This window comes from Pseudomonas sp. F(2018) (genome assembly GCF_005508865.1).
Classification (GTDB): Bacteria; Pseudomonadota; Gammaproteobacteria; order Pseudomonadales; family Pseudomonadaceae; genus Aquipseudomonas.
On sequence record NZ_SCOM01000003.1, the window covers coordinates 112,269 to 337,485 of the forward strand.

General features: G+C 66.7%; 205 protein-coding genes, 1 other RNA gene, 4 pseudogenes and 1 riboswitch (1 of these 211 running past the window's edge). Of the genes and pseudogenes, 119 read left to right on the forward strand and 91 right to left on the reverse strand.

Annotated elements, in window-relative coordinates:
• Positions 1–416: 416 nt before the first annotated feature.
• Together FFS62_RS14470 and FFS62_RS14475 are read right to left on the reverse strand one after the other, a co-directional pair.
• The gene (locus FFS62_RS14470; RefSeq protein ID WP_137973540.1) at positions 417–938 is read right to left on the reverse strand and encodes a glycine cleavage system protein R; all 522 of its coding nucleotides are present in this window, start codon (positions 936–938) and stop codon (positions 417–419) included.
• Between the two features lie 21 nt (positions 939–959).
• Positions 960–1,427, reverse strand: coding sequence for an N-acetyltransferase (locus FFS62_RS14475; protein WP_137973541.1), 468 nt, complete (start codon positions 1,425–1,427; stop codon positions 960–962).
• 165 nt (positions 1,428–1,592) lie between these two features.
• Here FFS62_RS14475 and FFS62_RS14480 point away from each other — a divergent pair, with 165 nt between their 5' ends.
• The 4 genes from FFS62_RS14480 (at position 1,593) to FFS62_RS14495 (ending at position 8,385) form a co-directional block, all read left to right on the forward strand.
• Positions 1,593–3,770, forward strand: a complete 2,178-nt coding sequence (locus FFS62_RS14480) for a malate synthase G (RefSeq protein ID WP_137973542.1) — start codon at positions 1,593–1,595, stop codon at positions 3,768–3,770.
• A 334-nt stretch (positions 3,771–4,104) separates the two neighbouring features.
• Complete coding sequence (locus tag FFS62_RS14485; protein ID WP_137973543.1) at positions 4,105–5,937, forward strand: DUF1302 domain-containing protein; 1,833 nt, start codon at positions 4,105–4,107, stop codon at positions 5,935–5,937.
• An 11-nt stretch (positions 5,938–5,948) separates the two neighbouring features.
• Positions 5,949–7,325, forward strand: a complete 1,377-nt coding sequence (locus FFS62_RS14490; protein ID WP_371920138.1) for a DUF1329 domain-containing protein — start codon at positions 5,949–5,951, stop codon at positions 7,323–7,325.
• A 148-nt stretch (positions 7,326–7,473) separates the two neighbouring features.
• Positions 7,474–8,385, forward strand: a complete 912-nt coding sequence (locus tag FFS62_RS14495) for a LysR family transcriptional regulator (protein ID WP_137973544.1) — start codon at positions 7,474–7,476, stop codon at positions 8,383–8,385.
• 1 nt (position 8,386) lies between these two features.
• On the opposite strand, the gene FFS62_RS14500 is transcribed toward FFS62_RS14495, so the two are convergent.
• Positions 8,387–8,857: an OsmC family protein gene (locus tag FFS62_RS14500; RefSeq protein WP_137973545.1), complete on the reverse strand. Its 471-nt coding sequence runs from the start codon at positions 8,855–8,857 to the stop codon at positions 8,387–8,389.
• A 156-nt stretch (positions 8,858–9,013) separates the two neighbouring features.
• Here FFS62_RS14500 and FFS62_RS14505 point away from each other — a divergent pair, with 156 nt between their 5' ends.
• From FFS62_RS14505 to FFS62_RS14520, 4 genes are all read left to right on the forward strand, one after another.
• Positions 9,014–10,189 (forward strand): M20 aminoacylase family protein, encoded by a 1,176-nt coding sequence (locus FFS62_RS14505; protein WP_137973546.1) that lies wholly within the window; start codon positions 9,014–9,016, stop codon positions 10,187–10,189.
• 3 nt (positions 10,190–10,192) lie between these two features.
• Positions 10,193–11,494 carry an MFS transporter gene (locus FFS62_RS14510; protein ID WP_137973547.1) on the forward strand — a complete coding sequence of 434 codons (1,302 nt, stop codon included), beginning with the start codon at positions 10,193–10,195 and terminating at the stop codon, positions 11,492–11,494.
• Between the two features lie 18 nt (positions 11,495–11,512).
• Positions 11,513–12,982, forward strand: coding sequence for a CapA family protein (locus FFS62_RS14515; protein WP_137973548.1), 1,470 nt, complete (start codon positions 11,513–11,515; stop codon positions 12,980–12,982).
• A 157-nt stretch (positions 12,983–13,139) separates the two neighbouring features.
• Positions 13,140–14,318: a M14 family metallopeptidase gene (locus FFS62_RS14520; RefSeq protein WP_137973549.1), complete on the forward strand. Its 1,179-nt coding sequence runs from the start codon at positions 13,140–13,142 to the stop codon at positions 14,316–14,318.
• On the opposite strand, the gene FFS62_RS14525 is transcribed toward FFS62_RS14520, so the two are convergent.
• The 3 genes from FFS62_RS14525 to FFS62_RS14535 are packed head-to-tail and all read right to left on the reverse strand — an operon-like array spanning position 14,238 to position 17,377.
• Positions 14,238–14,990 (reverse strand): glutathione S-transferase family protein, encoded by a 753-nt coding sequence (locus tag FFS62_RS14525; RefSeq protein WP_137973550.1) that lies wholly within the window; start codon positions 14,988–14,990, stop codon positions 14,238–14,240. The genes FFS62_RS14520 and FFS62_RS14525 overlap by 81 nt on opposite strands.
• Positions 14,991–15,000: 10 nt before the next feature.
• A complete protein-coding gene (locus FFS62_RS14530) occupies positions 15,001–15,711 on the reverse strand; it encodes an ABC transporter substrate-binding protein (RefSeq protein WP_137973551.1) in 711 nt (236 codons plus the stop codon).
• Positions 15,698–17,377 (reverse strand): ABC transporter substrate-binding protein, encoded by a 1,680-nt coding sequence (locus tag FFS62_RS14535; RefSeq protein WP_137973552.1) that lies wholly within the window; start codon positions 17,375–17,377, stop codon positions 15,698–15,700. Before FFS62_RS14535 ends, FFS62_RS14530 begins: the two co-directional genes overlap by 14 nt.
• 242 nt (positions 17,378–17,619) lie before the next feature.
• Between FFS62_RS14535 and FFS62_RS14540 the strand changes: the two genes are divergently transcribed.
• Genes FFS62_RS14540 through FFS62_RS14550 form a run of 3 tightly spaced genes read left to right on the forward strand, consistent with a single transcriptional unit; the run spans position 17,620 to position 20,851 of the window.
• Positions 17,620–19,242, forward strand: a complete 1,623-nt coding sequence (locus FFS62_RS14540) for a methyl-accepting chemotaxis protein (RefSeq protein ID WP_137973553.1) — start codon at positions 17,620–17,622, stop codon at positions 19,240–19,242.
• Between the two features lie 23 nt (positions 19,243–19,265).
• Complete coding sequence (locus FFS62_RS14545) at positions 19,266–20,435, forward strand: hypothetical protein (RefSeq protein ID WP_137973554.1); 1,170 nt, start codon at positions 19,266–19,268, stop codon at positions 20,433–20,435.
• A gap of 11 nt (positions 20,436–20,446) precedes the next feature.
• A complete protein-coding gene (locus FFS62_RS14550; protein ID WP_137973555.1) occupies positions 20,447–20,851 on the forward strand; it encodes a phosphate ABC transporter substrate-binding protein in 405 nt (134 codons plus the stop codon).
• Positions 20,852–20,903: 52 nt separating this feature from the next.
• Here FFS62_RS14550 and FFS62_RS14555 read toward each other — a convergent pair whose 3' ends face one another.
• Positions 20,904–21,965 (reverse strand): nitronate monooxygenase family protein, encoded by a 1,062-nt coding sequence (locus FFS62_RS14555; protein ID WP_137973556.1) that lies wholly within the window; start codon positions 21,963–21,965, stop codon positions 20,904–20,906.
• Between the two features lie 94 nt (positions 21,966–22,059).
• On the opposite strand from FFS62_RS14555, the gene FFS62_RS14560 reads away from it, so the two are divergent.
• The 7 genes from FFS62_RS14560 (at position 22,060) to FFS62_RS14585 (ending at position 29,292) form a co-directional block, all read left to right on the forward strand.
• Positions 22,060–22,935 carry a LysR family transcriptional regulator gene (locus FFS62_RS14560; protein WP_137973557.1) on the forward strand — a complete coding sequence of 292 codons (876 nt, stop codon included), beginning with the start codon at positions 22,060–22,062 and terminating at the stop codon, positions 22,933–22,935.
• A gap of 14 nt (positions 22,936–22,949) precedes the next feature.
• Positions 22,950–24,083 (forward strand): YbfB/YjiJ family MFS transporter, encoded by a 1,134-nt coding sequence (locus FFS62_RS14565; protein WP_256662241.1) that lies wholly within the window; start codon positions 22,950–22,952, stop codon positions 24,081–24,083.
• Between the two features lie 67 nt (positions 24,084–24,150).
• Positions 24,151–26,079 (forward strand): putative nucleotidyltransferase substrate binding domain-containing protein, encoded by a 1,929-nt coding sequence (locus FFS62_RS14570; protein ID WP_137973559.1) that lies wholly within the window; start codon positions 24,151–24,153, stop codon positions 26,077–26,079.
• Positions 26,076–26,771, forward strand: coding sequence for a PolC-type DNA polymerase III (locus FFS62_RS14575; protein ID WP_137973560.1), 696 nt, complete (start codon positions 26,076–26,078; stop codon positions 26,769–26,771). Before FFS62_RS14570 ends, FFS62_RS14575 begins: the two co-directional genes overlap by 4 nt.
• 96 nt (positions 26,772–26,867) lie before the next feature.
• Positions 26,868–27,995 (forward strand): PepSY domain-containing protein, encoded by a 1,128-nt coding sequence (locus FFS62_RS14580; protein WP_137973561.1) that lies wholly within the window; start codon positions 26,868–26,870, stop codon positions 27,993–27,995.
• Positions 27,992–28,159 carry a hypothetical protein gene (locus FFS62_RS23180; RefSeq protein ID WP_171016345.1) on the forward strand — a complete coding sequence of 56 codons (168 nt, stop codon included), beginning with the start codon at positions 27,992–27,994 and terminating at the stop codon, positions 28,157–28,159. Before FFS62_RS14580 ends, FFS62_RS23180 begins: the two co-directional genes overlap by 4 nt.
• A 152-nt stretch (positions 28,160–28,311) precedes the next feature.
• Entirely contained in the window at positions 28,312–29,292 is a 981-nt protein-coding gene (locus FFS62_RS14585; protein WP_137973562.1) for an alpha/beta hydrolase, read from the forward strand.
• 57 nt (positions 29,293–29,349) lie between these two features.
• Here the strand turns inward: FFS62_RS14585 and FFS62_RS14590 are convergent, their stop codons facing one another.
• The 3 genes from FFS62_RS14590 to FFS62_RS14600 are packed head-to-tail and all read right to left on the reverse strand — an operon-like array spanning position 29,350 to position 31,026.
• The gene (locus FFS62_RS14590; RefSeq protein WP_137973563.1) at positions 29,350–30,057 is read right to left on the reverse strand and encodes a type 1 glutamine amidotransferase; all 708 of its coding nucleotides are present in this window, start codon (positions 30,055–30,057) and stop codon (positions 29,350–29,352) included.
• Between the two features lie 37 nt (positions 30,058–30,094).
• Positions 30,095–30,331: a hypothetical protein gene (locus tag FFS62_RS14595; protein ID WP_137973564.1), complete on the reverse strand. Its 237-nt coding sequence runs from the start codon at positions 30,329–30,331 to the stop codon at positions 30,095–30,097.
• A complete protein-coding gene (locus FFS62_RS14600; RefSeq protein ID WP_137973565.1) occupies positions 30,328–31,026 on the reverse strand; it encodes an MOSC domain-containing protein in 699 nt (232 codons plus the stop codon). The genes FFS62_RS14595 and FFS62_RS14600 overlap by 4 nt, the downstream gene beginning before the upstream one ends.
• Before the next feature lie 124 nt (positions 31,027–31,150).
• On the opposite strand from FFS62_RS14600, the gene FFS62_RS14605 reads away from it, so the two are divergent.
• Positions 31,151–32,044 carry a LysR family transcriptional regulator gene (locus FFS62_RS14605; RefSeq protein WP_137973566.1) on the forward strand — a complete coding sequence of 298 codons (894 nt, stop codon included), beginning with the start codon at positions 31,151–31,153 and terminating at the stop codon, positions 32,042–32,044.
• 298 nt (positions 32,045–32,342) lie between these two features.
• On the forward strand, positions 32,343–32,738 hold the full coding sequence (locus FFS62_RS14610; protein ID WP_043311043.1) for a YkgJ family cysteine cluster protein: 396 nt from the start codon (positions 32,343–32,345) through the stop codon (positions 32,736–32,738).
• 9 nt (positions 32,739–32,747) lie between these two features.
• On the opposite strand, the gene FFS62_RS14615 is transcribed toward FFS62_RS14610, so the two are convergent.
• From FFS62_RS14615 to FFS62_RS14640, 7 genes and pseudogenes are all read right to left on the reverse strand, one after another.
• Positions 32,748–32,939, reverse strand: a complete 192-nt coding sequence (locus FFS62_RS14615) for a hypothetical protein (RefSeq protein ID WP_137973567.1) — start codon at positions 32,937–32,939, stop codon at positions 32,748–32,750.
• On the reverse strand, positions 32,936–34,087 hold the full coding sequence (locus FFS62_RS14620; RefSeq protein WP_137973568.1) for a PepSY domain-containing protein: 1,152 nt from the start codon (positions 34,085–34,087) through the stop codon (positions 32,936–32,938). Before FFS62_RS14620 ends, FFS62_RS14615 begins: the two co-directional genes overlap by 4 nt.
• A gap of 203 nt (positions 34,088–34,290) precedes the next feature.
• The gene (locus FFS62_RS14625; RefSeq protein ID WP_371920139.1) at positions 34,291–36,228 is read right to left on the reverse strand and encodes an autotransporter domain-containing protein; all 1,938 of its coding nucleotides are present in this window, start codon (positions 36,226–36,228) and stop codon (positions 34,291–34,293) included.
• A gap of 168 nt (positions 36,229–36,396) precedes the next feature.
• Positions 36,397–38,160: a phosphoethanolamine transferase CptA gene (cptA, locus tag FFS62_RS14630; RefSeq protein ID WP_137973570.1), complete on the reverse strand. Its 1,764-nt coding sequence runs from the start codon at positions 38,158–38,160 to the stop codon at positions 36,397–36,399.
• A 120-nt stretch (positions 38,161–38,280) separates the two neighbouring features.
• Positions 38,281–39,135: a methyl-accepting chemotaxis protein gene (locus FFS62_RS23690; protein ID WP_371920144.1), complete on the reverse strand. Its 855-nt coding sequence runs from the start codon at positions 39,133–39,135 to the stop codon at positions 38,281–38,283.
• Positions 39,136–39,141: 6 nt separating this feature from the next.
• Positions 39,142–40,341 (reverse strand): annotated as a pseudogene (locus FFS62_RS23695) (HAMP domain-containing protein); the annotation flags it as partial.
• A 172-nt stretch (positions 40,342–40,513) separates the two neighbouring features.
• Entirely contained in the window at positions 40,514–41,938 is a 1,425-nt protein-coding gene (locus FFS62_RS14640; protein ID WP_137973572.1) for a PLP-dependent aminotransferase family protein, read from the reverse strand.
• 97 nt (positions 41,939–42,035) lie between these two features.
• Here FFS62_RS14640 and FFS62_RS14645 point away from each other — a divergent pair, with 97 nt between their 5' ends.
• The 6 genes and pseudogenes from FFS62_RS14645 (at position 42,036) to FFS62_RS14670 (ending at position 49,181) form a co-directional block, all read left to right on the forward strand.
• Positions 42,036–42,974 (forward strand): EamA family transporter, encoded by a 939-nt coding sequence (locus FFS62_RS14645; RefSeq protein ID WP_137974008.1) that lies wholly within the window; start codon positions 42,036–42,038, stop codon positions 42,972–42,974.
• 3 nt (positions 42,975–42,977) lie between these two features.
• Positions 42,978–44,868 (forward strand): annotated as a pseudogene (gene moeB, locus FFS62_RS14650) (molybdopterin-synthase adenylyltransferase MoeB).
• 10 nt (positions 44,869–44,878) lie between these two features.
• Complete coding sequence (locus tag FFS62_RS14655) at positions 44,879–45,796, forward strand: PLP-dependent cysteine synthase family protein (protein WP_137973573.1); 918 nt, start codon at positions 44,879–44,881, stop codon at positions 45,794–45,796.
• A gap of 17 nt (positions 45,797–45,813) precedes the next feature.
• Complete coding sequence (locus tag FFS62_RS14660) at positions 45,814–46,797, forward strand: serine O-acetyltransferase (protein ID WP_256662242.1); 984 nt, start codon at positions 45,814–45,816, stop codon at positions 46,795–46,797.
• Between the two features lie 3 nt (positions 46,798–46,800).
• Positions 46,801–47,526, forward strand: coding sequence for an alanyl-tRNA editing protein (locus tag FFS62_RS14665; RefSeq protein WP_137973575.1), 726 nt, complete (start codon positions 46,801–46,803; stop codon positions 47,524–47,526).
• A 173-nt stretch (positions 47,527–47,699) separates the two neighbouring features.
• Positions 47,700–49,181 carry a M4 family metallopeptidase gene (locus FFS62_RS14670; protein ID WP_137973576.1) on the forward strand — a complete coding sequence of 494 codons (1,482 nt, stop codon included), beginning with the start codon at positions 47,700–47,702 and terminating at the stop codon, positions 49,179–49,181.
• A gap of 41 nt (positions 49,182–49,222) precedes the next feature.
• Here FFS62_RS14670 and FFS62_RS14675 read toward each other — a convergent pair whose 3' ends face one another.
• Together FFS62_RS14675 and FFS62_RS14680 are read right to left on the reverse strand one after the other, a co-directional pair.
• Positions 49,223–49,999, reverse strand: a complete 777-nt coding sequence (locus tag FFS62_RS14675) for a LytTR family DNA-binding domain-containing protein (RefSeq protein WP_137974009.1) — start codon at positions 49,997–49,999, stop codon at positions 49,223–49,225.
• Complete coding sequence (locus FFS62_RS14680; RefSeq protein WP_137973577.1) at positions 49,996–51,060, reverse strand: sensor histidine kinase; 1,065 nt, start codon at positions 51,058–51,060, stop codon at positions 49,996–49,998. The genes FFS62_RS14675 and FFS62_RS14680 overlap by 4 nt, the downstream gene beginning before the upstream one ends.
• A 217-nt stretch (positions 51,061–51,277) precedes the next feature.
• Here FFS62_RS14680 and FFS62_RS14685 point away from each other — a divergent pair, with 217 nt between their 5' ends.
• A complete protein-coding gene (locus FFS62_RS14685; RefSeq protein ID WP_137973578.1) occupies positions 51,278–51,610 on the forward strand; it encodes a hypothetical protein in 333 nt (110 codons plus the stop codon).
• A 113-nt stretch (positions 51,611–51,723) separates the two neighbouring features.
• A complete protein-coding gene (locus FFS62_RS14690) occupies positions 51,724–52,539 on the forward strand; it encodes a hypothetical protein (protein ID WP_137973579.1) in 816 nt (271 codons plus the stop codon).
• A gap of 89 nt (positions 52,540–52,628) precedes the next feature.
• On the opposite strand, the gene typA is transcribed toward FFS62_RS14690, so the two are convergent.
• Both typA and thiI read right to left on the reverse strand, forming a co-directional pair.
• Complete coding sequence (typA, locus tag FFS62_RS14695) at positions 52,629–54,446, reverse strand: translational GTPase TypA (protein WP_137973580.1); 1,818 nt, start codon at positions 54,444–54,446, stop codon at positions 52,629–52,631.
• Between the two features lie 130 nt (positions 54,447–54,576).
• A complete protein-coding gene (gene thiI, locus FFS62_RS14700) occupies positions 54,577–56,034 on the reverse strand; it encodes a tRNA uracil 4-sulfurtransferase ThiI (protein WP_137973581.1) in 1,458 nt (485 codons plus the stop codon).
• 329 nt (positions 56,035–56,363) lie between these two features.
• Here thiI and glnA point away from each other — a divergent pair, with 329 nt between their 5' ends.
• From glnA to FFS62_RS14740, 8 genes are all read left to right on the forward strand, one after another.
• A complete protein-coding gene (gene glnA / locus FFS62_RS14705; RefSeq protein WP_137973582.1) occupies positions 56,364–57,770 on the forward strand; it encodes a glutamate--ammonia ligase in 1,407 nt (468 codons plus the stop codon).
• Positions 57,771–57,989: 219 nt separating this feature from the next.
• Complete coding sequence (locus tag FFS62_RS14710) at positions 57,990–58,535, forward strand: DUF4124 domain-containing protein (RefSeq protein WP_137973583.1); 546 nt, start codon at positions 57,990–57,992, stop codon at positions 58,533–58,535.
• A 10-nt stretch (positions 58,536–58,545) separates the two neighbouring features.
• Positions 58,546–59,172, forward strand: coding sequence for a DUF4124 domain-containing protein (locus tag FFS62_RS14715; protein WP_137973584.1), 627 nt, complete (start codon positions 58,546–58,548; stop codon positions 59,170–59,172).
• A 190-nt stretch (positions 59,173–59,362) separates the two neighbouring features.
• The gene (glnL, locus tag FFS62_RS14720; protein WP_137973585.1) at positions 59,363–60,445 is read left to right on the forward strand and encodes a nitrogen regulation protein NR(II); all 1,083 of its coding nucleotides are present in this window, start codon (positions 59,363–59,365) and stop codon (positions 60,443–60,445) included.
• Positions 60,442–61,875, forward strand: coding sequence for a nitrogen regulation protein NR(I) (gene ntrC, locus FFS62_RS14725; RefSeq protein ID WP_137973586.1), 1,434 nt, complete (start codon positions 60,442–60,444; stop codon positions 61,873–61,875). Before glnL ends, ntrC begins: the two co-directional genes overlap by 4 nt.
• 163 nt (positions 61,876–62,038) lie before the next feature.
• Positions 62,039–64,231: a YccS family putative transporter gene (yccS, locus tag FFS62_RS14730; RefSeq protein ID WP_137973587.1), complete on the forward strand. Its 2,193-nt coding sequence runs from the start codon at positions 62,039–62,041 to the stop codon at positions 64,229–64,231.
• 91 nt (positions 64,232–64,322) lie between these two features.
• On the forward strand, positions 64,323–64,514 hold the full coding sequence (locus FFS62_RS14735) for a hypothetical protein (RefSeq protein ID WP_137973588.1): 192 nt from the start codon (positions 64,323–64,325) through the stop codon (positions 64,512–64,514).
• Between the two features lie 105 nt (positions 64,515–64,619).
• On the forward strand, positions 64,620–65,804 hold the full coding sequence (locus FFS62_RS14740) for an NAD(P)/FAD-dependent oxidoreductase (protein ID WP_171016348.1): 1,185 nt from the start codon (positions 64,620–64,622) through the stop codon (positions 65,802–65,804).
• A 192-nt stretch (positions 65,805–65,996) separates the two neighbouring features.
• Here FFS62_RS14740 and FFS62_RS14745 read toward each other — a convergent pair whose 3' ends face one another.
• Positions 65,997–66,863, reverse strand: coding sequence for a type 1 glutamine amidotransferase domain-containing protein (locus FFS62_RS14745; RefSeq protein WP_137973590.1), 867 nt, complete (start codon positions 66,861–66,863; stop codon positions 65,997–65,999).
• Between the two features lie 107 nt (positions 66,864–66,970).
• Positions 66,971–67,828 carry an HDOD domain-containing protein gene (locus FFS62_RS14750; RefSeq protein ID WP_256662246.1) on the reverse strand — a complete coding sequence of 286 codons (858 nt, stop codon included), beginning with the start codon at positions 67,826–67,828 and terminating at the stop codon, positions 66,971–66,973.
• A 90-nt stretch (positions 67,829–67,918) separates the two neighbouring features.
• Here FFS62_RS14750 and FFS62_RS14755 point away from each other — a divergent pair, with 90 nt between their 5' ends.
• The 5 genes from FFS62_RS14755 (at position 67,919) to FFS62_RS14775 (ending at position 71,380) form a co-directional block, all read left to right on the forward strand.
• On the forward strand, positions 67,919–68,365 hold the full coding sequence (locus FFS62_RS14755; protein ID WP_137973591.1) for a hypothetical protein: 447 nt from the start codon (positions 67,919–67,921) through the stop codon (positions 68,363–68,365).
• An 88-nt stretch (positions 68,366–68,453) separates the two neighbouring features.
• Positions 68,454–68,951, forward strand: coding sequence for a DinB family protein (locus FFS62_RS14760; RefSeq protein WP_137973592.1), 498 nt, complete (start codon positions 68,454–68,456; stop codon positions 68,949–68,951).
• A 37-nt stretch (positions 68,952–68,988) separates the two neighbouring features.
• Complete coding sequence (locus FFS62_RS14765; RefSeq protein WP_137973593.1) at positions 68,989–69,447, forward strand: GNAT family N-acetyltransferase; 459 nt, start codon at positions 68,989–68,991, stop codon at positions 69,445–69,447.
• Between the two features lie 46 nt (positions 69,448–69,493).
• Positions 69,494–70,441 carry a DMT family transporter gene (locus FFS62_RS14770; RefSeq protein WP_137973594.1) on the forward strand — a complete coding sequence of 316 codons (948 nt, stop codon included), beginning with the start codon at positions 69,494–69,496 and terminating at the stop codon, positions 70,439–70,441.
• An 84-nt stretch (positions 70,442–70,525) separates the two neighbouring features.
• The gene (locus FFS62_RS14775; RefSeq protein ID WP_137973595.1) at positions 70,526–71,380 is read left to right on the forward strand and encodes a hypothetical protein; all 855 of its coding nucleotides are present in this window, start codon (positions 70,526–70,528) and stop codon (positions 71,378–71,380) included.
• Here FFS62_RS14775 and FFS62_RS14780 read toward each other — a convergent pair.
• The gene (locus FFS62_RS14780; protein WP_137973596.1) at positions 71,358–72,137 is read right to left on the reverse strand and encodes an ABC transporter substrate-binding protein; all 780 of its coding nucleotides are present in this window, start codon (positions 72,135–72,137) and stop codon (positions 71,358–71,360) included. The genes FFS62_RS14775 and FFS62_RS14780 overlap by 23 nt on opposite strands.
• 88 nt (positions 72,138–72,225) lie before the next feature.
• Between FFS62_RS14780 and FFS62_RS14785 the strand changes: the two genes are divergently transcribed.
• Complete coding sequence (locus FFS62_RS14785; protein ID WP_137973597.1) at positions 72,226–72,696, forward strand: GreA/GreB family elongation factor; 471 nt, start codon at positions 72,226–72,228, stop codon at positions 72,694–72,696.
• A gap of 6 nt (positions 72,697–72,702) precedes the next feature.
• On the opposite strand, the gene FFS62_RS14790 is transcribed toward FFS62_RS14785, so the two are convergent.
• The 7 genes and pseudogenes from FFS62_RS14790 to FFS62_RS23705 form a co-directional block, all read right to left on the reverse strand.
• Complete coding sequence (locus tag FFS62_RS14790; RefSeq protein WP_137973598.1) at positions 72,703–73,461, reverse strand: ABC transporter substrate-binding protein; 759 nt, start codon at positions 73,459–73,461, stop codon at positions 72,703–72,705.
• A 15-nt stretch (positions 73,462–73,476) separates the two neighbouring features.
• Complete coding sequence (locus tag FFS62_RS14795) at positions 73,477–74,529, reverse strand: cyclic nucleotide-binding domain-containing protein (RefSeq protein WP_137973599.1); 1,053 nt, start codon at positions 74,527–74,529, stop codon at positions 73,477–73,479.
• A gap of 186 nt (positions 74,530–74,715) precedes the next feature.
• Positions 74,716–74,853, reverse strand: a complete 138-nt coding sequence (locus tag FFS62_RS23190) for a hypothetical protein (protein ID WP_171016349.1) — start codon at positions 74,851–74,853, stop codon at positions 74,716–74,718.
• Positions 74,854–74,880: 27 nt separating this feature from the next.
• Positions 74,881–75,144 carry a hypothetical protein gene (locus FFS62_RS14800; protein WP_137973600.1) on the reverse strand — a complete coding sequence of 88 codons (264 nt, stop codon included), beginning with the start codon at positions 75,142–75,144 and terminating at the stop codon, positions 74,881–74,883.
• A 16-nt stretch (positions 75,145–75,160) separates the two neighbouring features.
• Positions 75,161–75,658 (reverse strand): M48 family metallopeptidase, encoded by a 498-nt coding sequence (locus FFS62_RS14805; protein WP_137973601.1) that lies wholly within the window; start codon positions 75,656–75,658, stop codon positions 75,161–75,163.
• 54 nt (positions 75,659–75,712) lie between these two features.
• On the reverse strand, positions 75,713–76,558 hold the full coding sequence (locus FFS62_RS23700) for a methyl-accepting chemotaxis protein (protein WP_371920145.1): 846 nt from the start codon (positions 76,556–76,558) through the stop codon (positions 75,713–75,715).
• A gap of 15 nt (positions 76,559–76,573) precedes the next feature.
• Positions 76,574–77,710, reverse strand: a pseudogene (locus FFS62_RS23705) (cache domain-containing protein); the annotation flags it as partial.
• Positions 77,711–78,014: 304 nt separating this feature from the next.
• Here FFS62_RS23705 and FFS62_RS14815 point away from each other — a divergent pair.
• The 3 genes from FFS62_RS14815 to FFS62_RS14825 are packed head-to-tail and all read left to right on the forward strand — an operon-like array spanning position 78,015 to position 80,535.
• Entirely contained in the window at positions 78,015–78,608 is a 594-nt protein-coding gene (locus tag FFS62_RS14815; RefSeq protein ID WP_137973603.1) for a PAAR domain-containing protein, read from the forward strand.
• A complete protein-coding gene (locus FFS62_RS23275; RefSeq protein WP_218569294.1) occupies positions 78,608–79,939 on the forward strand; it encodes a hypothetical protein in 1,332 nt (443 codons plus the stop codon). The genes FFS62_RS14815 and FFS62_RS23275 overlap by 1 nt, the downstream gene beginning before the upstream one ends.
• Complete coding sequence (locus tag FFS62_RS14825; protein WP_137973604.1) at positions 79,936–80,535, forward strand: hypothetical protein; 600 nt, start codon at positions 79,936–79,938, stop codon at positions 80,533–80,535. Before FFS62_RS23275 ends, FFS62_RS14825 begins: the two co-directional genes overlap by 4 nt.
• Here the strand turns inward: FFS62_RS14825 and FFS62_RS14830 are convergent.
• From FFS62_RS14830 to FFS62_RS14865, 8 genes are all read right to left on the reverse strand, one after another.
• On the reverse strand, positions 80,532–81,005 hold the full coding sequence (locus FFS62_RS14830; protein WP_137973605.1) for a hypothetical protein: 474 nt from the start codon (positions 81,003–81,005) through the stop codon (positions 80,532–80,534). The genes FFS62_RS14825 and FFS62_RS14830 overlap by 4 nt on opposite strands.
• A 60-nt stretch (positions 81,006–81,065) precedes the next feature.
• Positions 81,066–82,130 (reverse strand): class II fructose-bisphosphate aldolase, encoded by a 1,065-nt coding sequence (fba, locus tag FFS62_RS14835; RefSeq protein ID WP_137973606.1) that lies wholly within the window; start codon positions 82,128–82,130, stop codon positions 81,066–81,068.
• A 191-nt stretch (positions 82,131–82,321) separates the two neighbouring features.
• Positions 82,322–82,633, reverse strand: a complete 312-nt coding sequence (locus tag FFS62_RS14840; RefSeq protein WP_137973607.1) for an MliC family protein — start codon at positions 82,631–82,633, stop codon at positions 82,322–82,324.
• Positions 82,634–82,646: 13 nt separating this feature from the next.
• The gene (locus FFS62_RS14845; RefSeq protein ID WP_137973608.1) at positions 82,647–82,838 is read right to left on the reverse strand and encodes a hypothetical protein; all 192 of its coding nucleotides are present in this window, start codon (positions 82,836–82,838) and stop codon (positions 82,647–82,649) included.
• Between the two features lie 72 nt (positions 82,839–82,910).
• Complete coding sequence (locus FFS62_RS14850; protein ID WP_137973609.1) at positions 82,911–84,071, reverse strand: phosphoglycerate kinase; 1,161 nt, start codon at positions 84,069–84,071, stop codon at positions 82,911–82,913.
• A gap of 24 nt (positions 84,072–84,095) precedes the next feature.
• Entirely contained in the window at positions 84,096–85,142 is a 1,047-nt protein-coding gene (epd, locus tag FFS62_RS14855; RefSeq protein WP_137973610.1) for an erythrose-4-phosphate dehydrogenase, read from the reverse strand.
• A gap of 44 nt (positions 85,143–85,186) precedes the next feature.
• Complete coding sequence (tkt, locus tag FFS62_RS14860) at positions 85,187–87,187, reverse strand: transketolase (RefSeq protein WP_137973611.1); 2,001 nt, start codon at positions 87,185–87,187, stop codon at positions 85,187–85,189.
• Between the two features lie 141 nt (positions 87,188–87,328).
• Complete coding sequence (locus FFS62_RS14865) at positions 87,329–88,477, reverse strand: TDT family transporter (RefSeq protein ID WP_137973612.1); 1,149 nt, start codon at positions 88,475–88,477, stop codon at positions 87,329–87,331.
• Positions 88,478–88,588: 111 nt separating this feature from the next.
• Between FFS62_RS14865 and FFS62_RS14870 the strand changes: the two genes are divergently transcribed.
• From FFS62_RS14870 to ligB, 4 genes and pseudogenes are all read left to right on the forward strand, one after another.
• On the forward strand, positions 88,589–89,479 hold the full coding sequence (locus tag FFS62_RS14870; protein ID WP_137973613.1) for a LysR family transcriptional regulator: 891 nt from the start codon (positions 88,589–88,591) through the stop codon (positions 89,477–89,479).
• 46 nt (positions 89,480–89,525) lie between these two features.
• The gene (locus FFS62_RS14875; protein ID WP_137973614.1) at positions 89,526–90,521 is read left to right on the forward strand and encodes a metalloregulator ArsR/SmtB family transcription factor; all 996 of its coding nucleotides are present in this window, start codon (positions 89,526–89,528) and stop codon (positions 90,519–90,521) included.
• A 13-nt stretch (positions 90,522–90,534) separates the two neighbouring features.
• A complete protein-coding gene (gene metK, locus FFS62_RS14880; RefSeq protein WP_137973615.1) occupies positions 90,535–91,725 on the forward strand; it encodes a methionine adenosyltransferase in 1,191 nt (396 codons plus the stop codon).
• Between the two features lie 159 nt (positions 91,726–91,884).
• A pseudogene (gene ligB / locus FFS62_RS14885) lies at positions 91,885–93,549 on the forward strand (NAD-dependent DNA ligase LigB).
• Here the strand turns inward: ligB and FFS62_RS14890 are convergent.
• Both FFS62_RS14890 and FFS62_RS14895 read right to left on the reverse strand, forming a co-directional pair.
• Positions 93,546–93,995, reverse strand: a complete 450-nt coding sequence (locus FFS62_RS14890) for a cytochrome c (RefSeq protein WP_137973616.1) — start codon at positions 93,993–93,995, stop codon at positions 93,546–93,548. The pseudogene ligB and the gene FFS62_RS14890 overlap by 4 nt on opposite strands.
• Before the next feature lie 62 nt (positions 93,996–94,057).
• Positions 94,058–94,462 (reverse strand): acyl-CoA thioesterase, encoded by a 405-nt coding sequence (locus tag FFS62_RS14895; protein ID WP_137973617.1) that lies wholly within the window; start codon positions 94,460–94,462, stop codon positions 94,058–94,060.
• A 185-nt stretch (positions 94,463–94,647) separates the two neighbouring features.
• A riboswitch (S-adenosyl-L-homocysteine riboswitch) is annotated at positions 94,648–94,747 on the forward strand.
• Between the two features lie 23 nt (positions 94,748–94,770).
• Here FFS62_RS14895 and ahcY point away from each other — a divergent pair.
• The 5 genes from ahcY to FFS62_RS14920 all read left to right on the forward strand — a co-directional run bounded on the left by ahcY (position 94,771) and on the right by FFS62_RS14920 (position 101,459).
• Complete coding sequence (gene ahcY / locus FFS62_RS14900; RefSeq protein WP_256662260.1) at positions 94,771–96,159, forward strand: adenosylhomocysteinase; 1,389 nt, start codon at positions 94,771–94,773, stop codon at positions 96,157–96,159.
• Between the two features lie 60 nt (positions 96,160–96,219).
• Positions 96,220–97,065 (forward strand): methylenetetrahydrofolate reductase [NAD(P)H], encoded by an 846-nt coding sequence (gene metF, locus FFS62_RS14905; protein ID WP_137973619.1) that lies wholly within the window; start codon positions 96,220–96,222, stop codon positions 97,063–97,065.
• A gap of 107 nt (positions 97,066–97,172) precedes the next feature.
• Positions 97,173–98,549, forward strand: coding sequence for a nucleotide 5'-monophosphate nucleosidase PpnN (ppnN, locus tag FFS62_RS14910; RefSeq protein WP_137973620.1), 1,377 nt, complete (start codon positions 97,173–97,175; stop codon positions 98,547–98,549).
• Positions 98,550–98,608: 59 nt separating this feature from the next.
• On the forward strand, positions 98,609–99,379 hold the full coding sequence (locus FFS62_RS14915) for an ABC transporter substrate-binding protein (RefSeq protein WP_137973621.1): 771 nt from the start codon (positions 98,609–98,611) through the stop codon (positions 99,377–99,379).
• A 199-nt stretch (positions 99,380–99,578) separates the two neighbouring features.
• The gene (locus FFS62_RS14920) at positions 99,579–101,459 is read left to right on the forward strand and encodes a DEAD/DEAH box helicase (protein WP_137973622.1); all 1,881 of its coding nucleotides are present in this window, start codon (positions 99,579–99,581) and stop codon (positions 101,457–101,459) included.
• Positions 101,460–101,567: 108 nt separating this feature from the next.
• Here the strand turns inward: FFS62_RS14920 and FFS62_RS14925 are convergent, their stop codons facing one another.
• Positions 101,568–102,143 carry a YceI family protein gene (locus FFS62_RS14925; protein ID WP_137973623.1) on the reverse strand — a complete coding sequence of 192 codons (576 nt, stop codon included), beginning with the start codon at positions 102,141–102,143 and terminating at the stop codon, positions 101,568–101,570.
• 18 nt (positions 102,144–102,161) lie between these two features.
• Entirely contained in the window at positions 102,162–102,716 is a 555-nt protein-coding gene (locus FFS62_RS14930) for a cytochrome b (protein WP_137973624.1), read from the reverse strand.
• A 243-nt stretch (positions 102,717–102,959) separates the two neighbouring features.
• On the opposite strand from FFS62_RS14930, the gene FFS62_RS14935 reads away from it, so the two are divergent.
• Together FFS62_RS14935 and FFS62_RS14940 are read left to right on the forward strand one after the other, a co-directional pair.
• Positions 102,960–104,366 carry an adenosylmethionine--8-amino-7-oxononanoate transaminase gene (locus tag FFS62_RS14935; RefSeq protein WP_137973625.1) on the forward strand — a complete coding sequence of 469 codons (1,407 nt, stop codon included), beginning with the start codon at positions 102,960–102,962 and terminating at the stop codon, positions 104,364–104,366.
• Positions 104,367–104,412: 46 nt separating this feature from the next.
• A complete protein-coding gene (locus FFS62_RS14940) occupies positions 104,413–105,132 on the forward strand; it encodes a 16S rRNA (uracil(1498)-N(3))-methyltransferase (RefSeq protein WP_137973626.1) in 720 nt (239 codons plus the stop codon).
• Between the two features lie 13 nt (positions 105,133–105,145).
• Here the strand turns inward: FFS62_RS14940 and FFS62_RS14945 are convergent, their stop codons facing one another.
• The 10 genes from FFS62_RS14945 to pilG form a co-directional block, all read right to left on the reverse strand.
• The gene (locus FFS62_RS14945) at positions 105,146–105,754 is read right to left on the reverse strand and encodes a LysE family translocator (RefSeq protein ID WP_137973627.1); all 609 of its coding nucleotides are present in this window, start codon (positions 105,752–105,754) and stop codon (positions 105,146–105,148) included.
• A gap of 78 nt (positions 105,755–105,832) precedes the next feature.
• Positions 105,833–106,624, reverse strand: coding sequence for an AraC family transcriptional regulator (locus FFS62_RS14950; protein ID WP_137973628.1), 792 nt, complete (start codon positions 106,622–106,624; stop codon positions 105,833–105,835).
• Between the two features lie 144 nt (positions 106,625–106,768).
• Positions 106,769–107,239 carry a chemotaxis protein CheW gene (locus FFS62_RS14955; protein ID WP_137973629.1) on the reverse strand — a complete coding sequence of 157 codons (471 nt, stop codon included), beginning with the start codon at positions 107,237–107,239 and terminating at the stop codon, positions 106,769–106,771.
• Positions 107,240–107,268: 29 nt separating this feature from the next.
• Complete coding sequence (locus FFS62_RS14960; protein WP_137973630.1) at positions 107,269–108,288, reverse strand: chemotaxis protein CheB; 1,020 nt, start codon at positions 108,286–108,288, stop codon at positions 107,269–107,271.
• Positions 108,281–116,128: an Hpt domain-containing protein gene (locus FFS62_RS14965; RefSeq protein WP_137973631.1), complete on the reverse strand. Its 7,848-nt coding sequence runs from the start codon at positions 116,126–116,128 to the stop codon at positions 108,281–108,283. The genes FFS62_RS14960 and FFS62_RS14965 overlap by 8 nt, the downstream gene beginning before the upstream one ends.
• Before the next feature lie 24 nt (positions 116,129–116,152).
• Positions 116,153–117,016 (reverse strand): protein-glutamate O-methyltransferase CheR, encoded by an 864-nt coding sequence (locus FFS62_RS14970; RefSeq protein ID WP_137974012.1) that lies wholly within the window; start codon positions 117,014–117,016, stop codon positions 116,153–116,155.
• Between the two features lie 68 nt (positions 117,017–117,084).
• Complete coding sequence (locus tag FFS62_RS14975) at positions 117,085–119,127, reverse strand: methyl-accepting chemotaxis protein (RefSeq protein WP_137973632.1); 2,043 nt, start codon at positions 119,125–119,127, stop codon at positions 117,085–117,087.
• 84 nt (positions 119,128–119,211) lie between these two features.
• Complete coding sequence (locus tag FFS62_RS14980; RefSeq protein ID WP_137973633.1) at positions 119,212–119,748, reverse strand: chemotaxis protein CheW; 537 nt, start codon at positions 119,746–119,748, stop codon at positions 119,212–119,214.
• Positions 119,749–119,795: 47 nt separating this feature from the next.
• Positions 119,796–120,161 (reverse strand): twitching motility response regulator PilH, encoded by a 366-nt coding sequence (gene pilH, locus FFS62_RS14985; protein WP_043216118.1) that lies wholly within the window; start codon positions 120,159–120,161, stop codon positions 119,796–119,798.
• Positions 120,162–120,206: 45 nt separating this feature from the next.
• Positions 120,207–120,614, reverse strand: coding sequence for a twitching motility response regulator PilG (gene pilG / locus FFS62_RS14990; protein WP_021698994.1), 408 nt, complete (start codon positions 120,612–120,614; stop codon positions 120,207–120,209).
• A gap of 223 nt (positions 120,615–120,837) precedes the next feature.
• Here pilG and gshB point away from each other — a divergent pair, with 223 nt between their 5' ends.
• From gshB to FFS62_RS15025, 7 genes are all read left to right on the forward strand, one after another.
• Positions 120,838–121,797 carry a glutathione synthase gene (gene gshB / locus FFS62_RS14995; RefSeq protein ID WP_137973634.1) on the forward strand — a complete coding sequence of 320 codons (960 nt, stop codon included), beginning with the start codon at positions 120,838–120,840 and terminating at the stop codon, positions 121,795–121,797.
• Between the two features lie 86 nt (positions 121,798–121,883).
• Positions 121,884–122,786 (forward strand): energy transducer TonB, encoded by a 903-nt coding sequence (locus FFS62_RS15000; protein ID WP_137973635.1) that lies wholly within the window; start codon positions 121,884–121,886, stop codon positions 122,784–122,786.
• Between the two features lie 43 nt (positions 122,787–122,829).
• Complete coding sequence (locus FFS62_RS15005; RefSeq protein ID WP_137973636.1) at positions 122,830–123,396, forward strand: YqgE/AlgH family protein; 567 nt, start codon at positions 122,830–122,832, stop codon at positions 123,394–123,396.
• Complete coding sequence (gene ruvX / locus FFS62_RS15010) at positions 123,393–123,824, forward strand: Holliday junction resolvase RuvX (protein ID WP_137973637.1); 432 nt, start codon at positions 123,393–123,395, stop codon at positions 123,822–123,824. Before FFS62_RS15005 ends, ruvX begins: the two co-directional genes overlap by 4 nt.
• Before the next feature lie 14 nt (positions 123,825–123,838).
• Positions 123,839–124,345: a bifunctional pyr operon transcriptional regulator/uracil phosphoribosyltransferase PyrR gene (gene pyrR, locus FFS62_RS15015; protein WP_137973638.1), complete on the forward strand. Its 507-nt coding sequence runs from the start codon at positions 123,839–123,841 to the stop codon at positions 124,343–124,345.
• Between the two features lie 9 nt (positions 124,346–124,354).
• The gene (locus FFS62_RS15020; protein WP_137973639.1) at positions 124,355–125,356 is read left to right on the forward strand and encodes an aspartate carbamoyltransferase catalytic subunit; all 1,002 of its coding nucleotides are present in this window, start codon (positions 124,355–124,357) and stop codon (positions 125,354–125,356) included.
• The gene (locus FFS62_RS15025) at positions 125,356–126,627 is read left to right on the forward strand and encodes a dihydroorotase (protein WP_137973640.1); all 1,272 of its coding nucleotides are present in this window, start codon (positions 125,356–125,358) and stop codon (positions 126,625–126,627) included. Before FFS62_RS15020 ends, FFS62_RS15025 begins: the two co-directional genes overlap by 1 nt.
• Before the next feature lie 194 nt (positions 126,628–126,821).
• Here FFS62_RS15025 and FFS62_RS15030 read toward each other — a convergent pair whose 3' ends face one another.
• Positions 126,822–127,220 (reverse strand): TM2 domain-containing protein, encoded by a 399-nt coding sequence (locus FFS62_RS15030; RefSeq protein WP_137973641.1) that lies wholly within the window; start codon positions 127,218–127,220, stop codon positions 126,822–126,824.
• Between the two features lie 112 nt (positions 127,221–127,332).
• Here FFS62_RS15030 and FFS62_RS15035 point away from each other — a divergent pair, with 112 nt between their 5' ends.
• Complete coding sequence (locus FFS62_RS15035; RefSeq protein WP_137973642.1) at positions 127,333–128,544, forward strand: putative DNA modification/repair radical SAM protein; 1,212 nt, start codon at positions 127,333–127,335, stop codon at positions 128,542–128,544.
• Positions 128,544–129,992 (forward strand): UdgX family uracil-DNA binding protein, encoded by a 1,449-nt coding sequence (locus FFS62_RS15040; RefSeq protein WP_137973643.1) that lies wholly within the window; start codon positions 128,544–128,546, stop codon positions 129,990–129,992. Before FFS62_RS15035 ends, FFS62_RS15040 begins: the two co-directional genes overlap by 1 nt.
• Here the strand turns inward: FFS62_RS15040 and FFS62_RS15045 are convergent, their stop codons facing one another.
• Complete coding sequence (locus tag FFS62_RS15045) at positions 129,993–131,138, reverse strand: PilT/PilU family type 4a pilus ATPase (RefSeq protein WP_137973644.1); 1,146 nt, start codon at positions 131,136–131,138, stop codon at positions 129,993–129,995. It abuts the gene before it with no gap.
• Positions 131,139–131,196: 58 nt separating this feature from the next.
• Complete coding sequence (locus FFS62_RS15050) at positions 131,197–132,231, reverse strand: type IV pilus twitching motility protein PilT (RefSeq protein ID WP_137973645.1); 1,035 nt, start codon at positions 132,229–132,231, stop codon at positions 131,197–131,199.
• 72 nt (positions 132,232–132,303) lie between these two features.
• Here FFS62_RS15050 and FFS62_RS15055 point away from each other — a divergent pair, with 72 nt between their 5' ends.
• The 14 genes from FFS62_RS15055 (at position 132,304) to FFS62_RS15120 (ending at position 142,903) form a co-directional block, all read left to right on the forward strand.
• Positions 132,304–132,996, forward strand: a complete 693-nt coding sequence (locus FFS62_RS15055) for a YggS family pyridoxal phosphate-dependent enzyme (protein WP_137973646.1) — start codon at positions 132,304–132,306, stop codon at positions 132,994–132,996.
• Between the two features lie 13 nt (positions 132,997–133,009).
• Positions 133,010–133,828: a pyrroline-5-carboxylate reductase gene (gene proC, locus FFS62_RS15060; protein ID WP_137973647.1), complete on the forward strand. Its 819-nt coding sequence runs from the start codon at positions 133,010–133,012 to the stop codon at positions 133,826–133,828.
• 9 nt (positions 133,829–133,837) lie between these two features.
• Positions 133,838–134,431 carry a YggT family protein gene (locus tag FFS62_RS15065; protein WP_137973648.1) on the forward strand — a complete coding sequence of 198 codons (594 nt, stop codon included), beginning with the start codon at positions 133,838–133,840 and terminating at the stop codon, positions 134,429–134,431.
• Between the two features lie 127 nt (positions 134,432–134,558).
• On the forward strand, positions 134,559–134,867 hold the full coding sequence (locus tag FFS62_RS15070) for a DUF167 domain-containing protein (protein WP_137973649.1): 309 nt from the start codon (positions 134,559–134,561) through the stop codon (positions 134,865–134,867).
• Positions 134,868–135,010: 143 nt separating this feature from the next.
• Positions 135,011–136,999, forward strand: a complete 1,989-nt coding sequence (locus tag FFS62_RS15075; protein WP_137973650.1) for a dynamin-like GTPase family protein — start codon at positions 135,011–135,013, stop codon at positions 136,997–136,999.
• A 98-nt stretch (positions 137,000–137,097) separates the two neighbouring features.
• Positions 137,098–138,237 carry a homoserine O-acetyltransferase gene (locus FFS62_RS15080; protein ID WP_137973651.1) on the forward strand — a complete coding sequence of 380 codons (1,140 nt, stop codon included), beginning with the start codon at positions 137,098–137,100 and terminating at the stop codon, positions 138,235–138,237.
• A 1-nt stretch (position 138,238) separates the two neighbouring features.
• On the forward strand, positions 138,239–138,859 hold the full coding sequence (gene metW, locus FFS62_RS15085; protein ID WP_137973652.1) for a methionine biosynthesis protein MetW: 621 nt from the start codon (positions 138,239–138,241) through the stop codon (positions 138,857–138,859).
• 25 nt (positions 138,860–138,884) lie between these two features.
• Positions 138,885–139,304, forward strand: coding sequence for a DUF4426 domain-containing protein (locus tag FFS62_RS15090; RefSeq protein ID WP_137973653.1), 420 nt, complete (start codon positions 138,885–138,887; stop codon positions 139,302–139,304).
• Between the two features lie 2 nt (positions 139,305–139,306).
• Positions 139,307–139,900: an RdgB/HAM1 family non-canonical purine NTP pyrophosphatase gene (rdgB, locus tag FFS62_RS15095; RefSeq protein WP_171016350.1), complete on the forward strand. Its 594-nt coding sequence runs from the start codon at positions 139,307–139,309 to the stop codon at positions 139,898–139,900.
• Complete coding sequence (gene hemW / locus FFS62_RS15100) at positions 139,897–141,057, forward strand: radical SAM family heme chaperone HemW (RefSeq protein ID WP_137973655.1); 1,161 nt, start codon at positions 139,897–139,899, stop codon at positions 141,055–141,057. Before rdgB ends, hemW begins: the two co-directional genes overlap by 4 nt.
• Before the next feature lie 119 nt (positions 141,058–141,176).
• Positions 141,177–141,473: a hypothetical protein gene (locus tag FFS62_RS15105; protein ID WP_137973656.1), complete on the forward strand. Its 297-nt coding sequence runs from the start codon at positions 141,177–141,179 to the stop codon at positions 141,471–141,473.
• Positions 141,474–141,640: 167 nt separating this feature from the next.
• Complete coding sequence (locus tag FFS62_RS15110; RefSeq protein WP_043310954.1) at positions 141,641–141,964, forward strand: DUF3392 domain-containing protein; 324 nt, start codon at positions 141,641–141,643, stop codon at positions 141,962–141,964.
• A gap of 41 nt (positions 141,965–142,005) precedes the next feature.
• The gene (locus FFS62_RS15115; protein ID WP_021699018.1) at positions 142,006–142,260 is read left to right on the forward strand and encodes a hypothetical protein; all 255 of its coding nucleotides are present in this window, start codon (positions 142,006–142,008) and stop codon (positions 142,258–142,260) included.
• Between the two features lie 241 nt (positions 142,261–142,501).
• Positions 142,502–142,903 carry a hypothetical protein gene (locus tag FFS62_RS15120; RefSeq protein WP_137973657.1) on the forward strand — a complete coding sequence of 134 codons (402 nt, stop codon included), beginning with the start codon at positions 142,502–142,504 and terminating at the stop codon, positions 142,901–142,903.
• Positions 142,904–142,964: 61 nt separating this feature from the next.
• On the opposite strand, the gene FFS62_RS15125 is transcribed toward FFS62_RS15120, so the two are convergent.
• From FFS62_RS15125 to FFS62_RS15135, 3 genes are all read right to left on the reverse strand, one after another.
• Positions 142,965–144,506, reverse strand: a complete 1,542-nt coding sequence (locus FFS62_RS15125; RefSeq protein WP_137973658.1) for a phosphoenolpyruvate carboxykinase — start codon at positions 144,504–144,506, stop codon at positions 142,965–142,967.
• A gap of 158 nt (positions 144,507–144,664) precedes the next feature.
• Positions 144,665–145,558 carry an Hsp33 family molecular chaperone HslO gene (gene hslO, locus FFS62_RS15130; protein ID WP_137973659.1) on the reverse strand — a complete coding sequence of 298 codons (894 nt, stop codon included), beginning with the start codon at positions 145,556–145,558 and terminating at the stop codon, positions 144,665–144,667.
• A 137-nt stretch (positions 145,559–145,695) separates the two neighbouring features.
• Entirely contained in the window at positions 145,696–146,082 is a 387-nt protein-coding gene (locus tag FFS62_RS15135; protein WP_137973660.1) for an RNA-binding S4 domain-containing protein, read from the reverse strand.
• A 98-nt stretch (positions 146,083–146,180) separates the two neighbouring features.
• Between FFS62_RS15135 and FFS62_RS15140 the strand changes: the two genes are divergently transcribed.
• A complete protein-coding gene (locus tag FFS62_RS15140; protein WP_137973661.1) occupies positions 146,181–146,648 on the forward strand; it encodes an ATP-dependent zinc protease in 468 nt (155 codons plus the stop codon).
• On the forward strand, positions 146,645–147,550 hold the full coding sequence (rimK, locus tag FFS62_RS15145) for a 30S ribosomal protein S6--L-glutamate ligase (protein WP_137973662.1): 906 nt from the start codon (positions 146,645–146,647) through the stop codon (positions 147,548–147,550). Before FFS62_RS15140 ends, rimK begins: the two co-directional genes overlap by 4 nt.
• Positions 147,551–147,573: 23 nt before the next feature.
• Here the strand turns inward: rimK and FFS62_RS15150 are convergent, their stop codons facing one another.
• From FFS62_RS15150 to ompR, 3 genes are all read right to left on the reverse strand, one after another.
• The gene (locus tag FFS62_RS15150) at positions 147,574–151,350 is read right to left on the reverse strand and encodes a bifunctional diguanylate cyclase/phosphodiesterase (protein ID WP_137973663.1); all 3,777 of its coding nucleotides are present in this window, start codon (positions 151,348–151,350) and stop codon (positions 147,574–147,576) included.
• A 100-nt stretch (positions 151,351–151,450) separates the two neighbouring features.
• Positions 151,451–152,764: an ATP-binding protein gene (locus tag FFS62_RS15155; RefSeq protein WP_137973664.1), complete on the reverse strand. Its 1,314-nt coding sequence runs from the start codon at positions 152,762–152,764 to the stop codon at positions 151,451–151,453.
• A 12-nt stretch (positions 152,765–152,776) separates the two neighbouring features.
• Positions 152,777–153,508 carry a two-component system response regulator OmpR gene (gene ompR / locus FFS62_RS15160; protein WP_137973665.1) on the reverse strand — a complete coding sequence of 244 codons (732 nt, stop codon included), beginning with the start codon at positions 153,506–153,508 and terminating at the stop codon, positions 152,777–152,779.
• Positions 153,509–153,679: 171 nt separating this feature from the next.
• Here ompR and FFS62_RS15165 point away from each other — a divergent pair, with 171 nt between their 5' ends.
• The 4 genes from FFS62_RS15165 to rmf all read left to right on the forward strand — a co-directional run bounded on the left by FFS62_RS15165 (position 153,680) and on the right by rmf (position 158,531).
• Complete coding sequence (locus FFS62_RS15165) at positions 153,680–156,016, forward strand: Tex family protein (RefSeq protein WP_137973666.1); 2,337 nt, start codon at positions 153,680–153,682, stop codon at positions 156,014–156,016.
• Between the two features lie 3 nt (positions 156,017–156,019).
• Complete coding sequence (locus FFS62_RS15170) at positions 156,020–156,403, forward strand: PaaI family thioesterase (RefSeq protein WP_137973667.1); 384 nt, start codon at positions 156,020–156,022, stop codon at positions 156,401–156,403.
• 169 nt (positions 156,404–156,572) lie between these two features.
• Positions 156,573–158,159 (forward strand): glutamate--cysteine ligase, encoded by a 1,587-nt coding sequence (gene gshA / locus FFS62_RS15175; RefSeq protein ID WP_137973668.1) that lies wholly within the window; start codon positions 156,573–156,575, stop codon positions 158,157–158,159.
• Positions 158,160–158,333: 174 nt separating this feature from the next.
• The gene (rmf, locus tag FFS62_RS15180; protein ID WP_137973669.1) at positions 158,334–158,531 is read left to right on the forward strand and encodes a ribosome modulation factor; all 198 of its coding nucleotides are present in this window, start codon (positions 158,334–158,336) and stop codon (positions 158,529–158,531) included.
• Between the two features lie 173 nt (positions 158,532–158,704).
• On the opposite strand, the gene argA is transcribed toward rmf, so the two are convergent.
• On the reverse strand, positions 158,705–160,003 hold the full coding sequence (gene argA, locus FFS62_RS15185) for an amino-acid N-acetyltransferase (protein ID WP_137973670.1): 1,299 nt from the start codon (positions 160,001–160,003) through the stop codon (positions 158,705–158,707).
• A 112-nt stretch (positions 160,004–160,115) separates the two neighbouring features.
• Positions 160,116–161,255 carry an acetylornithine deacetylase gene (gene argE / locus FFS62_RS15190; RefSeq protein ID WP_137973671.1) on the reverse strand — a complete coding sequence of 380 codons (1,140 nt, stop codon included), beginning with the start codon at positions 161,253–161,255 and terminating at the stop codon, positions 160,116–160,118.
• Between the two features lie 165 nt (positions 161,256–161,420).
• Here argE and FFS62_RS15195 point away from each other — a divergent pair, with 165 nt between their 5' ends.
• The 7 genes from FFS62_RS15195 (at position 161,421) to FFS62_RS15225 (ending at position 169,302) form a co-directional block, all read left to right on the forward strand.
• Complete coding sequence (locus FFS62_RS15195; protein WP_137973672.1) at positions 161,421–162,893, forward strand: inorganic phosphate transporter; 1,473 nt, start codon at positions 161,421–161,423, stop codon at positions 162,891–162,893.
• 73 nt (positions 162,894–162,966) lie between these two features.
• Positions 162,967–164,331 (forward strand): inorganic triphosphatase, encoded by a 1,365-nt coding sequence (locus FFS62_RS15200; RefSeq protein WP_137973673.1) that lies wholly within the window; start codon positions 162,967–162,969, stop codon positions 164,329–164,331.
• Positions 164,332–164,367: 36 nt separating this feature from the next.
• On the forward strand, positions 164,368–166,152 hold the full coding sequence (locus FFS62_RS15205; protein ID WP_137973674.1) for a GspE/PulE family protein: 1,785 nt from the start codon (positions 164,368–164,370) through the stop codon (positions 166,150–166,152).
• A gap of 50 nt (positions 166,153–166,202) precedes the next feature.
• Positions 166,203–167,129, forward strand: a complete 927-nt coding sequence (locus FFS62_RS15210; RefSeq protein ID WP_137973675.1) for an SPFH domain-containing protein — start codon at positions 166,203–166,205, stop codon at positions 167,127–167,129.
• Entirely contained in the window at positions 167,126–167,572 is a 447-nt protein-coding gene (locus tag FFS62_RS15215; RefSeq protein ID WP_137973676.1) for an NfeD family protein, read from the forward strand. The genes FFS62_RS15210 and FFS62_RS15215 overlap by 4 nt, the downstream gene beginning before the upstream one ends.
• Before the next feature lie 83 nt (positions 167,573–167,655).
• Positions 167,656–167,982 carry a DUF2388 domain-containing protein gene (locus tag FFS62_RS15220; RefSeq protein ID WP_137973677.1) on the forward strand — a complete coding sequence of 109 codons (327 nt, stop codon included), beginning with the start codon at positions 167,656–167,658 and terminating at the stop codon, positions 167,980–167,982.
• Positions 167,983–168,030: 48 nt separating this feature from the next.
• A complete protein-coding gene (locus FFS62_RS15225; RefSeq protein WP_137973678.1) occupies positions 168,031–169,302 on the forward strand; it encodes a triacylglycerol lipase in 1,272 nt (423 codons plus the stop codon).
• Positions 169,303–169,360: 58 nt separating this feature from the next.
• Here the strand turns inward: FFS62_RS15225 and gcvP are convergent, their stop codons facing one another.
• The 10 genes from gcvP to FFS62_RS15275 form a co-directional block, all read right to left on the reverse strand.
• The gene (gene gcvP, locus FFS62_RS15230; RefSeq protein ID WP_137973679.1) at positions 169,361–172,234 is read right to left on the reverse strand and encodes an aminomethyl-transferring glycine dehydrogenase; all 2,874 of its coding nucleotides are present in this window, start codon (positions 172,232–172,234) and stop codon (positions 169,361–169,363) included.
• A 102-nt stretch (positions 172,235–172,336) separates the two neighbouring features.
• Positions 172,337–172,726, reverse strand: coding sequence for a glycine cleavage system protein GcvH (gene gcvH / locus FFS62_RS15235; RefSeq protein ID WP_137973680.1), 390 nt, complete (start codon positions 172,724–172,726; stop codon positions 172,337–172,339).
• Between the two features lie 87 nt (positions 172,727–172,813).
• On the reverse strand, positions 172,814–173,896 hold the full coding sequence (gene gcvT, locus FFS62_RS15240) for a glycine cleavage system aminomethyltransferase GcvT (RefSeq protein ID WP_137973681.1): 1,083 nt from the start codon (positions 173,894–173,896) through the stop codon (positions 172,814–172,816).
• A 162-nt stretch (positions 173,897–174,058) separates the two neighbouring features.
• Positions 174,059–175,678, reverse strand: a complete 1,620-nt coding sequence (locus FFS62_RS15245; protein WP_137973682.1) for an iron ABC transporter permease — start codon at positions 175,676–175,678, stop codon at positions 174,059–174,061.
• A gap of 176 nt (positions 175,679–175,854) precedes the next feature.
• Positions 175,855–176,856, reverse strand: a complete 1,002-nt coding sequence (locus tag FFS62_RS15250) for an extracellular solute-binding protein (protein WP_137973683.1) — start codon at positions 176,854–176,856, stop codon at positions 175,855–175,857.
• 109 nt (positions 176,857–176,965) lie between these two features.
• On the reverse strand, positions 176,966–178,183 hold the full coding sequence (locus FFS62_RS15255) for a 2-octaprenyl-3-methyl-6-methoxy-1,4-benzoquinol hydroxylase (RefSeq protein ID WP_137973684.1): 1,218 nt from the start codon (positions 178,181–178,183) through the stop codon (positions 176,966–176,968).
• 9 nt (positions 178,184–178,192) lie between these two features.
• Positions 178,193–178,675 carry a DUF4442 domain-containing protein gene (locus tag FFS62_RS15260; protein WP_137973685.1) on the reverse strand — a complete coding sequence of 161 codons (483 nt, stop codon included), beginning with the start codon at positions 178,673–178,675 and terminating at the stop codon, positions 178,193–178,195.
• Positions 178,676–178,823: 148 nt separating this feature from the next.
• Positions 178,824–180,008 carry a 2-octaprenyl-6-methoxyphenyl hydroxylase gene (ubiH, locus tag FFS62_RS15265; protein ID WP_137973686.1) on the reverse strand — a complete coding sequence of 395 codons (1,185 nt, stop codon included), beginning with the start codon at positions 180,006–180,008 and terminating at the stop codon, positions 178,824–178,826.
• A 4-nt stretch (positions 180,009–180,012) separates the two neighbouring features.
• On the reverse strand, positions 180,013–181,347 hold the full coding sequence (pepP, locus tag FFS62_RS15270; protein ID WP_137973687.1) for a Xaa-Pro aminopeptidase: 1,335 nt from the start codon (positions 181,345–181,347) through the stop codon (positions 180,013–180,015).
• Between the two features lie 9 nt (positions 181,348–181,356).
• Complete coding sequence (locus FFS62_RS15275) at positions 181,357–181,911, reverse strand: YecA family protein (protein WP_137973688.1); 555 nt, start codon at positions 181,909–181,911, stop codon at positions 181,357–181,359.
• Between the two features lie 157 nt (positions 181,912–182,068).
• Here FFS62_RS15275 and FFS62_RS15280 point away from each other — a divergent pair, with 157 nt between their 5' ends.
• The 6 genes from FFS62_RS15280 to FFS62_RS15305 all read left to right on the forward strand — a co-directional run bounded on the left by FFS62_RS15280 (position 182,069) and on the right by FFS62_RS15305 (position 186,147).
• On the forward strand, positions 182,069–182,278 hold the full coding sequence (locus FFS62_RS15280) for a TIGR02449 family protein (protein ID WP_137973689.1): 210 nt from the start codon (positions 182,069–182,071) through the stop codon (positions 182,276–182,278).
• Complete coding sequence (locus FFS62_RS15285) at positions 182,275–182,589, forward strand: cell division protein ZapA (RefSeq protein WP_137973690.1); 315 nt, start codon at positions 182,275–182,277, stop codon at positions 182,587–182,589. The genes FFS62_RS15280 and FFS62_RS15285 overlap by 4 nt, the downstream gene beginning before the upstream one ends.
• A gap of 34 nt (positions 182,590–182,623) precedes the next feature.
• A non-coding RNA gene (gene ssrS / locus FFS62_RS15290) (6S RNA) lies at positions 182,624–182,802 on the forward strand.
• 8 nt (positions 182,803–182,810) lie between these two features.
• Entirely contained in the window at positions 182,811–183,410 is a 600-nt protein-coding gene (locus FFS62_RS15295) for a 5-formyltetrahydrofolate cyclo-ligase (protein ID WP_137973691.1), read from the forward strand.
• 361 nt (positions 183,411–183,771) lie between these two features.
• Entirely contained in the window at positions 183,772–184,221 is a 450-nt protein-coding gene (locus FFS62_RS15300; RefSeq protein WP_137973692.1) for an EVE domain-containing protein, read from the forward strand.
• Between the two features lie 51 nt (positions 184,222–184,272).
• Complete coding sequence (locus FFS62_RS15305) at positions 184,273–186,147, forward strand: diguanylate cyclase (protein ID WP_137973693.1); 1,875 nt, start codon at positions 184,273–184,275, stop codon at positions 186,145–186,147.
• Between the two features lies 1 nt (position 186,148).
• Here the strand turns inward: FFS62_RS15305 and FFS62_RS15310 are convergent, their stop codons facing one another.
• Positions 186,149–186,556 carry a flagellar basal body-associated protein FliL gene (locus FFS62_RS15310; protein ID WP_137973694.1) on the reverse strand — a complete coding sequence of 136 codons (408 nt, stop codon included), beginning with the start codon at positions 186,554–186,556 and terminating at the stop codon, positions 186,149–186,151.
• 158 nt (positions 186,557–186,714) lie between these two features.
• Between FFS62_RS15310 and FFS62_RS15315 the strand changes: the two genes are divergently transcribed.
• Positions 186,715–187,695, forward strand: coding sequence for an NADPH:quinone oxidoreductase family protein (locus tag FFS62_RS15315; RefSeq protein WP_137973695.1), 981 nt, complete (start codon positions 186,715–186,717; stop codon positions 187,693–187,695).
• A gap of 54 nt (positions 187,696–187,749) precedes the next feature.
• Here FFS62_RS15315 and FFS62_RS15320 read toward each other — a convergent pair whose 3' ends face one another.
• From FFS62_RS15320 to trxA, 4 genes are all read right to left on the reverse strand, one after another.
• Positions 187,750–188,718: a CDP-6-deoxy-delta-3,4-glucoseen reductase gene (locus FFS62_RS15320; RefSeq protein WP_137973696.1), complete on the reverse strand. Its 969-nt coding sequence runs from the start codon at positions 188,716–188,718 to the stop codon at positions 187,750–187,752.
• Between the two features lie 26 nt (positions 188,719–188,744).
• A complete protein-coding gene (gene ubiD, locus FFS62_RS15325; protein ID WP_137973697.1) occupies positions 188,745–190,211 on the reverse strand; it encodes a 4-hydroxy-3-polyprenylbenzoate decarboxylase in 1,467 nt (488 codons plus the stop codon).
• 109 nt (positions 190,212–190,320) lie between these two features.
• A complete protein-coding gene (rho, locus tag FFS62_RS15330; RefSeq protein ID WP_137973698.1) occupies positions 190,321–191,580 on the reverse strand; it encodes a transcription termination factor Rho in 1,260 nt (419 codons plus the stop codon).
• 237 nt (positions 191,581–191,817) lie between these two features.
• Complete coding sequence (trxA, locus tag FFS62_RS15335; protein ID WP_137973699.1) at positions 191,818–192,144, reverse strand: thioredoxin TrxA; 327 nt, start codon at positions 192,142–192,144, stop codon at positions 191,818–191,820.
• 211 nt (positions 192,145–192,355) lie between these two features.
• Here trxA and ppx point away from each other — a divergent pair, with 211 nt between their 5' ends.
• Entirely contained in the window at positions 192,356–193,855 is a 1,500-nt protein-coding gene (gene ppx, locus FFS62_RS15340) for an exopolyphosphatase (protein WP_137973700.1), read from the forward strand.
• Positions 193,856–194,021: 166 nt separating this feature from the next.
• On the opposite strand, the gene serA is transcribed toward ppx, so the two are convergent.
• Positions 194,022–195,251 (reverse strand): phosphoglycerate dehydrogenase, encoded by a 1,230-nt coding sequence (gene serA / locus FFS62_RS15345; protein WP_137973701.1) that lies wholly within the window; start codon positions 195,249–195,251, stop codon positions 194,022–194,024.
• A gap of 187 nt (positions 195,252–195,438) precedes the next feature.
• Here serA and FFS62_RS15350 point away from each other — a divergent pair, with 187 nt between their 5' ends.
• From FFS62_RS15350 to FFS62_RS15360, 3 genes are all read left to right on the forward strand, one after another.
• Positions 195,439–196,833 carry an FAD-binding oxidoreductase gene (locus tag FFS62_RS15350; protein ID WP_137973702.1) on the forward strand — a complete coding sequence of 465 codons (1,395 nt, stop codon included), beginning with the start codon at positions 195,439–195,441 and terminating at the stop codon, positions 196,831–196,833.
• A gap of 135 nt (positions 196,834–196,968) precedes the next feature.
• On the forward strand, positions 196,969–197,634 hold the full coding sequence (locus FFS62_RS15355; protein WP_137973703.1) for a fumarylacetoacetate hydrolase family protein: 666 nt from the start codon (positions 196,969–196,971) through the stop codon (positions 197,632–197,634).
• A 101-nt stretch (positions 197,635–197,735) separates the two neighbouring features.
• Entirely contained in the window at positions 197,736–198,662 is a 927-nt protein-coding gene (locus FFS62_RS15360; protein WP_137973704.1) for an SdiA-regulated domain-containing protein, read from the forward strand.
• Between the two features lie 163 nt (positions 198,663–198,825).
• Here the strand turns inward: FFS62_RS15360 and FFS62_RS15365 are convergent, their stop codons facing one another.
• From FFS62_RS15365 to FFS62_RS15385, 5 genes are all read right to left on the reverse strand, one after another.
• Positions 198,826–199,860 (reverse strand): histone deacetylase family protein, encoded by a 1,035-nt coding sequence (locus FFS62_RS15365; RefSeq protein WP_137973705.1) that lies wholly within the window; start codon positions 199,858–199,860, stop codon positions 198,826–198,828.
• A gap of 142 nt (positions 199,861–200,002) precedes the next feature.
• Positions 200,003–201,046: an extracellular solute-binding protein gene (locus tag FFS62_RS15370; RefSeq protein WP_137973706.1), complete on the reverse strand. Its 1,044-nt coding sequence runs from the start codon at positions 201,044–201,046 to the stop codon at positions 200,003–200,005.
• Between the two features lie 10 nt (positions 201,047–201,056).
• Complete coding sequence (locus tag FFS62_RS15375) at positions 201,057–201,845, reverse strand: ABC transporter permease (RefSeq protein WP_137973707.1); 789 nt, start codon at positions 201,843–201,845, stop codon at positions 201,057–201,059.
• A complete protein-coding gene (locus FFS62_RS15380) occupies positions 201,842–202,750 on the reverse strand; it encodes an ABC transporter permease (protein ID WP_137973708.1) in 909 nt (302 codons plus the stop codon). The genes FFS62_RS15375 and FFS62_RS15380 overlap by 4 nt, the downstream gene beginning before the upstream one ends.
• Complete coding sequence (locus FFS62_RS15385; RefSeq protein ID WP_137973709.1) at positions 202,747–203,787, reverse strand: ABC transporter ATP-binding protein; 1,041 nt, start codon at positions 203,785–203,787, stop codon at positions 202,747–202,749. The genes FFS62_RS15380 and FFS62_RS15385 overlap by 4 nt, the downstream gene beginning before the upstream one ends.
• 239 nt (positions 203,788–204,026) lie before the next feature.
• Between FFS62_RS15385 and FFS62_RS15390 the strand changes: the two genes are divergently transcribed.
• On the forward strand, positions 204,027–204,914 hold the full coding sequence (locus FFS62_RS15390; RefSeq protein WP_137973710.1) for a tetratricopeptide repeat protein: 888 nt from the start codon (positions 204,027–204,029) through the stop codon (positions 204,912–204,914).
• On the opposite strand, the gene ubiM is transcribed toward FFS62_RS15390, so the two are convergent.
• Positions 204,903–206,075 carry a 5-demethoxyubiquinol-8 5-hydroxylase UbiM gene (gene ubiM / locus FFS62_RS15395; RefSeq protein ID WP_137973711.1) on the reverse strand — a complete coding sequence of 391 codons (1,173 nt, stop codon included), beginning with the start codon at positions 206,073–206,075 and terminating at the stop codon, positions 204,903–204,905. The two genes, FFS62_RS15390 and ubiM, sit on opposite strands and share 12 nt — an antisense overlap.
• A 78-nt stretch (positions 206,076–206,153) precedes the next feature.
• The gene (locus FFS62_RS15400; protein ID WP_137973712.1) at positions 206,154–207,164 is read right to left on the reverse strand and encodes an AraC family transcriptional regulator; all 1,011 of its coding nucleotides are present in this window, start codon (positions 207,162–207,164) and stop codon (positions 206,154–206,156) included.
• 120 nt (positions 207,165–207,284) lie between these two features.
• On the opposite strand from FFS62_RS15400, the gene FFS62_RS15405 reads away from it, so the two are divergent.
• A complete protein-coding gene (locus FFS62_RS15405) occupies positions 207,285–208,208 on the forward strand; it encodes an SdiA-regulated domain-containing protein (protein ID WP_137973713.1) in 924 nt (307 codons plus the stop codon).
• 37 nt (positions 208,209–208,245) lie between these two features.
• On the opposite strand, the gene FFS62_RS15410 is transcribed toward FFS62_RS15405, so the two are convergent.
• Complete coding sequence (locus tag FFS62_RS15410; RefSeq protein WP_137973714.1) at positions 208,246–208,578, reverse strand: YegP family protein; 333 nt, start codon at positions 208,576–208,578, stop codon at positions 208,246–208,248.
• Between the two features lie 65 nt (positions 208,579–208,643).
• Complete coding sequence (locus FFS62_RS15415) at positions 208,644–209,537, reverse strand: LysR family transcriptional regulator (protein WP_137973715.1); 894 nt, start codon at positions 209,535–209,537, stop codon at positions 208,644–208,646.
• Positions 209,538–209,711: 174 nt separating this feature from the next.
• Here FFS62_RS15415 and speB point away from each other — a divergent pair, with 174 nt between their 5' ends.
• The 8 genes from speB to FFS62_RS15455 all read left to right on the forward strand — a co-directional run bounded on the left by speB (position 209,712) and on the right by FFS62_RS15455 (position 217,514).
• Positions 209,712–210,671 (forward strand): agmatinase, encoded by a 960-nt coding sequence (speB, locus tag FFS62_RS15420; RefSeq protein ID WP_137973716.1) that lies wholly within the window; start codon positions 209,712–209,714, stop codon positions 210,669–210,671.
• The gene (locus tag FFS62_RS15425) at positions 210,668–211,072 is read left to right on the forward strand and encodes a nuclear transport factor 2 family protein (RefSeq protein ID WP_137973717.1); all 405 of its coding nucleotides are present in this window, start codon (positions 210,668–210,670) and stop codon (positions 211,070–211,072) included. Before speB ends, FFS62_RS15425 begins: the two co-directional genes overlap by 4 nt.
• Before the next feature lie 22 nt (positions 211,073–211,094).
• Positions 211,095–212,618 carry a cytosine permease gene (locus FFS62_RS15430; protein WP_137973718.1) on the forward strand — a complete coding sequence of 508 codons (1,524 nt, stop codon included), beginning with the start codon at positions 211,095–211,097 and terminating at the stop codon, positions 212,616–212,618.
• Positions 212,619–212,680: 62 nt separating this feature from the next.
• Complete coding sequence (locus FFS62_RS15435; protein ID WP_137973719.1) at positions 212,681–213,493, forward strand: transporter substrate-binding domain-containing protein; 813 nt, start codon at positions 212,681–212,683, stop codon at positions 213,491–213,493.
• A gap of 96 nt (positions 213,494–213,589) precedes the next feature.
• Positions 213,590–214,330, forward strand: coding sequence for an amino acid ABC transporter permease (locus tag FFS62_RS15440; protein WP_137973720.1), 741 nt, complete (start codon positions 213,590–213,592; stop codon positions 214,328–214,330).
• Positions 214,331–214,340: 10 nt separating this feature from the next.
• Positions 214,341–215,072: an amino acid ABC transporter ATP-binding protein gene (locus tag FFS62_RS15445; protein WP_137973721.1), complete on the forward strand. Its 732-nt coding sequence runs from the start codon at positions 214,341–214,343 to the stop codon at positions 215,070–215,072.
• An 11-nt stretch (positions 215,073–215,083) separates the two neighbouring features.
• Positions 215,084–215,803 carry a class II aldolase/adducin family protein gene (locus FFS62_RS15450; RefSeq protein WP_137973722.1) on the forward strand — a complete coding sequence of 240 codons (720 nt, stop codon included), beginning with the start codon at positions 215,084–215,086 and terminating at the stop codon, positions 215,801–215,803.
• 109 nt (positions 215,804–215,912) lie between these two features.
• On the forward strand, positions 215,913–217,514 hold the full coding sequence (locus FFS62_RS15455; protein ID WP_137973723.1) for a 5-guanidino-2-oxopentanoate decarboxylase: 1,602 nt from the start codon (positions 215,913–215,915) through the stop codon (positions 217,512–217,514).
• A 155-nt stretch (positions 217,515–217,669) separates the two neighbouring features.
• Here FFS62_RS15455 and rpiA read toward each other — a convergent pair whose 3' ends face one another.
• Entirely contained in the window at positions 217,670–218,341 is a 672-nt protein-coding gene (gene rpiA, locus FFS62_RS15460) for a ribose-5-phosphate isomerase RpiA (protein WP_137973724.1), read from the reverse strand.
• Between the two features lie 187 nt (positions 218,342–218,528).
• Here rpiA and ilvA point away from each other — a divergent pair, with 187 nt between their 5' ends.
• From ilvA to FFS62_RS15480, 4 genes are read left to right on the forward strand one after another with little or no spacing between them, the layout of a single operon-like run.
• Positions 218,529–220,043: a threonine ammonia-lyase, biosynthetic gene (gene ilvA, locus FFS62_RS15465; protein WP_137973725.1), complete on the forward strand. Its 1,515-nt coding sequence runs from the start codon at positions 218,529–218,531 to the stop codon at positions 220,041–220,043.
• A 9-nt stretch (positions 220,044–220,052) separates the two neighbouring features.
• Entirely contained in the window at positions 220,053–220,496 is a 444-nt protein-coding gene (locus FFS62_RS15470) for a DUF2269 family protein (RefSeq protein WP_137973726.1), read from the forward strand.
• Positions 220,496–221,764 (forward strand): SDR family oxidoreductase, encoded by a 1,269-nt coding sequence (locus tag FFS62_RS15475; RefSeq protein WP_137973727.1) that lies wholly within the window; start codon positions 220,496–220,498, stop codon positions 221,762–221,764. Before FFS62_RS15470 ends, FFS62_RS15475 begins: the two co-directional genes overlap by 1 nt.
• Positions 221,761–222,228 (forward strand): DUF2269 domain-containing protein, encoded by a 468-nt coding sequence (locus tag FFS62_RS15480; protein ID WP_137973728.1) that lies wholly within the window; start codon positions 221,761–221,763, stop codon positions 222,226–222,228. Before FFS62_RS15475 ends, FFS62_RS15480 begins: the two co-directional genes overlap by 4 nt.
• A gap of 3 nt (positions 222,229–222,231) precedes the next feature.
• Here FFS62_RS15480 and FFS62_RS15485 read toward each other — a convergent pair whose 3' ends face one another.
• The gene (locus FFS62_RS15485) at positions 222,232–222,888 is read right to left on the reverse strand and encodes an HAD family phosphatase (protein ID WP_137973729.1); all 657 of its coding nucleotides are present in this window, start codon (positions 222,886–222,888) and stop codon (positions 222,232–222,234) included.
• A gap of 145 nt (positions 222,889–223,033) precedes the next feature.
• On the opposite strand from FFS62_RS15485, the gene FFS62_RS15490 reads away from it, so the two are divergent.
• Positions 223,034–223,513, forward strand: a complete 480-nt coding sequence (locus FFS62_RS15490; RefSeq protein WP_137973730.1) for an RNA pyrophosphohydrolase — start codon at positions 223,034–223,036, stop codon at positions 223,511–223,513.
• A gap of 19 nt (positions 223,514–223,532) precedes the next feature.
• Positions 223,533–225,217: the 5' portion of a phosphoenolpyruvate--protein phosphotransferase gene (gene ptsP, locus FFS62_RS15495; RefSeq protein WP_137973731.1), read on the forward strand. 595 nt of this gene lie beyond the right edge of the window; 1,685 of the gene's 2,280 nt are visible here — the first part of the coding sequence; it begins with the start codon at positions 223,533–223,535; the stop codon falls past the right edge of the window.

The window sequence follows — 225,217 nt, forward strand, 5'->3', positions numbered from 1 at the left end:
CAGGCCGCACCAGCCTTGAAGCGCAGCGCTACATCCCCGCGTTATCCACAGAACGATCCCCGGCCTTTGTGCACAAGCCCTTGATACTGCTGGTTTTCTGAGCGAAGCGCGGGAAGCCGCGGCATGCCTGGCGTGCAGCGGCCATCCCCCAGGCTGCCCACACCTTCATCCACAGCTTTCGGGGATATCCGCGCCCCGGATCGGGCTGGACGAAATTCGCTCATCCGGCTGCAGGCCGCGCCGGCCGTGAGCCGCACGCGATGATCCCCGCGCTATCCACAGCTCCATCCCCGGAGTCTGTGCACAAGCCACTGAATATGAAGGTTTTTTGATCAGGTAAAGAAAAGCCCCGGGGCACTAGGCAGTGCGCCGGGGCTCCCCAGACTATCCACAGCTTCACCCACGCAAACTGGGGATCACTCCTCGGTGGTGCGCAGGTTCAGCTCCACCATCATGTCGTCAGCCAGGCTTTCCAGCTTGTCGCGCAGCAGGTCCAGCGACAGGGTCAGCGGCACGGCCAGCACCGCGTCGGCGTGGAACAGCGGCTCGCTGCTCATCGGCGCCGGCGCCACCTCGGTGGTCAGGCTTTCCACGTTGATGCCGTGCTCGGCCAGCAGCCGGGTGATATCGCGGACGATGCCGGGGCGGTCGTTGCCGACCAGGTCCAGGTGGATCGGCTTCCAGGTGCAGGACGGCTCGATGCCGCTCTCCGCCACCAGCACGCGGATGCCATGGGCATTGAGGCCCTGCAGGCCGTCCACCAGCTCGTCGTAGCCCTCGGCCGGCACGGCCACGCGCAGGATGCCGGCGAACTGCCCAGCCATGCGCGACATGCGGCTCTCCAGCCAGTTGCCGCCGTGGGCGGCGATGCACTGGGCGATGCGTTCGACCAGGCCCGGTTGGTCCGGGGCGATGACGGTGAGTACCAGATGATCCACGTGCGACTCCTCGTTCAGGTTTCAGGCCGGGGCGTTCAGGCCGAGCCAGTAGGTATAGAACACCTCATCGCGCACATAGCCAAGCTTTTCGTAGAGCGCCTGGCCGGCGAAATTGTCCTTCGCCGTCTCCAGCTGCAGGCCGCAGGCGCCGCTCTGCTCGGCATGGGCGCGGGCGGCGTTCATCAGCGTCTCGGCCAGGCCCTGGCGGCGCCCGGCCGGACTCACGTACAGATCGCTGAGCAGGAAGGCCGGCTTCAGCTGCAGCGAGGCGAAGAAAGGATACAGCTGGACGAAGCCAAGCGCCGTGCCGACGGCGTCGCGCGCCAGCAACACCACCGACTCGTTGGCGCTCAGGCGCGCGGCGAGAAAGGCCTCGATTTCGCCTATCGGGCGCGGTACCCGGTAGAAGTCCAGATAGCCGGCAAACAGCTCGGCAAGCTCGGGCAGAACGGTGGGTAAATCGGCAGGAAGAACGCGGCTGACCGGCATGGCAACTCCACAGGCGAAAAAGTGCCCGCAGTATAGCCAGGGCCTGCGCCGCCGCCCGGCAGACGGGCACAGTTTGTGACTGATTTTTCCGAATTAGTCATGTAGTATCCGCCGACTCTTACTACATGGCCTTCCGGCCCTGTTCTGCATCAAGTGAGGCAAGCAATGACTGAGCGCGTTCAAGTAGGTGGTCTGCAGGTCGCCAAGGCCCTTTACGACTTCATCAACAACGAAGCCATTCCCGGCACCGGCATCGCTGCCGACAAGTTCTGGGCCGGCGCCGAAGCCGTGATCAACGATCTGGCTCCGAAGAACCGCGCTCTGCTGGCCAAACGCGACGAATTCCAGGCCAAGATCGACGCCTGGCACCAGGCCCGCAAAGGCCAGGCCCATGACGCCGCCGCGTACAAGGCCTTCCTCCAGGAAATCGGCTACCTGCTGCCGGAGCCGGCCGACTTCCAGGCCACCACGCAGAACGTCGACGAAGAAATCGCCCGCCTGGCCGGCCCGCAGCTGGTAGTGCCGGTGATGAACGCGCGCTTCGCCCTGAACGCCTCTAACGCCCGCTGGGGTTCGCTGTACGACGCCCTCTACGGCACCGACGCGATCAGCGAAGAAGGTGGCGCCGAGAAAGGCAAGGGCTACAACAAGGTCCGTGGTGACAAGGTCATCGCCTTCGCCCGCGCCTTCCTCGACGAAGCCGCCCCGCTGGAAGGCGCTTCCCACGTCGACGCCACCGCCTACGTGGTGAAGAACGGCCAACTGGCTGTGACCCTGAAGAACGGCAGCGAAGCCGGCCTGAAGAACGCCGCCCAGTTCATCGCCTTCCAGGGCGACGCCGCCGCGCCGATCGCCGTGCTGCTCAAGCACAACGGCCTGCACTTCGAGATCCAGATCGACGCTTCCAGCCCGATCGGCCAGACCGATGCCGCCGGCGTCAAGGACGTGCTGATGGAAGCCGCCCTGACCACCATCATGGACTGCGAAGACTCGGTCGCCGCCGTCGATGCCGATGACAAGGTCATCGTCTACCGCAACTGGCTCGGCCTGATGAAGGGCGACCTGGCCGAAGAGGTCAGCAAGGGCGGCACTACCTTCACCCGTACCATGAACCCGGACCGCGTCTACACCAAGGCCGACGGCTCCGAGCTGACCCTGCACGGCCGCAGCCTGCTGTTCGTGCGTAACGTCGGCCACCTGATGACCAACCCGGCGATCCTCGATGCCCAGGGCAACGAGATTCCGGAAGGCATCCAGGACGGTCTGTTCACCAGCCTGATCGCCATCCACAACCTGAATGGCAACACCAGCCGCAAGAACACCCGCACCGGTTCGGTCTACATCGTGAAGCCGAAGATGCACGGCCCGGAAGAAGTCGCCTTCACCGGCGAAATCTTCAGCCGCGTCGAAGACGTGCTCGGCCTGCCGCGCAACACCCTGAAAGTCGGCATCATGGACGAAGAGCGCCGCACCACCGTCAACCTCAAGGCGTGCATCAAGGCCGCCAGCGAGCGCGTGGTATTTATCAACACCGGCTTCCTCGACCGTACCGGTGATGAAATCCACACCTCCATGGAAGCCGGCGCCGTGGTGCGCAAGGCCGCCATGAAGGCCGAGAAGTGGATCAGCGCCTACGAGAACTGGAACGTCGACATCGGCCTGGCCACCGGCCTGCAGGGTCGCGCCCAGATCGGCAAAGGCATGTGGGCCATGCCCGACCTGATGGCCGGCATGCTCGAGCAGAAGATCGCCCACCCGCTGGCCGGTGCCAACACCGCCTGGGTACCGTCGCCGACCGCCGCCGCGCTGCACGCCCTGCACTACCACAAGGTCGACGTGTTCGCCCGCCAGGCCGAACTGGCCAAGCGCGATCGCGCCTCCATCGACGATATTCTGAGCATCCCGCTGGCCAAGGACACCAACTGGTCGGCCGAGGAAATCCAGAACGAACTGGACAACAACTCCCAGGGCATCCTCGGTTACGTGGTGCGCTGGATCGACCAGGGCGTCGGCTGCTCCAAGGTGCCGGACATCAACGACGTCGGCCTGATGGAAGACCGCGCCACCCTGCGTATCTCCAGCCAGCTGCTGGCCAACTGGCTGCGCCACGGCATCGTCACCGAAGAGCAGGTGGTCGCCAGCCTCAAGCGCATGGCGCCGGTGGTTGACCGCCAGAACGCCAACGACCCGCTCTACCGTCCGCTGGCGCCGAACTTCGACAGCAACATCGCCTTCCAGGCTGCCCTGGAGCTGGTGGTCGAAGGCACCAAGCAGCCGAACGGCTACACCGAGCCGGTCCTGCACCGCCGCCGCCGCGAGTTCAAGGCCGCCAACGGTCTGTAATTCGCCGCAAGCGAGCAGAAGAACCGCCCTCCGGGGCGGTTTTTTTATGCCTGAAAAAGGGGCGTCGCCCGCCAGCTGCTTATCGGGATAACCCCGGGTTATGCACGCCGGCACCACGCGGAGCCCACAACCATGCGGCTTGTGGGCCTTTGCCGAACCACCCGCCGTGCGCGCGGACGAGCCGACCTCACCTTTGGCTATGGGCATAAGGATTTTTCAGAAGTCAGGGCCGCGGGGCTTACCTAGGATGCCCCGGCACCTGTCATCAGGCTGCAAAGAAGTGATGCGCCGCGCGGCCGAGCCGCGGGCCTTCTTTGATCAGCAGGAGAGCACCATGAGAAGAACAACAACAGGCGCGGGGGCGATGCATCCCCATGCCCTGGCACTGGCCGTAGCACTGGCAACCGCGCTACCGGCACAGGCCGCCAGCTTCAACATCGGGGAAATCGAGGGACGGTTCGACTCCTCCCTGTCCATCGGCGCCAGCTGGGCACTGGACGACGCCGACGCCAAGTTCATCGGCGTCGCCAACGGCGGCAGCGCCTCCACCCGCACCAGCGACGACGGCCGGCTGAACTTCAAGAAGGGCGAGACCTTCTCGAAGATCTTCAAGGGCGTGCACGACCTGCAGCTGAGCTACGGCGAGACCGGCATCTTCCTGCGCGGCAAGTACTGGTACGACTTCGAGCTGAAGGACGAGCACCGCCTGCTCTACGACATCGACGACAGCGGCCGCGACAGCGCCGCCCAGTCCTCCGGCTTCGAGCTGCTGGACGCCTTCGCCTACCACAACTACCTGATCGGCGACCTGCCCGGCAGCGTGCGCGCCGGCAAGCAGGTGGTGAGCTGGGGCGAGAGTACCTTCATCCAGAACAGCATCAACGCCATCAACCCGGCCGACGCCGCTGCCCTGCGCCGTCCCGGCTCGGAGATCAAGGAAGGCCTGATCCCGGTGAACATGCTGTATGTCACCCAGGGCCTGACCGAGAACATCTCCGCCGAGGCCTTCTACCAGATCGAGTGGGAGAAGACCGTCCTCGACAACTGCGGCACCTTCTTCGGCGCCGACGCGTCGCCCAAGGGCTGCAACTACGGCATGACCACCTTCGGTAGCGACTACAACCGCGACCCGTCGGTATACGGCTGGGTGCCACGCGGTAAAGACCGAGAGGCCCGCGACAGCGGCCAGTTCGGCGTGGCCATGCGCTGGCTGGTGCCGGAGCTGAACGACACCGAGTTCGGCTTCTACGCCATGAACTACCACAGCCGCACGCCGGAAAGCATGTGGACCGCGAGCAACGCCACCAACGCCACTGCGATCCAGGGCGCCAGAGGTCCGTCCACCGCCAGTTACTACCTGGACTATCCGGAAGACATCCGCCTGTACGGCATCAGCTTCGCCACTACCCTGTCGATCGGCACCGCGCTGTCGGGTGAGATCAGCCACCGGCCAAACATGCCGATGGCGCTCAACGGTACCGACGTCTCCACCGCCGCCAGCATCGGCCGGCTGTACACCCTGGGCGGCATGAACGGCATCGCCATCTTCGATACCGACTGGGCCAACAACCGCTACGGCAGCCTGGTGCAGGGCTACAAGCGCATGCCCTTCAGCCAGGCCCAGGTCAGCGCCGTGCACACCTTCGACAACGTGCTCGGTGGCGATCGCCTGAACCTGATCGGCGAAGTCGGCTACAGCCACATCGGCAACCTGGGCTCCGCCGATGGCTCGGACCTGCGCTTCGGCCGCAGCAGCGTCTACGGCATGGGCCAGTTGCCCGGTGACGCCGTCGCGACTCTGCCCGGCGTCGGCACGGTGCGCGGCAACCAGCTGTGCACCCGCGTGCTGAACACCGCCAACCCCGACCAGTGCACCGACAAGGGCTTCTACACCCAGAACTCCTGGGGCTACCGCCTGCGCACCCAGCTGGAGTTCAACGACGCCCTCGCCGGGGTCAACCTCAAGCCCAACCTGGCCTTCGCCCATGACGTGGAGGGCTACGGCCCGACCTTCACTGAAGGCAACAAGTCGGTGAGCCTCGGCCTGGATGCCGACTACCTGTCCACCTACACCGCCAGCCTCAGTTACACCAATTACTTCGGCGGCGACTTCAACACCAACACCGACCGCGACTTCCTCGCCTTCAGCGTCGGCATGAGCTTCTGAGGGTTATGCACATGACGTTTTCCCTGATCCACACCCAACTGCTGCGCGCCGGCGTGTTCGGCCTCGGCCTGCTCGCCGCAGGCCAGGCCCTGGCCGCGGTACCGGCCGAGCAGGTCGCCCGCCTCGGCAAGGACCTGACCCCGGTCGGCGCGGAAACCGCCGGCAATGCCGACGGCAGCATCCCGGCCTGGACCGGTGGCCTGGCCAAGGACGCCGGCAGCCGTGACGCCGATGGCTTCCTCAGCGACCCGTACGCCGCCGACCAGCCGCTGTTCACCATCACTGCCGACAACGTCGCGCAGTACCAGGACAAGCTGACCCCCGGCCAGCTCGCCCTGTTCAAGCGCTATCCGCAGAGCTACCGCATCCCGGTCTACCCGACCCGTCGTTCGGTGACCATGCCCAAGCAGTATCTGGACACCAGCCGCATGAACGCCGCCGACACCCAGCTCGCCGAGGGCGGCAACGGCCTGCAGAACTACCGCAGCGGTGGCTTGCCGTTCGCCGTGCCGCAGAACGGCCTGGAAGTGGTGTGGAACCACATCGGTCGCTACCGCGGCCTGTCGTTCCAGCGCATGGTGGTGCAGGCCTCGCCGCAGACCAACGGCGCCTTCACCCCGAGCCTGATCAAGCAGCAGCTGGCCTACCCGGTCGGCCTGTCCGACTACGCTCCGGCGGAGATGGCCAACCTGCTGTACATGTACCGCGAGGAATTCCTCGCCCCGGCACGTCTGGCCGGTGGAGTGTTGCTGGTCCACGAGACCATCAACCAGGTCAAGGAGCCGCGCATGGCCTGGCAGTACAACGCCGGTCAGCGTCGTGTGCGCCGCGCCCCGCAGATCGCCTACGACAGTCCCGGTGCCGAAGGTATGCGCACCATGGATGACTTCGACATGTTCAACGGCTCGCCGGATCGCTTCGACTGGCAGCTGGTGGGCAAGAAGGAGATCTACATCCCCTACAACAGCTACAAGCTGAGCTCGCCCAAGTTGAAGTACACCGACATCATCAAGCCGGGCCACCTCAACCCCGAGCACACCCGCTACGAGCTGCATCGCGTGTGGCACCTGACCGCCACCCTGAAGCCAGGCCAGCGCCACATCTATTCGCGTCGTGACCTGTTCATCGACGAAGACAGCTGGCAAACCGCCGAGGCCGACGCCTATGACGGTCGCGGCCAGCTGTGGCGCGTCTCCGAGGGCCACGCCACGTTCTTCTACGACCAGCAGACCCCGCAGCTCAGCGCCGAGACCCACTACGACGTGCTCTCCGGTCGCTACGCCGTCGGCGCCCTGTTCAACGAGCAGAAGAACGCCTACGACTTCGGTGTGCAGTACAGCCGCAAACAGTTCACCCCCAGCGCCCTGCGCGCCTCGGGGATTCGCTGATCACCACGCAACACTCCTACCTTGGCGGCCTGCGGGCCGCCGTTTTTTTATCTTACAAATGGCCCGGCGCAGCCCATCGGCATTCGGCCACGAGGCGTAATTTTTGCTTTAAATTCCGTACCTTGCCTAAAGAAGCCGGGCCGTTCCCATGAAGTTGCACCAGCTCCGCGCCATGCTCGCCATCAGCGAGAGTGGCAGCATCCAGGAGGCCTCGCGCCTGCTGCACATCTCCCAGCCGGCCCTGTCCAAGGGCATCAAGGAGCTGGAGGCCGAACTCGGCGTGCCCCTGCTGATCCGCTCCAACCGCGGCATCACCGTCACCGAGTACGGCGAGCGCCTGGTGCGCCGCGCGCGCCTGATCCTCGAGGAAGTGCGCCGCGCCCGCGAGGAGATCGAGACGCTCAAGGGTGTGATGGACGGCAAGGTGTCGATCGGCGTGTCGCCGGTCACCCCCGGCGCCCAGTTCATCGCCAGCCTCAACCGCTACCGCAAGCGCTACCCGAAGGTGCAGGTGCAGATCCACGAACTGCGCCCGTCCAAGCTGATGGAGGGCCTGCGCGAAGGCCAGCTGGACCTGGTGCTGACCTCACTGCCGGCGGTGCGCAACAGCGACGGCTTCCACTGGACCGAGCTGTATGCCCAGCCCACCGTGCTGGCCGTGCGCAAGGGCCACCCCTTGAGCGGCGCGCGCTCGCTGGAGGAGCTGCGCGACCAGGAGTGGCTGCTGCAGGACTCGCTGGAGCAATCGCGGGTCGGCCTGATGTTCGAGCAGTACCGGGTCGAGCCGCCGACACGGATCATCGAATGCGCCTCGGTGGTGCTGTTCTCCGAACTGGCGCTCAACACCGACGCCATCAGCTACTGGTCACTGCGGGTGCTGGAACATATCCAGAAGCTCGGCCAGGAACTGCACGTGCTGGACGTGGCCGAACAGGTGCCGCCGATGAACATCTCCCTGGTCTGCCGCGACCAAGAACTGATGACCCGCGAGGCCAAGGCGCTGGCCGACGAGCTGGTGTACGCCTACAAGAGCCCGCACGCGCCGAAGCTGGGCGACTGACTCAGGCGTCAGCGTAGACCGGTTCGCAAAGCACCTCGGTCTTCACCGAACTGGCGATAAAGCACTCCTCGTGCGCCTCGTGATGCAGTGCATCGAGCTGCTCGCGACTGGGGGCGGCGCCATTGAAGGTAACGCTCGGGCGCAGGGTGACGCGGGTCATGGCCAGGCGGCCCTCGGCGTTCTTGCCCATCTTGCCCTCGGCCAGGTCGTGGTAGCCGTCCACGCGCCAGCCATCACGCGCCGCCAGCGACAGGAACCAGAGCATATGGCAGCTGGACAGGGAGGCGACGAAGGCCTCTTCCGGGTCCACCGCGTCTTCGCGCGAGCCGGGCAGCGGCACCACGTGCGGCGAGGACGAGGCCGGCACCTCCACGCCACCGTCGAAGCGCCACAAATGCGCGCGGCTGTAGCGGTTGTCGAGGAAGTCCTGGTCGCCGCGCGACCAGAGGATTTCGGCGGTGTGCATGGCCATCGGAGCGCTCCGCAACAGGGGGCGGGTCAGCATAACCAAGCGGATGCGGCGACGCACATAACCAAAGCCGATACACATGCGCAGAGGTGATTATCCGCCGCCGGCGGCCTGCGGCATGCTGCGCTGCATCCTGGGCATCACCACAAGGACAACAACATGCAGCTGATCCCGCAGATCCTGGCCTGGCAGGATGAATTCGCGTCGATTCGCCGAGATATCCACCAGCACCCGGAGCTGGGCTTCGAGGAGAGCCGTACCGGCCTGCTGGTCGCCAGCCTGCTGCGTCAGTGGGGCTATGCGGTGCATGAAGGCATCGGTGGCACCGGCGTGGTCGGTGTGCTGAAGAACGGCAGTGGCAGCAAGACCCTCGGCATCCGCGCCGACATGGACGCCCTGCCGATCCACGAGGAGAGTGGCGTCGCCCACTGCAGCCGCCACGCCGGCAAGATGCACGCCTGCGGCCATGACGGCCACACTGCCATCCTGCTCTGCGCGGCGCGCTACCTGGCCGAGACCCGCGCCTTCGACGGCACCCTCAACCTGATCTTCCAACCGGCCGAGGAGACCCTCAAGGGCGCGCGCCGGATGATCGAGGACGGCCTGTTCGAGCGCTTTCCCTGCGACGCGGTATACGCCCTGCACAACATGCCGGGCCTGCCGGTGGGCATGTTCGTCACCCAGGCCGGCGCCATGAGTGCATCCTCCGATGTGGTGACCATCAGGCTGCTCGGCGTCGGCGGCCACGGCGCCATGCCGCACAAGGCCAAGGACCCGGTAATCGCCGCCGCCGAACTGGTCTTGGCGCTGCAGAGCATTGTTGCGCGCAACGTGCCGGCCGGCGAGATCGGCGTGGTCACCGTGGGCTCGATCCAGGCTGGCGAGGCGGCCAACGTGATTCCGGATGTGGCCACGCTCAAACTCAGCGTGCGCTCGACCAACCCGGAGATCCGCAAGCTGCTGAAGAAGCGCATCACCGAGATCGCCCAGGGCGTGGCCAAGACCCACGACATCGGGCTGGACCTGGACTACGACGAGCGTATCGGCGTGCTGCTCAATACCCCGGCCGAGACCGCCCTGCTGCAGCAGGTGGCGCGCCAGATCAGCGGCGACAAGGGCGTGCTGACCAGCGTGCCGAGCGGCTACCTGGGCAGCGAGGACTTCGCCTCCATGCTCGAGGTGCGCCCCGGCTGCTACATCGTCACCGGCAACGGCAACAGCGGGCCCAGCGGTTGCATGGTCCACAACCCCGGATACGACTTCAACGACCTGGCCATCCCCTTCGGCGCGAGCCTGTGGGCGCGCCTGGTGGAAACCTACCTGAGCGAGACCTGATTGATGCAGTCCCTCCCTAATAGCAAGCGGCCCCTGGTGGTCCTGATGCTGCTGGCCGTGATGGTCATCAGCGTGCTGGACAAGACCATCTTCGCCTTCGCCGGCCCGCAGATCATCGACGAGCTCAAGCTCACCCCCGAGCAGTTCGGCTTCATCGGCAGCGCCTTCTTCTTCCTCTACTCGGTGTCCGGTGTGCTGGTCGGCTTCCTCGCCAACCGCGTGCCGAGCCGCTGGATTCTCTCCGGCATGTCGGTGGTGTGGATGGCCGCACAGGTACTCACCGCCATCAGCACCAGCTTCTTCGCCCTGGTCGCCAGCCGCATGCTGCTCGGCGCCGGCTGCGGCCCGGGCACCGCGGTGACCCAGCACGCCGCCTTCAAGTGGTACGCCCCGCGCGAGCGCGTGCTGCCGGCCGCCTGGATCCAGGTGGCGATCATGTCTGGCGCGATCCTCGGCGCGCTGTCGCTGCCGCTGCTGATCCAGCACCTGGGCTGGCGCGCCGGCTACCTGATCCTCGCCGGCGTCGGCCTGCTCTGGCTGGCACTGTGGCTGATGGTCGGCCGCGAAGGCCAGCATGACGAGGCCAGCGACGAGGCCGCCGGTGGCACTACCACCTACCGCAACCTGCTGCTCAATCGCACCTTCTTCTTCGTCACCCTGGCCGGCTTCTGCATCTACCTGCCCACCGCGCTGATCTACAGCTGGATTCCGACCTACCTGCAGAAAGGCCTGGGCATGACCCCGATGCAGTCCGGCTACGTGGTGATGGCCGCCACTCTCGGCGTGATCATCCTCAACCTGCTGGTCTCCAGCCTGTCGCAGCGCGCCCTCAAGCGCGGCGCCAACGTGCGGGTGGCGATGGCCGTGCCGATCGCCGCGGCCTGCCTGATCGGCGGCGTGGCGATGAGCCTGATGGGCTTCGTCGAGCAGGGCGTGGACATGACCATCGCGCTGTATCTGGTCGGCGGCTCCATCGTCAACCTGGTGCCGGCCTTCGCCAACTCCGCCGTCGCCTATATCGCCCCGGCCAAGCAGCGCGGCAGCATGCTGGCCATTCACATCGGCCTGATGACCAGCGCCGGCATGCTCGCCCCGCACGTGGTCGGCCAGGCCATCGGCTGGGAAGGCGGCGACCTGGTCAAGGGCTTCGAACTGGCCGTCGGCCTGTTCGGCCTGGTGCTGATCGTCGGCGGCCTGCTCGCCCTGTTCCTGGTCGACCCGGAGCGCAGCCGCAAACAATTGGCCGTCCTCACCGGCCAATCCTCCAGCGAATCCCACAACGCGCCGGCCGCGAGCCAGGCCTGAGTCAGGAAGTTTTCCGAGATGCACAAACGAATCCCCTCGCCCCAGCAGCGTCCCGACCGTATCACCCTCCCGGACAGCTGGCGCGACGCCGATGTGGAAGACGGCTTCTGCGTGGTCGCCGTCGGCGACATCATCATCACCCACGCCATCGCCGACAAACTGGCGCGCAAGTCGCCCGAGCTGCTCGACATCCTCAAGCGCGGCGACGTGGTGGTGGGCAACTACGAATGCACCGCCATCGACTTCAACCGCTACGACGGCTACCCCGAGGCGCTGTCCGGTTTCTCCTGGCTGCTCAGCGATGCCGACGCCCCGGCGGACCTCGCCAGCATCGGCTTCAACATGATGTCGCGGGCCAACAACCACGCGCTGGACTGGGGCGCCGCCGGCCTGAAGATGACCGACGCGCTGCTGGATGATGCCGGCATCGCCCACGCCGGCACCGGCGGCAGCCTTGCCGCCGCCCGGGCGCCGGCCTTCATCAACACCGACAAGGCGCGCGTCTCGCTGATTTCCTACGCCACCACCTTCGAGGCCAACGCGCCGGCTGCCGACGGCCTCGGCATGGTACCGCCGCGCCCGGGCCTGAGCCCGCTGCGCACCACCCCGCACCGCCTGGTCAGCCCGCAGGACTTCGCCGTGCTCAAGCGCCTCAACGAGCAGGAGGCCTTCCAGGACCACTACCTGCTACGCACTCTGCACGGCGAGCACAGCGTGCACCTGGGTATGGCCCTGCACTACCGCGTCGACCCAAATGCCGCGCCGGGCACCGTGCGCATCCACTACGAATGCGACAAGCTCGACCAGGCCGCCATCGTTCGTGACCTGCGCCAGGCCAAGCAGAGCAGCGACTTCACCATCGTCGCCCAGCACACCCACGAGCCGGACAACCAGTGCATCGAGGTGCCCAACTACCTGCCGAGCCTGGCCCGCAGCCTGGTCGACAACGGCGCCGACATGCTCTGCGGCCATGGCCCGCACCAGATCCGCGGCATCGACATCTACAAGGGCAAGCCGCTGCTGTATTCGCTGGGCAACTTCTGCTTCATGGACAACAGCATGAAGCTGATGCCAATGGACAAGTGGGAGAGCCGCGAGTGGCTGGCCGCCGAGGCCTTCGTCGGGCCCAAGGGCATCACCAACCCGCGCCTGAGCACCCCGGCCGAGTTCCTCGAGTGGAAGCGCGTGGTCGGCATCTTCAGCGAGCCGGTGTGGTTCGAGAGCGTGGTCGCCGAGTGCCACTTCAAGGCCGACGGCACCCTCAAGCAACTGCTGCTGCACCCGATCGAACTGGGTTTCGCCGGGCGCGATGCCGAGCGCGGCATTCCGCGCCTGGCCTTCGACAACGACGACAACCAGCAGCAGGCGCGGCGCATCCTCGAGCGCCTGCGCGAGCTGTCCGCCGAGTTCGGCACCGTCATCGAGATCGAGACCGTACAGCACGGCGAACGCCAGAGCAGCGTCGGCCGCGTGGTGATCGCCTCATGACGGCTGCCTGACGCCAGCGGCCCACAAGGCCGCCAGCCCGGGGCCTGGCCCCACCCTCAACCCTCCTGCCGACGTCCGGTGCAGGCCACAAGCCCGCGCCACGGGCACGGCCGCGCCCGCGAAACCGCGCGGGCGCCATCCACCACACGGAAGCACCATGGACCTGACCTGTTTCTCGCAGAGCTACGCCGAAGCCCGGCAGAAATTCCTCGACGCCTGCGCCGCCAGCGGCCTGGCCGTCGAAGCGCATATCCACCCCCTGAAAGGTCGCGACGGCGAAGAGCTGGCCATGGACGTGGCCCGCCTCGGCCCGGCCGACGCCGCCAACCTGCTGGTGCTGAGCAGCGGCTGCCACGGTGTGGAAGGTTTCTGCGGCTCGGCCGTGCAGATCGACCGCCTGCGCGACGCGGCCTGGATGCAGCGCTGCCAGCGCGACGACCTGGCAGTGCTGTTCATCCATGCGCTCAACCCGCACGGCTTCTCCTGGCTGCGCCGGGTGACCGAGGACAACGTCGACCTCAACCGCAACTTCCTCGACTTCACCCAGCCGCTGCCGGACAACCGCGACTACCGCCGGGTCGCCCACCTGCTGCTGCCGCGCCGCCAGCCTCCCACCCTGCCGACCACCCTCGGCCTGGTCGGCTATTCCCTGCGCCACGGGCGCATGGCCCTGCAGGGCGCCATCTCGCGCGGCCAGCACAGCGACCCGCAGGGCATGTTTTTCGCCGGTACCGCGCCGACCTGGAGCAACCAGACCCTGCGCCAGGTGCTGCGCCAGCATGGCCAGCAGTGCCGGCGCATCGGCTGGATCGACGTGCACACCGGCCTCGGCCCACGCGGCTTCGGCGAGCGCATCTACAAGGGCGACAACAGCCCGGAGTCGATGCAGCGGGCCAGGGCCTGGTGGGGCGACAGCGTGACCAGCAGCCAGGACGGCAGCTCCACGTCAGCCGCCCTCAACGGCACCCAGGACCTGGCGACGATGACCGAGTGCGCCCAGGCCGAGTACAACGGCCTGACCCTGGAGTACGGCACCCAGGCCGGGCTCAAGGTGCTCAACGCGCTGCGCGCCGATCACTGGCTGTACCGCAACCCGCAGGCGCCCGCCGCCCAGCAGGAGCGGATCAAGCGGCAGCTGCGCGATGCCTTCTATATCGATGCGGATGACTGGAAGCAGCGGGTCCTGCAGCAGGCCCGCGAGGTGCTCGACCAGACCCTGGCCGGGCTCGCCGGGCCGCTGGCCGCTGGCCGCCGCCTAACAGCGGCTCATCGGCCCGCGCACCGGCTCCCTGCGGAACAGGCTGCGTTCGCTGAGCGGCGCCCCGGCGGCCAATAGCGCGGCGCGCTGTTCGGCGATCGGCGTACGCGCGGCCACCGCCTCGAAGGCGCCCAGACGCACGAAGGCCGGCTCGGCCAGCAGCGCGTCGATCCAGGCCGCCAGGCGCGGCCAGCGCTGGGCATCGACCCGATAGCGGGCGAACTGGGCATTGCGGAAGAAACAGGCGACGGCGATATCGGCGATGGACAACTCGCCAAACGGCAGGCCCTGCGCCGGCAGCTGGCTCTCCAGGTAGCCGCAGATCTCCGGCAGGTCCTCATCGTAGGTCCGCCGCAGCACTTCCTGGTCCGGCTCGCGCGCCCACACCGAGCGACCGATCACCAGCTGGTTGAACAGCTGCCAGATGATCACCTGGCCCAGGCGGCTGTCGGCGTATTCCTCCAGCCAGCGCGCACGGGCGCGCTGGGCGATCTCCTGCGGGTAGAGGCGCGGCTCCGGATAGCGCTCCTCCAGGTACTGGCAGATCACCGAGGAGTCGTTGAGCACCAGGTCGCCATCCACCAGCACCGGCACCTGGCGCAGCGGGCTGAGGCGGCCGAAATCCTCGTCGCCGAAGAACGGCACTATGGGATCGACCCGGTAGGCCACGCCCTTCAGTTCCAGCAGCGCCAGCACCTTGCGCACGTAGGGCGACAGGTACGAGCCGACGATCAGCAGCGGTTGCGTCATTTGCGGTTCCTCATTGCAGGCTCAGGCCGTGCTTGCGGTACAGCGCCTGCACCCAGCCCTCGCGGTACAGCTGCCGCAGGTTGTCCTGCAGGCGCTGCAACTCGCCGGAGTCCATGCGCGGGTGGCAGGCGATGTCTTCCATCAGGGTCAGGAACGGCAGCACCTCGCGCGGGCGCGGGCTGGCCGGGAGCGAGTCGACCACCGCCGAGCTGGTGGCCCACAACCGTGCGCGGCTGCGCTGCAGCATGCTCAGGTTGAGCGACTCCTTGTTCGAGTAGATCACCTCCACACCGATGCTCTGCAGGTACTCGCCGGCGCCGGAGCCTTGGTGACTGAGCACGCGCAGGCCGCGCACCTGTTCCAGGCTGCTCAGCTGCAGGTTGTCGTCGGCCTTGGCGTACAGCCCCAGGCGCGACACCAGCAGCGGACCGACCCAGGCGAAGTGCGGCTCGCGCTCCTGCTGGCGCTCCACCAGCAATACGCAGCTGCGCTCCTGCTGCTGCACCTGGTGCAGGGCGCGCTGCAAGGGCATGAAGCTCAGCCGATAGGCGATATCGGCGCGGCGAAACAGCTCGGCGGTCAGCTCCGGTACCAGGCCGCTGGCGCTGCCATCGGGGCGCTGCTGCACCAGCGGCGCGCGCTCCCAGGCGAACAGCTGCAGCTCGGCCGCCGCCAGCGGCAGGCTGAACAGGCTCAGCAACAGCAGGCTAATCCCACGCACGCAGGGCCTCCTCGTACGGCAGGGTGCGCCCGGGCGGGCGCTCGTTGTCCAGACGTGGCCAGGGTGCGCCGGGCTGGCTCAGCCACTCGCCCGCCGGGCGCGGGGCATTCAGCGCCGGCGCGCAGGCGTGTTGCTGACGCTGGCCGACGACCTGCAGGTGGCGGTCGAAGGCCAGGGCTAGATTGCCCAGGGCCTGGCTCGCGCTGAGCTTGCCCGACACCGCCGGGTGCAGCTGGCGCCACCACAGGCTGGCCATGCCGCTGTAGTCCGGCACGTTGGCGCCGGTGGGCGTCCAGCGCCGCGCCGCGCGGCTGCGGTAGAACTCGACCAGCCCGCCCAGGCGCGGCGCCTCGGCCAGCAGGGCCGGCGAGTCGAGATCGGAGCGGCGGATCGGCGTCAGGCCGACCAGGGTCTTGCGCAGCGACACGCTCTTGGCGGTGACGAACTGGGCGTACAGCCAGGCCGCCTGACGCTGGCGCAGCGGGGTGGCCTTGAGCAGGGTCCAGGCGCCGACGTCCTGATAACCGGACTTCATGCCGTCGCGCCAGTAGGCGCCGCGCGGCGACGGTGCCACCCGCCACTTGGGCTTGCCCTCGGCGTCCACCACCGGGCTGCCGAGCTTGGTGTAGTCGGCGGTGAAGGCGGTGTACCAGAAGATCTGCTGGGCCACGTGGCCACGGGCGGCGACATTGCCGGCCTGGTTGAAGCTCATCTGCTGCGCCTCGGGCGGTGCGTAGCGCTGTAGCCAGTCGACGTACTGCTGGATGGCGTAGACCGCTGCCGGGCTGTCCAGCGCGCCACCACGGGCGACACTGGCGCCGGCCGGGCGGCAGCCCTCGACGCGGATGCCCCAGTCGTCCACCGGCACGCCGTTGGGCAGGCCCAGATCGCCCACCCCGGCCATGCCCAGCCAGGCGTCCGACAAGCGCCAGCCGATCGAGGGGTCGAAGCCGCCGTAGTCCATGTGGCCGTAGACGCGCTGGCCATCCAGCTCGCCGACCTGTTCGGTGAAAAAGGCGGCGATGTCCTCGTAGGCCGACCAGTTCTGCGGCACGTCCAGCTCGTAGCCATAGCGCTGGCGGAATGCCTTGCGCAGCTCCGGGCGCTCGAACCAGTCGCGGCGGTACCAGTAGAGGTTGGCGAACTGCTGGTCGGGCAACTGATACAGCTTGCCGTCGGGGGCGGTGACGAAGGGCAGGCCGATGTAGTCGTTCAGATCGAGGGTCGGCAGGGTCACGCTGGCGCCCTCGCCGGCCATGAAGTCGGACAGCACCAGCACCTGGCCGTCGCGGAAGTGCTGGCCGAGCAGGTCGCTGTCGCTGACATAGGCGTCGTACAGCGGCAGACCGGTCTCCTGCTGGGTGCGCAGCTTGTTGACCACGTCGTCCTCGCCGCTGATCTCATGGATCACGCGGATGCCGGTCAGCCGAGTGAACAACGGCGCCAGTACGTTGGTCTCGTACCAGTGGGTGTCGATGCGCTCGGCGATCACCCGCACCTGGGTGCCGGCGAACGGCTTGCCGGCTGCGGCGAACCAGGCCAGCTCGGCGCGCTGCTCGGCGGCGCTCAGGGAGCTGGGCTGCAACTCGGCCATGGCCTCCAGCAGCGGATCGGCCGCATACGTGGCCGCGCTCAGCAAAAGGCCGAGCAATATCGCAGCGCGCATCCAAGGCTCCTTTTCTAATTATGCGCTGAGTCTAGGCGACTGCCCGGCGCCGCCGCCAGAGCGGCCTGCGACCGCTGGTCCCAGGCAAGACCGGCATTTTGCAGCTATAGAAAGAGGAGGGATGGCCGACATAGCGATAACTACACATAAGCATCACATATGGTCACAGGATGACCGACCGATGGCCTTTAGCCATTAGTTGGCTTTCTGTACACTTCGCGCCCCCGATTTGGGTACCTGCCATGCTGAAGAATCTGTCACTGACCCTGAAGTTGTCGCTGCTGCCTGCCGTCGCCCTGCTCGGCCTGCTGCTGTTCGTGGGCTACACCTCGGTGCAGCTGTCGGCCAACGACGCCCGTCTGGATACCCTGGAAACCCACAGTTTCCCCACCCTGGAAAAAGCCGATGCGGTGAACTTCCAGTTCTCCCGCCTGCCCGGCCTGCTCAATAGCGCCGTCGCCGCCGGCGAGCTGTCGACCCTGGACGAAGCGCGCCAGGTGCTGGCCGAGATCGCCAATTTGCAGCAGGCCCTGCAGCCGCTGACCCGCGCCAACGAGGAGCGCGCTGGCGAGCTGGATGCCTGGCGCCAGGCCATCGGCCGCTACGCCGACAACGCCCTGTCCTCCTCCGAGCAGCTGATCAAGGGCAGCGCCGGTTTCGAGGACCTGCGCCCCAACCTGGACCGCATGGCCAGCGACCTGGCCGCCGCGCAGAAGCTCGGCGAGACCTTCCGCGCCCACGCCTATGAAGACTTCCAGAGCACCCTCGGTCAGGCCCGCACCGACAACGCCGAGACCACCCGCGTCGGCTTCATCCTCACCGCCCTGCTGGTCGGCCTGGTCGGCCTCGGCGCCTGGGTGATCATCCGCGGCATCATGGGCAACGTGCACGGCGTGATCGATTCGCTGAAAGCCATCGCCCGTGGCGACGGCGACCTGACCCGCCGGGTCAACGTCGATTCGCGCGACGAGATCGGCGAGATGATCCAGCTGTTCAACGGCTTCCTCGACAAGCTGCAGGGCACCATCCGCCAGACCATCGATGCCGCCAGCCCGCTGGGGCAGATGTCCCAGGAGCTCTATCGCCTGACCCAGGACGCCACCCAGAACGCCCGCTCGCAGCAGGGCCATACCGATTCGATCGGCCGCGACATCCAGACCATGACCAGCAGCATCCAGGAAGTGGCGCAGCGCTCGCAGCAGGCCTCCGAAGGCGCCGGCGCCGCCTCGCGCCAGGCCGGCAACGCCCGTGAGAGCATCGGTAGCCTGTCCAACAGCATCAGCGACCTGGGCAGCAGCGTGATGGGCGCGGTGCAGGCCATGGAACAGCTGGAGGAAGAGACCCAGCAGGTGGGCTCGGTGCTTACCGTGATCCGCAGCATCGCCGAACAGACCAACCTGCTGGCGCTCAACGCCGCCATCGAGGCCGCCCGCGCCGGCGAGCAGGGCCGTGGCTTCGCCGTGGTCGCCGACGAGGTGCGCAACCTGGCGCAGAAGACCGCCGCCTCCACCGCCGAGATCCAGCAGATCATCCAGCGCCTGCAGAACAGCGCCAACGGCGTGCTCAACGTCATGACCGCCAATGGCGAGAAGGCGCAGAACAGCATCGAGCGCTCCGTGGAAGCTACCCGCATGCTCGAGTCCATTGCCGTGGCGGTGGGCCAGATCGACCAGTTGAACGCCGGCATCGCCCAGCTCACCCAGGAGCAGATCGGCCTGTCCAGTTCCATCCAACAAGAGACCCAAGTGTTGCAGCAGGATGCCCAAGCAACCGCACATGGGGCCGAAGCCACCGCACGCCTAGGCGAGCAGCTGGTCAGCACAGGAGACCACCTGCGCGCGGCGACGGCCCAATTCCGCGTTTAACCCATTCAATGGAGCATCACCGCATGACTACTGCCCGCGTCCTCGGCCTGGCCATCTGCCTGGCCAGCACCTCGGCATTCGCGCTGGAACAAGGCGAAGCCCTCATCAACGGTTTCGGTACCGTCGGCATCACCCACCTGGGTGGCGAAGACGACGGCCGCGGCTACGGTCTCTCCGGCCAGACCAACGACTCCTGGCGCGGCGACCAGCTGAGCAAGTTCGGCGCCCAGCTGACCTACGGCGTCACCGACACCGTCGGCCTGACCCTGCAGACCACCGCCAAGGCGTACTCCGACGAGTGGAAGGCCAACCTGGAATGGGCCTACCTGTCCTGGCAGAGCACCGACAACCTGATGCTGCGCTTTGGCCGTCTGCGCACCCCGGTGTACATGTACTCCGAGAGCATCGACGTGGGCTTCGCCTACCCCTGGCTGCGCCTGCCGGACGAGGTCTACAGCCAGGTCCAGCTGTCCAACTACGAAGGCGCCGACCTGGTCTACAACCTGCCGCTGTCCTTCGCTACCGCCTCCTTCCAGCTGGCCGGCGGCCAGGCGCGCAACCGCGACTACTACCTGTACGACGATAAGTTCGACATCGACTATTCCAAGGTCTTCGGCGCCAGCGTAAGCCTGGCTACCAACGACTTCGGCACCTTCCGCATCGGCTACACCGAAGCCGGCATCGAGACCGACATCAGTGGCACCATTGTCGGGATAGTCCCCCCGGGAGTCGGCGTGACTCAGGAGCAGAGCCTGCTGCAACTGGACAAGGACAAGGGCAAGTTCACCTCGATCGGCTACCAGTACGACAACGGCACCTGGCTGACCGCCAACGAGTGGACCAGCCGTGTGATCGAGAACGACAACACCCACAGCACCGACTCGTTCTACCTGATGGGTGGCCGCCGCTTCGGCGACTTCTTGGCTCACGTCACCTACGCCCAGCTGGACGAGGACGAAGGCCGGCAGAACTCCTGGACCCTCGGTCTGAACTACAACATCCTGCCGACCGTGGTGCTGAAGGGCGAGTACAAGCGCGTGGACACCAACGGTGGCTACGACGGCGTGTTCGTACGCAACTCCCAGGAGCTCTACGAGAACACCGTCAATTCGCGTACCCGCGGCCTGCTCGGCGTACCGGCTCGCAACTACGACGGCGACATCATCAGCGCCGGCGTCGACTTCGTCTTCTGAGGAGCATGCACATGAAGCAGTCCATTCGCATCCTCCTCGCCGCCGCCAGCCTGGGCGCTGCCGCCCTGGCCCAGGCCGAGGTCGCCGTGATCGTCAATGCCGGCGCGTCCGCCGCGCCGTCGCAATCCGACGTCGCCAACATCTTCCTGGGCAAGAACAAGTCGCTGAAAGGCGTCGACCAGAAAGACTGGAACCCGACCAAGGAGAAGTTCTACACCGCGGTCACCAACAAGAACGAAGCCCAGCTGAAGTCCTACTGGTCCGGCCTGGTGTTCACCGGCAAGGGCCAGCCGCTGCCGAGCGTGGCCGGCGATGCCGACGTGGTCGCCAAGGTGGCCGCCGAAGCCGATGCCATCGGCTACGTGGACAAGGCCGCGGTGACCGACAAGGTCAAGGTGCTGTTCACCCTGCCCTGATCTCGGGGTAGCGCGATAAAAGAGGCCGGCGGGGCAACCCTCCGGCCTTTTTTCATGCCTGGCGCATCTCCGCCACCAGAATCGCCAGCAGTTCCCCGGCCGGCAATTCGCGCGCCAGCGGTGCGCCCTGGCCGGCCCATTGGGCGGCGAAGTCGTGGTTGCCGCGGGCCACGGCTGCAGCCTGCAGGGCCTTGGTGGCGTCATAGGTGTAGGAATATCCGGGCAGCGCCGGTGCGCCAGGGCGACCCAGCTCGCTGAACACCCGATTGGGCAACCCGCGTGCGGGGCGCCCGGACATCGCCGCGGTGATCTGCGTGCGATGGGCCTTATCGCTCTTGAGCGCCGCGCGGTAGGCGGCGTTGGCCAGCGACTCCGGGCACAGCACGAACGCCGTGCCCATCTGTACACCGGCGGCGCCGAGGGCCAACGCAGCGTTGATGCCGGCGCCATCCATGATCCCGCCAGCGGCAATCAGCGGCAGTGCGGTGCGTGTCGCCAGCACCCGCACCAGGGCCAGGGTGCCGATGCCGGGATCGCCCTGCTCCGGCTCGAACAGCCCGCGGTGACCGCCCGCCTCGATGCCTTGCGCCACCAGCGCATCGACCCCGGCGGCCTCGGCCAGCTTGGCCTCGGCCACGCTGGTGACGCAGGCCAGGAGGCGGATGCCGGCCGCCTTGAGGGCGTCGATGCTGGTCTGCGGCGGCAGGCCGAAGTGGAAGCTGACCACCGCCGGCCGCTCCTCCAGCAGCATCGCCAGCATGTCCGCATCGGCGACGAAGCTGCGGTAGATGTCGCGCAGCTCACCCGGCGGCGTGGCGCCGAACTCGGCGAAGAACGGCCGCAGATGCTCCAGCCAGGCGGCTTGGGCCGCGGCATCGGCGGGCGTCGGGCGATGGCAGAACAGGTTGATGTTGAACGGCTTGCTGGTCAGCCCGCGCAGCTCGGCGATCAGCGCGCGGCCCTGTTCCGGGGTACTGGCCGCCAGGCTGATCGAGCCGAGGCCACCGGCATTGGAGACCGCCGCCGCCAGCTGCGGGGTGGAGACGCCGAGCATCGGCGCCTGGATGATCGGCTGCTCGATGGCGAGCAATTCGGTAATGCGCGGCGTTGCCATGATCTCGACTCCGTGGCGGTTGGACTTGACCAAATATTCTCAAAAAGAGATTCTTCGCAAAACATTATTCTCTTTAAGAGATTATTGGAAGCCCATGGATCTCTCGACGCTGACCATCTTTCGCACCGTTGCCCTGGAGCAGAGCATCACGCGCGCGGCCCAGCGCCTGGAGCGCGTGCAGTCCAACGTGACCACGCGTATCCGCCAGCTGGAGGACGACCTCGGCGTGCAGCTGTTCCTGCGCGAGGGCAAGCGCATGAGCCTGACCGAGCAGGGCCGCGAGTTCCTCGCCTATGCCGAGCGCCTGCTGGCCCTGGCCGACGAGGCGCGCCAGGCCATGCACCCGCAGCAACCGGGCGGCACCCTGCGCCTGGGCAGCATGGAAAGCACCGCGGCCAGCCGCCTGCCCGGACCGCTGGCGCGTTTTCATCGCGCCTTCCCGCAGGTCAGCCTGGAGGTCAGCACCGGACCCAGCCAACCGCTGCTCGACGCCGTGCTGGCGCGGCGCCTGGACTGCGCACTGATCGCGGCGCCGACCAGCCGGGTCGGCACGCGCTGGGCGGTCGAGGCGCTGGACCCCGGCCTGCTCAGCCAGGCGGTGTTCCGCGAGGAACTGCTGCTGGTGCTGCCGAACGACCACCCGCCGGTCCGCGGCCCGCAAGATGTGCAGCTGCGCACCCTGGCCGGCTTCGCCCAGGGCTGCACCTACCGGCAGATCGCCCAGAGCTGGCTGAACGGTGCCGGCAGTCCGGTGCGGGTACAGGAGGTCGGCTCCTACCACGCGATCCTCGCCTGCGTGGCGGCCGGCTCCTGCGTCGGCGTCCTGCCGCGCTCGCTGCTCGAACTGCTGCGCGAGCCGCCGGCGGTACAGAGCGTGCCGCTGCTGGAAGTCGACACCCTGCTGGTGTGGCGTGGCGACTACCGCAGCGCGGCCTTCGAGCAATGGCGCGAGACGCTGCAGGCGGCCTGATGCCAGGACGACGCTTGGCTGCCCCCATCGCCGCCGCCCTGCTGCTGGCCATCGGCATGGGTTTCGGCCGCTTCGCCTTTACCGGCCTCTATCCGCTGATGCTCGACGACGGCCTGCTCAGCCTGCACGCCGGCTCGCTGGCCGCCTCGGCCAACTACGCGGGCTATCTGCTCGGTGCCCTGCTGCTGGCCCGCAGCAGCGCCAGCCGGGCCTCGCACCTGTGCCAGTGGGCGCTGGCCGGCACCCTGCTGACGCTGGCGGCGCTGGCCTGGATCGGCCAGCCCTGGCTGATCGTGCTGACCCGCTTCGCTGCCGGGCTGTTCAGCGCCATGGCCCTGGTCGGCGCCTCGCTCTGGTTGCTCTCTGTTGGTGGCCATAGCCGCAGCGCGCCGCTGCTGTTCGCCGGCGTGGGCCTGGGTATAGCGCTGTCGGCGCAGCTGATCGCCGTCGGCCACACCAGCGGCCTGCACAGCCAGGCACTGTGGTTGAGCCTGGCCCTCGGCGGCCTGCTGCTGGCGCTGCCGGCCTGGCTGCAGCTGCGCCGGCCGCCGCGGGGCAACGGCGCCGCGCCGGGGGCATCTACTGTCGCCACGGGAAGTCTGGGCGCATGGCGCCTGATCCTGATCTACGGCCTGGCCGGCCTCGGCTACATCGTGACCGCCACCTACCTGCCGCTGTTGTTGCAGGGCCATCTCGGCGACCTCGATCCGCTGCAGATCTGGACCGCCTTCGGCCTCGCCGCCATGCCCTCGTGCTTTGCCTGGCATGCCGTGCATCGGCGCCTGGGCACGGCACGCGGCCTGGCACTTAACCTGCTGCTGCAGGCAATCGGCGTGATCCTGCCGGTGTTCAGCCAGGCCACCTGGGCCTGCCTGGGCAGCGCCGTGCTGGTGGGCGCCACCTTCATGGGCACGGTGACCATCGCCATGCCCGCGGCCCAGGCCCTGGCCAGCCGCGTGCGCTTCAACATGCCGGCGACCATCACCGCCGCCTATGGCCTGGGTCAGATCCTCGGCCCGCTGCTGGCCTCGGCACTGTTCGCCCGCAGCCACAGCTTCAACCCGGCCCTGCTGGTCGCTGCGAGCGCCCTGGCGCTGGGCGCGGCCCTGTGTCGGCCCTGCGCCCGGCTTGCCCGGCCTGCGACCTAGGTCCAATTGGCGGCCTGCGGCGAAAGCGCCAGCATGCTGCAAACCTCCCCGCGCAGGGATCACTCCCATGCAATCCAAGCAAGGCCTGGCCGCCAGCAAGGCCGCGGTTCTGCAGAACGTCCATGGCACCATGGAGTTCCTGCGCAAGTACCCGCCGTTCAATCAGATGGACAGCGCCCAGCTGGCCTACCTGGTGGAGCACTGCCAGCTGCGCTTCTATGCCGCCGGCGAGAGCATCATCAAGCCCGGCGACGGGCAGGTGCAGCACTTCTACATCGTCAAGCAGGGCCAGGTGGTCGGCGAACGCCCGCACTCGGCCCGGCGCGGCAGCGAGACCACCTTCGAGATCGCCAGCGGCGAATGCTTCCCCCTGGCCGCCCTGCTCGGCGAACGTGCCACCCGCACCGAGCACCTGGCCGGCGAGGACACCTTCTGCCTGCTGCTGGCCAAGGACGCCTTCGTCCGCCTGTTCGCCCAGTCCGCGCCGTTCCGCGACTTCGCCCTGCGCGGGGTCAGCAGTCTGCTCGACCAGGTCAACCAGCAGGTGCAGCTGCGCGCCGCCGAGAACCTTGGCGCGCAGTATTCGCTGGATACTTCGCTGCGCGAGCTGGCACCGCAGCAGCCGGTGGCCTGCGGCGCCGACACGCCGCTACGCGATGCGGTGCGGCGCATGCACGAGCAGCACGTCGGCAGCATCGTCATCGTCGACGAGCAGGCGCGCCCCGAGGGCATCTTCACCCTGCGCGACCTGCGCCGGGTGGTGGCCGACGGTGAATCCCTGGAGCAGCCGATCAGCGCGCTGATGACCCAGCGCCCGTTCCACCTGTCGCCCGACGCCAGCGCCTTCGACGCCGCCCTGGCGATGACCGAGCGACACATCGCCCATGTCTGTCTGGTGGAAGACGGCCACCTGGTCGGCGTGGTGTCCGAGCGCGACCTGTTCTCCCTGCAACGCGTCGACCTGGTCCACCTGGCCCGCACCATCCGCCATGCCGGGCGCATCGAGACGCTGGTGGCCCTGCGCGGCGACATCCGCCTGCTGGTCGAGCGCATGCTGGCCCACGGCGCCAGCTCCACCCAGATCACCCAGCTGGTGACCCTGCTCAACGACCACTGCGTGTGCCGGGTGATCGAGCTAGTGCTGGAGGAAATGGGCGACCCCGGCGTGCCTTTCAGCTGGCTGTGTTTCGGCAGCGAGGGCCGCCGCGAACAGACCCTGCACACCGACCAGGACAACGGTATCCTCTTCGAGGCCCGGGACGCCGCCGATGCCGAACGCATCCGCCAGCTCCTGCTGCCGCGCGCCCGGCGCATCAACCAGTTGCTCGCCGACTGCGGCTTCACCCTCTGCCGCGGCAACATCATGGCCGGCAACCCGCAGCTGTGCCTGTCGCGCCAGGAATGGACGCGGCGCTTCTCCACCTTCATCCGCGAGGCCACCCCGGAGAGTCTGCTGGGTTCGAGCATCTACTTCGACCTGCGGGTGGTCTGGGGCCCCGAGCAGGGCTGCTTGCAGCTGCGCCAGCACCTGCTGGCCGAAATCGCCGACAACAGCCTGTTCCAGCGCCAGCTGGCCGCCAACGCCCTGCGCCATCGCCCGCCGCTGGGGCGCTTCCGCGACTTCGTGGTGGCGCGCAAGGGCGCCGAGAAGGACACCCTCGATCTCAAGGAGGAAGGCCTGACACCCTTCGTCGACGGCGCCCGCCTGCTGGCCCTGGCCCATGGCATCGGTGAGAGCAGCACCCTGCGCCGCTTCGCCGAGCTGGTACGCCAGCGGGTGATCGACGCCCAGGACGGCGCGGCCTACGAGGAGGCCTACCACCTGATCCAGCAGATGCGCCTGCAGCTGCACCAGCAGCAGGCGGCCCAGGGCCTGGGCTTCTCCAACCGCCTCGACCCGGACAGCCTCAACCACCTGGACCGGCGCATCCTGCGCGAGTCCTTCCGCCAGGCCCAGCGCCTGCAGGCCAGCCTCGCGCTGCGCTACCAGCTATGAAGAAGCTGCTCGAATGGCTGCGCCAGAGCAGCCCCGTCGTCGACCCACGCAGCCTGCGCCTGCCGGCGCCGGCGGCCCTGGACGAGCGTCCGCTGGCCAGGCAGCGCCTGGTGGTGGTGGACCTGGAGACCAGCGGCCTCGATCTGCAGCGCGACCAGTTGCTGGCGATCGGCGCGGTGGTGATCGAGGACGGCGCCATCGACCTGTCCCAGCAGTTCGAGTGCACCCTGCGCCAGGCCGATCATCGCGCCGGGCCCAGTACCCTGATCCACGGCATCGCGCCCAGCGCGGTCGCCGCCGGCCGCGAGCCGGACGAGGCGCTGCTGGACTTCATGCAATTCGTCGACGACAGCCCGCTGCTGGCCTTCCACGCGCCCTTCGACCAGCACATGCTCGAACGCGCCCTGCGCGAGCAGCTCGGCTATCGCCTGCGCCATTCCTTCCTCGATGCTGCCGTGCTGGCCCCACTGCTCTGCCCGGAGGCGCCGCCCTATCGAGGTTTGGACGAGTGGCTGGAGCACTTCCAGCTGCAGGCCAGCGAGCGCCACCACGCCAGCGCCGACGCCCTGGCCACCGCCGAACTGGCGCTGATCCTGTTCAGCAAGGCCCGCCGCCAGGGCCTGGACAACCTCGCCGAACTGCAGCGCAGGGCCCAGGCCTGGCGCCGCCGACAGCTGGCACCCTCGCTCTGATAGAGCCGCTCAATACCGTTTGTAAAACATTCTCGATTCCACCTGCGGCAGCGCTCCCCTAGAATGCGGGGCCCTCTCCAGGCCCCGGGCTGCCCCATGCGTTCCACCACCATCCGCCGCTGGTCCGTCATCCACACCTGGACCAGCCTGATCTGCACGCTGTTCCTCTTCCTGCTGGCGCTCACCGGCCTGCCGCTGATCTTCCACCACGAGATCGAGCACCTGCTGGGCGAGGCACCGGAGCTGCGCGAGATGGCGCCGGACGCGCCGCGCCTGGACCTGCAGCAGCTGGTCGAGGCCGGCGAGCGCCATCGCCCCGGCGAGGTGGTGCAATACCTCGGCTGGGAAGACGACGAACCCAACGGCGTGGTGACCATCATGGCCGCGACCGCCGGCACAGAGCCCAACTCCTCGCACACCTTCATGCTCGATGCGCGCAGCGGCGAGGCGGTGGAGATGCCGGCGGCCAACGGCGGCTTCATGATGCTGATGCTGCGCCTGCACGTGGACATGTTCGCCGGCCTGCCGGGCAAGCTGTTGCTGGCCTTTATGGGCATCCTCTTCGTCGTCGCGATCATCTCCGGCGTGGTGCTCTATTCGCCCTTTATGCGCCGGCTGGAGTTCGGCACCGTGCGCCAGCACAAGTCCACGCGCCTGCGCTGGCTCGACCTGCACAACCTGATCGGCATCGTCACCCTGGTCTGGGCTTTGACCGTGGGCGTCACCGGGGTGATCAGCGCCTGCGCCGACCTGCTGATCAGCGCCTGGCGCAACGACAGCCTGGCGGCCATGGTCGCACCCTACCGCGATGCCCCGCCGCTCACCGAGCGCGCCCCGGCCACGCAACTGCTGGACATCGCCCAACAGGCCGCGCCCGGCATGCAGCCCGACTTCATCGCCTTCCCCGGCACGCGCTTCTCCAGCGAGCACCACTACTCGGTGTTCATGAAGGGCAGCACGCACCTGACCTCGCACCTGTGGACGCCAGTGCTGATCGACGCCAAGACCCTGCAGGTCACCGCCGTGGCCAGCCGCCCCTGGTACATGGACGCCCTGGCCATGTCGCAGCCGCTGCACTTCGGCGACTACGGCGGCCGGCCGATGCAGATCCTCTGGGCGGTGCTCGACGTGCTGACCCTGATCGTCCTGGGCAGCGGCCTGTACCTCTGGTGGGTCCGTCGCCGCGCACCGCGTGCCGCCCTGCGCGACGAGGTGGCGGCATGAAGCGCTGGCGCGCATCGACCTTCGCCATCCCCACGCTGATCGGCGTGCTCAGCACCGTCGGCCTGTTCGCCGCGCTGCTCGGCGACGGCCCGTGGGACGCCCTGGCCTGGCTCGGCCTGGGCCTGCCGGCCGTGCTCGGCTGCTGGCCACTGCTGCGCCGCTGAAAAACACTGGCGAAAGCGCAACGCCGACCTAACGTGAGAGAAGGCAGAGATCGGAAGCACAGGAGTGCACCGCTGTCAGTCCCTTCTCCCTCGCTGTTCTGCCGCCACCGCCGCCTGCGCGGCATCGACGCCAACAGCCAGGGAGCATCGCCATGCTGTTCATCACCAATCGTTTCCCCAAGGGCTCGATCAAGAGCGAGATCGACCGCCCGTTCGCTTTCGACCTGGACAACAACGCGCCGAGCAACTCGGTGTTCTTCTGCGAGCGGCAGAGCAAGAAGAAGCTGGTCGAGCTGGGCAGCCAGGCCTTCCTGGGCCGCCTGCAGGAGGCCAAGCAGCGGCAGATCCTGCTGTACATCCACGGCTACTCCAACCTGCCCGATGACGTGTTCGCCGCCGTCGAGGAGTTCCAGGACCTGTGCAACCAGCGCGGCAAGGACGAGGTGCTGGTGGTGCCGGTGATCTGGCCCTGCGACAACGACAAGGGCATCGTCCAGGACTACTGGGACGACCAGAAATCCGCCGACTACAGCGCCGTGTCCCTGGCCCGCGCCCTGTGCTTCTTCCTCGCCTGGCGCAAGGACCGCGAGGAGGCCGGCCAGGCCAGCTGCCTCAAGCGCATCAACGTGCTGGCCCATTCCATGGGCAACCGCGTGCTGCGCGAAACCCTCTGCGAATGGGACCGCTACGACCTGGCCAACGGCGTGCCGATGCTGTTCCGCAACACCTTCCTGGTCGCCGCCGACATCGAGAACGAGTCGATCCATCGCGGCCAGCGCGGCGAGCTGATCTCCCATGCCTCGCGCAACGTGGTGGTGTACTACGCCTCGGACGACATGGCCCTGCGCAGCAGCAAGGCGGCCAACCTGAAGAACCGCATCGCCTCGCGGCGCCTCGGCCACAGCGGGCCGGAGAACCTGGAGCTGACGCCGCAGAACGTCTACGCGGTGGACTGCGACGACATCAACACTCTGTACGACTTCCCCAAGGGCCACTCGTACTTCCGCAGCGGCCGCACCAAGGGCATTCCCGGCGTGGTGTTCGACCATCTGTTCGAGTGCCTGGTCAGCGGCCGGGTGTTCCCGCAGGACGAGTTCCGTCGTACCACCATCCTGCACGACAGCGCCGCCTGATCGCGGGCATAAAAAAGGCCCCGGGAGTGGGGCCAAGCGCAGGGTGACAAGCGCGAATCAGGTCAGATGGGCATGGGGACCGCTGAGGTAGTCGAGCAGGCGGAACAGGCTCGCGCCGAGCGAGGCGCAGTGGGCGCTGCCGGCCTGGATGGCGGCCGCGTCCTGCACCGCACCGGGCCGTTGCAGATCGTGCGGGCAGGCGGCGAGCAGCTGCTCGATGCTCGCCGGGCTGCTCTCCAGGTGGCACTGCAGGGCCACGGCGCGCTCATTCCAGACGAAGCCCTGCATGGCGCAGGCCGCCGAGTGATAGAGCGGGATGGCACCGGTAGGCAGGCTGAAGGTTTCGCCATGCCAGTGCATGGCCATCAGTCGCTGCGGCAGCATGCGCCCGAGTGGCGACTGGCTGGCTTCTGCATGCTGTTCGATCGGGTGCCAGCCGATCTCTGCCGTGTCGGCCAGCCGCACATCACCACCCAGCACCTCGGCCAGCAGCTGGCCGCCGAGGCAGATGCCCAGCACCCGCTTGTCGGCATCCAGCGCGGCGCGCAGCAGTCGTTTCTCCGCTCCCAGCCAGGGATGTTCGGCCTCGTCGTGCACGCTCATCGGCCCGCCCATGACTACCAGCAGGTCGAAGTCGTCCAGCGTCGGCAGGGCATCGCCAGCGTACAGGTGATGGACCCGCGCCGGCAGATTGCGCTTATCCAGCCACTGGCCGATCTGCGCCGGCCCCTCGAACGCCACGTGCTGCAGAATGGATACACGCATCGCTTCACCTCTCACGTTCGCGCACATTGCATGACCGTCACGCCTCTCCGAGCTCCAGATACCGGTACTGCACACCGAGCAGGCGAATGCCCTCCGGGCCGCACTCGACGATGCGCCGTTGTTCCTGGCGTTGCTGCACCCGCAGGCCGAAGCCCTCAGCGGCCGGGAAGCGCCGCGCCAGTTCGTCGCGCACCTCGCTCAAGCGCGCGCCGGCGACCGTCAGTTCGGCCCACAGGCAATCGTCGCGGTGCAGCTGGATCAGATACTCGTTCATGCGCTCAGCGCCGGCCTGGCCGGGCCCTCCAGGCGGTTGCGCCAGTCTTCCAGCTGGCCGCTGGACAGGCGCCGCGCGGCGCTGTGGCGCCAGCGCTCGGACAGGGCCTCGCAGGCCAGCAGCTGTTGCAGGCCGCCGCGCTCGAGGGGAAACTGGAAGTAGCTGCGGATGGCCTGGGCCACGCTCAGGCCGGGGTGGCTGCGCTGCGCCAGCTCCAGCGGTTGCGCGGCGCTGACCCAGCCCGGACGCAGCACACGGAAGAACCAGCCGCACAGGCCGTTGTTCTGCATCTCCAACGCCAGGCCCGGCAGCGCCCAGCGCTCGGCCAGGCGGTAGCAGGGCGAACGCGGCTGGCTGACCTGCAGCAGGGCATCGCCCCAGCGGAAGATGTCGCCGATGCACACCTGGCTCTCCAGCAGGCCGCGGCTGGACAGGTTCTCGCCGAAGGCCGGCTGCTGCCAGTCGCGCTGCGGGTAGTGCTGGCGCCACTGCGCATAGTGCTCGGACGGGTAGAGATGCAAAGCGCGCTCGGGGCCGCCGTGGTGACGACTGTCGCCCTGCTCGTCGCCTTCCAGGCCTAGCGGGCCGAGCCATACCTCGACAGTCACCGGCAGCTTGTTCAGCGCGCTGACGTAACCGCGGCCCTCATCCACGGCTTTTCCTATGAATAATCCCGCCACCTCTGCCTTGATCATTTTCTCCGCCACCCAAGTCGCGGCTGTCGATGCGGCAGATGATAGGGATCTGGCCGGCGCGACGACATTTCGATTTCCCAGCTTCATTGATAAGCTGAAGTTATCGATAACCGAGGAATGGCCCGTGGACTTTCGCCAGCTGCGCTACTTCGTCGCCCTCTACGAGGAAGGCCATGTCGGCCGCGCGGCCGAACGCCTGAGCCTGTCACAGCCGGCGCTGTCGCAGCAGATCCGCCAACTGGAGCAGAACCTCGAAGTGGCGCTGTTCCAGCGCAGCGGCAAGCGCCTGCTACCGACCCTCGCCGCGCATACCCTGTACAGCCACGCGCTGCCGCTGCTCGACGGCCTGGAGCGCGCCCGCGATGCGCTGCGTGGTTTCCGCGGCCGCGCGCCACGCAGCCTGGCCATCGGCGTGCTGCAGACGGTCAATGCCAGCCTGGTGCCGCACCTGCTGGAGAAGCTGCGCGCCGCCCAGCCGCAGCTGGTGGTGCAGATCTACGAGCTGTCCGGCCTGGAGATCGAGCGGCGCCTGCTCAGTGGCAGCCTGGACATCGGCATCGGCTTCCTGCCGCCGCGCCAGCCCGGCCTGCACAGCCTGGAGCTGTACGAGGACGAGCTGCAGCTGGTGGTGCCGCCGGAGCATGCGCTGCGCGAATTCAGGAAGGTATCGCTGGCCCAGGCGGCGGAGCAGCCCATGCTGCTGCTCGGCGAGGAGTTCCGCGTGCGGCAGATCTGGCAGGAGCAGTTGGCCCTGCTCGGCCGCCGCCCGCATGTGCAGGCCGAGCTCAACCACATGAGCGGCATCCTCGACAGCCTGCCGCACTCGGCCGGCCTGGCTACCGTGCTGCCGGGCCGCGCGCGCCAGCTGCATGCGAATCAGGGACTACTGTGGAAGCCGATCAGCGAGCCGCGGGTGCCGCTCAAGGTTGGCCTGGTGTTCCGCGATGCGCAGCGCCAGCAGCCGACGCTAGATCTGCTGGGCAAACTGCTGAACGAGGTGGTGAAGGGAAATGGCTGACGCGGAAAATAAAAAACCCCGCTTGCGCGGGGTTCTGCAGACTGGTTCCTGACATCCGTGATCCGTTCGCCATCCTGGCGGACAATCCCTCATTTCCCTGTTGTCGCGGTGCGCTTCCTGCGCTAAGTCCTTGAAAGCGAGATTAATCTTCCTAATAGCACGGTGATAGCAGCCTTCGCCGGCGCGCCGTGTAAGCCAAAGATTACAAAGCCGCCGAGCGGGAAGGGGTTCACAAAGTCGGTGTGACCGCTATCATCGCGCGCCTGATTGACCTGCGCCCCGCGCCACCGAGCCTGACATGAGACCGCAACTGATCGCCGCCGCGGAAATCGACCGCGTCGAAACCTGGACCAAGTACAACAAGGACATGTGCACCAGCTGCATGTCCACCTGCTGCACCATGCCGGTGGAAGTACGCATCGTCGACCTGATCCGTCTCGGCGTGGTCGACGAGTTCGAGCGCGGCGAGCCGCCGAAGAACATCGCCAAGCGTCTGCAGAAGGAAGGGCTGATCGAGCGCTTCAACCAGAAGTCCGGCATCTTCACCCTGACCCGCATGAGCAACGACGACTGCATGTACCTGGATCGCAAGACCCGCCTGTGCACCGTCTACGACAAGCGCCCGGACACCTGCCGCAACCACCCGCGCATCGGCCCGCGCCCGGGCTACTGCGCCTGGCGCCCCAAGACCTGAGCCAGGCGCTTACGACGGTTTGCGCGGACTGTTACGCATCCGTAGCCAGACCAAGCCGAGCAGCACCAGCGGTATGCCCAGGCTGAGCCACGACAGCAGGTCGTAGACCTCATCGCCGACCAGCGCCGAAAGCAGGCCGAACAGGCTCAGCACAGCCAGCGCCAGGGGCCAGCGGAAGATCATCCACAGTCCGCGCCTCATGCCCCGCCCTCCGCCACCAGGCCACCGGCATTCAGCTCCGCCAGGCGCTTCTCGATGGGCGCCTTGCGCCGGGCCAGCCAGAGGTACAGGCCGCTGATCAGGATGACGATGGACACGATATCCAGCAGCGCCCAGATGATCTTCAGCGGCAGGCCGCCGTAGTCACCGAAGTGCAGCGGCTGCGAGATCAGCAGGGTCTTTACGTACATCGGCATCTCGCGCATGTCGGTCAGCTCGCCGGTCGTGGCATCGACCAGCGCCGGCTTGAGCAGGCGCGCGGTCAGCGGCGTGTCGCCGCGCATGAACACCGCGTAGTGGTGCTGGCTGCTGAAGTCGGTGCCGGGGTAGGCAACGAAGCTCGGCTTCATGTCCGGCGCAGCCGCCTGGGCGGTCTGCATGGCCTTGTGCAGCGAGCCCAGCTCGGTCAGCGGCGGCAGGTCCTTGTACGGCGCGGTCATTTCCGCCAGCTGGCCGTTCTGCCACAGGCCGAGGATCGGAATCGCAAGGGTGTTGATCACCCCGGTGGCGCCGACCACCAGCACCCAGGCCAGGGTGACGATGCCGAGCACGTTGTGCAGGTCCAGCCACTTCAGACGGTTGCTGCGCGCGGTGCGCACGGTGGCGAAGTCCAGCTTGCGCATGAACGGTGTGTAGACCACCACGCCGGACACCAGCGAGGACACCAGCAGCAGGCCCATGAAGCCGAGGAACAGGTAGCCGGGCAGGCCGAGGAACATGTCGGTGTGCAGACGCAGCATCAGGTGCATGAAGCCGTCTTCCGGCGGCTCCGAGGGAAACAGCTCACCAGTGCGCGTATCGAAGTTCTGGATGTAGGCATCCAGCGGCGGCGGCTGAATGGTCGGCGCCGTGAAGATGAAGCCCAGTGGTTCTTCCGGATCGAAGCCGACGAAGCGCACCACCTCGCCCGAGCGCACCGCCAGCGCCTCGGCGATCAGCTTGTCGTAGTCGATGCGCGGCGAGTCGGCGGTGATCTCCTTGAGCTCGGGGTGCGGCTCGAAGTAATGCTCGATCTCCTCGTGGAAGATCAGCGGTAGCCCGGTCAGGCACAGCATCAGCAGGAAGACGGTGGAGATCAGGCTGGTCCACTTGTGGACCAGGTACCAGTTACGCAGGGCTCGGGCGGTCATCTTCGGCTCGTCTTGGCATCCGAGCGGCCTGCGAGGAGCGGAAGCTGGCACCAGCAGTCCGCCGCCACGAAAAAGCCCAGGAGACCTTCTCGCGGCGGCGAACATGCGCGCGCTCTTCCCGCTGCTGCGTGTGCGGCTCGGTAATCATTTGCGAATACTTCTCATGTTATCCGCTACCAGCCAACCCCCACAAGCGCAACGCCTTACCAATCCAGCGACAGACTCAGGCCGATACCATGCAGATCGTCATCGCCGGCCTTGCGGTAGTCGTAGCCGACCTGCAGGGCCAGCTCCGGCGCCAGGCGCTGGCGCAGGCCGAATGTGGCGCGGGTCAGGTGCTCCTCGCGCTCCACACCCTTGAGGCTGAAGTCGACGCCAGGGACGCTGTTCAGGCGCATGTCGACCTCACTCTGCTCGTCCTCGAACTCCTTCTCCTGGGCGATTTCGCCGAACAGCTCGGCATCTTCGGCCAACTGGAAACGCGCCTGCAGGCCGACGCCCAGGCGCCGTGAGTCGCGGGTCTGGTCGTCGTAGCTCAGTGCGGTGGAGCTGGCGCCATCCTCGCTGTAACCATTGACCTCGATGCGCGCCACGTCGGCACTGACGAAGGGCCGCAGGCTCAGGCGCGGGTCACCGGCTTCCAGCTCGATGCCCAGGCGCCCACCGAGGGCCAGCACCTGGCCGTCGGTATCGCCGCGCTCGGTGCGGGTGGTCTTGCCGAGGGCGAAGCGCCGTTCCAGGTCCTGGTAATCCAGGTAGCCGGCGCTCAGCGTCGCGTCGCCCCACAGCAGGCCGTCGCGATACTGGACGAAGGCGCTGGCCAGGTAGCTGCGCAGGCCGTAGTCGGAGTCGCGCGGGCCCAGCTGCAGGTCCTGTTCCTGCACATCCAGCGCCGCGCCCAGGCGCCACTGCTCGCTCAGGCGATAACTGCCGCCCAGGCTCAGGCCCTCGCCGCTGGCGTCGCCGGCCGCGCTGGTGTCGCGGCCGTCCAGATCGGCGCGGCGCGTGCTGCCATCGACGAAGCCACGCCAGTGACCGACCGCCTGCCAGGCGCCCGCGTCGCCCAGCCATTGCTGGCGCAGACGATCCTGGCTGCCGCGCAGGGCCGTCTCGGCGGCCTGAGGCAACAGGCTCAGCTCCCATGGCGCGGCCAGGATCGAATAGCCCTGGTCGGCGAGGATCTGCTGCATGGCGGTGGTCGGGTGCACGAAATCGGCGTAAATCAATCGATTGGGATCGGGAGTGATGCCGCCCAGGCCATACACCGGATTGACCCCGGCGCCACAACCGGCGAAGCAGGTGCCGAGCAGGTTCTGCGTCGGGTCGAAGCCGAAGGCGGCGGCATCAGCCAGCACTTCGCGATAGAGCAGCGGCACATTGAGCGGGATGACCTCGGCAGGGATAGCACCGAGCCTTGCGGTCAGCTCGGCGTTAAATATCCGGGCCAAGGCCTGCTGGCCTGGATTGACCACCCCGCCGGTGACCGGGCTGGCCACGTCCACCAGCAGCGGCACCATGAAGTAGCGACCTCCCGCGGCCTGCAAAGCCCCCACGCTGGCGGCCAGGCGCCCCGCGGCAGCGCGGGAGCTGGCGGCATCGACGACCAGCCCCTGGAGGAAGTCGTTGCCGCCGCCATTGAGGTAGAACAGGGTGTCCGGATCGACGCTCAGTCCGTTCTTGCCCAGATAAACCAAGTAGCCATCGCGCTGGCGGATCAGCGGATCGGCATAGGTCAATCCGGCACGGACCTGAGAGCCACCGATCCCGGTGAGCGGGTCGAACACCCCGGTGATGGAGTTGTAGACCTGGTCCGTGCGATAGCCACCAACGGCCCAGTTGTTACCGTCGGCCTGACCAGTCAGGGCGCGCATGACGTTGGTGGAGGCCACTTGCGGCGAAAGTCCGAGCAGATCGTTGATCAGCATCGGCGAGGTGTAGCCATAGGCCTCGCCCAGGCCATATCCAGGGCCAACTCGATTGGTATGGCGCACCGGGTTGTTGGGGGCGCCGGCCTCGGGGCGCTGGCCGGCGTCGCTCAGGCTGTCGCCAAATACCACCATGCCGCTGTACGCGCCGGCCTCGGCCGAGAAGGCAGTCGCCAAAAGGCAGGCGAAGGCCAGCGGAGTCAATACTCGCTTCATGATCCATGTCCCTTGTTCTTGTTGTGATGGGCAAGCGGCGAGGGACTTTAGGGACAGTAAAGGGGGAACGCACGATCGCTCCGCGCAAATTCCCTACTAAGACTGAGGTACTACGCAACGGATTACTCCACTGCACAGCACTCGTTCCTGGGAGCGAACAAGCCGAAGCTAGAGCTGCAGCGTGCGACCTTTCCGCGGCTCCTGACGGGCCAATTCGTGACCGGCCGCCTTGGGCTTGATCAGGCTGAAGTCGATCAGGTTCTGCGGCTGTTGCGGATTGCCGATCAGCAGCGGGCGCGGCTTGAAGTCGGCGCCGACCAGGCTGCGGCTGCGGTCACGCTCGGCGAAGTCGAGCCCGGCGAGGTCAGCCCAGGTGTGCACCAGGCTGGAGCTGCTGGCCGCCCGCCCGATGGCCTGGCTGAAATCGCGCGGCTGCTGGGCCTGCCATTTCGGCGAATTCCACAGGATGAAGGGAATGGTGTACATCGGCCCGGTTGGCGCCGCCTCGTTCCGCCCCAGCACCTCGGCCTTGGGCGCGTCGAACACCGCCTCGCCGTGGTCGGAGAGATAGAGCAGGAAGCCGTTCGGGTCGGTGGCGGAGAAGCGCCTGATCAGGCTGGAGACGACGAAGTCGTTGTACAGCACCGCGTTGTCGTAGGCGTTGTAAGTCGGCAGCTGGTCGTCGCTGACATGCTCCGGCGCGCCCTGGCGATCGGTGAAGCGCTCGTACTCGGGCGGATAGCGATACTGGTAGCTCATATGGGTGCCGAGCAGGTGGACCACGATGAACTTGCGCGGCGCATCCTCGGCCAGCACCTTGGCGAACGGCTCGAGCACATCGCCGTCGTACTGGCGGGCATTCTGCTCGCGGTTGTTGTTCAGGTAGAACTGCTCGTCCGCCTGCTTGGAAAAGGTGGTGAGCATGGTGTTGCGCTTGGTGATGGTCTGCTGGTTGGTGATCCAGTAGGTCTTGTAGCCGGCCTGCTTCATCACGCTGACCAGTGACGGGGTGTTCAGGTAGGCATCGGGGTTGTTCTGGTCGGCGAAGGTCAGCACCTGCTGCAGCGCCTCGATGGTGTAGGGCCGCGGCGTGACCACGTTGCCGAATACCTGCAGCTGGTCGCGCAGCTTGTCCAGCTCCGGCGTGGTCTGGCGGTCGTAGCCATACAGGCTCATGCGCTGGCGGTTGGTCGACTCGCCGATGACCAGCACCAGGGTCGCGGGCTGGCCGGCGTGGGCGTCCACCAGATCGGTCAGCGGCGCGATGCGCTGGCGGCCCTCCAGCTGCGCCTGCATGTTGGCCAACTGCGCGCGGTACTGCCGATAGCCGACCACCAGCTGCCAGGGCGTGGCCGGCTCGATGCGCTCCTCGAAGTTTTCCAGCGCCGAGCGCAGGTCGTCATGCTTGCTGAACTGGCGCAGGACCGGGTAGCCGAGCGAGGAGAACAGCAGGAACAGCGAAGCCAGCAGCGCCCCCGGCCTGGACAGGTACACCGGGCGCACCTTGCGCCACAGCAGCCAGGCGCCCAGGCCATAGGCGAGGAAGGCCGGCACCATCCACCAGGCGAAGTACTGCGCCAGGTACTCGGTGCCCTCGCTGACGTTGGACTCGAAGAGAATGAAGATGACGCTCTGCGAGAACTCCTGGCCATAGATCAGGAAGTAGCCGAAACCGGCCAGCGAGCACAGCCACAGCGGCACGCCGATCAGCGCCGCCAGCAGGCGCGCCCGCGCCGGGAACAGCACCAGCGGCACCAGCCACAGCAGGCTCAGCACCAGCGACTGACGCAGCCCGGAGAAGCCGGCACTGTCACTGGCATAGATCAGTACCTGGGTGACACCCGAGAAGTACCAGAAGAACAGAAAGGCCCAGCCCAGGCCGGCCCAGTCGATGCCGCCGCGAGAAGCGTCGGCGCGTTGCGCGATAGTCATCACAGCCCCAAGGCGAAGCGGGAAATTCCCTTATGACCGGGGAATCTGCCGGAGCGGGCGTGAAAACTTTGTCAAAGGTCAGGAAAGCCAGCGGCAGCGGTTTTCGCCGCTGCCGGATCCTCAATCCAAGTGGAAGTGCGCCGTGTTCTGCGCCAGGGCACGGCTGCCGTCGCTGAGGCGGTCGGCGACGCCGTGTACGGCCTGGGCGCCGTGCAGCAGGTCGGCGGCGGCCTGGTCGACCTGCTGGATGTTGCCGCTGACTTCCTCGGCCGTGGCGGCCTGTTGTTCAACGGCGGTGGCGATCTGCGCGATCATGTCGCTCACCCGCTGCACGGCGCCGGCGATCTCGCCCAGATGCTCGCCCAGTTCGGTGACCGAGCCGGCGTCGACTTCGGCCTGGCTGCAGGCGGTCTGCATCAGCTCCACCGATTGCAGCACCACGCGCTGCAGGGCCTCGACCGTGGCGCTGATCTCGCGGGTCGATTCCTGGGTGCGCTGCGACAGCGAACGCACCTCGTCGGCGACCACGGCGAAGCCCCTGCCCTGCTCACCGGCCCGCGCCGCCTCGATGGCGGCGTTGAGTGCCAGCAGGTTGGTCTGCTCGGCGATGCCCTTGATCACCACCACCACCCGGTCGATCTGCTGGGCCTGCTCGCGCAATTCGCCAAGGGCGGCGGCGGTGTCGCCCAGGCGCGCGGTGAGCTGACGCATGCTGGCGGTGGTCTGCTGGCTGCGCTGGTTGCTCTGCTCGGCGATGTGGCGGGTCTGGGTCGCATCCTGGGCGGCCATCTCGCAGTTCTCCGCCACGCTCTGCGCGGTGGCGGCCATCTGCGTGGCGGCGGCGGCGATCTGGCTGACCTGCTGCTGTTGCTGTTCCACCGCGCGCAGGGCCGACTGGGCCTGCTCGCTGAGGGTGACCACGGTATCGCTCAGCTCCGCGCTCTCGCGATTGACGCCCTGCAGCGAGCCGCGCATCTGCGCCACGGCGTCGTTCAGTGCGGCACCGATCAGCGCCAGTTCGTCGTTGCCGTGCACCGTGACATGCCGACGCAGGTCACCATCGCGCAGCGACTGGGCCAGCGCGGTGATGCGCCAGCTGCTGCCGCGGATCGACGCCTGCAGGCAGACCAGCGCGTACAGCGCCAGCGCCACCAGCACGCCGAAGGCGCCGAGGGTGATGATCAGTGCGCGCAGGGCCTTGGCGCGGTACTGGCCGAGGCGGGTATCCAGCGCCTCCAGGGTGGCGCGCTGCAGCGTCTCGATATGGCCCAGCGCCGTGTCCATGCCCTGCTCGAACGCCGCCACGTCGAGCTGAATGCCGCCGTCGCCGTACATCTTCTGGTCCAGTTGCTTGAGCCAGTCGTCCAGCCCGGCCAGGCTCTGGGCATAGGCCTGGTTCCAGGCCGAGAGCGACTTCGGCAACTCGCTTTCCAGGCGCTCGCCGAGCTTGGCCAGTTGCTGGCGCGACTCGCCGGCGGCGGCGCGCATTTCACGCAGCTGCAGGCGGCTCTGCAGGCTGAACTGGCCGGCGGCCACGGCGCCCTGGCCGACGCTGGCGAGCACGCCGAGGCGTTGCTGCAGACGTGGTGAATCCTGGGTGGCCAGCTGCATCAGCAGGTAGGTTTCCAGCCAGGGGTCGAGGATCAGCCCGCTCTCGGTGGCGATCTGCTCGCGCAGGGCGCCGAGCTGCTGCAGGCTAAGGGTGAAGCGATCATAGGCATCCGGCCACCAGCCGATGCTGCCCAGCGCCTGGGCGCGCAGGCCGTCGCGCTGGCCCTGCAGGGTGCGCAGGCTGGCTTGCAGCTGTTCGCTGGCGCCCTCGGCCACCAGGGTCTTCTGCAGGTCATCCAGCGCCTGGTCCAGCTCGGTCTCGCTCTGCTGCAGGCGGGTGATGGCGGCCTGGGTTTCGGCCGAGGCCTCGCGGTTGCGCTCGGTGGACTTCCAGCGGGCGGTCAGGTTGCGCTGGCGCACCAACACCTGCTCGACCTTGTCCAGGGCCTGCAACTGCAGCACCCCGGAATGCTCGTCGTCGACGACCTTGAGCTTGCCCAGATAGTTTTCGCCGATGGACCAGGCGGCGTAGGCCAGCGGCAGGATGAACAGCAGCGCCAGCAACTGGAACTTGCGGGCGAAGCTGAATTTCTCGAGTGCGTTGACTCCGGGCAGCAACAGCGCATTCATCGTCGAACTCCTGAATCGGACGAAACTGCGAAGCGCATGAGCTAGCAAATGCCGAGCCACGCCTTCGCCGCTTCAAGGCTTCCATGGATATCGGAAGCCTCGCTGACTTCATGAGCTAAACGATAGAAGGCATTGCGCCATCAAGGTGCAAAAAGGCGCCATACGGGCGCATCTACTCGTCGAACTGACCGATGTCCTGGCGCAGGGTCGCGGCCAGGGCCTGGAAGCCCTGCAGCAACAGCTGGTCGCTGTGCGAGGCGTTGCTGACGCTGGCGCGGACGAACTGCGGCACCGCCGCGCGGCCGACGGCGAAGGCCTCGGCGGTGGCGATCAGGCAGTTCTTCTGCTTCAGGTCGACCTCCACGTCCGAGGCGCGCCAGGGCTCGGGCACCTCGATCCAGAAGTGCGGGCACTGCGCATGGGTGCGATAGCTCAGGCCCTCCAGCAGCCCCTGCACCAGCGCCTTGCGCCGGCCGATCTCGGCGATCTGCTGGCGCAGCAGCTTGGCGGCGATGCCGTTGCTGATCCAGTTGGTGGCCAGCTCCATGGCCAGCGGGGTGGCCATCCAGCAACTGGCGCGCAGGGTCGCGGAAATGCGCCCGACCAGGGTCGCCGGCGCGTGCAGGTAGCCGACCCGCAGGCCGGCGGCCATGGCCTTGCTCAGGCTGCCGATCAGGATGGTGCGCTCCGGCGCGTAGCAGCTCAGTGGCGGCGGCCGGTCCTCGACCAGCACGGCGTGGGCCTCGTCCTCGATGATCAGCAGGTTGTGCTCGCGGCAGATGGCGGCAATGGCCTCGCGGCGGCGCGCGGACATCACCCCGGTGGTGGGGTTCTGCAGGGTCGGCGTGCAGTACAGGGCAGTGACCCGGTTGTGCCGGCACAGCTCGTCGAGGGACGCGGGAATGATCCCCTCCTCGTCCATGCTGGCGCCGAGCAGCTTGATGCCGAGCATGCGTGCGGCGGTGATCAGGCCCGGGTAGGTGAGCTGCTCGGTGACCAGGCTGTCGCCGGCGCGCAGCAGTGCCATCAGGGTGCAGAGCAGGCCGTGCTGGCCGCCGTTGACGCACAGCACCTGCTCGGCCTGGGGCTGGAAGTCGCCATGGGCCAGCCAGTCCGCACCGGCCTGGCGGTAGCGCGGCAGGCCGGCATCCGGGGTGTAGAGGGTCAGCTCGGCGAGAGTCTGCGGATCATGCGCCAGGTCCATCAGGCTCTGCGCCAGCAGGCTGGTCTCAAGGCCAGGGATGTGCATGTTGCGACTCATGTCGAACTGCTCCGGCCGCTCCTCGACGAAGTTGCTGAAGCCGGCGTCGCGCTTGCGCTCCAGGTCGCGCTGGCGAACGAAGGTGCCGTCGCCAACCCGCGCCACCACCAGGCCCATGCGCTCCAGCTCGGCATAGGCGCGACTGACCGTGCCGATGGTCACGCCGAGGCGATCCGCCAGGTTGCGGTGCGGCGGCAGCTTGGCCCCGCCCTCGATGCTGCCTTCCAGAATGCCGATCTCCATGGACCCGGCCAGACGTTTGTACTTGGCGCCATGCCCCGAGGTTAACGCCTCGCGCAGCATTGACACCGTGTCAATAATTGGTTTGACAGCCATTTTTCGTCCAAATAGCCTAATTGATCAGTATCAATCGCGATTGATTCCTGAGTATTAGGGTTCAATTTTGTGATCACGAAGGATTGTCATCATGCCAATGTCTGCCGTAATTGAAAACACCGGTAAATCCGCCAAGTACTGGTTGGGTGCCTTGATCACCAGCCTGCTGTTCCTGATCGTCTGCCTGAGCTGGGGCACCACCTGGCTGGGGATCAAGATCGCGGTGGAGACCGTGCCGCCACTGACCGCCTCCGGCCTGCGCTTCCTGATCGCCTTCCCGCTGTTCCTCTGCTTCGCCCTGATCCGCGGCGACTCGATCTTCTTCCCGCGCAGCCATCTGGGCTTCTTCGTCTTCGTCACCCTGTGCTACTTCAGCCTGCCCTACTACCTGCTCAACTACGGCGAGACCCACGTCTCCTCCGGCCTCACCGCACTGCTGTTCAGCTGCATGCCGGTGTTCATCCTGCTGTTCTCCGCGATGTTCCTGCGCGAGCGCATTTACCTGTCCCAGGTGATGGGCATCGGCATCGGCTTCGGCAGCCTGTTCATGATCCTGCGCAGCCAGGGCCTGAGCCTGGCCCACGACGAGTTCGCCGGCGTGCTGGCGATCCTGGCGGCGGCGGTGATGCACGCGCTGTGCTACGTGGTGACCAAGAAGAAGGGCGCCGACATCAGCGTCATCACCTACAACACCCTGCCCATCGGCCTGGCCGGTCTGATGCTGTTCCTCGTCGGCCTGGGCGTGGAGCACCCCAGCTTCTCCGCCATCAGCGCGCGCTCGTGGATGGCCCTTACCTACCTCGGCCTGTGCGCCTCGGTGGGCGGCTTCATCGTCTACTTCTTCCTGCTCAAGCGCCTGAGCCCGGTGATCCTGTCCTTCGTCTTCATCATCTTCCCGGTGTTCGCCGTGATCATCGGTTCCTGGTACGAGGGCCTGCCGATCTCCCGCGACCTGGCGCTGTACTCCGCCCTGCTGCTGGCCGGCTTCGCCATCACCAAGGTGCCGGTGGAAAAGCTTCTGGCGAAGAGGGACTGAGCCATGCCCGACAAGGACGTCCTCAACCCGCAAGCCCTGCAGACCATCTACCGCCACGCCTGCGCCACCTACCCGGAGGAATGCTGCGGCTTCGTCTTCGCCGATTCCCGCGTGCACCAGGGCCAGAACATCCAGGACCAGCTCAACCGGCTCGATCCCGAGGTGTACCGGCGCAGCGCCGCCAACGGCTACACCTTCGCCGTGGCCGACACCCTGCTGCTCAACCGCAGCCTGCGCGGCGACAACCCGGCGCGGGTCATCTACCACTCGCACCCGGATGTCGGCGCCTATTTCAGCAGCGAGGACGTGGACAAGGCGCTGTTCATGGGCCAGCCCATCCACCCGGTCGCCTACTTGGTGGTCGACGTGCGCGAGGGCCGGGCCCACGGCGCCAAGCTGTTCGAGTGGAGCGGAGAAGAATTCGTCTGCAGCCGGGAATTCCCGGCTCCCCCTAATGGCCTGCAATAAAAGGAGTTTGGCTATGAGTGTGGTGATTTTTCCGGAGGTGCTGGCCCGCGTCGCCAGGCTGCCCGCAGCAAAGCTGGAGGGTCAGGGGCGTACGGTGCGCGAGCTGGTGGAGGATGTCTGCGGCCGTCACGCCGGACTGCGCGAGCATCTGTTCTACGGCAACGACCAGTTCAAGGAGCACTTCCTGCTCACCGCCAACGGCGAGCTGGTAGAGGCCGACAGCCAGCTGCCGGCCGATGCCGAACTGGACATCATGCTCGCCACCTCCGGCGGCCTGGACTGCGACGAGCTGAGCAACGACGAGGTGCGCCGCTACGTGCGCCACATCACCCTGCCGGACGTCGGCCGTCGCGGCCAGCTGCGCCTGAAGAATGCCCGCGTGCTGATCATCGGCACCGGCGGCCTGGGCTCGCCGGTCAGCCTCTACCTGGCCGCCGCCGGCATCGGCACCCTCGGCCTGGTGGACTTCGACCGGGTCGAGAGCAGCAACCTGCAACGCCAGGTGGTGCACGGCACCAGCACCCTCGGTCTGGCCAAGGTGGAATCGGCACGCCGCCGCCTGACCGACCTCAACCCCGACATCCGCATCGACGCCCATGACTGCGCCCTGACCCCGGACAACGCGCTGGACCTGGTCGGCGCCTATGACCTGGTGATCGACGGCACCGACAACTTCGCCACCCGCTACCTGCTCAACGACGCCTGCGTGCTGCTCAAGCGCCCGCTGGTATATGGCGCCCTGCACCGCTTCGATGGCCAGATCAGCCTGTTCAACCACCAGGACGGTCCCTGCTACCGCTGCCTCTATCCCAAGAGCCCGCCCGCCGAACTGGCGCCCAACTGCAACGCCGGCGGCGTGATCGGCGTGCTGCCCGGGGTGGTCGGCCTGCTCCAGGCCACCGAGGCGATCAAGCTGATCCTCGGCATCGGCGAGCCCCTGGTCGGCCGCCTGATGCGCTTCGATGCCCTGGCGATGAAGTTCAGCGAGGTGCGCTTCAAGCGCCGTAGCGATTGCCCCACCTGCTCGCCAGCGCGTAGCGACCGCAGCCTGCAGGTCGAGCCGCCCTCCACCTGCGCCGCCATGGCCGGCGACAGCACATTGCCGGCGGAGCTGTTCATCAGCCCGCAGCAGCTGCAACTGAGCCTGGTGTACGGCGAAGACCTGCAATTGCTGGATGTGCGCGAACCGAACGAGCTGGAGGTCTGCGGCCTGCCCACGGCGCTGAACATCCCGCTCGGCGAGCTGGGTGAACGTCTGGGCGAGCTCGACCGCGAGCGCACCCTGTGCCTGATCTGCTATGGCGGCCCGCGCGCCGAGCGCGCCGCGCGCCAGCTGCTGGACACCGGCCACTCGCGGGTGAAGGTGCTGCAGGGCGGGCTCAAGGCCTGGGCCCGCGACGTCGCCCCCGACATGCCGCTGTACTGAGGGCCGCGCGATGATCCACGAATCCCTGCTGCAGGCCATCGGCGAGACGCCGGTGGTGCGCCTGGCGGCCTTCAGCGCCGAGACCGGGCTGGAGGTGTACGCCAAGCTCGAATCGCTCAACCCCGGCGGCAGCCACAAGGCACGTATCGCCCTGGCCATGGTGCGCGACGCCGAGGAGCGCGGCGTCCTGCGGCCCGGCAGCGGGCAGACCATCATCGAGCCGAGTGGCGGCAACACCGGCATCGGCCTGGCCATCGCCGGCAACATCCTCGGCTACCGGGTGGTCCTGGTGATCCCCGACAACTACAGCCCGGAGAAGCAGAAACTGCTGCGCCTGTACGGCGCCGAAGTGGTGCTGTCCGACAGCCGCCGCGGCAACAACTCCCACGGCGAGCTGGCCATGGAGCTGCAGCTGGAAAACCCCGGCTACGTGATGCTCAACCAGCAGCGCAACCCGGCCAATCCGGAGATCCACCGGCGCACCACCGCCCAGGAAATCCTCCGCGACTTCGCCGCGCTGCCACCGGATTGCCTGGTGGCCGGCATCGGCACCGGCGGCCACGTCACCGGCCTGGGCGAGACGCTCAAGGCGCGCTGGCCGTGGCTGCGGGTATTCGGCGTGGAGCCGGAGCAGTGCGACCTGCTCGCCGACCGCCACGCGCCGCACGAGATCCAGGGCCTGTCCATCGGCCTGGTGCCGCGCATCCTCAACCTCGGCGTGCTCGACGGCATGCTCAAGGTCTCCAAGCAGGCCTGCCTGGAGCGCGTGCGCCGCACCATGCGCAGCGACGGCGTCAGCCTGGGGCTGTCGTCGGCGGCCAACCTGGTGGCCATCGCCCAGCTGGCCGGCGAGCTGCCGCGTGGAACCCGAGTGCTGACGCTGATCTACGACGGCGTCGACAGCTACCTGCCGCATTTCGATTGCTAGCCATGGAGGACGACGGGATGCGCTACCTGGACAGGCTGAAACTCTACGACGGGCTGCTGGACCACCTGGTGCACGCGCTCAAAGCGGAAGACATGGAACACCTGATGCCGTATCTGGACGGCATCATGGACAGCGCCGTGGACCAGGTGGCCGAAGACCTGCAGGCCTATGCCGCGCGCGACCCGGCCTCGTGCGGGCGCACCGAGCTGATCCTCGACACCTATGCCTCGTTCAAGGCGGTGCTGTTCCATCGCCTGGCCCACCAAGTGTGGCTGCGCGGCGGCCTGGTGGAGCGCGAGCTGATCGCCCACCGCCTGGCCAACGCCGGCAAGCTGCAGTCGGGGGTGGAAATCCACCCCGCGGCGCGCATCGGCAGGCGCTTCGTGCTGGACCACGGCTTCGGCACGGTGATCGGCGAGACCTGCGAGATCGGCGACGACTGCTACCTGCTCAGCGGCGTGACCCTGGGAGCCGCCGGCATCGCCGACAACCCCGGCGGCAAGCGCCACCCGAGCCTGGGCAACGGCGTGGAGGTGGGCGCCGGCGCGCGCATCCTCGGCGCCGTGCATATCGGCGACCACGCCTTCATCAGCCCCGCCTGCGTGATCACCCAGGACGTGCCGGCCAATACCCGGGTCAGCATCGTCAACCAGCTGCAGATGCAGCGCGCCAGCGCTGGTGCCAGCCGCGGCTACCTGGGTGCGTTCGTGCTCGGCGAGCGCCTGCACCTGGTCGGCGAACTGCCGGAGGCGGAGGAGCTCACCGTGCTCGATGCCGACCACCATCTGCTCGGCTGCCTGACCCTGGAATGCACGGTGCGCGAGCGCCATCACCGCCAGTACCGCCTGCGCAACCTCGGCGCCGTGACACCGGCGCCGCGCTATCCGCTGAACCTGCGGATCGGCGACGTGCTGCAGGACATGACCTTGCTCGATCCGCCCGGCCTCAGCCATCTGGTCCGGGCGGTGCTCAAACCCCACATCCTCAGCATCGGAGGCTGACCCATGTCGGCACTGGCCCTGCATACCCGCCCCATGTTCGACGAGCTGCCCTACCAGCACACCTTCACCGCCCGCGTGCTGGCAGTGAGCGAGCTGGGCGTGGCCCTGGATCAGACCCTTTTCTACCCCACCGGCGGCGGCCAGCCCGGCGACCAGGGCCACCTGCTGCTGCCGGACGGCTCGGCCGTGGCCGTGGTCAACACCCAGCGCGACCCACTGCTGCGGGCGATCATCTGGCACCAACTGGAGGAAGGTCACCCGGACATCCGCGCCGGCACGGAACTGCAGGGCTGTCTGGACTGGGAACGGCGCTACCGGCACATGCGCATGCACACCTGCCTGCACCTGCTGTGCGCCATCGTCGACGCGCCGGTGACCGGTTGCAGCATCGCCGCCGACAAGGGCCGCCTGGACTTCGACCTGCCGGAATCGACCCTGGACAAGGAGCAGATCACCCGCAGCCTGATGGAGCTGATCGACGGCGCCCTCGACGTGCAGGTACAGCTGCTCTCCAACGGTGAGTACCGCAGCCTGCCCAATCTCTGCCGCACCCAGGCGGCACCGCCCCAGGGCAACGGCACGGTGCGGGTGATCGACATTCCCGGCGTGGACATGCAGCCCTGCGGCGGCACCCACGTGCGCAACACCGCCGAGGTGGGCGCCGTGATCTGCGACAAGATCGAGAAGAAGAGCCGGCACAACCGACGCGTGACCCTGCGCTTCGCCTGAGCCTTCCGCCCCACCGCTACCGACCCCCCGTCGGCGCCTCCCCGACTGCCTTCCCTTTTCATCGCCAATGGCAGGGTTATCCGCCCATCGGCGGCGATGAGCACTCCGCGCCGCCCACAAGGCGGCCGGAACCTACCCCCGGAGGACACCTCCGCCCCCGCAAGGAGAAGACGATGCATAGGAAGTTGATTCAACAGTCGCTGCTACTGGCCGGCCTGGCCGCATCTGCCGCTGGCTTCGCCGCAGAACTGGTCGACGTCGCCAGCCTGCCGAAGGCCCGTGCCGGCATCGCCGCCGGCGATATCCACAGCGCCCTCGGCCTCACCCCGGACGAGCTCGACGCCGACACCAGCGCGCGCCTGCCCAGCGGCGCCCGCGTCACCCGCTACCAGCAGTTCTACAAGGGCGTGCGGGTGTGGGGCGAGGCCATCACCGAAACCAGCGGCCCACGCCCGCAACGCAGCGGCCGCCTGCTGGTCGGCATCGAGCAGGACCTGGCCCGCGACGCCACCCCGACCCTGAGCCAGGAGCAGGCCCTGCAGCAGGCCAGAAGCCTGACCAATGGCGCCCTGCCGCCGACCAACCAGCAGAGCGAGCTGGTGGTGCGCCGCAACGAGCAAGGCCAGGCCCAGCTGGCCTATGTGGTGTCCTTCTTCGTCGGCGGCGCCAGCCCGTCGCGCCCGCACTTCATGATCGAGGCCAATACCGGCGAACTGCTGCAGCGCTGGGAGGGCCTGACCCACGCCGAAGCCAGCGGCCCCGGCGGCAACGCCAAGACCGGCCAGTACCTGTACGGCACCCAGTACGGCCCGCTGATCGTCAACAGCAACTGCCAGATGAACAGCGGCGACGTGATCACCGTCAACCTCAACCAGAGCTACGACAACTCCAGCGTCACGCCCTTCCGCTTCGCCTGCCCCTACAACGACTACAAGGCCATCAACGGCGCCTTCTCGCCACTCAACGACGCACACTACTTCGGCAATGTGGTGTTCCAGATGTACGGCGGCTGGTTCGGCGGCCTGCGCCCGCTCAACGAGCGCACGCTGTACATGAAGGTGCACTACGGCAACGGCTACGAGAACGCCTTCTGGGACGGCCAGGCCATGACCTTCGGCGACGGCCACAGCCGCTTCTATCCGCTGGTATCGCTGGACGTGTCGGCCCACGAGGTCAGTCACGGCTTCACCGAACTGAACTCCGGCCTGGTCTACGAGGGCCAGTCCGGAGGGATCAACGAGGCCTTCTCGGACATGGCCGGCGAGGCCGCCGAGTACTTCATGAAGGGCAGCAACGACTGGAAGGTCGGCGCCGACATCTTCAAGGGCGGCGGCTCGTTGCGCTACATGAACCGGCCCAGCCGCGACGGTGCCTCCATCGAGCACGCCGATCAGTACCACGACGGCATCGATGTGCACCACTCCAGCGGCATCTACAACCGCGCCTTCTATCTGCTCAGCCGCACCACCGGCTGGAACACGCGCAAGGCCTTCGAGGTGTTCGTCGACGCCAACCGCTTCTACTGGACCGAGACCAGCGGCTTCGACCAGGGCGCCTGCGGCGTGATCCAGTCGGCGCAGAACCGCAGCTACGGCAGCGCCGAGGTGATCGCCGCCTTCGCCAAGGTGGGCGTGCGCTGCCCGACCCTGCTGTAAAAACGCGGCGCAGGCTCCCGCCGCTACGCCGGCGGGAGCTCCTAGGGCCTCCCGAGCAGCAGGCGCAGCGCGGCACCGTAGGTGCGGCCGACGCGACATTCGCTGCCATCGGCCAACTGGGCGATCCACGCAGCGAAGGGCGCGGGCCGCAGGCGCACCACAGCGCTGCGCCGCACTATGGTGCTGCGGTGAATGCGGATGAATTCGGCCGGTTCCAGGCGTTGCTCCAGTGAGCTCAGGGTCTCGTGGAACAGGTAGTTGGCCTCGGCCAGGTGGATGCGCACATAGTCGCGCTCGGCCTGCAGGCGGATGATGGCGGCCTGCGGGATGCGCAGATGCTCGCCGCGCACCTTGACCCACAACTCCCGCTCCGGCCGAGCCTGGGCACCCAGTGCCTGCTTGAGCGAGGCGACCATCTCCTGCAGCTCGGCGAGGCGATCCGCCTGGCTGCGTGAAGCCGCGGCCGTGCGTGCACGCTGCATGGCCAGGGCGAAGCGCTCGGCGTCGATGGGCTTGGTCAGATAGTCGGCGGCGTTGACCTCGAAGGCGCGCAAGGCGTGGTGGTCGAACGCGGTGACGAAGACGATCGCCGGCAGCTCGCCAGCGAGCCGCTGCAGCACATCGAAACCGCTGCCGCCCGGCATCTGGATGTCGAGGAGCAGGATGTCCGGCGCGCTGGCCTCCGCCATGCGCAGGGTCTCGGCGACATCGCCGGCCTCGTCGATGCGACCGACCCAGTCGAGCTTGCGCAGCAGGCGGATCAGCCGGCGCCGGGCCAGCGGTTCGTCGTCGGCGACGAGAATGCTCAGCGCCGTCATGCGCAGCGCCACGGCAGATCGATGACCGCGCGGTAGCGATCCGCGCCCACCGGGCCGCAGGAGAACCGGCCGCCATTCTGGAAGCGCAGGCGCAGGCGCTCGGCCACGTTGCGCAGGCCGAGGCCCATGCCCATCTGGCGCCGCTCTGGCGCGGCATCCACGGCCATGCCGTTCTCCACGCTGATGCGCAGCCTTTCGCCCTCGCGGAAAGCCTTGAGCAGAATGTCCACCGGCCCCGCCGCCATGCCCACGCCATGCTTGACCGCGTTCTCGATCAGCGGCTGCAGGATCAGGCTGGGCACCAGCGCCTCGCGCGCCTCCTCAGCCAGTTCGACGCGAAAACTCATGCGGTCGGAAAAGCGCTCGTGCTCGATCGCCAGGTATTCCTCCTGCAGCCGCAACTCGTCCGCCAGGGGTACGTCGTGCAGCGGGTCGAGCGACAGGGTGGTGCGCATGAAGTTGGAGAGCGACATGACCATGCGCTCGGCACGGGTGGCGGCGCCCTCCTCGATCAGGCCGGCAATGGAGTTGAGCGTGTTGAACAGGAAGTGCGGATTGACCTGGTAGCGCAGCGCCTGCATCTGTGCCGCCAGGGCCTCTTCGCGTACGGCCGCCAGGCGTCGCTCCCGGTCGCGGACCTCGAAACAATACAGCAGGGCAATGAACAGACAGGACCAGCCGAACAGCATCGAGGCCCCCTCGATCAGCATGTAGCCGGAGTACACCGGGTCGAAGCTCACCGGATTGGGGTGCTCACAGATCAGGTAGTTGAGGTAATCGACGGCGACGAACAGCGGCGCCAGCGCCGCGGTCATCACGAAGCTGAGAACGGCCTTACGCGGAAATCCCAGCCCCCTCAGGCGGAACAGCAGCAGCGACATGCCGAAGGTCATCAGCGCACCGGCGGCGAACAACACGAACTTCAGCGGCGCCGACTGCAACGGATCGATATTGATGAAGTAACCCAGAATGCTGTCGGCGACGAACATGCACGACCAGTAGATCAGGCTGAGCTGTAGCGTCGCCCGCACCAGGCCGTCGAAGCCCTTTGTTTCACTCATGCCGCCTCCGTGCCTCTGCGAAGAAACCGTGCCGCGGTGCCACCGGTCGATGGAAAACAGCCATTGGCAGAAATTCCTGTCATCCGCGCCGCCCTCGATAGCGGTTGGCCGAAAAGCGCTTGGCCACCCCATCACCGCCTCTCTAGAGTGCCGCCAACCGGCCTCGCCGGGAAGTCGATTCATCTCTTCACATGGGCAACAATTAACGAGGGCTGTCATGAACAATATCTTCCGAGCAGCACGCCTGCTCGCTCTGATCGGCGCCACCCATTGGCTCACCGGCTGCGCGGCCATCGCCGAAAGCACCAACTCGCTGAGCGATGAGAGAGTCCTCGCGGAAACCGCGGGCGTGCTCGGCTACTCTCCCAGCCAGCTGCAACTGGTGGCGCGGCGCACCAGTGGAACCAATACCTACGCCGAGCTGCGGGCCGACAATGGCAACGAGTTCAACTGCATCATCAATGGCGGCAACCTGGCCACCTTCGGCGCCATCAATCCCCCTAGTTGCGCGAAGAAGGGCGAGATCCTCAGGAGCGGACCGGGGCAGTGATGATCGGGGGCGCTCACTAGCGAGGCTGGGCAGAATGTTGTGTAACCGGGGTTGGGTTCGCCCGCCTTTCAACTAATCCCCTGCAACGCCCCCTCTGGAGTCCCGAATCTACGATGAATATTTCCGAACTTTTCGTATTCGCAGCGCTGGGTTTGATCGCGCAACCAGCATTGGCCAACTACCCATGCCCGGGTGGCCCCGGGCCTGGTGAACAGCAGATCGGCGTTGGCGGTGGCTCCCATGGAGTCGCCGCTGTTCCCCTGTGTGTGGAAACCGGTGGGGGGGCCGAAAGCGCTGGCGGTGGAGATGCTGGCGGTGGCTACGCTGGCGGCTATCGATGTGACGGCTGCAATATTTTTGCCGACCCCGGCCCGCCCAGCTACGACGCCATGAGCATCGCCGCCATCGAGCAGGCGGCCAAAAACCTGGAAGCCCAAAAGCTAAGGCGGGAAGCCGAAGCAAAACTGCAAGAGCTGGAGGCGGATCCGGGTTACCAACGCTACAAGCAGGGTGAATGGAAGTTTTTTCAGGGTAAGAAAGATTCGGCACCCGGAGACAACTGCGTTGCGATGTGGAGCAAAGATGGCGACGCGGTCAGTATCGTCGGCCCCGGAAAGGCCTATCAGGGCGGCATGCTGATCTTCTGGAGCGCGGAGATTCCCAAGCCATCGGACACGCAAACCGTAGCGGTGACGCTCAAACAGTCGAAGTATCAAGCGCAGTCGGTGAACGCATTGAATTTCTCTGTACCGCGTATTCCGGCCGGCGCTATCGGCCTGACCGTGCCGGACATTGATGCGGCGCTGAACACGATGCTGGATGTTGAGCACTTCACCGTCGAAATGGATGGACGTACCGTTGCGGATATTGATTGGACCGGCGGCTTGGCAGCACGCGCCAAGCTGGAGCAATGCGTCAGTAGCCGCTAGAGGCCCGCTTTACGGTACAACCGACCAATAAAAAACCCCGCCAGATTGCTCTGGCGGGGTTTTGCTCGTAACGCAGACCTAGCGTCGAGTTAGACCTTGGCGCGCTCGTAGCGCTTGCGGTCGTTCTCGTTGAGCATCTTCTTGCGCAGACGGATCGACTTCGGCGTCACTTCCACCAGCTCGTCATCGGCGATGAATTCCAGCGCCTGCTCGAGGGTGAACTTGATCGGCGGAACCAGGGCGATGACTTCGTCCTTGCCGGAAGCGCGCATGTTGTCGAGCTTCTTGCCCTTGGTGGGGTTGATCACCAGGTCGTTGTCGCGGCTGTGGATGCCGGCCAGCTGGCCTTCGTAGATCTCGTCGCCCGGGGCCAGGAACAGCTTGCCGCGGCTCTGCAGGGTTTCCAGCGAGTAGGTCAGGGCGGTGCCGGTGGCCATGGAGACCAGTACGCCGTTCTGACGGTTGCTGACTTCACCGGCCTTGATCGCGCCGTAGTGGCTGAAGGTCGAGGTCAGGATGCCGCTGCCCGAGGTCAGGGTCAGGAAGTTGTTACGGAAGCCGATCAGGCCACGCGCCGGGATGGTGTATTCCAGGCGCACGCGGCCCTTGCCATCGGGAACCATGTTGGTCAGGTCGCCCTTGCGCAGACCCATCTGCTCCATCACCGAACCCTGGTGCTGCTCTTCGATGTCGATGGTGACGTTCTCGTACGGCTCCTGCTTCTCGCCGTCCTTCTCGATGATCACCACTTCCGGACGGCCGACGGCCATCTCGAAGCCTTCGCGGCGCATGGTTTCGATCAGTACCGACAGGTGCAGCTCGCCACGACCGGAGACCTTGAACTTCTCGGCCGACTCGCCGGCTTCGACGCGCAGGGCCACGTTGTGCAGCAGTTCCTTGTCCAGACGGTCCTTGATGTTGCGGCTGGTGACGAACTTGCCTTCTTTACCGGCGAACGGCGAGTCGTTGACCTGGAAGGTCATGCTCACGGTCGGCTGGTCGACGGTCAGCGGCGGACGGGCTTCAACGTTCTGCGGGTCGCACAGGGTGTCGGAGATGAACAGCTCGTCCATGCCCGATACGCAGACGATGTCGCCAGCTTCGGCGTCGGCCACTTCCACGCGCTGCAGGCCGGAGTGGCCCATGATCTTGAGGATACGGCCGTTGCGCTTGGTGCCGTCGTCGCTGATGGCGACGACCGGGGTGTTGGCCTTGATGCGGCCACGGGCGATACGGCCGATGCCGATCACGCCGAGGAAGCTGTTGTAGTCCAGCTGGGAGATCTGCATCTGGAACGGACCGTCGACGTCGACCTTGGGGGCCGGCACGTGGTCGATGATCGCCTGGAACAGCGCGTCCATGTTGTCGTCCATCTTCTCGTGGTCGAGGCCGGCGATGCCGTTCAGGGCGCTGGCGTAGACGATCGGGAAGTCGAGCTGCTCGTCGGTGGCGCCGAGGTTGTCGAACAGGTCGAAGATCTGGTCGATGACCCAGTCAGGACGCGCGCCCGGACGGTCGATCTTGTTCACCACCACGATCGGACGCAGGCCGGCCTTGAACGCCTTCTGGGTCACGAAACGGGTCTGCGGCATCGGGCCGTCCTGGGCGTCGACCACCAGCAGCACGGAGTCGACCATCGACATCACGCGCTCTACTTCACCGCCGAAGTCGGCGTGGCCGGGGGTGTCGACGATGTTGATGTTGTAGTCGTTCCACTTCAGGGCGGTGTTCTTCGCCAGAATGGTAATGCCGCGCTCTTTTTCCTGGTCGTTGGAGTCCATCACGCGCTCGTTTTCCGCTTCTTTGCGGTCGAGGGTGCCGGACAGGCGCAGGAGTTTGTCGACGAGGGTGGTTTTGCCATGGTCGACGTGGGCGATGATGGCGATGTTGCGCAGTTTTTCGATCACGATGTCGTCTCGATTGAAGATTCTGAAAGCTGTGGCCCTGCAGTCTGCCTGGCCGTTGTGAACTCGGGGTTACGCGCTGCGACGGTCGGGAGGCCGGTGGCGAATGCTGCCACCGAGCAGACCTGCACGCTTAATGCGGGCGATAGACGCGAACATTCGCATGCCCCTCGCTGAGCAGGTGGTGAGCGTGCAGGCGGCTCATCACACCCTTGTCGCAATAGAGTAGGTACTGGCGGCTCTCATCCAGTTCCTTGAATCGGTTGTTCAGCGCGTAGAACGGCAGGGCCTGCACCTCGATGCCGGGCAGCTGCAGCGGCTCGTCCTCGGCTGCATCGGGGTGGCGGATATCGATGACGATCTGCCCGACCAGGGCCTCGCGCACTTCCTCGACCTGCAGGTCCTGGCCCAGCGCGTCGATCACCTTGTCCACCGTCACGCGGGTCGCACGCTCCAGCGCACGCTCGAGAATGGCCATGTCGAAGTGGCTCTCCTCGTGTTCGATGCGGCCGGGCTTGGCGCGGGTGGTCGGGTTCACCGAGATCACGCCGCAGTACTCGGGCATGTTCTTGGCGTACTCGGCGGTGCCGATGGCGGTGGCGGTGTCGATGATGTCCTGCTTGTGCGCGGCGATCAGCGGGCGCAGCACCAGGGTGTCGGTAACCGCGTCGATCACCGAGAGGTTGGGCAGGGTCTGGCTGGACACCTGGCTGATCGCCTCGCCGGTGACCAGCGCATCGATATTCAGCTCGGCGGCGATGCGGCTGGCGGCGCGCAGCATCATGCGCTTGAGCACCACGCCCATCTGGCTGTTGTCGACCTTGCCGAGAATCTCGCCGACCACTTCCTCGAACGGCACGCTAATAAAGAGTACGCGGTGCGAGCTGCCGAACTTCTGCCACAGGTGGTGAGCCACTTCCATCACACCCAGCTCGTGGGCACGGCCGCCGAGATTGAAGAAGCAGAAGTGGGTGAGCAGGCCGCGACGCATCATCTGATAGGCCGCGACGGTGGAGTCGAAGCCGCCGCTCATCAGCACCAGGGTCTGTTCGATGGAGCCCAGCGGGTAACCGCCGAGGCCCTCGTGCTGGGCGTGGATGATCAGCAGGCGGTCGTAGCGCACTTCGAAGCGCACTTCGGCCTCGGGCTGCTTGAGGTCGATACCGGCGGCGCCGCACTCGCGACGCAGGCGGCTGCCGACATGGCTGGCCAGCTCCATCGAGGAGAAGTCATGGGTATTGCCGGCGCGCTTGCAGCGCACGGCGAAGATCTTGCCGGGCAGCTGCGCGCCGAAGTGGGCGCGGCATTTCTCGAAGGTGTCATCGAAGTCGACGTAGGGGTATTCGTGTACTTCGAGGAAGTGGGCGATGCCCGGCGTGCTGCGCAGACGCGCGAACATCTCGGCCTGTACCTTCGGCTCGCTGACCCGGCTGATCAGGTCGAGGTTGTCCCATTCGCCCTGCACCTCCAGCTCGGGATCCAGGTCACGCAGCACCGTACGAATATTCTTCGCCAGCTGGCGGATGAACTGCTTGCGCACCGGCCGGCTCTTGATGGTGATTTCTGCGAAGGGTTTGACGATGAGCTTCATGGAAAACGGGTGCCGGACGGGAGACCGAAAAACAGGGGCGCGGATTATAGCGGAAATTGCTCAAGCTTTGATCAAAAACAATATTCGCTGCGGCAATGCACCAAAAAAGTGCTAACTGCATTTTAACGGCACCAACTCGGTGCGCAAAATCGCTCAAAAAATCGACACAGGCCGCGCAGCCCCTGACTTTCAAGCTTCCAACCCATTCCGGGGCACTGGCATGCAATTTGCTCCCTTGTGAGGCAGCCCAGCCTGGCCGACTATCGCGCCCGGCTTTGCACCTAATTTTGGAGGCTGGCTCAGCCGGCCCCATCCACCTGGAGGACAGCATGTCGAAGTCGATTCAACTGATTAAAGAACACGACGTGAAGTGGGTTGACCTGCGCTTCACCGACACCAAAGGCAAGCAACACCACGTGACCATGCCGGCTCGTGACGCCCTGGACGAGGACTTCTTCGAAGTCGGCAAGATGTTCGACGGTTCGTCCATCCATGGCTGGAAAGGCATCGAAGCCTCCGACATGATCCTGCTGCCGGTCGATGACACCGCCGTTCTGGACCCGTTCACCGAAGAGCCGACCCTGATCCTGGTCTGCGACATCATCGAGCCGAGCACCATGCAAGGCTACGATCGCGACCCGCGCTCCATCGCCAAGCGCGCCGAGGAATACCTGAAGACCACCGGTATCGGTGACACCGTCTTCGTCGGCCCGGAGCCGGAGTTCTTCATCTTCGACGAAGTGAAGTTCAAGTCCGACATTTCCGGTTCCATGTTCAAGATCTACTCCGAACAAGGTTCCTGGATGACCGACGCCGACGTCGAGTCCGGCAACAAGGGCCACCGCCCGGCCGTCAAAGGTGGTTACTTCCCGGTTCCGCCGTGCGACCACGACCACGAAATCCGTACTGCCATGTGTAATGCCATGGAAGAAATGGGCCTGGTCATCGAAGTTCACCACCACGAAGTGGCGACTGCCGGCCAGAACGAGATCGGTGTGAAGTTCAACACCCTGGTCAACAAGGCTGACGAAGTTCAGACCCTGAAGTACTGCGTGCACAACGTGGCCGACGCCTATGGCAAGACCGCCACCTTCATGCCGAAGCCGCTGTACGGCGACAACGGCTCGGGCATGCACGTGCACCTGTCGATCTCCAAAGACGGCAAGAACACCTTCTCCGGCGAAGGCTATGCCGGCCTGTCCGATACCGCCCTGTACTTCATCGGCGGCATCATCAAGCACGGTAAGGCTCTGAACGGCTTCACCAACCCGTCGACCAACTCCTACAAGCGTCTGGTCCCGGGCTTCGAAGCTCCGGTCATGCTGGCCTACTCGGCTCGCAACCGCTCCGCTTCGATCCGTATCCCGTACGTTTCCAGCCCGAAAGCTCGCCGCATCGAGGCTCGCTTCCCGGACCCGGCTGCCAACCCGTACCTGGCCTTCGCTGCTCTGCTGATGGCCGGCCTGGACGGCATCCAGAACAAGATCCACCCCGGCGACGCCGCCGACAAGAACCTGTATGACCTGCCGCCGGAAGAGGCCAAGGAAATCCCGCAGGTTTGCGGCAGCCTGAAAGAAGCCCTGGAAGAGCTGGACAAGGGCCGCGCCTTCCTGACCAAGGGCGGCGTATTCTCCGACGACTTCATCGATGCCTACATCGAGCTGAAATCAGAAGAAGAAATCAAGGTGCGCACCTTCGTGCACCCGCTGGAATACGACCTGTACTACAGCGTCTGATCCAGCGCCGGCCGCTTTCGCGCTTGAAAGAGGCCTCCTTCGGGAGGCCTTTTTTATGCCCTGATATTTCATGGCAGAGCATCAAAAGCCCCTAGCCTAGGGCGCCGCCAGCAATTGCCGAGTCTATTTCTTGCGCCACACCACGCACGGCAGCGTGCGGACTTGCCAGAGACGTTAAGCGGTGCAACCCTTGCCGCAGGATCATTCAGGAGCCTACCGATGCGCCTGCTCACCGCCTGCCTGCTGTGCACCCTGGCCCTGCCCGCCGCCGCGCAGATTTACAAGTACACCGACTCCAACGGCAACACGGTATTCACCAATCAGCCGCCGGAAGGGCAGGCGACGGAATCCGTCGAACTGCCGCCAACCAATACGGTGGAGGCACAGAAGCCAAAGGCGACACAGCAGTCGCAAGACTCGGGACAGGAGCAGTACGCCTACAGCCTCCTCGAGCTTACGGACATTCCTAGCGAGGAAGTCTTGCGCGCCAACAACGGCACCTTCACCGTAGGGGTCAATATCGACCCGGACCTGCAACCCGGCCATAGCCTGCGACTTCTATTGGATGGACAGCCTTACGGGCAGCCGACCAATGTGCCGCGCCTCCAGTTGGTCAACATTGATCGCGGCGAACATAGTCTCGCCGTGGAAGTAGTTGCCGGCGGCCAGCAGGTCCAGCAAAGCCCTGGCGTCACCTTCACCGTGCAGCGGGTAAGCACTAACAGCCCTGCTCGGGTGAAACCCACGCCTCGACCCACCCCCTGATAGGACTCCCATGCCTCGCTTGCCACTCGGCCTGTTGCTTAGCCTTTTCTGCCTGCCAGCACTGGCGGGCGTGTATACCTACATAGACGCAGACGGCAATCGAGTCTTCACCGACCAGCCTCCCTCTGGGCATGCCGAGCGCATTGAGCTGGCGCCATCCAATGACATGAGCGCTACTCGCACAGTTCCGTCTGCACCGCCACAGCCCATCGGTCCCGAGGCAAGCTACCAGGTGCTACGGATTCTGGTCCCCGAGCCAGATGCTGTGATAAGGGACATGGCCGGCAACCTGATCGTCAGTGCCACCAGCGAGCCCACCCTCCATCCTGGCCACAACTTCCGCCTGATTCTTGATGGCAAACCGGCCAGTGCAGCGGGGCGCAGCCCCGTCTTCCCACTTGAGAATATCGACCGCGGCACTCACCAGGTCTCGGTAGAGATAGTCGACGCTGCGGGGCGCATCGTTGAACGCACCCCCAGTCAGCCTTTTCATATTAAACGCACCTCCCTCAACGAGAAACGCGCTGCCAATCCGTGCAAGAAGAAGGATTGGGGCGTGCGCCCGGAGTGCCCGATTGAGGAAAAGCCGAAGGAGCCGGACAAGGGCATCATCAGCATCCTTCCCTTCGTCGACTAATTAATAAGCACCAAGCTGGTGCACACCGCCGCACCGATTTCTATACTCTCCCCGTTTTGGTTCATCGACGACCGCGCCGGCTGCGCCGAAACGCAGCCTGAAGGGCGGTTGCTGGCAGAGATACGCGTCTTTTCAGGGCTTTGGTTTGCTTTTTGCATTTTCCAGCCCAACGCCGGGACTCAGACCTGCCATGATCAACGACGCGCTGCACCGCCTACTGCTGGACAACCTGACCACCGCGACCATCCTGCTCAATGCCGAGCTGCGCCTGGAGTACATGAACCCGGCCGCCGAGATGTTGTTGGCGGTCAGTGGCCAGCGCAGCCATGGCCAGTTCATCAGCGAGCTGTTCACCGAGTCGCCGGAAGCGCTCAGCTCGCTGCGCCTGGCGGTCGAGCACGCGCATCCCTTCACCAAGCGCGAGGCGATGCTCACCTCGCTGGCTGGCCAGACCATCACCGTCGACTATGCGGTGACGCCGATCCTCAACCGCAGCCAGACCCTGCTGCTGCTGGAAGTGCATCCGCGCGACCGCCTGCTGCGCATCACCAAGGAAGAAGCGCAGCTGTCCAAGCAGGAGACCACCAAGCTGCTGGTGCGCGGCCTGGCCCACGAGATCAAGAACCCCCTCGGCGGCATCCGCGGCGCGGCCCAGTTACTGTCCCGCGAGCTGCCGGAAGAGAGCCTCAAGGATTACACCAACGTGATCATCGAGGAGGCCGACCGCCTGCGTAACCTGGTCGACCGCATGCTCGGCTCGAACAAGCTGCCATCGCTGGCCATGACCAACATCCACGAAGTGCTGGAGCGCGTCGGCAGCCTGGTCGAGGCGGAGTCCCAGGGCAGCATCACCCTGGTGCGCGACTACGACCCGAGCATCCCCGACCTGCTGATCGACCGCGAGCAGTTGATCCAGGCCGTGCTCAACATCGTGCGCAACGCCCTGCAGGCCCTGTCCAGCCAGAGCGACCTGCGCCTGGGCCGCATCAGCCTGCGCACCCGCACCCTGCGCCAGTTCACCATCGGCCACACCCGCCATCGCCTGGTGGTGAAGATGGAGATCATCGACAACGGCCCGGGCATCCCGCCGGAGCTACAGGAAACCATCTTCTACCCCATGGTCAGCGGCCGCCCCGACGGCACCGGCCTGGGCCTGGCCATCACCCAGAACATCATCAGTCAGCACCAGGGCCTGATCGAATGCGAGAGCCATCCTGGCCATACCGTGTTCTCGATCTTCCTGCCCCTGGACCAAGGAGCCACACCGTCATGAGCCGCAGTGAAACCGTCTGGATCGTCGACGACGACCGCTCCATCCGCTGGGTCCTGGAGAAGGCCCTGCAGCAGGAAGGCATGACCACCCAGAGTTTCGACAGCGCCGATGGCGTGCTGACCCGCCTGTCCCGCCAGCAACCGGACGTGATCATCTCCGACATCCGCATGCCCGGCGCCAGCGGCCTCGACCTGCTGGCCCGCATCCGCGACATGCACCCGCGTCTGCCGGTGATCATCATGACCGCCCACTCCGACCTGGACAGCGCGGTGGCCTCCTACCAGGGCGGCGCCTTCGAGTACCTGCCCAAGCCGTTCGACGTCGACGAGGCCGTATCGCTGGTCAAGCGCGCCAACCAGCACGCCCAGGAGCAGCAGGGCCTGGAGGCGCCGGCCGCACTGGGTCGTACGCCGGAGATCATCGGCGAGGCGCCGGCGATGCAGGAGGTGTTCCGCGCCATCGGCCGCCTCTCCCACTCCAATATCACCGTGCTGATCAACGGCGAATCCGGTACCGGCAAAGAGTTGGTCGCCCACGCTCTGCACCGCCACAGCCCGCGCGCGGCCGAGCCGTTCATCGCGCTGAACATGGCAGCGATCCCCAAGGATCTGATGGAGTCCGAGCTGTTCGGCCATGAGAAAGGCGCCTTCACCGGCGCGGCCAACCAGCGCCGCGGCCGCTTCGAGCAGGCCGACGGCGGCACCCTGTTCCTCGACGAGATCGGCGATATGCCCGCCGACACCCAGACCCGCCTGCTGCGTGTGCTGGCCGACGGCGAGTTCTACCGGGTCGGCGGCCACACCCCGGTCAAGGTGGACGTACGCATCATCGCCGCCACCCACCAGAACCTCGAATCCCTGGTGCAGGCCGGCAAGTTCCGTGAGGACCTGTTCCACCGCCTCAACGTGATCCGCATCCATATTCCGCGCCTGGCCGATCGCCGCGAGGACATCCCCACCCTGGCCCGCCACTTCCTCGGTCGCGCCGCCCAGGAGCTGGCCGTCGAGCCCAAGCTGCTGAAGAGTGAGACCGAGGACTACCTCAAGCACCTGCCCTGGCCGGGCAACGTGCGCCAGCTGGAGAACACCTGCCGCTGGATCACCGTGATGGCCTCCGGCCGCGAAGTACACATCGACGACCTGCCGCCGGAGCTGCTGACCCAGCCCCAGGAAAGCGCGCCGGCCGCCAACTGGGAACAGGCCCTGCGCCAGTGGGCCGACCAGGCCCTGGCCCGCGGCCAGTCCAGCCTGCTGGACAGCGCCGTGCCGGCCTTCGAGCGGATCATGATCGAGACCGCGCTCAAGCACACCGCCGGCCGCCGCCGCGACGCCGCCGTGCTGCTCGGCTGGGGCCGCAACACCCTGACCCGCAAGATCAAGGAGCTGGGCATGAAGGTCGACGGCGCCGACGATGACGACGGTGAAGACTGACCGCAGCCGGCGCTGAACCAGACGGGCCCCACGGGGCCCGTTTTCGTTGCCGCACCGCGCGGGCTATCCTCTGAACGAAAGGTCAATAAAATGGTGCCTCGCCAGCACCTGATGCCGTCTTCTCGGCACACCAACCCATTTCCCGGCGGGTAGCCGTTCGCCCATGCCCTCATCGTTCAAGCACACCCTGCGCCAGCTCTGGGCGCGCGAGAAATTCACCTACGGTGTGCGGGTATTCATCGCCCTGGCCGGCGCCATGGCCCTGTGCTGGTACCTGGAGCGGATCGCCCTGGTCATCCCGCTGTTCCTCGGCTGCATCGCCAGCGCCCTGGCCGAGAACGACGACCACTGGCGCGGGCGCGCCCAGGGACTGCTGGTTACCCTGCTGTGCTTCGGTGCCACCGCCACTGCGGTGCAGCTGCTGTTCCCGATGCCCTGGCTGTTCGGCGCCGGCCTGGCCCTGGCGGCCTTCGCCATGACCCTGCTCGGCGGCATCGGCGAACGCTACGCGGCGGTGGCCCAGGCCACCCTGATCCTGGCGATCTACACCGCCATCGGCCTGGAGCACCGCGGCGGCCAGGCCGGCGGCTTCTGGCAGGAGCCGCTGCTGCTCATCGGCGGCGCGGCCTGGTACGGCTTGCTCGGCATTCTCTGGAGCGCGCTGTTCAGCCAGCAACCGGTGCAGCAGGCACTGGCGAGGGTGTTCGAGGAGCTGGGCGCCTACCTGCGCCTGAAGGCCTCGCTGTTCGAGCCGATCAAGCAGTTGGACGTCGAGGCGCGGCGCCTGGAGCTGGCTCGGCAGAACGGTCGGGTGGTGACGGCGCTGAACCTGGCCAAGGAAATCATCCTCAACCGCATGAGCCGCAAGCGCAGCGGGCAGAAGACCAACCGCTACCTCAAACTGTACTTCATCGCCCAGGACATCCACGAGCGCGCCAGCTCCTCGCACTACCCGTACAACGCCCTGGCCGAGGCGTTCTTCCACAGCGACGTGATGTTCCGCTGCGGCCGCCTGCTCAGCCAGCAGGGCAAGGCCTGCCAGGCGCTTGGCCGGGCCATCCGCCTGCGCCAGCCGTTCGACTACAACGACAACAGCCAGGCCATGGCCGACCTCGACGCCTCCATGACCTACCTGCGCGAGCAGCACAACCCGGCCTGGCGCCGCCTGCTGCGCTCCCTCGGCGCCCTGGCCGACAACCTCGCCAGCCTGGAGCGCAAGCTGTCCAGCGCCAGCAACCCGGACGCCCTGGCCGACGAGCAGGACAGCAGCCTGCTGGATCGCTCGCCGCAGACCCTCAAGGAGGCCTTCGAGCGCCTGCGCCAGCACTTCACCCCGACCAGCCTGGTGTTCCGCCACGCCCTGCGCCTGTCCGCCGCGCTGCTCGCCGGCTATGGCCTGCTGCACTGGATCCATCCGCAGCAGGGCTACTGGATCCTGCTCACCACCCTGTTCGTCTGCCGCCCCAGCTACGGCGCCACCCGCCTGCGCCTGGTGCAGCGGGTCAGCGGCACGCTGATCGGCCTGGTACTGGGCTGGGCGCTGATCCGCCTGTTCCCCGATCCGTTGCTGCAATCGCTGATCGCCGTGGCCGCCGGGGTGATCTTCTTCACCAACCGGGTCGACCGCTACACCCTGGCCACCACCGCCATGACCCTGGTGGTGGTGCTCTGCTTCAACCAGATCAGCGACGCCTACACCCTGCTCTGGCCGCGCCTGGTGGATACCGTGCTGGGCACGGTGATCGCCGGCCTGGCGGTGTTCTTCATCCTGCCCGACTGGCAGGGGCGCAAGCTCAACCAGGTGCTGGCCAGCACCCTGAGCAGCAACAGCCGCTACCTGCTGCAGATCATGCAGCAGTACGAGTCCGGCGCCCGCGACGACTTGAGCTACCGCCTGGCCCGGCGCAACGCGCACAACGCCGACGCGGCGCTGTCCACCACCCTGTCCAACATGCTGCTGGAGCCCGGCCACTTCCGCAAAGACGCCGAGACCGGCTTCCGCTTCCTGGTGCTGTCGCACACCCTGCTCAGCTACCTCTCGGCCCTCGGCGCACACCGCGCGACCCTGGCCGACGACGCCAGCGACGCCCTGCACGACCGCGCCGTGGCCCATATCAGCCAGAGCCTCGACGCCATCGCCACGGGCCTGCAGACGGGCACGCCGGTGGCCGTATACGACGAGGCCGACCAGCGCCTGGCCGAGGAGCTGGAGCAGCTGCCGGAGGAGATGGACGAGGGTCACCGCCTGGTGCAGGTCCAGCTCGGCCTGATCTGCCGCCAGCTGGCGCCGCTGCGCACCCTGGTGGCGCATCTGCAGAAGGGCCCGGCCGAGGCGCCGCAGGCCAAGGCCGCCTGAGGAGGCACTTCCCTCTGCGTCGCCACGGTGCAGCCGCCGACCATCGCACTGCCGGCCCCATTCCGGGGCCGTTCAGTGACGAGGTGACGCCATGAAACGCTGCCCCCAATGCGGCTCCCAGCTGGCCAAGAACGCGCCGGCCGAATCGGCCGAGTACTGCAGCAACTACAAGGATCAGAGCAAGAACACCAACCGCAAGCGCGGCGAAGACCGTAACCAGAGCTTCGGTGGCGAGACCCACAGCAAGCAACCCAAAGGCAACAACCACAACAGCGGGCGCTGAGCCTGCCCCGCAGGCGCCCCGGCGCCTGCGGGGCGATGACCGTCCGCGGATTCGCCGCGCCTTTCCGCTAGAATGCGCGGCTTCGCGACTCATCGAGGTTCAGCCGTGTCTTTCTTCCCGGTCATCATCATCGGCGCCGGTGCCGCCGGCCTGATGTGCGCGGCGCAAGCCGCCGCACGCGGGCGCCAGGTCCTGCTGCTGGACCACGCCAACAAGCCGGGCAAGAAGATCCTCATGTCCGGCGGCGGCCGCTGCAACTTCACCAACATGTACTGCGAGCCGGCCAACTTCCTCTCGCACAACCCGCACTTCTGCAAGTCGGCCCTGGCCCGCTATACCCAGTGGGACTTCGTCGAGCTGGTGGTCAAGCACGACGTGCCCTACCACGAGAAGAAGCTCGGCCAGCTGTTCTGCGATCGCAAGGCCAGCGACATCCTCAGCATGCTGCTGACCGAATGCGACGAGCACGGCGTCGACCTGCGTCTGGATACTTCGGTCGAAACCATCAGCAAGACCGAGCCCGGCTACACCCTGCACACCAGCGCCGGTAAGTTCACTTGCGAGTCGCTGGTGATCGCCACCGGCGGCCTGTCCATCCCCACCCTCGGCGCCACCGGCTTCGGCTATCAGGTGGCCAAGCAGTTCGGCCATACGCTGCTGCCGACCCGCGCCGGCCTGGTGCCCTTCACCATCACCGAGCCGCAGCTCAAGGCCCTGTGCACCGAGCTGTCCGGCACCTCGGTGGAGGACTGCGTGGTCAGCTGCAACGGCCAGAGCTTCAAGGAAAATATCCTGTTCACCCACCGCGGCCTGAGTGGCCCGGCGATCCTGCAGATCTCCTCCTACTGGCAGCCGGGCGACGCCATCAGCATCAACCTGCTACCGCACATCGACCTGCCCGAGTGGCTGGCGGCGCAGCAGCGCGAGCGGCCGAACAGCGAGCTGAAGACCCTGCTCGCCGAGCTGTTCACCAAGAAGATGGCCGGCCTGCTGGCCGAGCAGTGGTTCGTCAGCAAGCCACTCAAGCAGTACACCCCGGCAGAGCTGGATGCGGTGGCGGCCAAGCTGGCCGAGTGGACCCTGGTGCCGGCCGGCACCGAGGGCTACCGCACCGCCGAGGTGACCCTGAGCGGCATCGATACCCGCGAGGTGTCGTCGAAGACCATGGAATCGCAGAAGTCACCGGGCCTGTACTTCATCGGCGAAGTGCTGGATGTCACCGGCCACCTGGGCGGCTTCAACTTCCAGTGGGCCTGGGCCTCGGCCCATGCTGCCGCGCAGTTTGTCTAATCCCGAGCACCGACTCCGCGTAGGGCGGGTAAAACCCGCGCCGCCGCCTTCGCGGGTTTCACCGCCCTACAACCGACATACACGGACGCGGTAGGAGCGAGCTCTGCTCGCGAACGGGTAGCCCGGATGCAATCCGGGAAGCGGTGCCGTCGGCATTCCCGGATTGCATCCGGGCTACGCTTTTACGCCGGCCTAGACCGCCGGCAACAGCTCGATAAAGCGCCGCATCAGCTCATGCATATCGCCCGGCCAACGCCCGGACACATAGTTGCCGTCACGCACCACCCAGGCCGGGCGGCTGTCGTTCAGCGTGTCGCGGTGTAGGCCGCTGGTCTTGCGCCAGAAATCGGGGGCATCCTTGGCCACGTCGAGGAAGTCATCCGGGCTGGCCAGCACCCGCCCCACCTCGCCCTGTACGCTCATGTACCCGGCCGGCTCGCCCGCCGCCTCGGAGTAGGTGCGGTAGTAGTCGCCCTCCCACCAGCGACCGTAGAAGCGGGTCAGGTCCCAGGCGGTCTTCTCCATCTTCCAGGTCAGCCCGGTGGTCTTGCGCCCGTGCAGCACCGAGCGACCATCCGCGCCCTTGCTGCGCGCCGCCAGCAGCACGCCGTGGCAGACCGCGGCCACCGGTTTGTCGGCGGCGAAGAAAGCCGCGACGAAGGCCTGCAGCGCCTCGCTCTCCAGGTACTCGCGCATGCCCCGAGCCCAGTGCCCGCCGGGCAGCATCAGGCCGGCGAAGTCCTCGACGCGCAGGCGCTCATGACGCAGTGGCTGCAGGTAGTCGGGATCACGCAGCATCTCCGCGCAGGCCGCGCGCGCCGCGCCATTGGCCCGCAGCAGCAGGCCGAGCAGCTTGAGCCGGCGCAGGCCGGGGACCAGGCCCCAGGCGTCCAGCCCTTCGCCGCTGATCATCTGCGGATCGGGCTCCGCCGGTTGGCCATCCGGCGTGGCGAAGCACACCCGGTAACCGGCCTGGCGCAGCTGGCGCCAGGCCAGGGCCGTCTCGCTGGGGTCGTAGTCGCGGCGCGGCAGGGGAATCAGGACGCAAGGCGCTGGCATGGTAGGTCTCGTGGGTTGGCGATGGGCTGAGACCTTAGCAGGTCATGCATCGCGGCTGCATGCGGCGGACGCCAGGCCCACGGGCCGCGGCTGCCAATGCCACCGGCTCAGCGCAGGGTCTCGGCTATGGCGTGAATGTCCGCCCGGTGATTGAGCACCAGCTCCAGCTCGCCGTTGTCGCCGATGAAGTTCAGCGGCGGCTGCAGCTTGTGGTAGGCGGTCAGCTCCACCAGCAGTGGCAGCTCGGCGTCGGCGTTGCGCTCCTTGATGGCATGGAACAGCGCCAGGTTGACCAGATCGATCAGCTCCAGCTCGCGGCCGGTCGCAGCGTCCCAGTTGCCGGCCGCGCGAATCACCTCGATGTACTCGTCGTCCACCGCCCACTTCTTCAGCACGATCACGCCGAGGGACTTGCTGTATTCGCGGCACAGCTTGTAGTACAGCTCGCCGGAGGGAATCTCCGCCTCGTCCTTGAACGCCGAGAGCACCGCCAGGGTGCCGACCTCGCTGAGCAGGCTGGCCAGCAAGGCGTGCTCCGGCGCCACATGGCCGATCAACCGCGCCAGCATGGCGCAGGTACTGGCCTTGAGCGTCAGCCGCCCCCACACCTCCATGAACAGGCGCTTGTGCGCCGGGCTGTGCAGGGTGAACAGGCTCTTGATGCTGTGAACCATGGTGATGCGGTCCACCTCGCCCATGCCGAGCAGGGCGATCACATCCTGCAGGGTGCGCGGCGCCATCGGGTGGCGGTACAGGGCACCCGATGCATGCTTCATCAGCAACGCGGCCAGCGCCGGGTCGCGACTGACCAGGCGCGCCAGCGCACCGGTGCTGATCTGCCCATCGCTCAACGCCCGGCGGATATCCAGGGTGAGCGCCGGCAGGCTGGGCAGTTGCTCCTGGCCCTGCATCAACTGCGACACCACCCGCCGGTAGATCGAATATTCCGAAGCCTCGACGCCCAACGCACACCTCCTCGCCCCCTGATGCAGTGTAGGTGCTGCCGGCGGCGCGGACGCCTATCATGGAAACCAATCCCACCCCCCGTGCCCACCATGAACTGGCTGGAAGAATCCAAGGCGCTGTTCGCCACGCCCAGACCCGAACACTTCACCCACTACCAGCACTGCGACGAGTGCTTCGAGCACGACCAGACGCTGCTCAACTCGACCATCGACGACATCGGCTTGGAGGAGCTCGGCAATCCCGGCTGGGACCCCATGTGCTTCGTCGAGCCAGAGGGCCTCATCTACTACTTCCCCGCATTGGTGCGCCTGTGCCTGGAAAGTAGCGAGGAGTGGTCCTATATCGGCCAGTTCCTCTTCCATATCAGCTACGACGGCCCGCAGAACTGTCACGTGCTGGTCTTCAGCGAGGCGCAGCGGGACTTCGTGGTGCGTTTCCTCGATTACCTGCTGGAGACCCGCGCCGAACTGATCAGCTCGTACGGCGAGGACGACCAGCTGTTCGCCGCCATCCGCATCTGGAGTGGCCAGGCCTGACTGCCGCCCCGATTTTCTCGCTATCTGTACCGCGCGGTGCGGAGCGCGGCGTGCCAGCATGAGGCCTAGCCTTAGTCGGAGCACCGCCATGCTCACCACCACCCTCGCCGCCCTCGCCGCCTTTCCCGATCAGCTGGAGGCCCATTTCGCCGCCTTTGCGCCCGAACATCGGCACTGGGCGCCGGCTTCCTGGGAAGGGGTACCGAGCGAGCGCTTCACCGCCATCGAACAGCTCTGCCATGTGCGCGATATCGAGATAGAGGGCTATCAGCTGCGCCTGCGCCGCACGCTGGAGGAAGACAACCCGCTGCTGATCTCGCTGGACGGCGAGGCCATGGCCCGCGAGCGCCGTTATGCCGAGGCGGATGCCGACTCGGTGCTGGCCGACTTTCGCCGTGCCCGCCGCGAGACCCTGGCGCTGATCGAATCGATCAGCGCCGAGCAGTTCCTGCGACCGGCGCGCTTCGAGGGTTATGGCGAGCTGACCCTGCGCAGCCTGGTGCACTATCTGTGCAGCCACGACCAGCAGCACCTGGCCGGCCTGCAGTGGTTGCTCGGCAAGATCGAGGCCGGCGCCCGGCCATGACAGAATCGCCTCTCGCCGACACGGAAGCACCGCACCCATGACCCTTAACTGGCACACCAAGCATCACTCCGAGCTGAGCATCCACGAGCTGTACGCCCTGCTCGAACTGCGCTCCCGCGTCTTCGTGGTCGAGCAGAACTGCCCCTACCAGGACGTCGATGGCCAGGACCTGCTCGCCGACACCCACCACCTGCTGGCATGGCAGGACCAGCGGCTGGTGGCCTACCTGCGCCTGCTCGATCCGTCGACCCAGGATGGCGACGTGGTGATTGGCCGTGTGGTGATCGCCCCGGGGGCGCGCGGCAGCGGTCTCGGTCACCAGTTGATAGAGCGCGCCGTCGCAGCCTGTCTCGAGCGCTGGCCGGGGCTGCCGATCTATCTCTCGGCCCAGGCCCACCTCCAGGGCTATTACGGTCGCTACGGCTTCGTCGCGGTGACCGAGCCCTACCTGGAAGACGACATCCCGCATATCGGCATGCGTCGCCTGCCAGGCTAGTTCAACCCTGCCGCCTCTGACCGGTGGCGCTTTCGAGGTTCGCGCGATGTGGATGGGTACGCTGTTCGCCCTGATCGCCGGGATGATGTGGGGCCTGGTGTTCGTCGGCCCGCTGTTGCTGCCGGAATACTCGGCCGCCCTGCTCTCGGCCGGGCGCTACCTGGCCTTCGGCCTGATCGCCCTGCCGCTGGCCTGGTTCGACCGCCATCGCCTGCGCCAGCTGGCGCACGGCGACTGGCTGGAGGCGCTCAAGCTGTCGGCGGTGGGCAACCTGCTCTACTACCTGTGCCTGGCCAGCGCCATCCAGCGCGCCGGCGGGCCGCTGCCAACCATGATCATCGGCACCCTGCCGGTGGTCATCGCCATCGCCGCCAACCTGCGTAATGCCAAGCGCGACGGGCGCCTGCCCTGGGCCAAGCTGCTGCCCTCGCTGGCGCTGATCGCGGCCGGCATCGCCTGCGTCAACCAGGCCGAATTGCATGCCCTGCAGACCGCCGGCAAGACGGACTGGGTCCGCTACGCCAGCGGCGCACTATTGGCGGTGATCGCCGTGGCCTGCTGGACCTGGTATCCGCTGCGCAACGCCGACTGGCTGCGCGATCACCCCGGGCGCAGCCCGCGCACCTGGGCCACCGCCCAGGGCCTGGTGACCCTGCCCATGGCCTTGCTCGGCTACGCCCTGCTGTGGCTGGGCATGACGCTTGGCGGCAGCCGGTTCGCCATGCCGCTGGGCCCACGCCCGGAGTTCTTCATCGTCCTGATGGTCACCATCGCCCTGCTCTCGTCCTGGGTCGGCACCCTGTGCTGGAACGAAGCCAGCCAGCGCCTGCCCACCTCGCTGGCCGGTCAGCTGATCGTGTTCGAGACCCTGGCGGCGCTGAGCTACGCCTTTATCCTGCGCGGCGAGTGGCCGGCGCCACTGACCTTGGCCGGCATCATCCTGCTAATCGTCGGCGTGCTCTGGGCGGTACGGGTCAAGCCGCAGCACGACTGAGCCCCGTCAAATCTCCACATTGCCTCCGCACGCGCTCCACGCGGCGACTGCAGACTGCTCCCGGTTGAACGAGGGAGATGAGTCATGCTGATTTTTTTGCTGGGGTTCCTGTTGCTGGCGCTGTTCTGCCTGACGGTGCTGGTCCGTGCGCTGTTGCTGTTTCCCCTGCGCGGCCTGCGCCAGGGCTGGGAGCCGGCCCTGCATCGCTACGGCCTGAGCCTGCTGCTGTGCGGCGCTTTCGTGGTCTGGGAGCTGGGCACGCTGTATGGCTTCAGCTGGCAGCACCTGGGCCGGGCGGATCGCCGGCAGATGGTCGACGCCGCCGTGGCCTTCGCCTACCCCGAAACCTACCGCGACCTGGTCGAGCTGCGCCGCGACTACGCGCACTTCCGCCCCGAGGTGAGCTACTGGGACAACTGGGACTACGAGGGCAGTACCGATGTGCTGGACAAGCTGCTCGGCGATACCCACTACCAGATCCGCCTGCCCGACCTGGTGGTGGTCGCCAATGTGCACGGCCAACCGCTACGCCAGTTCGCGCTGAGCATGGAGCAGCAGCCGGTGGCGCCGGACCGCCCGGTGCTGGGCCTGATCGGCGAGATCCAGGACCTGCGCGAGGCCGCGCCGGTGGAAGAGGAGCTGCGCCTGCGCTGGAGCACTCCACAGCTCGGCGAGGCAGAAATTCATGGCAAGTGCTTCAGCGCCTACAACACGCAGCCCCGCCACCAGAGCCTAGAGCTGACCAGCAGCGGCGCCGCGCCACTCGAGCTGGGCCAGCCGCTGGGCTACTACCAGGTTCTGGTGCAGCTGAGCCAGCGGGACGGCCAGCCCTACAACTACGCGATCCGCCAACGCATCACCCGCGCCGAGTTTCTGCGCCAGCGCCAGGCCTGCCGCGACCAGGCCGCCGAGGCGGTCAGCGCGGCGGCGCCAGACTGAGCAGCTCGGCGGGAATCTCCTGGCCCGGCAGCCAGCGCCGGTAGATCAGGGCGAAGCTGCCGTCGCGCTTGGTCGAATCCAGCGCCTGCTGCCACTCACGCACCACCGCGTCCGCCGTGGCCGGCGAGAAGGCGATATAGGCCTCGCTGCGCAGGAAGCCATAGAGCGGCTCGACGTTCTCCGGGCGCAGGCCACCTAGGGCCAGCAAGCTCTCCAGGGTCACGTTGTCGGCCACCACCACCGGCACCCGGCCATGGCGCAGCATGCTCATCATCTGCTGCGGGCCGATCACCCCGTACAGGTTGGGCAGGCCGCGGGCCTGCAGCTCCTGATAGCTGTACCACTGGCGCGGCACGGCGATGGTGCCGACCCGGCCCGCCTCGTCCAGCGAGTCGATGCGGATACCCGAGCCCTTCAGCGCATAGAAGCCGGTGATCACCACGCAGACCGGGCCGACCCACTTGAACAGCCGCTCGCGCTCGGCCGTGCGCATGGTCACGAACAGCCCGGTATTGGCCTCATGCTGCGCCGCCTGATAGCCGCGCGCCCAGGGCACCACGCTGATCTTGCCGTGGTGGCCGGTGCGCTCGAACAGCTCGCGCACCAGATCCACCGCGAGGCCCACCGGGCGCCCGTCGCGGGCGAAGTTCAGCGGCGGGTACTCCTCGGTATACAGCTGCAGCTGCTCGGCGTGCGGGCCGACGGCGAGGTACAGGGCGAGCAGGCATCCCAGCCAACGCCAGCGGGTAATACGCATCGCGATTCACCTTGCGTTGTTGTGTTGCAGTGTAGGAGATCGGGCGAGGCTGCTACCCTGCACACCCCACCGCCCGCGATTGCGCACCATGGACAAGCTTCTCCTGCAGCAACAGGTCTGCCAGCGCCTCGAGGCCGACCTGGCCATGCTGCTCGCCGCCGCCGACCTCGCCCGCCAGGCCGCTACTCACGAGGAGAGCAAGGCGGAGAACAAGTACGACACCCGCGGTCTGGAGGCCTCGTACCTGGCCGCCGGGCAGTCGCGCCGTGCCGAGGACATCCGCCGCGCGCTGGCCGCCTGGCGCGCCCTGCAGATGCGCGCCTACGACGATGCCAGCGGCATCCAGCTCGGCGCGCTGATCTGCCTGGCCGATGCCGCCGAACGCCAGCAGTGGCTGCTGCTGGGCCCGGATGGCGCCGGGCTCAAGCTGGAGCACCTGGGCCTGGAGATCATGCTGATCACCGCCCAGGCGCCACTCGGCCAGCAGCTGCTCGGCCGCGGCCCCGACGACGAGGTGCAGGCCGGAGCGGCGGCCTGGCGAATCGTTACCGTGGAGTGAATGCCATCAGGGCACGCTGACCCCGAGCGGCTCCGCCAGCCGCGCCAGCTGGCCGGACTCGACCAAGCGCGCGAAGGCGTGATCGAAGCGCCGGCGCAATTCCGCATGGGCGCTGTCCTTGGGAAAGGCGAAGTAGCCGCGCTGCACATCGATCAGCGGCCCCACCTCGCCGACCCGCTCCTGCAGCCTCAGTTCGAGCAGATGGGGCTGGGTGTTGCGCTGGTTGCTGGCCAGCAGGTCGATGCGCCCGGCCTCGAGCATGCGCAGGCCGTTGTGCACCGACTCCACCGTGATCGGCCGCAGGCTGGTGCGCACCGCCTCGAACTGGCTGCCGTAGATCCAGCCGCGCACCACGGCGACCCGCTTGCCGCGCAGGCTGGCATAGTCACCGTCCCAGGTGCCCGCCTGACTGCGCCGGGCATAGAAGACGATGCGGTCCTGATAGAAGGGTTCGGCGGCGAAGGCGAAGCGCGCCTCGCGCTCGGCCGTGCGGTAGGGCCCGACCAGGATGTCCGCCTGGCCCAGTTCGACCATGCGCTGGGCACGAACCCAGGGATACAGCTCGAAGCGCAATTCGCCCCCCAGTTCGGCAGCCAGCCGGCGCAGCACCGCCGGTGCCAGGCCGGTGAAGTCACCGGCGGCATTGCGCTCGTAGACCTGGGGAAAGCTGGTGCCCACCACCAGCCACTCGCGCGCCTGTGCCGGCGAGCCGAACAGGCTGGCGCAGAGGCCGAGCAGACACGCGCACAACGCTGTCCGGCGCATGGATGACTAAGGCACTCAGGCCGCCTCGGTGGAGGAGTCGCCCAGCAGGTAGGCGTCGAAGCCCAGCTGGTTGAGCAGGTGCACGGCCAGCTCGCTGCGGATGCCGCCCTCGGGCGTGACCACATAGCAGGTGGCACGGTCCAGGCTGTCGGCATGGGTGCGCAGGTTGGCCACCGGCAGGTTGAAGCTCTCCGGCAGGTGCGCCAGGCGGTACTCGGCAGCCAGGCGCACATCGAGCAGCAGATACTTGCGGCTGCCCTGGTGAGTGATGCGCTGCAGATCCTGGCTGTTGATACGCGGGATCAGGCTCGGCCGCACCAGTTCGACGAACAGGTCGCGGTGCAGGCGCGCCAGCTCGCCGTCCTCCAGCATGATCACGCTGGCCGAACGCACGGCGCCACTGACCAGGGCTTCCTCGCCGAAGAAGTCGCCACTCTCCAGCACCTGGGTCGGCTGTTCGCGGTAGGCCTGCGGCAGGCTGATGCGCGCCCGCCCGTGCTTGATCACATAGAAGTGCTCGCCAGGCTCGCCATAGGTGACCACGCTGTCACCGGCCCGCGCCTGCAGGTACTCGAAGCGTGCCAGCAGGGCGTGCAGATGCGAGGGTGGCAGGCGACCGAACAGCGGCGTGCTGAGCAGGCGCGCCAGCCAGTCGTCCTCGTCGTGCTCCTCGACCATGCCGTCGCCGCCGAGGCTGTTGACCTGATAGGCGGCATCCTGGCTCCAGCCGAGCAGGCGCTCCAGCAGCTGATGCTCGACGGCGAACAGACGCACGTCGGTGATCGCCTTGATGCTGTTCGGATTGACCTGACCCGGATTGAGCGGCAGATGCGCCTGTGGCGAACCGCCCTCGATGGTCTGCCGACCGGGGCCGGCGTCCACCGCTACCTTGCCTTCCAGCAAATAGTACTGGGCCAGGGCGCGCTCGCCCTTCTGCAGCAACTGGGTACCGGCCGGGCGCTGCAGGTACTTGAGGCTGGCGTGCAGCTGCTGGCGGTAGGCCGGGGTGAGGAAGTCCATGGGACTGAAGCTGCTCAGCTGTTCGGGCGTGAGCGGAACGCTGCTCATGAGGGTTCTCCTGCAAGGAATGCCATCACTATGGCACCGGCCAGGTTGGCTCTCCAGTCCATTGGTCACGCACGGGAAAAGCGCTTTTCAATCAGCCGGTTGTGCACAGAGGCCGGGGATGACTCTGTGGATAAGCCGGTAGCGAATGATGCCGGCCCGCGCCCTACGCGGCTTGCCCGAGAGCGGTTACTTTTTGCCCAAACGCCAGTGGAAGTACAGGCTGGAAAGCCAGGACAGCAGACTGCTGACAATCATGAACAAGGCCAGATACGCCAGAGCGCCACCCTCTGGAGCCGCTTTCTTAACACCAAAGGAAACCAGCATGAGCAGGCCCCATAAATGCAAAGGCAGTCAGGAGTAGAACAGGCGGCGCGATCGAGTCGCCACCAGCAGGTAGCTTATCGACGGGGCCAGGACCACCGATGCCACCACCATGCCTAGAAACGATGCGTCGAGGCCTCCTCTAGCCGCGACAAAGAAGCCAATAATCGTGAAGCCGACGCCATAAATGAGACTGCACCACTTGTACATGCCGTAGCCGAATGGCCTGGGCGAGACTAGCGCTACATCGGCAAATCCGCTTGTCGGCGCAGCATAAGGATTGATCTCGTCCATGAGTATTTCCTTCCAGTCAGTCCGCCAGCTCGCGCCAGGTCAGGTACAGGCGCAGATCGAACTCCAGCTGGTGATAGTCCGGCAGCATGTACTGGCACAGCTTGTAGAAGGCCTTGTTGTGCTCGGCCTCCTTAAGGTGCGCCAGCTCGTGCACCACGATCATGTTGAGGAACTCCGGCGCCGCCTCGCGGAACAGCGCGGCCACGCGGATTTCCTTCTTCGCCTTGAGCTTGCCGCCCTGCACCCGCGAGATGGCCGTGTGCAGGCCGAGGGCGCGGTGGGTCAGGTCGAGGCGGTTGTCGTACAGCACCTTGTCGATGCTCGGCGCGTTGCGCAGGTATTCCTGCTTCAGCTCCAGGGTGTAGCCGTACAGCGCCTTGTCGCTCTGCACCTGATGACGATTGGGATAGCGCTTGGCCAGATAATCGCCCAGGCGATCCTCGGCGACCATCTGCATCACCTGCTGCTGCAGGTGCGGCGGATAGCCCTGGAGATATTTGAAGGGAGTGTTCATGACGCCAGTGTAACCGCCGGCAGGCACCCTCAGGCACCCGCCGGCGGCGAACGGTCAGCGCACCTTGAAGCGGTTGACCAGCTCGACCAGGCGGCGGTTGGAGGCCAGCAGCGCGTCGGTGCTGCGGTCCGCCTGCTGCCCGCCGGCGACCAGATCGTCGACCATGTGGCGGATGGCGACCATGTTCTGGTTGATCTCCTCGGTCACCGCGCTCTGCTCCTCGGCGGCAGTGGCGATCTGCGCGCTGAGGTCGTGGATGCGGCTGACGGACGAGGCCATGTCGTCGAGGCCGACGTTGACCCGGGAGGTGCGGTCCGCCGTGGCCTGGCAGCTGGCCTTGGTCTGCTCCATGGCCTGTACCGCGGAGCTCACGCCCTGCTGCAGCTTGGCCAGCATCTCGTTGATCTCCGAAGTGCTCTGCTGGGTGCGGCCGGCCAGGGCACGCACCTCGTCGGCCACCACGGCGAAGCCACGGCCCTGCTCGCCGGCGCGCGCCGCCTCGATGGCCGCGTTGAGCGCCAGCAGGTTGGTCTGCCCGGCGATTTCGCCGATCACTCCGAGCACGTCGTTGATGCGCTGAGCATCCTGCTGCATGGCCAGCACCCGCGCGGTGGCGCTCTCCACCTCGCCGACCAGGGCCAGCACGCTGGCCGAGGCCTCGGCCACCACCTGCTTGGACTGCTCGGCGTTGTCGTTGGCGTTGCGCGTGAAGGCGGCCGTCTCGGTAGCGCTCTGCGCCACTGTGTCGGCGGTGGAGCTCATCTCGGTGATGGCGGTCACCGCCTGGTCGGTCTCATTGGCGTGACGGGTCAGCACCTCGTTGGTATGCCGCGACTGCTGCTGCAGCTGGGCCAGCTCCTCGGCGATCAGCGCCGAGGCCTGGGTGACGTCGGCGATCATGTTCTGCAGGTAGGCGATGAAGCGGTTGACCGAGTCGCCCACCGCGTCCATCTCGTCCTCGCCCTTCAGGGCGATGCGCCGGGTCAGATCGGCGTCGCCGGCCGACAGCGAATCGATGTTGCCGCGCAGCACGTGCAGGCGCTGCATCAGCTGGCGGATGGCGAACAGCATGGTGGCCAGCAGCAGGATCACCAGCGGCACCTGGATGTAGGCCAGGGTGCTCAGCACCTCGGAGCTGTTCTCGGTCAGCAGATGGGTCGGCAGCGCCGCCGCCAGCAGCCAGGGCGTGCCCTCGATCGGCTGCAGGTAGAAGGTCCAGGCCTCGCCGTCGGCGCTGTCGAACTCGTGCTTGTACAGCGCCTCGCGCCCCATCTTGCCCAGGCCTTCCTGGATCTCGCCGACGAACACCGACTGGCGGGCCAGCTCGGAGACGTTCTTCAGCACGATCTCGCCGCCGATACGCGCCTGGTTGCTGAGGATCTTGCCGTCCGGCTCGACGATCATCACCTCGCCCTGGATCTCCTTCTCCTTCTCCGCCACCAGGTTGTTGAAGAAGCCCAGGGTGACGTCGATGGTCGATACGCCGAACAGGGAGCCGTCCTTCTGGATGGCCATGGCGCAGTTGGTGCGCGGCTGGGCGCTGGCGTCGTCCTTGTAGGCGGCGGCCCAGGCGCACTTGCCGGCCGGTGCCTGCTGGCCGGCACGGTGCCAGGGCTGCTCGTAATAGGCCGGCGCGGCGTCGGAGTTCCAGTAGGTGTTCACCGTCATCTTGCCGCTGGCATCGCGGTGGAAGAAGGTGCTGTGCTTGTTCTGTTCGGAGCGCTTCTGCGGCAGCGGCCAGATGCCACCGCCGAAGACCTTGGGATCGCCATACTGGTCGACCAGGCCGGGCACCACGACATCGATGGTGTCGCTCTCGAGCAGCGGAATGGTCTGGGTGATGCTGCGCGACTGCGCCTCGACCTTGGCCAGCTCGAAGAGGATGGTGTCGGCGATGGTGCCGACCCGCCCCAGTACAAGCTGCTCCTCGGAGGCCTTGAGCTTGGGCGTGACGAAGTGGCGGATACCCTCCTCGGTGAGCAGAAATACCACCGCGATGAAGGCAATGAAAATGAGGGTGTAACGGGCCTGGATTGTTTTTATTGAGCCCATGGTTGCTCCTGCTCGCTGACTGCCGGTGCTCCCGCGCGGCACTTCGTCGCGGGAAAGGCCCGGGATGAGCCTGTTATCAGCATATCCCGGTTATCGGTAGCGCAGCGCAAGGCTTGATTGCCAACCCCCGGAAGCACCTGCGCAGCCGACGAACGTGATGTACGCCCGTACCAGTGCGCAACATGTTGCGCAGCCACCAACAAAGCAGTGAGCGAGCGCATAAAACCGGGCGCCGATGCTGGCACCCGGCGGCGCCCTGGGGCACTGTTTGCACTTTTCGCGCACGCCGATAAGGAGATTGGCCATGGGCAAACCCGCCGCCCGCGTATCCGACACCGATGCCTGCCCGATTCCGGGCCACGGCCCCAACCCGGTCAGCGCCGGCTCCCCCAACGTCCTGATCAATAACCTGCCCAGCGCCCGAGTCGGCGATCCGACCGCCTGCGGCGACGCCATCGCGGTCGGCATTCCCACCATCCTGGTCAATGGCAAACCGATCGCCCATCTCGGCAGTTCCACCGCCCACGGCGGCGTGATCATCACCGGTTCGGGCAATGTGCTGCTCGGCAACTCCGGTGGTGGCGCGGCGATGAGCCCGGTGGGCCCGCTGCAGATCCTCGGCCAGGCCGTCACCAAAGCACTGGCGCCGGCAGCGGCGATGCAGAAACCCTACTCGGTGCAGTTCCGCGCCACCGACGAGACCAGCGGGGAGCCGGTGAGCGACCTGCCCTATCGCCTGCAGATGGCCGACGGCACCACCCTGCGCGGCAGCACCGACGAGGACGGCTACACGATGCGGGTGAACACGGCACAGGCCGAGAACGTGCAGCTGTTCTGGGAGCCGCACGTCGAAGACGACGACTGCGACGACCATTCCGACGTCTGCGGGTGCGACTGATGACCCAGCCCGCCAGCGCCTCCGCCCAGAGCACTCAGAACGCCACCGCCGTGCAGACGGTCCCGGTCACCACCAAGCGCAAGGTGACCTACCTGTTCAAGTTCACCTCCAGCAAGAGCCTCTCCCTGCCCTACGCCATGGCGGTGAACGGCACCGTCACCGATCCGGCCAGCGGCAAGCCCAAGCGCCTGACCAACAACACCGCCAAGACCTTCACGGTCGACGCCAATGCCGCCGTCAGCCTGTACCTGAACAGCGACGCCCAGGCCTCCTTCCGCAAGGAGCCGGTGTACGCCATCACGCCCACCGTGCGTGACGTGCACATCACCATCACCGAGAAGACCGGCAAGCACACCACGCAGGCCACCCCGGTATTCAAGGAAACCAAGAAGGGCAGCGACGGCAAGGAGGTGGACTACTACACCGCCGACCTGACCGGCGACATCTGGATGAAGGTCTCGCACAAGTACACCGAGGCCGAGGCCAGAACGCGAATTCCCGCCGGCACCGACAGCGCCATCCAGGAGGCGGTGCTGAACATCTACCGCGGCCTGAGTGCCGCCCAGGTCACCGCCAATCTGGCCGCCACGCCGACCAAGGCGGCGCAGTCGATCACCATGACCTTCGACTCATCCAGCAATGCCAGCAGCAACATCAGCACCTTCTCGCTGCTCAGCGACGGTCTGCCGCGCACCCATCCCAAGGGCCTGGTCGCGCTGTTCCAGGCGGCGCAGCAGGCGGGAGTCAGCAAGCTGACCCTGAGTTCGGCCTGGCGCCCGATGCTTGGCTCCATCGCCCACCGCAGCGGCCTGGGGCTGGACATCAACTACCTGGAGGCTGGCGGCAAGAAGATTCGCGTCAACCGCGAGGAGCTGCGCAAGAGTGCGCCGGATCTCGACTGGGTCAGCGCCCAGGAGAAGACCCTGTTCACCACCTACGAGCAGGCGCAGAAGGCTGCCACTACCGCTGCCACCGAACAGAAGGCGGCCACGGCGGCGCTGAAAAAGGCGCAGAAGCAGCCGGACCAGGTGGTCGACGCGCAGAAGGCCAAGGACGCGGCAGACAAGAAGAAGGCCGACGCCGACAAGGCCAGGGCCGATGCCGAGAAGGCCTGGAACGACGAGCGCGACCGCAACGAGCCGGCCGGCATGCGCTCCTTCCGCGAGGCCCTGCAAGGCAACAGCCTGGTTGCCCAGCTGTTCGACCCCTGGTACATGGACAGCGACACCCGCGACAGGGTCGCCGCCACTGCCAACAAGCAGGCCAATGACAACGAAAAACTGCACGCCCACCACCTGCACCTGACTGTCAGCGAGCCCGAACTGCTATGAAACGCCTCTTGCCTGCCCTGCTCCTGCTGCCGCTGTACGCCGCCGCGACCGAGAAGCTTCCTTCCGGCGAGCCGGTGCCCGCCATGGCGCTGGTGCAGCGCGATGGCGCCTGGCAGTTGCTACCGACACAGCTGCAGTCCTACGTCGATGAACTCGGCGCGCTGGCGGAGATTCGCAGCTCGGTGGCGGATGCCCAGCTCAACCTGGCCGATACGCGGCTGCGCGCCGGTGCCATTCCCAGCGTCCTGCCGCTCGGCACAGAGACCACCTGCTACAACGACCCGTACGAGCCCAAAGTATTCCAGCAGACCCTGCTGCAGGCGGGCGACTACCGCCTGGACTGCCATGGCGACCAGGAAGGTCGCTACAACCTGCTGCTGAGCAGCGCCGGGCGCAGCCAGGTGTTGCCCGGAAACGACCCCGCCAACGGATCCTGGCAGCTGCTCTGGGCTGGCGACCTGGATCGCGACGGCACGCCGGACCTGATCGGTCAGTTCAGCGTCGAGGGCGGCTACTGCATGCAGGTGATGCTCAGCGCCGACGCCGGCCCTGAGCAACTGCTGGCGCCCGGCGAGCTGGACTGCCTGAGCGACTAGGGCGCCAACGGCACATTCGCCACTTCGCCACAGGCGCGTACGGCGCTCTCCAGCAGCAGCGAGCAGGGCCGATCGGCCAGGTAGCTGCGATACACCCGCAACAGCTGCTCGGCGTCGTAGCGGCAGCTCGAGCTCCTGCACTCGGCGGCGAACTCGAAGCGGCTGTCGGCAGGCTCCGCCAGGCGAATGGCAAGCGCCGGCCAATCGCTGGAGGGCGCATCATCCGGGGTGAACAACAGGCGCCCCTGGCGCTGCACCAGGGCACCACCGGCGGCGGCGTAGTCGAAGACGAATAGCAGGGTACGCGACACCTTGGTAGTGCACTCGGCGCGCTCGATGCAGCGCTGCGGGTCGACCAGCACCGACACCGACGCAGCAGGCTCGACAGGGCTTTCGACCCGCCCCTGCTGGGCGCAGCCGGCAAGCACCAGCAGCGCGCCATACCAGGCGCCACGAACGATGGACCGCATCTCTTCCTCCCCAGATAAACGAAAGCCCCGCAGAGCGGGGCTTTCGGCGCAGCGTGTCGCTTAATTGACCTTGGCGGTCAGCTCGCCGCTGGCGTAACGCTGGAACATGCCTTCCAGGGAGATCGGTTTGATCTTGGAGGCGTTGCCGGCAGTGCCGAAGGCTTCGTAGCGGGCGATGCAGATGTCACGCATGGCGACGATGGTCTTGGCGAAGAACTTGCGCGGGTCGAACTCGCTCGGGTGCTCGGCCATCATGCGGCGGATGGCACCGGTGGAGGCCAGGCGCAGGTCGGTGTCGATGTTGACCTTGCGCACGCCGTGCTTGATGCCTTCGACGATCTCTTCGACCGGCACACCGTAGGTTTCCTTGATGTCGCCGCCGAACTCGTTGATCACCTTCAGCCACTCTTGCGGCACCGAGGAGGAGCCGTGCATCACCAGGTGGGTGTTGGGGATGCGCTTGTGGATTTCCTTGATGCGCTCGATGGACAGCACGTCGCCGGTTGGCGGCTTGGTGAACTTGTAGGCCCCGTGGCTGGTGCCGATGGCGATGGCCAGGGCATCGACCTGGGTGCGCTTGACGAAGTCAGCGGCTTCTTCCGGGTCGGTCAGCAGTTGGCTGTGGTCCAGCACGCCTTCGGCGCCGACGCCGTCTTCTTCACCGGCCATGCCGGTTTCCAGGCTACCCAGGCATCCCAGCTCGCCTTCCACGGACACGCCGCAGGCGTGGGCGAAGGCGACGGTCTGCTGGGTGACGCGGACGTTGTAGTCGTAGTCGGCCGGGGTCTTGCCGTCTTCCTTCAGCGAGCCGTCCATCATTACCGAGCTGAAGCCCAGCTGGATCGAGCGCTGGCACACGTCCGGACTGGTGCCGTGGTCCTGGTGCATGCACACCGGGATGTGCGGGAATTCTTCGATGGCGGCCAGGATCAGGTGGCGCAGGAAGGGTGCACCGGCGTATTTGCGGGCACCGGCGGAGGCCTGGACGATCACCGGGGAGTCGGTCTTGTCGGCCGCTTCCATGATCGCGCGCATCTGCTCGAGGTTGTTGACGTTGAAGGCCGGCACGCCGTAGCCGAATTCGGCGGCGTGGTCGAGCATCTGGCGCATGCTGATAAGTGCCATCTGTGAAGCTCCCAAATGAGGGTCGTTAAGTGTGCAAGCCTGCCGCAGGGGCGGGCGTTGTTCAAGTTTCAGGGGATCGGGGGTCAGCCCTCTCCGCCCCACGCGCCAGGGGCACACGGGATTCGAATCCGGCGTCGCTCGGGCGCCGCCGCACTGCTCGCCCGGACAGGTCCGAGCCACTGCTAACGCAATTACTGTGCCTTGCAGCCGCGACCGATCAGGTCGTTGTCCGCCACCCGGTACACCAGGCCTTCCTCACCCTTGCTGTGGAAGGCCAGAACGCCGTCGCTATAGAGCGCGCCGGAACCCGAGGGTTCGCGCTGCAGGCGATGAACGATGTCACCGCCACCCAGACGCAGGTCGACCGCCTCTTCTCCGACCGGCCGCCACAGCACTTCGGCCTGGCTGTCGCAGACCCAGCGGGTCCAGCTATCACCGGGCGTCGGCTGGCCGGCACAGCCGGCCAGCCACACGACGGACAGCGCCATGATCACCGCCTTCATCGCTCACTCCATGTCAGGGGCAGTCCTGCTGGGCGCTGCCGTCCACGGTGGGGTCACCGCTGCTCTGCACCTCGACCCGCTGATCGTCCTGGGTGGACGGCAGAATGATTTCCGGCGGGCTGAGCACCTCACAGGTGCTCGGGGCCTTGCCGCTGCAGCCGGCGAGGCCGGCCACACAGAGTAACAGGATGCTGAAGCTGCGCATGACCGTGTTCCTTTCTCCGGGGTTCCTGTGCAAGGGACCGCGGAGCAAGGCGTTTGGTTTAGGCGCCCGCGCTTACTTGGCGCGCTGCTCCAGCACTTCCACGGCCGGCAGGACCTTGCCCTCGACGAACTCGAGGAAGGCGCCACCACCGGTGGAGATATAGCTGATCTGCTCGTTCACGCCGTACTTGTCGATGGCCGCCAGGGTGTCGCCGCCGCCGGCGATGGAGAACGCCGGGCTCTCGGCGATGGCCTGGGCCAGCACCTTGGTGCCGTTGCCGAACTGGTCGAACTCGAACACGCCGACCGGGCCGTTCCACAGGATGGTCTTCGACGACTTCAGCAGCTCGGCGAACTGCGCGGCAGTCTGCGGGCCAATGTCGAGGATCATGTCGTCGTCGGCCACGTCGGCGATGGCTTTCACGATCGCTTCGGCGTCTTCGGCGAAGGCCTTGGCCACCACCACGTCGACCGGCAGCGGCACGCTGACCTTGGCCGCGATGGCTTTGGCGGTGTCGACCAGATCGGCCTCGTACAGCGACTTGCCGACCTTGTAGCCCGCCGCGGCGAGGAAGGTGTTGGCGATGCCGCCGCCGACGATCAGCTGGTCGCAGATCTGGCTCAGGCTGTTCAGCACGTCGAGCTTGGTGGAGACCTTGGAACCGGCGACGATGGCGGCCATCGGGCGGGCCGGGTTGCCCAGGGCCTTGCCCAGGGCATCCAGCTCGGCGGCCAGCAGCGGGCCGGCGGCGGCGACCTTGGCGAACTTGGCCACGCCGTGGGTCGAGCCCTCGGCGCGGTGGGCGGTGCCGAAGGCGTCCATCACGAACACGTCGCACAGGGCGGCGTATTGCTGGGCCAGCTCGTCGGCGTTCTTCTTCTCGCCCTTGTTGAAGCGCACGTTCTCGAACAGCACCACTTCACCGGCCTTGACCTCGACGCCGCCCAGGTAGTCCTTGACCAGCGGCACTTCGCGGCCCAGGGCCTTGCTCAGGTACGCGGCCACCGGTGCCAGGCTGTTCTCCTCAGAGAACTCACCCTCGGTCGGACGCCCCAGGTGCGAGCAGACCATCACCGCCGCGCCCTTCTCCAGGGCCAGCTTGATGGTCGGCAGGGAGGCGAGGATGCGCGCGTCGCTCTTCACCACGCCGTCCTTCACCGGCACGTTGAGGTCTTCGCGGATCAGCACGCGCTTACCGGCGAGGTCGAGGTCGGTCATCTTCAGAACGGTCATGGTCAGTCCTTCACAAGGGGCTGGTTAGTTGGAAGTCGTGGAGACGGCGAGGAAGTGTTCCGCGACGTCGAGCATGCGGTTGGCGAAGCCCCATTCGTTGTCGAACCAGGCCAGCAGGTTGACCAGGCGCGGGCCGGACACACGGGTCTGGCTGCCGTCGACGATGGCCGAATGGGCGTCGTGGTTGAAATCGCAGCTGGCGTGGGGCAGCTCGGTGTAGGCCAGCAGGCCCTTGAGCGGGCCGGCCTCGGCGGCCTGGCGCAGCACGCGATTGATCTCCTCGGCGGAGGTGTCGCGGGCGGTCTGCAGGGTGATGTCCAGGCACGAGACGTTGACCGTCGGCACGCGGATGGCCTTGGCCTGGATGCGCCCGGCCAGCTCCGGCAGCAGGCGCTCGATACCGCGGGCCAGGCCGGTGGATACCGGGATCACCGACTGGAAGGCCGAACGCGTGCGGCGCAGGTCTTCGTGGTGATAGGCGTCGATTACCGGCTGGTCGTTCATCGCGGAGTGAATGGTGGTGATGGAGACGTACTCCAGACCCACCGCCTCGTTGAGAAGTTTCAGCAGCGGCACGCCGCAGTTGGTGGTGCAGGAGGCGTTTGAGACCAAGGTCTCGCGGCCGCTCAGCTGCTGCTGGTTGACCCCGTAGACGATGGTGGCGTCGATGTCCGCCTCGCTGGCCATCGGCTGGGAGAACAGCACGCGTGGCGCGCCGGCCGCCAGGAAGCGCTCGGCATCGGCGCGGCTGTGGTAGACGCCGGAGCACTCCAGCACCAGGTCGATATCCAGGGCCGCCCAGTCGATGGCCTCCGGCGTGGCCTGGCGCAGCACCTTCACGCAGTCGCCATTGATATGCAGGCAGTCGCCATCGACCCGCACCTCGCCCGGGAAGCGGCCGTGGGTGGAGTCGAAGCGGGTCAGGTATTCGATGCTGGCCTGGTCGGCCAGGTCGTTCAGCGCGACTATCTCGAAACCGGCCGCGGCGCCGCGCTCATGCAAGGCGCGCAGCACGCAACGACCGATGCGGCCGTATCCGTTGAGGGCGACTTTATAGGGGCGTCTGGCCATGGCGGTTCTCGGCGCGGCCCCCTCAGGCGAGGGGGCCAGGCGCATCAGGCGTCGAGCAGCTCTTCGGCGGTTTCCAGGATGTTGGCGACGGTGAAGCCGAACTCCTCGAACAGCGCCGGCGCCGGGGCGGACTCGCCGAAGGTGGTCATGCCGATGATGCGGCCTTCCAGGCCGACGTACTTGTACCAGTAGTCCGCGTGGGAGGCCTCGATGGCAATGCGCGCGCCGACCTGCAGCGGCAGCACGGCCTGCTTGTAGCCGGCATCCTGCTGGTCGAACACGGAGGTCGACGGCATGGACACCACGCGGACCTTCTTGCCCTGCTCGGTCAGCTTGTCGAACGCCTGTACGGCCAGGCCGACTTCCGACCCGGTGGCGATCAGGATCAGTTCCGGCTCGCCGGCACAGTCTTTCAGCACATAGGCGCCACGGGCGATGTCGGCGACCTGCTGGGCTTCGCGCGCCTGGTGCGGCAGGTTCTGGCGGCTGAAGATCAGCGCGCTCGGGCCGTCGGCGCGCTCGATGGCGTACTTCCAGGCCACCGCGGACTCCACGGCGTCGGCCGGGCGCCAGGTGTCCAGGTTCGGCGTGCCACGCAGGCTGGCCAACTGCTCGATCGGCTGGTGGGTCGGGCCGTCTTCGCCCAGACCGATGGAGTCGTGGGTGAACACATAGAGCACGCGCTGTTTCATCAGCGCGGACATGCGCACGGCGTTGCGCGCGTATTCCATGAAGATCAGGAAGGTCGCGCCGTACGGGATGAAACCGCCGTGCAGGGCGATGCCGTTCATGATGGCGCTCATGCCGAACTCGCGCACGCCGTAGAACAGGTAGTTGCCGGCGGCATCGGTGGATTCCACGCCCTTGCAGCCCTTCCACAGGGTCAGGTTGGAGCCGGCCAGGTCGGCGGAGCCGCCGAGGAACTCCGGCAGCAGCGGGCCGAAGGCGTTCAACGCGTTCTGGCTGGCCTTGCGGCTGGCAATGGTCTCGCCCTTGGCGGCGACTTCCTGCACGTAGGCGGCGGACTTCTCGGCGAAATCGGCCGGCAGCTCGCCAGCCAGGCGGCGCTTGAGCTCGGCAGCCAGTTCCGGGTGGGCGGCGGCGTAGGCAGCGAATTTGTCGTTCCACGCAGCCTCGCGGGCGGCGCCGGCTTCCTTGGCGTCCCACTCGGCGTAGATTTCCGAGGGGATCTCGAACGGGCCGTGGTTCCAGTTCAGCGCGGCGCGGGTGGCGGCGATCTCGTCGTTACCCAGCGGGGCGCCGTGGCACTCTTCCTTGCCGCCCTTGTTCGGCGAACCGAAGCCGATCACGGTCTTGCAGCAGATCAGGGTCGGGCGGTCGCTGGTCTTGCGCGCGGTCTCGATGGCAATCTTGATCTCGTCGGCGTCATGGCCGTCGACATTGCGGATCACCTGCCAGCCGTAGGCCTCGAAGCGCGCAGGGGTGTCGTCGGTGAACCAGCCATGGACTTCGCCATCGATGGAGATGCCGTTGTCGTCGTAGAAGGCGACCAGCTTGCCCAGGCCCAGGGTACCGGCCAGCGAGCAGACTTCATGGCTGATGCCTTCCATCATGCAGCCATCGCCGAGGAAGGCGTAGGTGAAGTGGTCGACCACTTCATGACCCGGACGGTTGAACTGGGCGGCCAGCACCTTCTCGGCGATGGCGAAGCCGACGGCGTTGGCGATGCCCTGGCCCAGCGGGCCGGTGGTGGTCTCGACGCCCGGGGTATAGCCGTACTCCGGATGGCCCGGGGTGCGGCTGTGCAGCTGGCGGAACTGCTTGAGGTCGTCGATGCCCAGGTCGTAGCCGGTCAGGTGCAGCAGCGAGTAGATCAGCATCGAGCCGTGGCCGTTGGACAGCACGAAGCGGTCGCGGTCGGCCCAGTTCGGGTTGCTCGGGTTGTGCTGCAGGAAGTCGCGCCACAGCACTTCGGCGATGTCCGCCATGCCCATCGGGGCACCGGGGTGGCCGCTGTTGGCTTTCTGCACAGCATCCATGCTGAGGGCACGAATGGCATTGGCACGCTCACGACGGCTGGGCATCGCTGAATCTCCTGCGGGGGCTACTTCTAGAAGAAGGGGGCGGTAAAAAGGCGCGTATTTTCGCCCAGCCGGGTGCTCAGGGGCAATGACAGATGGTCGAACGCCCGCGCAGATCGGCGAAAAGCGTGCCGAAACGCCCCCTCAGTCCGCCGTGAACACCCCATGGGCCGGCGCGTTCGGCCCGCTCAGGCAGGGCGCCTCGAACAGCTCGCCATGCCAGACACCACGCAGGGTGCGCTGCAGCACCAGCAGCCAGACCGCCGCCAGCTGCACCGCCAGCATCAGGCCGACCAGGGCGAAGAAGCGCAGCTCGGTCAGGCGCTCCAGCTCGAAGGTGGCCAGGGTGAATACCCCCAGCGGGAAAGTGAAGCCCCACCAGCCCAGGTTGAACGGCATGTTGTCGCGGATGTAGTGGCGGGTGAAGAAGATCGCCGTGACCAGCCACCACAAGCCGGCACCCCACAGCGCCAGGCCGCCGACCAGGCTCAGGCCGCTGGCCACCTCGGCGGCTCCGGCCATGGCCGTGCCGGCGAAGGCGGCCGGGGCATCCTGGCCCATGGTCAGCAGGCCCAGGCAGCCGGTGGCCAGCGGGCCGAGCGGCAGCCAACTGGTGGCGGCGAAATCGGTATCGGGCAGCTTGTGCAGGGCCAGGCGCAGCAGCACCAGGGTGATCAGCGAGAAGGCCAGGGACAGCGACATGCCCCACAGCACGAAACCGACCGCCAGCATCAGCCGCGCCGAAGCCGGATCGAGGTAAGGTGCCAGGCCACCGGCCGCACCGGCCGCCACCTCGGGCGCGACGATGGGCAGCAGCCAAACGGCAGTCATCTTCTCCAGCGCATGACTCTGCCGGGTGAACATCAGGTAGGGCACCAGCAACGCGCTACCCAGCGCCATGGCCGCATCCAGCCACCACAGCACATGCGCCAGCGCGTACACGCCCTCGCCCCAGCGCGCGGGACCGAACTGCACCAGCCCACCGATCAGCATGGCCAGGCCCATGGGAATGGCGCCGAGGAACATCGACTGCACCGGGTGCAGCAGCATCGGCCAGACCGTATCGCGGTGCAGCAGCACGCGGCTGAGGAACAGCAGGCTGAACAGGGCGAACAGCACCACACCGAACAGCCACAGCGCCTCGGCCAGGGCCATCTGCCCCGGCAGGGTCCACGGCAGGTGAGCGACCACCAGGGCCAGCACACCGGTACCCATGGTCATGGCGAACCAGTTGGGCGTGAAGTGGCGAACGAAGGCCCAGGGCTCGGGCAGACGGGTAAAGGGGCGCGGCATGGGGATTTCCGAAAGACAGACAAGCGAGGCGCCAAGGCTAGGGAAGCGCTTGCCATATGAAAAATACATATTCAGCATGATCTGCATGCCTTCTCTTTATGTGTATGTACGATGAACCTGCATCACCTCAAGGTCTTCCTCGCCGTCGCCGAGGCCGGCAGCATCAGCGCCGGCGCCCAGCGCCTGCATATCAGCCAGCCGGCGGTGACCCGCGAGATTCGCGACCTGGAGGCCAGCCTCGGCCTGGCCCTGTTCGATCGCCACCCCCGCGGCGTGAGGCCGACCGAGGGCGGCCAGCGCCTGCTGCAGTTCGCCGAGCGCATCTTCGCCCTGGAGCAGGCGGCCGAGCGCGACCTGCGCGACTACGCCAACCTCAGCCACGGCGAGCTGTACCTGGGCGCCAGCGCCACTCTCGGCGCCTACCTGTTGCCACCGCTGCTGAACCGCTTCCGCCGCCTGCATCCGCAGGTGTTCGTCGACCTGCGGGTGAGCAACACCCATGAAGTCACCCAGCAACTGGACGACGGCAGCATCGCCCTGGGCTTCGTCGAAGGCCCCTTCGCCCAGGACGACTACGCCTGCCACCGCCTGGCCCGCGACCGGCTGCTGCCGGTGGTCGGCCCCGCCCACCCGCTGGCCGGGCGCCGCGGCCTGCATGGCCGCGACCTGCAGGAGCACGACCTGTACCTGCGCGAGCCCGGCTCCGGCGCCCGCGCCAGCATCGAGCAGGCGTACCGCGAGCACGGCCTGCGGGCCGAGGCGCGCATGGCCATCGGCGGCACCGAAGCGCTCAAGCGCCTGATCGCCGGCGGCCATGGCATCGCCTGGCTGTCGCAACTGGTGGTCGAGGACGAACTGGCCGATGGCCGCCTGGTGCGCCTGGACGTGCGTGACCTGCAGATCGAGCGCGACCTGCATATGCTCTGGCGCCGCGACGCCCAGCTGAGCCCGGCACCTGCCGCCTTCCTGGAGCTCCTGACAGGCAATATCAAAACTTTTTGATATTGCTGTTGCTGGATGAAAAGTGAGCGACTAGACTGCCGCCTCTATGAATATGCGCGTGCCCCAGCTCCGTTTCGAGCCAGCCGATGAGCTCGCCGCCCTGTGCAAGGCCGGCGGCGACCCGCTGCGCCTGAACGTGCTGCGTGCGCTGGCCAACGACTCGTTCGGCGTACTGGAACTGGCGCAGATCTTCGCCATCGGCCAGTCGGGCATGAGCCACCACCTCAAGGTGCTGGCCCAGGCCGGTCTGGTGGCCACACGGCGCGAAGGCAATGCGGTGTTCTACCGCCGCGCCCTGCCCCAGGGCGAGCTGCTCGGCGGTGCCTTGCATGCCGCGCTGCTGCAGGAAGTCGAAGAGCTGCAGCTGCCGGGCGACGTGCAACAGCGCATCGCCGCCGTGCACGCCCAGCGCGCTGCGGCCAGCCGCGACTTCTTCGCCAAGACGGCGGACAAGTTCCAGGCCCAGCAGGACCTGATCGCCGGCCTGCCGCAGTACCGCGACAGCGTGCTGGCCCTGCTCGATGCACTGAATTTCGCGCCGGGCAGCACGGCGCTGGAAGTTGGCCCCGGCGACGGCGGTTTCCTCCCCGAGCTGGCGCGCCGCTTCGGCAACGTGGTGGCGCTGGACAACAGCGCGGCGATGCTGGAGCTGGCCCGCCAGCGCTGCGAACAAGAACAACTGGGCAATGTCGAGCTGCAGCTCGCCGATGCCCTGAACGACGAGATCGGCGCCGCCGACTGCGTGGTGGTGAACATGGTCCTGCACCATTTCGCCGCCCCGGCCGAGGCGCTGAAGCAGCTGGCCCGCTTGGTGAAGAACGGCGGCAGCCTGCTGGTGACCGAGTTGTGCAGCCATGACCAGAGTTGGGCCAGGACGGCCTGCGGCGATCTCTGGCTCGGCTTCGAACAGGAAGATCTGGCCCGCTGGGCCGATGCCGCGGGGCTCACGCCCGGCGAGAGCCTCTATGTGGGCCTCAAGAACGGCTTTCAGATTCAGGTACGGCACTTCGCCAAGCCGGATGCGAAGCAAAACCAGGAATGAATAGGATTTTGAAATGAGCGAATACTCCCTGTTTACCTCCGAGTCCGTGTCCGAAGGCCATCCGGACAAGATCGCCGACCAGATTTCCGATGCCGTCCTCGACGCCATCATCGCCCAGGACAAGCACGCCCGCGTGGCCGTGGAAACCCTGGTCAAGACCGGCGTCGCCATCGTCGCCGGTGAAGTCACCACCAGCGCCTGGGTCGACCTCGAGCAGATCGTCCGCGACGTGATCTGCGACATCGGCTACACCAGCTCCGACGTCGGTTTCGACGGCGCCACCTGCGGCGTGATGAACATCATTGGCAAGCAGTCCCCGGACATCAACCAGGGTGTCGACCGCGCCAAGCCGGAAGACCAGGGTGCCGGCGACCAGGGCCTGATGTTCGGCTACGCCAGCAACGAAACCGACGTGCTGATGCCGGCACCGATCCGCTTCTCCCACGCCCTGGTCGAGCGCCAGGCCGAAGCGCGCAAGTCCGGTCTGCTGACCTGGCTGCGCCCGGACGCCAAGTCCCAGGTCACCTGCCAGTACGAAAACGGCAAGGTGGTCGGCATCGACGCCGTGGTGCTGTCCACCCAGCACAACCCGGAAGTGTCCCTGGCTGACCTGCGTGAAGGCGTGATGGAGTTGATCATCAAGCACGCCCTGCCAGCCGAGCTGCTGCACAAGGACACCCAGTTCCACATCAACCCGACCGGCAACTTCGTGATCGGCGGCCCGGTGGGCGACTGCGGTCTGACCGGCCGCAAGATCATCGTCGACTCCTATGGCGGCATGGCCCGTCACGGCGGCGGCGCCTTCTCCGGCAAGGATCCATCCAAGGTCGACCGTTCGGCTGCCTACGCCGGCCGTTACGTGGCCAAGAACATCGTCGCCGCCGGCCTGGCCGACCGCTGCGAGATTCAGGTGTCCTACGCCATCGGCGTGGCCCAGCCGACCTCCATCTCGATCAACACCTTCGGCACCCACAAGATCGCCGAAGACAAGATCATCAAGCTGGTGCGTGAGGTGTTCGACCTGCGTCCGTACGCCATCACCAAGATGCTCAACCTGCTGCACCCGATGTACCAGGAGACCGCGGCCTACGGCCACTTCGGCCGCACCCCGCAGCAGAAGACCGTCGGCGACGACAGCTTCAGCACCTTCACCTGGGAGAAGACCGACAAGGTCGCCGACCTGCGCGCCGCTGCCGGCCTGTAAGGTTATCCCGCAATGCAAAAAGCCCCGCCTAGTGCGGGGCTTTTTGTTGGGGCTCAGAAATGGAAGGAGAAACCGAAGCCGGTGCCGGCAAAGCGCAGGGCGCTAGCTGCGGACAGAGGCTAGTCTCTGTTCGAGTCCTCGAGAGCAAGGATGCTCGCCATGCGCCACTGGATTGCTCCACCGCTGCTGTTTCTCGCCTGCACCGCGCAGGCCGCGCCCTGCCCCGACTGGCCCGCCACCCAGGCCGCCGAGGAAATCGCCGCCCTCGAGCGGCGCATCGCCGAATGGGATCGGGCCTATCACGTCGATGGCCAGGCGCAGATCGGCGATGAGCTCTATGACCAGAGCCGCGCTCGCCTCGAGCAGTGGCAGGCCTGCTTTGCCCAACAACATGCCGCTGCGCCTGCCACAGCGCTGCAAGGCGCCGGCGGCCCGGTTGCGCATCCGGTCGCCCAGACCGGGCTGGCCAAGCTGCGCGACGAGGCGGCCGTGCGTAGCTGGATGGCCGGACGCGACGATCTGTGGATTCAGCCCAAGGTCGACGGCGTGGCCGTCACCCTGCTCTATCGCAATGGCCAGCTGCAGCAGGCGATCAGCCGTGGCGACGGTCGCAGCGGCCAGGACTGGACCGCCCGCGCCCGCCTGATCGAGGCCATTCCCCGGCAGTTGCCACGACAAGGCGAACTGATCCTGCAGGGCGAACTGTACTGGCGTACGCCCGGCCATGTGCAGGCCCGCGACGGCGGCAACGGCCTGCGGGGCAAGGCCGCCGGCGCCATGGCGCGCGGCACGCTGGACGCCGAACGGGCCGCCACTATCGGCCTGTTCGTGTGGGACTGACCCAACGGTCCCGCCGGCATGGAGGAGCGCCTGCAGGGGCTGCGCGAGCTGGGCTTCGCCGACAGCGTCGAGCTGACCCAGCCCCTGCGCTCCGAGGCAGAGGCTCGCCAGTGGCGCGAGCGCTGGTACCGCGCCGAACTGCCCTTCGCCAGCGACGGCGTCGTGCTGCGCCAAGGGCAACGCCCGAACGGCGAACGCTGGATCGCCGAGCCACCGAGCTGGGCCGCCGCCTGGAAATACCCGCCGCGCCAGGCGCTGGCACAAGTGCGCGCCGTGCAATTTCAGATCGGCCGCACCGGACGAATCACCCCGCTGCTGCAGCTGCAACCGGTCGAGCTGGATGGCCGCCGGGTGAGCCGCGTCGGCCTCGGCTCGCTGCAACGCTGGCAGGCGCTGGATATCCGCCCCGGCGACCAGGTGGCGGTCGCCCTGGCCGGCCTGACCATTCCACGGCTGGATGGCGTGGTCTGGCGCAGCCAGCAGCGCGGCACGCTGGCCATTCCCGATCCGGCCGCCCACCACCCGCTCAGCTGCTGGCGCCCCACGCCCGGTTGCGAGAGTCAGTTCGCCGCGCGCCAGCAATGGCTGAGCGGCAAGCAGGGGCTGGCGCTGCCCGGCGTCGGCGCCGGCACCTGGGAAAAACTGCGTCTGCAGGGACTGCTGGACTGGCTGGAATTGCAGGAGAGCGAACTGGCCAAGCGCCCCGGCTTCGGCCAGCGCAGCGCGGCCAATCTGCATGGCAGCTTCGCCAGCGCCCGGCAACGCTCGTTCCAGCAGTGGCTGCGCGCCCTGGGTCTGCCGCCCAGCGGCTCGGCGCCGCTGCAAGGCGACTGGGAAACCCTGGCCGCCCGCGATGCCGCGGATTGGGACGCCTACGGCGGCATCGGCCCGACCCGTGCCGCACAGCTGGCGGCCTTCTTCCGTCACCCGGAAGTGCTGCATTTGCGCGAGCAGCTACAGCGCGCGGGAGTGGCGGGTTTCTAGTAGATGCGGAACTCTTCGTGGCAGGCCTTGCAGGCGGCCTCGACCTTGGCCACTGGCGCGCCCAGTGCCTCGGCGCGCAACGGCTTGACCTGAACCCGGCTACGCAACTCGGCGGTGGCCACTTCCAGCTCGCGCGCCAGTTGCTGGAAACGCTCCTGGCGTTGCCAGACGTCGTCACGCGCATGGCTGTCGTCGCCGGCTTCCTGCACCTGGGGGAAATGCTGCCAGGGCTGGCGCGACAGCTCGTCGAGGCGGATCGCGCCTTCTGCGAAGCTCTTTTCATTGAAGCTCAGACGCCCGCGCAGCATGCCGCCCAGGTCTTCGCTGGTGCGCAGCATGTCCTTGAACAGCGCCTGGCGCTTGCCCAGTGGCGAATCGGGATCGACCCGATCGCAGGCGGCGAGCAGGGTACAGGCCAGCAGGGCCATGAGGATTTTCGACTTCATCGTTACGACTGGCTGGGAACGGAGGGCGACAGTATTGCCACTCTCCGCCCCGCGGCCAAGGGTTAGGATGCCGCAGCCTGCTCCGGGAAGCGGTCGCGGATGTAGCTGATCTGGGTCTTGCCATGGGGCGTCGCCAGGCCTTCCGCATCCACGTTGACGAACACCAGCTTGTCGATGGTCAGGATGCTCTTGCGGGTGATCTTGTTGCGCACCTCGCAACGCAGGGTCAGCGAGGTGCGACCGAACTCGGTGGCGGTGATGCCCAGCTCGATGATGTCGCCCTGGCGCGCCGAGCTGACGAAGTTGATCTCGGAGATCAGCTTGGTCACCACCTTCTGGCTGTCGAGCTGGATGATGGCGTAGATCGCCGCCTCCTCGTCGATCCACTTCAGCAGGCTGCCGCCGAACAAGGTGCCGTTGGGGTTGAGATCTTCGGGTTTCACCCATTTGCGTGTGTGGAATTTCATCGCCACTTCTCCTGTCTGGTCGGTCAGTTTCGAGCGACAGGATGAACCGTAACGGCGCCGATTTCCCGGCAAGGTTTTCAATCGTCCCGATAGAAGCGCGCGACGGAAGACCTTGGGCAACGCCGTCAGGCTGGCTATAATCGCCGGGCTTCACGCGATCGGCTCAGCCCGGTCGTGCCCGCCACCTGTCCGAGGGGCGCTGCAGCAGACGAAAGCCCCATGTGGCTTTCACCTGTCAGGCTCGGATGGGGCGTTAACCATACGCATCAACGGCGCCCATTCGCAGACAACGAATGGAGTGCTATTGCATGGCTTTCAACGATTTCAAAGTCGCCGATATTTCCCTGGCCGATTGGGGCCGCAAAGAGCTGATCATCGCCGAGTCGGAAATGCCGGCTCTGATGGGCCTGCGCCGCAAGTACGCCGGTGAGCAGCCGCTCAAGGGCGCCAAGATCATCGGCTGCATCCACATGACCATCCAGACCGGCGTGCTGATCGAGACCCTGATCGCGCTCGGTGCAGAGGTGCGCTGGTCGTCCTGCAACATCTTCTCGACCCAGGACCAGGCCGCTGCCGCCATCGCCGCCGCCGGTATCCCGGTGTTCGCCTGGAAGGGCGAGACCGAGGAAGAGTACGAGTGGTGCATCGAGCAGACCATCCTCAAGGATGGCCAGCCGTGGGACGCCAACATGATCCTGGACGACGGCGGCGACCTGACCCAGATCATCCACGAGCGCTACCCGGCGATGCTGGAGAAGATCCACGGCATCACCGAAGAGACCACTACCGGCGTGCACCGCCTGCTCGACATGCTCAAGGCCGGCACCCTGAAAGTCCCGGCGATCAACGTCAACGACTCGGTGACCAAGAGCAAGAACGACAACAAGTACGGCTGCCGTCATAGCCTGAACGACGCCATCAAGCGCGGCGTCGACCACCTGCTGTCCGGCAAGCAGGCCCTGGTGATCGGCTACGGCGACGTGGGCAAGGGCTCCGCCCAGTCCCTGCGCCAGGAGGGCATGATCGTCAAGGTTTCCGAGATCGACCCGATCTGCGCCATGCAGGCCTGCATGGACGGCTTCGAAGTCGCCTCGCCTTACCTCAACGGTCTGAACGACGGCACCGAGGCCAGCATCGACAAGGCCCTGCTGGGCAAGATCGACCTGATCGTCACCACCACCGGTAACGTCAACGTCTGCGACGCCAACATGCTCAAGGCCCTGAAGAAGCGCGCCGTGGTGTGCAACATCGGCCACTTCGATAATGAAATTGATACGGCCTTCATGCGCAAGAACTGGGCGTGGGAAGAGGTCAAGCCGCAGGTGCACAAGATCCACCGCACCGGCGCAGGCCAGTTCGACCCGCGCAACGAGGACTACCTGATCCTGCTGGCCGAAGGCCGCCTGGTGAACCTGGGCAACGCCACCGGCCACCCGAGCCGAATTATGGACGGCTCCTTCGCCAACCAGGTGCTGGCGCAGATCCACCTGTACGGCGCCAAGTTCGCCGACCTGCCGGCCGCCGACAAGGGCGCGCGCCTGACCGTGGAAGTGCTGCCGAAGAAGCTCGACGAGGAAGTGGCCCTGGAGATGGTGCGCGGCTTCGGCGGCGTGGTCACCCAGCTGACCCCGAAACAGGCCGAGTACATCGGCGTGACCGTCGAAGGCCCGTTCAAGCCGGACGCCTACCGTTACTGATGCACCGGGAAGGCGGGGCGGCAACGCCCCGCCTTCTTCGTGTCTGCAAGGACCAGATATATGTCGCAAGAACGTCGCTACAGTTTCGAGTTCTTCCCCACCAAGACCGACGCCGGCCACGAGAAGCTGATGGGCGTGGCCCGCCAGCTGGCCGGCTACAACCCGGACTTCTTCTCCTGCACCTACGGTGCCGGTGGTTCCACCCGCGATCGCACCCTGAACACCGTGCTGCAGCTGGATGGCGATGTCGGCGTGCCGACCGCGCCGCACCTGTCCTGCGTCGGTGACAGCAAGGACGAGCTGCGTAGCCTGCTCAGCCAGTACAAGAACTCCGGGATCAAGCGCATCGTCGCCCTGCGCGGCGACCTGCCGTCCGGTATGGGCATGGCCAGCGGCGAGCTGCGCTACGCCAACGAGCTGGTGGAGTTCATTCGCAGCGAAACCGGCGACCACTTCCATATCGAAGTGGCCGCCTACCCGGAAGTGCACCCGCAGGCGCGCAGCTACGAGGACGATCTGCAGAACTTCGTGCGCAAGTGCCAGGCCGGTGCCAACAGCGCCATCACCCAGTACTTCTTCAGCGCCGACTGCTACTTCTACTTCGTCGAGCGCGTGCGCAAGCTGGGCGTGGAGCTGCCAATCGTGCCGGGCATCATGCCGATCACCAACTACAGCAAGCTGGCGCGTTTCTCCGACGCCTGCGGCGCCGAGATCCCACGCTGGATCCGCAAGCAGCTGGAAGCCTACGGCGACGATCTGGAGAGCATCCAGGCCTTCGGCGAGCAGGTGGTCAGCGAGATGTGCGAGCGCCTGCTGCAAGGTGGCGCGCCGGGCCTGCACTTCTATACCCTGAACCAGGCCGACGCCAGTCTGGCCATCTGGAACAACCTCAAGCTGCCACGCTGAGGCGAGCGCGCCGCCGGAGCAACTTCGCGACGGCGGCGCGATCTCATACCAGACACCCCCTGCGCGCCGCCCCCCGACGCGATCGCGCGCTCGACACGGAAGCCTAGATGACTCTGGTACGCAACAAGATCAACGCCTCGGTTAGCCCCAAGGGCAGCCTCGAAACCCTTTCCCAGCGCGAAGTGCAGCAACTGCGCGAAACCGGCTCCGGCACCATCTATGCCCTGTTCCGCCAATGCGCCCTGGCGATCCTCAACACCGGCTCGCACAGCGACAACGCCAAGACCATCCTCGAGGCCTACCCGGACTTCGAGGTGATCATCCACCAGCAGGATCGCGGCATCCGTCTGGAGCTGCGCAACGCCCCGGCCGACGCCTTCGTCGATGGCGAGATGATCGCCAGCACCCGCGAGATGCTGTTCAGCGCCCTGCGCGACATCGTCTACACCCAGAGCGAGCTGGAAAACCAGCGCATCGACTTCGAGAGCTCCCAGGGCATCACCGACTACGTCTTCCACCTGCTGCGCAACGCCCGCACCCTGCGCGCCGGTGTCGAGCCGCGGATGGCGGTGTGCTGGGGCGGCCACTCGATCAGCACCGAGGAATACAAGTACACCAAGAAGGTCGGCCACGAGCTCGGCCTGCGCCGCCTGGACGTCTGTACCGGCTGCGGCCCGGGCGTGATGAAGGGGCCGATGAAGGGCGCCACCATCGCCCACGCCAAGCAGCGCATCGTCGGCGCCCGCTACCTGGGCCTGACCGAGCCGGGCATCATCGCCGCCGAGGCGCCCAACCCGATCGTCAACGAGCTGGTGATCCTGCCGGACATCGAGAAGCGCCTGGAGGCCTTCGTCCGCGTCGGCCACGGCATCATCATCTTCCCCGGCGGGGTCGGCACGGCCGAGGAATTCCTCTACCTGCTGGGCATCCTCACCCACCCGGACAACGCCGAGCTGCCCTTCCCGGTGATCCTCACCGGGCCGAAGAGCGCCTCGACCTACCTCAAGCAGCTGCACGAGTTCATCGGGGAGACCCTCGGCGAAGTGGCCCAGCAGCGCTACCAGATGATCATCAACGACCCGGCCGAAGTGGCCCGGCAGATGGCCGCCGGCATCCACGCCGTGGAGCAGTTCCGCCGCGAGCGCAACGATGCCTTCCACTTCAACTGGCTGCTGAAGATCGACGAGGGCTTCCAGCGCCCGTTCGAGCCGACCCACGCCAGCATGGCCGCGCTCAACCTGACCCGCGAGCAGCCGCTGCATGAGCTGGCCGCCAACCTGCGCCGCGCCTTCTCCGGCATCGTCGCCGGCAACGTCAAGGCCCACGGCATCCGCATGATCGAGGCGCACGGCCCGTACGAGATCAAGGGCGACCCGACCATCATGCGTCCGCTCGACCGCCTGCTGCAGGCCTTCGTCGAACAGCACCGCATGAAGCTGCCGGGCGGCAGCGCCTATGTGCCCTGCTACCGGGTGGTCAGTTAGTCGCGCATTCGACCAATTGGCCACTGTTGCGGCAGCAGTAATCTCGCTACTCTGGCGCAATGCCATTATCCCAGCGCCAGCTTTACGCCGTCGCACTGCTGCTCTGCCTCGCCTTCACGGCGCGGGCGGAGCCGCTGCGCATCGTCACCGAGGCCTGGGCTCCCTACGTCTACGAGGAGAACGGCCAACCGGTCGGGCTCGACTACGAGATCAGCGCCGAAGTGCTGCGCCGCCTGGGCGTGGAGGTCGAGTGGCAGTTCCTGCCGTGGAAGCGCTGCCTGCTGGCCTTCGAGCAGGGCCAGGCCGATGGCATTCTCGATATCTTCCGCCTCGCCGAGCGCGAGCCGCAGATGCTGTTCGTCGACGAGCCGTTGTCGGAGGTCGAGTTCGTGCTGTTCTACGCGCGCCAGCGGCCCTATCCCTATCGCTCGCTGGAAGACCTGCGCGACCTGCTGATCGGCACTTCGCCGGGCTATTGGTACAACGACCAGGCCTTCCGCGACTCGCGCCTGTTCAGCCGCGAGGAAGCGCCGACTCACGAGGCCAACCTGGGCAAGCTGGTGCGTCAGCGCGTGGATCTGGTGGTCAACGACCGTCGCGCCGGCATGTACCTGGCCGCCCGCATGGGACTCGGCGCGCAGCTCGGCTACAACCCCAAGGCCGTCGGCGAGGACCGCCTGTACCTGGCCCTGCGCCGCACGCCGGAACTGGCGGCCCTGGCCGAGCGCTTCGCCAGCGAGCTGCGCCGCTTCAAGCGCGAGCCGACCTATGCCCATCTGCAGGCGCGCTATGCCGAGCCGGCCGATGCGCCGGTCGCCGCCAAGGATTGATCCAGGCCACGAAAATCAGGCGACGGGCAGCTAGCGGCGTAGCCATGTTGCTCTGTTATACTCCGGGCTCCCGCCAGGCTTGCGCCCGGATGCTCGGCAACCCATCGCCCAGCAGTACCGGACGGGATCGTTCAGCAAGAGCGATTCAAGCCAGGCAACTTCCCCAATGGGCCTTCGCCCCAATATGACAGGATGACTCATGTCCTTTGTTTCCCTCGGTCTCTCCGAGGCTTTAGCCAATGCGGTAGAAGCTGCCGGCTACACCCAACCCACTCCTGTGCAGCAGCGGGCCATTCCCGCCGTGTTGCAAGGCCGCGATCTGATGGTCGCCGCCCAGACGGGTACCGGTAAAACCGCGGGCTTCGCCCTGCCGATCCTCGAGCGCCTGTTCCCCAACGGCCATCCGGACCGCGAACACCGCCACGGCCCGAAACAACCCCGGGTTCTGGTACTGACCCCGACCCGTGAACTGGCCGCCCAGGTGCATGACAGCTTCAAGGTCTATGCCCGCGACCTGAAATTTGTCAGCGCCTGCATCTTCGGCGGCGTCGGCATGAATCCCCAGGTGCAGGCCCTGGCCAAGGGCGTCGACGTCCTGGTCGCCTGCCCCGGCCGCCTGCTCGACCTGGTCAACCAGAAGGCCATCGACCTCTCCCACGTGGAGATCCTGGTGCTAGACGAAGCCGACCGCATGCTCGACATGGGCTTCATCCACGACGTGAAGAAGGTGCTGGCCAAGCTGCCGGCGCAACGCCAGAACCTGCTGTTCTCGGCGACCTTCTCCAAGGACATCACCGACCTCGCCGGCAAGCTGCTGCACAACCCCGAGCGCATCGAGGTCACGCCGCCGAACACCACGGTCGAGCGCATCGAGCAGCGCGTGTTCCGCCTGCCGGCCAGCCACAAGCGCGCCCTCCTCGCCCATCTGGTGACCCAGGGTGCCTGGGAACAGGTGCTGGTGTTCACCCGCACCAAGCACGGCGCCAACCGCCTGGCCGAATACCTGGACAAGCACGGCCTGCCGGCCGCCGCGATCCACGGCAACAAGAGCCAGAACGCGCGCACCAAGGCCCTGGCCGACTTCAAGGCAAACCAGGTGCGCATCCTGGTCGCCACCGACATCGCCGCTCGCGGTCTGGACATCGACCAGCTGCCCCATGTGGTCAACTACGAGCTGCCCAATGTCGAGGAAGACTATGTGCACCGCATCGGCCGTACCGGCCGTGCCGGGCGCAGCGGCGAGGCCATCTCGCTGGTGGCGCCGGACGAGGAGAAGCTGCTCAAGGCCATCGAGCGCCTGACCAAGCAGCGCATCCCCGATGGCGACATGCAGGGCTTCGACCCGGCCAGCGTCGAGGTGGAGAAACCGGAGGTGCGCGGTCCGCGCCCCGAGCGCCAGCCGCGCGCCGACAAGCCGCGCCATGAAGCCAAGCACGAGCCCAAGGTCGCTGGCGAAGCCGGCGAAGGCCAGGGCAAGAAGCGCAAGCGCCGCCGTGGCAAAGGCAAAGGCGAAGGCGAGCAGCAGCCAGGCCAGCAACAGGGCCAGCAGGCGCGCCAGCCGCGTCAGTCGCAGGCGCCGGCTCCGGCAGCGCAGCCCAATCGCGATCCGGAAGAGTTCCTCGACGACGACTTCGACAACTTCGGCAACCGCGCCGACTACGTGCCGACCCAGCCGAAGCCCCAGGGACGCAACCCGCGTCGCGGCGGCGGCCAGGGCGGTGGTCAGGGCCAAGGCCAGCGCAGCCAGGGCGGCGGCCAGCAGGGCCAGCGCCAGGGCGGTGGCGGTCAGGGTGGCCAGCGTCAGGGCAAGCCTGCCGGTCAGCGCCAGGGTGGCGGCCAGGGTCAGAACCGCGGCCAGCGCCAGGGCGGTCAGCGCAGCCAGGGCGGCGGTCGTCGCGACGAGCCGCGCTACGAGCGCCAGGAGCCGGCGGTGCAGGACAGCCGCGCGGCCAAGCAGCCGCTGATCATCCGCAAGGGTGAGCGCCTGCCGACCATGGAGCAGCTGGAAAGCCTGCAGGACAGCCGTCCGCGCGGCGAAAAGCCGGCGCTGCTGACGCGCAAGAGCGACGCGGCGGAGTAATCCTCGCGCCATGAAAAAGCCGGCCCCAGGGCCGGCTTTTTTGTGCCAACAGAAAAGTGGCGAGGATCGTGGGCAGCGGCCGCCGGGCCACTGCCCAGCCTACCCGAGTTACTGGCGAACGCCTTCCACGGACAGGATCAGCTCCACTTCCTGGGAAGCCGGGCCGAGGTCCTTCTGGATGTCGAAGTCCTTCAGCTTCAGCTTGGTGCTGCCCTCGAAGCCGGCACGGTAGCCGCCCCACGGGTCGCTGCCTTCGCCGATGAACTTGGCGGCGATCACCACCGGCTTGGTCACACCGTTCAGGGTCAGGTTGCCGGTGATGTCGGCAGTGCCTTCGCCGGTGCTCTTGACCGAGGTGGACTCGAAGGTCGCAGTCGGGTTCTTGTCGACGTTGAGGAAGTCGCCGCTGCGCAGGTGCTTGTCACGCTCGGCGTGGTTGGAGTCGACGCTGGCGGTGTTGATCTTGACGCTGACCTTGCTGGCTTCCGGCGCCTTGGCGTCGAAGCTGAAGCTGCCGTCGAAGTCCTTGAAGGTGCCGTACAGCCAGCTGTATCCCAGGTGGCTGATCTTGAAGTTGATGAAGGCGTGCTGGCCTTCCTTGTCGATGGCGTAGTCGGCGGCCATGGCCTGGCCGGCGAACAGAGCAGCGCCCAGGGTCAGGGCGGCGAGGGATTGCTTGAGCATTAACAGTCTCCTTGTGGGTTACTTGCCGGTGCGACCGAACATGCGCACCAGGGTGGCGTCACGGTCAATGAAATGGTGTTTGAGGGCCGCCAGGGCATGCAGGCCGGCGAAGATCACCAGGGCCCAGGCGAGGTATTCGTGGACCACGCCGGCGATGTCGGCCTGATCGGGAATGCTGGTCAAGGTGGCCGGCACTTCGAACAGGCCGAACACCGGGATGCCACGGCCATCGGCGGTGGAAATCAGGTAGCCGCTGAGCATCAGTACGAACAGCGCCAGATAGAGGAAGGCGTGGCCGGCCTTGGAGGCCAGGCGGGTGACGGCGCCATGGCTAGCCGGGGCCGGCGGTGGCGGGCTGAGGAAGCGCCAGGCAACCCGAGCAAGCATGACCACGAACAGGGTGATGCCGATGCTCTTGTGCAGATCCGGAGCCGTGCGATACCAGCCGCTGTAGTAGTCGAGGCCGACCATCCACAGGCCCACGCCGAACAGACCGAACACCGCCAGGGCCACCAGCCAGTGCAGCGCGATGCTGACCAGGCCATAGGTGGAATTGGAGTTGCGCCACTGCATGAGCATGTTTCCGTACCAGGGGATGAAAGACAGCCTAGCGGCAAACGCATCGAATAAAAGCGGAAATTTTCGCTTCGAAATATCGAGTAAACAGATACTTGTGCGCCGTCGAGTTAGTCCGCAAGCACCCCGCCGGGTTCAGCGCGGCGGCCCTGGACGGCGCATCTCCGCGGACGAACGGCGAGCGGCGTATCGCCGAGGGCCTTCTGGTAGTCTCATCCGCATTCGTTTCGGAGAAGCCCCATGACCCAGAACAGCCAGTGGATGCAGCGCGACCTCGCCGTGCTGTGGCACCCCTGCACCCAGATGAAGGACCACGAGCGCCTGCCGCTGATCCCGATCAAGCGCGGCGACGGCGTGTGGCTGGAGGACTTCGACGGCAAGCGCTACCTCGACGCGGTCAGCTCCTGGTGGGTCAACGTGTTCGGCCACGGCAACCCGCGCATCAACCAGCGTATCCGCGACCAGCTCGACAGCCTGGAACACGTGATGCTGGCCGGCTTCACCCATGCGCCGGTGGTCGAACTGTCCGAGCGTCTGGTGCAGATCACCCCGGATGGCCTTTCCAAGGTGTTCTACGCCGACAACGGCTCCTCGGGCATCGAGGTGGCGCTGAAGATGAGCCACCACTACTGGATAAACCACGACCAGCCCGGCAAGAAGCGTTTCGTCACCCTGACCAACAGCTACCACGGCGAGACGGTGGCGGCCATGTCGGTGGGCGACGTGGCGTTGTTCACCGACACCTACAAGGCGTTGCTGCTCGATACGATCAAGGTGCCGAGTCCGGACTGCTACCTGCGCCCCGACGGCATGGGCTGGGAAGAACATTCGCGCACCATGTTCGCCGCCATGGAGCAGACCCTGACCGAGCATCATCACGAAGTCGCCGCGGTGATCGTCGAGCCGCTGATCCAGGGCGCCGGCGGCATGCGCATGTACCACCCGATCTACCTCAAGCTGCTGCGCGAAGCCTGCGACCGCCATGGCGTGCACCTGATCCACGACGAGATCGCCGTCGGCTTCGGCCGTACCGGCAGCATGTTCGCCTGCGAGCAGGCCGGCATCACCCCGGACTTCCTGGTGCTGTCCAAGGCGCTGACCGGCGGCTACCTGCCGATGGCCGCGGTGCTCACCACCGACCAGGTGTACGGCGCCTTCTATGACGACTACGCCACCCTGCGCGCCTTCCTCCACTCGCACACCTACACCGGCAACCCGCTGGCCTGCGCCGCGGCCCTGGCGACCCTGGACATCTTCCGCGACGACAACGTCATCGAGAAGAACAAGGCATTGGCCACCCGCATGGCCAGCGCCACCGAACACCTCAAGGACCACCCGCACGTGGCCGAAGTGCGCCAGACCGGCATGGCCCTGGCCATCGAGATGGTGCAGGACAAGACCAGCAAGACCGCCTACCCCTGGCAGCAGCGTCGTGGACTGCAGGTCTACCAGCACGCCCTGGAGCGCGGAGCCCTGCTACGCCCGCTGGGCAGCGTGGTGTACTTCCTGCCGCCCTATGTGATCACGCCCGAGCAGATCGACTTCCTCGCCGAGGTGGCCAGCGAAGGCATCGATATCGCTACCCGCGAATCGGTCAGTGTGGCGGTGGCCAGCGACCTGTATCCCAACCATCGCGACCCCGGCTGATCAGCGGGTAAACTGCACGCCTCCAGCCACTGCCACGAACCTCGCCATGCGCCTGTCCCGCTTCTTTATCGATGCCCCGCTCTCCCTCGGCCAGCACGAGCTACCCGAGGCCCAGGCGCACTATATCGGCCGCGTGCTGCGGCATGCGGCGGGCGATGCCGTGCAGCTGTTCGACGGCAGCGGCCAGGAGTACCTGGGTGAGCTGATCGAAGTGGGCAAGAAGGCCGTGCGGGTCGAGCTGCGCGAGCAGTTCGCCGGCCAGCCCGAATCGAGCCTGCGCGTACATCTGGGTCAGGGTCTGTCACGCGGCGAGCGCATGGACTGGGCGATCCAGAAGGCCACCGAGCTGGGTGCCAGCGAGATCACCCCGATCATCTCCGAGCGCTGCGAAGTGCGTCTGAAGGACGAGCGCGCCGACAAGCGCCTGGCCCACTGGCGCCAGGTGGCGATCAGCGCCTGTGAGCAGTGCGGCCGCTCGGTGTTGCCGGTTATCCACTCGCCCGTGCTGCTGGCCGACTGGCTGAAACAGACCACTGCAGATCTCAAGTTGGTGCTGCATCCGGTGGCCGAGCCGCTGACCAGTCACCCCGGCCCGGCTACCCTGGCCTTTCTGATCGGCCCGGAAGGCGGCCTCAGCGACGCCGAGGTGGAACAGGCCACGGCCGCCGGCTTCCACGCCGCCCGCCTGGGCCCGCGCGTGCTGCGTACCGAGACCGCGCCGGTGGTGGCGCTGGCCGTGGCCCAGCAGCTGTGGGGCGACTTCTGAGCCGCTGACTGGCTTAGAGACCGCGCAGGGTCAGCCCGGCCAGCGCCAGCAACAGCACGCCGCAACCGGCATAACTGATACGGTGCCAGAGCGTAGAAGTATTACGCCGCAACCAGTCCACCAGCGCCGCGCAGATAAAGCACCAGAGCAGCGAGGCGAACATGAAGCCGGCGAAGAACACCGCCATCTCCGTGCGGCTCGGCGTGCCCTCGACGATGCCCGCCAGCGCACTGCCCAGCGCGCCCCAGAACACGATGTTCTTCGGATTGGACAGCGACAGCAGCGCGCCGGCACCGAAGGCATTTCGTCCCTGCTGACCGCCCTCCTCCTGCGCCGGCGGCTGCCGTGCATCGCGCAGCCCCTGGATACCGAGCCAGGCCAGATAGGCCGCGCAGGCGATGGTCAGCGGCACGCGCACGCTGTCCTGGGCCAGCAGCAGGACCAGGCTGGTCAGGCCTATCAGCGCCCACACCGCATCACCGATCAGCGAACCGAGCTGCACCAGCAGCGCCGGACGGAAGCCGCCGGTCAGGCCACGGCGCAGGGTCTCGCTGAACACGGCGCCGGGAGAGGCGCAGAAGGCCAGGCCGAACAGCATGGCGGCGAGGAAGATGGCCAGCATGGAGGGTGCTCCGAATCGATGACGGCGCGGATTATCGGCGAAGCGCGAGCCGCCGACTTGAACCGGATTGCTGCGCGCTCAGCGCCGGACCAGCGCCTGATAGCGGCCGGGACTGACACCGTAGGCGGCGCGGAAGTGGCGGTTGAGATGGCTCTGGTCGGCGAAGCCCAGGGCATGGGCCACCTCGCCGGCCGGCACGCCAAGACGCAACAGCCCCTGGGCGCGGCGGGTGCGCAACTGCATGGCCCACTGCCGCGGGCTGAGCCCGGTACGGCGCTTGAAGGCACGCAGCAGGTGGAACTTGGACAGGTCCACGGCGGCGGCCATCTGCTCCAGGCTCGGCGTCTGCTCCAGGCTGGCGGCTAGCAGCTCCTGCAGACGCCCGACCGCCTCGCTGCCGATATCCCGAGCCTCGGTCAGACGCACACCGGCGCCGCTGGCGATCCGCCCGAGCAGCAGAGTCACGCCCTCCTCGCCGTGCTCGCGCAGTAGCGGATCGTCGCTCAGGCAGGTTTCGATCGCCTGGGCCAGCTCACCGGCCAGGGCCGGTGCCTGCTGCAGTGGACGTTCGAACTGCAGCTCGTTGCGGCCGAGGCTCTCGGCCAGTCGCGCCGCGGGCAGGTACAGGCTGACATAGCGCCACGGCTGCCCCTCGCGGGCACCGCCGCCCTGGATCTCGCCGGGGTTGTAGGTGGTGATGGCGCCGACACCGGCGTCGAAGGTACGGCCGTCCAGCCAGATGCGCTCGGTGCCGACCAGGTTGGCACCGATGACGAATTCGTCGTGGCTGTGTTTCTCGAAGTGCTGGCCCGGCACGCAGCTGCTGGCGACTTCCAGCTCGCCTAGGCGCGCCAGGCGGACCGAGCTCATGTCAAAAATCGCCCGAGCAATCGCCGAGCGCAGTCGAGACTAGGCGGAAAGGGCTGAGAAAGCGCAGTTTACGAGTGGTAAATGAGCATTTCGAAGTCATTTCCAACGCAGTATCGGCAAGCGCAGGCATTGGGCGGGTGATTTTCAGATCAGGCCGGCGTCCGCCAGCTTTTGCTCCAGGCCGATCAGGTCCGGGATCTTCACCACGGCTTCGCCGAGCTGCACGGCGTCCAGCTCCAGCGGAGCCAGTTCGGCGCTGGCGCGCTGCAGGTTGCCGTCGACCTTCATCGAGCGCGGGATACCCTGCACCAGCAGGGCGATGAACTTGACCTGGTCGCGACCGCCCATGGCGTTGAGCACCGCCACGCGCACGCCCGGGCCGATCTGCGGCTGACCATCGGAGGCGGCCTCGAACGACAGCAGTGGCAGCTGCAGGTCGCGCCAGGCCACCTGGCCGAGGAACCAGGACGGCATCCCCGGCGTGACATGCGGCGGACGGTAGGGAATCAGCTCGGCCACCGCCACGTTGGGCAGCAGCAGGGTGCGGTCGGCCAGCGGCACCAGCAGGCCGGTGAGGCTGCTGATGCTGTTCTGGCTGGCGATGGCTTGGCTCATGGCGGCTCCTTGAATGACTGCTGGCGCCGTTACTGGCACTGTTCGGCCAGGTGATTGACCAGGGCGGAGGCCAGCTCGCGTGGATCACCGCTCAGGCTGCTGTAGCCGCCTTCGCGCAGGCTGTCGGGCATGCTCGGGCAGGCGCAGCTGTCGGCCTTCTGGGTCCAGATCACACCACCCTGGCGGCGCACGTAGGCCGCGGCGGCGCTGCCGTCGCTGCCCATGCCGCTGAAGGCGATCACGCCACAATGGGCGCCGAACTGCTGGGCCAGGTTGAGCATCATCTGGTCGATGGACGGGCTGTAGGGCTCCGGCCAGCCGCGATCGGCCACCTGCATGGCGCCGTCCTCGGCGAAGCCGAGTTCGTTGCTGATCGGCGCCACCACCACTTCGCCGCAACGCACGGCATCGCCGTTGCGCGCCGGGTTGACGTGCCACTGGCTGTGGCGGCCAACGGCCTGGGGCAGCGCCGTCTCGAAGGCGGCATCGATGTGCTGGGCATAGACGAAGCCGATCGGCAGGCCGCCGGGCAGGGCATCGAGAAATTCCTTCACCGCCGCCGGACCACCGAGCGAGGCGGCCAGCAGCCAGACCTGCTTGGCCGGCTCACCGGCCACCAGCGGCGTCTCGGCCAGCGAGGCCGGCAGCTCCAGGCGGCTGGGGCGCTGCGCCTCGGCCAGCAGGGCCTCCAGGCTCGGGCCTACGGCCTGGGCCGGGTCACCGACCAGGCGCTTGAGCTTGCCGAACAGGCGGCGCTCCCAGCGCGGGTAGTTTTCCGAGTGACGCTCCGGGGCATGGCCCTCGCCGAACAGCACCGGGGCGCTGGCCTTCTCCAGGAGATTGTCGACCAGGGGTGAGTCTTCCGACTGGGCCAGGTCCACCAGCCACAGGTCGGTCTCGCAGTCGGCCAGGGCGGCCTCGTCGAGACGCGCCGGGTCGCTGTTGAGCACCACCTGGTAGCCGCTGCCGGACAGAGCCTGCTGCAGCACGTGGCGCTGCAGCGAGGTGTCGGCGATGACCGCGATACGAGCAGCAGTTCTGTCAGCCATTGGCCTTGTCCTTGACCAGTTTCAGGATGTTTTCCAGCAGATCCGACTCCTGGTACGGCTTGCCCAGGTATTCGTTGACGCCGATGGCCATGGCCCGATCGCGGTGCTTCTCGCCGGTCCGCGAGGTGATCATGATGATCGGCAGGTCCTTCAGGCGCTCGTCGTGGCGCACCAGGGTGGCCACTTCGAAACCGTCCATGCGCGGCATCTCGATGTCGAGCAGCATGATGTCCGGCTTGTGTTCCTGCAGCTGGGCGATGGCATCGACCCCGTCCTTGGCGGTCAGCACGTTCATGCCGTTGCGTTCCAGCAGGCGGCTGGTGACCTTGCGCACGGTGACCGAGTCGTCCACCACCATGACCAGGGTCGGCCGGCTGGTGTCGGTATCGCTCGCCGTCGTGTCCTGGCTGACCAGGCGCGGCATCTGTACCTGGCCGAGCAGGTGCGCGTGGCGCACACGAATGGTCGCCAGCAGGTCGAGAATCACCACCACGCGACCGTCACCGAGGATGGTCGCACCGGAGATGCCGTGCACGCCGGCGAACTGCGGGCCGAGGCTCTTCACCACGATCTCGCGGGAACCGGCCAGGGCGTCCACCTGTACCGCCACCGCGTGTTCGCTGGAACGCACCAGGATCACCGGCAGCGGCAGGCTCTGGCCGACCAGCTTGGGCTGCTGGCCGTTGTTCAGCAGGTCGCCGAGGTACTTCAGCTCGTAGGCCTGACCGGCGTATTCGAAGCGCGGCGCGTCCGGACCGTAGTAGGCCTCCAGCTCGTACGGCGAGACCCGCACGATACCTTCGATGGTGTTCAGCGGGATGGCGTAGAAGTCTTCGCCGGAGACCACCATCAGCGCGCGGTTGACCGACACGGTGAATGGCAGGCGGATCAGGAAGCGGGTGCCCTCGCCGACGGTCGACTCGATGCTCATGGAGCCACCGAGCTGTTTGACCTCGGAGTGCACCACGTCCATGCCGACGCCACGTCCGGAGATCTGGGTGACCTTCTCGGCGGTGGAGAAGCCGGCCTCGAGGATGAACTGCAGCACCTCGTGGTCGGTGAGATCGCTGTCGGCGTCCATCAGGCCGCGTTCGATAGCCTTGCGCTTGACCGCGTCGAGGCGGATGCCGCCACCGTCGTCGGCCAGGGTCAGGAGGATGTCGCCACCTTCGCGCCCCAGGGTCAGGCGGATATTGCCGACTTCCGGCTTGCCGGCCGCGCGGCGCTTGTCGCCCGGCTCGATGCCGTGGTCGACGGCGTTGCGCAGCATGTGCTCCAGCGGCGCGACGATGCGCTCCAGCACGGTACGGTCCATCTCGCCTTCGGCGTTGCCGACATGGAACTCGACCTGTTTGCCCAGCTCGCCGGCCACCTGGCGGACGATCCGGCGCAGACGCGGCACCAGGCGGTCGAACGGCACCATGCGGGTGCGCATCAGGCCTTCCTGCAGCTCGGTGTTGACCCGCGCCTGCTGCAGCAGCAGGGTCTCGGCATCGCGGTTACGCGTGGCCAGGGTTTCCTTCAGGTCGAGCAAGTCGGAGGCCGACTCGAACAGCGCACGCGACAGCTGCTGCAGCTGCGAGTGACGGTCCATTTCCAGCGGGTCGAAGTCTTCGTAGCCGGCACGCTCGGCCTCGGCCTGGTAGCGGCTGAGGATCTGCGCCTGGGTCTCGATGTCGAGGCGGCGCAGCTGATCGCGCACCCGCTCGATGGTCGCTTCCATCTCGCCGAGGGTGAAGCCGAAGTCGCTGACCTGCTGCTCGACGCGACCGCGGAAGATCGAGGTCTCACCGGCCAGGTTGACCAGGCCTTCGAGCAGATCCGCCGGCACCTTGACCAGCTCCTGCGGCGCACGCTGGGCGGCGGCGCGGGCGGCGGCCTCGGCGGCGCGCTCGACGAAGGGCAGTACCTTGACCTGTTGCGACTGTTGCGGCTGGGCGCTGGCGGCGACGATCGGCGTGCTCAGCGCCACGGGCGTCGGAGTCGATTCGACCGGTTGCGGCTCGGCCACCGGAGCGGCCTGGATCTCGGCCACATGGCTGTCGTCCAGGCGCTTGCGCAGCTGGTCGAGTTCCTTCTGCAGGCCCTCGTAACCGGACTGCACGTCGAGGAACAGGCTGTCCGGCCAGGGCGCGCCCTGCTGCTGGGCCTCGGTCAGGTGTTGTTCGAAGTCGTGGCTGAGGTCGCCCAGGCGCTTCTGCCCGGCCAGGCGGGCACCGCCCTTGAGGGTGTGCAGGATGCGCAGCAGCTCGTCGATGGGGCTGCCATTGCTGCGATCGGCTTCCCAGCGCCCGATGGCGGCCTCCATGGCCTCCAGCAGTTCATCCGCCTCCTCGAGGAAGATATCGAGAATGTCGTCGGCTTCCGCGTCAACCTCTTCTTCCACCACCGGCTGCAGGTGCACGCTGGTGGGCATGCTCAGCTGCGCGTCGGGGTCGGCGCGGAAGCGCTTGATGGTCTCGATCAGGGCCAGGCCATCGGGGATCGCCCGGTTACCGCGCACCGCTTCGAGCATCTCGGAGAGACGGTCGTGGCAGGCCTGCAGCACGCCGAACAGGTCGCCATTGGCCTTCAGGCGACCGTCGCCGACGCCTTCGTAGAGGAACTCCAGTTCATGGGCCAGATCGCCGATCTCGCGAATCTCGGCCATGCGCGCACCACCCTTGAGGGTGTGCAGGTCACGCTGCAGGGCTTCCACTTCCAGGGTGTTGTCGACATCGGCCATCCAGCGCTGCAGGGCGGCGCCGGCACTGTCCATGATGTCGAAGCCTTCTTCGAGGAAGATTTCCACCAGCTCCGGATCGCGGTCCACCGCAGGAGCCGGCGCGGCGGCAATCGGTGCGGCTTGAATGACAGGCTGCGGCTCGGGCTCGGGCTCGGGCTCGGGCTCGGGCTCGGGCTCGGGCTCGGGCTCGGGCTCGGGCTCGGGCTCGGGCTCGACAATCTCGGCCTGCGGCAGGTCCTGCGCAAGCGGCTCCAGGTCTTCGGCGCCCAGGGCCGGCAGGGATTCGTCCAGGTGCCACTCGTCCGAGCTCAGCGCGGGCAGCTCTTCCGGCAGCGGTTCGCCGGGCTGCTCGGCGGCAGGCTCGATATGCAGCTCCGGCAGCTCGTCCAGCTGCGGTGCGACGAAGTCCACCTCGGCCAGCTCGCTCAGGTCGATCTCCGGCGACTCGCTCGGCTCTTGCGCAGCAGCAGCTTCGGGCAGCGGCTGCAGATCGGCGGACGGCAGATCGTCCAGCGCCTCGGCGCCGAGGGCCGGCAGCGATTCGTCCAGATGCCACTCATCCGAGCTCAGCGCGGGCAGCTCTGCCGGCAACTCTTCGGCTGGCGGCGCGGCAGACTCGATGTGCAGCTCCGGCAGCTCGTCCAGCTGCGGTGCGACGAAGTCCACTTCGGTCAGCTCGCCCAGGTCGATCTCCGCCGAGGGCGCAGTGTCTTCTTCCAGCTCGATCGAGGGCAGCGCGTCGACTGCAGGCTCCGCCTCGTCGGCACTGGCTTGGCTTTCGTTACTGGCCGAATGACTCGGCGCGGCTATCGGGCCGCCCTGGCGAAAGGAGCGTATCGCGTCGATCAGCGCCGAGGAGTCCAGCAACGGCTGGCCGCGCTGCAGTTGCTCGAGCACCACCGCCAGGCGGTCGTGGCTCTGCTGCAGCAGGCCGGCCAGGGCCGGGGAATAGCTGAAGCGGCGATCCACCAGGCCTTCGTAAAGGGACTCCAGTTCGTGGGCCAGGTCGCCGATCGCGCGAATCTCGGCCATGCGCGCACCGCCCTTGAGGGTGTGCAGGTCGCGCTGCAGGGACGACAGGGCCAGGTTGCTCTCAGGGTCGCTCAGCCAGCGGTCGAGGGCCTGGCCGGCGCTGTCGAGGATATCGACGGCCTCTTCCAGGAAGATCTCCACCATCTCGGCGTCGAGGTTCTCCGGCATGCTCGCCACCGGCTCGAACACCGGCTGCGACTCGGCGGCGGCGAAGCTTTCCGGCTCGGCCTGTGGTTCGGGCTGCGGTGCGGATTGCGGCGCGGGCTCCGGCTCAACGGCGGGCAGCTCATCCAGCTCGACCACTTCCAGGCCGGCCACGGCATCGGTATGCAGCAGCGCCAGGGTAGCCGGGTCGAGCGCCTGGTCCAGCAGATTGCGCAGGGCCGCCACGCGCTCGGGCTGCGGGCTGACCTGCAGGGCCGCGGCGACCTGGTCCATCATGCCGATCAGCGCCTCATGGGCGGATTCGGCCTCGGCAAAGAAATGCTCGCTGACCGCCAGGCGGCCATCCAGTACGGCCTGGTAGAGGGCCAGCAGGGCCTGGCACAGCTCGTCGATCTGCGGCAGCTCGGCCATCTCGGCGCCACGGCCGAGGGTGGTCAGCTCTTCCAGCAGGGCGGACAGCTCCTGCTGTTCGCTGGGATGCTCGCGCCACTTGCGCAGCAGGTCCTCGGCGTCGAGCAGGATGTCCATGCCCTCGGCGAGGAAGATCGAGATCAACTGCGGGTCACGGTAATCCTGCTCTTCCAGGCGCGCGCTCTCGGCGCTTTCCAGGCGAGCGTTGTGCAGCTTCTGCACCCGTTCGAGGAACTCGGCGGCACCCGGAATCGGCGCCAGCGGCTGGCTCTCCAGCTGCTCCAGGCCGGCGCGGAACAGGTGTTCGGCGTCGCGCAGCAGCTCGGCCTCGCCCAGGTCCATGTCGATCAGGTTGGTCTTGAATTCCTTGACCAGCTTTTCCAGCGGCGTGGCGATCTCGGCGATCGGCAGAATGCCGGCCATGTGCGCACTGCCCTTTAGGGTGTGCAGCGCGCGCTGCAGGTCATCGGTGACCGGCTGCGGGAGTTCCTGGGCACAGTCGGCGAGGAAGCCGACCAGGGTGTCCAGGTGGGTCTCGGCCTCGTTGCGGAAGATCTCCAGCAGCAACGGGTCGAGGGCCTCGTCGTCGCTCGCGGCCAGCGCCGGAGCGACTGGCTGCGGCAGCTCTTCCTGGGCGAAATCGACCTCGATCTCTTCTACCTGCAGCTCGGCGACCGGTTCGGCCTCCGGCTCGCTCTGTAACTCGGCGACATTTGGCGCACTGGCGAAGCTCGGCACCTGACCACGAGCCAGGGCATGGGCGGTGGCGGCCAGACGGTCGACGTCGTCGCGCTGGCGCTGGGCCTTGGCGGCGAACTCGTCGACCAGCGCCGGCATCAGCTCGACCACGTCGGCGATCACCTGCTGCACCGGCTGATCGGGCTGGATGCTGCGATCCAGCACGCGGTTCAGCATGTTCTCGATGGACCAGCCCAGCTCGCCGATGATCAGGGCGCGGACCATGCGGCCGCTGCCCTTGAGGGTGTGGAAGGCGCGCCGCACTTCGGTCAGCGCGTCCTTGTTGTCGGTATCCGCACGCCATTGCGGGAGGTATTCGTTGATGGTTTCGAGAACCTCGCCGACCTCCTCGATGAAGACTTCGAGCAGCTCCTCGTCCACCGGCTCCTCGTCGGCAGGCGGCGGCAGCAGACTCGGCGGCACGTCCTGGGCCGGCGGGTTGATCGCCTGCACCGGAGCGGCCATGACCTCGGCCATGGTCAGCGGCTTGTCGGCCGCCGGCTGAACCGGCTCGGGCTCGACCGGGGCGCTCGGCAACTCGACTTCCGGCAGCTCCAGGTCGGCGATTTCCAGCTCGTCCCAGTTGGCCGGGGCGCTGTCGAGGTTCAGCTCTTCGGCTTCCAGCGACAGCTCACTCAGGTCTTCGCGCAGGGCCGGCAGCTCTGCGCCGCTCGACAGCTCGCCAGCTTCGACGCTGAAGGAGCTATCGAGGCTGAGCTCTTCCAGCTCGCCGGACAGCGGCTGCAGATCGTCCAGAGTGCCCAGCTCCAGCGGGGCATCCAGGCTCAGATCGATGCCGCCGGACGCTTCCGGCGTGGCCTCGCCCAGGCTCCAGTTGTCGTCGGAGACCAGCAGCTCGCCGGTCTCTTCGGCCGGCAGCTCGGCGAACTCGATGCTCAGCTCGTCGCTCGACTCTTCCAGCGACAGCGCGGGCAGTTCTTCGAGCTCCAGCGGCTGTTCTTCCAGCAGCGGCTCCTCGAAGGCAACCTCTTCGGCGGCCAGCACTTCGATGTCCTGCAGCGGGTCGGCCAGCGGCGCCGGCGCTTCCTCGCGCGGTTCGATGCGGTCGAGGATCGAGGGCTTTTCCTTGAGGGGGTAGCCCAGGCTCTCCAGGCTTTCCTCGGCGACGTCGAGAATCAGGTCGCCCTGGCTGGCGTGGTCTTCGGCCAGGCGTTCCAGGTAGTACTCGACGCTGGTGATGGCGTCGGCCAGGGTGTCCAGGTTCTGCCAGTTGGGTACGGCCTTGCGCACCAGCAGTTGCTCCTGGATATAGCGGGTGCAGGCCTGCAGCAGCGAAGCGGCGCGGGTCAGCGGGATCATGGCCAGACCGCCACGGACCTGGGTCAGCAGCTCCGGCACGCGAGCCAGGTGCTCGTGATTCCACTGCGAGGCGATGAACTCGATGATCGCGTCCTTGGCCTGCTCCAGACCGGTGCGCGCTTCCTTGATCACCAACTGGTGAATCTGCGCCACGTCGGTGGTGGGCAGGTGGCTCTGTTCGTTCTGCTGATCGTCGCTGGGGCCGACCATGCCGGCCAGGGTGGCCTCGACATAGAGCAGCGCGCCGGCCACATCCATCAGCACCGCATCGCTCGGCTCGCGCTGACCGACGGAGAGGCTGTGCACCACGTCGAGCTGGTCGACGATGACCTTGCGCGGCTGACCGAAGCCGAGCACGGCCAGGGTATCGGCGATCTGCTTGAGCGGCGCCAGCAGGCCGTCCAGTTCGGCGACCTGTTTGCGATCGCTGCGCACGAACAGGTCGAGGCTGTCCTTGACCCGCACCAGCTCCTCGCACAGCGCGGCGACCACGGAACGCATGGCGTCGCGGTCTGGACCGGCCAGGCGGGCGCGCTCCTCGTCGACCACGCCGCTGTCGGGCAGGGCCTCGTCGAGGCGGTACTGGTCCTTCAGCGCGCGCAGGCGCGGCGACTGGGCCGAGGCCTTGGCCACGTAGAACAGCAGGTTCTTGGTCAGCTCGTCCGGAGCGGTATGGTTCATACCGTCGGCGCCCTGGTCGACCAGGCGCTTGAGCTCCTTGTCGACCTGGCGCAGCAGGGTGCGCACCGAGGCGCTATTGGTCACGCTGCCGTTGGCCAGGCCTTCGACCATGCCCGAGGCGATCTGCCACAGCGGGCCAAGCGGCGCCTCCTTGCACAGGGTTTCCAGGCGCGCGAACACGCGGGCCATGTAGCCCAGATTGGTGGCCAGGTCCTGGTTGCGGATCACTCCGACCAGGGCCATCTGCAGCATCTGCCGCAGCTTGCGCAGCAGCACGGGCAGCTCGGCGGTACGCAGTTTTTCCAGGGAATCGAGCGACAGCGCCGGCAGACGGCCGGACAGGTCGGGGGAGAACAGGCTGGTTTCCGACAGCAGGTTCTCGCCGCGGGCGGCGCGCAGGTCGTTGAGCAGCGGCAGCACGACCATCGGCAGGTCGCGGCGCGCACTCTGGATGCGATCCAGGTACGCCGGCAGCTGCAGGATGGCCTGCATCAGCACTTCCAGGGCTTCCGCCTGGTTGCTCGCGCGGCCGTCCAGCAGGGCCTGGGTCAGCTGTTCCATTTCCTCGGCGAGCAGAGCCGCGCCGTAGAACTCGACCATCTGCAGGGTGCCGTGAACCTGGTGCACATAGGTCTGGCAGAAACGCATGCGCGTGGCGTCCTGCGGGTTCTCGACGAACGCCTCCAGGGCCTGACGCGCCTGCTTCAGGGTTTCCGCGATCTCGCCTTTGACCCACTCCAGGGCGACATAGTCGTGCCGATCACCCATACCGACTCCACTCATATTCTTGTCTTAGCCCTTGCGGGTGAACGCCAGAACGCGCTCGTCGGCCACCGGTACCAGGTCCGGATGCTGCCAACCGACCACTTCCCCCACTCCCACCACCAGCATGCCCCCCGGCGCCAGGCGTTCGGCCAGACGGTTGAGGATTTCGCGGCGGCGCCAGCGGCGGAAATAGATCAGCAGGTTCTGACAAAAGATTACGTCCATGCCGGCCTGCGGCGCCTTGGCCAGCTCCAGCACATTCAACCGGGCCACGCAGACACGCGCGGCCAGGTCCGGCACCACTTGGTAACGACCATCGTCCTGGGCGAGGAAGTAGCGCTCGCACAGGTCGCTGTCCATCTGTTCCAGCTTGCGCGCGCCGTATGTCGCGTCGCGCGCCTTGTTCAACACATTCAGACTGATATCGGTGCCGGTCACGCCGAACTGCCGATCACTGCCCACATCGCGCAACACCTCGGCGGCCGCGATGGCCATCGAGTAGGGCTCCTCGCCACTGGAGCAGCCAACGCTCCACAGGGCCAGGGGCTGTTGCTGTTCATCCGTGGCCAGACGGCCGCGCAGATAACTTTCCAGAACGTCGAAGGACGGGCGGTGACGGAAGAAGCGGGTCTCCTGCACGGTCAGGCGGTCCAGCAGGGTCGACCACTCCACCGCGCCACGCGGGCCATCGGTGACCTGGCGGAAATAGCTGGCGTAGTCGCCGACGCCCAGTTCACGCATGCGCGCGGTCAGGTTGGTCTGCAGGAATGCCCGGCGTTGTTCGTTGATCACCACGCCGGTGCGCTCTTCGAGCAGCGCCTGCCAGTCGCGGAACTCCGCCTGTGACATGTCGGCCAGGGGTTTCAAGGCCCAGACGCCGCTTGGCTGCATGCCGTGCCCCTCGCTCATGGCCGAATGCCCCGGGCGGCAGCCCTCTCAGGCTGCCGCACCTCCCTTGATCAGGCCTGGCCGTCCGGCAGGGTGAAGCCGGATACCGAACGACGCATCTCACTGGCCATCTTGGCCAGGTTACCAATGCTCTTGGCGGTAGCGGTGGTACCTGCGGAGGTCTGCGAGGTGATCTCCTGAATCACGTTCATGGTGTTGGAGATGTGGCCAGCGGACGAAGCCTGCTGACGGGCGGCGTTGGAGATGTTCTGGATCAAGGCCGCGAGGGTCTTGGATACCTTCTCGATCTCTTCCAGGGCCACACCGGCGTCCTGCGCCAGGCGGGCACCGCGTACCACTTCGGAAGTGGTCTGCTCCATGGAGATAACCGCTTCGTTGGTGTCGGTCTGAATCGTCTTAACCAGCGCCTCGATCTGCTTGGTCGCCGCGGAGGAACGCTCTGCGAGGCGTTGTACCTCGTCCGCTACCACGGCGAAGCCGCGGCCCGCATCACCGGCCATGGACGCCTGGATCGCGGCGTTCAGTGCGAGGATGTTGGTCTGGTCGGCAATGTCGTTAATCAGGCTAACGATGTCACCGATCTCCTGGGACGATTCACCGAGGCGTTTGATCCGCTTCGAGGTGTCCTGGATCTGCTCACGGATGTTATCCATGCCGGTGATGGTGTTGTGCACCACCTCGTTACCCTTGTTGGCGATGGCTACGGAACGTTCCGCTACCGCAGAGGATTCCGCGGCGTTCGCCGATACCTGGTCAATCGACACGGCCATTTCGTTGATCGCCGCGGAGGCACCGGCGATTTCCTGGGCCTGGTGCTCGGAAGCCTCGGCCAGGTGCATCGCGGTGGCCTGGGTTTCCTGGGCGGCGGCGGCCACCTGTACGGCGGTCGAGTTGATCGTCGCTACCAGGTCGCGCAGTTGGTCGATGGAGTAGTTGATGGAGTCCGCGATCGCACCGGTGAAGTCCTCGGTTACGGTCGCGGCCACGGTCAGGTCACCGTCTGCGAGGTCGGCGATTTCGTCGAGCAGTCGCAGAATCGCCGACTGGTCGCGGGCGGATTTCTCCTCACGCTCAGCCAGACGGAGGTTGGTCGCGCGCACCATCACCAGGCCGATCAGGATGATCGAGGCCAGAGCCAGGGCGCCCAGCACGTAACCGGCGATAGTGTTGAAGTAACGGCCGTCGGCCAGGTTTTCGAACTCGGTGGCCAGGCCGGAGGTCTTGTCCAGCAGGGTCTGCGAGCCGGTGAAGATGGTGTTGGCGGATTCACGAACCTGGAACAGTTCCGGGGAGGTCTCGAGGATCTCGTCCACCGAGCCGGATACGAACTGGAACAGCTCGGAAATCTCGGCCAGACGCTCCAGGGCGTCGGTATCGGTAACGGCGGTGATCTCCATGGCGGCGTTGCCTTCGATCATCGCCTTGAGCACACGACCGAACAGGCTGGCGTCGCGGCCGAACATGTCGGCGGCCTGGACGGAGTCGTCGTCACCGGCCAGCACCTTGTTCACCGAGCCGAGGATACGTTCGGCGAGCAGCGACTGACGCTGGGCAACCGACACCTGGGCAGCGGGCGCGCCGCTCTGCAGCAGGATGTCGACCACCTCTTCGTACTCGACCTGCAGCTGCGGGATGGTTTCGGCGAGGGTGGCGGCTACTTGGTGCAGCGACAGTACGGTCTGTTCGCTCTGCAGGATGGCGTCCGCGTTCTGCCGCAGCACGTCCCAGTCCTTCTGCACCTCGTCCATCTGCGCCTTGACCGACTCCGGCGCCGCCGGCAGGCCGCTGGCCTCGTTACCGGAGGTCAGGAAGCCCCAACGCTCTTCGAAGTCGCGACGCGCTTCTTTCAGCAGCGGGAAGGCTTCTGCCTTGCCGGTCGCCGCTTCGGTGGCGTTCTTCGCAATACGCTGGGACAGCACGCGCAGTTCACCCGCGTGGCTGATGTATTCCTTGTCGTAGTTGGACTGGGTGTTGAGGTAGGCGAAGTTGGCGAACAGCAACACGATGGAAATGATCAGGACTATGAAGAGTCCGGCGATCAGCGTGTTACTGCGCACACCTGCCAAGAGATTGCCTGCATCGAGTTTTTTCATTATTTGGCCCCCGCCTGGACCGACCGCACTTCAGTTCCCATGTAACGCCAAAGGGCCGGCAACTGCCGACCCAACCGAAAATCTTTATACCGCCACGTCTAAAAAGCCCTGGTGCTGCGCCAACGCATGCGGGCTGAACACCAGCCAGGGTCGCTCGCGCTGGAAGACCCCGTGGATGAACGGCGAAATGGCCGCCTCCAGGGGTGGCAACTGCTCGGAGAAGGTATCCACCGGGAAGTGCTGCATACCGAACACTTCGTCAACCGTCAGGCCGGCGAACACTTCGTTGTGGTCCACCACCAGTACCCGCCGCTGCTTGCGCAGGGGCGACAGCTCGCTGCCAAAGAAGCCGCACAGGTCCATCACCGGCAACAGCCGGCCACGCACGTTGGCCACGCCTTTGACCCAGCCCTTCACGCCCGGCAGCAGCGTGTGCCGCGGCTCGTGCAGAACCTCACCGACCTCGCCCATGGGCGCGACGAAATAACGCTCGCCCATGCGGAAGCCGATGCCGCTCCAGGTCTGTACCGTCTGCTGCTGCGACGGCAAACCGGCCGCCAGCGCACGACAGCGCTGGTCGAGATCAACGAGAAGCTGGAAGGGGGATTGCGCGTCCGACATGCCGGCCTTGGCCTTTTCTTCTTATGTGGCTACGGACTGGCGCGGCTTCAGCCGGCCAGCACCGCGTTGAGGGTCTTCATCAGCGTGTCTTCGTCGACCGGCTTGGTCAGGTAGTCACGCGCACCCTGGCGCTTGCCCCAGACCTTGTCGGTTTCCTGATCCTTGGTGGTGACGATGATCACCGGGATGTGGCTGGTTTCGGCGTCCTTGGTCAGCTGACGGGTCGCCTGGAAGCCATTGAGACCGGGCATGACGATATCCATCAGCACGGCATCGGGTTTTTCCTGGCGCGCCAGGGCAACGCCGTCGGCACCATTCTCCGCCTTGAGTACCTGATGACCATGCTTCTCGAGCATGGCGGTCAGTTTGTACATCTCGGTCGGCGAGTCATCAACAATCAGAATACGAGCCATGAAGTTCCCCATACGGAATAGGCATCGCCGGCTTGTGGCCAGCTATCAGGAGGCTTGCTCCACCGGGACGAATTCGGGCACATGCGCCTTGATGGCGCCGAGCAGCTCTTCCTTGCTGAAGGGCTTGGTCAGGTACTGGTCGGAACCGACGATGCGCCCCTTGGCCTTATCGAACAGGCCGTCCTTGGAGGACAGCATGATCACCGGGGTGGATTTGAAAGCACTGTTGTTTTTGATCAGGGCGCAGGTCTGATAACCATCGAGGCGCGGCATCATGATATCGACAAAGATAATGCTCGGATGCGTATCGGCGATCTTGGCCAACGCATCGAAACCGTCCACCGCAGTGATGACCTCACAACCCACCTTCTTCAGCAGAGTCTCGGCGGTGCGACGAATCGTTTTCGAATCGTCGATCACCATGACCTTCAAACCCTCGGAATGCTGTTCCATGTCTGCCCTACCATCGCCTCGGTGAGTCATTGTTTTATCTATACAGCACAGTGTGGCTGAGGCCGTAACACTGACGGGCTGCGACCCGATCGTCCGGACTTTTTAGCACACTCTCCTGATGCAATCTATAAGCCCCTAATACTCGGGGTTTTTCTTGACCGGTGGCGCCCTGCGGCGCCACCCTTGCGCATCACTTCTGCCAACCTGAAGCAGGTTTCACCCCATGAGCATTCGCCTGGGGATCGTCATGGATCCCATCGCCCAGATCAATTTCAAGAAGGATAGCTCGCTGGCCATGCTTCTGGCCGCGCAGGCTCGCGGCTGGTCTCTCTTTTATATGGAGCAGCGCGATCTCTACAGCAACGCCGGCCAGGCCCGTGCCCGCATGCAGCCGCTGCAGGTGTTCAACGACCCGCAGCGCTGGTTCGAGCTGGATGCGGAGAAAGACGCCCCTCTGTCCGACCTGGACGTGATCCTGATGCGCAAGGATCCGCCCTTCGATAACGAGTTCGTCTACTCCACTTACTTACTGGAGCAGGCCGAGCGCGATGGCGTACTGGTGGTCAACCGCCCGCAGAGCCTGCGCGACTGCAACGAGAAACTGTTTGCCACCCAGTTCCCTCACTGCATGCCACCTACCCTGGTCAGCCGCAGGGCCGACATTCTGCGCGAGTTCGCCGAAACGCAGCGTGACATCATTCTCAAACCCCTGGATGGCATGGGTGGTTCCTCGATCTTCCGTCACCGCGTCGGCGACCCCAACCTCTCGGTGATCCTTGAGACCCTGACCGCCCACGGCACCCAGCAGTGCATGGCGCAAGGCTACCTGCCCGGCATCAAGGACGGCGACAAGCGCATCCTGATGATCGATGGCGAGCCGATCCCCTACTGCCTGGCGCGCATTCCGGCCCAGGGCGAGACCCGCGGTAACCTGGCCGCCGGCGGCCGCGGCGAGGCCAGACCGCTGACCGAGCGCGACCGCTGGATCGCCGCCGAGGTCGGCCCGGTGCTGCGCGAGAAGGGCCTGCTGTTCGTCGGCCTGGACGTGATCGGCGAGCACCTGACCGAGATCAACGTGACCAGCCCGACCTGCATCCGCGAGATCGACAAGGCCTTCGACACCCGCATCGGCGAGCGCCTGATGGATGCCATCGAGGGCAAGCTTGCTGCGCGCAAAGCTTGATCCAGGTGGCAGCTTGGCGCTTGCGGCTTGCAGCCTGACGACCCGAGCCGGCAGACTGCGCGGCAATTCGTAACCGCGCCCGCCAGATGAACGCAGCCTTGAGACCGCCGCCCGAACTGACCAGCTCAGGCATCCGCCCCGCGGATCGCCTGGGCTTCACCCTGTTCGTCGCCACCCTGCTGCACCTGGCGCTGATCCTCGGCGTCAGCTTCACCCTGGCCAAGCCCGGCGAGCTGAGCAAGACCCTGGAAATCACCCTGTCGACCTTCAACAGCGACAAGCAGCCCGACAAGGCCGACTACCTGGCCCAGCACAACCAGCAGGGCAGCGGCACCCTGGAGCACAAGGCGGCGCCCAAGACCACCGAGCAGGCGCCGTTCCAGGACAGCAAGGTCAACAAGGTCACCCCGGCCGCCGCGCCGCAGCCGACCCAGCGCAAGGAAGCGGTCGCCAGCAAGACTTCGCTGACCACCACCAAGCAGCAACAGCAGAAGGCGGCGACCAAGCAGAAGGAAGAGGAACCGCAACCCGACGCCCAGCACGCGCCGATATTTGACAGCACCCAGCTGTCCGCGGAAATCGCCAGCCTGGAGGCCGAACTGGCTCAGGAGCAGCAGCTCTACGCTAAGCGCCCGAAGATCCATCGCCTCAACGCCGCCTCGACCATGCGCGACAAGGGCGCCTGGTACAAGGACGAGTGGCGTAGGAAGATCGAGCGTGTTGGCAACCTTAATTATCCAAACGAAGCCAAGCGCCAGAAGATCTATGGCCAGCTGATCTTAATGGTCTCAATCAACAGAGACGGGACCATCAATGAAATGCTTTTGGTCGAATCATCTGGACATAAGGTTCTAGACGAAGCAGCCATGAAGATCGTCCGGCTCTCGGCTCCATTTGCCCCATTTGAAGGCGACATGGCTGAGTTTGATCGACTTGAGATTACGCGCACTTGGCGATTTGACCGAAGCGATCGACTTTTTAGCCAGTGACTGACGCTTGCCGCCCTAGCCGTCAGGGTCGAAACTAGCGCCCATGAAGACCGCCGCCAGCTACCTCAAGCATCACTTCCTGATCGCCATGCCGCACATGGCCGATCCCAACTTCGCGCAGACCGTCACCTACCTGGTTGAGCACAACGAGCAGGGCGCCATGGGCCTGGTGATCAACCGCCCCAACGGCCTCAACCTGGCCGACGTGCTGGAGCAACTGCGCCCGGACGAGACGCCCCCCGCCCTCTGCCAGAGCCTGCCGATCTTCGCCGGCGGCCCGGTACAGACCGATCGAGGCTTCGTCCTGCACCCTTCGGGGCAGAGCTTCCAGGCCACCCTGGAACTGGGCGAACTGGCCCTGTCCACCTCCCAGGACGCGCTGTTCGCCATCGCCGACGGCAGCGGCCCCGCCAAGTATCTGATCACCCTCGGCTACGCCGGCTGGGAAGCCGGCCAGCTGGAGACCGAGCTGACCGAGAACGCCTGGCTGACCTGCCCGGCCGACGCCGCCATCCTCTTCGACACCCCCGCCGAGCAGCGTCTGGGCGCTGCCGCCGCGCGCCTGGGCATCAACCTCAGCCTGCTCACCGCCCAGGCCGGCCACGCATGAGCGGCGCGCCACGCCTGCTGCTGGGCTTCGACTACGGTACCAAGCAGATCGGCGTCGCCGTCGGTCAGGCCATCACCGGCCAGGCCCGTGAACTCTGCGTGCTCAAGGCGCAGAACGGCGTGCCGGACTGGCAGAAGGTCGAGGCGCTGATCAAGGAGTGGCAACCGGACGCCATCGTCGTCGGCCTGCCGCTGAACATGGATGGCACGAAGAGCGAGATGAGCGAGCGCGCCGAGAAGTTCGCCCGCCGCCTCAACGGCCGCTTCAACCTGCCGGTGCACACCCACGACGAACGCCTGACCACCTTCGAGGCCAAGGGTCAGCGCCTGTCCCAGGGCCAGCGCGGCGGCTACCGCGAGCGCCCGGTGGACGCCCTGGCCGCCGCCCTGCTGCTGGAAGGCTGGCTGGAACAGAATCTTTCGAACTGATTGCGAGGAACGCCATGACCCTGCCCGATCCCCAACAGCTGCTGCCACGCATGGCCGGCGACCTGCGGGCGCTGCTCAAGCGCCGCGGTGTCGAGCAGGTGCACTTCATCGGCATCCGCACCGGCGGTGTGTGGGTCGCCGAGGCGCTGCTGCGCGAGCTGGGCCTGGAACAGCCGCTCGGCACCCTCGACGTGTCCTTCTACCGGGACGACTTCACCCGCAGCGGCCTGCACCCACAGGTGCGCCCCTCCGAGCTGCCGTTCGAGATCGAGAACCAGCACCTGGTCCTGGTCGACGACGTGCTGATGAGCGGCCGCACCATCCGCGCCGCCCTCAACGAACTGTTCGACTACGGCCGCCCGGCCAGCGTGACCCTGGTCAGCCTGCTCGACCTGGACGCCCGCGAGCTGCCGATCCACGCCGACGTGCTCGGCGCCACCCTCGCCCTGGCACCCGAGCAACGGGTAAAATTGTCCGGCCCCGCGCCGCTCACCCTCGAGCTGCAAAGCCTTTCCGCCTAGGACCTCCCCATGCCCATCGACGCCAAGCGCTCGCTGCAGCTCAACGACCAGGGCCAGCTGCGCCACTTCCTCTCGCTCGACGGCCTGCCCCGCGAGCTGCTGACGGAAATCCTCGACACCGCCGACTCCTTCCTCGAAGTCGGCGCCCGCGCGGTGAAGAAGGTCCCGCTGCTGCGCGGCAAGACCGTGTGCAACGTGTTCTTCGAGAACTCCACGCGCACCCGCACCACCTTCGAGCTGGCGGCCCAGCGCCTGTCGGCCGACGTGATCAGCCTCAACGTGTCGACCAGCTCGACCAGCAAGGGCGAGACCCTGTTCGACACCCTGCGCAACCTCGAAGCCATGGCCGCCGACATCTTCGTCGTACGCCACGCCGACTCCGGCGCCGCGCACTTCATTGCCGAGCACGTGTGCCCGAACCTGGCGATCATCAACGGCGGCGACGGCCGCCATGCGCACCCGACCCAGGGCATGCTCGACATGCTCACCATCCGCCGCCACAAGGGCGGCTTCGAGAATCTGTCCGTCGCCATAGTCGGCGACATCCTGCACTCGCGGGTGGCGCGCTCGAACATGCTGGCGCTGAAGACCCTCGGTTGCCCGGACATCCGCGTGATCGCGCCGAAGACCCTGCTGCCGGTGGGCATCGAGCAGTACGGGGTGACCGTCTACAGCGACCTCGCCGAAGGCCTCAAGGACGTCGACGTGGTGATCATGCTGCGCCTGCAGCGCGAGCGCATGCAAGGTGGCCTGCTGCCCAGCGAAGGCGAGTTCTACCGCCTCTACGGCCTCACCGAGCAGCGCCTCAAGCTGGCCAAGCCGGACGCCCTGGTGATGCACCCGGGGCCGATCAACCGTGGCGTGGAAATCGAATCGGCGGTGGCTGACGGTCCGCAGTCGGTGATCCTCAACCAGGTCACCTATGGCATCGCCATCCGCATGGCCGTGCTGTCGATGGCCATGAGCGGCCAGGCCACCCAGCGCCAAATCAACGCCGAGGAGCACAACTGATGCGCATGCGAATCCTCGGAGCCCGGGTGATCGACCCGGCCAGCGGCCTGGACCAGGCCCGCGATCTCTACCTCGACGGCGGCAAGATCGTCGCCTTCGACCACGCGCCGGCCGGCTTCAGCGCCGACCAGGAGCTGGACGCCCGCGGTCTGATCGCCAGCCCCGGCCTGGTCGACCTGTCCGCGGCCCTGCGCGAGCCCGGCTACAGCCGCAAGGGCAATATCGCCAGCGAGACCCTGGCCGCCGCGGCCGGCGGCGTCACCAGCCTGTGCTGCCCGCCGCTGACCAAACCGGTGCTGGACACCCCGGCCGTGGCCGAGCTGATCCTCGACCGCGCCCAGGAAGCCGGGCACACCAAGGTGTTCCCCATCGGCGCCTTGACCAAGGGCCTGGCCGGCGAGCAGCTGGCCGAGCTGGTCGCCCTGCGCGACGCCGGCTGCGTGGCCTTCGCCAACGGCCTGGCGCCCCTGGCCAACAACCGCACCCTGCGCCGCGCCCTGGAATACGCGGCCACCTTCGACCTGACGGTGATCTTCCACTCCCAGGACGCTGACCTCGCCGACGGCGGCCTGGCCCACGAAGGCGCCACGGCCAGCTTCCTCGGCCTGGCGGGCATTCCGGAAAGCGCCGAGACCGTGGCCCTGGCCCGCGACCTGCTGCTGGTCGAACAGAGCGGCGTACGCGCCCACTTCAGCCAGATCACCAGCGCCCGCGGCGCCGAGATGATCGCCGCCGCCCAGGCCCGCGGCCTGCCGGTGACCGCCGATGTGGCCATGTACCAGCTGATCCTCACCGACGAGGCGCTGCTCGGCTTCTCCAGCCTGTACCACGTGCAGCCGCCGCTGCGCACCGCCTTCGACCGTGACGGCCTGCGCGAGGCGGTGAAGAACGGCGTGATCGGCAGCATCGCCAGCCACCACCAGCCCCATGAGCCGGATGCCAAGCTGGCGCCGTTCGGTGCCACCGAGCCGGGCATCAGCAGCGTCGAGCTGCTGCTGCCGCTGGCCCTGACCCTGGTCCAGGACGGCCTGCTCGATCTGCCGACCCTGCTCGCCCGCCTCACCAGCGGCCCGGCCAAGGCCCTGCGCCTGCCTGCCGGCCGCCTGGCCGTTGGCGCCCCGGCCGACCTGCTGCTGTTCGATGCCGAGGGCCAGACCCTGGCCGGCGAGACCTGGCGCTCGAAGGGCGGCAACTGCCCGTTCATCGGCCACTGCCTGCCCGGCCAGGTGCGCTACACCCTGGTGGACGGCCGTCTCAGCTATCAGGGCTAAACGCCCGACCATGAAAAAGCCCGCCGATTGGCGGGCTTTTTTCTGCACGAACAAGAACCTGCTTAAAGGCTCGCGAGCTAGAGAAAAACAAGGCGGAAGTAGCTGAGGAAGCGGAGTTTACGAATGGTAAATGAGCATTCCGAAGCCACTTCCAACGCAGTTTTTCCGACGCGCAGCAGGCTTTAAGCAGGTTCTCAGGCGCGGGAGGCGTTCTTGATCGAGACCTGAGTATTCAGGGTCCAGAAGTCGTAGAGCACGCCGAGCAGGAACAGGCCACCGGTGAACAGGTAGATGATCCCGGTGATCCACTTGCCCTGGTACATGCGGTGCACGCCGAACACGCCGAGGAAGGTCAGCAGGATCCAGGCCACGTTGTAGTCGGTATCGCCAGCGGTGAAGCGCAGATCGGCCTCGCGATCCATGGCCGGGATCAGGAACAGGTCGATGATCCAGCCGATGAAGAACAGGCCCAGGGTGAGGAACCAGATGGTCCCGGTCACCGGCTTGCCGTAGTAGAAGCGGTGCGCGCCGAGAAAGCCGAAGATCCACAGCAGATAGCCGATGACCTTGCTGTGGGTGTCCTGTCGTTGCATGTGAACTCCTTGCGTGATGAAAAACCGCGCCGCCGACAACCGGCCGCCGCGAGCGCTTGCGCCGGCAAGCGATTGAACAAATACTGTATGCAAATACAGTATTTGGCTATCCATGGAACTCATCGACAAGCTAACCGTATTGGCCGACGCGGCCAAGTACGACGTGTCCTGCGCCAGCAGCGGCGCGCCCAAACGTGACTCGCGCGGCAAATCCGGCCTGGGCGCCACCAACGGCATGGGCATCTGCCACAGCTTCACCCCGGACGGCCGCTGCGTGGCGCTGCTGAAGATCCTGCTGACCAACTTCTGCCTGTACGACTGCCAGTACTGCGTCAACCGCCGCTCCAGCGACGTGCCACGCGCCCGCTTCACTCCCGAGGAAGTGGTATGCCTGACCCTGGACTTCTACCGGCGCAACTGCATCAGCGGCCTGTTCCTCAGCTCGGGCATCATCCGCTCGGCCGACTACACCATGGAACAACTGGTGCGCGTCGCCCGCCTGCTGCGCGAAGAGCACGAGTTCCGCGGCTACATCCATCTGAAGACCATTCCCGATGCCTCCCCCGAACTGATCGCCGAGGCCGGCCGTTACGCCGATCGCCTCAGCGTCAATATCGAGTTGCCCAGCGAGGCCAGCCTGATCCGCCTGGCGCCGGAGAAGAAGGTCGGCACCATCAAGCAGGCGATGGGCACGATCCGCCTCGGCGTCGACCAGGCCAACGAGGAAACCCGTGGCCCGGCCTTCGCCCCGGCCGGGCAGAGCACGCAGATGATCGTCGGCGCCGACGACACCGACGACCGCACCATCCTCGACACCGCGCAGACCCTGTACGGCGCCTACAAGCTCAAGCGCGTGTATTACTCGGCGTTCAGCCCGATCCCGCACAGCCCGAAGAGCGTGCCATTCCAGGCGCCTCCACTGCTGCGCGAACACCGCCTGTACCAGGCGGATTTCCTCCTGCGCGGCTACGGCTTCAACGTCCAGGAGCTGATCGCCACGCCGGGCAACCTGGCCCTGGATATCGACCCCAAGCTGGCCTGGGCGCTGGCCAATCGCGCGCAGTTCCCGCTCGACCTCAACCGCGCGGAACCGGCGATGATCGCCCGCGTCCCCGGCATCGGCATGCTCAGCGCCAAGCGCCTGGTCGACCTGCGGCGCCAGCGGCGCATCCGTTACGCCGATGTGGTGCGCCTGCGCTGCGCCATGGACAAGGTCAAACCCTTCATCGTCACCCAGGACTACCGCCCGCAGCAGGCCACCCTGGAATCCGCCGTGCTGCGTCGCCAGCTCAGCGACACGCCGGCGCAGATGGCTCTGTGGTGATGCAGGCGGCGCACTTCGATGGCAGCTTCGCCGGCTGGCGCAGCGAGGCTCGGCGCCTGCTGCAGGCGGGCATCCCACCGCATGCGGTGAACTGGCAAGCGGGCAAGGATGACGACAGCCTGTTTGCCGGCCTCGCGCCAGAGCCAGCGCAGGCCTCTTCGCCCGCCGCCCCGCGCATCCCACGTGAACTGCCCGAGCTGCTGGAGAACGCCGCACGCTTTCGCGCCGAGGATCGCTGGGCGCTGCTCTACCGGATTCTCTGGCGCGTCAGCCAGGGCGACCGCGCCGCCATGCTGGCCGGTGACCGCGACGGTAGCGTGCTGCAGCGGCGCATCAAGAGCGTGTACCGCGAAGCTCACCACATGCACGCCTTCCTGCGCTTTCGCCAGCGCCCGGCCGAATCCGGAGCGCCGGCCTTCGTCGCCTGGCACGAACCGGCCCATGACATCCTGGAAATTGCCGTCGAACATTTCGCCGAACGCCTGGGCCGCGCCACCTGGCTGATCGCCACGCCGGACGCCGCGGCGCTGTGGGACGGTGCGCAGATGCGCATCCTGCGCCCCTGCCCCATTGAGCTGCGCGAACTGGCGCGCGGCGCGGAAGACCCCGGTGCCGAGCTGTGGCTGGCCTACTACGGCGCCACCTTCAACCCGGCGCGACTCAACCGTGACGTACTGGAAAGCAACATGCCGGTACGTTTCTGGAAGGATCTGCCCGAGGGCCCGCTGATCCCGCAGTTGATGAGCCAGGCCCGCGCCGGCCAGCAGCGCCTGGCGCAGACCGCCAGCGTCGGCGAGCGCGCGGGCAAGGAAGTGCTGATCGCCAGCGACAGGGCCCAGCCGCAGCGCGCACCCGGCACCTCGCTGGGCGACTGCCGCGCCTGCGATATCTGGCGCGGCGCCACCTGCGCGGTACCTGGCGAAGGGCCGCGCGATGCCCGGATCATGCTGGTCGGCGAACAGCCGGGCGACCAGGAAGACCTGGCCGGGCGCCCCTTCATCGGCCCCGCCGGCCAGGTGCTGCAGCGCGCGCTGGACCAGGCCGGGATACCCCGCGAGAGGGTCTACCTGACCAACGCGGTGAAGCACTTCAAATGGCTCCCGCGCGGCGGACCGAACAGCCGCGCCGCCACGCGCCTGCATGCGACGCCGAAACCGGGAGAGATAAAAGCCTGTCGCCGCTGGCTGGGCGACGAGCTGGCAGAGGTGACGCCGCAGGTGGTGGTGGCACTCGGCAAGACCGCACTGGCAGCGCTGCTGCAGACCTACGAGCCGCAACGCCTGCGCCTGGCGGACTTCGCCGAGCCGTTCAGGCATGAAGAGCGCTGGCTGGTGGTGGCACCGCATCCCGCAGCGGTGCTGCGGGCGGGTGATGGCGGCGAACAGCGCTTCGACGAGTTGGTCGCCGCCTTGACGCGGGCGCGCCAGCTGGCGCCGGCGGCAGGCTGATCAGCGGAAGCGCCGGCCGGGGTCCTCCTCGCTGGCCTGCAGGCTGAGGCCTTCGCTCATGCTGGTCAGGTGATCGCCATCGGACTCCGAGCCCAGCTTGATCAGCAGGCGCAGGTCGTTCGCCGAGTCGGCGTAGAGCAGGGCGTCTTCGTAGGTGATCTCGCCCTGGGTGTAGAGGTTGTACAGCGCCTGGTCGAAGGTCTGCATGCCCAGCTCGGTGGAGCGCTTCATCAGGCCCTTGAGCTCGTGCACCTCGCCCTTGCGGATCAGGTCGGCGGCCAGCGGGGTGTTGATCAGCACCTCGATCACCGCGCGGCGGCCCTTGCCGTCCGGGGTCGGCACCAGTTGCTGGGCAACGATGGCCTTGAGGTTGAGCGACAGGTCCATCCACACCTGGTTGTGTCGATCCGGCGGGAAGAAGTTGATGATGCGGTCCAGCGCCTGGTTGGCGTTGTTGGCGTGCAGGGTGGCCAGGGCCAGGTGACCGGTCTCGGCGAAGGCCACGGCGTAGTCCATGGTCTCGCGGGTACGGATCTCGCCGATCAGGATCACGTCCGGCGCCTGGCGCAGGGTGTTCTTCAGCGCCACCTCGAACGACTCGGTGTCGATGCCCACCTCGCGCTGGGTGACGATGCAGCTCTGGTGCTGGTGGATGTACTCGATCGGGTCTTCGATGGAGATGATGTGGCCGCTGGTGTTCTTGTTGCGGTAACCGATCATCGCCGCCAGCGAGGTGGACTTGCCGGTACCGGTAGCACCGACGAACAGCACCAGACCGCGTTTGGTCAGGGCCAGCTTCTTCAGCACCTCGGGCAGCTTGAGGTCGTCGATGGTCGGGATGTTGGTCTCGATGCGACGCAGCACCATGCCGGCCAGGTTGCGCTGGTAGAAGGCGCTGACCCGGAAGCGGCCGACGCCACGGGCGCTGATGGCGAAGTTGCACTCGTGGTTCTCGGCGAACTCGCGGCGCTGCTGCTCGTTCATCACCGAGTGCACGGTCTCGCGGGTCTGCTCCGGCGACATGGGGTTCTTGGTCACCGGCATGATCTTGCCGTTGACTTTCATCGACGGCGGCACGCCGGCGGTGATGAACAGGTCGGAACCGCCCTTCTCCACCATCAAGCGCAACAGCTTTTCAAATTCCATCTTTCCCGCCCCGCATCTCTCGTATGCGGCGACCGCCTGGGCGGCCGCCTCTTTGTTGTTAGAAGTTTTCCGGCGTCTTGGCCTTTTCGCGAGCCGCCTCGCGGCTGACCAGACCTTTGGACACCAGGCCCTTGAGGCAAGCATCCAAGGTCTGCATGCCCAGCGCGCCACCGGTCTGGATTGACGAATACATCTGCGCCACCTTGTCCTCGCGGATCAGGTTACGGATCGCCGGAGTACCGATCATGATCTCGTGGGCCGCCACGCGACCGCCGCCGATCTTCTTCAGCAGGGTCTGCGAGATCACCGCCTGCAGCGATTCGGACAGCATGGAGCGGACCATGGACTTCTCCTCGGCTGGGAACACGTCGACCACCCGGTCGATGGTCTTGGCGGCGGAGGTGGTGTGCAGGGTGCCGAATACCAGGTGACCGGTTTCCGCGGCGGTCAGCGCCAGGCGGATGGTCTCCAGGTCACGCATCTCGCCGACCAGGATGATGTCCGGGTCTTCCCGCAGGGCCGAACGCAGAGCTTCGGAGAAGCCATGGGTATCGCGGTGCACCTCGCGCTGGTTGACCAGGCACTTCTTCGACTCGTGAACGAATTCGATCGGGTCTTCGATGGTGAGGATGTGGTGGTACTTGTTGCTGTTCAGGTAGTCGAGCATGGCCGCCAGGGTGGTCGACTTGCCCGAACCGGTCGGACCGGTGACCAGCACCAGGCCGCGCGGCACGTCGGTGATCTTCTTGAACACCTCGCCCATGCCCAGGTCCTCCATGCTCAGGACCTTGGAGGGAATGGTCCGGAACACGGCGCCGGCGCCACGGTTCTGGTTGAAGGCGTTGACCCGGAAACGCGCCACACCAGGCACTTCGAAGGAGAAGTCGGTCTCGAGAAATTCCTCGTAATCCTTGCGCTGCTTGTCGTTCATGATGTCGTAGATCAGCGCGTGGACCTGTTTGTGGTCCATCGCCGGCAGGTTGATCCGCCGTACATCGCCATCGACACGAATCATCGGCGGCAGACCCGCCGAGAGGTGCAGGTCCGACGCGCCTTGCTTGGCACTGAAGGCAAGCAGCTCGGTAATATCCATGGGACTCCCCAATCACATGCAAGCAGGTAGAATGCCGCAGACCCCTGACGGGCGGGCTATAGAGCGCGAGTAATGTCCACGATAGCAGAGAATATTGCAAAGGTTCGCGAGCGTATCCGTGAGGCGGCGCAAGCCTCGCAGCGCGATCCACAGGCAATCGGCCTGCTCGCCGTGAGCAAGACCAAGCCGGCGCAGGCGGTGCGCGAGGCGCATGCAGGCGGGCAGATCGACTTCGGCGAAAACTATCTGCAGGAGGCCCTGGCCAAGCAGGCCGAGCTGGCCGACCTGGACCTGATCTGGCACTTCATCGGCCCCATCCAGTCGAACAAGACCAAGCCGATCGCCGAGCACTTCCACTGGGTGCACTCGGTGGACCGCCTGAAGATCGCCCAGCGCCTGTCCGAACAACGCCCCGCGCACCTGCCACCGCTGAACATCTGCTTGCAGGTGAATGTCAGCGGCGAGGCCAGCAAGTCCGGCTGTGCTCCCGAAGAACTGTCCGAGCTGGCACAGGCGGTTACACAACTGCCGCGACTGCGCCTGCGCGGATTGATGACAATCCCCGAACCGAGCGACGATCCGCAGGCCCAGCGCGAGCCCCTGGCCCGCCTGCGCCAGCTGCGCGACGCGCTGAACCCGAACCTCGACACCCTGTCCATGGGCATGAGCCAGGACCTGGAGGCCGCTGTCGCCGAAGGCGCCACCTGGGTGCGCATCGGCACCGCGCTGTTCGGTGCCCGCGACTATGGCTCACCCTCCCTATAAAGGAAGCATGTACATGACTCATCCGCGTATCGCCTTCATCGGCGCCGGCAACATGGCCGCCAGCCTGATCGGCGGCCTGCTGGCCCAGGGCATCCCGGCCGGCCATATCCGCGCCAGCGATCCGGGTGCCGAGCAGCGCGCCAAGGTCGCCGCCGAACATGGCATCGAACTGTTCGAGAGCAACGCCGAAGCCATCGCCGGCGCCGATGTGGTGGTCCTGGCGACCAAGCCGCAGGTGCTCAAGGGCGTGTGCCAGGCCCTGGCGCCCAGCCTGCAACCGGGCCAGCTGATCGTCTCCATCGCCGCCGGCATCACCTGCGCCAGCCTCAGCGCCTGGCTCGGCGACGTGGCCATCGTGCGCTGCATGCCCAACACCCCGGCGCTGCTGCGCCAGGGCGTCAGCGGCCTGTATGCCAACGCCAGGGTATCCTCCGCCCAACGCCAACAGGCAGAACAGCTGCTGGCCGCCGTCGGCCTGGCCCTGTGGCTGGATGAGGAACAGTTGATCGACGCCGTCACCGCTGTCTCCGGCAGCGGCCCTGCCTACTTCTTCCTGCTGATCGAGGCGATGACCGCCGCCGGCGAGAGGCTTGGCCTGCCGCGCGACACCGCCGCCCAGCTGACCCTGCACACCGCCCTCGGCGCCGCGCGCATGGCCACCGAGAGCGACGTCGAGGCCGCCGAGCTGCGGCGCCGCGTCACCTCGCCCAACGGTACTACCGAGGCGGCGATCAAGACCTTCCAGGCCGGCGGCTTCGAGGCCCTGGTGCAACAGGCCCTGGACGCCGCCGCCCGGCGCTCCGCCGAACTCGCCGAACAACTGGGTCAATAAGGAACTTCCATGTCCGGATTCGCTGAAGCCCTCATCTATATCGTGCAGACGCTGGGCAGCCTGTATCTGCTGATCGTGCTGCTGCGCTTCATCCTGCAGCTGGTACGCGCCGACTTCTACAACCCGCTCAGCCAGTTCACGGTGAAAGCCACCCAGCCGCTGCTCAAGCCGCTGCGGCGGATCATCCCCGGCTTCGGCGGTCTCGACCTGGCCTCGCTGATCCTGGCGATCCTGGTGCAGTTGGTGCTGATGGTGGTGGTCGTGCTGATCGCCGGCTACAACCCGCTGGCGGTCGGCCTGCAGCTGCTGGTGTGGGCGATCATCGCGGTGACCTCGCTGTTCCTGAAGATATTCTTCTTCGCCATGATCATCAGCGTGATCCTCTCCTGGGTCGCTCCCGGCAGCTACAACCCGGGCGCGCAACTGGTCAACCAGATCTGCGAGCCGCTGCTGGTGCCGTTCCGCAAGCTGATCCCCAACCTCGGCGGCCTGGATATCTCGCCGATCTTCGCCTTCATCGCGCTGAATCTGATCGACCGCTTCGTGATCGGCAACCTGGCCGCCATGACCGGCATGCCGGCGATCCTCAGCCCCTTCATCTAAGAAGCGGTTTTCAAATTCGGCGAGCGAAGGTCAGGCAAGGCAAAAATGGCTGAGGAAGCGGAGTTTACGAGCTGTAAATGAGCATTCCGAAGCCGTTTTTAACGCAGCATCACCGAGCGCAGCCAATTTGAGGACCGCTTCTAGCTGGTTCCGCTGGGACGGCGACGACCTGATCCTCGACTGCCACCTGCAACCCAAGGCGAGCAAGGACGAGTTCGCCGGGCTGCACGGCGAACGCCTGAAGATTCGCCTCACCGCGCCGCCGGTGGAAGGCAAGGCCAATGCCCAGCTGCTGGCCTTTCTGGCCAGCGCCTTCGGCGTCGCCAAGAGCCAGGTCAGCCTGGAAAGCGGCGAGCTGAACCGGCAGAAGCGCGTGCGCATCCGCGCCCCGCGCCAGTTGCCGGACCTGCCGGGCATGACCGCCCGGTCGTCCTGAGCGACCTTCGAGCCGAAGTTGTGAAGCGCAGCGATTGACGCAAACGCCTCTCATCGCATAATGCCGCCATCTCCGGCAAAGCCGCGGGCTTTTCCTGCCGTTGCGCGCCAACCCAACCGACCTTCGAAGCAGGAGTGCCCGGGATGAGCATGGAACGTCTCAGCCAGCAGGTGGATGCCTACGTCGCCTGGAAGCGCGAGCTGATGCGCGAGATCACCCGCTATCGCAGCTGGCTGGCGCACAACCGCCTCGGCTCGGAGGCGATGGATGCCCGTCTGGAGCGCGCCCTCAAGCTGCTGCGCACCGACCACATCACCCTGGCCTTCGTCGGCGAGTTCTCCCGCGGCAAGACCGAGCTGATCAACAGCCTGTTCTTCTCCGAATACGGCCAGCGCATGCTGCCGTCCCACGCCGGGCGCACCACCATGTGCCCCACCGAGCTGTTCTTCGACCCGCGCTCGGAACGTTCCTACATCCGCCTGCTGCCGATCGAGACACGCATGGCCGACGCCAGCGTGGCGCAGTTCAAGCGCATCCCGCGGCACTGGGTGAACATCCCGCTAGACCCGAGCGACCCGGACAACATGGCACTGGCCTTCGCCCAGGTGGCCAAGACCAAGCCGATGCTGGTCGAGCAGGCGATCCAGCTCGGCTTCCTGCCGGACATGCTGGAGCCGGCCGGCAAGCCCGGCCAGGTGCTGGTGCCGGCCTGGCGCCATGCCATGGTCAACTTCGACCACCCGCTGCTGCGCCAGGGCCTGCGCATCCTCGACACGCCCGGCCTCAACGCCCTCGGCAGCGAGCCGGAACTGACCCTGTCGATGCTGCCCAGCGCCCAGGCGATCATCTTTCTGCTGGCCGCCGACACCGGCGTCACCGCCAGCGACATGGCGATCTGGAAGGAACATATCCGCCAGCTCGACGAGGACACCCAGGCCAGCCTGTTCGCCGTGCTGAACAAGATCGACGTGCTGTGGGACGACCTGGCCGGCGAGGAGTACGTCAACAAGGCCATCGGCCTGGTGCAGAACACCACCGCCAAGCAGCTCGGCATCCCCGCGGCCAGCGTGCTGCCGCTGTCGGCCAAGCAGGCGCTGATCGCCAAGGTGCGCAAGGACGAGGAACTGCTCGACCGCAGCCGACTGGCCAATCTGGAGCAGCTGCTGTGCGAGCGCATCGTGGCGCAGAAGGAGCGCCTGCTCGAGGAGCGCGTGGTCAACCAGGTGCTGGCCCTGCTCAATAACAGCCAGCACGTGCTCAGCCTGCGCCTGGACAAGGTGCGCGAGCAGCAGAACCTGCTCAACAGCCACCAGCACGACAACGGCCAGCTGCTGTTCGAGCTGACCGCCAAGACCAAGGAAGACCACAGCCTGCACCACAAGCGCCTGCTCGGCCTGAAGACCAACCAGCGCCTGCTCAAGCGCCAGGGCGACCTGCTGCGCACCGCGGTGCGCCCGGAGCGCCTGGAGGAACACCTGTCCCAGGCACGCCACGGCCTGACCGGCAGCTGGACCACCCTGGGCATCAACCAGGCCATCGTGCAGTTCTTCCATTCGGTGGAGCACGACCTCGGCAACCTGGCGCAGGAAGCGGAGATGGCCAACAAGATGGTCGCCGCCATCTACCGCCGGCACAACGAAGAGAACCCGTTGCACGGCGTCGACGCGCCGCAGTTCAACAGCCAGCGCTACCTGCGCGAGCTCAAGCAGCTGCGCGGCAAGGCCGACCAGTTCCGCCTGCACCTGAAGACCCTGCTCACCGAGCAGCGCAGCCTGACCAAGCGCTTCTTCGCCACCCTGGTGCAGGAAGTCATCGGCATGCACCAGCGCCTGCGCACGGACGCCGAGCAGTGGGCCAACGACGCGCTGATGCCGCTGATGCAGCACACCCTCGAGCACAAGCAGATGCTGGAAACCCACATGCTGCGCCTCAAGGCCTTGGCTCAGGAAACCCAGCAGGCGCGCCAGCGCGGCCAGCAACTGAGCGGTTATTGCAAGCAACTGGAGACCCAGCTGGCCCAGGCCAACGAGATGCTCCGCGCCCTGCGCCGCCCTGCACCGATCCAGCGCCAGGGCAAGGTCGTCACCCTGCCCGCGGCACCGCGCCAGCACAGCGCCGCAGACCCGGCCTGAGCCTAGGCAAATCAGCCGCTTAGCCACGGCCCCCGCGCTTGCTGCCGGGGGCCGTGCTCTTTAGACTGCTGCACTTTCCTGGATCGAGAGCAGGGTCGATGCCGACTGTTTTCCCCGCCGACTCCGTTGGCCTGGTCACCCCGCAGGTCGCCCATTTCAGCGAGCCGCTGGCGCTGGTGTGTGGCCGCAGCCTGGCCGACTACCACCTGGTCTACGAGACCTACGGCACGCTCAACGCCTCGGCCAGCAACGCCGTACTGATCTGCCACGCACTGTCCGGCCACCACCACGCCGCCGGCTTCCACAGTGCCGAAGAGCGCAAGCCCGGCTGGTGGGACAGCTGCATCGGCCCCGGCAAACCGATCGACACCAACAAGTTCTTCGTCGTCAGCCTCAACAACCTCGGCGGCTGCAATGGCAGCACCGGCCCGTCCAGCCTCAACCCGGCCAACGGCAAGCCCTACGGCGCCGACTTCCCGGTGATGACGGTGGAAGACTGGGTCAACAGCCAGGCACGCCTGGCCGACCAGCTCGGCATCCAGCAGTGGGCCGCGACCATCGGCGGCAGTCTCGGCGGCATGCAGGCCCTGCAGTGGACCATCAGCTACCCCGAGCGCGTGCGCCACTGCCTGTGCATCGCCTCGGCGCCCAAGCTGTCGGCGCAGAACATCGCCTTCAACGAAGTGGCGCGCCAGGCCATCCTCACCGACCCGGAGTTCCATGGCGGGCACTTCCAGGAACAGGGCGTGATCCCCAAGCGCGGCCTGATGCTGGCGCGCATGGTCGGCCACATCACCTACCTGTCGGACGACGCCATGGGCGAGAAATTTGGCCGCGAGCTGAAGACCGACAAGCTCAACTATGACTTCCACAGCGTCGAGTTCCAGGTCGAGAGCTACCTGCGCTACCAGGGCGAGGAGTTCTCCGGGCGCTTCGACGCCAACACCTACCTGCTGATGACCAAGGCGCTGGACTACTACGACCCGGCCGCCGCCCACGGTGGCGACCTGGCCAAGACCCTCAGCGTGGCCAAGGCCGACTTCTGCCTGATGTCCTTCACCACCGACTGGCGCTTCTCGCCGGCGCGCTCGCGGGAGATCGTCGACGCCCTGCTGGCGGCGAAGAAGAACGTCTGCTACCTGGAGATCGACGCGCCGCAGGGCCACGACGCCTTCCTCATGCCGATCCCGCGCTACCTGCAGGGCTTCAGCGCCTACATGAACCGGATCGAGGTCTGATATGCGAGCGGATCTGGAAATCATCCAGGAATGGATCCCGGCCGGCAGTCGCGTGCTCGACCTCGGCTGTGGCGACGGCGAACTGCTGGCCCATCTGCGCGACCACAAGCAGGTCGGCGGCTACGGCCTGGAGATCGACCCGGAGAAGATCGCCAAGTGCATCGAGCGCGGCGTCAACGTGATCGAGCAGAACCTCGACGAGGGCCTGGGCAACTTCGCCGACAACAGCTTCGACGTGGTGGTGATGACCCAGTCGCTGCAGGCCCTGAAGTACCCGGACAAGGTCCTGGCGGAGATGCTGCGCGTCGGCAAGACCTGCATCATCACCTTCCCCAACTTCGGCCACTGGCGCTGCCGCTGGTACCTGACCACCAAGGGCCGCATGCCGGTTTCCGACTTCCTGCCCTACACCTGGTACAACACGCCGAACATCCACTTCTGCACCTTCGAAGACTTCGAGCGCCTGTGTCTGGCCCAGGGCGCGAAGGTGGAAGAACGCCTGGCCGTCGACCACGAACATCGCCACAACCTGGGCAGCCGTCTTTGGCCTAACCTGTTGGGTGAGATCGGCATCTATCGCGTCAGCGGGTCCGGCCTGGCCGATCACCGCGTAGCCGTCTAACCCGCGACGCCCCGGAGGACCTCTCATGCGCCGTTTCGCATCCCTGCTGCTCTGCGTGCTCTTCGCCCTGCCCGCGTTCGCCGAACGCAAACAGACCTTCGGCGAACTGGACGTGCACTACAGCGTGTTCAACTCCAGCTTCCTGCAGCCGGACGTGGCCGCGGCCGCTGGCCTGACCCGCAGCAAGACGGTGGGTGTGCTCAACATCGCCGCGCTCAAGGACGGCAAGGGCCAGGCGGCCAAGGTCGGCGGCACCCTGAAGAACCTGCTCGGGCAAACCGTCGAACTGCAGTTCAAGCAAGTGTTGGAGAGCGGCGCCGTGTACTACCTGGCCGAGTTCCCGCTGCGTGAGCGCGAGATCCTGACCTTCAGCGTCAACGTGCAGATCGGCGACGGCGCACCGCACACCTTTACCTTCAACCAGGAAGTGTTCCCGGACGAATGACCATGCCCTTCAAAGAACTGGTACTGGCCAGCCACAACGCCGGCAAGCTCAAGGAACTCCAGGCCATGCTCGGCGAACACGTGCGCGTGCGCTCGGTCGGCGAGTTCTCCAGCATCGAGCCGGAAGAGACCGGCCTGTCCTTCGTCGAGAACGCCATCCTCAAGGCGCGCAACGCCGCCCGCGTGTCCGGCCTGCCGGCACTGGCCGACGACTCCGGCCTGGCCGTGGACTTTCTCGGCGGCGCCCCGGGCATCTACTCGGCGCGCTACGCCGATGGCCAGGGCGACGCGGCCAACAACGCCAAGCTGCTCGATGCGCTGAAGGACGTGGCGGACGCCGAGCGCGGCGCCCAGTTCGTCTGCGCCCTGGCCCTGGTGCGACATGCCGACGACCCGCTGCCGATCCTCTGCGAAGGCCTGTGGCACGGCAGCATCCTGCGCGAAGCCCGTGGCGCCGAGGGCTTCGGCTACGACCCGCTGTTCTGGGTGCCGGAGCGCGAATGCTCCAGCGCCGAACTGGCCAGCGACGAGAAAAACCGCATCAGCCATCGCGCCCGCGCCATGGCCCTGCTCAAGCAGCGCCTGGGTCTGCAATGAACACCTCGCCCGGCGGTGGCTTCCAGCTGCCGCCACTCGCGCTGTACATCCACATCCCGTGGTGCGTGCGCAAATGCCCCTACTGCGACTTCAACTCCCATGCCGCTGGCCCCAGCCTGCCGGAAGAGGAGTACGTCGACGCCCTGCTCGCCGACCTCGATGCCGACCAGGCACACGCCCACGGCCGTGAGCTGACCTCGATCTTCTTCGGCGGCGGCACGCCCAGCCTGTTCTCGGCCAAGGCTCTCGGCCGCCTGCTGGAAGGCGTGCAGCGCCGCGTGCCATTCGCCAGCGATATCGAGATCACCCTGGAGGCCAATCCGGGCACCTTCGAGCAGGCCAAGTTCCGCGACTACCGCAACCTCGGCATCAATCGCCTGTCGATCGGCGTGCAGAGCTTCCAGGAGGCCAAGCTCAAGGCCCTGGGCCGTATCCACGATGGTGGCGAGGCGATTCGCGCCGCCGATATGGCGCGCGCCGCCGGTTTCGACAACTTCAACCTCGACCTGATGCACGGCCTGCCCGGGCAGAGCATCGAGGACGCCCTGTTCGACCTGCGCACCGCCATCGCCCAGGGCCCGACGCACCTGTCCTGGTACCAGCTGACCATGGAGCCGAACACGGTGTTCTGGAGCCAGCCGCCCGAACTGCCCGAGGACGACCTGCTGTGGGACATCCAGGAGGCCGGGCAGGCCCTACTGGCCGCAGAGGGCTACGGACAATATGAAGTTTCCGCCTATGCCCAGGCCGGGCGCGCGGCGCGGCACAACCTCAACTACTGGACCTTCGGCGACTTCCTCGGCATCGGCGCCGGCGCCCACGCCAAGTTGAGCGCGCCGGACGGACGAATCCTGCGTACCTGGAAGACCCGCCTGCCCAAGGACTATCTGGATACGAACAAGGCTTTCCAGGCCGGCGAGCGCCTGCTGGATGCCGAGGAATTGCCCTTCGAGTTCCTGATGAACGTGCTGCGCCTGAGCGATGGTGTGCCGGCAGCACTGTTCGAGCAGCGCACCGGCCTGCCGCTGGCCAGCCTGGACGCGGCACGCCGCGAGGCCGAGGCACGCCAGCTGCTGCAGCGCGACCCGCAACGCCTGGTCGCCACCCGCGAAGGCCAGCTGTTCCTCAACGACCTGCTGCAGCACTTCCTGCCCTGAGCCCGGCCAACCGATAGTCGCGCCCAGGCAAAGGCATCACTCCGTATATCCACTCGCCGAAGAGGCCGGGCCAGCCTCACCTATACTTTTCCAGCCCCGCCCATCGACCAGGAGGCACCATGAATCGCTCCACTGGTTTGCGCCTCGCGGTATCGGCCCTGTTGCTGGCCATTGTCACGCCCCTGCTCACCCCACCACCGGCCCATGCAGGTACCTATGGCTCGGAGCGGCGACAGGATCGGCGCAGCGATCGCCAAGATGCCCGCGACAATCGCCAGAGCGGGCGCGAGGAAGCACGCGATCTCAAGCAGGAATGCATCGACTCGGGGGATAACCGCATGGATTGTCGCCAACTCAAGCGCGGCACCAAGCAGGACACTCGTCAGGAATCCCGCGAAATCCGCCGGGACGACTGAGATTTGCGCCGGTAGCCGGCATCCATCGGGTGGATACACCCGCCAGGGCATAAGACGCCCTCTGGATTGCGCCAACGCGACCTGGAGCAAAGCCGTTCACCACGCTTTGCATTCGCGCCCGGACTAGGGTGGAATGGCGGCCTCACAATCCGCCCTAAGGACCACCGATGGATCTCGTACTCGACCTGATCGCCACCCTCTCGCGCTGGTGCCGAGGCAACCTGTACGACATCTCGCTGGCCATCATGGCCACCCTCTTCGTGCTGTTCGGCCCCGGCATCAACGCCTGGGTACAGCGCTCCATCAGCGGCCTCAACTTCGTCCTGCGCACCTTCATCTTCGTGCTGGTCTGCGCCATCGGCTACGGCCTGGCCATCGTCTTCCTCACCCCCTGGCTGGCCAAAGGCCTGGGCTACTTCAACAACTTCACCCTGTCGCCCGTCCTGCTACTAGTCTTCTTCCTGATCGGCGTACTGGCCGACCGCAGCTAGGGCCGCCCACGATGGGGCGAGCCCTCCCAGGGAGGAGCCCCATGAAGCCACTCAAGCATCTGTATCTGTATTTCCAGGACGGCCAGCGCCTGGCCCTGCGCTTTCCCAAGCAGAGCGAGGACCCGGCGGCCGTCGCCCGCGCCTTGCGCAAGCAGCTGGAATCGCCTTTTCTGAGCATCGAGGTGGATGGCGACCTGCTGATGATCCCGCGCGAGAGCATCAAGTATCTGCAGGTATGTCCGATGCCCGCCGCCCTGCCGGAGCTGACCATCCAGGGCGCAGAGGTAATCGACTGAGCCGTCCGGCTGTCCTCGCTGACCATCAGGAGGCCACCATGAAACGCTTCGCTCCCCTGCTGCTGATTCTCACCAGCCTGCTCAGCCCCGGTGCGCTCGCCGAATCCGCCGGGCTCGACGAGCGCTGTCATCCTCTGTTTGGCCCGTCATGAAGCGGACCGGCTATTGCCAATCAATCTAATGTACTTCCCTCGTCGGGGATTACAGTAAAGCCAGGCAATTACAGGGAGATGCATTCCTAATGCAGATCAACGGCTACAGCGGCAATCTGCCGCCCTCGACTCAGGTCATCAACAAGTACGGCCCGACCAGTCCCGAACAGGTAAACAAGGTTGTGGACGCTACTTCCGACCGAGTCGCAGAGCGCCAGGAAAGCCGCGAACTGAGCCAGGCCGCCAAGCGTGATGCGGCTACGCAGATCTACAGCGCCAACACTCAGCAAAGGCAGATCGAAACCTATCTGGCAGTGGCCAGCGAAGGCGAAGTCGAGAGCCAGCCGACCCCGTTGGAGACCGCTACGGAGCTGCGCGAGGCGCAAGAGCGCAACGACCGGGCCCAGAACATCGCAGATATCGCCAGCCGCCCCGAGCGGCCTGAGAACGAGCCGGCCAGGCCGGAGCCCTACGCTGCATCCAGTGCCTGAGCCATCAGGTGGACAGGCACAAAAAAGCCGCCCTCGGGCGGCTTTTTCATTGGCCTGCAGCTTACAGCTGCGGACCGGCGTTGCGGATGGCGTCGGAGACGTCGAACTTCTTGAAGTTGTCGACGAACTGCTGGGCCAGGCCACGAGCGGCTTCGTCGTAGGCGTTGCCGTCGGCCCAGGTGTTGCGCGGGTTGAGCAGGTTGGTCTCGACGCCCGGAACGGCCTTCGGCACGCTCAGGTTGATGATCGGCAGCTGCTCGGTCTCGGCACCGACCAGAGCGCCGCTCTGAATGGCGGCGATCACGCCACGGGTGGTCGGGATGTTGAAGCGCTTGCCGACGCCGTAGCCACCACCGGTCCAGCCGGTATTGACCAGGTACACCTTGGAGCCGAAGCCACGGATGCGCTTGATCAGCAGCTCCGCGTACTCGCCGGCCGGACGCGGGAAGAACGGCGCGCCGAAGCAGGTGGAGAAGGTCGACTTGATGCCGCCGCCGCTGCCCATTTCGGTGGAGCCGACCAGCGCGGTGTAGCCGGACAGGAAGTGATAGGCGGCCTGCTCTTCGCTGAGGATCGACACCGGCGGCAGTACGCCGGTCAGGTCGCAGGTCAGGAAGATCACGGCGTTCGGCTCGCCGCCGAGGTTCTTCTCGGAGCGCTTCTCGACCAGCTCCAGCGGGTAGGCCGCACGGCTGTTCTGGGTCAGGCTGTCGTCGGCGTAGTCCGGGACGCGGTTCTCGTCTAGGACCACGTTCTCCAGCACGGCGCCGAACTGGATGGCTTTCCAGATCACCGGCTCGTTCTTCTCGGACAGGTCGATGCACTTGGCGTAGCAACCACCCTCGATGTTGAACACCACGCCCACGCCCCAGCCGTGCTCGTCGTCACCGATCAGGTAGCGGCTCGGGTCGGCCGACAGGGTGGTCTTGCCGGTGCCGGACAGACCGAAGAACAGGGTCACGTCGCCTTCTTCGCCGATGTTGGCGGCGCAATGCATCGGCAGCACGTCGGCTTCCGGCAGCAGGAAGTTCTGCACGGAGAACATGGCCTTCTTCATTTCACCGGCGTAGCGCATGCCGGCGAGCAGGACTTTCTTGGCGGCGAAGTTGATGATCACGCAGCCGTCGGAGTTGGTGCCGTCACGCTCCGGTACGCACTCGAAGTTGGCGACGTTGAGGATCTGCCACTCGGCCTTGCCGGCCGGGTTGTAGGTTTCCGGGTTGATGAACAGGCAACGGCCGAACAGGTTCTGCCAGGCAGTCTGGGTGGTCATCTTCACCGGCAGGTAGTGGGCGTCGGCCGAACCTACGTGAACATGGGAAACGAAGTGGCCCTGGGCGGCGTTGAACGCCTCGACGCGATCCCACAGGGCATCGAACTTGTCGGCCGGGAACGGACGGTTGATGTTGCCCCAGGCGATCTTCGCCTCGGTGCTCGGCTCCTGGACGATGAAGCGGTCGGCAGGCGAGCGGCCGGTACGGTGACCGGTACGGACAACCAGAGAACCGTTGGCGGCCAGCTCACCCTCGCCACGACGGATGGCCTCTTCGACCAGTTGGGCAGCGCTGATGTCGGTGTACACGGTGGTATTGGCTTGCGTCATTTGGGTCCCCGTCGGCCGGCGGCCGAGTCTTCCGAACTTGTGTAGTGGGCCTGAAGCTTCACTACAGCGATAAAAAAGTCGCGGGAGTATGCCAGAAAAGCCAGGAGCTTGGCAGCCTCTTGTCCGCGAATGCCATCAATAGAGTCTGGCTATCACTTTCAGTGCCGAGTCGTCGATGGCGCCTGGCTGTCGCCGGTGGCGAACAGCTGGGCCACGTCGCTGGCATCGAAGAAATAGCGCTCGTTGCAGAACTGGCAGTCAATCTCCACGCGCCCGCCGCTCTCTTCCAGCAGGGCCTCGGCATCGGCCTGGCCGACGCTGATCAGAGCCCGCGCCGAGCGTTCGCGCGAGCAGCTGCAGCGGAACTGCAGCGGGTTCGGCTCGAACAGGCGCACGGCCTCCTGGTGATAGAGGCGGTGCAATACGGTCTGGTTGTCCAGGCCGAGCAGTTCCTCGGCGCTCAGGGTGTCGGCCAGGGTCAGCACATGATTCCAGCTCTCCTGGCGCTCTTCCGGCTCGGTCTGATGGTGCGGCGGCAGCTGCTGCAGCAGCAGGCCACGGGCGCGCTGGCCGTCGGCACGCAGCCAGAAGCGGGTCGGCAGCTGCTCGGAGGTGGCGAAATAGGCGCTCAGGCTGTCGGCCAGGCTGTCGCCCTCCAGCTCGACGATACCCTGGTAGCGCTGGCCCTTGGCCGGGTCGATGGTCAATGCCAGCACGCCGTCCGGCATCAGCTCGCGCAGACCGGCTCCGGCGTCCACCGCCTCGGCATCGTAGCGGGCGATGCCGCGCACTTCGCGCTCGCTGGAGCACTCGATCATCACCAGCGGCACCGGGCCGGAAGAGCGCGCCTGCAGCACCAGCAGACCTTCGAACTTCAGGGTGCCGACCAACAGGGCGGCGGCGGCGAGCATCTCGCCGAGCAGCTGGGCCACCGGCTGCGGATAGGGATGCTTGGCCAGCACGTGCTGGTAGCTCTCGGCCAGGCTGACCATCTCGCCGCGGACGTCGTTGTCGTCGAAGATGAAACGCTGGGAATGATCGAAATCGTGCATCGGGGACCGCCTGACGAAGAGGATGACGGGCCACCGACGCCTCTGACGAGTGCGCCGCGCTGGATGGCCCGGGGAATAAGGCGGAATTCTAGGGACAAACGCCGGTGCATCCAAGCCATGCGGCGATGGCCGGCGGCTCAGTCGCCGCGCAGGCCGAGCAGCTGGCGGCGCTGCTTCTTGTTCGGCCGGCCGTCGGTCTGCACGCCGAGGGCGCCAGCCTTGCGCAGGGCCGCAGCCTCTTCGCGGCGGGCGATGCTCTCGGCCGTCTCCTCATACAACAGCTGCGCCTCCGGCGCGCCACGCCGCACCATGGACAGCCCGCGCACCACCACGGTCCGCTCGTCGAAACCGGCGCGAATGACGTACTCGTCGCCGAGCTTCGGCTCCTTGCCCGGCTTGCAGCGCTCGCCGCGGCAATGCACCTTGCCGCCTTCGATGGCTTCCTTGGCCAGGGAACGGGTCTTGTAGAAGCGCGCCGCCCACAACCACTTGTCCAGGCGCACCTTGTCGTCTTTGTCGCTCATTTCTCACCCTGGAAAACTCGTCACGCGGCGTGAATCTTGCCTGATGCAGTTGTCACATGGCACATCTAGAATGCCTGCATCGCCGATGGAAGCCTGTATTGAAGACCTTCGACCAACTCTCCGTGATCGGTCTGCGCGAATGGATCAACCTGCCCGAGCTGGGCATGATCGGCCTGCGCGCAAAGATCGACACCGGTGCCAGCACCTCGACCCTGCATGCCAGCGACATAGCGCCCTTCGAGCGTGACGGCGTGCGTTGGGTGCGCTTCACGGCGCACTTCGGCACCCTGGTGCAGCGCCGCCACCCGTGCGAGGCCAAGGTGGTGACGGTGAAGACCATCAAGAGTTCCAACGGCCAGGCCCAGACCCGCTACGTGATCAGTACCGCCCTGACCCTGGGCGACCGCAGCTGGCCGGTGGACTTCACCCTGGCCTGCCGCAAGACCATGCGCTATCGCGTACTGCTCGGCGCCCACGCCCTGGTCGACGGCCAGCTGGTGGTCAACCCGGCGCTGACCTACGTGCAAGACAAACCGCAGCTCCCCATTCTTTCCGGTGCCCAATGAAGATCGCCATCCTGTCGCGCAATCCGCGCCTGTACTCGACGCGTCGCCTGATCCAAGCCGGCGAGGAGCGTGGCCACGAGGTGGTGGTGATAGACACCCTGCGCGCCTACATGAACATCGCCAGCCACAAGCCGCAGATCCACTACCGCGGCCGTCCGCTGGAAGGCTTCGACGCGGTGATCCCGCGCATCGGCGCCTCGGTGACCTTCTATGGCTGCGCCGTGCTGCGCCAGTTCGAGATGCAGGGCGTTTTCCCGCTCAACGAGTCGGTGGCCATCAGCCGCTCGCGCGACAAGCTGCGCTCGCTGCAGCTGCTGTCGCGCAAGGGCATCGGCCTGCCGGTGACCGGCTTCGCCCACTCGCCGGACGACATTCCCGACCTGATCCAGATGGTCAACGGCGCCCCCTTGGTGATCAAGGTGCTGGAGGGCACCCAGGGCATCGGCGTGGTGCTCTGCGAGACGGAGAAGGCCGCCGAGTCGGTGATCGAGGCGTTCATGGGCCTGAAGCAGAACATCATGGTGCAGGAATACATCAAGGAAGCCGGCGGCGCCGATATCCGCTGCTTCGTGGTCGGTGACAAGGTGATCGCGGCGATGAAGCGCCAGGCCAAGCCCGGCGAATTCCGCTCCAACCTGCACCGCGGCGGCGAGGCCAGCCTGATCAAGATCACCCCGGAAGAACGCATGACCGCCATCCGCGCGGCCAAGGTCATGGGCCTGTCGGTGGCCGGCGTCGACATCCTGCGCTCCAACCACGGCCCGCTGGTGATGGAGGTGAACTCCTCGCCGGGCCTGGAAGGCATCGAGACCACCACCGGCAAGGACGTGGCCGGCATCATCATCGAGTACCTGGAGAAGAACGCCATTCCGGGGCAGACCCGTACCCGCGGGCGCGGCTGATCAGTTTTCCGCCGCCGGGTTGCCTATCCGAGAGGCAGGCCGGCTCCCGCGTTACGCTCCATCCACTCGATAAACTCCCGCTCGCCCAGTGGCCGTCCCAGATGGAAACCCTGGCCCAGCGCGCAGTCGTGCCGGCGTAGCCAGTCGAGCTGGACCTCGTTCTCCACGCCCTCGGCCACGCACTCCAGGCCCAGGTTGCGGGCGATCATCAGGATGGTCTCCACCAGCATGCCGCCACTGGCGTCGCCTTCCAGGTCGTGGATGAAACTGCGGTCGATCTTCAGGCGGTCCAGCGGCAGGCGTTTGAGGTAGGTGAGCGATGAGTAGCCGGTGCCGAAGTCGTCGATGGCGAAGCGTACGCCCTGGGCCTTGAGCGCCAGCATGGTGGCGATGCAGTGCTCGACATCCTCCAGCAGCACACCTTCGGTAATTTCCAGCTCCAGCGCGCCGCTGGGCAGCGCATGGCGGCGCAGGCAGTCGCCGACGCGCTGGACGCAATCGGCCTGGCGTAGCTCGCGCGGGCTGAGGTTGACCGCCAGCACCAGCTGCGGCCAGTCGGCCTGCCAGCGCGCCAGGCTGGCGCAGGCATGTTCCAGTACCCAGTGACCGAGCTCGTGGATCAGCCCGGTCTCCTCGGCCAGCGGGATGAACTGCACCGGCGAAATCTCGCCGCGTTCCGGATGACGCCAGCGCAGCAGCACCTCGGCACCGGCGATGCGCCCGCTGGCCAGCTCCAGCTGCGGCTGGAACACCAGGTACAGCTGGTCGCGGGCCATGGCCAGGCGCAGCTCGCTCTGCAGCTGCAGGCGTTGATCGATCACCGCCTGCATCTCCGGAGCGAAGAAATGCAGGGCGTTGCGCCCGGAATGCTTGGCCCGGTACATGGCCGTGTCCGACTGCTTGAGGGCGTCGGCGGCGTCCTGGCCGGCCAGCGGATGCAGGGTAATGCCGATGCTGCCGGTCACCATCAGGTCGTGACCCTGCACCTGGAAACTGCCGCGCAGGCTGGCCAGCAGCTTGTCGCCCACCTCGGCGGCCAGTTCGGCGGCCATGGCCTGGCTGTCGGCCAGGGTCTCCAGGAGCACCACGAACTCGTCACCGCCGAGCCTGGCCAGGGTGTCTTCGGCGCGCAAGCTGTGGCCGAGACGGGCGGTGACTTCGCGCAGCAGGTCATCGCCGACGTGATGGCCGAGGCTGTCGTTGACCGTCTTGAAGTGGTCCAGGTCGATAAACAGCAGCGCGCCGAAACTGCCCTCGCGGCGCTCGCGGGCCATGGCCTGCTGCAGGCGGTCCTGCAGCAGGCGGCGGTTGGGCAGACCGGTCAGCTCGTCGCTGTAGGCCAGGCGCTCGATCTCGCGCTGGTAGCGCTGGCGCTCGGAAATATCGGTGACGCTGGCGCGGATCAGCAGCGGCTCGCCGGGCATGCGCACCAGGCGGATCTCGCAGGGCAGCAGGCGGCCGCCGAGGTCGCGGTGCAGCCATTCGAACACCGGTGTCTCGCCGGCGATGGCGGCATCGATGTGCTGCCGACCGAGCGGTTCCGACAGACTGCCATCGGCCTGGTGCGGTGGGCTCAGCTCGGTCGGCTTGCGTCCGATCAGCTCGGCGCGGCTGCAGCGGAACAGGCGCAGGGCGTTGGCATTGGCGTCGATGATGCCGCCGTCGGGGCTGAACAGCAGGATCGCCTCCGGCGCGTGTTCGACCAGGGTGCGGTAGCGCGCCTCGGCCTCGTGGCGCGCGGTGATGTCTTCCACCAGGGCCAGGCAGGCCTCCAGCTGGCCACTCGGGTCACGCACCGCACGCAGGCTGAGGCGGGCGTAGACGATGCTGCCGTCCTTGCGCAGGAAGCGCTTCTCCAGCTCGTAGTCGTCGCGCTCGCTGCTGCAGATGGCGGCGAACAGCGCCTCCTCGCGCTCGATGTCCTGCGGATGGGTGATCTCCAGCCAGTGGCTGGCGCGCAGCTCGTCACGGTTGCGGCCGAGGATCTGGCACAGCTTGAAGTTCACCTCCAGCCACTGGCGCTGCGGGCTGACCATGGCCATGCCGATCAGCGGCGCCTCGAAGAACAGGCGCAGCCATTCGTCGCGCTCGCGCAGGCGGCGCTCGGTGCGGCGGCGCTCGCTGATGTCCTGGATCGCCCCGTACAGACGCACCACCTGCTCGCCGTCGCGCTCGGCGAAGCCCTTCAGGCGCACCCAGCGCGCGGTACCGCGGGCACCGAGCAGGCGCACTTCGAGGTCGAACGGCTCGCCGGTCTGCAGCACCCGCTCCAGGGTCTCGTTCATCAGCTTCTGGCTGGGCGCATCGTAGCGATCCAGCGAGCCCTGCATGTCCGGCGCGCCGCCGGCCGGGTCCAGCTCGTTGAGGCGGAAGCAGCCCTCGGTCCAGTACATGCGCTGGGTCACCAGGTCCAGCACCCAGCCACCGATGTCCGCCACCTCCTCGGTCTGGGTCAGCAGATGGGCCTGGCGCAGCAGTTCCTCGCGGCGCTGGGCCAGCTCGGCGGCGAGGCGCTCGCGTTCACTGACATCGTTGTTCAGCGCCACCAGGTGGCTGACCTCGCCATGCTCGTCGAGCAGCGGCGCCACCGTTATCTCGTTCCAGAACTGCTGGCCGTTCTTGCGGTAGTTGCGCAGCACCTCCTGGTGCGCCACGCCGTGGCGGATGGCATGGCGCACCCGCAGCAGGCCGCTCTGCGACTCGTCCTGGTCGATCAGCAGACGGCTGGAGGTGCCGATGATCTCCTCGCGGGAATAGCCGCTGATGCGCTCCAGCGCCGGGTTGCAGTAGATGAAGGGCACGCCGGGCTGGCGCAGGTCGGAGATCGACACGCCGAGCGGGCAGGACTGCAGCGCCAGGTTGGCCAGGGCCAGCTCCTTCTGCATCGCCGCGCTGCGCCGCAGGGTATTGCGCAGGTCACCGAGGGCGCGGCCCACCAGCAGCGCGGCGAGCATCATCAGCAGCACACTGAAGTGCATCTCTAGGCGCTGCGGCGCGCCCCATTCCAGCTTGCTGCCGAGGCCCCCGGCCAGCGGCAGGAGGAGCACCGCCAGCGCCGTCAGCGCCGTGCCCCAGAGCGCACCGGCGAACCCCCAGAGCAGGGCCAGCGCCAGCAGCATGACGCCGATCAGCGGCAGGATCAGCAGCAGCGGCAGGAAGCACAGCGACAACGGCAGCGCGGCCAGCAGCACCGGCAGCAGCCACCAGGGCAGTACCCGCACGCCGACGCCCTCTTCGCCCAGGGCCGGCCCCGCCAGCAGGGCCCAGCCGCGCCGCTGCAGGCGCCGGGTCAACAGGCACAGCAGGGGCAGGGACACGGCCAGGGCGATCAGGCTGTCGAGCAGCCACAGCTCGAGAATCGCCTCGCGCCACTGGCCCGGCAGTCGGCCGCTGAGCAACAGACCACCCTGCGTCAGCAGGGCACCGAGCAGCGCCGGGGCCAGCACCCCGAGCAGGACGAAGCGCAGCAGGCTGGCGATATCCGGCAGCGCCGCATTGCCAAGCCGGCTCAAGGCCAGCCAGGCAAGGCCGACGGCGAGGGTTTCCGGCAGCGCATGCAGCGGCGCCCACTGCCAGTCCAGGCCCCACAACGGCGCGCTGAACATCGCGTTGAGATAGAGCGCCAGCAGCACGCGCGGCCCCCACCAGAGCACGGCACACAGACCGAGGGCGAACGGCAGGTAGCACAGTGCGGCACCCGTGGCGTACTGGGTCGACAACGACAGCCAGGTGGCCAGGTGCAGCAGCGGCAACGGCAGCCACCAGGTCCATCGCGGTAGAGGAGCGGAATCTACGGCCATGCTGACCTCATGCGGATCACCAGAGCAGCATAGATCAGGCCTGCTAGAGCGGTCGGCCGCGGCCCGCGGCGGTGCTTCGTCGAGAGGCGGCCGCGTGCCGTCAGTTGGCGTCGCGCGGCAACAGCAGGCCCAGCGGCAGGCAGATGCGTGCCTCCAGGCCGCCGCCGGAGCGGTTGCGCAGCTCCACGCTGCCGCCGTGCAGCGCAGCGATGCGCTTGACGATGGCCAGGCCCAGGCCGGTACCCTTGCCGCCACGGGCGCGATCGCCGCGGATGAAAGGGTTGAAGATCTCGCCCATCTCCGCCGGGGCGATGCCCGGGCCGCGATCCAGCACACTGAGCACCACATAGGGCGCGCTCTCGTCGCCGGCGACGTTGGCCACCACTTCCACGCCCTGGCCGCCGTAGCGCAGGGCGTTGTCCAGCAGGTTGACCAGCAGGCGCTTGAGTGACACCCGGCGCAGCGGGAAGGCCGGCACCTGCTCCAGGCACAGGCGCACCCGCTCCTCCTGCTGGTTGTAGGGCGCCACCGTCTCGCGCACCAGCTCGTCGAGCAGCACCGGCTCGGGCTTTTCGTCGCGGCCGTCGCGGATAAAGGCGAGGAACTGGTCGAGGATGGCGTCCATATGCTCGATGTCGCGGATCATGTCCTCGCTCATCTCGGCATCGCCGCCGAGCATCTCCAGCGACAGGCGCAGGCGCGTCAGCGGCGTGCGCAGGTCATGCGACACCCCGGCCAGCATCAGCTCGCGCTCGCGGGCGCCCTGCTCGATGTTCTCCGCCATCTGGTTGAAGGCGCGGTACACCTCGGTCATCTCGCTCGGCGTGTCGCTCACCGGCAGGCGCACACTGCGCCCCTGGCCGAACTGGCGGGCGGCGAACACCAGGCGCTTGAGCGGTGCGTTGAGCTGGCGCACGAAGATCCAGGCGGCGGCGGTGGACAGCAGGCCGATGCCGAGGAACCAGCCGAGCACGCTCCAGATCTTCTGCCCACGCAGCGGGTGCGGGTAGAGCGGCACCTTGAGCCAGTCCGGGCCCAGGCTCGGCGCGCGCACCCACAGCGCCGGCGGGCTCTGCACCCGTACCCGCACCTCGGTGTCCGGGCCCAACTCGGCCTGCATCTGGCGCAGGAAGATTTCCGAGTAGGGCCAGTGCTGCTCGGTGGCCGGCACCTTGTCCTGCGCCACCCGGCTCAGCGTCGCCGCCTCGGCGATATGCGCGCGGTCCTCCGGCTCCGCCGCCCAGTAGGCGCGCAGGGTCAGCGCCGCGCCGTGGCTGTACTGGCGGTCGACCAGCATGTCCTCGTTCATCATCAGGTAGACCAGGGTCAGCGCCTTGGAAAACAGCACGACAATGAGCACCAGCCACAGGGTGCGGGCGAAGAAGCTCTGCGGGAACCAGACGGGGGTTTTCATCAGGGAATGGGCTTACTTGTTACCGTCCGGCACGAACACGTAGCCCACGCCCCAGACGGTCTGGATATAGCGCGGCTTGGACGGGTCCGGCTCGATCAGCCGGCGCAGACGGGAGATCTGCACGTCGATGGAGCGCTCCAGGGCGTCCCACTCGCGGCCGCGGGCCAGGTTCATCAGCTTGTCCCGGGTCAGCGGCTCGCGGGCGTGCTGGACCAGGGCCTTGAGCACGGCGAACTCGCCGGTGGTGAGCATGTGCAGCTCGTCGCCCTTCTTCAGCTCGCGGGTGGCCAGGGACAGCTCGTAGTCGCCGAAGGTGACGGTCTCGTCCTCGCTGGCCGGCGCGCCGGGCACTACCGGTGCCTGGCGGCGCAGCACGGCTTTGATCCGCGCCAGCAGCTCGCGCGGGTTGAACGGCTTGGCCAGGTAGTCGTCGGCACCGCCTTCCAGACCCTGGATGCGGCTGGCCTCGTCGCCCTTGGCGGTGAGCATGATGATCGGCATCTGGTTGTTCGCCTCGCGCAGGCGGCGGCAGGCGGACAGGCCGTCCTCGCCCGGCAGCATGAGGTCGAGCACCAGCAGCTGGAACAGCTCGCGGGCCAGCAGGCGGTCCATCTGCTCGACGTTCTCCACGGCGCGTACGCGATAGCCCTGCTCGCTGAGGAAGCGCTCCAGCAGGCGGCGCAGGCCGGGGTCGTCATCGACGATGAGGATCTTTTCGCCTTCGACTGCGGGTGTACTGCTCATGTTCTCTCCTGTCCGAGGTGGCGCGGCATTATCGCCCAGCACCGGCGCGTGGCGGCTCGACCATTGTTAGCAGATTTTTCCCCGAACGGTTCCCAATGCTTTTCGACCCGGTGTTTATAATGCGGCGCTTTCGCGTCGGCACCGGCGTGGTTTTTCTGTCAGGTAGGGTTCATGGATAGCATCAACAAGCGTATCGCCGCCGAGCTCGGCGTCCTCCCGCAACAGGTCGCCGCCGCCGTGGCCCTGCTCGACGAAGGCTCCACCGTGCCCTTCATCGCCCGCTACCGGAAGGAAGTCACCGGCAGCCTGGACGACACTCAGCTGCGCCACCTGGAAGAGCGCCTGCGCTACCTGCGCGAGATGGACGAGCGCCGCGCGGCGATCCTCGCCAGCATCGAGGAGCAGGGCAAGCTGACCCCCGAGCTGACCCGCGAGATCAACGAGGCCGATACCAAGACCCGCCTCGAAGACCTCTACCTGCCGTACAAGCAGAAGCGCCGCACCAAGGGCCAGATCGCCCTGGAGGCCGGCCTCGGCGAGCTCGCCGACGGCCTGTTCGATGACCCGAGCCTGAACCCGGAAGCCGAGGCCGCGCGCTTCGTCGATGCGGAGAAGGGCTTCGCCGATGTGAAGGCCGTGCTGGAAGGCGCCAAGTACATCCTTATGGAGCGCTTCGCCGAAGATGCGAGCCTGCTCGACAAGCTGCGCTCCTTCCTGAAGAACGAGGCCACCCTCAGCGCCCGCGTGGTCGCCGGCAAAGAAGCCGAAGGCGCCAAGTTCAGCGACTACTTCGAGCACGACGAGGCCCTCAAGGGTGTGCCGTCGCACCGTGCGCTGGCGATCTTCCGCGGGCGCAACGAGGGCATCCTCGGCGCCAGCCTCAAGGTCGGCGACGAAGCGCCGGGCACCATGCACCCGTGCGAGCTGATGATCGCCGAGCGCTTCGGCATCGAGCAGCGCGGCCGCGCCGCCGACAAGTGGCTGGGCGAGGTGGTGCGCTGGACTTGGAAGGTCAAGCTCTACACCCACCTGGAAACCGACCTGCTCGGCGAGCTGCGCGAGAAGGCCGAGGACGAGGCGATCACCGTGTTCGCCCGTAACCTGCACGACCTGCTGCTGGCCGCCCCGGCCGGCCCGCGCGCCACCCTGGCGCTCGACCCGGGCCTGCGCACCGGCTGCAAGGTGGCCGTGGTCGACGCCACTGGCAAGGTGCTGGAAACCACCACCGTCTACCCGCACGCGCCGCGCAACGACTGGGACGGCACCCTGGCCATCCTCGCCAAGCTGTGCGCCAAGCACGCGGTGGACCTGATCTCGATCGGCAACGGCACCGCCAGCCGCGAGACCGACAAGCTGGCCATCGACCTGATCAAGAAGCTGCCGGCGCTCAAGCTGACCAAGGTCATGGTCTCCGAGGCCGGCGCCTCGGTGTACTCCGCCTCCGAGCTGGCCGCCCGCGAATTCCCCGATATGGACGTGTCGCTGCGCGGCGCCGTCTCCATCGCCCGCCGCCTGCAGGACCCGCTGGCCGAGCTGGTGAAGATCGACCCGAAATCCATCGGCGTCGGCCAGTACCAGCACGACGTGTCGCAGCTGAAACTGGCGCGCTCGCTGGACGCGGTGGTCGAGGACTGCGTGAACGCCGTCGGCGTGGACGTCAACACCGCCTCCGCCGCCCTGCTGGCACGCATCTCCGGCCTCAACAGCACCCTGGCGCAGAACATCGTGCAGTTCCGCGACGCCAATGGCGCGTTCAAGAGCCGCAGCGACCTGAAGAAGGTGCCGCGCCTGGGCGACAAGACCTTCGAGCAGGCGGCCGGTTTCTTGCGCGTGATGAACGGCGACAACCCGCTGGACGCCTCCGCGGTGCACCCGGAGACCTATCCACTGGTCCAGCGCATCGCCGCCGATACCGGCCGCGACGTGCGCTCGCTGCTCGGCGATTCCAGCTTCCTGCGCAGCCTGGATCCCAAGCGCTTCACCGACGAGAGCTTCGGCCTGCCGACCGTCACCGACATCCTCAAGGAACTGGACAAGCCGGGCCGCGACCCGCGTCCGGAGTTCAAGACCGCCGAGTTCCAGGAAGGCGTCGAGAGTCTCAAGGACCTGCAGCCGGGCATGATCCTGGAGGGCGTGGTGACCAACGTCACCAACTTCGGCGCCTTCGTCGACATCGGCGTGCACCAGGACGGCCTGGTGCACATCAGCGCCCTGTCGGAGAAGTTCGTCAAAGACCCCTACGAGGTGGTCAAGGCCGGCGACATCGTCAAAGTGAAGGTCATGGAAGTGGACATCCCGCGCAACCGCGTCGGCCTGACCATGCGCATGAGCGACACCCCCGGCGAGAAGGTCGATGGCCCGCGCGGCGGCCAGTCCCGCGGCAACGGCGCTCAGAACCGCGGCGGCAACCAGCCGCGTAGCGAGCGCCACTCCAGCCAGGACAAGCCGGCCCCGGCCAATGCGGCCATGGCCTCGCTGTTCGCCAACGCCAAGCAGCTGAGGAAGTGAGCCATGAGTGACGCGCCCGTCGGCAAACAAAGCAACTTCAGTCGCCTGCTCGGCATCCGCATCCTGCGTGCCGAGAACGGTGAGTCCGAGCTACGCATGGACATGCAGGAGCAGATGCTCAACCTGCACGGACGCATGCACGGCGGCGCGCTCTACTCGCTGATCGACACCGCCCTCGGCCAGGCCAGCCACAGCCTGTTCGACGGCGAGGCCGGCAGCATGACCCTGGAATGCAAGGTCAACTACATCCGCGGCGTCGAGTCCGGCGAGGTGGTCTGCCACGCCCGCGTGCTCAACGGCGGACGCAAGGTGCATGTGCTGGAGGCCAAGGTGGAACAGGGCGACAAGCTGATCGCCACCGCCCAGGCCACCTTTATCTGCAAGTGATCTGACTCCCTCTCCCAACGGGAGAGGGGAGCTTGAGGCATTGCGCAGAGCCGCGCTGTCGGCGCATCCTCCCCTTCCGGTCAGGCGACAGCGTCCGTCCGTACCCGACTTGCAGTGTGGCGGCTCCACCCCCATATAGGGGCGACCGTCGAGTGAAGGAACAAGAATCTTGAGCGATCTCCTCTCCCGCCGCCTGGCTCTGCTCGGCGATGCCGCCCACCTGTCCCTGCTCACCCAGTGCCTGCACGGCATCGAGCGCGAGACCCTGCGCGTTGACGAGCAGGGTGAACTGGCACAGACCGGACACCCGGTCGCACTCGGCTCGGCGCTGACCCACCCGCAGATCACCACCGACTACTCCGAGGCCCTGCTGGAGTTCATCACCCCGGCCGAGCCGAACCCGGCCGATACCCTGGCCGAGCTGGAGCGCATCCATCGCTTCGCCGCCAGCCAACTGGACGGCGAGTACCTGTGGAGCCCGTCCATGCCCGGCGTGCTGCCGGACGAGGCGGATATCCCGATCGCCCGCTACGGCAACTCCAATATCGGTCGTCTGAAGTACGTCTATCGCCAGGGCCTGGCCCTGCGCTACGGCAAGACCATGCAATGCATCGCCGGCATCCACTACAACTTCAGCCTGGCCGAGGGCCTGTGGCCGTTGCTGCAGCGGCTGGACGGCGACACGCAGAGCGCACGCGACTACCAGTCCGCCAGCTACATCGCGCTGATCCGCAATTTCCGCCGCTACAGCTGGCTGCTGATGTACCTGTTCGGCGCCTCGCCGGCACTGGACGCCAGCTTCCTGCGCGGCCGTCCGCACCAGCTGCAACCGCTGGATGCCGACACCCTGCACCTGCCCTACGCCACCAGCCTGCGCATGAGCGACCTGGGCTACCAGAGCAGCGCCCAGTCGGGCCTGACGCCCTGCTACAACGACTTGGCCAGTTACACCGAGAGCCTGCGCGCGGCGGTGGCCACGCCCTACCCGGCCTATGCCGAGATCGGCACCAAGGACGCCAATGGCGAGTGGCTGCAGCTCAACACCAACATCATCCAGATCGAAAACGAGTACTACTCGAGCATCCGCCCGAAGCGCGTCACCTATTCCGGCGAGCGCCCGATCCAGGCCCTGATGAGCCGTGGCGTGCAGTACGTGGAAGTGCGCTGCCTGGACATCAACCCCTACCTGCCGATGGGGATCGACCTGGACCAGGCGCGCTTCCTCGACGCCTTCATCCTGTTCTGCGCCCTGCAGGACAGCCCGCTGCTGGCCAGCGGCGTGTGTCGCGCCAGCACCGAGAACTTCCTCAAGACGGTCAAGGAAGGCCGCCGCCCCGGCCTGCACCTGCAGCGCGACGGCGAGCAGGTCGAGCTGCGGACCTGGGCCGGCGAACTGCTCGACGCCTTCACCCCGATCGCCGCGCTGCTCGACCGCGCCTACGGCGGCGACGCCTACCAGACCGCCCTGCACCTGCAACGGCGCAAGGTCGAGGACGCCAGCCTGACACCCTCGGCCCAGGTGCTGGCCGAGTTGAAGGAAAGCGGCGAGAGCTTCCGTGCGTTCGCCCTGCGCCAGAGCAAGGCCCACGCCGCCACCTTCCGCGCCCAGCCGCTGAGCGCGACGGAGCAGGCGCAGTTCGAGGCAGCCGCGCGCCAGTCCCTGGCCGAACAGGCCGAGCTGGAACGTGCACCCGCCGGCGACTTCGACACTTTCGTCGCGGCCTATCAGGCGAGCATTCTCGGCATCAGCGTGTGAGGTGCGTGCCGATGCGCTCGGCACCGGTCTCGCCAGGCGCAGCGGTCAACGAACCGTCGCTTTAGCGGCAATTCGTCACAATTCCGCCACTTCGACCGCTCGCCCCTGACCGACGGCATGCCGCTGGCGCCGGCAGGGGCTAGCCTGTGGGGAAACCCGCATTGGCGAACAGCCATGACGCCCGACGCAGACAACCACGACTGGAGTCTGGAAAGCCTGAACAAGGCCTACCAGCAAGGCTACATGGCCGGACTCACCGGCCAGCCGCAGCACGCGCAACCCTACCCCGTTGAAGTGCTGGCCGCCGCCTGGGAGGCCGGTTGGGACGACGGCAACGAGCAGTTCAAGCTGCACCAACGGCGCAGCGCCTGATTCACCCCACCAAACAAAAGGGCCGCAAACGCGGCCCTTTTCATTGCACGATCCAAAGACGCGCGAGCTAGAGATAAACGGTGGCGAAAACGGCTGAGGAAGCGGAGTTTACGAGTTGTAAATGAGCATTCCGAAGCCGTTTTCAACGCCGTTTAGCCGACGCGCAGCAGTCTTTACAGCAGCTTTTCGAAGATCTTCGAGTTGCGCTGGTAGTTGTACAGCGAGGCCCGCGCCGCCGGCAGACGCTCGACGCCGCTGGGCTCGAAGCCGCGCTCCTGGAACCAGTGGGCGGTGCGCGTGGTGAGCACGAACAGAGTCTTCAGACCCAGCGCCTTGGCGCGTTCCTCGATGCGCTCCAGCAGCTCGTCGCCGCGGCCGCCGTGGCGGTATTCGGGGTTCACCGCCAGGCAGGCCAGCTCGCCGGCGTCCGAGTCGGCGATGCGGTACAGCGCGGCGCAGGCGATGATCAGGCCGTCGCGCTCGACGATGCTGAACTGCTCGATCTCGCGCTCCAGCACCTCGCGCGAACGGCGCACCAGGATGCCCTGGTCCTCCAGCGGAGTGATCAGATCGATCAGCCCGCCAACGTCCTCGATGGTCGCCTCGCGCAGCGATTCGAACTGCTCCTGGTCGACCAGGGTGCCGCCGCCATCGCGGGTGAACAGCTCGGTGAGCAGCGAGCCGTCTTCCATATAGCTGACGATATGGCTGCGCTTGACTCCGCCGCGGCAGGCCTGGGCCGCAGCATCCAGCAGTTCGGCCTGGTAGCAGCTGCCGAGCCGCGCCAGGTGCGCCGGCACCTGCTGCGGGCGCAGCTCGCGCACCAGCTTGCCGCTCTCGTCGAGCAGGCCTCGCTCGGCGCTGAACAGCAGCAGCTTGTCGGCCTGCAGGTCGATGGCGGCGCGGGTGGCGACGTCTTCGCAGGCCAGGTTGAAGATTTCCCCGGTGGGCGAGTAGCCGAGCGACGACAGCAGCACGATGCTGCGCTCGTCGAGCAGGCGGCCGATGCCCTTGCGGTCGACGCGGCGCACTTCGCCGGTGTGGTGATAGTCGACGCCATCGACCACGCCGATCGGCCGCGCGGTGACGAAGTTGCCGCCGCTCACGCGCAGACGCGAGCCCTGCATCGGCGAGGCGGCCATGTCCATCGACAGGCGCGCCTCGATGGCGATGCGCAGGCGGCCGACGGCATCGATCACGCAGTCCAGGGTCGGGCCATCGGTGATGCGCAGGTCGCGGTGGTAGCGCGGGGTCAGGCCGCGCTCGGCCAGGCGCGTCTCGATCTGCGGGCGCGAGCCGTGTACCAGCACCAGGCGCACGCCGAGGCTGTGCAGCAGCACCAGGTCGTGAACGATATTGCCGAAATTCGGGTGTTCCACACCTTCGCCGGGCAGCATGACCACGAAGGTGCAGTCACGGTGGGCGTTGATATAGGGCGAAGCGTGGCGGAGCCAGTTGACGTAGTCGTGCATGCAGGAGCCTGTGAGCGGGGACGGACGAGCGATGGTTTGCCTCTCCGCACGCGGAGAAGGAAGGTCGGTCTAGCGTCGTCGCAACATCGGTGCTCCCCTTAGGCTGGGCGGGTCATAGGCAGTAGTGCTGGATCAGCTGGCGCAGCAGGCGCACCGTCGGCTCGATACGCGCCAGCTCGAGGAATTCCCCCGGCTGGTGGGCACAGGCGATGTCGCCGGGGCCGAGGACGATGGTCTCGCAGCCAAGCTGCTGAAGATACGGGGCTTCGGTACCGAATGCCACCGACTGCGCCGCATGCCCGGTAAGCTTTTCCGCCAGGCGCACCAGGTCGCTGTCGGCGCTCTGCTCGAAGGGCGGCACGTTGGCGAACAGCGGCGCGTAGTCGATCTTCACCTGGTGCCGCTCGGCCAGCGGCCGCAGCTTGCCGCGAATGGCCGCACGCAGCTGCTCCGGGTCCATACCCGGCAGCGGACGCAGGTCGAACTCCAGCGAACACTGGCCGCAGATGCGGTTGGGGTTGTCGCCGCCGTGGATGCAGCCGAGGTTGAGGGTCGGCTGCGGCACGCCGAACTGCGGGTTGTTGAACTCGCGCTGCCACTGACTGCGCAGCTCGCGCAGCGCGCCGATGGCGTCGTGCATGGCCTCCAGGGCGCTGTGGCCGAGACTGGGGTCGGAGCTGTGGCCGCTCTGCCCGAGAATGTCGATGCGCTCCATCATCACGCCCTTGTGCAGGCGGATCGGCTTCAGGCCGGTCGGCTCACCGATCACCGCGGCGCGCCCCAGGGGCCGGCCAGCCTCGGCCAGGGCGCGGGCACCGGCCATCGAGCTTTCCTCGTCGCAGGTGGCCAGCACCAGCAGCGGCTGCCTGAACGGCTGATCGAGCAGGCCGCGCACCGCCTCGATCACCAGCGGGAAGAAACCCTTCATGTCGCACACACCGAGGCCGACCCAGCGGTCGCCCTGGGCCGTCAGCTTGAGTGGATCGCTCTGCCACAGGGCGGCGTCGAACGGCACCGTGTCGCTGTGCCCGGCCAGCACCAGGCCGCCGGGGCCACTGCCGAGGGTGGCGAGCAGGTTGGCCTTACCCGGCGCCACTTCCTGGATCTCGCAGGCGAAGCCGAGGTCGCCCAGCCAGCCGGCCAGCAGGTCGATCACCGCGCGGTTGGACTGATCCCAGTGCGGCTGGGTACAGCTCACTGACGGGGTGGCGATCAGCGCAGCGAACTGGTCCTGCAGGGAGGGAAGCGACATGGGGATTCTCCGTGGCATGCCCCATCATAGAGAGGCCGGCGCCCGCTGCCTATGCCGCGGCAGGATGACCTTTCGTCCGGCTGACATGACTGGAAACGACCGTTCGAGCAGAACCTGTTGTCATCTGGCATACTTCGCGCCCCATTTTCCGGTCACGAAAACGTCATGTTCGAGATATTCAGCGGGCTCGATGCCTGGGTCGCCATCGGTCTGGTGCTAGCCCTGGCCTTTGTCCTGACCTTCGAATTCATCAACGGTTTCCACGACACCGCCAACGCGGTGGCCACGGTGATCTACACCAAGGCGATGCCGCCGCACCTGGCGGTAATCGCTTCCGGCATCTTCAACTTCCTCGGTGTGGTCCTCGGCGGTATCGGCGTGGCCTATGCCATCGTCCACCTGCTGCCGGTGGAGCTGCTGATCAACGTCAACACGGCCCACGGCCTGGTGATGGTGTTCTCCCTGCTGACCGCGGCCATCGCCTGGAACCTGGGCACCTGGTACTTCGGCATCCCGGCCTCCAGCTCGCACACCCTGATCGGTTCGATCCTCGGCGTGGGCCTGGCCAACGCCCTGCTCACCAACATCTCGCTGGCCGACGGCGTGAACTGGCAGAAGGCGATCGATATCGGCCTGTCCCTGCTGCTCTCGCCACTGGCCGGCTTCGCCGTGGCGGCGCTGATCCTGATCGCTCTGCGCCGTGCCTTTGCCGACTCGAAGATGCACGAGACTCCCGAGAGCCGCATGGAGGTCAAGGGCAAGAAGAAGCCGCCGTTCTGGAACCGCGTGGTTCTGATCGCCTCCGCCATGGGCGTGAGCTTCGTGCACGGCTCCAACGACGGGCAGAAGGGTATCGGCCTGATCATGCTGGTGCTGATCGGCATCGTCCCGGCCAAGTTCGTGCTGGACCTCAACAGCACCACCTACCAGATCGAGCGCACCCGCGACGCCGCCGCGCACCTGCAGCAGTTCTACACCCGCAACCATGACGCGCTGAGCGACTACCTGGCCCTGGGCAAGAACGGCACCACCGAGCTGCCGGCCAAGTTCCGCTGCGACGCCAAACTGACCGAGGTGACCATCGCCACCCTGCTGGCAGACCTGCAGGGCGTCACCGACTACAACCAGATGGGCCAGGAAAAACGTACCCAGGTGCGCCGCTACCTGCTGTGCCTGGACGACACCGCGAAGAAGGTCGGCAAGCTGGACAGCCTGCCCAAGCGCGAGAAGGCGGACCTGGAGAAGCTGCGCAAGGACCTCACCGCCACCACCGAATATGCCCCCCTCTGGGTGATCTTCGCCGTGGCCCTGGCCCTGGGCATCGGCACCATGGTCGGCTGGAAGCGCGTGGTGCTGACCGTCGGCGAGAAGATCGGCAAGCAGGGCATGACCTACGCCCAAGGCATGAGCGCGCAGATCACCGCGTCCATCGCCATCGGCCTGGCCAACGTCTACAGTCTTCCGGTGTCGACCACCCACGTACTGTCGTCCGGCGTCGCCGGCACCATGGTCGCCAACAAGAGCGGCCTGCAATTCGGTACAGTGCGCAACATCCTGATGGCCTGGGTACTGACCCTGCCGGCCACCGTCCTGCTGTCCGCAGGTCTGTTCTGGGTGGGCGTGAAGCTGTTCGTCTGAACACCGCCCGCCGCATGACAAGGCCGCCCACGGGCGGCCTTGTTGTTTTCCGAATCGCTCCGAGAGTCCCGACATGGCCAAAGAAACCGAGATCAAGCTGCGCGTTAGCCGCGAAACCCTCGCCGCACTGCGCGACCATCCGCTGCTGAAGAAGCGCAACAAGTCCGGCTGGCAGACCCACGAGCTGTTCAACCAGTACTACGACACACCCGCGCGCGATTTGGCCGAGGCCCGCGTCGCGCTGCGCCTGCGCCGCGACGGCGAGCAGTTCATCCAGACCCTGAAGAGCCGCGGCCAGAGCGTGGCCGGGCTGTCCGAGCGCAACGAGTGGGACTGGCAGCTGAAGAAGGCCAAGCTCGACCTCAAACTGCTCGGCGACGACTGCTGGCCGGCCAGCCTGGCCGAACTGGACAAGAAGAGCCTGCAGCCGCTGTTCACCACCGACTTCGTCCGCGAGAAGGCCGAGATCGCCTGGGGCCGCGGCAAGGCCAAGACGGTGATCGAGGCGGCCCTGGACCTGGGCAAGGTGGTCGCCGGCGAGGGCGAGGAAGAAATCTGCGAACTGGAGCTGGAACTGCGCGAAGGCGAGCCGGCCGCGTTGCTGGAGCTGGCCTGCGAGCTGGCCGCCGACCTGCCGCTGATGCCCTGCGATATCAGCAAGGCCGAGCGCGGCTATCGCCTGTTCGATTCCGCCAGCTACAGCCTTAGCCTGCCGCTGCCTGAACTGAACGCCGAGATGACGCTGGACGACGCCTTCGCCGCGCTGGCCTGGCACCTGCTCGGCAGCAGCCAGCGCCTGGCCGAGCAGTACCGCTGGAACGGTCACTGGAAGCTGCTGGAACAGTGGCTGCAACAGCTGATCGACCTGCGCGCCCTGCTCAGCAGCCTCGGCCAGGCCGCGCCGCGCGCCTCCAGCCGTGAGCTGCGCGAAGGCCTCGACGCGCTGCTGGCCGACTGGCGCCCACGCCTGGCCGCCGGCCGCGACGACGAGGCCCTGCGCCACAACGCGCCGGCCATGTTCGCCGGTGAACTGCAGGGCAATCGCTGGGGCCTGCTGTCCCTGCAGCTGTCGCGCTGGCTGCTACAACGCGGCTGGACGGTCGGCCGCAACCCGCGCGGCGATCGCCAGGGCACGGCGCCGCTGGGCAACTGGCTGCCGACCCTGCTCAGCGAGGAAGCCGAGGGCCTGCGCCTGAAGCACTACCAGCAGTTCCCCGAGGGGCTGGCCGAGCAGCTGCCGCGTCTCGAGCGCATCCAGGCCTGGCTGCGTCTGGCCCGTCAGGTGCCGGAGCTGCCCGAACTGGATCGTCTGTACGGCGAGCTGGGCAAGCTGCAAGCGTTGTTCGCCCCGGCCAACGACCCCGAGGCGCTGGCCGCACGCGTGGCACAGGCCCATACTGTGGCGACGCTCAAACCCTGGAAGCTGCTGCTGAAATAAGCTGCTCACCCCGTCATCCAGAACAAAGGGAGCTCCATGTCCGCCCTCGCCTCGCCCGCCCAGGACCGCTGGCTCGATCTCAACGACATTCTCCGCGAACTGGTGGCCCAGGGCCGGGTCTCCCAGGAAAGCGCGGAGCAATGCATGGTGCTGCGCCGCGCCTCGGCCAACGCGCAGATGCACCCGCTGGAGTTCCTCGCCGCCCAACAGCTCGACGATCTGCTGCGGCCGGGCAAGAAGCATGATCTGGAAGGTCTCACCGTGTGGCTGGCCAACTTCGCCGGCCAGCCCTACCTGCGCATCGACCCGCTGAAGATCGATGTGGCCGCCGTGACCCCTCTGATGTCCTACGCCTTCGCCCAGCGCCACAAGATCCTGGCGGTGGCGGTGGACAGCGAGGCGGTGACCATCGCCAGCGCCCAGCCCTTCGTGCATGGCTGGGAGAGCAACCTGACCCATGTGCTCAAGCGCCCGATCAAGCGGGTGGTGGCCAACCCGGTCGATCTGCAGCGCTTCACCACCGAGTTCTACCGCCTGGCCCGTTCGGTCAGCGGCGCTACCGCCGTGGATCAGAAGATCAGTGGTGTCGGCAACTTCGAGCAATTGCTCAATCTGGGTGCCCAGGACCAGGAGCCCGACGCCAACGACGCCCATATCGTCAATATCGTCGACTGGCTGTTCCAGTACGCCTTCCAGCAGCGCGCCAGCGATATCCATATCGAACCGCGGCGCGAGGCCGGCACCGTGCGTTTCCGCATCGACGGCGTGCTGCACAATGTCTACCAGTTCCCCGCACAGGTAACTATGGCTGTAGTAAGTCGCCTCAAACATTTGGGAAGAATGAATGTGGCGGAAAAGCGCAAGCCTCTGGATGGGCGAATCAAAACAAAAACTCCGGACGGAGGCGAAGTAGAGCTGCGCCTGTCGACCCTGCCCACTGCCTTCGGTGAGAAGCTGGTGATGCGGATCTTCGACCCGGAAGTACTGCTGAAGAATCCCGATCAGCTGGGCTTCTCGCCGGACGACCTGCGCCGCTGGGAGAGCATGACCTGCCAGCCCAACGGCATCATCCTGGTCACCGGCCCCACCGGCTCGGGCAAGACCACCACCCTCTACACCACGCTCAAGCAGCTGGCGACCGAGGAGGTGAATGTCTGCACCATCGAGGACCCGATCGAGATGATCGAGGGCGCCTTCAACCAGATGCAGGTGCAGCACAACATCGACCTGACCTTCGCCAGCGGCGTGCGCGCGCTGATGCGCCAGGATCCGGACATCATCATGGTCGGCGAGATCCGCGACCTGGAGACAGCCGAGATGGCCATCCAGGCGGCGCTCACCGGCCACCTGGTGCTGTCCACCCTGCACACCAATGATGCACCCAGCGCCATTACCCGCCTGCTGGAACTGGGCGTGCCGCATTACCTGCTCAAGGCCACCATCCTCGGGGTCATGGCCCAGCGCCTGGTGCGCACCCTGTGCCCGCACTGCAAGGCTCCGGTGGAGATGAACGAGGAAGACTGGCAGAGCCTGACCAAACCCTGGAGCGCACCGCTGCCGACCCAGGCGCACCGCGCCGTCGGCTGCCTGGAGTGCCGCGAGACCGGCTACCGTGGGCGTGCCGGCGTCTACGAGATCATGCTGCTGAACGACAGCATCAAGCCACTGATCACTCACGACACCGACCTCATCGCCCTGCGCCGGGCGGCGTTCAAGGACGGCATGCGCAGCCTGCGCCTGTCCGGCGCGCAGAAGGTCGCAGCCGGGCAAACTACCATCGAGGAAGTGCTGCGGGTCACCCCGCAGAGCGAGCAGAAGTAAGCACCGGGCTGGCGCCGACGCCCGCCCGCACTGACCAAAAAGGAGTTTCTATGGAAATCGGTGGTGTGATCTTTCTCTTCGTCGCCTTGGCCGTGGCCGTGGTGTTCATGGGCTTCAAGGTGGTGCCGCAGGGCTACGAGTGGACGGTGGAGCGCTTCGGTCGCTACACCAATACCCTCACGCCGGGCCTGAACATCATCGTGCCGGTGATGGACCGCATCGGCCGCAAGCTCAATGTCATGGAGAGCGTGCTGGACATTCCGCCGCAGGAAGTGATCAGCGCCGACAACGCCATCGTGCAGATCGACGCGGTGTGCTTCTTCCAGGTGATCAACGCGGCCCAGGCGGCCTACGAGGTGAACAACCTCGAGCACGCCATTCGCAACCTGGTGATGACCAATATCCGTACCGTGCTCGGCTCCATGGAGCTGGACGCCATGCTCAGCCAGCGCGACGCGATCAACGAGCGCCTGCTGAAGACCGTGGATGAAGCCACCGCGCCCTGGGGCATCAAGATCACCCGCATCGAGATCAAGGACATCAGCCCGCCCGCCGACCTGGTCGAGGCCATGGCTAGCCAGATGAAGGCCGAGCGCCTGAAGCGCGCGCAGATCCTCGAGGCCGAAGGCTCGCGCTCCGCAGCCATCCTCACCGCCGAGGGCCACAAGCAGGCGGAAATCCTCAAGGCCGAGGGCCAGCGCCAGGCCGCCTTCCTCGAGGCCGAGGCCCGCGAACGTGCCGCCCAGGCCGAAGCCGAGGCGACCCGCATGGTCTCCGACGCCATCGCCAGCGGCAACGTGCAGGCGGTCAACTACTTCGTCGCGCAGAAGTACGTCGAGGCCCTGGGCCAGCTGGCCTCGGCCAGCAACAGCAAGGTCATCCTGATGCCGCTGGAAGCCAGCCAGGTGATCGGTGCGGTCGGCGGCATCGGCGAGATCGTCCGCGCCACCTTCGACAAGGACGGCAAGCCAGCATGATCGCCTACCTGCAGCACCTGTCGTTCTGGGACTGGCTGGCCTTCGGCACCGTGCTGCTGATCCTCGAGGTGTTCGGCGCCGGTGGCTACCTGCTGTGGATCGGCGTCGCCGCCGCCACGGTCGGCGTGCTCACCTACCTGTTCCCCGAGTTGCCCTGGGCCTGGCAGTTCCTCATCTTCGCCCTGCTCTCGGTGCTCACCGCGGTGTTCTGGTGGCAGCGCCAGCGCAGTGCGGCCAAGCCTTCCGACGCGCCGGGGCTGAACCGCCGTGGCAGCGAGTTCGTCGGTCGCAGCTTCGTCCTGCACGAGGCCATCGTCGACGGGCGCGGCAAGATCAAGGCCGGCGACAGCCTGTGGCTGGTCATCGGCCCGGACCTGCCGGCCGGCAGTTCGGTGCGGGTCATCGGCCAGGACGGCGTGCTGCTCAAGGTCGAGGCACTCTAGCCGCGGCCTGCCGGTCGGTTGGGGGAACTCGGCCGACCGGCGCGGCATCCTAACTCCAGGACCACTCCCCTGGAGCCATCGTCATGCCGCATAACCGCCTGTTCCTCGCCCTCGCTCTGGTCGCCATCCCTGTTGCTCCGGCCATGGCCGACGCCGACTTCTGGCACGACGTTCTCTCGTCCGGCGCCACCACCGCCTCCACCTACGTGACTTTCAAGGACGACAAGCAGTTGGTCGCCGCCCGCGACGATGCCAGTGCCTTCGTCGCCAGTGGCGGGCAGATCCGCGGTGCCCACCTGGAGGCGGCGCTGCAGCGCATGCGCAGCGAGCATCCGCAGCTGCAGGCCAGCGACGCGGAACTGGCCCAGGCCCTGCTCATGCAATCGACGCAGCAACAGCCCACACGCTAGAAGCGCAGCGGCTAGACTCCAGCCCTATATCGGGGCTGGAGAACAGGGATGTCGAGATCGCTACTACTGTTGGTGCTGGCAAGCCTGCTCGGCGGCTGCCAGCTGTTGGCACTGGACCGGCAGATGCAGCAGGCCCAGCACACCCAGGTGCTGATTCCCGGCAGCTTGGACGCCGGCGCTGGACTGGAGGCGCTGGTCGCGCTGTTCTCCGGCGAGCGGCTGGTGGGCTATCGCAGCGTGCAGCCCGGCGGCCTGTTCTACTTCAGCACGGCGGCCGGCGACTATCAGTTGCTGGCCTTTCAGGATCGCAACGGCAATTTCCGCCTGGACGCCGACGAGTCGCGCCACTGGCTGCCACAGCCGCGCACCGCGCCCTTCCAACTGCAACCGACCGCCGAGCAGCGCGCAGAGCTGGGCCGGCTCAATCTGCTGCAACCGGCGGCTGCCGACGGCACCCCGCTACCGGCCTTGGACCTGAGTCTGGACAGGCTGCTGCGTGATCTGCCGCGGGTGCGCCATAACTACCTGCGGGAGGTGAATTTCGACGACCCGCGCTTCTCCGCCCAGCGCACCGCACAGGGCGCCTGGCAGCCCCTGGATTTCCTCAGCGAGGTCGGTTACGGCCTGTACCTGCTGCAGCCCTGGGATCCGGACAAGGAGCCGATCTTCCTGGTCCACGGCATCAACAGCTCGCCCGACGTCTGGCGCGGGCTGGCCGCCAGCATCGACCAGCAGCGCTACCAGCTGGTGCTGTTCCACTACCCCAGCGGCCTGCCACTAAACAACAGCGCTTACATACTCAGCGAGGCGATCCGTGATGTGCGCCTGCGCCTGCGCCCCGCGCGCTTTCACCTGTTCGCCCACAGCATGGGCGGCCTGGTGGCGCGGCGCACCGTGCAGGCGCTGGAGCCGGGTGGCAGCGACCAGGAACTGTGCCTGTTCCTCACCCTGGCCACGCCCTGGGGCGGGCATCCTTCGGCCGCCTCCGGGGTGAAGAACGCGCCGGTCAACGTGCCGGTGTGGCGCGACATGGCGCCCGGCAGTCCGTACCTGCGCAGCCTGTTCGCCGCGCCACTGCCGGAGCATCTGCGCCAGTGGCAGCTGGTGGCCTACACCGGCAACAGCCGGATGATCGCCGAACCCAACGACGGCACCGTGCCGCTGGCCAGCGAGCTGCTGCCGGCCGCCCAGGACGAGGCCGAACGCCTGTACCTGATCGAGGCGAACCACACCGGCATCCTGCACGACGCGCGCAGCGTGGCGCTGTTGCAGCGGGCCCTGGACTCGCTGCCGGCAAAGGGCTGCACGGCGGAGGAATGATTCGTCCTGAAAATAAAGAGGCCGCCCATTGGGCGGCCTCTTTGCTGGCGCGGAGCGCTTACTCGCGGTAGTCGTCCATCGGCACGCAGGCGCAGAACAGGTTGCGGTCGCCGTAGACGTTGTCCACGCGGTTCACCGCCGGCCAGTACTTGTGCGCGCGGGTGTGGGCGGACGGGGTCACCGCTTCCTCGATGCTGTACGGCCGCTCCCACACGCCGATCACGTCGGCCAGGGTGTGCGGGGCACGCTTGAGCGGGTTGTCCTCGGCCGGCCATTCGCCGGCGGCGACCTTGGCGATCTCGGCGCGGATGCTCAGCATGGCCTCGATGAAGCGATCCAGCTCTTCCTTCGACTCGCTCTCGGTAGGCTCGATCATCAGCGTGCCCGGTACCGGGAAGCTCATGGTCGGCGCGTGGAAGCCATAGTCCATGAGGCGCTTGGCCACGTCTTCCTCGCTGATGCCGGTCTCGGCCTTGAGCGGACGCAGATCCAGGATGCACTCGTGGGCGACGCGGTCGTTGCGGCCGCTGTACAGCACCGGGAAGGCGCCGGCCAGCTGGCTGGCCAGGTAGTTGGCGTTGAGGATCGCCACTTCGGTGGCGGTGGCCAGCTGCGGGCCCATCATGGCGATGTACATCCAGCTGATCGGCAGGATGCTCGCGCTGCCCCAGGGTGCGGCGCTGACCGCGGTGTTCTGCGGGTTCGGGCCCTGCAGCTCGACCACCGGGTGGTTGGCGACGAAGGGCGCCAGGTGCGCGCGCACACCGATCGGGCCCATGCCCGGGCCGCCACCGCCGTGGGGGATGCAGAAGGTCTTGTGCAGGTTCATGTGCGACACGTCGGCGCCGATATCGGCCGGACGCGCCAGGCCGACCTGGGCGTTGAGGTTGGCGCCGTCCATATAGACCTGGCCGCCGAAGCCGTGGACCACCTCGCAGATCTCGCGGATGCCTTCCTCGTACACCCCATGGGTCGACGGGTAGGTGATCACCAGGCAGGACAGCTTGTCGCCGGCCTCGGCGGCCTTGGCCTTGAGGTCGTCCATGTCGACGTTGCCGGCGGCGTCGCACTCCACCACCACCACGCGCATGTTGAGCATCTGCGCCGAGGCCGGGTTGGTGCCGTGGGCCGAGGCCGGGATCAGGCAGATGTCACGGTGACCGTCGTTGCGGCTCTCGTGGTACTTGCGGATGGCCAGCAGGCCGGCGTACTCGCCCTGGGCACCGGAGTTGGGCTGCATGCAGATGGCGTCGAAGCCGGTGATGGCGCGCAGCCAGGCTTCCAGCTCGTCGATCATCAGCTTGTAGCCGGCGGCCTGCTCGCGCGGGGCGAAGGGGTGCAGGTTGCCGAATTCCGGCCAGGTCACCGGGATCATCTCGCTGGTGGCGTTGAGTTTCATGGTGCAGGAACCGAGCGGGATCATGGCCTGGTTCAGGGCCAGGTCCTTGTTCTCCAGGCGCTTGAGGTAGCGCAGCATGTCGGTTTCGCTGTGGTGGCTGTTGAACACCGGGTGGGTCAGGTAGCCGGAGGTACGCTGCAGGCCGGCCGGGATGCCTTGCGGCACTTCACCGGCATCCAGCGCGGCCACGCTCAGGCCGTGGTCGGCGCCGAGGAAGATGGCCAGCAGCTGCTCGACGGTCTGCGCCGAGCTGGTCTCGTCGAGGCTGACGCCCAGCTTGCCGCGACCGAGGATGCGCAGGTTGATGCGCGCGGCCTTGGCCGACTCGAGGATGGCGGTCTGCATGCCGCCGACATCCAGGGTCAGGGTGTCGAAGAAGAACTGGTTGTCGCGCTGGATGCCCTTCTGCGCAAGGCCCTCGGCCAGCACGGCGGTCAGGCGATGCACGCGCTGGGCGATGCGCTTGAGGCCTTCCGGGCCGTGGTACACGGCGTAGCAGCTGGCCATGTTGGCCAGCAGCACCTGCGAGGTGCAGATGTTCGAATTCGCTTTTTCCCGGCGGATATGTTGCTCGCGGGTCTGCAGGGCCATGCGCAGCGCGGTATTGCCACGGGCATCCTTGGACACGCCGATGATGCGGCCCGGCATGGCACGCTTGAACGCGTCGCGGGTGGCGAAGAAGGCCGCGTGCGGGCCGCCGTAGCCCATCGGTACGCCGAAGCGCTGCGCCGAGCCGAGCACCACGTCCGCGCCCAGTTCGCCCGGCGGGGTCAGCAGCAGCAGGCTGAGCAGGTCGGCAGCCACGCAGGCCAGGGCGTTCTGCGCGTGCAGCTGCTCGATCAGCGGCTTGATGTCACGGATCTCGCCATGGGTGTCCGGGTACTGCAGCAGGGCGCCGAACACGTCGAGGCCGGCCAGCTGCTCCAGCGCACCGACCTGGACTTCGATGCCGAAGCCTTCGGCGCGGGTCTGCACCACGGAAATGGTCTGCGGGTGGCAGTTCTCGTCGACGAAGAACACATTGCTCTTCGACTTGGCCACGCGCTTGGCCAGGCCCATGGCCTCGCCGGCGGCGGTGGCTTCGTCGAGCAGCGAGGCGCTGGCCAGGTCCAGGCCGGTCAGGTCGATGGTCAGTTGCTGGAAGTTCAGCAGCGACTCCAGGCGACCCTGGGCGATTTCCGGCTGGTAGGGGGTGTAGGCGGTGTACCAGCCCGGGTTCTCCAGCAGGTTACGCAGGATCACGGTCGGGGTGATGGTGCCGTGGTAGCCCATGCCGATCAGGTTGGTCCACAGCTGGTTCTGCTCGGCGTAGCCTCGCAGCTTGGCCAGGGCGCCCTGCTCGTCCAGCGCCGCCGGCAGGTCCAGCGGGCGGTTGAGGCGGATGGCCGGCGGCACGGTCTGCACGATCAGCTCTTCGCGGCTGGCGACGCCGAGGGCGTCGAGCATGGCCTGTTCTTCACGGGCGTCCGGGCCGAGGTGGCGGCGGAGGAAGGCATCGGGCTGTTGCAGTTGATCGAGACGGGGCGTGGACATAGCAGGGCTCTCGGAAAATGACAGAGCCTCGACGGATCGAGGCTCGACAGCGGAAATCGTGATCCTTGATGGCGGGCCGCGTGCTAGACGCGGCCATCAGCCTCAGGCATCGGCGGAGCAGACGGCTTCGTAGCCGGCGGCGTCGAGCAGCTCTTCCAGCTCGGCCGGGTTGCTCGGCTGCAGCTTGAAGAACCAGGCGGCGTAGGGGTCGCCGTTGACCTGCTCGGGAGCGTCGGCCAGGGCCTCGTTGACGGCGAGGACTTCGCCGGAGAGCGGGGCGTAGATGTCCGAGGCGGCCTTCACCGACTCGACCACACCGGCTTCCTGGCCGTTGGCCAGTTGCTTGCCGACTTCCGGCAGCTCGACGTAGACCACGTCGCCCAGGGCTTCCTGCGCGTGGTCGGTGATGCCCACGGTGACCGAGCCATCGGCCTCCAGGCGGATCCACTCGTGGCTGGCAACGTAACGCAGGTCGGCGGGGATATTGCTCATGTCGGTACCCTCGAAATCAGTGGGGGCGGAAGACCCGCCCGGAAAATTTAGCAGTTGGAGCGGGAGCCGCAGCTCCGCCCGGTCGAATCAGATGACGGCCTTGCCGTTGCGGACGAAATTCGCTTGCACGACCCGTACCGGATACCACTTGCCGCGGATTTCCACCTCGGCGCGATCGCTGGTGGCGGCCGGCACGCGGGCCAGAGCGATGGACTTGTTGAGGGTCGGCGAGAAGCTGCCGCTGGTGATCTCACCCTCGCCCACGCCTTCCACCCGCACTACCTGGTGGGCACGCAGCACGCCGCGCTCCTCCAGGACCAGGCCGACCAGCTTCTGCTGATCGCCGGCGGCGCGCTGGGTCTCCAGGGCGCTGCGGCCGACGAACTGGCGCTCGGCCGGTTCCCAGGCGATGGTCCAGCCCATATTGGCGGCCAGTGGCGAGGTTTCCTCGTCCATGTCCTGGCCGTACAGGTTCATGCCGGCTTCCAGGCGCAGGGTGTCGCGGGCGCCCAGGCCGATCGGAGCGATGCCGGCGCCGACCAGTTCGTTGAGGAAATCGGCAGCCTGGGCGGCCGGCAGCATGATCTCCAGGCCATCCTCACCGGTGTAGCCGGTGCGGGCGATGAACCAGTCGCCTTCCGGCAGGCCCTGGAACACCTTGAGTTCGTTGATCAGCGCGGCGCGAGCCGGGGACACCAGCTCGGCGGTCTTGGCCCGGGCATTGGGGCCCTGGATGGCGAGCATGGCCAGTTCGGCGCGCTCGTTCAGCTTGACCTCGAAGCCGGCGGTCTGCGCCTGCATCCAGGCCAGGTCCTTGTCGCGGGTGGCGGCGTTGACCACCACGCGGTAGCCCCAGTCGGTGAGGTAGACGATAAGGTCGTCGATCACCCCGCCACGCGGGTTGAGCATGCCACTGTAGAGCGCCTTGCCAGGCGTCTTCAGGCGTTCCACATCGTTGGCCAGCAGATGCTGCAGCCAGGCCTTGGCCTGGGCGCCGGTGACGTCGACCACGGTCATGTGGGAGACGTCGAACACGCCGCAGTCGCGGCGCACCTGGTGGTGCTCCTCGACCTGGGAACCGTAGTGCAACGGCATATCCCAGCCGCCGAAATCGACCATCTTGGCGCCGAGCGCCAGATGTTGTTCATACAGGGGTGTACGCTGTCCCATGGAAAACTCCTCAAACGGGCCCTGCCCTGGTGGGCACGGGCTCATGGACGGCTGCGTCAGCAGGCGCGCATTGTAGCCCCGACGCGCCGCCCGGTCACCTCGATAGCCGACCGACCAGTCGATGTCGAGCGGATCGCGCCAGCCAGAGCCGGGCGGCCCGCCCTAGTGCCCCGGCTGGCGGGCGGAACGGCGGATCAGGCCGATCACCGGCAGCAGGCCGACCAGCACCAGGGTCAGTGCCGGCAACGCGGCGCGGGCCCACTCGCCCTCGCTGGTCATCTCGAAGATGCGCACCGACAGGGTGTCCCAGCCGAAAGGCCGCATCAGCAGAGTGGCCGGCATCTCCTTGAGCACATCGACGAACACCAGCAACGCGGCCGACAGTGCGCCCGGCACCAGCAGCGGCAGGTAGACGCGCAGGAACAGCGCCGGCCCGCCGACACCGAGACTGCGCGCGGCCTGCGGCAATGACGGGCGGATGCGCGCCAGGCCGTTCTCCAGCGGGCCGTAGGCCACCGCCATGAAACGCACCAGGTAGGCCAGCAGCAGCGCCGCCAGGCTGCCCAGCAGCAGCGGCTTGCCGGCGCCACCGAGCCAGGCGGACAACGGGATCACCAGCTCGCGGTCGAGGAAGCTGAAGGCCAGCATGATCGACACCGCCAGCACCGAGCCGGGCAGCGCGTAGCCGAGGTTGGCCAGGCTCACCGCACTGCGGATCGGCCGGGTCGGCGCCTGGCGGCGGGCGAAGGCCAGCAGCAGCGCCACGGCCACGGTGATCAGCGCGGCCAGGGCGCCAAGGGACAGGGTGTGCAGGATCAGGCCGGCGTAGCGCTCGTCCAGATCGAAGCGGCCGCGCTGCCAGAACCACACCAGCAGCTGCAGCAGCGGCACCACGAAGGCGCAGACGAACACCAGGCCGCACCAGGCGCTGGCGGCCAGGGCCTTCCAGCCATGCAGGCGGTACAGCGCCTTGCCGCGCGGCCGTTCGCTGGCCGGGCGACTGGCGCCACGGGCGCGCCGCTCGCCGTAGAGCACCAGCATCACCGCCAGCAGCAGCAGGCTGGCCAGCTGGGTGGCGCCGGACAGGCTGTAGAAGCCGTACCAGGTCTTGTAGATGGCGGTGGTGAAGGTATCGAAGTTGAACACCGCCACCGCGCCGAAGTCGGCCAGGGTCTCCATGATCGCCAGCGCCAGCCCGGCGCCGATGGCCGGCCAGGCCATCGGCAGCGCCACGCGCCAGAACGCCTGCCAGGGCGACTGGCCGAGCACCCGCGCCGCCTCCAGCAGGCCACGGCCTTGGGCCAGGAAGGCGCTGCGCGCGAGCAGGTAGACGTAGGGGTAGAACACCAGCACCAGCACCGTGATCACCCCGCCGGTGGAGCGCACGCGGGGCAAACGGATACCCGTGCCGAACCACTCGCGCAGCAGGCTCTGCACCGGGCCCGAGAAATCGAACAAACCGATAAAGACGAAGGCCAGCACGTAGGCCGGAATGGCGAAGGGCAGCATCAGCGCCCAGTCCAGCCAGCGCCGGCCGGGGAACTCGCAGAGGCTGGTGAGCCAGGCCAGGCTGACGCCGAGCAGCGTCACGCCGACGCCGACGCCGAACACCAGCACCAGGGTGTTGCCCAGCAGGCGCGGCATCTGGGTATCCCACAGATGGCTCCAGATCTCGCCATCGATCTCGTGCCAGGACAGCACCAGCACCGACAGCGGCAGCAGCACCAGGGCGGCGATGGCAAAGGCGATGGGGTACCAGCGGCGCTGGACGGGATGACTCACGCGAACTCCTGGCGGGCGAAAACGAGACGCCCCGGGCGGGCCGGGGCGTCGAGAGTATAACGGCAGAGCAGGTGCTGGACGCGCCCTCTCCCGCTATGGGAGAGATTGGGGAGGGGCCTTAGCGCCGCAGCCCTCTCGCCCAGCCCCTCTCCCACAAGTGGGAGAGGGGAGTCCGATCAGTTCCAGCCGACCCTGTCCATCATCCTGATCGCCTCGGCCTGGCGCTTGCCGGCCACCTCCACCGGGATGCTATCGGCCTTGAACTCGCCCCAGGCCGCCACTTCCGCCGACGGCTTGACCGCCGGGTTGGCCGGGAACTCCTGGTTGATCTCGGCGAACAGGCCCTGGGCCTCCGGCGTGGTCATCCACTCGACCAGCTTCTTCGCCGCCTCCGGGTTCGGCGCGTGCTTGGTCAGGCCGACGCCTGACAGGTTGACGTGCACGCCACGGTCGCTCTGGTTGGGCCAGAACAGCTTGGCGCGCAGCTGCGGGTTTTCCTTGTGCAGGCGGCCGTAGTAGTAGGTGTTGACGATGCCGACGTCGCACTGGCCGGCATCCACGGCGAGGATCACCGCGTTGTCGTCGGCGAACACGTCGGTGGCCAGGTTGTTCACCCAGCCCTGCAGGATCTGTTCGGTCTTCTCGGCGCCATGGGTCTCGATCAGGGTGCCGGTGAGCGATTGGTTGTACACCTTCTTGCTGGTGCGCAGGCACAGGCGGCCCTCCCACTCGGGACCGGCCAGCGCTTCGTAGGTGGTCAGCTCGCCCGGCTGCACGCGCTCGGTGGAGTAGACGATGGTCCGCGCGCGCAGCGACAGGCCGGTCCAGGCATGGTTGCTGGAGCGGTACTGGGCCGGGATGTTGGCGTCGATCACCGGCGAGGTGAAGGGCTGCAGGATGCCCATCTGCTCGGCCTGCCACAGGTTGCCGGCGTCCACGGTGATCAGCAGGTCGGCCACGCCGTTCTCGCCCTCGGCCTTGATGCGCTGCATCAGCGGCGCTTCCTTGTCGGTGATGAACTTGATGTTCACCCCGGTCTTGGCGGTGTAGGCGTCGAAGACCGGCTTGATCAGCTCGTCGATGCGCGAGGAGTAGACCACCACTTCCTCGGCGGCCGTGGCGGAACCGGCGGCGGCGCTCAAGGCCAGAACGGCGAGCAGGCGTTTGGACAGCGACATGGCGAAGGCTCTCGTGACTGCGGAAAGATCACAAATGATAGTGACTCGCAGCTGAGAGCTGTAGCGATTTTATGTCGCAGTGTTTCACCGGCCGCAGTCGCCGCCGGCCTCAGGCGCTGGCCAGCTCGGGCAGATCACCGACCAGGCCAAGCGCGCGGCGGACGAACAGGGCCTTGGCATCCGGCAGCTCGTCGACCCAGTTGAGACCGCTGTTGCGCAGCAGGCGGATCGGCAGCGGGTCGGCCTGGAACAGGCGCTCGAAACCCTCCATGGCCGCCATCATCGCCAGGTTGTGCGGCATGCGCCGACGCTCGTAGCGGCTGAGCACGCGCACATCGCCCGGCTGCTCGCCGCGCTGCAACGCGTGCTGCAGGACCTCGGCCAGCACCGCGGCGTCGAGGAAGCCGAGATTGACGCCCTGGCCGGCCAGCGGATGGATGCTGTGGGCGGCGTCGCCGATCAGCGCCAGGCCGCTCTCCACGTAGCGCTTGGCGTGACGCTGGCGCAGCGGGATGCACACCCGCGGGTCGACCGCGGTCACCGGGCCCAGGCGCCATTCGAAGGCCTTGCCCAGCTCGTGGCGGAAGGCCTCGTCGTCCAGCGCCATCAGGCGCTCGGCCTCGGCCGGCACGGTAGACCAGACGATCGAGCACCAGTGCTCGTCGCCCTGGCGGCTGAGCGGCAGGAAGGCCAGCGGGCCGTCGTCGGTGAAGCGCTGCCAGGCGGTGAGCCGGTGCGGCCGCTCGCAGCGCACGCTGGTGACGATGGCGTGGTGCAGGTAGTTCCATTCGCGGGTGGCGCAGCCGGCCAGGCGGCGTACCGCCGAGTTGGCACCATCGGCGGCCACCAGCAACGGCGCGCGCAGCTCGCGGCCGTCAGCCAGGGTCAGCAGCCAGCCGTCGCCGGAGCGGCGCAGCTGCTCCAGGCGGGCGTTGCCGAGCAGGCCGATCTGACTGCCGTGCAGGCGTTCGAGCAGGGCGTCCTGGACCACACGGTTCTCGACGATATGGCCGAGCACCTCGGCATGCACGCTGGCCGCCGAGAAGTGCACGCTGCCGGTGCCGGAACCGTCCCACACCTGCATGTCGCGATAGGGCGAGGCGCGCCGGGCGGCGATGCCGCCCCACACGCCGAGGCGCTCGAGGATGCGCTGGCTGGCGGCGGACAGGGCACTGACCCGCGGCTCGAAGGCGCCGCCAGCATCGAAGGGTCTGACGCTGAGCGGGCCGCCGTCGACCACCAGGATCTCCAGGCCGCTGTGTTCCAGGGCCAGGGCCAGGGCGCTGCCGACCATGCCGGCGCCAACGATGATCAGGTCCGCTTGCATGACTTGTCCTTAAGCGGCCTGGCGGGCGCGCGGTTTGAGGCGTACGTAGAGGGTCTTGTGCACGCTGGCCACCAGGGTGCCTTCGCCGTCGCGGATGTCCACCTGCAGCTGCGGCAGGTACTTGTTGCCGCCCGCCGTGTGCTCGCGAATGTCGGCGAGCAGGGCGTCGTCGACCCGGAAGTCGGCATACACCGCGCCCTTGCCGGGGCTGACGAAGTCGATGCTGGCGGCCTTGTCCCAGACGATGTAGTCGCGCCCCAGCAGCTGCATCAGCATGAGCACGTAGAAGGGGTCGGTCATGCTGTACAGCGAGCCGCCGAACTGGGTGCGCACGTAGTTGCGATTGAAGCGCGACAGGCCCATGCGCACCCGCACGCGGCGAAAGTCCGGGCTGATCTCGCGCACGCGGATGCCGGCACCCAGGTAGGGCGGATGGAGGTTCAGGCCCAGACGCATCAATCGGGAAAGACGGGCCAGCTTGCGATCACTCATACAGTTCAGAACCTGTTTACGATCTTCTGGATTAGAGCCAGACAAGGCAAAAACGGCCGAGGAAGCGGAGTGTACAAGTAGTACATGAGCATTCCGAGGCCGTTTTTAACGCCGTATGGCCGACAGCCAGGAGATCGTAAACAGGTTCTCACAGACTACGGGTGCCGAGGCCCATGGCCTGGCGGGCGAACCAGCGCTTGGCTGGCGGCAACAGATCGAGGCCGAGCAGGCCGAGGGTACGCCCGGCCACCAGCAGCGACTCGTCGCGGCCGAACAGACGGGTGACGCGGTCGGAGAAGCCGACGGTCAGCGCCTGGTCCTGGCTCTGCCGCGCCAGGTAGCGCTGCAGGCCGGCGAAATCGCCGGGTTGCTCGCCGCCTGCCAGCAGGATCTCGGCCAGGGCCTGGGCATCGCGCAGCGACAGGTTGAAGCCCTGCCCCGCCACCGGATGCAGGCTGTGCGCGGCGTTGCCGAGGATCACCAGGTGCGGACGCACCTGCTCGGCGGCCTCCACCAGCGCCAGCGGGTAGACATGCCGCGCGCCAACCTGGCGCAAGCTGCCCAGGCGGTAGCCGAAGACCTGCTGCAGCTCGGCGAGGAACTCGCGATCGGGCAGTTGCTGCAGGCGCTCGGCGTCCACTGGTGGGCGGGTCCAGACCAGCGCGCAGCGCTTGTCCGGCAACGGCAGCAGGGCCAGCGGCCCCTGCTCGGTGAAACGCTCGAACGCCTGGCCGGCATGGGGTTCGGCCGGGCTGATATTGGCGATCAGCGCGCACTGGTCGTAGGGCGTGTGGCGCACGGCGATGCCGAGCTGCTCGCGCAGGCCGGAGCGGCCGCCGTCGGCCAGCACGGCCAGGTCGCAATCGAGGCTGGAGTCGTCGCTGAGGAACAACCGGTAGCCGTCGTCCAGCGCCTCCATGCGGGTCACTTCCGCCGGGCAGCGCCACTCGACCACTTCGGGGTCCAGCGCACGCCACAGGCAATGGCCCATCCAGGCATTTTCCAGCACGTAGCCCAGGGCCGGCACGCCTTCATCGGCGGCGGACAGGCGGGTAGCGCCAAAGCGGCCCTGGTCGGACACCTGGATCTGGGTGATGGCCTCGGCCCGCTCGGCCAGCGTCGGCCACAGGCCGAGGCGCTCGAAGATCTGCCGGCTGCCGTAGGACAGCGCACTGGAGCGCGCATCATAGCTGGGCTGCCAGGCATTGCCCGGGGCGAAGGGCTCGACCAGCACGATGCGCCAGCCACGCGCCCGTGCCCCGGCCTGCAGGGCCAGGGCCAGGCTGGCCCCTACCAGGCCACCACCGACGATGGCCAGCTGCACGCGACTCATCGGCTCAGGCAGCCTGCTCGCGAGCGGCGGCCATCAGCGCCTCGATCTCGGCGACGGTCTTCGGTACGCCGTTGGTGATGACTTCGCAACCGGTCTTGGTCACCAGCACGTCATCCTCGATGCGCACGCCGATGCCGCGCCACTTCTTCGCCACCTTGTCGTTGTCGGCGGCGATATAGATGCCCGGCTCCACGGTCATGCTCATGCCCGGCTCGAGCACGCGCCACTCGCCGCCGACCTTGTAGTCGCCGACATCGTGCACGTCCATGCCCAGCCAGTGGCCAGCGCGGTGCATGTAGAAGGGTTTGTAGGCCTCGCTGGCGATCAGCTCCTCGACGTCGCCTTCGAGCAGGCCCAGTTCCACCAGGCCGGCGGTGATCACCCGCACGGTGGCCTCGTGGGCCTCGTTCCAGTGCTTGCCGGGGGCGATGTGCTTGAACGCCTCTTCGTTGGCCTTGAGCACCAGCTCGTAGATGGCCTTCTGCTCGGGCGAGAACTTGCCGTTGACCGGGAAGGTACGGGTGATGTCGCTGGCGTAGCAGTCGATCTCGCAACCGGCGTCGATCAGCACCAGGTCGCCATCCTTCAGCGGCGCGTCGTTCTCGCGGTAGTGCAGGATGCAGGCGTTCTTGCCGGCGGCGACGATGGAGCCATAGGCCGGCATCTTCGCCCCGCCCTTGCGGAACTCGTAATCCAGCTCGGCTTCCAGGTGATATTCGTAGAGCCCGGCGCGGCTGGTCTGCATGGCACGCACATGGGCACGCGCGCTGATCTCGGCGGCCTCCTTCATCACCTTGGCCTCGGCCGCGCTCTTGTACAGGCGCATGTCGTGCAGCAGGTGGTCGAGAGCGACGAACTCGTTGGGCGGCGTTGCGCCCTGACGCGCCTTGGAGCGGATCACGTTGATCCAGTCCATCAGCCGGTGATCGAATTCCTGGTTGGTGCCGATCGCGTAGTAGACGCGCTCGCGGCCTTCGATGAGGCCGGGCAGGATGTCGTCGATATCGCCGATGGGGAAGGCATCGTCGGCACCGAACTGCGCCACGGCGCCATCCTGGCCGGCGCGCAGGCCATCCCACAGCTCGCGCTCGGGATCACGCTCGCGACAGAACAGCACGTACTCGCCGTGCTCGCGGCCGGGAATCAGCGCCAGCACCGCCTCCGGCTCGGGGAAGCCGGTGAGGTACTGGAAGTCGCTGTCCTGGCGGTAGACGTGCTCGACGTCGCGGTTGCGGATATACACCGGCGCCGCTGGGAGGATGGCGATGCTGTTGGGTTCCATCTGCTCCATCAGCGCCTTGCGCCGACGGGCGTATTCCGCGCGGGGGATGCTGACCATGGCTGAACCTCAGTGCAGAGAAGGTTTGGGGGCGGGCGCCGCGACCTTGCCGCACTCGGCGAACAGCAGCAGCGGGGCCACGCGCAGGTATTCCATCACTTCCATATAGTCACTTTCGCCGTCCTCGGATTCCTCCAGCGCGCTCTGTACCTGAGCGATGGCGGAAAGATCCTGCAGCACTTCCATGGCCTCGGCGCTCAGCGCGGCGTTGCCGAGGATCATGCCGAAGCCGTCGAGGAAGCCCTGGCACCACTGGCCGAGGGCCTTGGCGCGCTCGCCCAGCGGCGCATCGTCGCCAGGCAGCAGCAGGACCACGGTGACGTCGCTGCCACCCAGCTCGCCCTTGACCATCTCCTGCAGACCGACCAGGGCCTGGCGCACGTTGTCGGCCGGCTCGGCGCCGAGCAATTCGACGGCATCGGCAATCCAGGCATCGGCCTCGAAGCCGGCACCGGCGCAGCTGCGACCGAGCAGCAGGCCGTGCAGTTCGGCGGGGGAAACAGGTTTGCCAGTGCTCGCCAGGAGGGCGGCGAAGGCGGCGTAGGGGGAATTCGAAATGGACATGGCAACTAGGCGCTGAATCGCGCAATCTCTAGAATGGAGGCCTCGTATCGTAGGGCCTGCGCGCCAGGGTTTCCACCGCCTCGTTGCCGCACAGCGCTTGCCGCCCCCTCCCCGCAATCCTTTATAGTGCCGAGATCACTGCCCAGGTATGGAGCCGATGGAAGACGCCGAACTGCAAGCCCTCACACGCAAGCTGGAACTGCTGATCCAGCGCGTCGAGCAGCTGAAGACGCAGAATCGCTCCCTGCTGGCCAGTGAAAAGGCCTGGCGCGAGGAACGCGCCCATCTGATCGAAAAGAACGAAATGGCCCGGCAGAAGGTCGAAGCGATGATTTCGCGCCTGAAAGCCCTGGAGCAGGACTCATGACCCAGTCGAACACCGTAACCGTGCATATTCTCGACAAGGAATATTGCATCGCCTGCCCGGCGGACGAACGCGCCAACCTGGAGAGCGCCGCGCGCTACCTGGACGGCAAGATGCGCGAGATCCGCTCCGGGGGCAAAGTCATAGGCGCTGACCGCATCGCCGTGATGGCCGCGCTGAACATCACCCATGATCTGCTGCACAAGCAGCAGCGCCTGGATCAGGAAGCCAACTCCACCCGCGAGCGCGTGCGCGATCTGCTGGATCGGGTCGACACTGCTCTGGCCGCCGATCCGGATGGCCAGACACTCTGATTGCAGAGCGGTCGAATGGGGTATACTCGCCCCGAGCTCCCTGGTGTGTTGGCCAGTCGGTGATGTCCCTGAGCCGATACGCACAACCACGGGGGTTGCCAGCGGGGCCGGTGTGCATGTCCGCCTGACGGAAAGCCTTAACGCCTCCTGCAATCTCCACCTTGAACTTTCGGGTTCAAGGGCTAACCCGACAGCGGCATGACCGGGGAGTCCAGAATTCCATGATCCTGGCTGGTGATCTATCCCGCGCGGCGCTACGCCGCCAGCTCCGCCAGGCTCGCCGCAACCTCTCCCCCCAGCAACAACAGCGCGCCGCCCGCGCGCTGTACCGGCAACTGGCCCAGCATCCGCTGTTCCGCCGCGCCCGCCATATCGCCCTGTATTTGCCCAATGACGGCGAGATCGATCCGCGCCCGTTGCTGCGTGAGGCCCAGCGTCGCGGCAAGGCGACCTACCTGCCGGTGCTCCGCGACTGGCCACGCACCAAGATGAACTTCCAGCGCGTGCATGCGCACGAGGCACTGGCACGCAATCGTTTCCGCATCGAGGAACCACAGGCGCGGCGCGCGCGCCAACGCAAGGTCTGGGCTCTGGACCTGGTGCTGCTGCCGCTGGTGGGCTTCGATCTGTACGGCGGACGCCTGGGCATGGGCGGCGGCTTCTACGACCGCAGCCTGGCCTATCGGCAACTGCGCAAAAATTGGCACAAGCCGACGCTTTTAGGAGTGGCGCATGAATGTCAGCAGGTGGACAGGCTGACTCTGGCCAGTTGGGATATTCGCCTCGGCGCGGTAGTGACGGATCGCCGCTGGCATAACTGAGACCGCCGCGCTCCCTGCGGCGATGTCAGTGGGTCATTGCTGAATCTGGCTGGACGGCGAGTCGCCCTGACGGTCCCAGAGACCCTGGGTGTAACCCGTGGTAACCATGCCCAGGCTGAATAGAATGACCAGGACCCACAAAATATCTGGCTTGCGCTTCATCGAGTTGCCTCCCCCTTTCGGCACACTACTGTTCTCTACCGGTGGCGGTGTTGTTATTGGCCGTTACGGCGGCGCCTAGCCTGGGCCATCGGCCGCCAGGAAGCGGTGAAGACCCACACATTTTTTGACGCCATCCGGCAGTCATTCGCGGGAACGATTTTCAGCCCCGCGCAAGGACCGGCAGACAGGAGCAAAGTTCATGCCTTATTGGCTGATGAAATCGGAACCCGACGAACTGTCTATCCAACACCTGAAACAGCTCGGCCGCGCGCGCTGGGATGGGGTGCGCAACTACCAGGCGCGCAATTTCCTGCGCAGCATGCAGATCGGCGATGAGTTCTTTTTCTATCACTCCAGCTGCCCGGAACCGGGCATCGCCGGTATCGCGCGCATCGCCTGCCCGGTCTATCCGGACCCCACTGCCCTGGACCCGAACAGCCACTACTTCGACGCCAAGGCCAGCGCCGAGAAGAATCCCTGGAGCGCCCTCGACGTCGAGTTCGTCGAGGCCTTCCCACGCGTGCTGCCATTGGCCAGTCTGCGCGAGCAACAGGCACTGGCCGAACTGGCCTTGGTGCAACGCGGCAGCCGCCTCTCGGTGATGCCGGTCAGTGAAGAACAATGGCAGGCCATTCTCGCCATGCGTTGAGTCCCCACCGGCGCTGTGCTATCACCACGGCATAGCCTCGCGGAGCCGATCATGCGCGCACGACCCGTCTGGCCCGCGCGCCTGGCGCTGGCCTTCCTCTTTCTGGTGCTGTGCCTGGCCAGCCTGATGCTCTGGCGCCAACTGGAGCGCGATCAGCAGGCACGCGTGGAGGAACGGGTCGACTACCAGGCACGCAGCCTGGCGCGCCAGCTGGAAAGCACGCTGCAAACCGAGGTCGAGAGCCTCGGCCGCATCGCCCGGCTGTGGAATAACCTGGGCCGCCTGTCGCGCGACGACTGGGAACAGGAAGCCGAGCTGGCGCTGACCGACTTCCCCGCCTACCAGTCGGTGCAATGGATCGGCCCTGACCTGCAGATGCGCTGGCTGCTGCCGCTGCGCGGCAACGAGGCCGCTGCCAATTTCCGCCTCACCGCCGACCATCCCAACTATCCGCTGGCCATGCAGGCCAAACAGACCGGCGAGCAGCGCTTTTCCAACAGCTTCCAGCTGGTCCAGGGCGGTCGCGGCTTCGTTCTCTATACCCCGCTGTACCTGGAGGTCGGCCCGGACCAGCATCGCTTCGATGGCTTCCTGCAGGGCGTATTCCGCGTCGAGCCACTGATGGACGAGCTGCTCGCTCATCTGGACAGTGACAGTTTCAGCGTGCGCCTGCGGGAAAACGGTCAGAGCCTGTACAGCCGCGAGCGTCCGGACACGCTGTCGCAGATGGCCAGCGAAGTGCCGCTGCGACTGCTCAACAACGACACCTTCAGCCTGCAGCTGAGCCCCACCGCCAAGCTGCTGCAGGGCCTGGCCACGCCCCTGCCGCAGGTGGTACTGGGCGCCGGGCTGGCCATCAGCCTGCTGCTGGTGGCCGCCCTGGCCCTGGCCCTGGAGAACACTCACCGCGCCGGCGCCCTGCAACGCACCAATCGCAGCCTGAAGGTGGAAGCCACCCGCCGCGAAGAGATCGAACGCCACCTGCGCGATAGCCGCGAGCGCCTGCAGCTGGTGCTCGACCTCACCGACTCCAGCCACGACAGCCTGTTCATCTTCGATACCCGCAGCCGCGAACTGCTGCACATGAACCAGGCCACCTACGCCGGCCTCGGCTACCGCGCCGAGCAGTTCGCCCAGCTCCTGCGCGAGGCTCCCGAGCAACTGCTGCCGGGCTTCCACGCCTGGCTGGAAGAGGTGCGCACGGCCCAGCAGGACAACCAGTCGCGGATCTTCCAGCGCGAGCTGTGCCGCCGTGATGGCAGCCGCCAGCCGGCGGAGATCAACACCCAGCTGGTGCAGCTGGGCGAGCGCGAATACCTGATCGCCGTGTCCCGCGACAACAGCGAGCGCCTGGAGCTGGAGGCGCGCCTGCAGCGCCTGTCGCAGCTGGACGGTCTGACCGGCATCTACAACCGGCGCTTCTTCGACCAGCAGCTGCACAGCGAATGGCGCCGCCTGCGCCGGATCGGCGCGCCGCTGGCCCTGCTGATGCTGGATATCGACCACTTCAAGGCGTTCAACGACGGCCTCGGCCACCTGGCCGGCGACGATGCCCTGCGCAAGGTCGGCGAAGTCCTGCAGAACAGCCTGCAGCGCGAGGGCGACGTGGCCTGTCGCTACGGCGGCGAGGAGTTCGCCATCATCCTCGCCAACACCGGCCTCGAGGGCGGCGAGCATGTGGCCGCGCGGGTCCACGACCTGATCGCCGGGCTGGCCATCGCCCACCCGGGCAGTCCCCAGGGCCGCCTGACCCTGAGTATCGGCCTGGCGGTGGCGGAGCCGGTCAGCGAGGAACAGCCGGGCGGGCTGGTGGCGCGTAGCGATCAGGCCCTGTATCGGGCCAAGCACGAGGGACGCAATCGCACCTGCGTGTGGAGCGAGGCCATGGCCGGCGAAGGGCGTGAGCGCCAGGCGCCGCCCGTCTGACTCATTGAATGATCAGGTTGTTGAACAGCAGGTCCTCGACGATGGGCTTGCCCTCTTCCTGATTCAGCACGTCCTGCACCTGCTTCAGCGCCTCCTGGCGCAGCTTCTCCTTGGCCGCTTCGTCGGCCATGCCGGCCTCGGTCTGCTGGGCGAACAGCATCACCAGTTGGTTGCGGATCAGCGGCTCGTGGTGCTCGACCTTCTCCTCGGCCTCGCTGCCGGTCACCCGCAGGGCGATGTCGGCCTTGAAGAACTTCAGCTTGGGCCCGGCGCCGAAGTTTCCCACCAGGGCCGGCACCAGGCTGACGTAGGCGACCTTGGGCGCGGCGTTCTCTTCCTCGCCGCCGCCACTGGCCAGGGCGGTGCACGGCAGGATCAGGGCCAGCAGCAGAGCGATGCGGTTTTTCACGGAAGATTCCTCGAAGGCAGATGCCGCCTAGCATAGCCATAGCGGCCCGCGCGCCCAAGCCCGACGCTTATAGGCCGCCATCAGATGCGGGCATGCTCGTTGACCCACCGGGCGCGCCTCCTACACTGCCGGACAGTCACGAACCCGAGGAAAGTGCGATGAAAGCCCTGCTCTGCAAAGCCTTCGGCCCGGCCTCCAGCCTGGTCCTGGAAGACCTGCCCAGCCCCGAACCGAAGAAGAACGAGGTGCTGATCGAGGTGCATGCCGCCGGCGTCAACTTCCCCGACACCCTGATCATCGAAGGCAAGTACCAGTTCAAGCCGCCGTTCCCCTTCGCGCCGGGCGGTGAAGCGGCCGGCGTGGTCAAGGCGGTTGGCGAGAAGATCAGCCACCTCAAGGCCGGCGACCGGGTCATGGCCCTGACCGGCTGGGGCAGCTTCGCCGAAGAGGTGGCAGTGCCCGGCTACAACGTGCTGCCAGTGCCCAAGACCATGGACCTGACCACCGCCGCGGCCTTCAGCATGACCTACGGCACCTCGATGCACGCCCTCAAGCAGCGGGCCAACCTGCAGAAGGGCGAGACCCTGCTGGTGCTTGGCGCCTCCGGCGGCGTCGGCCTGGCGGCCGTGGAGATCGGCAAGGCCATGGGCGCCACCGTGATCGCCGCGGCGAGCTCCGCCGAGAAGCTGGAAGTGGCGCGCAACGCCGGCGCCGACCATCTGATCAACTACAGCGAGCAGAGCCTCAAGGACGAGGTGAAGAAACTCACCGGCGGCCAGGGCGTCGACGTGATCTACGACCCGGTGGGTGGCGAGCTGTTCGAGGAGGCATTCCGCTCCATCGCCTGGAACGGCCGCTTCCTGGTGGTCGGCTTCGCCGCCGGCGGCGGCATTCCGGCCCTGCCGGCCAACCTGCCGCTGCTCAAGGGCGCGTCGCTGGTCGGCGTGTTCTGGGGCTCGTTCGCCCAGCGCCAGCCGCAGGACAACGCCGCCAACTTCGAGCAGCTGTTCGCCTGGCATGCCGAGGGCAAGCTCAAGCCGCTGGTGTCGCAGACCTTCCCGCTGGCACAGGGTGCCGCGGCCATCGATGCGCTGGGTCAGCGCAAGGCCGTGGGCAAGGTCGTGGTGCAGATCAAGTAAGAGCTGCCGCCACAAAAAAAGCCGCCCTCGGGCGGCTTTTTCATGGCCGGGCGATCATTCCCGGGGCGCGTAGGCGAACACGTCGGCGCGCATCTGGTGCGCATCCATGCCGGCCTCGACCAGGGCGTCGAGTGTGCCGTAGACCATGCCCGGCGAGCCGCTGGCGTAGACGTGCAGGGCCTTGAGATCGGCGAAGTCCTGGCACACCGCCTCGTGCAGCATGCCGCAACGCCCCTCCCAGCCGCAGCTGTCGCTGACCACCTTGTGCAGATGCAGGCCGGGCTGGCCTTCCCAGGCCTGCCAGCTGTCCAGCCGATAGAAATCGTCTGGCTGACGCACGCCCCAGTACAGGTGCAGCGGATGGGTGAAGCCGGTGGCGCGGCAGTGCTCGATCAGGCTGTGCATCTGCGCCATGCCGGTACCGGCGGCGAGCAGCACCAGCGGCCCGTCCGGCAACTCGGCCAGATGGGTGTCGCCGAACGGCATCTGCACCCGCGCCAGACGCATGCGGCGCAGCTGCGCGACGATCTGCCGGCTGCTGTCCTCGCGGGTCAGGATATGCAGCTCCAGATCACGGCCCTGATGGGGTGCCGAGGCCAGGGAGAAGGCCGACCATTCGCCGTCGTCACGCTGCAGCAGCAGGTACTGCCCGGCGTGGTAGCGCGGCGCCTTGCCGGCCGGTGCACGTAGCAGCACGCGGCAGACATCGCCGCCGAGGTCTTCCAGATCGAGCACCTGGCAACCGAAGGTACGTACCGGCAACTCGCCCGGGGCGAGCACGCCGTCCCAATGCAGCACGCAGTCTTGCAGCGGCTCGGCCAGGCAGGTGAACAGCTCGCCGTGGTCCAGCTCGGCGCCGGCCTGGCGCACCCGCCCCTCCACCAGCAACGCCGCGCAGATATGGCAGTTGCCGTTGCGACAGCTCTGCGGGCAGTCGTAGCCCAGACGCCGCGCGGCATCGAGGATACGCTCGCCGCCATGCACGTCGAGCACCGCGCCCGAGGGCTGCAGGGTGATCTTCATGACTTGCTCAGCAGGTGACGCGCTCATCAGTCGATGCCCAGCTCTTTCCACATGTCGTCGATACGTGCGACCACGGCCGGGTCCTTTTCGATCACCCTGCCCCACTCGCGCGAGGTCTCGCCTGGCCACTTGTGGGTGGCATCCAGGCCCATCTTCGAGCCCAGACCGGAGACCGGCGAGGCGAAGTCGAGGTAGTCGATCGGCGTGTTGTCGATCATCACTGTGTCGCGCTTGGGGTCCATGCGCGTGGTGATGGCCCAGATCACGTCGTTCCAGTCGCGGGCATTCACATCGTCGTCGGTGACGATGACGAACTTGGTGTACATGAACTGGCGCAGGAAGGACCAGACGCCGAGCATCACGCGCTTGGCGTGGCCGGGGTACTGCTTCTTCATGGTCACCACCGCCATGCGGTAGGAGCAGCCTTCCGGCGGCAGGTAGAAGTCGGTGATCTCCGGGAACTGCTTCTGCAGGATCGGCACGAACACCTCGTTCAGCGCCACGCCGAGGATCGCCGGCTCATCCGGCGGCCGGCCGGTGTAGGTGCTGTGGTAGATCGGCTCGCGGCGACGGGTGATGCGCTCCACGGTGAACACCGGGAAGGTGTCGACCTCGTTGTAGTAGCCGGTGTGGTCGCCATAGGGGCCTTCCGGCGCGGTCTCGCCCGGATAGATATGACCTTCCAGCACGATCTCGGCACTGGCCGGCACCTGCAGGTCGGAGCCGATGGCCTTGACCAGCTCGGTACGGTGGCCGCGCAAGAGTCCTGCGAAGGCGTACTCGGAGAGGGTGTCCGGCACCGGGGTGACGGCACCGAGGATGGTCGCCGGGTCGGCGCCCAGGGCCACGGCCACCGGATAGGGACGATCCGGGTACTTCTGGCACCACTCGCGGTAATCCAGCGCGCCGCCGCGGTGGCTGAGCCAGCGCATGATCACCTTGTTGCGGCCGATCACCTGCTGGCGGTAGATGCCGAGATTCTGCCGCTCCTTGTTGGGCCCCTTGGTGATGGTCAGACCCCAGGTGATCAGCGGCGCCACGTCGCCCGGCCAGCAGGTCTGCACCGGCAGCTTGCCCAGGTCGACGGCGTCGCCCTCCTCGATCACCTCGTGGCACGGCGCATCCTTGAGCACCTTGGGCGCCATGCTGATGACCTTCTTGTAGATCGGCAGCTTGCTCCAGGCGTCCTTCAGGCCCTTGGGCGGCTCGGGCTCCTTGAGGAAGGCCAGCAGCTTGCCGATCTCGCGCAGCTCGCCGACATCCTCGGCGCCCATGCCCAAGGCCACGCGCTCGGGGGTGCCGAACAGGTTGCCCAGCACCGGCACGTCGAAGCCCGTGGGCTTCTCGAACAGCAGCGCGGGACCGCCGCGGCGCAGAGTGCGGTCGCAGATTTCGGTCATTTCCAGCACGGGGGAAACCGGGGTCTGGATGCGCTTGAGTTCGCCGCGCTTTTCCAGCTCGCGGATGAAGTCGCGCAGGTCGCGATACTGCATGCTTGGGCCTCACAGGTCGGGGCGCAAAGTTTAGCGCCGAACTGGGTTATTCAGAAGGCTGCACAAACGCAAAGGCCGGGTTTCCCCGGCCTCTGTGGCAACGCTCGAATCATTTCCGCTTCATGGAGAGGAAGAATTCTTCGTTGGTCTTGGTATCTTTCAGCTTGTCGGTGAGGAACTCGATGGCGGCAATCTCGTCCATCGGGTGCAGCAGCTTGCGCAGAATCCACATGCGCGCCAGCTCTTCCTCGCCGGTCAGCAACTCCTCGCGGCGGGTGCCGGACTTGTTGATGTTGATGGCCGGGAACACACGCTTCTCGGCGATGCGGCGGTCCAGCGGCAGCTCCATGTTGCCGGTGCCCTTGAATTCCTCGTAGATCACCTCGTCCATCTTCGAGCCGGTCTCGACCAGCGCGGTGGCGATGATGGTCAGCGAACCGCCTTCCTCGATGTTACGGGCGGCGCCGAAGAAGCGCTTCGGCTTCTCCAGGGCGTGGGCGTCGACACCACCGGTCAGCACCTTGCCGGAGCTCGGGATCACAGTGTTGTAGGCACGCGCCAGGCGGGTGATGGAGTCGAGCAGGATGACCACGTCCTTCTTGTGCTCGACCAGGCGCTTGGCCTTCTCGATCACCATCTCGGCGACCTGCACGTGGCGGGTCGGCGGCTCGTCGAAGGTCGAGGCGACCACTTCGCCGCGCACGGTGCGCTGCATCTCGGTCACTTCTTCCGGGCGCTCGTCGATCAGCAGAACGATCAGGTAGCACTCGGGGTTGTTGCGGGTGATGTTGGCCGCAATGTTCTGCAGCATGATGGTCTTGCCCGCTTTCGGCGGGGCGACGATCAGGCCGCGCTGGCCCTTGCCGATCGGCGCGCAGAGGTCGATCACGCGGCCGGTGAGGTCTTCCTTGGAGCCGTTGCCGGCCTCCATGGTCAGGCGCTTGGTCGGGAACAGCGGCGTCAGGTTCTCGAACAGGATCTTGTTCTTGGCGTTTTCCGGGCGGTCGAAGTTGATGGTGTCGACCTTGAGCAGGGCGAAGTAGCGCTCGCCTTCTTTCGGCGGGCGGATCTTGCCGACGATGGTGTCACCGGTACGCAGGTTGAAGCGGCGGATCTGGCTGGGCGAGACGTAGATATCGTCCGGGCCGGCCAGGTAGGAGGAGTCCGCGGAGCGCAGGAAGCCGAAGCCGTCCTGGAGAATCTCCAGCACGCCGTCGCCGGAGATCTCTTCGCCGCTTTTCGCGTGCTTCTTGAGCAGGGCGAAGATGATGTCCTGCTTGCGCGAACGGGCCATGTTTTCCAGACCAGCCTGGTCGGCCATGTCCAGCAGTTCGGCAATCGGCTTTTGCTTGAGTTCGGTCAGATTCATAGGAATGACGTAGGTATATGAAGGAGGGAAGGAAAGCCTTGGGCTTTGCTGGCCGCGCCGCGAGAAGGCGACTGGATCGCTCGATATTATCGGGAGGAGTGCGTCGGCGACGGCTTGGGGGGCAACGGGGAACCCGTTGCAGGCCCGAATGTAACACCGCGTTTATCGCGACGTCCAGCCTGCGCCCAAAGAAAAAGCCCCGCGATGTGCGGGGCTTCTATTACAGCGGCGAACGCCTCAGATGTTGGCGTCGAGGAAGGCGGCCAGCTGCGACTTGGACAGGGCGCCGACCTTGGTGGCCTCGACGTTGCCGTTCTTGAACAGCATCAGGGTCGGGATGCCACGCACGCCGTACTTCGGCGGGGTTTCCTGGTTTTCGTCGATGTTCAGCTTGCAGACCTTCAGCTTGCCGGCGTAGGTCTGGGCGATTTCGTCCAGCACCGGGGCGATCATCTTGCACGGGCCGCACCATTCGGCCCAGTAGTCGACCAGGACCGGACCTTCGGCCTTGATCACGTCATCTTCGAAGCTGGTGTCGCTGACGTTGGTGATGAAATCGCTCATGTGAGTCTCCGTGATCGGAAGCAGAAAAGTGGCGCCATGATAGCCCGCATCCGCCCCTGCCGAAAGCCGCTCTCCATTGAGCTTGACTATCAATGGATTTCATACTGCTGATGAAAGACTACGGCAACCCAGCCACGGGCGGTTAACATGCTGCCATGCGGTGCCCGCTCGCTCAGGACCGGCGCCAACGTTTGCCAAGGGACAATCCTTCATGCCCAACACCGCCAAGCAGTTTCCTCTGATTGCCGCCATCGACCTCGGTTCCAACAGCTTCCACATGGTGCTGGCCAAGACCGACCACGGCGAGATCCGCATCCTCGAGCGGCTCGGTGAAAAAGTGCAGCTGGCCGCCGGCCTGGACGACGGGCGCGTGCTCAGCGAGGAAGCTATGCAGCGCGGCCTGGACTGCCTGCGCCGCTTCGGCCAGCTGATCCAGGGGCTGCCCCAGGGCGCCGTGCGCATCGTCGGCACCAACGCCCTGCGCGAGGCGCGCAACCGCGCCGAGTTCATCCGCCGCGCCGACGAACTGCTCGGCCACCAGGTGGAAGTCATCTCCGGCCGCGAGGAAGCGCGCCTGATCTACCTCGGCGTGTCGCACAGCATCGCCGACACCCCCGGCAAGCGCCTGGTGGTGGACATCGGCGGCGGCAGCACCGAATTCATCGTCGGCCAGCGCTTCGAACCGCTGCTGCGCGAAAGTCTGCAGATGGGCTGCGTCAGCTACACCCAGCGCTACTTCCGCGACGGCAAGATCACCCCGGCGCGCTACGCCCAGGCCTACACCGCCGCACGCCTGGAGCTGATGAGCATCGAGCAGGGCCTGCAGCGCCTGGGCTGGCAGGAATCGGTGGGCGCCTCCGGCACCATTCGCGCCGTGGGCCTGGCGATCAAGGCCGGCGGCCTGGGCAACGGCGAGATCAACCCCGAGGGCCTGGCCTGGCTCAAGCGCAAGGTGTTCAAGCTGGGCGAGGCGGACAAGCTCGACCTGGAGGGCATCAAGCCCGATCGCCGGCAGATCTTCCCGGCCGGCCTGGCCATTGCCGAGGCCATCTTCGACGCCCTCGACCTGCAGCGCATGGACCACTCCGAGGGCGCCCTGCGCGAAGGCGTGCTCTACGACCTGCTCGGCCGCCATCACCACGAGGACGTACGCGAACGCACCCTGGGCGCGCTGATGGAGCGCTACCACGTCGACCTGCAGCAGGCCGCGCGAGTCGAGGCCAAGGCCCTGCAGGCCCTGGAGAAGGTGACCGAGGCCTGGCAGCTGGACGAGGACTGGCACAGCGACCTGCTGCAGTGGGGCGCGCGGGTGCACGAGATCGGCCTGGATATCGCCCACTACCAGTACCACAAGCACGGCGCCTACCTGATCGAGCACTCCGACCTGGCCGGCTTTTCCCGCCGCGACCAGCTGATGCTGGCCCTGCTGGTGCGCGGCCATCGCCGCAACATCCCCAAGGATCGCTTCGCCGAGTTCGGCGAGGACGGCGTACAGCTGCAGCGCCTGTGCGTGCTGCTGCGCTTCGCCATCCTCTTCCACCACATCCGCGGCACCCAGGAAATGCCCAAGGTACAGCTGAAGGCCGGCCCGCAGAGCCTGGACCTGACCTTCCCCGACGGCTGGCTGGCGGCCAACCCGCTGACCCAGGCCGACTTCGAGCAGGAAGCCGAGTGGCTGACGCGGATCGGCTTCACCCTCAGCGTGCGCTGAAGGGAATGCTGTAGCCTGGATGCAATCCAGGGGCGGTGCTGCCGACTTCCCGGATTGCATCCGGGCTACGGAACTCACGACGAAGCTCGCTCCTACGCCACGTGATCGCACAGCCAATGAAAAAAGGGAGGCCTAGGCCTCCCTTTTTCGTTGCAGCGCGGCGTTCTTAGAAGAGGACGCGGCTGCGGATGGTGCCGGTGACGTGCTGCAGCTTCTCGAGGGCCAGGTCGGAGTACTCGGCGTCGACGTCGATCACCACGTAGCCGACCTTGTCGTTGGTCTGCAGGAACTGGCCGGAGATGTTGATGCCGTTGTCGGCGAACACCTTGTTGATCTCGCTCATCACGCCCGGCACGTTCTGGTGGATGTGCAGCAGGCGGTGCTTGCCCGGGTGCGCCGGCAGGGCGACTTCCGGGAAGTTCACGGACGACACGGAAGTGCCGTTGTCGCTGTACTTGACCAGCTTCTCGGCCACTTCCAGGCCGATGTTGGCCTGCGCCTCAGCAGTCGAACCACCGATATGCGGGGTCAGGATCACGCGATCCAGGCCACGCAGCGGGCTCTCGAACTCTTCGTCGTTGGACTTCGGCTCGACCGGGAACACGTCGATGGCGGCGCCGATCAGGTGCTCGTCCTTGATCGCGGCGGCCAGGTGCTCCAGCTCGACCACGGTGCCGCGGGCGGCGTTGATCAGGATGCCGCCCTTCTTCATGGCGCGGATTTCCTTCTCGCCGATCATCCACTGGGTGGATGGCAGCTCCGGCACGTGCAGGGAAACGATGTCGGCCATGCCCAGCAGGTCGTGCAGCTTGGCCACCTGGGTGGCGTTGCCCAGCGGCAGCTTGGTCACGGTGTCGTAGAAGAACACCTGCATGCCCAGGGCCTCGGCCAGGACCGAGAGCTGGGTGCCGATGGAGCCGTAGCCGACGATGCCGAGCTTCTTGCCGCGGATCTCGAAGGAGTTGGCCGCCGACTTGATCCAGCCACCACGGTGGCAGGAGGCGTTCTTCTCCGGAATGCCGCGCAGCAGCAGGATGGCCTGGGCCAGTACCAGCTCGGCGACCGAGCGGGTGTTGGAATAGGGGGCGTTGAACACGGCGATGCCGCGCTCGCGGGCGGCGTCCAGGTCGACCTGGTTGGTGCCGATGCAGAAGCAGCCGACGGCGACCAGCTTCTTGGCGCAGTCGAAGACTTCCTCGGTCAGCTGGGTGCGGGAACGGATGCCGATGAAGTGGGCGTCGGCGATCTTGCTCTTCAGCTCGTCGTCGGACAGGGCGCCCTTGAGGTACTCGATGTTGGTGTAACCAGCGGCCTTCAGGGTGTCGACGGCATTCTGGTGCACGCCTTCCAGCAGAAGGAACTTGATCTTGCTCTTGTCGAGAGAGGTCTTGCTCATCGGAGTACCTGTTGTCCCACAAAAAGGTGTCAGGAAAACGGCCGAAAACACTGCCGGCCGGCCCCGCGGATCGGCTCGGGGGCACGATTGGCGGGGGGCGTATGCTAGCATACGAGCCCCGCGAAACCGCCACCCCTGACCGATGAAGCGTTCTCAGGGTGACCATGAATCGTTTGAGAGTTCCCAGATGACCAATCCTGCCCTGATCGATGAGCTGAAGACCCTGGTGGAACCCGGCAAGGTGCTGACCGACGCTGACTCCCTCAACGCCTACGGCAAGGATTGGACCAAGCATTTCGCCCCCGCACCGACCGCCATCGTCTTCCCCAAGACCACCGAGCAGGTGCAGGCCATCGTGCGCTGGGCCAACCAGCACAAGGTCGCCCTGGTGCCGTCCGGCGGCCGTACCGGCCTGTCCGCCGCCGCCGTCGCCGCCAACGGTGAAGTGGTAGTGGCCTTCGACTACATGAACCAGATCCTCGAATTCAACGAATTCGACCGCACCGTGGTGTGCCAGCCGGGCGTGGTGACCAAGCAGCTGCAGATGTACGCCGAGGACAAGGGCCTGTACTACCCGGTGGACTTCGCCTCCGCCGGCTCCAGCCAGCTGGGCGGCAACATCGGCACCAACGCCGGCGGCATCAAGGTGATTCGCTACGGCATGACCCGCAACTGGGTCGCCGGCCTGAAAGTGGTCACCGGTACCGGTGAGCTGCTGGAGCTGAACCGCGACCTGATCAAGAACGCCACCGGCTACGACATGCGCCAGCTGTTTATCGGCGCCGAGGGGACACTCGGATTTGTCGTCGAAGCCACAATGCGCCTGGAGCGCGCGCCGAAGAACCTCACCGCGATGGTCCTCGGCACCCCCGACTTCGACTCGATCATGCCGGTACTGCACGCCTTCCAGAACAAACTGGACCTGACCGCCTTCGAGTTCTTCTCGGACAAGGCCCTGGCCAAGATCATGGCCCGCGGCGACGTACCGCCGGCCTTCGAGACCGACTGCCCGTTCTACGCCCTGCTGGAGTTCGAGGCCACCACCGAGGAAGTCGCCGAGCAGGCCCTGGCCACCTTCGAGCACTGCGTCGAGCAGGGCTGGGTGGTCGATGGCGTGATGAGCCAGAGCGAGCAGCAGCTGCAGAACCTGTGGAAACTGCGCGAGTACATCTCCGAGACCATCAGCCACTGGACCCCGTACAAGAACGACATCTCGGTCACCGTCGGCCAGGTGCCGGCCTTCCTGCACGACATCGACCGCATCGTCGGCGAGAACTACCCGGACTTCGAGGTGATCTGGTTCGGCCATATCGGCGACGGCAACCTGCACCTGAACATCCTCAAGCCGGAGAACCTGTCCAAGGACGATTTCTTCGCCAAGTGCGCCATCGTCAACAAGTGGGTGTTCGAGACCGTGCAAAAGTACAACGGCTCGATCAGCGCCGAGCACGGCGTGGGCATGACCAAGCGCGACTACCTGCACTACAGCCGCTCGGAAGCCGAGATCGGCTACATGAAGGCAATCAAGGCCGTATTCGATCCGAACGGCATCATGAACCCAGGCAAGATCTTCCCCCTCTGACTCTCACCACCCCTCTCCCCCTGGGAGAGGGGCCGGGGGTGAGGGTCTCCTAGGCTGCTCCGAGTTGCCTGCAGCACCCTCACCCAGCCCTCTCCCGGAGGGAGAGGGAGCCAGCACCCACCCGAGGAGTGGCCCATGAGCTACCAGCACCAGTACACCGACGGCACGCCGATCCACTTCCCGCTGGGCAAGGTGGTCTGCGTCGGGCGCAACTACGCCGAGCATGCCGCCGAGCTGAACAACCCGATCCCGACCGAGCCGCTGCTGTTCATCAAGCCGGGCAGCTGCACCGTGCCGCTGAACGACAGCTTCGCCATTCCGGCCGACCGCGGTGCCGTGCACTTCGAGGCGGAGATCGCCGTGCTGATCGGCAAGCCGCTGTCGAAGAAGCCGTCCGAGGAAGAAGTGCGCGACGCCATCTCCGGCTTCGCCCCGGCCCTGGACCTGACCCTGCGCGACGTGCAGGCCAAGCTCAAGGAGAAGGGCCTGCCCTGGGAGCTGTCCAAGTCCTTCGATGGCGCCTATGTGCTGGCGCCCTTCGTCGCCGCCGACGCAGTGGAAGACGTGCGCGACATCGGCATCCGCCTGTCCATCGACGGCCAGCTACGTCAGGACGGCAACAGCCGCGACATGCTCAACCCGATCATCGGTCTGATCCAGCACATCGCCGGCCACTTCAGCCTGCAGCCGGGCGATGTGGTGTCCACCGGCACACCGGCCGGCGTCGGCCCGCTGGCCAGCGGCGAGAACCTGGAGATCGAGCTGGTCGGCCTGTCGCGCTTCACCAGCCGCGTGCTCTGATCCGCCGCCGGTCCTGTGCGGCGGGCCTTTCCGCCGCCCTTCACAGAACTTTCACCGACGCCGAGTAGTCTGAGAGGCTCGATCCCCCCGAGCAGTATTCGATGTCCCTCAGCCTCTTCCTGCCTCGCCAGCGTCGCCTGACCCTGGCGCTGGTCGTCGCCCTCGCCTGCACCGCCGCCCTGACCCGCTACCTGCACTGGGACGACCGTGCCCTGTTGTGGTTCAAGGAGCAGAGCGTACCGGCCGCCGAGCGCGCCGCCAGCATCTGGCTGCCGGGCTACAAGGCCAGCGTCGAGGGCAAACCGCTGGTCGGCCTGGAGGAGGACGAGACCTCCGACCTGACCTACAACCCGATCACCGGCACCCTGTTCACCGTCACCGGCAAGCTGCCGATGCTGGTGGAGCTCAGCCGCAGCGGCGACGTGCTGCGGCGCATCGCGCTCAAGGGCTTCTCCAATCCGGAGGGCGTGGCGGTGCTGGAAAACGGCAACATCGCCGTGACCGACGAGCGGCGGCGCAACCTGTCGATCTTCGAGCTGAATCCGCTGACCCGCGAGCTCGACCTGGCCGACGCCAAGCCCTTCGACCTGGGCTTCCCTGACGCCGGCAACAAGGGCTTCGAGGGCATCGCCTGGGACCCGGCGCGGCAGCGCCTGCTGCTCGGCAAGGAGCGCACGCCACGGATGTTCAGCCTCGGCAGCGACGGCCAGCACCTGCTCGACAATGAGCTGCAGCCACTCCCCAGCTACGGCCTGGGCATGCGCAACCTGTCGGCGCTGAGCGTCGACCCGCGCACCGGGCATATCCTCGCCCTCTCCGCCCAGTCGCATCTGCTGCTGGAGCTGGACGAGCGCGGCGAGCCGGTCAGCTTCATCAGCCTGATCGGCGGCCAGAGCGGTCTGGACCGGCGCATCCCTCGCGCCGAGGGCGTGGCCATGGACGAGGACGGCACCATCTACATGGTCAGCGAGCCGAACCTGTTCTACGTGTTCCGCAAGGATGAACCCTTCACCGCTCCCCAAGGCTGAGAACCTACTTATGCTTTGCTGCGCGTCGGCCAGGCTGTGTTGAAAGCCGGTTCGGAATGTTCATTTACCATTCGTAAACTCGCGTGCGAGCCCAGTCCGCTTCCTCACCAGCTTTCGCCTTGCCTGGCTCTAGCTCGCAAGAGCCTAAGCAGGTTCTAGGCGTTTAACGGGTAACGCTGTCGAAGCCCTGCAGCACATTGATGGCGTTGATGCCGATCTCCTCCACCGCATAGCCGCCCTCCATGACGAACAGGGTCTGCAGGCCCAGCGCGCCGATGACTTCGCCCATGCGCAGGTAGTCCGGGCTGTCCAGCTTGAACTGCGAGATCGGGTCTTCCTTGAAGGTGTCCACGCCCAGCGAGACGATCAGCGCGTCCGGTGCGTAGGCGGCGATCTGCCGGCAGGCGGCGGCCAGCGCCAGGCTCCAGGCCGACCAGTCGCTGCCGGCGGCCAGCGGGTAATTGAAGTTGAAGCCGCGGCCGACGCCCTCGCCCTTCTCGTCGGCATAGCCGAGGAAGAACGGGTACTCGAAGCGCGGATCGCCGTGGATCGAGGTGAACAGCACGTCGGCGCGGTCGTAGAAGATGTCTTGGGTGCCGTTGCCGTGGTGGTAGTCGACGTCGAGGATGGCCACGCGGCTGGCGCCCTGGTCGAGCATGGCCTGGGCAGCAATGGCGGCGTTGTTGAAGTAGCAGTAGCCGCCCATGTAGTCGGCCGCGGCATGGTGGCCCGGCGGCCGGCACAGCGAGAACACCCCGCGCGCGCCCTTGGCCAGCTCGGCCTGGCCGGTCAGCGCCACGTTCACCGAGCTGCTCACCGCCTGCCAGGTGCCGGCGGTGATCGGCACGCCGGCGTCGAAACTGTAGTAACCGAACTTGCCGTCGATGCAGTCCGGAATGGTCTGGCGCAGACGGCGGTTGGGCCAGGTGAACGGCAGCATGTCGTAGTCGCGACCCAGGGCCTGCCATTCGGCCCAGGCGTCCTTGAGGAAGTGCACGAAACCCTCGTCGTGCACCCGCAGGATCGGCGCCAGGCCGAACTCGCGCGGCGCCGCCACCTCACCCAGCTTCACCTTCTGCGCCCGCGCCAGGACCATGTCGGCGCGGCTGGGCTTCTCGAAGCAGGGCGTGAGCTGGCCGTCGATCAGCTCGTATTTGCCGTGGTGCAGGTGATGGTCGTCGCTATAGATCGTCAGCATGAGGGGCTCCCCGGACGCGGGTCGGTCCGTGAAAGTTGCGAGTGGAATCCCTCTCCCCAACGGGGAGAGGCCAGGGAGAGGGGGCTGTCGCACACCCTCTCCCCCAATCCCTCTCCCGTAAACGGGAGAGGGGAGCCATGGGTTACTTCTTGAGTTTCGTCCAGACCTTGCTGCGCAGGGCCAGGGCCTTGGGCGAGCAGAGCTTGAACGAACGCAGGCGCTCGAGCTTGTCGGCCGGGGTGTTGATTGCCGGGTCCTCGAACAGCGCCTTGTCCATGAACTTCTCGGCGCCGGCGATGGCGTTGTTGTACTTGGCGAAGTTGGAGGCGGCGGCGATGTTCTCCGGCTGCATCATCCAGTTGATGAACACATGGGCCTCGGCGACGTTGCTGGCGCCCTTGGGAATCACGAAGTTGTCGATGAAGGTGGACACGCCCTCCTTCGGATAGACGTAGGTCAGCGTGGCGCGCTGCTCCTTGGCGCGGTGGAAGGCGCCGTTCCACTGCTGGTGCATGGCCACCTCGCCGGCGGCCATGCGTTCGATGGTGCCGTCGCTGTTGTACATCGCCAGCATGTCCTTCTGCTTGCTCAGCAGCTCCATGATCTTCTTCACCTCCTGCGGGTCCTCGGTGCAGCGGTCGATGCCCAGGTAGAAGGCGGCCGGCGGGAACAGGTCGTCCATCGAGTTGAGCGCCACCACCTTGCCCTTCAGCTCGGCCGGCGGGGCGAAGAACGGCCCCCAGCTCTCGTCGAGCTTGCCGCCAGGCACCTGGGCGCTGTCGTAGCTGTAGCCGGTGGTGCCCCACAGGTAGGGCACGCTGTAATCGTGGCCCGGGTCGAAATCGAGCTTCTGGAAGGTCGGCGCCAGGTTGGCCAGGTTCGGCAGCTTGCTCTTGTCGAACTTCTGCAGCAGGTCTTCCTGGACCATGATCTGGATGAAGCTGTCCGACGGCACCACCACGTCGTAGTTGCCACCGCCGGCCTTGAGCTTGGCCAGCAGCGTCTCGTTGGAGTCGTAGGCGTCGAGGGTGGCCTTGATGCCGGTATCGGCCTCGAACTTCTTCAGCAGCTCCGGCGGGTAATAGTCCGACCAGTTGGCGAAGTTGAGGCTGCCGGCAGCCTGGGCGGCGCCGGACAGGCCGAGGGCGAGAACAACGGATAGCGCGAGCGGGGTACGACGGATCATGGTCTGGCTCCTAGCGTTTGCGTTGGCCGAGGTAGTACGACAGGGTGACGAACAGAATGGAAAGCACGAGCATGATCGAGGAAATCGCGTTGATCTTCGGCGATATGCCCATGCGGATGGAGCTGAAGATATACACCGGCAGGGTGGTCGAGCCCGCCCCGGCGACGAAGTAGGTGATGACGAAGTCGTCCATCGAGATGATGAAGGCCAGCATCGCGCCGGAGAGGATACCGGGCAGCAGCAGCGGGAAGCTGATCCGCCAGAACGCCCGCCAGGGCGAGGCGTACAGGTCGGCGGCGGCCTCTAGCACGCGCGGGTCCATGCCCTGCAGGCGCGCGCAGATCGGCAGGTAGGCGAACGGCGTGCAGAACACCACGTGGGCGATAAGGATGGTCAAAAGGGAAAGTTTCAAGCCGATAAAGGCGAAGAACATCAGGATGGCCACGGCGCAGACGATGTCCGGCACCAGCAGCGGCAGGCCGAGCACGCCCTGCAGCGCGCCCTGGCCACGGAAGCGCCGGCCGTGCATGCCCAGCGCCGCCAGGGTCGCCAGACAAGTGGAGATCAGCGTGGCGCACACCGCGACGATCAGCGAATTCTTCGCCGCCCGCAGAATCTCCGGGTCGTTGGCTACCACGCCGTACCACTTGAAGCTGAAGCCTTGCCACAGGGTGGCCGACTGGCCGGCATTGAAGCTCAGCGCCACCAGCACCAGGATCGGGATGTAGAGAAAGGCGAAGAACGCCCAGGCGGCCGGGCGCACGCCGGTGAAGCGCCACAGCGGGCCCTGCAGGTTCATCCGCGCACCTCCTGGCCACGCTGGCGCAGGCCGTTGAACAGCAGGGCCAACAGCGCCAGGCTGAACAGCGAGAAGGCCAGCGCCGAACCCAGCGGCCAGTTGTGCCCGGAGCCGAACTGCAGCTGCACCAGGTTGCCGATCATCAGCGCCTTACCGCCACCGAGCAGCTCGGGAATGATGTAGTTGCCCAGCGCCGGGATAAACACCAGGGTGGCGCCGGCCAGCATGCCCGGCAGCGCCAGTGGCAGGATCACTCTTTTCAGTGCCTGCCAGCGGTTGGCGCCGAGATCGAAGGCCGCCTCCACCAGGCGCCAGTCGAGCTTCTCCAGGCTGGTGTAGATCGGCAGCACCATGAACGGCAGGAAGCTGTAGAGCAGGCCGATCATCACCGCGCCATTGCTGTACAGCAGGCCGACGCTGCCCTCCGGCACGCCGAACACGCCCAGCACGCCATCCACCAGCCCGCCGTTGCGCAGCAGCAGCATCCAGGCGTAGACCCGCACCAGCAGGTTGGTCCAGAACGGCACGGTGACCAGGAACAGCAGCAGGTTGCGCTTCCTCTCGCTCTGCAGCGCCAGGTACAGCGCGGTGGGAAAGCCGATCAGCAGGCAGCCGGCGGTGGTCGCCACGGCCAGCCAGAAGGAGCGCTGGAAGATACCCAGATAGTCGGTGTTGAACACCAGGCTGTCATCGAAGTCGCGCTCGTAGAGGAAGCTGACGTAGGCCTCCACCGAGTACTCGCCCCACTTCACCCCGCCGTACTCGCCGGGCTGCAGGAAGGACACCAGCAGCATGATCGCCAGGGGCGCGACCAGAAACACCGCCAGCACCGCCATGCCCGGCGCGATCAGGCCGAGGCGGCGCAGCAGCTGGCGGCGCTCGGCCAGTTGCCGCGGCGTACTCATTCGCTCAGCACCCGGATGGCCGCGGCCGGCACGTCCAGCCGCACCGGGGCACCGCGCTCCAGCACCTGGCGCGCGCCGCAGCGGTTCTGCTGGCGCACGCGAAAACCCGACTGACCGGCGACCCGCAGCAGATAGAGGGTGTCGGTGCCGATATACACCACCTCCTCCACCTCGCCGGCCAGGTTGCCGGACTCGCTCAGCGCCACCCGCTCGGGGCGGATGGCCAGGGTCACCGCGCCCTGAGTCGCGCAATGGCTGGGCAGGGTCTGGCCGTCGGCCAGCTGCAGCTGCTCGCCGACCGCCCGGGCCTCGAGGAAGTTGGTCTCGCCGATGAAATCGGCCACGGTGCGGTTCACCGGGCTCTCGTAGATCTCGCTCGGCGTGCCGATCTGCAGGATGCGCCCCTTGCTCATCACCGCGATGCGGTCGGACATGGTCAGCGCTTCTTCCTGGTCGTGGGTGACGAAGATGAAGGTGATGCCGGTCTCGGCCTGCAGGCGCTTGAGCTCGATCTGCATCTCCTTGCGCAGCTTCATGTCCAGCGCCGACAGCGACTCGTCGAGCAGCAGCACCTTGGGCCGGCTGGCCAGGGCACGGGCCAGGGCGATGCGCTGCTGCTGGCCGCCGGAGAGCTGGTCGGCGCGGCGGTTGCCGACGTCCGGCAGCTTCACCAGCGCCAGCATGCGCTCCACCGTGGCGGCGATCTCGGCCTTGGGCTTGCCCTGCATCTCCAGGCCGAAGCCGATGTTCTGCGCCACCGTCATGTGCGGGAACAGCGCATAGCTCTGGAACACCGTATTGACCGGGCGGCGGAAGGGCGGGAGGTCCTGCATCGGCTCGCCGTACAGGCGGATCACCCCGGCGCTGGGCTGCTCGAAACCGGCAATCAGCCGCAGCAGCGTGGTCTTGCCGCAGCCGGACGGGCCCAGCAGGGTGAAGAACTCGTTGTCGCGGATTTCCAGGGAGACCTCGTCCAGGGCCTTCAGCCCCGTACCGAACTCCATGCTCAGGGTTTCGATCGAGATCGCGCTGCTCATCCGCAATTAGCTCCTAACCAATTGTTTTTATTGGTGATTAAGAGGCAGGTAGACGCCAGAGGCGTACTGGGATCGATTCTAGGCAGCGCGGCGCTGGTGGCAGAACGATAGATGCGGACAAAAGGGGATAGATGTGGCCAAGTTACGAGCATTCGCAACATCAGCTCTTACGCTGACAAGAGGTCGCACCTGACGCACCATTGAGTGATGCTCAAAGCCTGAAACTATTGGAGCCCCGAATGCTTGCCCTAAAAGTAGAGATTGCTGGCCAACAACCACTCATTGCCGGGGTGGAAGAGTGGTCAGTATTGGCAGCCCACGTTAACGCACTGAGGGGCGCATCCGGCTCTCTAACAGCCGACAGCTTTGACTTCTCCATAGGGGGCCTTACGACCCGAGACGCTGACGGCATAGCTCACCATTTCCGTTGGCCGCGCGTACCGTTGGGCATTGGATCAACAGTCGCAATCACGCTCATTGAGACCGACACGCCTCATCCCCCTGCAAAACTCTACAGATCGGACCATGAAGTCCAAGAGAGCCCTTTCACTGCCGAAGAGCTGCGCGAAATGCGTTTGCAGGATTACTTGGAGCTGAAGAAAGAGTTTGGAAATGAAGTTTTGCCAACTGCACACCTCACTGAAATGAGCACTGGCGAACTTTTCCTGAAAGGTGATGAGCTTTATGAACATGGCGACTTCGAAGAGGCATTTTCAGCATTTCTGATGGCGGCAGAACAAGGCGACACCTCTTGCATGACACGCGTGGCATCTATGTACACATGTGGAGAGGGAGTGAGCTGCGACTTTGACAAGGCCATTGAGTGGGAGCTCAAAGCTATAGAGGGAGGAGAAACCTGCGCCCTCGTCAATCTGGGGATTTCTTACAGGATGAAGGGGGATTTAAAGAAGGCCAAATACTGGTTCGAAAAATCCATTGAAGCTGGCGATGGCTGCGGTGCCTTAGAACTTGCCAAGCTCTACATGGTGACCCCAAAAGAATCAGAAAGAGCTGGGCGCTATCTGTGCTTGGCCATCGCCAACAACAATATGTGTGAAGCGGACATCGAAGAGGCACAGGAGCTACTCGCCGAGCTACAGAGTTATCAATCCAACTCAAACACCTGACGTCAGATGCCGGGCAATCCCCTTCTTCAACGGCAACAATCCCTGAGCTACCCGCAATCCCGCCCCGCGCAATAGCCTCACCGGCAAACGGTCATCGGTATAAACGTCTACCAGCAAGTTGGTGGCCTGGTACAGCGGCCAGGTCGCGAGGCGGTGCTGGCGCTCGTAGCGGGCCAGCAGCGCCGGTGCGGCGATATCTTCGCGACGGGCATGGGCGGCCAGCACGGCCTCGGTCAGGCGCTGCACGCTACCCAGGCCGAAGTTGAAGCCATGGGCGGTCACCGGGTGCATGCCGACGGCGGCGTCGCCGATCAGCACGCAGCGCGGGCCGACCAGCTTGTCGGCGTAGGCGCCGATCAGCGGATAGGCGTGGCGCTCGCTGGCCAGCTGCATGACGCCCAGGCGACGGTCGAAACGCTGCTCCATCTCGCGGGCGAAGGCCTCTCCGTCCAGTCCGCGTAGGCGCTCGATCTCCCGCGGCGGCAGGGTCAGCACCACGGATGACCGGTTGCCATTGAGCGGCAGCAGGGCCAGGGTCTGGCCGTAGCCGAACCATTCCCAGGCGGTCTGCCGATGCGGCTTCTGGTGGTCCATGCGACACACCAGCATGGTCTTGCCGAAGTCCTTGAGTCGCGCGCCTATCCCGAGCTGGCGGCGGGTCTCGGAGAAGCGGCTGTCGGCGGCGACCAGCAGGCGCGTGCGCAACTGCTCGCCGCCGGCCAGCTCCAGTTCGACCTCGCGCTCACGATGGCGAATCGCGCCTACCTTCAGCCCGCAACGCAGCTGCACATCGGCGTACTCGGCGACCGCGTCGAAGGCGGCACGGCGGATCGCCCGGTTGGCCACCAGATGACCGAGGCGCTCGGCACCGGCCTGCTCGGCGCGGATCTGCAGGGCGAATAGCGAGGGGCCGTTGAGCACCTGGGCATCGCGCAGCACGGCGACCTCGTCGGTCGGCAGGCGCTGCCACAGGCCGAGTTTTTCCAGCAGCGCTTGGGAGGCATGGGTCAGGGCGATCTCGCGGCCATCGAAGGTCGGTTTGGCCAGTTCCTGCTCGGCCTGGCGCTCCAGCAGCACAACCGAGAGGCCATGGCCGGACAGGGCACGAGCCAGGCACAGTCCGGCCGGACCGGCGCCGATGATGACGACATCGTGGATCATGGGATGGGCGCTCCGCGCGGCACTGGAATGCGCACGAGTCTACGGCTGGCACCCAGGCCGGCCCTTGTCCCCGATCAATCAGCGGCGCAGTTCGCTCGGCGCCAGGCCGCTCCAGCGCTGGAAGGCATGGCGGAAGCTGGCAGTCTCGCTGTAGCCGAGCTGCTCGGCGATCAGGTAGATCGGCAGATCGGTGTGCAGCAGCAGCTGGCGCGCCTTGTCGTAGCGCACCTCGTCGAGCAGGTGCTGGAAGCTGGTGTTGAGCTGCTGCAGATGGCGGCGCACGGTGCGCTCGGAACGGTGCAGACGGGTGGCGACGCGCTCCAGGCTGGAGCATTCGACCAGGTCGCCGGACAGCTGCTGGCGGATCAGGTCGCGCAGATCGTGGCGGTTGTACAGCTGGGCCTCCAGCTGCATGCATTGCTGCAGGCCGTGCTGGTGGCTGACCGGGTCGGCCAGCGGCAGCGCTCGCTCCAGCAGTATCGGGTTGAAGCACAGGGCGTTGCAGCCGGCATCGAACTCCACCGGGCAGCCGAGCTTCTCGCTGTAGCTGGCGGCATGCGCCGGCGCGCGGTAGGCCAGCAGCAGGCGACGCGGGCGCACCGACTCGCCGAGCAGGTCCTGCACCACGGTGAGCATCGAGGTCAGGCACAGCTCGATATTGAACAGCGTCAACGACGGGTCGTAGCGGTAGCCACTGGCGCTCAGGCGCACCTCGTCACCCACCGTCTGCAGCTCCAGGCGGAAATAGGTGCCGAGCAGCGCCGGATGGGCGATGGCCAGGCGCAGGGCCTCGCCGAGATTGCGGCTGGCCAGCAGGGTGTAGCCGAGCATGCCGTAGGCCGACACGTGCATGCGCTTGCCCAGCAGCAGACCGAGAGCCGGGTCGGCGCTGGCCGCCAGGGCGTTGGCCAGTACGCGCAATTCCTGGGCATGGCTGACCAGGCGCGTCGGGCTGGCCAGGTCGGCCACCGGGATGCCGCTGCCTTCCAGTACCCGCTCGGCATCGACCCCCATGCGCTGCAGGCTCTGCACGGCCAGGGCGACCGTGTGCAGGGTGGTCAAGATGCGTTCTTCCGGTAACACTGACATGACTGCCGTTCCACTGGGGTGGTATTCGGTAACTGCGTCTGGCGTTTCGCTTCAGGCTTCTTAAGCTTCAATTCAGCTGCACCTGTTCTGATGCAGCACCTCTGACCTGGAACCTCTTCCATGCGCCGCCTGACTCAAGCTCGCGTTCTGCTGCCCACCCTGGCATTGCTCGTTCTCGTGGCCCTGCTGGTGGTTGCCCAGCAATGGCGCCTGCTCGAACGTGGCTGGTTCGTGGTGCAAGAATGGCGCCATGCGGCCGAGTGGCGGGACAAGTCGATCTGGCTGCCGGACTACCGCGCCACCGTGCAGGCGCTGCCGATCGAGGGACTGAGTGACGACGTGTCGGCGCTGACCTACGATCCTGACCGGCGCAGCCTGTTTACCGTGACCAACAAGAACGCCGAGATCATCGAGCTGTCGCTGGACGGCGAGATAGTGCGCCGCGTGCCCCTGGTCGGCTTCGGCGATCCGGAGGCCATCGAGTACATCAGCCGCGACCTCTACGTGATCACCGACGAGCGCCAGCAGCGCCTGTTCCGCGTACACCTGGACGACGACACCGACTTCGTCGACGCCGCCGACTCCGAGCAGCTGTCCCTGGGCATCGGCCTCAACGGCAACAAGGGCTTCGAGGGCCTGGCCTACGACGCCGCCAACCACCGCCTGTTCGCCGCCAAGGAGCGCGACCCGGTGAGCATCTACGAGATCCACGGCTTCCCCCACACCAACCCGGACAAGCCGTTCGCCGTGCACGTGGTGGACGACCCCGAGCGCGACGCCCGGCTGTTCGTGCGCGATCTCTCCAGCCTCGACTACGACGCCCACACCGGGCACTTGCTGGCCCTGTCGGACGAGTCGCATCTGGTACTGGAGATCAACTCCGATGGCCGGCCGATCAGCACGCTGTCACTGATCGGCGGCCAGAGCGGCCTGGAAAAGAGCGTGCCGCAGGCCGAGGGCGTGGCCACGGACGACCGGGGCAGGCTGTACGTGGTCAGCGAGCCGAACCTGTTCTACGTGTTCGAGAAGCAGGCGGCGCAGTAGCGGCACGAAAAGGGCGGAGTGACCCGCCCGGCTTCCCTCAGGCGTCGTCCTGCACACCCGCGCCCGGCGCGTTGCTCTTCACCGACTCGGTACCCGCCTTGGCGCTGGCCTCGCTGGCATACAGCTGGCTGGTGCCGATCACCTGGCCGTTGCTGGCCTTGAGCACGAAGTGATACTTGCCGCCGGCGGCCGCCTTGACCTCGAAGGCGTCTGCACGCTGGGCGTTCTTGCGTACCGACTCGATGCCGTCCAGGGCCGACTGCTTGGCCTTGTACTGCTCGCTGCCGAGAATGATCTCGCCGTTGCCGGCGTGCAGGTTGAAATGGAACTGCTCGTTGCTGGCTTTCTTCAGGTGGAACTTGCTGGCCATGGCCGGACCTCCTTGGTGAAGTCAGCTAAGCGTAGCCGCAGATGCAAAGCGCAGCGGCACGCCCATCAGGCCGGGTCGAGCTGGCTCTTCAGGCGGTCGCGGAAGGTCTGGATCAGCGGCTCGCGCGAGCGCCCGCGACGCAGGGCCAGACTGAACGGCGCCTGGTAGCCGAAGGTGGTGGGCAGCAGCACCTTGAGCCGGCCCTGCTCCACCCAGGGCTGGGCGTAGTGCTCCGGTAGGTAGCCGATATAGGCGCCGGACAGCACCAGGATCAGCTGCGCCTCCATCGACTCCACCGTCGCCGCACTGTGCTTGAAGCCGTGGCGGGCCAGCTCGCTCTGGCTCCAGTAGCCGCGGCCAACCATGCGCTGCTGGGTGATCACCTCGGCGGGAATCTTGCGCTGCTCGAACAGCGGGTGGCGGTCGCTGCAGTACAACCAGTGCTGCTCGCGGTACAGGGCCTGGTAGGTGAGGCCGTTCATCCGCGTGTAGAAGGCGCCGATGGCCAGGTCCAGACGATTCTCCAGCACCGCCAGCTGCAGCTCGGCCGGGCTCAGTACCGCCAGGTGCAGGTGCACGGCCGGGTGTTCCTGGCTGTAGGCGCCGATCACCTCGGCCAGCGGCAGGGCCGGGTCGCTCACCGTGGAGTCCAGCACGCCGAGGTTGAGGGTGCCGCGCAGCTCGCCCTTGAGCGCCGCCGAATAGCGCTCGAAGCCCTCCAGCTCGGAGAGCAGGCGCAGGCACTCCTGGTGGAACAGCTCGCCCTTGCTGGTCAGGCTGAAGCCGCCGCGGCCGCGATGGCACAGGCTCAGACCCAGCTGGGTCTCCAGCTGGCTCATGTAGGTGCTGATCGCCGAAGTCGACAGGTTGAGCTCCTGCTGGGCGGCGGCGAACCCCTGGCAGCGCACCACAGTGGCAAAGATGCGCAGCAGCTTGATATCGGGCAGGGCGAGGGTCATGGCGGTCTCCGGCGGACGTGTCCCAGGCTGCCATTAGTTTTGAAATTTCTGAACTAATTATTTCAACGCAGCGATTCTTCCCGTTGCGATTCGGCAGAAGAATCCGCCTCACGCCTTGGCCATGGGGCTCGATCCCCGTGGCTCGATTACAAACACAACACCGTGAGGCCACCCGTGGATAAAGAACTCCACCAGCCCCTGGGCGGCAATGAAATGCCCCGCTTCGGCGGCATCGCCACCATGCTGCGCCTGCCGCATATCCAGGACCCCGCCGAGCTCGCCAAACTGGATGCCGCCTTCGTCGGGGTGCCGCTCGACATCGGCACCTCGCTGCGCTCCGGCACCCGCTTCGGCCCGCGCGAGATCCGCGCCGAATCGGTGATGATCCGCCCCTACAACATGGCCACCGGCGCCGCGCCGTTCGACTCGCTGAACGTCGCCGATATCGGCGACGTGGCGATCAACACCTTCAACCTGCTCGACGCCGTGCGCATCATCGAGGAGTCCTACGACCGCATCCTCGAGCACGGCATCCTGCCACTGACCCTGGGTGGCGACCACACCATCACCCTGCCGATCCTGCGCGCGATCAAGAAGAAGCACGGCAAGGTCGGCCTGGTGCACATCGACGCGCATGCCGATGTGAACGACCACATGTTCGGCGAGAAGATCGCCCACGGCACCACCTTCCGCCGCGCCGTGGAAGAGGACCTGCTCGACTGCCAGCGCGTGGTGCAGATCGGCCTGCGCGCCCAGGGCTACACCGCCGAGGACTTCAACTGGAGCCGCAAGCAGGGCTTCCGCGTGGTGCAGGCCGAGGAGTGCTGGCACAAGTCCCTCGCGCCGCTGATGGCCGAAGTGCGCGAGAAGGTCGGCGGCGGCCCGGTGTACCTGAGCTTCGACATCGACGGCATCGACCCGGCCTGGGCGCCCGGCACCGGTACCCCGGAAATCGGCGGCCTGACCACCATCCAGGCCATGGAGATCGTGCGCGGCTGTCAGGGCCTGGACATCGTCGGCTGCGACCTGGTCGAGGTATCCCCGCCCTACGACACCACCGGCAACACCTCGCTGCTGGGCGCCAACCTGCTGTACGAGATGCTCTGCATCCTGCCGGGCGTGCAACATAAATGATCGCCGCGCAACAGGTGCTCGAGGCCGCCCGCGCGCTGGTGGCGGCCTTCGCCGCCAACGACACCGAGGCCTATTTCGCCGCCTTCAGCGAGGACGCCACCTTCGTCTTCCATGGCTACGGGCGGGTGCTGCCATCGCGCGCCGCCTACCGCGAGCTGTGGGACCAGTGGCAACGCGACGGCTTCCGCGTGCTGGCCTGCGAGTCGAGCAACCCGATGGTCAGCCTGCACGACGGGCTGGCGATCTTCATCCACGACGTGGCCACCCGTTTGCAGGTGGACGGCCGCGTGGTGGACAGCCAGGAAAGGGAGACCATCGTCTTCCAACAACAAGAACAGGGCCGCTGGCTGGCCTGTCACGAGCACTTATCGGCCATGCCGGAGCAGCTGCCGCCAATCTGACAAGGCATCCCGGGAGACAGAAATGCATAACAACAATAAGCAGCACGCCATCACCCAGATAGAAGCCTTCGGGGTCGAGCAGATCCCCGCTGGCGAACGCACGGCCAGGCCGTTCGACCTGTTCCGCCTGATCTTCGGCGGCGCCAATACCTTCTCCACCGCCGTACTGGGCAGCTTCCCGGTGATCTTCGGTCTGTCGTTCCAGGCCGGCGCCTGGGCGATTCTGCTCGGCGTGCTGGTCGGTTCGCTGATCCTCGCGCCCATGGGCCTGTTCGGCGCGCTCAACGGCACCAACAACGCGGTGTCATCCGGCGCCCACTTCGGCGTGCACGGGCGCATCGTCGGCTCGTTCCTCTCGCTGCTCACCGCCATCGCCTTCTTCTCGCTGTCGGTGTGGAGCTCGGGCGATGCCCTGGTCGGCGGCGCCAAGCGCCTGGTCGGCCTGGAGGACAGCGACCTGAGCCTGGGCCTGGCCTACGGCCTGTTCGCCGTGCTGGTGCTGATCGTGTGCATCTACGGCTTCCGCTTCATGCTGTGGGTCAACAAGATCGCCGTGTGGGCCGCCAGCCTGCTGTTCCTGCTCGGCGCCGCGGCCTTCTTCGGCCCATTCGACGCCGCCTACGCCGGCAGCGTGCAGCTCGGCCAGACCGGTTTCTGGGCCGCCTTCATCGGCGCCGCCCTGCTGGCCATGAGCAACCCGGTATCGTTCGGCGCCTTCCTCGGCGACTGGTCGCGCTACATCCCGCGCGAGACCTCGCAGAAACGCATCATGCTGGCGGTGATCGGTGCCCAGGTCGGCACCCTGATCCCGTTCTTCTTCGGCCTGATCACCGCGACCATAGTCGCGGCCCGCGCACCGGACTACATCGCCAGCTACAACTACGTCGGCGGCCTGCTGGCCGTGTCGCCCACCTGGTTCTTCCTGCCGGTGTGCCTGATCGCCGTGATCGGCGGCATGTCCACCGGCACCACCGCGCTGTATGGCACCGGGCTGGACATGTCCAGCGTGCTGCCGCGCCTGTTCAACCGGGTGCAGGCCACCCTGCTGATCGGCGTGCTGTCGATCGCCTTCATCTTCGTCGGCCGCTTCGCCTTCAACCTGGTGCAGAGCGTGTCCACCTTCGCCGTGCTGATCATCACCTGCACCAGCCCGTGGATGGTGATCATGATCATCGGCCTGCTGGTGCGCCGCGGCTTCTACCACGCCGATGACCTGCAGGTGTTCACCCGCGGCCAGCGCGGCGGCGCCTACTGGTTCCACAACGGCTGGAACTGGCGCGGCATGGGCGCCTGGATCCCCAGCGCGGTGGTCGGCCTGTGCTTCGTCAACCTGCCGGGGCAGTTCGTCGGCCCACTCGGCGAGCTGGCCGGCGGCATCGACATCAGCCTGCCGGTGACCCTCGGCCTGGCCGCGGTGCTCTACCTGCTGCTGCTCCTGCTCTTCCCCGAGCCCGCCGCCGTCTATGGTCCCAAGGGGCCGCGCTGGGTCAAGGCGGGCAAGCCCCATCAGCAACCCATCACTCAGGGCGAACCTGAGGCTGCATAACAAGAAAGGCTTTTCCCACGTACTGCCAATAAACGATGCATCTAGCCTGAACGGGAGTCACCATGAACAAACGTCCGCTGCAACTGGCCAGCGCTGTGCTGGCCGCCACCCTGAGCACCGGCCTGCTGGCCGCCGGCAAGCCCTCCTTCGTCGAATCGGGAAGCTTCCAGGTCTGCTCCGACCCGACCTACCCACCGATGGAGTTCTTCGAGAAGACCGGCGACCGCGAGCCGAGCGGCTTCGATACCGACCTGATCCGCGCCCTGGCCAAGCACTGGGGCGTGCAGCCGCGCTTCATCGTCACCGAGTTCACCGGCCTGCTGCCGGGCCTCGACGCCACGCGTTGCGACGCGGTGATCAGCGGCGCCCTGGTGACTCCCGAGCGCACCCAGAAACTGCATGCGGTGCCCTACCTCGCCACCGCCACCATCGTCTTCGGCAGCGGCAAGAGCGACCTCAAGCTCAACACCCTGGAAGATCTCTCCGGCAAGGTCGTGGCCGTGCAATCCGGCACCCAGTACGTGGCCATCATGGAGAAGCTCAACGCCGACCTGACGGCCGCCGGCAAGACTCCGGCCACCCTGCAGACCTATCCCAAGGGCAGCGACGTGGCCCAGCAGGTGCTCGTCGGCCGCGCTGCCGCCGGCCTGTCCCAGGACACCGAGCTGGCCTACCGCGAGCTGCAGACCCCGGGCCAGTTCAAGACCCTCTACAGCTTCCCCGAGAAGGACATTTTCGGTGCCTACATGCGCCCGGTCGATGCCGACAAGGCCGCCGTGCAGGCCGCCGTCGAGGCGCTCAAGGCCGACGGCACGCTCAAGGCCATCGCCGAGAAGTGGAAGCTCGACCCGGCCAATCTGGACACCGCCCAGTAAGGTCCCGGCCCGCCCGGCAACGGGCGGGCTGTGCTCCTCAACATCGCGTCCGCGCCAATGCAGCGGGCGCCCGCTTCCTTCACGCAGGACACGCACATGAACTTCGATGTCGCCGTCTTCTGGGATGCCCTGACCTCCTACCACTTCTTCCGCGGCGCCTGCATCACCCTGTTGCTGGCCCTGCTGGCACACTCGGTGGGCATCCTCATCTCGATCCCCGCCGCCCTCGCCCTGGACGGCCCCAACAACCCGGCCCGCGCCACCCTGCGCGGCGTGCTCAGCGTGTTCCGCGGCGCGCCGACCCTGCTGCAGCTGCTGTTCGTGTGGAACGCCCTGCCGCAGTTCTTCCCGATCTTCCGCGAGGAGTGGTTCACCCCGTTCTTCGCCGCCTGGATCGCCCTGTCGATCAACGAGGCGGCCTACCAGGTGGAGATCAACCGCGCCGCACTGAAGGCCGTGGACCGTGGCCAGTACGCCGCCGGCCATGCGCTGGGCCTGTCGCGCTGGCAGATCTTCCGCCACGTGATCATGCCGCAGGCCGCGCGCATCGCCATTCCGCCGACCTCCAACGAATTCATCACCCTGCTCAAGATCACTTCGCTGGCCTCGGTGATCTCCCTGCAGGAGCTGATGGCGGTGACCTCGCAGACGGTCTCCACCACCTTCCAGTTCTCCGAGTACTACGCCGTGGCCCTGGTCTACTACCTGGCCATGGTCTACAGCCTGACCTGGCTGCAGGGCGGCCTGGAACGCCGGCTGTCGTGGGATTCGGTGGCCGTCGCCGCCGCCCCGGTCGGCCTGGTGCAACGTACCCTGGCGCGCATGCGCCGCATCTGAGGAGAGCCTCATGAGCGAAATCATCCGTCTGCACCAGGTCGGCAAGCGCTACGACAGCTTCCAGGTGCTGCAGGGCATCGACCTGTCCGTCGAGCAGGGCGAGAAGATCGTCATCTGCGGGCCCTCGGGCTCCGGCAAGTCGACCCTGATCCGCTGCATCAACCGCCTCAACCCGCATGACAGCGGCACCATCACCGTCGAGGGCCAGGACGTCTCGACCCGCGCCGGCGGCGACCACGTGCGCCGCGAGGTGGGCATGGTGTTCCAGAACTTCAACCTGTTCCCGCACCTGACCGTGCTGGACAACTGCACCCTGGCGCCGATGAAGGTGCGCGGCCTGTCGCGCCAGGACGCCGAGGCGCTGGCCATGAAGTACCTCGGCCGCGTGCATATCGGCAGCCAGGCGCACAAGAAGCCCGGCCAGCTCTCCGGCGGCCAGCAGCAGCGCGTGGCCATCGCCCGCGCGCTGTGCATGAGCCCCAAGGTGATGCTGTTCGACGAGCCGACCTCGGCGCTGGACCCGGAGATGGTCGGCGAGGTGCTGGAGGTGATGACCGAGCTGGCCGGCGACGGCATGACCATGCTCTGCGTGACCCACGAGATGGGCTTCGCACGCAAGGTGGCGGACCGCGTGGTGTTCATGGACGCCGGCCAGATCGTCGAGACCGCCAGCCCGGCTGAGTTCTTCGACAATCCGCAGCACCCGCGCACCCGCGCCTTCCTCTCGCAGATCCGTCACTGATGGAGCGCCCGATGGACAAACAAGAAGCCCTGCTGCGCCGCGACCTGGCCGCGGCCTACCGGCTGGCCGCGCGCTTCGGCTGGGACGACACCCTCTACACCCACTTCTCGGTGCGCCTGCCGGGCGTGGCGCCACGCTTCCTGATCAACCCCTTCGGCCTGCTGTTCGAGGAGATCCGCGCCAGTGACCTGATCGTGGTCGACATGGACGGCCGCGTGCTGGACGGCGGGGCCGACTACAACGTGGCCGGCTTTACCATCCACAGCGCCATGCACATGGCCCGCGCCGACGCCCACTGCGTGATCCACACCCACACTATGGCGGGCATGGCGGTGGCCGCGGCGGACAGCGGGCTGCTGCAGCTCAACCAGATCAGCGCCGAGTTCCACCGGCGCGTCGGCTACCACGACTACGAGGGCATCGCCCTCGACCTGGGCGAGCGCGAGCGCCTGGTGGCCTCGCTGGGCGACAACATCGCGCTGATCTTGCGTCACCACGGCCTGCTCAGCGTCGGCGCCAGCGTGGCGGATGCCTTCTACGTGATGTACTACCTGAACAAGGCCTGCGACATCCAGCTGGCCGCCGCGCCGCTGGCCGGCGTGCGCGAGATGTCCGAGGCGCTCAGCCAGCACGCCTGCGAGCAGTTCCAGGGCAGCGAGTGGCAGCGCCCGCTGCTGTGGCAGGCCTGGCTGCGCAAGCTGGACCGTGAGTGTCCCGATTACCGCAACTGAGCATGCGAATGCCGGCCCATCCCCCACACTCGATGTGGCCGGCCCTGGCGACTCCAGCCGTCCCGACTGGAGTCGCATTTTTATCCCGCGTCATCGGAAGGAACAGACCATGACCACCTGCGGTGAATTTCTCGTCAAGCAGCTGGAGGCCTGGGGCGTCGACACCGTGTTCGGCATCCCCGGCGTGCACACCGTCGAGCTGTACCGCGGCCTGCCGGCCAGCAAGATCCGCCATATCACCCCGCGACACGAGCAGGGCGCCGGCTTTATGGCCGACGGCTATGCCCGCGTCAGCGGCAAGCCGGGGGTGTGCTTCATCATCACCGGCCCGGGCATGACCAATATTCTCACCGCCATGGGCCAGGCCTACGCCGACTCCATCCCCATGCTGGTGATCTCCAGCGTCAACGAGCGCGCACGCCTCGGCCACGGCAACGGCTACCTGCACGAGCTGCCCAACCAGAGCGCGATGGTCGCCGGCGTCTCCGCCTTCAGCCACACCCTGATGAGCGTGGAGGAGCTGCCGGCGGTGCTGGCCCGCGCCTTCGCCGTGTTCGAGGGCGAGCGGCCGCGGCCGGTGCATATCGAGCTGCCGCTGGACATCATCACCGCCGACGCCACCCATATGCGCGTGCAACCCAAGCCGCGCCAGGCGCGCCCGGCGCCCAATCGCAGCCTGCTGCGCGAGGCCGCCGGCCTGCTGAAGGGTGCCGAGCGCCCGCTGCTGCTGCTCGGTGGCGGCTGCGTCGAGGCCCAGGCCGAGGCCCGCGCCCTGGCCGCCGCACTGGACGCGCCGACCGCCCTGACCATCAATGCCAAGGGCCTGCTGCCGCCGGGCCATCCGCTGCTGCTGGGCAGCAACCAGGCGCTGGTGCCGGTGCGCCAGCTGGCCCTGGAAGCCGACCTGGTGCTGGCGATCGGCACCGAGCTGGGCGAGACCGACTACGACGTGGTATTCGACGGCAACTTCAAGTTGCCCGGGCGGCTGATCCGCATCGACATCGACCCGCAGCAGCTGCATCGCAACTTCCCCGCCACCCTGGCGATCCAGGGCGACGCGCGCCTGGCCATGCGCATGCTGCTGGCCGAACTGCAGCCGCGCGAGGCCAATGCCGACAGCCCCGGCGCGCGGCGCACCGCCACCGTGCAGGCCGAACTGGCCGAGGGCTTCTCCGGCTGGACGCACTACCGCGCGCTGTTCGACGCGGTGCTGGAGGTGCTGCCGGAGGCACGCTTTGTCGGCGACTCGACCCAGACCGTGTACAGCGGCAACCACCTGGTCGAGCTGGACGGCGCACGGCGCTGGTTCAACGCCTCCACCGGCTACGGCACCCTCGGCTACGGCCTGCCCGCGGCGCTCGGCGCCAAGCTGGCCGAGCCGACGCGCCCGGTGATCAGCCTGATGGGCGACGGCGGCATCCAGTTCACCCTGCCCGAACTGGCCAGCGCGGTGGAGGCCGGCATCGGCATAGTCGTTTTGCTGTGGAACAACTCGGGCTATGGCGAGATCAAGCGCTACATGGAGCGCCGCGACATCACCCCGATCGGCGTGGATATCTACACCCCGGACTTCCTCGCCATCGCCCGCGGCTTCGGCTGCGCGGCGGAGCGGGCCCGTGATCTGGCCCATCTGCAGCAGTTGCTGAAGGATGCTCCAGCCGACCGACCGCTGATCATCGAGGTGCTGGAGGCACCGCCCTTCGCGCCCTGAAACGAAAAACCCGGCCTAGGCCGGGTTTTCTTTGTAGGGCGGGTGCAACCCGCGCAAGAGAGCAACGCGGGTTTCACCCGCCCTACTTTCAGGCCGTAGCCCGGACTTCAGTCCGCGGCTGGCGACGCCCCCGGACTGAAGTCCGGGCTACAGGCTCAAGCCTTGAGGGTCTTCACGCCGTCGGGGGTGCCGAGCAGCAGCAGATCGGCCGGGCGCGCGGCGAACAGGCCGTTGGTGACCACGCCGACGATGGCGTTGATCTGCGCCTCCAGCTTCACCGGGTCGGTGATGCTCATGTTGTGCACATCGAGAATGATGTTGCCGTTGTCGGTCACCACGCCTTCGCGGTACACCGGGTCGCCGCCCAGTTTCACCAGCTGGCGCGCCACGTGGCTGCGGGCCATGGGGATGACTTCCACGGGCAGCGGGAAGGCGCCGAGCAACGGCACCAGCTTGCTGGCGTCGGCGATGCAGATGAAGGTCTTGGCCACCGCCGCGACGATCTTCTCGCGGGTCAGCGCGGCGCCGCCGCCCTTGATCAGATTGAGGTGCTCGTCGCTCTCGTCGGCACCGTCGATGTAAAACTCCAACTCGCTGACGCTGTTCAGGTCGTACACCGGAATGCCATGGCCCTTGAGGCGTGCGGCGGTGGCTTCGGAGCTGGCCACGGCGCCGTCGAAGGCCATCTTGTGCTGGGCCAGGGCGTCGATGAAGCAGTTGGCGGTGGAGCCGGTGCCGACGCCGATCACGCTCTTGCTGTCGAGGAAGGGAAGGATATGGTCGACGGCGGCCTGGGCCACCGCCTGCTTGAGCTGATCCTGGGTCATCGCGGAGTTCTGCGCCTGGGGAATACGGGAAGGGCCGAATTATAGCCCCCTGCCCGGCGCAATCGGCTGCGTTTTATCGCCACAGCCCTACTGATATGCGGCTTTTGCCGCGGACTGTCGGTGGCCGCCGGTCGAAGCGCTGGGGTAGACTCCAGAATCCGTGAAAAGCCCGCCAGTGAAGCCCGTGATGCTCGAACAGTACGTAAAGAAGATCCTCACCTCGCGCGTCTACGACGTCGCGGTGGAAACCCCGCTGCAACCCGCCCGCCAGCTCACCGAGCGGCTGGGCAACCAGATTCTGCTCAAGCGCGAGGATCTGCAGCCGGTGTACTCGTTCAAGATTCGCGGCGCCTACAACCGCGTGGCGCAGCTGTCTGACGTCGAAAAGGCTCAGGGCGTGATCGCCGCCTCGGCCGGTAACCATGCCCAGGGCCTGGCCCTGGCGGCGGCCAAGCTCGGCATCAAGGCCACCATCGTCATGCCACGCACCACCCCGGAGCTCAAGATCCAGGGCGTGCGCTCGCGCGGTGGCAAGGTGGTGCTGCACGGCGACGCCTTCCCCGAGGCCCTGGCCCATGCGCTGAAACTGGCCGAGGAGAAGGGCTACACCTTCGTGCCGCCGTACGACGATCCGGACGTGATCGCCGGCCAGGGCACCGTGGCCATGGAGATCCTGCGCCAGCAGCCGGGCCAGCTGGACGCCATCTTCGTGCCGGTCGGTGGCGGCAGTCTGATCGCCGGCATCACCGCCTACGTGAAGTACCTGCGCCCGAACATCAAGATCATCGGCGTCGAGCCGGACGACTCCAACTGCCTGCAGGCCGCCATGGCCGCCGGCGAGCGCGTGGTGCTGTCGCAGGTCGGCCTGTTCGCCGACGGCGTGGCGGTGGCGCAGATCGGCAAGCACAACTTCGATATCTGCAAGGACCATGTCGACGAGGTGATCACCGTCAGCACCGACGAGATCTGCGCGGCGATCAAGGACATCTACGACGACACCCGCTCGATCACCGAGCCGGCCGGCGCACTGGCCGTGGCCGGGATCAAGAAGTACGTGGAGCGTGAAGGCCTGCGCGACAAGGTGCTGGTCGGCATCGACTCGGGCGCCAACATCAACTTCGACCGCCTGCGCCACGTGGCCGAGCGTTCCGAGCTGGGCGAGAAGCGCGAGGCGATCATCGCCGTGACCATCCCCGAGCGGCCGGGCAGCTTCAAGGCCTTCTGCGAGGCGATCGGCAAACGCCAGATCACCGAGTTCAACTACCGCTATCACACCGACCGCGAGGCGCACATCTTCGTCGGCGTGCAGACGCACCCGGAGAACGACCCGCGTCAGGCGTTGGTGGAGAACCTGCGCAGCCAGGGCTTCCCGGTGCTTGACCTGACCGACAACGAGCTGGCCAAGCTGCATATCCGCCACACCGTGGGCGGCCACGCGGCGGCAGTGGCGGACGAGGTGGTGTTCCGCTTCGAGTTCCCCGAGCGGCCGGGCGCGCTGTTCAACTTCCTCAACCGCCTGGGCGGGCGCTGGAACATCACCATGTTCCACTACCGCAACCACGGCGCCGCCGACGGCCGCGTGCTGGCCGCCCTGCAGGTGCCGGCGGAGGAGCGCGAACAGATCCCGGCAGCCTTCGACGCCATCGGCTATCCCTACTGGGACGAGACCGACAACCCGGCCTACAAGCTCTTCCTCGGTTAAGGAACGCTGATGGAACACTACCAGCTGCTGAAGTACGCCCACCTGATTCCCGCCGTGCTGATCCTGGCGGGCTTCATCGCCCACGCCTTCATGCTGTGGAAGGCGAACAAGTCCGGGGATGCGGCGACCCTGACCCGCAAGCTGCGGGTCACCCGTCTGTACAGCATGCCGGCCCTCGGCCTGATCACCCTGAGCCTGCCGGTCACTGGCTGGTGGCTGGTGCACACCCTGGGCCTGTCGCTGGGCGCCAGCTGGCTGCTGTTCAGCGCCAAGCTGTTCGGCCTGCTGATGCTGTTCGGCCTGCTGCTGCACAACCGTCTCGGCGCGTGGCAGGCGGCCGTCGCGGGCGGCGCAGTACCGGTCAAGCTGCTGCGCTTCGTGATCGCCTACACCGTGCTGATGCTGGTCCTGCTGCTGGCCATCTTCGCCCTGATGGGGGCCAAGCCGGCCTGATGCGCATCCTGCTGGTCGGCGCCGGCGGCTTCATCGGCCGTCACCTGCTCGACACCCTGAGCCTGGCCGGATACTCGGTGGTCGCCACTCGCCGCCAGGCTGCGGCACTCGCGCTGCCCGGTGTGCAGTGGCGCACGCTGGATCTGCTGCAGCTGGCGGACCAGCCCGACAGCTTTGCCTGGCCGGACGGCATCGAGCTGGTGATCAACGCCAGCGGCGAACTCTCCACCGACGGCGAGCACCTGCAGCGCCTGCAACGCGATGGCGCCTGCGCCCTGTTCGAGCTGGCCAAACGGCATGGCGCCGCCGTGCTGCAGATTTCCGCCCTGGGCGCCGGCGAGCATCCCGACATTCCCTTCCTGGCCAGCAAGGCCGAGGCCGACCAGTATCTGCTGAGCCTCGGTATCCCGGCCGTGGTGCTGCGGCCCTCGCTCGTCCTGGGCCCGGGCGGCGCCAGCAGCGCCTGGCTGCAACGGCTGTCACCCCTGCCGCTGATACCGCTGCTGGGCAACCGGGCGCGGCTGCGGCCGCTGCATGTCGACGACCTCTGCGCGGCCGTCCTGGCGCTGCTACGCAACTGGCCGAAGCAGCCGAGCGTGCTGCCGCTGGTAGGCCCGCAGGCGCTGACCCAAGGCGAGCTGATCGACTGCCTGCGCCAGGCCCAAGGCTGGCGCCCGGCGCGCTACTTCACCGTGCCGGCGCCGCTCGTGCGACTTGGCGCGGCACTGGGCGAGCGGCTGGGCTGGCAGGCGCTGAACCGCCAGACCCTGCGGCTGAGCGAGCACGACAACCTCGCCGACCCCGCACTACTGGAGCAGGCCTGCGGCTATCGCGCGGCGCCACTGGCGAGCCGCCTGCGCCACTGGCCGCAACCGGCGCAGAGCCTGGCGATGGCGCTGCAACCCCTGGTGCTGCTGGTACTCGCGCTGATCTGGCTGGGGACCGCGGTGGTCTGCCTGGGGCCAGGCTTCGACTGGGGCCTGCGGATCATGGCCGAGGCCGGCATCGAGGGTCTGCCGGCGCGCCTGGCCGTGATTGGCGGCGCCCTGCTGGACGGTGTGCTCGGTGTGGCGCTGCTGTCCCGACGCTGGCGCAGCCACGCCCTGCAGGCACAGATCGCCCTGATGCTGGTCTATAGCCTGGTAATCAGCCTGCTGCTGCCCCACTACTGGTTCGACCCCTATATGGCGGTGGGCAAGAATTTCGCAGTCCTGCTGCTGAGTGTCTGGCTGCTGGGACTTTCCGCCTCGACGACGAGACCACGATGAGTCTGTACCTGCTGCTCAAGACCCTGCACATCCTCTCCTCCACCCTGCTGTTCGGCACCGGCCTGGGCTCGGCCTACTACGCCCTGCGCGCCTGGCGCAGCGGCGAGGTGCAGGTGATAGCCACCACCTTCCGCCACCTGGTCACCGCCGACTGGCTGTTTATCGCGACGACGGCGGTCTTTCAGCCGCTCTCCGGCCTGGCCCTGGCCAAGCTCGCGGGCTGGCCGCTGAGCCAGTCCTGGTTGCTGTGGAGCGCAAGCCTGTTCGTGCTGGCGGGGCTGTGCTGGCTGCCGGTGCTGTGGCTGCAGATCCGCGTGCGCGATATGGCCGCCGCGGCGCTGCGCGATGGCGGCGCGCTGCCGGAGCGGGCCAACCGCTATATGCGCATCTGGTTCGTACTGGGCTGGCCGGCCTTTATCGCCTTTATCGCCATCTTCTGGCTGATGGTGGCCAAGCCGCTGTGAGGCTCAGTCGCGCAGGCTGAGCACCGGCCAGCCGCGCTCGACGGCAATGGCGCGCAGGGTGTCGTCCGGATCGACCGCGACGGGATGCGAGGCCGCTTGCAGCAGCGGCAGGTCGTTGCGCGAGTCGCTATAGAAGTAGCTGCCGTCCAGGCTCAGGCCGGTCTCGGCCAGCCACTGCTGCATCCGCGTCACCTTGCCTTCCTGATAGCAGGGCACGCCGGCAACCTGGCCAGTGTAGCGGCCGTCCTGCATGCCGCACTCGGTGGCCAGCAGCGTGTCGACGCCCAGGCGCGCGGCGATCGGCGCGGTGATGAAGCGGTTGGTGGCGGTGATGATCACCAGCTTGTCGCCCGCTTCGCGGTGCTCCTGCAGCAGCGCCTCGCCCTTGGCCAGGATGATCGGCTCGATGACCTCGGCCATGAACTCGGCCTGCCAGCACGCCAGCTCGGCGGCCTCGGTGCGGCTGAGGATGGCTTGGGTGAAGCTCTGGTAGGCCACCACGTCGAGCTTGCCGGCGCAGTAGTCGGCATAGAAGGCATCGTTGCGCGCGCGGTACTCGACGGCATCGACCCGGCCGGTGTCGCAGAGGAATTCGCCCCAGCTGTGGTCGCTGTCGCCGGCGAGCAGGGTGTTGTCGAGGTCGAAGAGGGCAAGGCGCACGTCGGATTACCTGGTTCGGAGGGTCATGAGGGGGCGTCAGAATAGCCGCTTTCAGCGCCACTGCCCATTAGCCGAGCCGCGCGTTTGCTGCGCCCGCGGCCTTTGTGGAACAATGCCGAAACATGCGTTTTCGAGGTGCTGTGCCGTGATTGATTCCGATGGTTTTCGCCCTAATGTCGGCATCATCCTGACCAACGATGTTGGCCAGGTGCTGTGGGCGCGGCGGATCAACCAGGACGCCTGGCAGTTTCCCCAGGGCGGCATCAACCCCAACGAGTCGGCCGAGCAGGCGCTGTACCGCGAGCTGAACGAGGAAGTCGGCCTGGAACAGCAGGATGTGAAGATTCTCGCCTGCACCCGGGGCTGGTTGCGTTATCGTCTGCCCCAGCGCCTGGTGCGCACCCACAGCCAGCCGCTGTGCATCGGGCAGAAACAGAAGTGGTTCCTCCTGCGTCTGACCGGCGACGAGAGCCGGGTGCGCATGGACCTGACCGGCAAGCCGGAGTTCGATGGCTGGCGCTGGGTGAGTTACTGGTACCCGCTGAACCAGGTAGTGACATTCAAGCGCGAGGTCTACCGTCGCGCCCTGAAGGAATTAGCCCCGCGCCTGCTGGCGCGCGACTGACGGAGTTCGATAGCGAGCCATGCTCAACACCCTGCGCAAGATCGTCCAGGAAGTAAACGCCGCCAAGGATCTCAAGGCGGCGCTGACGATCATCGTGCAACGGGTGAAAGAGGCCATGGGCAGCCAGGTCTGCTCCGTCTACCTGCTCGACTCCGAGACCAAGCGCTTCGTGCTGATGGCCACCGACGGCCTCAACAAGCGCTCCATCGGCAAGGTCAGCATGGCGCCCAACGAAGGCTTGGTCGGCCTGGTGGGCACCCGCGAGGAGCCGCTCAACCTCGAGCACGCCTCCGAACACCCGCGCTACATGTACTTCCCCGAGACCGGCGAGGAGCGCTACGCCTCCTTCCTCGGCGCGCCGATCATCCACCACCGGCGGGTGATGGGCGTACTGGTGGTGCAGCAGAAGGAGCGCCGCCAGTTCGACGAGGGCGAGGAAGCCTTCCTGGTCACCATGAGCGCCCAGCTCGCTGGCGTCATCGCCCACGCCGAGGCAACCGGCTCGATCCGTGGCCTGGGCAAGCAGGGCAAGGGCATCCAGGAGACGCGCTTCGTCGGTGTGCCCGGCGCCCCCGGCGCGGCCGTGGGTACTGCCGTGGTGGTGCTGCCGCCGGCCGACCTCAATGTGGTGCCGGACAAGGCCATCGACGACATCGAGGCCGAGCTGGAAGTGTTCGGCAAGGCCCTGGAATGGGTGCGCGAGGACATGCAGGAGCTGTCCGAGAAACTCGCCAGCCAACTGCGCAAGGAAGAGCTGGCGCTGTTCGACGTGTACCTGATGATGCTCGACGACAACGCCCTCGGTAACGAGGTGCGCAAGGTCATCAAGACCGGCCAGTGGGCCCAGGGTGCCCTGCGCCAGGTGGTCACCGAGCACGTCTCGCGCTTCGAACTGATGGACGACGCCTACCTGCGCGAACGCGCCAGCGACGTGCGCGACCTCGGCCGCCGCCTGCTCGCCTACCTGCAGGAAGAACGCAAGCAGAGCCTGGTCTACCCGGACAACAGCATCCTGGTCAGCGAGGAGCTGTCGCCGGCCATGCTCGGCCAGGTGCCGGAAGGCAAGCTGGTCGGCCTGATCTCGGTGCAGGGCTCGGGCAACTCCCACGTGGCCATCCTCGCCCGCGCCATGGGCATTCCCACGGTCATGGGCGTGGTCGACCTGCCCTACTCCAAGGTCGACGGCATCGAGCTGATCGTCGACGGCTACCATGGCGAGGTCTTCACCAACCCCAGCGATCTGCTACGCAAGCAGTACGCCGAGGTAGTCGAGGAAGAGCGCCAGCTGGCCCAGGGTCTCGACGCCCTGCGCGAGCTGCCGTGCGAGACGCTGGACGGCCAGCGCCTGCCGCTGTGGGTCAACACCGGCCTGCTGGCCGACGTGAAGCGTGCCCAGGAACGCGGGGCCGAAGGCGTCGGCCTGTACCGCACCGAAGTGCCGTTCATGAATGGCGAGCGCTTCCCCAGCGAGAAGGAACAGCTGGCCACTTACCGCGAGCAGCTGGCCGCCTTCCACCCGCTGCCGGTGACCATGCGTACCCTGGATATCGGCGGCGACAAGGCGCTCTCCTACTTCCCGATCAAGGAAGAGAACCCTTTCCTCGGCTGGCGCGGCATCCGCATCACCCTCGACCACCCGGAAATCTTCCTGGTCCAGGTGCGCGCCATGCTCAAGGCCAGCGAGGGCCTGAACAACCTGCGCAT

Bases quoted from the DNA above. Each gene is read 5' to 3' on its own strand.
- FFS62_RS14525 (WP_137973550.1), bottom strand. From the start codon at position 14,990: ATGACGCAACCGCTGCTGATCGTCGGCTCGTACCTGTCGCCCTACGTG.
- FFS62_RS15390 (WP_137973710.1), top strand. From the start codon at position 204,027: ATGCTTGCCCTAAAAGTAGAGATTGCTGGCCAACAACCACTCATTGCC.
- thiI (WP_137973581.1), bottom strand. From the start codon at position 56,034: ATGAAGCTCATCGTCAAACCCTTCGCAGAAATCACCATCAAGAGCCGG.
- FFS62_RS15430 (WP_137973718.1), top strand. From the start codon at position 211,095: ATGCATAACAACAATAAGCAGCACGCCATCACCCAGATAGAAGCCTTC.
- FFS62_RS15435 (WP_137973719.1), top strand. From the start codon at position 212,681: ATGAACAAACGTCCGCTGCAACTGGCCAGCGCTGTGCTGGCCGCCACC.
- FFS62_RS15360 (WP_137973704.1), top strand. From the start codon at position 197,736: ATGTCCCTCAGCCTCTTCCTGCCTCGCCAGCGTCGCCTGACCCTGGCG.
- FFS62_RS14645 (WP_137974008.1), top strand. From the start codon at position 42,036: ATGTCTGCCGTAATTGAAAACACCGGTAAATCCGCCAAGTACTGGTTG.
- FFS62_RS15285 (WP_137973690.1), top strand. From the start codon at position 182,275: ATGACCCAGTCGAACACCGTAACCGTGCATATTCTCGACAAGGAATAT.
- FFS62_RS14585 (WP_137973562.1), top strand. From the start codon at position 28,312: ATGCTGTTCATCACCAATCGTTTCCCCAAGGGCTCGATCAAGAGCGAG.
- FFS62_RS14670 (WP_137973576.1), top strand. From the start codon at position 47,700: ATGCATAGGAAGTTGATTCAACAGTCGCTGCTACTGGCCGGCCTGGCC.
- FFS62_RS14815 (WP_137973603.1), top strand. From the start codon at position 78,015: ATGGGCAAACCCGCCGCCCGCGTATCCGACACCGATGCCTGCCCGATT.
- FFS62_RS15220 (WP_137973677.1), top strand. From the start codon at position 167,656: ATGCCGCATAACCGCCTGTTCCTCGCCCTCGCTCTGGTCGCCATCCCT.
- FFS62_RS15440 (WP_137973720.1), top strand. From the start codon at position 213,590: ATGAACTTCGATGTCGCCGTCTTCTGGGATGCCCTGACCTCCTACCAC.
- gcvT (WP_137973681.1), bottom strand. From the start codon at position 173,896: ATGGGACAGCGTACACCCCTGTATGAACAACATCTGGCGCTCGGCGCC.
- ppnN (WP_137973620.1), top strand. From the start codon at position 97,173: ATGACTCTGGTACGCAACAAGATCAACGCCTCGGTTAGCCCCAAGGGC.
- FFS62_RS14765 (WP_137973593.1), top strand. From the start codon at position 68,989: ATGACCCTTAACTGGCACACCAAGCATCACTCCGAGCTGAGCATCCAC.
- FFS62_RS15050 (WP_137973645.1), bottom strand. From the start codon at position 132,231: ATGGATATTACCGAGCTGCTTGCCTTCAGTGCCAAGCAAGGCGCGTCG.
- FFS62_RS15030 (WP_137973641.1), bottom strand. From the start codon at position 127,220: ATGCAACGACAGGACACCCACAGCAAGGTCATCGGCTATCTGCTGTGG.
- FFS62_RS14775 (WP_137973595.1), top strand. From the start codon at position 70,526: ATGCTGATTTTTTTGCTGGGGTTCCTGTTGCTGGCGCTGTTCTGCCTG.
- FFS62_RS14640 (WP_137973572.1), bottom strand. From the start codon at position 41,938: ATGGCTGTCAAACCAATTATTGACACGGTGTCAATGCTGCGCGAGGCG.
- FFS62_RS14925 (WP_137973623.1), bottom strand. From the start codon at position 102,143: ATGCTCAAGCAATCCCTCGCCGCCCTGACCCTGGGCGCTGCTCTGTTC.
- FFS62_RS14890 (WP_137973616.1), bottom strand. From the start codon at position 93,995: ATGAAGTCGAAAATCCTCATGGCCCTGCTGGCCTGTACCCTGCTCGCC.
- FFS62_RS14515 (WP_137973548.1), top strand. From the start codon at position 11,513: ATGCACAAACGAATCCCCTCGCCCCAGCAGCGTCCCGACCGTATCACC.
- FFS62_RS14825 (WP_137973604.1), top strand. From the start codon at position 79,936: ATGAAACGCCTCTTGCCTGCCCTGCTCCTGCTGCCGCTGTACGCCGCC.
- FFS62_RS14780 (WP_137973596.1), bottom strand. From the start codon at position 72,137: ATGCGTATTACCCGCTGGCGTTGGCTGGGATGCCTGCTCGCCCTGTAC.
- FFS62_RS15055 (WP_137973646.1), top strand. From the start codon at position 132,304: ATGTCCACGATAGCAGAGAATATTGCAAAGGTTCGCGAGCGTATCCGT.
- FFS62_RS14490 (WP_371920138.1), top strand. From the start codon at position 5,949: ATGACGTTTTCCCTGATCCACACCCAACTGCTGCGCGCCGGCGTGTTC.
- FFS62_RS15080 (WP_137973651.1), top strand. From the start codon at position 137,098: ATGCCGACTGTTTTCCCCGCCGACTCCGTTGGCCTGGTCACCCCGCAG.
- FFS62_RS14785 (WP_137973597.1), top strand. From the start codon at position 72,226: ATGGACAAGCTTCTCCTGCAGCAACAGGTCTGCCAGCGCCTCGAGGCC.
- FFS62_RS15415 (WP_137973715.1), bottom strand. From the start codon at position 209,537: ATGACCCTCGCCCTGCCCGATATCAAGCTGCTGCGCATCTTTGCCACT.
- FFS62_RS14535 (WP_137973552.1), bottom strand. From the start codon at position 17,377: ATGCGCGCTGCGATATTGCTCGGCCTTTTGCTGAGCGCGGCCACGTAT.
- FFS62_RS15250 (WP_137973683.1), bottom strand. From the start codon at position 176,856: ATGTCGCTGTCCAAACGCCTGCTCGCCGTTCTGGCCTTGAGCGCCGCC.
- FFS62_RS15445 (WP_137973721.1), top strand. From the start codon at position 214,341: ATGAGCGAAATCATCCGTCTGCACCAGGTCGGCAAGCGCTACGACAGC.
- FFS62_RS14915 (WP_137973621.1), top strand. From the start codon at position 98,609: ATGCCATTATCCCAGCGCCAGCTTTACGCCGTCGCACTGCTGCTCTGC.
- FFS62_RS15470 (WP_137973726.1), top strand. From the start codon at position 220,053: ATGGAACACTACCAGCTGCTGAAGTACGCCCACCTGATTCCCGCCGTG.
- FFS62_RS14660 (WP_256662242.1), top strand. From the start codon at position 45,814: ATGCGCTACCTGGACAGGCTGAAACTCTACGACGGGCTGCTGGACCAC.
- rpiA (WP_137973724.1), bottom strand. From the start codon at position 218,341: ATGACCCAGGATCAGCTCAAGCAGGCGGTGGCCCAGGCCGCCGTCGAC.
- FFS62_RS15260 (WP_137973685.1), bottom strand. From the start codon at position 178,675: ATGAGTGATCGCAAGCTGGCCCGTCTTTCCCGATTGATGCGTCTGGGC.
- FFS62_RS15410 (WP_137973714.1), bottom strand. From the start codon at position 208,578: ATGGCCAGCAAGTTCCACCTGAAGAAAGCCAGCAACGAGCAGTTCCAT.
- FFS62_RS14805 (WP_137973601.1), bottom strand. From the start codon at position 75,658: ATGAACACTCCCTTCAAATATCTCCAGGGCTATCCGCCGCACCTGCAG.
- FFS62_RS15195 (WP_137973672.1), top strand. From the start codon at position 161,421: ATGTTCGAGATATTCAGCGGGCTCGATGCCTGGGTCGCCATCGGTCTG.
- metF (WP_137973619.1), top strand. From the start codon at position 96,220: ATGTCGCAAGAACGTCGCTACAGTTTCGAGTTCTTCCCCACCAAGACC.
- FFS62_RS14615 (WP_137973567.1), bottom strand. From the start codon at position 32,939: ATGAGGCGCGGACTGTGGATGATCTTCCGCTGGCCCCTGGCGCTGGCT.
- FFS62_RS15205 (WP_137973674.1), top strand. From the start codon at position 164,368: ATGTCCGCCCTCGCCTCGCCCGCCCAGGACCGCTGGCTCGATCTCAAC.
- pyrR (WP_137973638.1), top strand. From the start codon at position 123,839: ATGACCCTGCCCGATCCCCAACAGCTGCTGCCACGCATGGCCGGCGAC.
- FFS62_RS14865 (WP_137973612.1), bottom strand. From the start codon at position 88,477: ATGCCGCGCCCCTTTACCCGTCTGCCCGAGCCCTGGGCCTTCGTTCGC.
- FFS62_RS15305 (WP_137973693.1), top strand. From the start codon at position 184,273: ATGCGCGCACGACCCGTCTGGCCCGCGCGCCTGGCGCTGGCCTTCCTC.
- FFS62_RS23275 (WP_218569294.1), top strand. From the start codon at position 78,608: ATGACCCAGCCCGCCAGCGCCTCCGCCCAGAGCACTCAGAACGCCACC.
- FFS62_RS23690 (WP_371920144.1), bottom strand. From the start codon at position 39,135: ATGCGCGGCTCGCTGCAGGGCGTCAATCGCGAGAGCGCGGAGCTGAGC.
- ruvX (WP_137973637.1), top strand. From the start codon at position 123,393: ATGAGCGGCGCGCCACGCCTGCTGCTGGGCTTCGACTACGGTACCAAG.
- FFS62_RS15125 (WP_137973658.1), bottom strand. From the start codon at position 144,506: ATGACGCAAGCCAATACCACCGTGTACACCGACATCAGCGCTGCCCAA.
- FFS62_RS15110 (WP_043310954.1), top strand. From the start codon at position 141,641: ATGGATCTCGTACTCGACCTGATCGCCACCCTCTCGCGCTGGTGCCGA.
- FFS62_RS15020 (WP_137973639.1), top strand. From the start codon at position 124,355: ATGCCCATCGACGCCAAGCGCTCGCTGCAGCTCAACGACCAGGGCCAG.
- FFS62_RS14850 (WP_137973609.1), bottom strand. From the start codon at position 84,071: ATGACCGTTCTGAAGATGACCGACCTCGACCTCGCCGGTAAGCGCGTG.
- FFS62_RS15115 (WP_021699018.1), top strand. From the start codon at position 142,006: ATGAAGCCACTCAAGCATCTGTATCTGTATTTCCAGGACGGCCAGCGC.
- FFS62_RS23180 (WP_171016345.1), top strand. From the start codon at position 27,992: ATGAAGCGCTGGCGCGCATCGACCTTCGCCATCCCCACGCTGATCGGC.
- FFS62_RS15000 (WP_137973635.1), top strand. From the start codon at position 121,884: ATGAACGCAGCCTTGAGACCGCCGCCCGAACTGACCAGCTCAGGCATC.
- FFS62_RS14745 (WP_137973590.1), bottom strand. From the start codon at position 66,863: ATGCCAGCGCCTTGCGTCCTGATTCCCCTGCCGCGCCGCGACTACGAC.
- FFS62_RS15075 (WP_137973650.1), top strand. From the start codon at position 135,011: ATGAGCATGGAACGTCTCAGCCAGCAGGTGGATGCCTACGTCGCCTGG.
- FFS62_RS14870 (WP_137973613.1), top strand. From the start codon at position 88,589: ATGAACCTGCATCACCTCAAGGTCTTCCTCGCCGTCGCCGAGGCCGGC.
- proC (WP_137973647.1), top strand. From the start codon at position 133,010: ATGACTCATCCGCGTATCGCCTTCATCGGCGCCGGCAACATGGCCGCC.
- pepP (WP_137973687.1), bottom strand. From the start codon at position 181,347: ATGGTCAGCATCCCCCGCGCGGAATACGCCCGTCGGCGCAAGGCGCTG.
- FFS62_RS15025 (WP_137973640.1), top strand. From the start codon at position 125,356: ATGCGCATGCGAATCCTCGGAGCCCGGGTGATCGACCCGGCCAGCGGC.
- FFS62_RS14560 (WP_137973557.1), top strand. From the start codon at position 22,060: ATGGATCTCTCGACGCTGACCATCTTTCGCACCGTTGCCCTGGAGCAG.
- FFS62_RS15365 (WP_137973705.1), bottom strand. From the start codon at position 199,860: ATGCTGACGATCTATAGCGACGACCATCACCTGCACCACGGCAAATAC.
- FFS62_RS15475 (WP_137973727.1), top strand. From the start codon at position 220,496: ATGCGCATCCTGCTGGTCGGCGCCGGCGGCTTCATCGGCCGTCACCTG.
- FFS62_RS15380 (WP_137973708.1), bottom strand. From the start codon at position 202,750: ATGAGTACGCCGCGGCAACTGGCCGAGCGCCGCCAGCTGCTGCGCCGC.
- hemW (WP_137973655.1), top strand. From the start codon at position 139,897: ATGAACACCTCGCCCGGCGGTGGCTTCCAGCTGCCGCCACTCGCGCTG.
- FFS62_RS14770 (WP_137973594.1), top strand. From the start codon at position 69,494: ATGTGGATGGGTACGCTGTTCGCCCTGATCGCCGGGATGATGTGGGGC.
- FFS62_RS14555 (WP_137973556.1), bottom strand. From the start codon at position 21,965: ATGGCAACGCCGCGCATTACCGAATTGCTCGCCATCGAGCAGCCGATC.
- FFS62_RS14980 (WP_137973633.1), bottom strand. From the start codon at position 119,748: ATGTCGGACGCGCAATCCCCCTTCCAGCTTCTCGTTGATCTCGACCAG.
- rimK (WP_137973662.1), top strand. From the start codon at position 146,645: ATGAAGATCGCCATCCTGTCGCGCAATCCGCGCCTGTACTCGACGCGT.
- FFS62_RS14625 (WP_371920139.1), bottom strand. From the start codon at position 36,228: ATGAAGCGAGTATTGACTCCGCTGGCCTTCGCCTGCCTTTTGGCGACT.
- ubiD (WP_137973697.1), bottom strand. From the start codon at position 190,211: ATGCAGTATCGCGACCTGCGCGACTTCATCCGCGAGCTGGAAAAGCGC.
- ahcY (WP_256662260.1), top strand. From the start codon at position 94,771: ATGGCTTTCAACGATTTCAAAGTCGCCGATATTTCCCTGGCCGATTGG.
- FFS62_RS14500 (WP_137973545.1), bottom strand. From the start codon at position 8,857: ATGGCCATGCACACCGCCGAAATCCTCTGGTCGCGCGGCGACCAGGAC.
- ubiH (WP_137973686.1), bottom strand. From the start codon at position 180,008: ATGAGTCGCGTGCAGCTGGCCATCGTCGGTGGTGGCCTGGTAGGGGCC.
- FFS62_RS14955 (WP_137973629.1), bottom strand. From the start codon at position 107,239: ATGAGCCAAGCCATCGCCAGCCAGAACAGCATCAGCAGCCTCACCGGC.
- FFS62_RS14760 (WP_137973592.1), top strand. From the start codon at position 68,454: ATGCTCACCACCACCCTCGCCGCCCTCGCCGCCTTTCCCGATCAGCTG.
- FFS62_RS15480 (WP_137973728.1), top strand. From the start codon at position 221,761: ATGAGTCTGTACCTGCTGCTCAAGACCCTGCACATCCTCTCCTCCACC.
- FFS62_RS15035 (WP_137973642.1), top strand. From the start codon at position 127,333: ATGGAACTCATCGACAAGCTAACCGTATTGGCCGACGCGGCCAAGTAC.
- argA (WP_137973670.1), bottom strand. From the start codon at position 160,003: ATGCACGACTACGTCAACTGGCTCCGCCACGCTTCGCCCTATATCAAC.
- FFS62_RS15210 (WP_137973675.1), top strand. From the start codon at position 166,203: ATGGAAATCGGTGGTGTGATCTTTCTCTTCGTCGCCTTGGCCGTGGCC.
- gcvH (WP_137973680.1), bottom strand. From the start codon at position 172,726: ATGAGCAATATCCCCGCCGACCTGCGTTACGTTGCCAGCCACGAGTGG.
- FFS62_RS15045 (WP_137973644.1), bottom strand. From the start codon at position 131,138: ATGGAATTTGAAAAGCTGTTGCGCTTGATGGTGGAGAAGGGCGGTTCC.
- FFS62_RS15450 (WP_137973722.1), top strand. From the start codon at position 215,084: ATGGACAAACAAGAAGCCCTGCTGCGCCGCGACCTGGCCGCGGCCTAC.
- FFS62_RS14690 (WP_137973579.1), top strand. From the start codon at position 51,724: ATGAATATTTCCGAACTTTTCGTATTCGCAGCGCTGGGTTTGATCGCG.
- ppx (WP_137973700.1), top strand. From the start codon at position 192,356: ATGCCCAACACCGCCAAGCAGTTTCCTCTGATTGCCGCCATCGACCTC.
- FFS62_RS15295 (WP_137973691.1), top strand. From the start codon at position 182,811: ATGATCCTGGCTGGTGATCTATCCCGCGCGGCGCTACGCCGCCAGCTC.
- FFS62_RS14755 (WP_137973591.1), top strand. From the start codon at position 67,919: ATGAACTGGCTGGAAGAATCCAAGGCGCTGTTCGCCACGCCCAGACCC.
- FFS62_RS14940 (WP_137973626.1), top strand. From the start codon at position 104,413: ATGCGCCTGTCCCGCTTCTTTATCGATGCCCCGCTCTCCCTCGGCCAG.
- FFS62_RS14575 (WP_137973560.1), top strand. From the start codon at position 26,076: ATGAAGAAGCTGCTCGAATGGCTGCGCCAGAGCAGCCCCGTCGTCGAC.
- FFS62_RS14540 (WP_137973553.1), top strand. From the start codon at position 17,620: ATGCTGAAGAATCTGTCACTGACCCTGAAGTTGTCGCTGCTGCCTGCC.
- FFS62_RS14600 (WP_137973565.1), bottom strand. From the start codon at position 31,026: ATGATCAAGGCAGAGGTGGCGGGATTATTCATAGGAAAAGCCGTGGAT.
- rmf (WP_137973669.1), top strand. From the start codon at position 158,334: ATGACGCCCGACGCAGACAACCACGACTGGAGTCTGGAAAGCCTGAAC.
- FFS62_RS14685 (WP_137973578.1), top strand. From the start codon at position 51,278: ATGAACAATATCTTCCGAGCAGCACGCCTGCTCGCTCTGATCGGCGCC.
- FFS62_RS15150 (WP_137973663.1), bottom strand. From the start codon at position 151,350: ATGGCCGTAGATTCCGCTCCTCTACCGCGATGGACCTGGTGGCTGCCG.
- gshB (WP_137973634.1), top strand. From the start codon at position 120,838: ATGAGCATTCGCCTGGGGATCGTCATGGATCCCATCGCCCAGATCAAT.
- FFS62_RS15275 (WP_137973688.1), bottom strand. From the start codon at position 181,911: ATGTCCATTTCGAATTCCCCCTACGCCGCCTTCGCCGCCCTCCTGGCG.
- FFS62_RS14935 (WP_137973625.1), top strand. From the start codon at position 102,960: ATGACCCAGAACAGCCAGTGGATGCAGCGCGACCTCGCCGTGCTGTGG.
- FFS62_RS14595 (WP_137973564.1), bottom strand. From the start codon at position 30,331: ATGAACGAGTATCTGATCCAGCTGCACCGCGACGATTGCCTGTGGGCC.
- FFS62_RS15225 (WP_137973678.1), top strand. From the start codon at position 168,031: ATGTCGAGATCGCTACTACTGTTGGTGCTGGCAAGCCTGCTCGGCGGC.
- FFS62_RS14965 (WP_137973631.1), bottom strand. From the start codon at position 116,128: ATGGGTGATCGGCACGACTATGTCGCCCTGGAGTGGGTCAAAGGCGAG.
- FFS62_RS15320 (WP_137973696.1), bottom strand. From the start codon at position 188,718: ATGAAGATCACCCTGCAGCCCTCGGGCGCGGTGCTCGACGTGCATGGC.
- FFS62_RS14590 (WP_137973563.1), bottom strand. From the start codon at position 30,057: ATGCGTGTATCCATTCTGCAGCACGTGGCGTTCGAGGGGCCGGCGCAG.
- FFS62_RS15215 (WP_137973676.1), top strand. From the start codon at position 167,126: ATGATCGCCTACCTGCAGCACCTGTCGTTCTGGGACTGGCTGGCCTTC.
- FFS62_RS14675 (WP_137974009.1), bottom strand. From the start codon at position 49,999: ATGACGGCGCTGAGCATTCTCGTCGCCGACGACGAACCGCTGGCCCGG.
- pilG (WP_021698994.1), bottom strand. From the start codon at position 120,614: ATGGAACAGCATTCCGAGGGTTTGAAGGTCATGGTGATCGACGATTCG.
- FFS62_RS15255 (WP_137973684.1), bottom strand. From the start codon at position 178,183: ATGCAAGCGGACCTGATCATCGTTGGCGCCGGCATGGTCGGCAGCGCC.
- FFS62_RS15425 (WP_137973717.1), top strand. From the start codon at position 210,668: ATGATCGCCGCGCAACAGGTGCTCGAGGCCGCCCGCGCGCTGGTGGCG.
- FFS62_RS14795 (WP_137973599.1), bottom strand. From the start codon at position 74,529: ATGAGCAGCGTTCCGCTCACGCCCGAACAGCTGAGCAGCTTCAGTCCC.
- yccS (WP_137973587.1), top strand. From the start codon at position 62,039: ATGCCCTCATCGTTCAAGCACACCCTGCGCCAGCTCTGGGCGCGCGAG.
- ntrC (WP_137973586.1), top strand. From the start codon at position 60,442: ATGAGCCGCAGTGAAACCGTCTGGATCGTCGACGACGACCGCTCCATC.
- FFS62_RS15455 (WP_137973723.1), top strand. From the start codon at position 215,913: ATGACCACCTGCGGTGAATTTCTCGTCAAGCAGCTGGAGGCCTGGGGC.
- rdgB (WP_171016350.1), top strand. From the start codon at position 139,307: ATGCCCTTCAAAGAACTGGTACTGGCCAGCCACAACGCCGGCAAGCTC.
- FFS62_RS14950 (WP_137973628.1), bottom strand. From the start codon at position 106,624: ATGAGCTCGGTCCGCCTGGCGCGCCTAGGCGAGCTGGAAGTCGCCAGC.
- glnL (WP_137973585.1), top strand. From the start codon at position 59,363: ATGATCAACGACGCGCTGCACCGCCTACTGCTGGACAACCTGACCACC.
- FFS62_RS15370 (WP_137973706.1), bottom strand. From the start codon at position 201,046: ATGATCCGTCGTACCCCGCTCGCGCTATCCGTTGTTCTCGCCCTCGGC.
- FFS62_RS15005 (WP_137973636.1), top strand. From the start codon at position 122,830: ATGAAGACCGCCGCCAGCTACCTCAAGCATCACTTCCTGATCGCCATG.
- FFS62_RS15400 (WP_137973712.1), bottom strand. From the start codon at position 207,164: ATGTCAGTGTTACCGGAAGAACGCATCTTGACCACCCTGCACACGGTC.
- metK (WP_137973615.1), top strand. From the start codon at position 90,535: ATGAGCGAATACTCCCTGTTTACCTCCGAGTCCGTGTCCGAAGGCCAT.
- FFS62_RS15300 (WP_137973692.1), top strand. From the start codon at position 183,772: ATGCCTTATTGGCTGATGAAATCGGAACCCGACGAACTGTCTATCCAA.
- FFS62_RS14710 (WP_137973583.1), top strand. From the start codon at position 57,990: ATGCGCCTGCTCACCGCCTGCCTGCTGTGCACCCTGGCCCTGCCCGCC.
- FFS62_RS14485 (WP_137973543.1), top strand. From the start codon at position 4,105: ATGAGAAGAACAACAACAGGCGCGGGGGCGATGCATCCCCATGCCCTG.
- FFS62_RS15065 (WP_137973648.1), top strand. From the start codon at position 133,838: ATGTCCGGATTCGCTGAAGCCCTCATCTATATCGTGCAGACGCTGGGC.
- FFS62_RS15170 (WP_137973667.1), top strand. From the start codon at position 156,020: ATGAGTGACGCGCCCGTCGGCAAACAAAGCAACTTCAGTCGCCTGCTC.
- FFS62_RS14510 (WP_137973547.1), top strand. From the start codon at position 10,193: ATGCAGTCCCTCCCTAATAGCAAGCGGCCCCTGGTGGTCCTGATGCTG.
- FFS62_RS15105 (WP_137973656.1), top strand. From the start codon at position 141,177: ATGAATCGCTCCACTGGTTTGCGCCTCGCGGTATCGGCCCTGTTGCTG.
- FFS62_RS14800 (WP_137973600.1), bottom strand. From the start codon at position 75,144: ATGGACGAGATCAATCCTTATGCTGCGCCGACAAGCGGATTTGCCGAT.
- FFS62_RS14930 (WP_137973624.1), bottom strand. From the start codon at position 102,716: ATGCAGTGGCGCAACTCCAATTCCACCTATGGCCTGGTCAGCATCGCG.
- FFS62_RS14570 (WP_137973559.1), top strand. From the start codon at position 24,151: ATGCAATCCAAGCAAGGCCTGGCCGCCAGCAAGGCCGCGGTTCTGCAG.
- gcvP (WP_137973679.1), bottom strand. From the start codon at position 172,234: ATGTCCACGCCCCGTCTCGATCAACTGCAACAGCCCGATGCCTTCCTC.
- FFS62_RS14545 (WP_137973554.1), top strand. From the start codon at position 19,266: ATGACTACTGCCCGCGTCCTCGGCCTGGCCATCTGCCTGGCCAGCACC.
- FFS62_RS14505 (WP_137973546.1), top strand. From the start codon at position 9,014: ATGCAGCTGATCCCGCAGATCCTGGCCTGGCAGGATGAATTCGCGTCG.
- FFS62_RS15405 (WP_137973713.1), top strand. From the start codon at position 207,285: ATGCGCCGCCTGACTCAAGCTCGCGTTCTGCTGCCCACCCTGGCATTG.
- epd (WP_137973610.1), bottom strand. From the start codon at position 85,142: ATGGCCAGACGCCCCTATAAAGTCGCCCTCAACGGATACGGCCGCATC.
- serA (WP_137973701.1), bottom strand. From the start codon at position 195,251: ATGAGCAAGACCTCTCTCGACAAGAGCAAGATCAAGTTCCTTCTGCTG.
- glnA (WP_137973582.1), top strand. From the start codon at position 56,364: ATGTCGAAGTCGATTCAACTGATTAAAGAACACGACGTGAAGTGGGTT.
- FFS62_RS14920 (WP_137973622.1), top strand. From the start codon at position 99,579: ATGTCCTTTGTTTCCCTCGGTCTCTCCGAGGCTTTAGCCAATGCGGTA.
- FFS62_RS14845 (WP_137973608.1), bottom strand. From the start codon at position 82,838: ATGCGCAGCTTCAGCATCCTGTTACTCTGTGTGGCCGGCCTCGCCGGC.
- FFS62_RS14790 (WP_137973598.1), bottom strand. From the start codon at position 73,461: ATGCGCCGGACAGCGTTGTGCGCGTGTCTGCTCGGCCTCTGCGCCAGC.
- rho (WP_137973698.1), bottom strand. From the start codon at position 191,580: ATGAATCTGACCGAACTCAAGCAAAAGCCGATTGCCGAACTGCTGGAC.
- FFS62_RS14945 (WP_137973627.1), bottom strand. From the start codon at position 105,754: ATGCTGGCCATCTTCCTCGCCGCCATGCTGTTCGGCCTGGCCTTCTGC.
- FFS62_RS15040 (WP_137973643.1), top strand. From the start codon at position 128,544: ATGCAGGCGGCGCACTTCGATGGCAGCTTCGCCGGCTGGCGCAGCGAG.
- metW (WP_137973652.1), top strand. From the start codon at position 138,239: ATGCGAGCGGATCTGGAAATCATCCAGGAATGGATCCCGGCCGGCAGT.
- FFS62_RS14735 (WP_137973588.1), top strand. From the start codon at position 64,323: ATGAAACGCTGCCCCCAATGCGGCTCCCAGCTGGCCAAGAACGCGCCG.
- ubiM (WP_137973711.1), bottom strand. From the start codon at position 206,075: ATGATCCACGATGTCGTCATCATCGGCGCCGGTCCGGCCGGACTGTGC.
- FFS62_RS15155 (WP_137973664.1), bottom strand. From the start codon at position 152,764: ATGAAAACCCCCGTCTGGTTCCCGCAGAGCTTCTTCGCCCGCACCCTG.
- FFS62_RS15280 (WP_137973689.1), top strand. From the start codon at position 182,069: ATGGAAGACGCCGAACTGCAAGCCCTCACACGCAAGCTGGAACTGCTG.
- FFS62_RS14580 (WP_137973561.1), top strand. From the start codon at position 26,868: ATGCGTTCCACCACCATCCGCCGCTGGTCCGTCATCCACACCTGGACC.
- FFS62_RS14520 (WP_137973549.1), top strand. From the start codon at position 13,140: ATGGACCTGACCTGTTTCTCGCAGAGCTACGCCGAAGCCCGGCAGAAA.
- FFS62_RS15355 (WP_137973703.1), top strand. From the start codon at position 196,969: ATGAGCTACCAGCACCAGTACACCGACGGCACGCCGATCCACTTCCCG.
- FFS62_RS14550 (WP_137973555.1), top strand. From the start codon at position 20,447: ATGAAGCAGTCCATTCGCATCCTCCTCGCCGCCGCCAGCCTGGGCGCT.
- FFS62_RS14840 (WP_137973607.1), bottom strand. From the start codon at position 82,633: ATGAAGGCGGTGATCATGGCGCTGTCCGTCGTGTGGCTGGCCGGCTGT.
- FFS62_RS15315 (WP_137973695.1), top strand. From the start codon at position 186,715: ATGAAAGCCCTGCTCTGCAAAGCCTTCGGCCCGGCCTCCAGCCTGGTC.
- FFS62_RS15120 (WP_137973657.1), top strand. From the start codon at position 142,502: ATGCAGATCAACGGCTACAGCGGCAATCTGCCGCCCTCGACTCAGGTC.
- FFS62_RS14715 (WP_137973584.1), top strand. From the start codon at position 58,546: ATGCCTCGCTTGCCACTCGGCCTGTTGCTTAGCCTTTTCTGCCTGCCA.
- FFS62_RS14620 (WP_137973568.1), bottom strand. From the start codon at position 34,087: ATGACCGCCCGAGCCCTGCGTAACTGGTACCTGGTCCACAAGTGGACC.
- FFS62_RS23700 (WP_371920145.1), bottom strand. From the start codon at position 76,558: ATGATCGCCGACGTCACCCAGGCCTCGGCGCTGATCGCCGAGGAGCTG.
- trxA (WP_137973699.1), bottom strand. From the start codon at position 192,144: ATGAGCGATTTCATCACCAACGTCAGCGACACCAGCTTCGAAGATGAC.
- pilH (WP_043216118.1), bottom strand. From the start codon at position 120,161: ATGGCTCGTATTCTGATTGTTGATGACTCGCCGACCGAGATGTACAAA.
- FFS62_RS14480 (WP_137973542.1), top strand. From the start codon at position 1,593: ATGACTGAGCGCGTTCAAGTAGGTGGTCTGCAGGTCGCCAAGGCCCTT.
- FFS62_RS14610 (WP_043311043.1), top strand. From the start codon at position 32,343: ATGAGACCGCAACTGATCGCCGCCGCGGAAATCGACCGCGTCGAAACC.
- FFS62_RS14960 (WP_137973630.1), bottom strand. From the start codon at position 108,288: ATGGCTGACAGAACTGCTGCTCGTATCGCGGTCATCGCCGACACCTCG.
- FFS62_RS14830 (WP_137973605.1), bottom strand. From the start codon at position 81,005: ATGCGGTCCATCGTTCGTGGCGCCTGGTATGGCGCGCTGCTGGTGCTT.
- tkt (WP_137973611.1), bottom strand. From the start codon at position 87,187: ATGCCCAGCCGTCGTGAGCGTGCCAATGCCATTCGTGCCCTCAGCATG.
- FFS62_RS14970 (WP_137974012.1), bottom strand. From the start codon at position 117,016: ATGCAGCCAAGCGGCGTCTGGGCCTTGAAACCCCTGGCCGACATGTCA.
- FFS62_RS15200 (WP_137973673.1), top strand. From the start codon at position 162,967: ATGGCCAAAGAAACCGAGATCAAGCTGCGCGTTAGCCGCGAAACCCTC.
- cptA (WP_137973570.1), bottom strand. From the start codon at position 38,160: ATGACTATCGCGCAACGCGCCGACGCTTCTCGCGGCGGCATCGACTGG.
- FFS62_RS15135 (WP_137973660.1), bottom strand. From the start codon at position 146,082: ATGAGCGACAAAGACGACAAGGTGCGCCTGGACAAGTGGTTGTGGGCG.
- argE (WP_137973671.1), bottom strand. From the start codon at position 161,255: ATGTCGCTTCCCTCCCTGCAGGACCAGTTCGCTGCGCTGATCGCCACC.
- hslO (WP_137973659.1), bottom strand. From the start codon at position 145,558: ATGCACGATTTCGATCATTCCCAGCGTTTCATCTTCGACGACAACGAC.
- FFS62_RS15090 (WP_137973653.1), top strand. From the start codon at position 138,885: ATGCGCCGTTTCGCATCCCTGCTGCTCTGCGTGCTCTTCGCCCTGCCC.
- FFS62_RS14680 (WP_137973577.1), bottom strand. From the start codon at position 51,060: ATGAGTGAAACAAAGGGCTTCGACGGCCTGGTGCGGGCGACGCTACAG.
- fba (WP_137973606.1), bottom strand. From the start codon at position 82,130: ATGGCACTTATCAGCATGCGCCAGATGCTCGACCACGCCGCCGAATTC.
- FFS62_RS23190 (WP_171016349.1), bottom strand. From the start codon at position 74,853: ATGCTGGTTTCCTTTGGTGTTAAGAAAGCGGCTCCAGAGGGTGGCGCT.
- FFS62_RS15350 (WP_137973702.1), top strand. From the start codon at position 195,439: ATGACCAATCCTGCCCTGATCGATGAGCTGAAGACCCTGGTGGAACCC.
- FFS62_RS14975 (WP_137973632.1), bottom strand. From the start codon at position 119,127: ATGAAAAAACTCGATGCAGGCAATCTCTTGGCAGGTGTGCGCAGTAAC.
- FFS62_RS14895 (WP_137973617.1), bottom strand. From the start codon at position 94,462: ATGAAATTCCACACACGCAAATGGGTGAAACCCGAAGATCTCAACCCC.
- FFS62_RS14875 (WP_137973614.1), top strand. From the start codon at position 89,526: ATGAATATGCGCGTGCCCCAGCTCCGTTTCGAGCCAGCCGATGAGCTC.
- FFS62_RS15165 (WP_137973666.1), top strand. From the start codon at position 153,680: ATGGATAGCATCAACAAGCGTATCGCCGCCGAGCTCGGCGTCCTCCCG.
- FFS62_RS14475 (WP_137973541.1), bottom strand. From the start codon at position 1,427: ATGCCGGTCAGCCGCGTTCTTCCTGCCGATTTACCCACCGTTCTGCCC.
- FFS62_RS14655 (WP_137973573.1), top strand. From the start codon at position 44,879: ATGATCCACGAATCCCTGCTGCAGGCCATCGGCGAGACGCCGGTGGTG.
- ilvA (WP_137973725.1), top strand. From the start codon at position 218,529: ATGCTCGAACAGTACGTAAAGAAGATCCTCACCTCGCGCGTCTACGAC.
- FFS62_RS15385 (WP_137973709.1), bottom strand. From the start codon at position 203,787: ATGAGCAGCGCGATCTCGATCGAAACCCTGAGCATGGAGTTCGGTACG.
- FFS62_RS15375 (WP_137973707.1), bottom strand. From the start codon at position 201,845: ATGAACCTGCAGGGCCCGCTGTGGCGCTTCACCGGCGTGCGCCCGGCC.
- FFS62_RS14495 (WP_137973544.1), top strand. From the start codon at position 7,474: ATGAAGTTGCACCAGCTCCGCGCCATGCTCGCCATCAGCGAGAGTGGC.
- FFS62_RS14665 (WP_137973575.1), top strand. From the start codon at position 46,801: ATGTCGGCACTGGCCCTGCATACCCGCCCCATGTTCGACGAGCTGCCC.
- ompR (WP_137973665.1), bottom strand. From the start codon at position 153,508: ATGAGCAGTACACCCGCAGTCGAAGGCGAAAAGATCCTCATCGTCGAT.